Raw genomic sequence first — 203770 nt, forward strand, 5'->3', positions numbered from 1 at the left:
ACTTGATCGATCGTTTCATTGACAATTGTTTCTAATGATAGTTCACATTCACGAAGTCCTCTAATAGCTCCAATAGTACCGAAAACAAAAGTGTTTTCTCCAGCAGCTTTACGAGCTATTTCAGCAGCGCGAATATTAATTTCTTCAAACTTGTCTTCATAACCATAAGTTTTTAGCTGACATTTTTTTGCAGCATAAGTATTTGTTTGAATTATATCTGCTCCAGCTTCGATATAAGCCTTATGAATTTTCTCTACAGAATCCGGATTAGAGATATTATTATATTCATGACAACTTTCCAATCCATTACTATAGAGAGCTGTACCCATAGCTCCATCGGCTACGAGTACATTTTGTTCTAATCTCTCTAGTAAGTTTCTCATATGAACCTCCTATTTAGCGGCAAGTTCATTTCTAATTTCTTTAGTTACCTCAACTAAAACTTCTAATGCTTCAATAGTTTCTTTTTCAGCACGAGTTTTTAATCCACAGTCAGGGTTAATCCAGAATTGCTCAGTAGATAGTTTTTGAAGTGGACGTAAGATGTTTGTACGAACTTCTTCTTTAGTAGGAACACGAGGAGAGTGGATGTCGTAAACTCCTAGACCAATACCTAAAGGATAGATTGCAGTTTCGAATGCAGAGATTAATTCTCCGTGACTTCTACTAGTTTCGATAGAAATAACGTCGGCGTCTAATGCACGGATAGAATCGATAATTTCATCGAAGTTAGAGTAACACATATGTGTGTGAATTTGTGTATCATCTTGAACTGATGAAGTAGCTAGACGGAATGAGAATACTGCTTCTTCAAGATATTTTTCTTTTTTGTTATCTCTTAGAGGTAATCCTTCACGGATAGCTGGTTCGTCAACTTGGATAATTGTAATTCCAGCTTTTTCTAAAAGTTCAATTTCATTTTTAAGAGCGATAGCTATTTGGTTGAAGATTTCTGCTTTAGAAATATCAGTTCTTTCGAATGACCAGTTTAGAATTGTAACTGGTCCAGTTAACATACCTTTAACAGGACGGTTAGTTAAGCTTTGAGCGTAGGCAGTTTCTTTAACTGTAACAGCTTCTACGTGTTTTACATCTCCGTAGATAATTGGTGGTTTAACCCCACGAGAACCGTATGATTGAACCCAACCGAATTTAGTAGATGCGAATCCAGCGAAACGTTGCCCGAAGAATTCAACCATGTCTGTACGTTCGAACTCACCGTGAACTAATACGTCGATATCAAGATCTTCTTGGATTTTAATCCAACGAGCGATTTCTTCTTCAATGAATTTTTCATATGCTTCATTAGATAATTCACCTTTTTTCCATAGAGCACGTTGTAGACGTACTTGTTTAGATTGAGGGAATGATCCGATTGTAGTAGTTGGTAATAATGGTAAGTTGTATTTTTTATTTTGAACTTCACGACGAACTTTGTAATCAGATGGACGAGTAGAACGAACATTTTCACTTGATTCTAATTCAAGGTTTCTGAAGTCAGCGTTTTGTAGTTTATTGAAGTCTTCAACGTGTTTTTGGTATGCTGCATCTTCTTTGCCATCTAATTTGCTAGCTAGTAAGTTAAGCTCTACTAATTTTTGATCAGCAAATGCTAAACCATTTAATAATGTTTCTTCTAATTCAGTTTCGTTTTTAGTTGTTACTGGTACGTGTAGTAATGAACATGAAGGTTGAATTACTAATTCAGCAACATTGGCTTTAATTTCTTCTAATAATGCAGAACTATCTTCGAAATCGTTGCTCCATACGTTACGTCCATCAACAACCCCAGCAAATACTTCTTTATCTTTGAATAAACCAGCTTTTACATTAGCTAAGTTTTCTTCTCTTCCGTGAACGAAGTCTAAACCGAAAGCTACTGGTAAATCAGCAAGTTTTTCAGCTTCTACTAAAGCTTCAAAGTAAGTTTGGAAGATGAATTTAGCATCTACTTCGTTGTTGAAGTGGTTGTATACTTTGTGAGCTAATTCTACGTAGTTTCTCCCTTCATCAGTAACAAAGATTGGCTCATCTACTTGGATGTAAGAAGCACCAGCTTCAGCTAATTCTTTGAATACTTGAGTATATAATGGTAATAATTTATCTACAGCTTTTTCAAATTCTCCTTCAGCTAGACCACTAGATAAAGCAACATATGTAATTGGTCCAGTGATTACTGGTTTAGCTTTATCTCCTACGATTTCTTTTGCTTCTTTATATAAGTCTAATAGACGAGTATTGTTTAATTTAGGGCTAACATTTTCCCATTCTGGTACGATGTAGTGGTAGTTAGTGTTAAACCATTTTTTAAGTGCAGATGCAACATTATCTTTGTTACCACGTGCGATATCGAAGAATAAGTCTACATCAACTTCTCTTCCTTCAAAACGTTGTGGAATAACGTTGAATTGAACTGATAAATCTAAAATGTGATCATAAAGTGAGAAATCACCAACTGGGATAAAATCTAATCCAGCATTTAATTGTTTCTCGATATAAAGACGGCGAAGTTTTCCTGCTTCTTCAAATAACTCGTTTTGACGAACTGTACGAGCCCAGTATCCTTCAATTAATTTTTTCCATTCTCTTTTTTCCCCTAAACGTGGGTATCCTAAACTTGAAATTTTTGTCATTATTCTTTCCTCCTGAGATTTTCTCTTTTTGTGTATATTGAATTATAAAAATAAAAAACGCCCTTAAACAATAATCTAGTATTGTCTAAGGACGTGCGTTTCATACGTGGTACCACCTTATTTTATGGAAAATCTAAAATGATAAATTGAATTTTTTAGTTTTCCACCTCATTAAAATTTTAACGCTATTTTCTGCGTAATTATCTAACTTCCGCTCGATAATTAAAACTCAAAGACCATCTTCAAAAAAACTCATTAATCTCTTTTCAGCTACCGAGACTCTCTGGTGTAAATCCTTTTTTCTACTCATCTTATCTATGTTATTATGTATTAATTTGTAAAAATATTTTTTTATTCAGTCTTAAATACGACAAAAGGGTAGTAACACAAGGGACGAAATGACCGTGTTACCACCCAATTTTATAATCTTAAAATAAATTTTAATCTTACCTCAATGATTATTAACGGTTATCAACCGGAACTAACTTATATATACTCATTAGTTCAGCTCTGTGACCATTTACAATACACTCAAATCCTTTTTTTCACCAACCAAAAGGTCTCTAATAATTAAGCAATATTGCTCTTCACTTCTTCGCTTTTTAAAACTGTTAAAGAAATATTATCATAAGATTTTTTCTTTGTCAACACTTTTTATTAAAAAAATTAAAAACTTTTTTCGAAATTGTCAGAAATCTAAGGTGAACTATATATATTAGTATATTTTTAAAATAATATTTTTATAATATCTATTTAAGAATTATTTAAACATTTACTAATAGTTAGTTAATATCTATAAGGTATACTGTATTCATCAAACAAAAAATTTTGGTACTAAAGTATTAATAAGAGGAGAAAAATACAAATGAAGAATAACTTTATGAAATCAGAAAATTTTACAAAATGGGCAATAAGAAAAGTTAGTGTTGGAGTAGTATCAGCAGCAATTGCAAGTGGTATTTTTGTAATTGTAGGAGGTGGAGAAGCTCACGCAAGTGATTTACAAGATAAAGCTCCTGTAGTTCAAAATGTAGATAATAAACAAATTGATACAGCTGTTGAATCTAAAGCACCTGAAAATAAAACAAATACTGTTGAAAAAGTAACAACACCAGTTGAGAAACAAACAGTTGAAGTGAAAACTGATGTTACACCTGAGAAACAACCTGAAGTAAAACCAGAACCAAGCGCTGAGTCTAAAGAAGCTGATGTAAATAATTTATTAAAACTTGCTAAAGATGTAGCGGAACCACAAACAACTCCAGTTGAAGTTAAAAAAGCAGTAATGGATAACACAAAAGATGAAGTTAATGTACCAGCTAAATACTTAGACAAAGCAAACTTCCCAGGGCCATTCACAGCTGGAGTAAACCAAGTAATTCCTTATGAATTCTTCGGTGGAGATGGAATGTTAACTCGTTTAATCTTAAAATCATCAGACAAAGCTCCATGGTCAGACAACGGATCAGCGAAAAATCCAGCCTTATTACCATTAGAAAAATTAGGAAAAGGATTATACTTCTATGAAGTAGATCTAGAAGGAACAAAAGGAAAATCAGATAAAGAATTATTAGATTTATTAAAAGCAAATGGAACACAAAGCTACAAAGCAACAATCAAAGTATACGGTGAAAAAGACGGCAAAGCAGATTTAACAAACTTAGTAGCTACAAAAGATGTAAATGTAAATCTAAATGGATTAACAACTGTTAACGAAGTTAAAAAAGCAGTAATGGACAATACAAAAGATGAAGTTAATGTACCAGCTAAATACTTAGATAAAGCAAACTTCCCAGGACCATTCACAGCTGGAGTAAACCAAGTAATTCCTTATGAATTCTTCGGTGGTGACGGAATGTTAACAAGATTAATCTTGAAATCATCAGACAAAGCTCCATGGTCAGACAACGGATCAGCGAAAAATCCAGCCTTATTACCATTAGAAAAATTAGGAAAAGGATTATACTTCTATGAAGTAGATTTAGAAGGAACAAAAGGAAAATCAGATAAAGAATTATTAGATTTACTTAAAGCTAATGGAACACAAAGTTACAAAGCAACAATCAAAGTATACGGTGAAAAAGATGGAAAAGCAGATTTAACAAATGTAGTAGCAACAAAAGATGTAAATGTAAATCTAAATGGATTAACAACTGTTAACGAAGTTAAAAAAGCAGTAATGGACAATACAAAAGATGAAGTTAATGTACCAGCTAAATACTTAGATAAAGCAAACTTCCCAGGGCCATTCACAGCTGGAGTAAACCAAGTAATTCCTTATGAATTCTTCGGTGGAGATGGAATGTTAACAAGATTAATCTTAAAATCATCAGATAAAGCTCCATGGTCAGACAACGGATCAGCGAAAAATCCAGCCTTATTACCATTAGAAAAATTAGGAAAAGGATTATACTTCTATGAAGTAGACCTAGAAGGAACAAAAGGAAAATCAGATAAAGAATTATTAGATTTACTTAAAGCAAATGGAACACAAAGCTACAAAGCAACAATCAAAGTATACGGTGAAAAAGACGGAAAACCAGATTTAACAAACGTAGTAGCACTTAAAGAGGTTACTGTAAATCTTCATAAAGAAGCTATGGAAATGGAGAAAAAACCAGGTGAAAATATGATGATGGATCATAAAAAACATGATTTAATGGATTCGAATATGAGCGGAAAAACTATGGATATGCATAAATCAGATGACATGACTATGAAAGCACATATGGATAAAGATATGAACGCTCATATGAACAATAATATGATGAAAAAAGGAATGTTACCAAAAACAAGTGCAGCTCCAGAAGGAACAATGAATGCAACTAACGCAACAAATACTTCAACTACAGGAATAGTAGGATTAATCATCGCTAGTCTATTAGGTTTATTAGGACTTAGAAGAAAAAATGAAATTGACTAAATAGAATGGGAGTGACTCAAAAATCGTGATTTCAGAGAAATCGATTTTGTCGAGTCACCCCCGCACAGTTTATTAGATATCTAAAAAGCTTTTATAAAGCGAATTTAGATATCAATAAACCACTGCGTCTACGAGTTCTAATATGAACTTTGTTAAATTTTAGGACTTTTGGGGCAGCCCAATGTATTAAACGATTAAAATTAGTGTGATTTGATAGTAGTCTCTTTTATAAAATTTTTTGAATATCTAGAATTATGTGGGGAAATCTCAATTAAATTGATATTTTTAAAATAGTGAGAGATAGTACCTTGCAGAATTTAACAGAATAGTGCTATACTTTTAATGTATAGTGCTATTTTGTTAGGAGGAGTAAAGATATGATGAATAAAATTTTATTAGTAGATGACGAGATAGAAATAACGGAGATAAACAAAAGATATCTAGAACAAGGTGGTTATGATATAGATATTGCTAATGATGGAAAAGAAGCATTAGAAAAATATAAGAGAAATAAGTATTCTCTAATTATTACGGATATAATGATGCCAAATATGGATGGCTATGATTTGATTAGTGAAGTACAATATTTGGATGCAGAGCAACCTTTTTTATTTATAACTGCCAAAACAACTGAGCCAGATAAGATTTATGCTTTGAGCATGGGGGCTGATGACTATATAGTTAAGCCGTTTAGTCCTAGAGAATTAGTATTAAGAGTTAGGAACATATTACGTCGAATTGAAAAAAGTAGTACAGATAGTATTTCGACTTTAGGGGATTTAGAAATAAATTATAATAGTAGAATAGCGATGGTCAATGGAAAACAACTAGACCTAACGGTGAAATCTTTTGAATTATTATGGTTATTAGCTAATAATCCAGAACGTGTTTTTTCTAAAACAGAATTATATGAAAAAATATGGCACGATGAATATGTAGAAGATGCGAATACATTGAATGTGCACGTGCATTCTTTAAGGAGAATATTAATGAAATACTCTACAGAGAAAACACCAAATATAAAGACAGTGTGGGGACTAGGATATAAAATGGAAAGACAAGTTTAAAAATGGAAAGGAAATATAGAATGAAATTAAGAGATTATATTATTGTTGGATATATTTTGTCATTTTTAATAACTATAGCTGCTGTATTTTGGGCTTCAAACCAAATGTTAATCGAAAAGAAAGATACCTATTTTATTGTTGCAATTACTGTGATTGCGGGATTAATCGGTGCGACGATAAGTCTAGCATTATTGAAAGGTGTGTTTAAATCATTAGATGTGCTAAAGAAAAAAACAGTAAATATAAGCGAGAAGAGATTTGATATCAGTGATGAAGTGATACGTCCAGTCGAATTTAGAGATTTATCTATTGCATTTGATGATATGGCGAAGCACTTAAAAGAAAGTTTTGAATCACTAGAACAAAGTGAAAAAGAAAAATCTCTTATGATTGCTCAACTTTCTCACGATATAAAAACTCCTATAACTTCTATTCAATCAACAGCTGAAGGAATGTTAGATGGTATAATAAAAAAAGATGAATACAAGTACTATTTAGAAACAATTTGTCGTCAAACAACTAGATTAAATAAATTAGTTGAAGAATTAAATTATTTGACGCTAAGTGTGAAAGAAACTGATTCTGCAGATAAAAAAGAAACTATATTTTTAGATAAATTATTAATTGATTGTATGTCTGAATTTAAGTTAAGAGCAGAAAAAGAACAAAGAGATATTTTTATTAAAGTTATACCGGAAAATGCAAAAATAGTAAGTAATTATAATAAATTACAAAGAATAATAGTTAATTTACTAGGTAATGCATTTAAATACTCTCCAAGTGGAACAAAAATCGAAATAGTTGCTGAAATTAGTGATGAAATGCTTTCTATTTCTATAATTGATGAAGGATGTGGTATAAAAAAAGAGGAACTTGATAATATTTTTAAAAGATTATATCGTGTTGAAGCATCAAGAAATATGAAAACAGGTGGCTATGGGTTAGGTTTAGCTATAGCGAAACAACTAGCTGTGCAACTAAATGGAGACATTAAAGTAGAGAGTGAATATGGTAAAGGAAGTACATTTACCTTGGAAATTTTGACAAAATAAATTATTCAATGTATAATGAAAAAAAATATACTGAGGAAAAATATATGTCAAAGTCAAAGTACATAACGCGTTTAAAACGTTCTGAAGGACAGCTTAGAGGAATTCAAAAAATGATAGAAGAAGAGCGAGATTGTATGGATATTATGATTCAGCTAAGTGCAGTTCGTTCTAGTGTTGACAAAGTTATTGAATTATTAATAACAGAAAATCTTATGGAATGTATTAATAATCCTACAGAAAATCCTGAAGAGCATAAGGAAAAAATAGAAAAAGCTATACAGTATCTAGTAAAAAAGAAATAGCATACTAAATTAGTAATAAAAGTCTTGATTCAAGATTATTTTGGACCAAGACTTTTATTTTTTAAGATGTATTAATTTTATAGAAAATTTTATAAATTAATTGTTGGTTGTTTTTTACTAATTGGTTGTTTAATTTTTTATTTTGTTTCTCCAGGCCAGTTATTCATGCCACCTTCAACATTTATAACATCAAATCCTTGTGCATCAAGAAAATCATATGCTTTAGCTGAACGACCACCTGCTTGACAAATCACGTAGTATTTTTGATTTTTGTCTAATTTAGAAAAATCTGTGCCTAAAGTACTTAAAGGGAAATTTTGAGCAGAAGGTATGTGACCAGCTGCATATTCATGAATTTCTCTTACATCAAGAATAGTGAGTTTTTCACTACTATTAGTATATTTTTCATAAAAATCCTTCATTGAAATATTGTTTTTCATAGTTAATTCCTTTCATATTACTAAATTTAACTACTGTAATACTCTGAAACATGTTATGTTTTTAACAGAGCTAAATTATTCATGGTCTAATTTTAAACTATTTTACCTCGCCATGCATGCATTCCGCCTTTAACATTGACAACATCGAAACCTCTTTTTTTAAGTTTTTTTGCGGCAAGTTTACTTCTTGCTCCAGAGTGACAAATTACATATGTTTTTTTGTCAGCGATTGGAGTGAAGCTACCGATTTGATTTAGTGGAATATTTTTTGCATTTTTTATGTGGCCTCTTCTAAACTCACCAGGTGTTCTTACGTCTATTAGTTGAATATTTTCCTTTAATTTATTTTCCAGTTCAGCAGTAGAAATACTGTCAACTTTTGTGAATAAAAAAAACATATTATTACCTCCTATATACCCCTATAGGGTATATTAAAACATGAATTCAGGTCTTTGTCAAGGATGATGATTATATTATAAGAAATATTTTATACTATATGTAAATAAAAAACTATCAGTTGTTGAAAGAATTGTATATAGCTATAAAATCTTAAAATTATTTATCTCTTTGAAAATATGAAAGAAATTATATGAAAATAACTTTCGTTTTTTCGGGAATTATATGCTTGACAAATAAGAAAAATAGGAGAATAATGGAATAGAAAGTAACCATAATATTTATAAAAAACAACCAACAATTTAGGAGGAATTTTAAATGAAAAAAATATCAAAGGTAGCTACTGCCAGTGTACTATTATTTACATTAGCAAATCCACTAGCTGTATTCGCTGAGAATAGAGTAGACAATATTTCAGAAGCAAGTAGTAATAAAACAACACAAGATCTTACAATTAGTTCAGAAGAAATTAATGGAGATATAGTATTTCATGTAACTGCAGTTAGAGATACTTATGAAGCAATTCTATATGCCAAAATTAACGGGAAAAATTATACTTATAATCTAGGTAATCTAAAAAAAGGTCAAGTATCAAAAATAGTTCAACCAGGTGCAAGTATAAATAACAACAGTGCTTCTATTACAAAAGAAAGTAAAAAAGAAAAATCACTACCTAATACAAGTGTAGTAAGAGAATTAGTAGAAAAGTCGATTTCATATAGTAATGAATTAAGTGGGAATATAATTGAAGCAAAAGTTGTCTATAAAGCATATGAGCTAGTAGAAAAAAATCCAACTTTAAATGAAGGAACAAAATATGTTCCAGAAAGTAAAGTTAAAGAAGGTGCTATTGTAAAACCAGAAGTACTAGTAAAACCAGAATATAAAGAAGTTTTAGGTGGAGCAATAGTTGAACCTGCTGTAGAATCGGAATTACCAAAAGCGGAAGAACCAGCAGCCCTAGCGCCGAAAGCGGAAGAACCAGCAGCGCCAGCACCAAAAGCAGAAGAACCAGCAGTGCCAGCATCAAAAGTAGAGGAACCAGCAGCCCCAGCGCCGAAAGCGGAAGAACCAGCGGCGCCAGCACCAAAAGTGGAAGAGCCAGCTACCCCAGCACCAAAAGCAGAGGAACCAGCAGCGCCAGCACCAAAAGCAGAAGAACCAGCAGCGCCAGCGCCGAAAGCGGAAGAACCAGTAGCTCCAACACCAAAAGTGGAAGAACCAGCAGTGCCAGCACCAAAAGTAGAGGAACCAGCAGCGCCAGCGCCGAAAGCGGAAGAACCAGTAGCTCCAACACCAAAAGTGGAAGAACCAGCAGTGCCAGCACCAAAAGTAGAGGAACCAGCAGCCCCAGCGCCGAAAGCGGAAGAACCAGCGGCGCCAGCACCAAAAGTGGAAGAGCCAGCAGCGCCAGCACCAAAAGCAGAGGAACCAGCAGCGCCAGCACCGAAAGCAGAAGAGCTAGTAGTGCCAGCACCGAAAGCGGAAGAGCCAGTAGTGCCAGCGCCAAAAGCAGAGGAACCAGCAGCGCCAGCACCGAAAGCAGAAGAGCCAGCGACACCAGCGCCAAAAGTAGAAGAGCCAGCGACGCCAGCACCAAAAGCAGAGGAACCATCAGCGCCAGCACCGAAAGAGGAAGAGCCAGCAGTGCCAGCGCCAAAAGCAGAAGAGCCAACGGCGCCAGCACCAAAAGCAGAACCAGCACCAAAAGCAGAAGAACCATTAGCGCCAGCACCGAAAGAGGAAGAACCAGCAGCGCTAGCACCGAAAGAGGAAGAACCAGCAGCGCCAGCACCAAAAACAGAAGAACCATCAGCGCCAGCATCGAAAGCAGAAGAGCCATCAGCGCCAGCACCAAAAACAGAAGAGCCATCAGCGCCAGCACCAAAAGCAGAGGAACCATCAGCGCCAGCACCGAAAGCGGAAGAGCCAGCAGTGCCAGCGCCAAAAGCAGAGGAACCATCAGCGCCAGCGCCAAAAGCAGAGGAACCAGCAGCGCCAGCACCGAAAGCAGAAGAGCCAGCGGCGCCAGCACCGAAAGCAGAAGAGCCAGCGACACCAGCGCCAAAAGCAGAGGAACTAGCAGCGCCAGCACCGAAAGCAGAAGAGCCAGCGACACCAGCGCCAAAAGCGGAAGAACCATCAGCGCCAGCGCCAAAAGTGGAAGAACCATCAGCTCCAGCGCCAAAAGCAGAAGAACCAGCAGCTCCAAAAGAAGGTACTCCATCTGAAGAAGTAACACCTAAAGATGAAAAACTTGAGGAAGCAAGAAAAGATGGAACAGATGTTATTGAAAAAATTGCGGCTTTAAAACTTAGTGAAATTGAAAAAGTTAAAGATGAAGCAGAAAAAGCTAAATTAGAAGCTAAATTAAAAGAATTAAAAGAAGCAGGATTAGAAGCGATAAATAATGCTAAAGATCACGATGCAGCAGTAGATGCTGCGGATGAATATCAAACTAAGATTGATGAGATTAATGTTCCAGGTGAAGAATTACCAGCACCAAATTATAACAAAGATAATTTAACAAATGGCCGTAATGAAGGTACTACTATTGACAATGGAAGTACAGCAATAGGCCATGGGGCAGGTGAAGCTACATCAACAACTCCGACAAAACCTGCCACTGAAGAAAGACCAACTTCACCAGTAACTCCAACACAACCTGCTTCAACTTCAGAGGGAACTTCTAGTTTCAGAAATGCTCCTGAAGTTCAAGTTAGAGCAAGAAGAGTAGCACGAGAAGCAAATCAACCAGACGGTACGGTAAACATAAGTTATAATTATGACGGAATGCCAGATATCAATGGATTTTTATCTGATCCAGGAGAAAATAATACAGTAGCTATTTCAAATTCAGCAACTGAAGATGAAGTAAAAGAATTAGTTAAAGCAAAAATTCAAGCTAAGGCTCAAGAATTAGCTAAACATGGATATAAAGTAAAAGAAGAAATAGTATTCGAGCAAGATACTAGTGTGAAGAACTTTAATTATGTAGTTACTTTCACTAAAGAGAAAGCAGGAACTTCTAGTTTCAGAAATGCTCCTGAATTTCAAGTTAGAACTAAAAAAGTTGTAAAAAGAGATCTATCTAATAAAACAAAACAAATAAATATCTATTACAATCTAACAAACCTAAAAGATATAGCCGGAGCATTAGGTGAAGTAGGAGAAAACAATATGTTAACTTTATCTGGAAATGCTACAAAAGAAGAAATTAAGAAAGCTATTGAAGAACATACAAAATCTCAAATAGAGAAATTAAATAAACAAGGTTTTAAAGTTGTTTCAACTACAGATTTAGATCAAATCGTTGAAGGTGGAGATAGCTATGATTATGTTGTAGAATTTACAAAAGAATCTAAATCTACATCAGCTAACAATACAGGTTTTAGAAAAGCACCATTAATTCAAAAAAGAGCAAAAAGATCGGTAGAGCAAAAAGAAACTGTAGATGTAAATGTTTATTTCAATTTAAAAACTTTACCAGGAATAGCTGGAGCATTGGATGTAGATGGAGATAATACCATTAAACTTCCAAAAGATGCTAGTAAAGAACAAGTAAAAGAAGCTATAAAAGATAAAATTGCGAAAGTAGAAAAACGTGGTTATAAAGTTAGTGATTTCTACTTTGGAGCGAAAACAGAACGTGGTTATGACTATGTTGTAGAATTTACAAAAGAATCTAAATCTACATTAGCTAACAATACAGGCTTTAGAAAAGCCCCATTAGTTCAAAAAAGAGCTAAAAGATCAGCAGAAGGACAAGAAACTGTAGATGTTAATATTTACTTCAATTTAAAAACTTTACCAGGAATAGCTGGAGCATTGGATGTAGATGGAGATACTACTATAAAACTTCCTAGAAATTCAACTGTAGAACAAGTTAAAGCTGCTATACAAACAAAAATCGCTAAAGTAGAAAAACGTGGCTATAAAGTAGTTGATGCCTATTTTGGAGCAAAAACAGAACGTGGTTACGATTTTGTCGTAGAATTTAAAAAATAAAAAATAACCTAAATAAATACTGACCTCAAAGTTTAGATAATAATCTAACTAGAGGTCAGCTTTTTTACTTTATTCTTCTTCAGTTTCACGAGGGAAAATCATGGATTCACTGAAGTTTAAGTCGCGAAGAGCGGTGTAAGAATCTTCTAGAGAAATATAATTCAATTTTCTCATCGTTAATATTCTGTATTTTAAAAGTCGAACTGCTTCCATTTGAAGTTCTTTAAGTTCTTCTTCAAAATCGATATCTTCTAAAAATACTTCAAACAAGGTGAATGAGTAGTATCTATATACATCTTTAACGAATTCTGCAGTATTTTCATCTGAACACTTTTCATCAATAACCTTATAAGCTATATCAAGAAGTGCGTCTCTTACTGTAGGCGAACAATCAATAATAGCTTGAATTTGACTAGAAGAAGCTTCGGCTCTTTGTTTAATTTCATCTAATTTATTGACGAAGTTTCCTTTTCTTCTTTTTGGAACTTTTTCTCTAAGTTTCTCATAGAATTCTGGAGTTAAATCTTTAGCAACCAAATGACGAGTTAAACGACGTTTTAGATTGGATTCTTTTACATATATTCTTAAATTAAGTAATAAGTTTTTTGGCATCGAATATGTGAACAATAAAGATTTTCTAAGTTGCATAATTTTAGAAATTTCCAAGATTTGTTCAATGTTAGGATTGTCCTTAAGTATTTCAGGAAGAGCTTTGTCTTGTGCTTTCATTATTTTCTTATGTAGTGACAATGCTTCGTTTATATTCTTAAATTTTCCAGTTTGTATATTTCTAAAGTATGTTTTTAGTTCGTGTAAAATTTTTATTTCAAAAGCATAAGCAACTTTTTCTTCGACAGATTTCTTAGAAATATCACGTTCTTTTAGTTCTTCAAGTGTTCCTTCTAGGGTTTTTTCACGAAGAGAATATTGAGTATATTCTTTTTCTTCATCTTCTCCTTTAACAGCAAGTGGAAGGGCGATTGTACCGATAATAATACTTAGTAACACGACATTACTTGCAATAAATAAGATGGTATTTCTAAGTGGGAAGTTATCCCCAGTAGCAGTTACAACTGGAATCATAAGCGCTGTAGCAAGCGTTACTGTACCGTGAATACCGCATAAACTAGCAATTAGAGAGTAGCTAAATCTAGAATAGTTATCTTTGTCAAATTTTCTATTTAATATTATTTTTGCTGTTTTTCTAGCAGTTGTGAAATGATGAGGTTGGAATGATATGTAGTGGAAATATACAAAGATCAATCTGACAATCATTAGACCTAAAACAATAACTAATGAAATAATGAATCCATATACAATATCAATCTCTCTATTGTTAAACATTGTATGATATATCTCTGGGAGTAAATACCCTAAAAATGTAAATACGAAGCCATTAAGAACATAACTTGCTATTTGTTGAGTACTATCTATAGTTACTGCAGCATCACTACTTACAATAGTGAGTAAGTGAAGTTTTCTCTGGTAGTTGTAAACTAGAGCTGTAATTACGACAGCAACGATACCAGAGACACCGATATGCTCTGCTAGATAGAATACTATAACTGGTGTTATTAATTGAAAAATAACTAAAATATTAGATTCATCAGCAAACTTTGTTGAGAATATAAACTTAATATAAGAGAAAGCTATCCCAATAATAAGTCCAAAGATTGCTCCACCGCCCGCAACTACTAAAAATTTATATCCTGCATTTGTGACAGAAAACGTGTTAGTAAGAACAGCTGCTAGAGCTATGTTAAATGATACAAGACCAGAAGCATCATTAAGAAGTGATTCACCTTCTAATATTGCCATAAGTCCCTTAGGTAGTTTCATTCCTTTAGTTATTGATTTAACAGCAACAGCATCTGTAGGTGATAGGATAGCGGCTAAAACAAAACATGCTGCCCATGGAATCATTGGAAGTAAGAAATGAATTATGCTACCGACAATAATTACCGTGACAAGAACTAAAAATATTGCCATATATATAATTGGACGTTTGTATAGCCAGATATTCTTTAAGGACGAGTTGAAACCGTCAGTAAATAATAAGGGAGCGATAACTAACATCATAAACATTTCTGATTCAAACTCAAAGTGAAGTGGGAGGTTAGGAATAAATGTTACCGCAGCACCAAGTATTATTTGGAATAAAGCTGCTGGAATACGTGGAAAAAGATTATTTAAAAATGAACCAAGTATTACAATTATGACAAATATACCTAGGGTAGTTAGTATTTCCATAAAAAAACTCCTTTGTAATTATTTTATTATTTATTTGTACCAATATATTTTACAATTATTTAGCACTAAAATCAATGATTATATAATCTGAAGGAAGTTAATAATGAATATTGTAAAACATTAATTTTAATAGTTTTAGAAGAGGTGTTATTTGTTATTTTTTAGAGGTTAAGTAAGGGCTTCAGTACACGTCAATAGATGTCAAAATATTGATTTTAAATGATTTTTGATTTTTTGAGACTCAGTACATCGTACTATAAATCAATAAAAATTCTACCTTTTTTAGATAAATATATCAGTTGGATATTGAAGTTAAGCCCTGCTATCATTTCAATGGCAGGACTTTTTAATATTTGGTACACTAACTTCTTATCTATATTTTGGTGGAATTGAAGTTGACATCTATAAAGTTTAATGTTAGAATATATTCAAAAATAAATTTGAATGAGGTGTTTTATGATTCAAAATGTTGTTACTTCAATAATCCTGTATTCTGGGACAGCAGTAGACTTACTTATTATCCTAATGTTATTTTTTGCCAAAAGAAAAAGCAGAAAAGACATCATTAACATCTATTTAGGACAATTTCTAGGCTCTGTTAGTCTAATATTGTTAAGTTTACTTTTTGCATTTGTCTTATATTATATTCCAAGTAAAGAGATTTTAGGTTTGCTCGGTTTGATTCCAATTTTCTTAGGTCTCAAAGTTTTGCTTTTAGGAGATTCTGATGGAGAAGCTATTGCCAAAGAAGGGTTGCGCAAAGATAATAAAAACCTGATTTTTCTAGTCGCTATGATTACTTTTGCAAGTTGCGGTGCTGATAATATTGGTATATTTGTCCCATATTTTACTACATTAAATTTAGCGGATTTGATAGTGGCTTTACTTACATTTCTAGTCATGATTTATCTCTTGGTTTTTTCTGCCCAAAAATTGGCACAAGTCCCATCTGTTGGAGAAACTTTGGAAAAATATAGCAGATGGTTTATTGCCGTTGTTTATTTAGGATTGGGGATATATATCCTGATTGAAAATAACAGTTTTGACATGCTATGGACTATGTTAGGATAGGAGAAAATATTATGAAAAAAGATAGTATCTGCCAAGTGAATATTATAAATCAACAAAATGTTACAACCGCAATGAACTACCTTGAAAAGGAAAAAGTCCAAAAATCACTTCGCATTTTAACAAAGTTTACCGATAATAAACAGATAAATATCATCTTTTATCTCCTTGCTGTTGAAGAACTCTGTGTTTGTGATATAGCCTGTTTACTAGATCTCAGTATGGCATCTGCATCCCACCATCTTCGTAAACTAGCTAATGAAAACATCTTGGGCACTAGAAGAGAGGGGAAAATTATATATTATTTTATAAAAGATGAGGAAATCAGAGATTTTTTTAATCAACTAGGATAATAACTATTTTTACTATTTTACCATGATTATATATAGGACTTATCTATGAAATTTTCTGATGAAATTTACTCACAAGAAATACCTACTCGTATCATGTTGATATTGTCAATAAGTATGTGTAAACACTCAAGTAGAGTTACGGAGTATTAATCAAATAAGCTTTCGAGTGTGTCATAACATTGGCCACCCCCTTTATGGATTCGTTGACTTTGCTTGAAATTATAATCTTCAAACAAAGTAACTAAGTAACGTTCCAGAGACTCCTCGTTAGGAAAAAACTTCTTTTTCGTTTGACGTTTGATTTCTTTATTAAGAGACTCAATGAGGTTTGTCGAATAAATGCTGTGCCAAATCTGGTAGTGAAACTGATAATATGCGCTATTATAACCTATTTGTACATTTTTATTTTATCAAAACTGTACATTCTTATTTTATCATTTTCAATTAGTAAGTCTAGAATCACCAGATTATGGTTTCCATTTGTTTCGACACACTCATGATTCAATGTTGCTTAATGCAGGCACAAATTGGAAAAAACTCCAAGTCAGAATGGGCATAAGTCAATGTCAACTACTATGGATACTTACGCAGAGTTAGCACATCAAAGAAAGCTAGAAGCAGTCAGCATTTATTTAGATTAGATTGCTGAAATAACATTAACTGCCTTTACAGGTATAAAAATATCGCTACATCTATGTATTAATACCAAGATGTAGCGATTTATTCAAAATATTTATATCAGATATTTAAAAAGTTACCAACTAATTACTTTTCCATCTTCTATTTTGATATCAGCATCATAAAGTCTGTTTAGAAGAGTTTCATCAAAAAAGTTAGCAGCTTGATCATTTTTAATTACTTTCCCATTAAGAAGAGCGATAATATTGTCACTATAAGTTAGTGCTTGATTTATATCGTGTAGGACCATGATAATAGTGATTCCCAGAGATTTATTAAGATCTCTAACAAGTTGCATTATAGATTTTTGATATTTTATATCAAGGAAAGTAGTAGGCTCGTCTAATATAATAATATCAGTGCTTTGTGCTAATGCCATTGCAATGTAAACACGTTGAAGTTGCCCTCCAGATAATTCGTCTACACGTTTATCTTTATAAGCCTGTAAATTAGTTTTTTTAAGAGCAAATTCAATTTTTTCAACATCACTAGCGTTAGGTTTGTAAAAGAAGATATTTTGATAAGGAAGTCTAGCAAAACTAACCATATCATAGACGGTAATTTCTCGCGGTGTTTCATTTTTTTGATAAACAATTGCAAGAATACTCGCAAGTTCTTTTAATGAATATGAATTCAATTCCTTACCTTCAATTTTTACACTTCCAGAATTATAGTTTAAGTTTTTCGCTAATATTTTTATTAGTGTGCTCTTACCACAACCATTTTTACCAAGTAGGGTAGTAATCTTACCTTTTTCAATATTTACATTTAGACCTTCAAAAAGTGCAGTTTTATTATCATACTTAAACGTAAGGTTATTAATTTCTATTATATTTTCCATTAACTTACTCCTTTCTTAACTAAAATAATAAATACAGGTCCACCTATAATCATCATTATTAAATCGGCAGGTATTTCTATTGGTGCGAAAATAACGCGACCGATTGTATCGAATAAAAGTAGTATAAATGCTCCTAGCAGAGCACTAAATGGAATAGTGTAAATATGATTTCGTCCAATTATAATCTTAGCGATATGAGGTGTAATAAGAGCTAAGAACACCATTACACCAGCCACTGCCGTAGAAACAGAAGCAAGGGATACTGCAACAAATGAAATTAATAAACGAATCACATTAATATTAATACCAAGTGAACTAATAATATTATCATCTAAAGCGAAGATATTACATAGTTTAGCTAAGAAGAAACTAATAACTAGTAATATAGGAATCCAACTTAGTAATAATGAAACATCATCCCAGTTTTTAGTTCCTAAACCAACAGTTTTGAATGTAGATGACGTAGTAGAGTTAGCTGCATTCAAGTACTGTATAGAACTCAGTATTCCTGTGAAGAAATAACTTATTGCAATACCGATTAAAATAATTTTAACATTGTTTTTTGTTCTACCTGCTAGGTAATAAATGATTAAGAAACCAAGGACACCACCGATGATAGAAAATACAGACTTAAATATCATAAATTGTGGGAATATTCCTAATCCTAAGTATAAAAATAGGTTGGCTCCACTAGAAACACCAATAATACTAGGATCGACAAGCGGGTTCTTTAATACTGTTTGTAATAATAAACCACTAACTCCAAGAGCAGCCCCAACCAAAATAGTGATGATAATTCTTGGGAAACGAACGTCTATAATTGCATTTACATTGGCATATTCTCCGGTAAAGATACCAACAGATAATTGCCCGACGCTAGCTTTTATACTACCACTGTTCGCTGCAAAAAATATCGTACTTAATAAGAGTAAAATAAGAACAGAAAAAGTGATTGCTTTTTTGTTTTTAAACATTAAGAACCTCCTTATATAGTTATAAATTTAGTATATCATAAGTAATATATAATTTAAATTATGAAAAATCCAGAAGTAGCTACTTGCCACTTCTGGATACTAGTGTTAGTTACTATAGAAAATACTGTATAGACTTTCTAATCCTTTTTGGTAATCGTATGTAGCCGTCATACCAAACATTGAGCTATCTAAATCGACAACTTTATTATTTTTTACCGCATCAAAGTGAGACCAACTCTTATTGTTTTTAAATTCTTTTTTAAACATTTCATTTACGTTATCAGGCATTGCATGCGCAGTACGTAAAATAAAGTCCGGTTTATCATTTAAAGCAGTTTCTATGTTTAGATTTTTAAATTCTTCAGTACCTTTAATGATATTTTCACCACCTGCTAATTTTACAAGGTTACCAACATAAGATTTTTCGGTAGCAGCCATGTAACTACCTGGTAAGCCCATAAGAACTAAAACTTTTGGTTTCTTCTTATTAGCGATTTTTTCATTGAATTTAGCGAAGAACTCATCATGTTCTTTCTTTAATTCTTTGAATTTTTCTGTTTTACCAAATTCTTTTGCTAGATCTTCTGTAATAGCGTATAATCCATTAACACTACGAATATCTACAAATTTATAAGGAATTTTATTCTTCTCGAATCCTTCTTTTATCCAGTCTTGCAAACTATCTGGAGCATATACGATAGAAGGGTTAATCGATTTGATAACTTCCATATTTGGATTCATAGGAAGTCCGATTTGAACAGTGTTGTCATATCTTTTAGGCATACGACCTAATTTTGTAGTAGGAACCCCTGCTAATTTAATATCAAGAACATTAGCTACTTGAGCTAAAGCTACAGAGTCCATTATGACACGTTTACCATTTTCTTCTTCAGATTTTTTATCTTTATTTACACCTGTTAAGTCAATAGTCTCATTAAAAGCTTTATCAGCTAGATTAGGATCTGTTCCTGTTGTATTACCAGCTTTATTTTGTGATGAACAAGCAGTAAGTACTAAGATACTAGCCAAAAGTAGTGTAAATAGTAGGGATAGTTTTCTTCTCATGAATTATCTCCTAGTTATTTTTTCTTTTTTTACGAGGAAAGTAAAGCCCAGCAGCTATTGCAAGAGCTCCTATCCCACCTAAATAATAAGGTGTATAGTTTGCTTCTTTAATAGCTTCCATGTCTAGACCATCATTTCCGTTTTTAATAGTATCAGTATTAACTTCTACGAAATAACGAACAGGACGATTCATAGGTTCTACATACATTTGTACCATAGCCAAGAAGTTTTCATTTGGTACTTCAAAACGATAGTCAACATAGCTATCTTTATATTGTTCTATGTTTACTTTTGTTTCAGTAGCAGCAACTTGTTTGAATTCTCCATCTTTTTGAAGAACTTTAATGAAAGGCCCTTGTTCTTTACTACGTTGAACCCAGTTCATTAGGTGGATACGCACAGTTGCGTATAATTTACCATCTTTTGTACGTTGAAGCATAGCTTTAGACCAACGTTTTTCACCGTTGGATTTTTGATTTTTAAGAGCTTCATTAAGGTCTCCACCTGCATTAATAGGTGAGATTACACCTTGAACCATACCTTCACCGATAGCAGTGTTTTTAGTCCCGCCATCAGCAGTAACACCAGTAAGAGGGTTTAGGTATGAACCTGTGATATCAAGATTATAAAGACCTGGATTTTTTGTTTTTTGATCATCTTTGAAGTAATCTTCTAATTTTTTAGCAACAAATCCTTCAGGTGCTTTATTCTCATCTTTTTTATCTTTGTTTTCTTCTTCTTTTTTCTTATCTTCAGCTTTTTTCTCTTTTTCTTTATCTTTAGATGAATCTTCAGAACCAGATACTAGATTAGCTGCAGACCAGTTGAATTTAATAATAGCATTTTGAGAGGCATCTCCACCCATAATTTGGTTCATAGCATCAACAGCAACTCTAACACCGACTTTATCAGGTTTAGCTTCACCGAAATTAAAGCTTAGAGTTCCAGGGTAAGTACTAGTACCACCATCTAAGTTAGTATCGTTATAAGTGCTTGTTACTGAAGCGGCAGTTAGACCACCCGAGAAAATAGGAGATGAGTAGATACTAAGAGATAATAAGTGACCGTGCATATTACTGAAATCCATTGGGGTGAATTGAACAGTAATAGTAGAAGTGTTATTATCATGAACATTTACAGTAGCGTGTGTAGCTAATGCATTGTTCCCCATAGAAAGACGACCACTATTTTCAGCATGCCACAGCTCAACAGGTACACTGTATACCTTATCAGCTGCGTGTACATTTTTAACGAAAGGTACATTACTAGATGTAACGATAAATGTTAATGTAGCAATAACTATCGTTAACAGTTTTAAAACTCGTTTCATTATAAAAACTCACTTTCTTATATGTTATTCAATTTTTAATTAAGAAAGACGGGAAATTCTCCCGCCTTTCGGAGTAGATAATATAATAAATATTTAGCGAGATATTATCTTACTATTTTATTTTTGTTTTCTTCTACTTACCATGAAGGCACTCATTAGAGTAAGAGCTCCTGCAAAGATAGATGATGAAGTTTCTAATCCAGTATTAGAAAGTCTACCGTTATTTAAACGTCCACCTTTTGGAGTTAAACCACCAGCGCCATTACCAGCGGCACTTGATCCTGGTTGTCCACCATCAATAACTGCAGTTCCTTGTCTTTCAGTAGCATTAGACCAGTTCAGGCTTAAGATTGCATCCTTTTTACCAGCACCAGGCATAATACTTTCCATTGTTGGAACGAATACTGAAACAGGAATATTAGTTAATTTTTCAGGCGATGTAAAGTGAACTTCCACTTGTTTCATAGCTCCACCTGTTCTATAAACAGGGTATTCAATACCATTCACCCAGAATTTAGTAATACCGTCTGTAAGTGTTCCTACTTTAATATCGTGGAAACGAACTTTGTAGTGATAAGTATCTCCGTGTTTAAATACAGTGATTCCATCTAATGCGGCATTCCCCATAGAAGCACGTCCTGATTCATATGCATTTAGTAATGTAGCAGTTACGTTATCGAAGTAAGTAACTGGTACTTCTACACCTTGCCCTTGAGGTGTAGTAGGTAGAGGTGTAGTTGATGTAATAGGTGAAGTAGGTTTTTGTCCTCCTTGTTGTCCACCTGGCTCTGATGGTTTAGGAGTATAACCACTGTTTCCTGGTTTTCCACCAGATATTGGTTGACCTTGTTGTTCAGTTACACCAGACCAGTCAAATGATAAAGTGGCATTTTGTGTACCACCACCAGGCATAATTTCTTCCATAACTTGTACGAATACAGAAACGGGAACCGATGATAGTTTTTCAGTAGATGTGAAGTGCACTTCTACTTGTTTATTAGCACCACCAGTAGGGTTAACAGGGTACTCTGTACCATTTACCCAGAATTTAGAGATTCCACCAGTGAATCCTTGAGTTGAAAGATCATGGAATCTTACGATGTAGTGGTAAGTATTTCCTTCTTTAAATACAGTAACATTACTATGTTCTAAAGCTGCATCCCCCATAGATTTCTGACCAGGACGATAAGCATTCAGTAATGTAGCTTTAACTCCTTTATAGTAAGTTGCAGTAGCCGAAGGAGTAGGTTTAGGAGTTTCTACAGGTTTAACAGGTTTAGCTGGTTCTGTAGGTTTAGGAGTTTCTACAGGTTTAACAGGCTCAGCTGGTTTTGTAGTTCCAGGATCTGTTGGTTTATCCGAAGGTTGAGTATTATCCGATGTTTCAGGTTTTGTAACAGGCTTCGTTTCAGCAGGTTTAGCTGGAGTTGGTTGAGTATTTTCTACCGTTTTTAATGCATTGCTTAAATCAAATTTTAGAATCATTCTTTGAATTCCGAATTCATCTTTGATAGAAGCCATAACTGGAACGTAAACCTCAGTATAAGTTTCTAATTTGTTATTTGAATCGATTTTATTTTTATCTACGCTATATGAAAGCGTTTTCGGATAAGCGGTACGTTCAGGGAATTTCTTTTTATACGTTTCTATGAAATCATCAGTTTCACTAGTGCTGTAGTAATTAACTATAGTTGTAGGACTGAATTCGTTATCTTGAATACTACTACGATCCACATGAGTTTTAGGACCATCATAATATTTTAAATCTCCTAAATAACCAAATTTACCACCGAATGCAAGTGGTTTAAAAGATACATTTACAAAATATTGACCATTTTTCACGATTAATTTAGTTTTAGTTGTATCTAAAGCAGCGGCAGCCATTGAAGGTTTACCTTCTTCGTAGAATTTAAGAGCTTCAGAAGTGATATTATATTCTCCATCAGGAAGATTTTTTATATCTTTTGCAGCAACGGCATTATTTTCTATAGCAAATGTAGTGTTGCTTTGTGTAGAGTTCTCGACCACAGCAAGGGTAGATATGATAGTTGCTGCTGAAAGTACTTTTAATAATTTATTTGCTTTCATTTTATTTTAATTTCTCCTTATATTTCTTTAAACATGACTTTATACAAAGGGATAATTTATCCCTTTGTATAAGAGTTTTGTTTATATTATTTGTTATTTTTTCTGCGTAGAACTAGAGCAGATAGTAATACTAGTGCACCTAAACCAACAGTTGCTGTTGAATTTACTCCAGTATTAGCTAATGTTTTAAGTCTTTTAGCTACTGTTTGTGAAGTTTTTTGAACAACAGTTTTTTCAGCCTCAGCTTTTTGATCTTTGTTGTTTAACTCACCGATATTGAATTCTGGTAATTCAGGTTGAACAAGAGCTTCACCAGTTTCAGATTTTGGTATTTCTTTTAATTCTGGTAGTTCAGGTTGAACAAGAGCTTCACCAGTTTTAGATTTTGGTATTTCTTTTAATTCTGGTAATTCAGGTTGAACAAGAGCTTCACCAGTTTCAGATTTTGGTATTTCTTTTAATTCTGGTAATTCAGGTTGAATAAGAGCTTCACCAGTTTCAAATTTTGGTCTTTCGTTTGATGGTTTGTTATTGTTGTCAGTAGGGGAAGATGTATTCTGATCAGAAGCCACAGTTTTTGATTTTACAATTGTATATAAACTGAAGTGGTTAGTGAAGAATGTAAGTTTTCCATCTTTATAAACACTTGGAATTTTTTCTAATTTATTACCATTCACATAGTAAACTTCTAATTTTTCATCCTCATTAGCTACGACAGCTACTGTAACTGCACGAGTTTCTCCTTGTTTATCGATTGTAGTTCCTTTAGAATCCGTGAAGTGTAAGTCTATTGTTTTAACAACACTTAGATTTTCATTTGCTTTTTTAACAAGTTCTTCAACTTTTGCAACAGTTTCTTTATCAGCTTTTTCAACTGAGAAGTTAGAGGCTTTTACAGTAGAGTTATCAAATGAAACTTTGATTTCTTCTGATGAACCATTTTCTACAACTTTAGCAACTAATGTATCTTTAAGAGATGCAGAATTAACTATTTCTTTAAGTTTTGATGCTTCTTCTTTGTTTACATCTTTGTCTGTAGCGATATTAGCTAAGGCTACTTTTTTAAGCTCTTCTAATTTTTCTTTTTCTTTTTTAGCTTTAGCAGCAGCTTCTTTTTCTAATCTTTCTTTTTCAAGACGATCAGCTTCAGCTTTTTCTCTTTCAAGTTTTTCTTTTTCAGCTTGAGCTTTAGCGGCAGCTTCTTTTTCAAGTTTTTCTTTTTCAGCTTGAGCTTTAGCGGCAGCTTCTTTTTCTAATCTTTCTTTTTCAAGACGATCAGCTTCAGCTTTTTCTCTTTCAAGTTTTTCTTTTTCAGCTTGGGCTTTAGCAGCAGCTTCTTTTTCAAGTCTATCTTTTTCAGCTTGAGCTTTAGCAGCAGCTTCTTTTTCAAGTCTATCTTTTTCAGCTTGAGCTTTAGCAGCAGCTTCTTTTTCAAGTCTATCTTTTTCAGCTTGAGCTTTAGCGGCAGCTTCTTTTTCAAGTCTATCTTTTTCAGCTTGAGCTTTAGCGGCAGCTTCTTTTTCAAGTCTATCTTTTTCAGCTTGAGCTTTAGCGGCAGCTTCTTTCTCAAGTCTTTCCTTTTCAAGACGATCAGCTTCAGCTTTTTCTTTTTCAAGTCTATCTTTTTCAGCTTGAGCTTTAGCAGCAGCTTCTTTTTCTAATCTTTCTTTTTCAAGACGATCAGCTTCAGCTTTTTCTCTTTCAAGTCTATCTTTTTCAGCTTGAGCTTTAGCAGCAGCTTCTTTCTCAAGTCTTTCCTTTTCAAGACGATCAGCTTCAGCTTTTTCTCTTTCAAGTTTTTCTTTTTCAGCTTGAGCTTTAGCAGCGGCTTCTTTTTCTAATCTTTCTTTTTCAAGACGATCAGCTTCGGCTTTTTGAGCTTGTTCTTTTTCAAGTCTCTCTTTTTCAGCTTGAGCTTTAGCAGCAGCTTCTTTTTCTAATCTCTCTTTTTCAGCTTGAGCTTTTGTAGTTTCATCTTTGCGTAATGATGTTACTTGATCGGCTGTTAGTGGAGTAGCACCATCCCAATTGAATTTAAGTGTTGCTGCAACATTTGAATGACCTTTTAATGGTTTTCCGTTTACTGATACTGAGAATGTAATAGTTTTTTCAGTTAATTTTTCAGGACTTGTGAAGTGGAATACTTTTTCATGACCTTCACCACCAAGATCAGTTCTTTCAGCTGCAGTACCATCAACAGTTAAAGTATCTACAGTTCCTACTAGAGTATTGATATATAAGTCTTTAAATGTTAAATAGTAGTTGTACGTATCATTTACTTTTTCAACACGAGTTTTTTCATGTACTAATGCACCATCTGCCATTGAAGTTCTATTAGATTCATGGGCATTATTAATTATAGCTGGAACTAAGTTATTTGCAGCTTCTTCTTTAACTTTTTCTACAGTAGGGAAGTCTAGAGCTATTGTACTTTCAGCAGCACGTTCTTCGAATCTAGGCTTAGCTCCACCTTTAGTTTGTACGCTAATTACAGTATCAACTTGAATTTTATCTAGAAGAGTATCAGTTAAGATTTTTCCTTCTTTTAGTTTAGTAGCTGCGTCAACTTCAGTAAAGTTAATTTCATTTCCTTTATAAGTAAGTTTAGAAACTGTGAATGGTTTATTACGTAATAAGTAAGTAGAAGATTTTCCTTCTTTAACTTGAATAGTGTATTGATATTTATCTCCAACTTTTTCAACTTTTACATCTTTAACAAATGCATTTTCATAGATTGAACTTGAATTAGTAGTTCTACCATTTAATTCGCCTTTAACAGTAGCTGGGAATGTAGTAGGAACTTTATCAGCATCTACTTCATGGTCAGGTACTGAAGGTTTAGCAGGTGTAACTTCTTTAGGTTTTTCCACTTTAGGGAAGTCTAAAGCTATTGTACTTTCAGCAGTTCTGTCTTCAAATCTAGGTTTAGCTCCACCTTTAGTTTGAACATTTAATACAGCATCAACTTGGATCTTGTCTAGAAGAGAATCAGTTAAGATTTTCCCTTCTTTTAACTTAGTAGCTGCATCAACTTCAGTAAAATTAATTTCAGTTCCTTTATAAGTAAGTTTAGAAACTGTGAATGGCTTATTACGTAATAAGAAGTTAGTAGATTTCCCTTCTTTAACTTGGATAGTATATTGATATTTATCCCCAACTTTTTCAACTTTTACATCTTTAACAAATGCATTTTCATAGATTGAAGCAGTACCAGTTGTTCTACCATTTAATTCAGCTTTTACTGTAGTAGGGAAAGTGTTAGGAACTTTATCAGCATCAACATTGTGGTCAGCAGCTGTTGGTGTAGCTGGTTTTGGTTCTTCTTTTGGTGTAGTTGGTGCAGGCTTAACTGGTTTAGGTTTAGCAGGTGCAACTACATCTTCTAATTTTACAGGTCTTTCCTTATAATCAGTAGCTGTTTCATAGTATAGTTTTAATGTAACAAAGTGAGACATAAGAGCACCATTTGGATATGGAGCAGTACCGTCTAATTGAATTTTTTCTAATAGTTTATCAGTAATGATAGATCCTTCTTTTACTGAAGAATTACCATTTGTTGCTAAAGTAGTTAATGGAATATCTTTACCTTGGTATGCTACTTTATGTAATTCGAATGGATAGAATTCTCCACCTACATCAGCAAGACCTTTTTTGAATCTTAAAGTATATTTGTATTTATCTCCAACTTTTTCTACTTTAACATAGTTATCTAACGCAGAACCGTATAATGATTCTTCATCGTTGTTGTTAGCATTTCTTAAATGTCCTTGAACGTGAATAGGGAAGTCTTTTTTTATAGTTCCTTTGTATTCAACGTCTTTGTTAGGATTTTCGTAAGTTGCTGCTTCATAGTTGTCAGCAGTTACTTTTTTTCTAGCTAAAGATGATAAGTCAAATTTTAAAATCATTTTTTGAGTTCCAAAACTTTGTCCAAATGAAGCCATAACAGGAACAAAAACTTCAGTGTATGTTTCTAGTTTATTGTTTGAATCGATTTTATTTTTATCTACATGGTAATTAACAATTTTTGGATAAACAGTACGATTAGGGAATTTTTCTTTGTATGCATTTATGAAGTTATCTGTTTCATTAGTACTATAATTCTCAACAATAGTTGAATCTTTATACTCACTATCTGCAATTTTTTCACGATCTGCGTGAGTCTTATCTCCATCATAGTATTTTAAATCTCCTAAATAACCAGTAAGACCACTAAATGTGATAGGTTTAAATGAAACATTTACAGAGTATTCTCCATTTTTTACTATTAATTTTGTTTTTTCATTATCGATTGCAGCGGCAGCCATAGAAGGACGACCTTCTTCATGGAATTTTAATGCTTCAGCACTAATCTTATATTCTCCATCTTTTAAAGCTTTAACATCTTGAGCTACAGTAGCCGGTTCTTCAGCTTTAGGAGCAGTAGTTGCTGTCGTTGGTGTAGTAGTAGGGGCTGCAGCAGAGTTCACTGTTGGAGTTGCTGATGAATTAGTTTCTCCAGTAGTAGATGCTGGCGCTGTAGGTTGTGTAGTAGTTGGCTTCGTAGTAGAAGTTGTTGTATTTTCTACGACAGGTGTTTCTTCTGCTGCAAATGCGAAACTATCCTGATCGTATGCTTCAATTGCTGCAACAGCAGAAAAAATTGCAGTTGCTGACAAAACTTTTAATAATGTTGTATTTTTCATATTAGGAATTTTCTCCTTTATTTTGTATATTATTAGATATTAAATTGTTATCACTATTATAATACAAAAATAATAAAAAATAAAGAAAAAAATGATAATTGATATCAATTATCCCTAAAGAAGAAGTATTTTTTCTTAATTTTTTCAAAAATAAGTCACAATTTAGCCACAAATAAAAAATGAATTTGAATTATCTTCAAACTCATTTTTTATAAAATTATTTATTGGATTTTTTACGTAAAGCAAATGCAGTTAATAGTGAAATCAATCCGAAGAAAGCTGTAGTAGAAGTAGTTGTACCAGTTTTTGGTAATGTTTTATCAGTATTTTTAACAGTTCCTTTAATTTCAGATGGAATATTTTTACTCTCTGAGTTATGAAGTTCATCTGAAGATTCTTTTTGATTTTTAATATAGTTTTCTAAATCAAATTCAGGTTTATCTAATATAGTAGCTTCACCTTTAGCAGTAATTGGACCATTATGATTCTTAAGGAATCCATCTAAATCAAATTCAGGTTTATCTAATGTAACGGCTTCACCTTTAGCTGTTAAAGGGGCCTTATTTTCATTTTCGATACGCTCTTTTTCAGCTTTTTCTTTAGCTAATCTTTCATTTTTGATACGTTCTTTTTCAGCTTTTTCTTTAGCTAATCTTTCATTTTCGATACGTTCTTTTTCAGCTTTTTCTTTAGCTAATCTTTCATTTTCGATACGTTCTTTTTCAGCTTTTTCTTTAGCTAATCTTTCATTTTCGATGCGTTCTTTTTCAGCTTTTTCTTTAGCTAATCTTTCATTTTCGATACGTTCTTTTTCAGCTTTTTCTTTAGCTAATCTTTCATTTTCGATACGTTCTTTTTCAGCTTTTTCTTTAGCTAATCTTTCATTTTCGATACGTTCTTTTTCAGCTTTTTCTTTGGCTAATCTTTCATTTTCGATACGTTCTTTTTCAGCTTTTTCTTTGGCTAATCTTTCATTTTCGATACGCTCTTTTTCAGCTTTTTCTTTAGCTAATCTTTCATTTTCGATACGCTCTTTTTCAGCTTTTTCTTTAGCTAATTTTTCATTTTCGATACGTTCTTTTTCAGCTTTTTCTTTGGCTAATTTTTCTGTATCTACTTTAGGAACAGTGATTGTTTTTGTTGCTAGTGAGCTTAGATCGAATTTTAAAATCATACGTTGAGTACCTGAACCTTTAAAGATAGATTCCATTACTGGTACGAATACTTGTGTATATGTTTCTAGTTTGTTATCTGAATCGATTTTGTTCTTATCTACATTATAAGAAAGAGTTTTTGGATAAACCGTACGTTCAGGGAACTTTTGCTTATAAGTGTCTATATAGTCATCTTTTTCATTTTCTGAGTAATTTTCAACAATCGTTGTATTTTTAAACTCATTATCTTTTATTTCAGAGCGATTAGCATGAGTCTTATTACCATCGTAATATTTTAAATCACCCAAATATCCGCTAAATACACCCATTTTTATTGGTTTAAAAGCAACATTTACAGAATATTGCCCATTTTTAACGATTAATTTTGTTTTTTCTTTATCTAATCCAGCAGCAGCCATTGACTGTTTACCTTCTTCAGAGAAGTTTAGGGCTTCGGTTTTAATATTATATACACCATCTTGTAATTTTTTAACATCTTGTGATACTATTTTTGTTTCAGTATTATTTTGAGTTGCAGATGTTGTAACTTCGGTAGCAAATGCATTATGATCATAAGATTCTATTGCTGCGATTGCAGTGAAAATTGCAGATGCAGAAAGAACTTTTAATAATGTTGTATGTTTCATATTATTGAAATTTCTCCTTAAAATTATGTTTTGTGATTGTAAATATTATCACTATTATTATAATACAAAGATATAAATTAATAAAGAAAAAAGTGATAACTATTTTCAATTATGAGTAGAAACAATCAAAAAATACAATGAAGTTTCACTATTACTTCACAAATTAGCCAAAATTATTCGAGGGTTAATTTTAAAATATAAAAAAATATTATTTTCGTAGAAGATATATAGTAAGTATTTGGATTAAAGAAATTTTGTAAGTGTTTAAACTAAATTGTTGACATTTAATTTTTTCTGTGTTACGATTTTAGAAAATGAATAGAGTAAATCACTGGGGGAGCCTTTTGGCTGAGATAACATAGTTAGACCCTTAGACCTGAACTAGATAATGCTAGCGTAGGAAATGTGAATATTTTTATAATAGAAGTAATCCACTATAGGTGGATAATAAGATATTGTTAATATAGTTCTCAGAGTTCTTTTACGTTAGTAAGGGGACTTTTTTATTTATCATAAGTGATATTATTTTATACTAAAATTAAATATACTGAGGGGGATATACCTATGAAACTTATTACTGATATTATGGAAGAAAAGGCATTACCAATTGTTGATAAGATTTACAATGATGGCTTTATTCAAGGATTAATTCGCGCTGATTTATCAGAGAAAGCAGTAGAGCACTATCTGAAAGCTGATGCACTATATTTAGAGAGCTTTAGCGATATTTATGCCATTCTTTTAGCGAAAAGTAATGATAAAGTTGAAAAAAACTTTTTCTTAGGTCAGATTAATTTTGTATTAAATGAGGAAATTGCTGCACATAAAAACTTAGCAGATTATATAGGGAGAGACTATCAAGAGATTATTAAAGGCGGAGAGTGGTATCCATCTGCAGACCATTATATAAAGCATATGTATTATAATGCATTTGCATTTGGTATGGCAGAAACACTAAGTGCAATGGCACCATGTCCATGGATTTATAAAATGGTAGCTAGAAAGATTTTAGCTAATCACAATTTAGCAGAAGATCATCCACTAAAATTCTGGGTTGAATTTTATGCTGATGGCTTAGTAGATGAAGTACTTACTGAGTATCACAAAATTATCAATCGTGAAGCTGAATTTATGAGTGAAGAAGGTAAACAAAGACTTATTAAAAACTTCTTAGAAAGTTGTGAACATGAACGTCGTTTCTTCAATATGGCTTATATACAAGAACGTTGGGATTTAGAGGTATAGGGTATGAGTAAACTTAATATTGCATTAACTATTGCTGGAACTGATCCAACTGGTGGAGCAGGAATTATGGCGGATTTAAAAAGTTTTCAAGCACGTGAAGTGTATGGAATGGCTGTAGTTACTAGTGTCGTTGCACAAAATACGCTGGGTGTTCAAATGATAAGGAATCTAGATTTAGATATATTAGAAGCGCAATTAAAAAGTGTGTTTGACGATATAACACCTGATAGTATAAAAACTGGAATGATAGCAAATGCTGACATGATGAAATTAATTAAAAGATATTTACCAAAATATGTTCCTTATGTTGTTGATCCGGTTATGGTTGCGACAAGTGGGGATAAATTGATAGATGATGTTGCGAGAAAACATCTAAAAGAAGAAATATTACCATTAGCAACTATTATTACACCAAATGTACCTGAAGCAGAAGAAATTGTTAATTTTAAAATATTAACAGAAGATGATGTTAATCGTGCAGGAAAATTCATTATCGATGAAGTTGGATGTAAGTCAGTAGTTATAAAAGGTGGACATCTAACAGGTGAAGCGAAAGATTATTTATTTTTAAATGATGGGACTAAAAAAGTATGGACTAGTGAAAGATTTAAGACTAATCATACACATGGAACAGGTTGTACCTTCTCAGCAGTTATTACAGCTGAATTAGCAAAAGGAAAAAGTATTGTTGAAGCTGTAGAAATTGGGAAAAAGTTCATTACAGCCGCAATTAAATACACACCAGAAATAGGTCATGGAAATGGACCTGTGAATCATATAGCATTTAAAGGATATTTATAAATATGACAAGTTTAAAATTATTAAAAGAGAAAGCACCGTTAGTGATTTGTATAACTAATGATGTAGTTAAAAATTTCACAGCAAATGGATTAGTAGCACTAGGAGCATCACCAGCGATGAGTGAATATCCAAAAGATTTAGAAGATTTATTAAAATATGCTGGAGGATTATTAATTAATATCGGTACATTAACAGATGAAACTTGGAAGTTATACCAAGAAGCACTTAAAATAGCTGAAAAATACAATGTGCCTGCAGTATTAGATCCTGTAGCTTGTGGAGCGGGAGCGTATAGAAAAAAAGTATCAGATGATTTAATTAACAATTACAAGTTAGCAGCTATAAGAGGAAATGCTGGAGAAATTGCATCTTTAGTCGGCATAAATGTAGCCTCTAAGGGAGTAGACAGTGCGGGAGTAGATAATATTGATGAAATTGCCTTAGCAGCAAATGCTAAGTATAATATCCCTATAGTAGTAACTGGAGAAGTTGATGCTATTGCTGTTAATGGAGAAGTAGTAACTATCCATAATGGAAGTGCAATGATGCCTAAAGTTATTGGAACAGGATGCTTATTAGGGGCTGTATTAGCAAGTTTTATTGGACTAGAGAAAGGTGAAGAATTAAAATCATTAGAGACAGCTATGTTAGCATATAATATTGCCGGGGAAATGGCGGAAAAACGTCCTAATGGACATCTTCCAGGAACATTCAAAGTCGAATTTATTAATGCGTTATATGAAATCACTGATAAAGATATTGAAACATTTAAAAAGGTGAAATAATTATGTTTAATAAAGAACTATTAAAATTATATTTTATTTGTGGAACTACTACTTGCTTAGGTAAGGACTTATATACAGTAGTTGAAGATGCTTTAAAAGGTGGAATAACTTTATTTCAATTTCGTGAAAAAGGTGAAGGAGCCTTAGAAGGTAAGGAAAAAGTAGAATTAGCAATAAAACTCCAAGATCTTTGTAAAAAATACAATGTTCCGTTTATTGTTAATGATGATATAGAGTTGGCATTAGAAATAGATGCTGACGGAGTACATGTAGGACAGGATGACCTTGGTGTTGATGAAATTAGAAAATTAATGCCTAATAAAATAATAGGTCTTTCTATCGGAAATGAAGAAGAATTTAAACAATCTAAAGTTGAATATGTAGATTATGTTGGTGTAGGACCTGTGTATGTCACACAATCAAAAGACGATGCTGGCGGTGCTATAGGTTATGAAGGTCTAGAGTTAATGAGAAGATTATTACCACATATGCCATTAGTGGCAATCGGTGGTATTCAGACACAGCATATTAGAGATATTATGAAAACAGATGTTGATGGTATATCTATTATATCAGCAATCTCATATTCAGATAACATTGAAAAAACTGTTCGTGAAATGATCGAACAATTCTAAAATTAGCCTCCAAAGTTTAATTCACTTTTTGATAACTTTCAAATGGTGATGTAAAGAGTAGAACAAAAATATTTACCAGTTTTTGATTCTACTCTTTTTTTGACTGTTACAATTAATATTTTGGAGTATTTTATGTGATTATTTGATTGTTGAAAGATTTAAGTGTATAATTAGTGTGGAAAAAATAATGCTAATCAGGTGGTAGGAGGAATTTTTATGACGAATATAGTATTGATACATGGTACATGGTGTGACGGAACTGTTTGGGGAGAATTTGTTAATGAATTGGAGAAATTAGGTTTAAATGTATATACTCCAACTCTAAGATATCATGATTTGCCTTATGAAGAAGTTGAAAAAAAGGTAGCAGATGTTAGTTTGGATGAGTTTACGGATGATATTGTAGATTTAATAGAAATGTTAGATGAAGCTCCGATTGTATTGGGGCATTCTCTAGGTGGGCTTCTTGCGCAGAAAGTTGCTATGAAGACAAAGACTAAGGGAATTATTTTAATGGGAACTGCACCTGCTGCAGGAATTTTCGCTTTTTATCCAAGTATGGTAATTTGTTTCTATAAACATTTTTTACGTTGGGGATTTTGGAAAAAATCTATGCCACCTTATAAACATGCTTTTTATGATTACTGTATGAATAACCAAGATGAAGAGGACAAAGAAAGAGAATTTTCTAAACTAGTTCCGGAATCTGGTTTTACGTACTTCCAAATGGCGCTACCATTTTTAGATAAGCAAAAAGGTGCTTATATTGATTTTGATAAGGTGAATGAACCAGTATTAGTTATAACTGGTAGTGAAGATAAAATGGTACATCCAAATATAGCAAAAGCAACGGCTAAGAAATATAAAAATTCTACACTAAGTATTATAGAAGGATCAGATCACATGTATGAGGCTCCGAAATACAGAGATAAAACTATAGAAGTGATAGAGCAGTGGTTAAAAAATAATAATCTTGATTAGAATTTGTTCAGAAGAGATAGTATTTTATTTAAATGAAAAAGTAAATATTCGTGAATTTTCAAAAAACTTTTTAAAAAAATTCAAAAAAAAGTGTTGACAATTTTATTTGCTAATGATAATATATAGTCAAGTTAAAAATTACCGATATTCAAATAAGTACTTTATAGGAACTTTTACAGAGAGTGTGAGCGGGTGAAAGCACACAATGCAGATCATAGAGGAAAATGGTTTGAATGGTAAAAAAAGTGAGTTTTAAAACACAAGCTTTTTTCGTAGGCGTTACGTTACAAACGCACACTATCTCGTATATATTCTAGATGCATAGACGTTGTAGTGATAAAGTTCGTAGTTTACGAAAAAGTAAGGTGGTACCGTGAAATTAGTTTCGCCCTTATTCTCTTAGGAGAGTAAGGGTGATTTTTTTTACATAAAATTCGCAAAACCCAAAAATAAATAATAAAATCAAAAGGAGAAAATTATATAATGAAGAAATTATTATTTTTAGTAACAAGTTTTATACTTGGAATCGTATTAATTGGATGCTCAAGCGCATCAAAAACTGAGAAAAAAGGTATTGAAGTTGATAAACTAGATCCTAGCAAACCTGTAACAGTTAAAGTTGGAGCTACTAACGTACCTCACGCTGTATTATTAGAGCACGTTGCTCCACAACTTGAAAAAGAAGGAATCAAATTAGACATCGTTACATACCAAGACTACTATGTACCAAACAAAACGTTAAACGATAAAGAAATCGACATTAACTACTTCCAACACGTACCATTCTTAAAAAATGCTATTAAAGAAAATGGATACAAAATTGAAGATGCTGGTGCAATCCACTTAGAGCCAATCGGATTATACTCTAAAAAAGTTAAAAACGTTAAAGACCTTAAAGAAGGTGCTAAAGTATTAGTAAGTAACAACAAATCTGAATGGGGACGTGTAATTAAATTATTAGCTTCTGAAGGATTAGTAAAAGTTAAAGATGGTGTAGACCCAGTAACAGCTACTTTCGATGATATCGCTGAAAACCCTAAAAAATTACAATTCAGCTACGAAAATGATCCAGCTCTAATGGTTAAATTCTACCAAAACGGTGAAGGTGACCTAGTTTCAATCAACGCTAACTTCGCTGTTGATGCAGGATTAAACGCAGCAACTGAGCCAGTTTTAGTAGAAAAAGCTACAGACGACAACCCATATGCAAACATCGTCGTTGTTCGTGAAGGTGACAAAGATAAACTTGTTGTTAAAAAACTTGTTGCAGCTTTAAAATCTGAAGATACTCAAAAATTTATTAAAGAAAAATGGAATGGAGCAGTATTACCTGTTAAATAATTTCATTAAAAAATATTAAAGGCAGTTCGTAAGAGCTGTCTTTTTTTTGTTATTTATGAAGTATAGAAGATGTGATATTAATGCTGTATGTATTAAGCAATAAAAAAGGGGTGACTCTATAAAATCGATTTTTTAGAAATCACGATTTTTGAGTCACTCCTATTAGTTTATATGAATGTTGATATTATTAACCAGAAATTTAAGATTATCAATACGACTGTGCAGATCCATGCAACAATTTTCATCCATGGTTTAATAACAAACTCTCCCATAAGTTTTTTATCTGATGTATATAGTGTTAGAGGAATAATAGATATTGGAAGAGCGATACTTAAGAATACTTGTGTGTATATTAGTAAGCTCTCAATTGCTTGTTCGCTATCACCAAAAATTATTAAACAAATGACAACAGGCATTACCGCAATTACACGAGTTAGCATTCTTCTCATCCACATAGGAAGTCTCATGTGGATGAAACCTTCCATAACTATTTGTCCTGATAATGTTCCGGTAATAGTAGAATTTTGACCGGAGGCCAATAGAGCTACGGCGAATAGTGTACTAAGGAGTGGTGAAGCAATAGCTCCAACAATGCTGCTATCTTGTAAAGCGTTATAAAGGTCTGTAAAGCGTCCAAGACTATCACCATGACCATAAAACAAAGAAGCACCTAGAACTAATAGTAAGCAGTTAATAACAAATGCGATTGAAAGTTGAATATTAGAATCTATAGTAGAAAATCTAATAGCTTCTTTTTTAACTTTGTTGTCCTTTCTATCGTATCTTCTTGCTTGAACAATAGAAGAATGTAGGTACAGATTGTGAGGCATAACTGTAGCTCCCACGATACCTAAGGCAATAAATAATGCACCTTTATTATTAATTACATCCTTGTTCGGAATAAAACCTTTAATTAATTCGCCGGTATTAGGGTTAGCTAATAAAACTTCATAGAAGAATATTATTAGAATTGTAAATATCAAGGTAGCTACAATAGCTTCGATTTTTCTAAATCCAAAATGTGCTAATAATAGGAGTAAGAATACATCAAAGATAGTTATTATAACCCCTATTAGTAAAGGAATACCGAATAATAATTTTAAAGCTACAGCACTACCAATAATTTCTGCAATATCGGTAGCCATAATAGCTAGTTCGGTAATTATCCAGAGAACAAATCCCATTTTTTTACCAGTATGCTTTCTAGTTGCTTGAGCTAGGTCCATACCAGTTACAATACCTAATCTTACAGACATTGATTGAAGCAACATCGCGATAAGATTCGATATAAGTATAACGAATAGTAAGCTATACGCATATTGAGCACCACCAGCGATAGAGGTAATCCAGTTACCAGGATCCATATAACCGACTGCTACTAATGCTCCCGGTCCACTATAAGCCAGGACTTTCTTTAAAAAGCTTCCTTCTTTTGGAACATCAACTGTATTGTTAATTTCTTGAAGAGAAAGCTGATTCGCAGCTTCTAACTCTTCTTGACTTTTTCTCAAAAATTTTTTAAAAATCATTTAATCACCTTCTCTAAAAATAATAGTGTAGAATAAGAATATAAAACTACTTTCCTTAAGGCGGAAATCTTGCCTTCGGAAAACTATAAACAATATTGTACTACAAAAATGAAAAAATGTAAATTCTTTTGAAAATAGATATTACTATGAGTGGACTAGAATGATAATAGAAATTGAAAATGAGTATGATTTCTTGTGAAAATCTATTCAAGAGGAAAAGTTGTATACAGAATTCCGAAGAGATTTTTAAAAAATATTACGAATAAAAAAATATTATTTAATAGCTAAAACATCAGTAAGGATAAAGTTGGTTAGGTAAATATACTTATGATAAAATATAATTGAAGGGTTATAAAGTGAGGGGAGATATTTATGGAAAGATATATATTTATTGTTATTGTAAGTCTTATATTTGCTAGTGCAATCAAATGTTTAGTAGATAGTGAAAATAAAAAAGAGTTCCTATTTAGACGAAGTCATTGTTCAAGTTGCCATAAAGAATTAAGGGGGAGCGACTTAATTCCAATCTTTAGCTATTTGTTTAAAAAAGGACGATGTAGTTACTGTAATCAAAAAATTCCATTAGATGTATTTTTATACGAAATTTTTACTTTTATTACTATAGTATTATTTATTATTTTCCAAAATTATTTTATTTTTATTAGTTATCTTGAAGTCAGTATATTTATTATTCTCATTTTTTTAGGAATAGAAGATATAAAATTATTTGAAGTTAATGATGAGTTGTTTTATCTTCTAATTATATTAAATTTTTCTTCTATATATATACACTATTATTTATTCAATTTTTTAGATTTTATTTATCTTATTATTATTTTTCATATACTATATATTTTCACAAGAGGTGGTTTAGGTTATGGTGACATAAAAGTTTTTTGTGTTTTAGCATTAAATTTAAATTTATTTGAGGGAGTGTATTTGTTGATTTTCACATTTTTATATGCAGGATTTTTCGCTATTTGGTTAATTATCTTGAAAAAAGTTAAAAGAAAAACCAAACTACCACTAGTGCCATTCATAGCACTTAGCTATTTAACAATCATATTAATAAGGGAGGGATTATTATGGTAGTAGGCTATACTATTAAAGAGTTTAGTGAAGAAGATCGTCCGAGGGAGAAATTCAAAAAATTAGGTGCTCTAGCTCTCAGCGATAAAGAGATTCTAGCAATATTATTAAGAACAGGGACAAAAAATCAAAATGTAATTGAGCTTTCCGACATGATTCTAAAAGATATGGGAGGTATTACAAAGTTAAGAGATGCAACTTTAACAGAACTTATGAAACATAAAGGGGTAGGTCAGGAAAAGGCGATACATATTCTGGCGAATATAGAGTTTGCAAGAAGAATATATGCGACGAATGTTTTAGATGTTAAGTGTGATAGCCCGCAGTCAATAGCCAATTATTTAAAATCATCTTTAGAGAATTTAACACAAGAAGTTTTCGTAGTATTAGATATTGATACGAAAGGTAAAATAATCGAAAAAAGAGAAGTATTCAAAGGTAGTTTATCTATGTCAGTAGTGCATCCAAGAGAAGTATTTAAACTAGCAATAAAAAATAGTGCTTCGAGCATCGTCTGTGTACATAACCACCCGAGTGGAGACGCAACTCCTTCTATAGAAGATATTAAAACAACGATAAATCTAATGGAAGTTGGTGAAATAGTTGGTATTGAAATGCTAGATCATATCGTAGTGGCAAAAAAAGGATATGTCAGCATTAGAAAAGTATTGAACTATTTAGCAATAGAAAATATAGATTATAAATACGAAGATGTTACAGGTGAACAGTTAAAATATATACTGAGAAAATATAAGGTTGTAGGGGAGTATTAAAAAAGTAAAAGGTCTAAAACGAAATATAAAAAATTGATTTTTCAGTATAAATATAGTAGTATATAAGAAGGTGATTCACTACCTATATTTTAAGTGTGAACGTTAAGCTAGGAATTTTTCCTAGCTTTTTTGTATAGAATATTTTTTAATTTACTAGAAAAGAGAAGACATGTATTTTTTTAGTTTCAGTTAAAAGATTAGTTTTAGGTTAAATTCCTATTTATTATTTGAATTGAAATTTAATTTGCGAATTGACAAATTCTAAAAACTATCTTGAATTTTCAGAAATAACATTGACTAGCAATTTTTTATTTGATATAATTTCTATAATTTAACAAAACGTTAATTGGATTTTATGTTGAGTGGAAAGTTAATCTATAGATTGAATTATTTTACAGTATTAAATATTAAGAAAGAAATTGATTAGCTTTTATTAGCAATTAATTTCTTTTTATTATATTTAGATTTTCAAAGGATATTTATAAAATGAAAACTGAACTTTTAAATAGAAGGACTCAACTAAGGAGTGGGAAATATGAGAAAATTTTTATTTGCGGTAGTTTAATTTCTTATTACAGTAGTCTCGGGGATTAATATTTATTTTTCTTATCAAATTAAATATGTTGTTGATGCACTTACTACTAAAAATGAACAATTATTCTACAATCAAATTATATATTTATCTGTAATTATTATACTAATGCTTATATGTGAATATTTACGTCAGATTTTAGATACTGTTTATCTAAATAAAATTGGATTCAATATTCATAGAACGCTTGTGGGTAGTTTATTTAGAAATAAACTTGATACAAAGAGTAAAAATTTATTATCTACTGTAAACAATGACATTGAAATGGTAAAAGATCAATATTATAATACGATTTTCTCCCTGTATCAGGGGATAGTTTATTTTATTTTTGCTACTATAGCGTTGTTCAAATTAGATGTAACAACAGCTTTTTGGGTTATAGGATTGTCACTATTTCCGATAGTAATTCCTAATATTTTCAAAGTATATTTGAAAAATGTCCAAAATAGTATTTCAAAACAAAAGGCTAGATATAATGATAAACTTGAGGATTTTTTAGAGGGATTATTAGTTATTAAGAACAGCGATTCGGCTAATATATTTTATAAAAAATTACTTAATGAATATAAAAAAATAAATAAACTTGTTAATAGAAAAAATGTTTTAGTATCACTTGTAAATGTCTTAACTGGATTAGTATTTTACGCTACTATTATTACTATTTTATATATAGGAGGTCGTCAAGCTCTATTAGGAAATACGAGTGTAGGAGATATAGTATCTATTTTTACTATTTCTGCAGAGTTAGTAATGCCTGTTAATTTGATAACAGCTTCTATAGCTAATATAACATCGGTAAAAGATATAAAGAGAGAATTAGATTCTAAAGAGAAATTTGAATATCTAGATAGTCATGATATTATAGATTTTAAAAATATAGAAGTTCGAAATGAAAGTTATAAGATTAATAATAGAGAAATTTTTAGTGATTTTTCGGCTAATTTTGAAAAGGGTAAAAAGTATTTAATTCAAGGAGATAGTGGTAGTGGAAAATCGACGTTAGCATTGCTATTAACGAAAAATCTTGAAGGATGTAATATATTTTTAAACGGAAAAAATATTAACAGTTATGAATACAACACAATTCAGAAAATAATAACTTATGTTCCTCAAGATAGCTTTATATTTGTAGGAACGGTTAGCGATAATCTTACTTTTTATAAAAACATAGAAGCGGATAAAATAATGACTTTAATAAAAGAAACTAGATTAGATGACAAAATTAAAGAAGCTTCTGATTTGATAAATACTACGTACGATAAGAGGAAATCTAATTTATCTGGTGGACAAAAACAAAGATTAGCGTTAATCAGGGCTATCTTACAGGAAAAACATGTTATAGTTTTAGATGAAACATTATCAGGATTGGATAAAGATACATACATCTTAGTTGAAAAATTACTATTAAGTATGAAAGATAAAACTTTAATTCATATCTCACACAGATCTTATCCAGAAACTTTAAAAATGTATGATGAGGTATATGTAATGGGGAGTGACTCAAAAATCATGATTTCTTAAGAAACAAGATTTTGTCTAGTCACCCCTGCAAAGTTTATTAGATATCTAAAAAGCTTTTATAAAGTGAATTTAGATATCAATAAACAACTGTGTCCATGAGTTTTCATATAAACTTCGTTAAATTTTAGGACTTTTTAGTCACTCTCATAAAAAATACACGTAACATTACATCACAAACATTTTGAATGCGTTTTAAAAAATGGTATAATACAATCGAATAAGTATAAATAATTATATTGTATTAGTTAATAAAATAATTTTAAAAAGGAGGGAGAGAAAAATGAATAAGCTTAAAGATTTAGGGTTGTTGGTATTGTAAGTTGAAGTAGTAGGTTTCTTATTTATAGCTATCAATAAATATTTAACTAACACTACAAGCTTTTTACCTGAAGCTTTTACTCAGGATAAAACAGATATTAAGGCATATAGTTTAGCTGCATTGGCGTTTATGATATTAGGTATTGCTCAATATTATGTGGTTGACTTATATGAAAAAATCAACTGGAAAAAAGCAAGTGTAATAGAATACTTGGTAGAAGTAGCAGGTGTTTTACTAGTATTTATCTATTTACAATTTATAGATAATCTAGTTAAGTTCGCATTTCTATTCGTGTTAGTTTCATTTCTATTCGTAATGAGATATTTATACTTTTATAAGAAATTTGCATAAGTTTATACTTTTGAACAATTACTAGAGGAGGATACTGTTCAAAGTGTAAGAATTTTTAGTTTAAAATTTTAATTTGGAATGTAGGTATTCAATATAATTGTTGTGCTATTGTTGCTAGATTTTATAGGGGAAAATAAAAAAGGAGTGGCTCAAAAATCTCAATTTTGAGTCACTCTCATTTTGTTTAGACCATTTAATAAATCATATTACTCTACTTTTAATTCTACACATTCTGTTAGTTGTTTTTTGATTTCTTCTTGTATATGGTGAGAAATCATTATTAAAGTTAATTTTTCGTCAGCTAAGATATTGTTTTCTATACGTACTGCTGTTTTTTCGTCTAATGCTGAGGTTGCTTCATCAAGAATTAAAATTGGATAATTTCTAATTAAAACTCTCGCAAGAACTAATCTTTGTTTTTCTCCTCCTGAAAGGATTTCTCCCATATTAGATAAGTTGTGATCTAAGCCGTCAGGTAAAGCTTTAACTCTATCAGCTAAACAAACTTTTTCCAATGTGCTCCATATTTCTTCATCTGAATAATTATCATCTAAAGTGATGTTATATCGGATTGAACCGCTAAAAATAGATGTTTGTTGACTTACATATCCAATTTCTTTCGAGAAGTTAATATCATCCTGTATTTCAAGGGGATTTCCATCGATTAAAACTTTATCTTGGTTGGATTGTAATTTTCCTAGTAGCAACTTGATTATAGTAGATTTTCCAGAACCACTTTTACCGATTACGGCATATTTTCCACCTTTATTTATATTAAAGTTGAAATTTTTAATGACATGGTTATCTCCGAAACTATAATTAAAGTCTTTAAATTCAATATTTTCTTCAACATGTGGGTAAAGTGTTTCTTTAGCAGTTGCTTTAGTTATAACGCTATTTAATATTTCTTTTGTACCGATTACCTTAATATACAGGTCTACCAATTGATTGATAGAAGTAAGGTAAATTCCTAGTATAGTAGATACCGAAGCAATTGTACCTATAGTTAATTCATTTTTTAAAACTAAGTAAATCGCAAAGATAAAAATTAATAATTCAAGTAGCTTCTCAATACTTTGTAAAGTTAATTCACCGAATGCCATTAATTTAGAAATACTATACTGTTGATCTTCTTTTTGAATCTGACTAGCCTTAACATTTTTTGAGAATAAATTTATCTTACCGATATTTTTCAAATCTTCATAACCTGTTAAATATTCCTTTAAAACTCCAGAGAATTTCCCTGATAAAATTGATAAATTTGTATATCCTACACTAATTTTATTACCAAACTTACCGCTTATTAAAAACATAGCGACTGATGATAATAGGGCGAATACAACAAATTTCCAATTAATAAGCCATAAAAATACTATTGATGAGATAAATAATACAATAGCACTAAGTAAACCAGTTACTGGTGAGAATAAATACGCAGATAATAATTCAAGTTGATAAGTATATTTAGTCATATGCTCACCAGAATCAACCTTATTAAATTCTGATTGAGACATAGTTTCTATGTTTTTACTAATTCTATCACCTAGATATATTTTCCATTGTTTAACTAATTGTGCAATTATAATTTTTAACCATGCTCTAAGTAATTCTACTATTATTAAAATACAAATAATAACACCAACTTTTGTCCAAAGAGACCCTGTTTTGTATATTACAGAATCAACAATATCAACACGAGCATATACAACGTAAACAGTCCCTATTGATACTATTAGTGTTAAAATAAACATAATGGATAACTTTAATTTGTTTAATGTTATAACTTCTAAAATATTTTTAATCATATTGCTCTCCTTTGTATAGATTATATTTCTATAGAAGTCACTCAAAAATAGCGACTTCCGAGACATCGATTTGTCAATTTCTCCATGAAGTTTCTTAGATCTCTAAAAAGCTTTTATAAGATGAGTTTAGACTGTGAATACGAGCTCTCATATAAACTTTTTTTAGATTTAGTTATTTTTGAATCCCCTATAGTATTTATGTAACTTTAATTATACTGACTTTTTTGTGTGTGTCAAGACAATTAGAGCAAATTTTCTGAAAATTATAAGTTTATATTGTTATCATCTTATTTTCATACTATAATAAATGTATAAATATATAAGTTGGTGTTTTATATAGTTCTCAAAATTTCCCTTAATAGCATGTTATTAAATTAAGTGGAATTAAAAGTAGGGGGTATTTATGGAAAAATATATTTTAAAATTTAAATATAGGTTCTTATTAATTTGTTTTCTTATATTGTTAAGACAGTTATTTCTTATGAAGAGTAACTTTTTAAATGCAGATGCTATAACTGTGCTTACTAATAGAAATCTACATAGTTTCTTTGAAATTATCTTATTCTTATCAGTTACGTGGATTGTTATTATAGTAATTGATAGGGTGGTAAAGGTAAGAGAGGAGATTTTTATTCAAGATATTGGAATAGATGTCAAGGATAATCTGTCTAGTAACCTTATAGAATTAGATATTGAAAAGTATAAAGACAATTCATCTGGTGTTTATCAATCTTGGTTTAACAATGATATTCAAATGATTCAAGAAAAAGGTTTGAGAAATATATTTGCTATAATATACAGCCTTTCTAGTGTGGTATTTTCTCTTTATGCTATATTGAAATATCACTGGATTATTTCTTTAATTACTATTATAGGAACAGGAATATTAATTTATCTTCCAAAAATTTTTAATAAAAAACTTCATAATATGGGAACAGAAGTTACTAAAGAAAATGAGAACTATGTAGCTTCATTAGAGGAAACGATTCTAGGTTATGATACGTATTTCTCTCTTAATAAATTGCAAATAATTCCTAAAAGAATAGCTAATATAAGTAGAATTTTGAAAAATGTATTTGTTAAACAAAGTAAGTTGGAAAGTAATTATTATATGCTTAATTTTGGATTAAATGTCTTTTTCCAAGTGTTATTAGTTTTTGTTACAGGGTATTTAGTTGTTAAAGATAATTTGGAAATCGGTGCAGTTGCAGCTGTAGGAATGTTTGCTAATCTTGTATTTGATGGTATGAGCCAAGTAGGTTATAGAATAGCATTTATTAAAGGGGCAAAACCTATTTTCTCTAAGCATGATGAATTCATGTTAAATAATAAGGATACTCACTCACCTGTTGAATATTCTTTAAGAGAAACATTATTTAAAATTAAAAACTTATATTTCAGTTATGGTGATAAAGAAATCCTAAATAATGTGAATCTTGATATAAAAGAGGGGAATAAATATTTAATAAGCGGAGATAGTGGCGTTGGTAAATCAACATTATTTAAAATAATTACAGGGCAATTAAGAAATTATGAAGGTAGTGTAGAGTATTGTAATGTCGATTTGAAGAAATTATCTACTAAGCAAATACTAGAAAAACTGACTATAATTCAACAAGAAAATTTTGTATTTTCAGGCACTGTCAAAGACAATATAACTATGGGAGAAGTAGCTGAGGATAGTGAAGTAGCAGAGTATTTAGAAAAAGTGGGCTTAACACAGAAAGACTTCTTATATTCAGAAGTAGAGGTTCATGGAAAGAATCTTTCAGGAGGACAACGTCAAAGATTAGCTATAGCTAGAGCGTTATTTAATGGTAAAAACATACTTTTAATAGATGAAGGAACATCAGCTTTAGACAAAGAATCAGCGAAAGGTTTAGTAGAAATGCTGTTAGGAAATAGAGAATTAACTATAATAATGATTAGCCATGATATAAGTGATGAACTAAGAGGAAAATTTGATAATATTATAAAATTGTAATATAAGTGAAAGTTAGTAAAAAATGATATAGATTGAATAGGAAAATGAAAATAGGAGAGTGGCTAAAAAATCAATTTCTCTGAGAATAAGATTTTGAGTCACTCCCATTTAATAAGGAGGACAAGCATGAGTTATAAGTTTATGAGTGATGCTTTAGATAATAATTTAATGCCTATTGGTAAAAGTGATTTTTTAAATTTATTTAAAGATTTGGAAATAGGAGAAGGTGATACCCTGATTGCACATGTTTCTCTTAGTAAATTCGGTTATATAATCGGCGGTGCAAGATGTATTTATGAAGCTATTATGGAAAGATTAGGAGAAAACGGAAGGCTCGTTGTTCCAACACAATCTTTAGAAAATATGTCTCCAGAGTATTGGGAATATCCTAAAGTTCCTGAGGAGTGGATAGAAAAAATAAAACAAGAGAGTTTATCTTATGATGTTAATCTATCTAGTACACGAGGTATGGGAAAATTTAGCGAGTTTGTTATGAATCTAAAACATTCTATTAGAAGTTCTCATCCACTATATTCTTTTTCAGCAGTAGGAGAAAAAGCGCAGGAAATTATAAAAGAGCATCCATTAGATGATGGCTTAGGATACAATTCACCATTAGGGAGATTGTATGATCAAAATGCCAAAATTTTGTTATTAGGAACTGATTTTGAATCCAATACAGCATTACATCTTGCAGAGTATTCATTAAATCGAAAAACAATAAAAGAAAGTGCTAATGTGGATGGAGAGTGGTTAGAGTTCTCTAATATCGAATTAGATATATATGATGATTTTTTAACAGTACAGAAAGAATTCTTGGAGAATTGTAAGGGGAGTTATCAAATAAAAGAGATTCAGAAAACACCAGTTCTGTGTATAGATTTAAAAAGTTGCGTAGATTTTGCGAAAGAATATTATAAGAAAAAGGGAGAAGTGAAGTAGAGGGTGCATGATTTTATATTAAAATTTTCAAATTGTTACCATTTTATTTTCATATTATAATAAATATAGTAATTATTTATATGTTATGAAAAATAAGGGAAAAATTTTTAGAAGATATATTTAAAATTTATAAATTCACATATTATTAAAATTTTAGAATAAGACATGAGAGACTATGGAATAAAAAGGAATTAATTTATGAATAAATATATGAGTGTTTTAAAAAATGTTGATTTTATAAAGTATTTTTTTTCGATTAACTTTATAACATTAGCGCAATCATTTGTTAGTATAAGTATTATCTGGTTGATTTATGAAGAAACTAAAAAACCATTATTGATAGCTATTTTTGGTGTGTTGACTCAATTACCAGCTATAGTTTTTGGACCATTAATATCAAAAGTGTTAGACAGGTTTAATATTGGAAAAGCAATGTTCTTATTTTTACTACTAAGAGCTAGTATTTTTCTGATTATATTCTTATTACCGTTTAATGATAAGATATCTTTAAGTATTATAGGATTATTGATAGGTTTGAATAGCGTTATAGGAATTCCTTTATCAGCAGGAGGAGATATAATAATAAAAGAGGTGTGTAATGATGAACAATTAGTAACAGCTAATGCATTGATGATAATATTTTTTGACATCTCTTATATCTTTGGTTCGATTTCTGTAGCAATAATGGGAGTGTTAGGTAATAATAGTATAGCTTTTATAATAGGTGCTGTATTATTTTTTATTTCGGCAATAATAATAAGTACAATAAAAAGTGACGAGATATTTAGTAACAGTGAAAACAGACAGGAAAAATATACAATATTTAGTTCTATGAAGTATATTGTAAAAAATAGTGAGATATTCCTTATGACAATTAATACGACATTGTGGAATATGTTCACTTGGGGAAGTTTTATCGTTTTATTACCAATATATGTAGAACAAAATTTAAATAATGATAGTGTAGCGTATGGAATATTAAATTCTTTACAATCTGTTGGTATTATACTAGCTTCACTTATAATAGGTTTACAATTTATATCAAAAATTAAAATAGAAAAATTAATTTGCCTAGGTATTATAGTGCATTGTTTATTATTGATACTGTTTTATTTTAGTACGAATATTATTCTTTCAGTAATTATACTTATTATAGCAGGAGTTGCTTCAGCACCAGTACTAATTTATAAAGCAACATTTTTCCAAAGAAAAATTTCTAGAAAAATAATGGGACAAGTACTATCATTAATCCTAGTTTTAGGAAGTATCTTGTATTCTCTAGGAGGTATAATAATAGCGTTTCTGATAGAAAAATTAGGAAAAGAATATTTTTCATATATAAATTTATATTTTTTAATTATCATTATAGTAATATCACTAATGAGTCTTAAAAAAGTATCGTAGATTTATCTGCTATAAATTAAAATATATTTTTTCGGAGTGAATTAAAGATATTTATTTTTGTTATGAGAGAATGATATAATTATATCTGTAAATAAGTACAACAGAAAGGGGAAAATAATTATGGATCCTATGATTGAAAAAATGTTTAATGATAATTTACTAAATTTTAAAATTATTGCTGAACTAGTAGATTATTTAAGGGTTAAGCACGGTGAAGAACCGTCATTTACATTTGCTTGTTTTAAAAATGGGTTAAATATAGAGCAAACTGAAGATTTGCTTATGTTCTATTCAGACATTACTGATGAAATAGCAGCTGAGGATATACATTTATTAGATAGAAATTTATTAATAGAAAAAACTAAAGAAAAAATTCCAAATTTGATAGATGATAATAAAATTGGAGAAATAGTAGACAGTTACATTAATTGTTGTTTTTTGTTAAAAGATGAATAAATTATAGTATCAGATTAAGTTATTACTAAATTAAGAGTCTGTTTTTTGAAATTAATGGGAGAATAAAGTGGGGAAGAATAGATTTAATAATTTAAAATTAGTACATATGTTGTTAATTATTAAGAAGGATGATTAGAAATTATGAAACTAAAAAAAGATTTTTTTGAAAAATTATTAATTTATATATTTCCGATTATTATAGTAATAGATATTTAATAAACAATCACATGTTGTACATTTTAAACAATATTATGTATGTAGGATATTTTATAATAATTCTTGTGTTTCTTTTTAATAAAAATAAGAATAGAAAAAGGAAAGAAACGAGTTAAAAGACAAAAGAAATAAATTATTAAGTATCAACCTTATCTTCTGATTTAGAGAGATGGGGTTGTTTTTTTATTGTTTCAAAAATCACCGAATTTGCTAGCGAAAATAATTTCCTCATCGTAAATTAAAAGAAAAATTATCTTAATATTCAGAAAATATTGACTTTATGATAAACATACGTTAATATAGTTAAAAATAGGAGAATAGGTTCTAGAAAAATAGTAGAATTTGATGAAGAAAATCATCGTGAATCGGATAATAAATCAGTAAAATAAAAGGAAATATTATGAAAGAGATAATTAGTGTTGAGAGTCTTAGTAAAGATTACATAATAAAAAATAGAGTTGGCTTTTTTAATACAGAGAAGATAGTTAAACAAGCGTTGAAGGAGATAAATTTTAGTATTAAAGAAGGAGAAATTGTAGGATATATAGGGAATAATGGAGCTGGAAAATCTACAACAATAAAATTACTGTTAGGAATACTAACTACTACAAAAGGTTCAATAAAAGTGTTCGGTAAAGATCCGTTTGTAAACAGGAAAAAAAATGCTAAAAACATAGGTGCGCTATTTGGACAAAAATCACATTTATGGTGGGATTTACCACTAATTGATTCTTTTGAGTATTTATCAAAAATCTATGAAGTAGATAATAAAGAATGGTTAGACTATTTAATAACAGAATTAAATGTAACAGAGTACTTATATCAACCAGTAAGGCAACTATCTTTAGGACAAAGAATGCGTGGGGAGTTTATAGCTAGTATTATTCATAAACCTCAACTGGTGTTCTTAGATGAACCGACTATCGGTTTAGATATAGAAACAAAGAAGAAAATTATGGAACTAATACTAAAAATAAATGAGAAGTATAATACTACTATCATACTAACAACTCATGAGATTTCGGATATTGAAAAAGTATGTAAGAGAATGATTTTGATAAGTGATGGCGAAATTAATTATGATGGTGAAGTGAAGAGCTTCAAGCAAATTTTTAATAAATATAAAAAATTAAAAATGTACGGAGAGAATATAGTAGATTTAGCTAAAGAAGGAATATTGCCTTTACGTACAAATATTGATTCTAAAGAATTTGTTTTTGATGAAACTAAATTTAATGTGTTGGATATAATAAAACTACTACCGAATGAAAGTATTATTACACAAACTGAAGTATTGGACTTAAATCTACAAGAAGTATTGCTTGTGAAAGATAAGACGGGTGATAAATATGAATAGATTTTTTGCTTATACTTTATATCAATATAAAAGTTTATTACAATACAAATTTAATACGATAATGCAGATAATTGCATCACTTTCTATGGTATTAATACAGTATAGTATCTGGTTATATGTTGAAAAATACAATTCTAAAAATATTGATGAAATAATAACTTATGTTCTATTTGCGATTATTTTACAAATAGTTTTACCTATAAAAATAACTACCAATTTTGTATCTGAGAAGATTTTAAAAGGTACTATTATTAATTATTTGAATAAGCCTAATAGATTAATAGTTATAACGTTTTTCACTACTTTAGGCAATTTTCTCTATAAATTAAAATTCCAAGTACTGCCGATTTTAGTTATTTATATTTTACTGTTTTATAATTTAATATTTAGAACCATATCTCTTAAGAGATTTGTATTTTTTATATTCGTGTATATTTTGAGTTATATTGTTGCTTTTTTATTAGGTTATATTATTGCATTGTTATCAACAGTATTTATAAGAATAAACGGTGTATCTGAATTAGTTAATGCTCTTCTTATTATTTTCGGTGGAGGATTGCTACCTTTAGATTTATATCCGAAACTATTATTAAGAATATCAGAGGTAACTCCATTTTACGCTGTAATGTATGCACCTATTTCTATTATTGTACATGATAATGATTTAGGGAAAATCTTATTTATTCTTGGTGTACAGATATTTTGGTTAATCATATTATTGATAATTTCAAAAAGACTATCGCAATATGTATTTAACAAGTTTGATATAATGGGGGGTTAATATGAGGAAACATTTATATTTATATGCAGAGTTTTTTAAAATGGATGTAAAAAGGATATTGAGCTATAAACTAGATTTTATTATAGGAAATTTTGGTTATTTACTAGATACACTTACAACATTATTTGTATTACTTATTACGCTTAATTATACAGAATTAATCGGTGGCTTTTCTTTATATCAATTATTGTTTTTATATGGTTTTCTAACATTAACATCAGCGTTATGGGAATTTTTCTTCGTGACAACTTTAGAAGTTCCATATTTGATTCAAACAGGAGAACTAGATTTATTTTTATTAAGACCACTTAATATACTTTATCAATTTATTATTTTCCAATTAGATGAGGAAGCTTTATTTGAGTTAATTACAGGTGTAGTAATTGTGATTTTTTCATTATATAACTTAGATATTGATGTAAATTATTTATTTATAATAAAATTCATTTTATTTACAATATCAGCAGTTTTAGTAAGAGAGGCTATATACTTAGCACTAGTATCAATTAGTTTCTTTTCGGTAACAAATGATGGTATAAAATCAGTTTTATGGCAATTGTATCAATTAGCAAATTATCCAGTTAATATTTATCCGTTTTTCATTAAAGTAGTACTAATAATTATTCCATTCGCATTTGTGGGATATTTCCCAGTGGTAAATTTAATAAATTCACATGATAGTTTTAATTTAGAAACATGGCTTTTAATATTATTTGGACCGCTTCTACTTATATTAATCTATAAAACAATATGGAATTTCGGATTAAAAAAATATCAAAGTACAGGATCATAATAGTAAAAAAGGTTAATGAGTTATAAGAAATAAGAATAAAGTGAATCACATAGGAGGTGTTTTTTATAGAATTTAATGTTAAATTAGTGAGAAGTTTGTATTTATGTTTGAATTTAATTTTGAGTGTTTTATATTCATACATAACGGTGAAATTTATATCTGTATATAATTTTCCTATATATTTTATTTTGTTAATAACTACTTTGATAGAAATATTTATTTTTCTAGATACTAGTTATTTCAGGATTTTAACTAGTATAAAAATAAAGTATTTTTATTATATTTTAATAGTTTTTTCAGTAGTAGTGTTTATTCTTAAAAATAACATAGACTTATACTACGTATTAACATTTTATTTTGTATATTACTTATTAATATCGATAGTGCTACTTAATTACAATTTATTTGTAATAGAGGAAAGTAAGTCTATCAAAGCTGGAGTTACAGATATATCCTTATATAGTAACTTGTCTAAATTACTTGGTTTTTCTTTAGGAAGTTATATTTATAAGGTGAATATTGATGAATATTTAATAGTATTTATAATTATGTTTGTATTATTTTCAAGCTTTAAAATAAATAATTTTAAAAATGAAACTGAGAAAAATTCTGAGAGATTAGTTTTTAATAAGTTGAAAAGAAAATATATTATTATCAATACAGCGTTATTATCAGGAACAGCAGTATTTTTTATACCGTTGTTTATAAAACAATTAGCGGCTAGGAATTTAATACAATATTCTAGTATTATATTTTTTATACCAGGACTAACAGTAGTTTTATTTTTAATACTTACTAAGAAATACGATATAAATTTAAATAGAATACTTATATCTTACATAATTTTTGATATAGTATTCTTCATATTGGTTATATATGAAGTGTTTTTACCATTGCAAGTGATATTATTATCATTAATAGTGGCACAAGGAGTATCAATCAGTATAAAATTAAGGACTAATTTCATAAAAATTAATGATAAAGATTATAGAAAAAGTATAGTTCAAATTTTTCGAATAAGTGCACCATTATTTACTATTATATTGAGTTTTGTAGGATTATACGTTGAAAATATTGCTTATTATATTTTGTTAATAAATGCAATTTCGGCTATTCATGTATTGTATGTGAATTTAAGAAATAGAGAGCATACTTTATTAGATTAAGGAAAAGTTTTTAGAAAAAATTTAAAAAATGAAAAATTAATGAAACAATGTACACTTAGTTTTTTAGAAATAGCTTGGTGTACATTTTTTGGTTCAATTTGAGAAGTAATACTATGTTATATTGCTACGAAAACCAGTATTTATTAACTAGAGATAACAAGTGATAATTTTGGAAAGTTTTTTTCTTTTAATATTGATTTCATATCGTTTTCATATTACAATAAAACTATAAAGCTTTATAACCTCATAAAATAAGGAGGACAAAAAAATGGTATTAGATATTGGAATTTTATAGTTTATAATGTAAATAATAATAAAGAGAATCATCATTATTTTTTGAGTTTCTAATGATCTTAAAAAATTGTTGTTTCTCATTATAACTTGAATAGAGGAGGAGAATCAGCTATTTTAACAGACGATAATGATTTTATAGTATCTGTTAAAGTAGACAGTTGATTAAAAAGTCACTCATTTAAGAAGACGCACTTTATTGTGTAAGCTACATGTAAACTACATATTAAAGAGTTGAAGGTTGATTTGTATTTACAAATCAACCTTTTCTAAAAAGTAATTAGAAGTTAAACGTAATATCGGGAGGAGGGAGTTAGATGGTAAATCTATTAACAGTGAAAAATTTAGCATATAAATATAAAAATTCTAGTGATTACGCGATTAAAAATATTTCTTTTTCTGCGGGAAAAGGCGATATGATTGCACTTATAGGTAAAAGTGGTTCAGGGAAAACTACGATAATTAATTCTACATTAGGGTTGTTTTCTAACATCGAAGGAGAGGTATCTTTTGGTGAAGGTGTATCTGTTCGAGATATAGACTACTGTATGCAAAATCAATCAGTAGATTGGTACTTAAATGTATATGATAATATTTATATGGGGGTATTATACTCTAAAAATACTATTAGCAAGAAAAATGTAGATGATATTATTGCTGTTCTAGGTTTAAAAGGTAAGGAGAAATCTGACCTAACAGAATTATCTGGAGGACAATTGCAGAGAGTACAAATAGCAAGAAGTCTAGTATCTAATTCAAAAATATTATTCTTAGATGAACCTACTACAGGATTAGATGTAGTATTATCAAAAAATATATTAGAATACATAAAAAATAATAATAAGGAACATGCTGTATTTATATCTTCTCATGATTTAGATCTTATAGAAAAGTATTGTAATAAGATAATTTATATAAATGACGGGGAATGTTTATACTTTGGGGAAATGAGCACATTCTTAAGAGAATATAATAAAGAAATAGTATACAATATTTCTTACAATGGCGAATTAAGTAAAGATATAGTAGAGAAATATAAAGATACTATTACAATCGTTGATGATAAAAATTTAAAAATCTTCTTGGAAAAAGAAGAGAAAATTTCTAATGTATTAAAATTATTATTGGCAGAAAATATTACAATAAGAAGCTTGCAGAAAGAAGAAATTACCTTGAAGAGAATATTGGAATTGGAGGAGTAATTATATGAAAAATGTAATTAAGAATTTTTGGGCAACATCGTATATAGAATATAAGGCGATTGAAAATAATAAGCAGATTATATATACTCAGCTTATGGTTCCAATTTTGTACTTTGTATTCTTTGGATTTGGTATAGGGAACTCTTTTTCAAGTTTGGCTTTTAAAGGAGAAAATGTTAGCTATATTGAATATATTTTCGTTGGAATAATTGGAGTAATACTAAATTCTCAGATGAATCAGTCGGTTTATAGGGTGAATTTAGATAAAAAATGGGGACTTCTAGCGTATAAAAGAATAAAAGGAACATCAGCTATTTCTTATTTTTTAGGGAAATTAGTATTTCCATTAGGAATTACAATAGTGCAGGTATTACTAATTTACTTCTTATCGTTCTTTTTAGGAATAAAAATACAGATAGTTCCTTTCTTAAAAGTATTAATTATTGTAATTATTAGTCTAGTATTTTGGTTTTCTCTTGGGGTTATTATCTCATTAGGAACTGTATCATATAGAACTAGAGACCTTATCTTAGGAACATTATTACTACCGATAATTTTTGCTGCACCGACTTTTTATAGTTTGGATAATTCTAAGGTGCTATATTATATATCAAAACTTAATCCATTAACTTACCAATTAACGAGTATGAGAACTGTAATTTTTGATATGGATCTGGATATAAATACTTATGTTACAATATCCTTAAGTCTAATAATGTTTGTTTTAGCAATAAACGTGATAATAAGATCAGAATTATTAGGTGATGAGAGATAAAAAAAAGAATGTACACTTAGTTGTTATAGAGATGACTAAGTGTACATTTGTATTTATATGAAATGCATTATTAAGATTTTCGTATTGATAACATTGTATTTTCATATTACAATGAAGTTGTAAAGTTGTATTGTAATATAAAATTAAATTATAGTTTTATATAAATATGATATTGAAAATTTAATGAAATGGGGTTGAGATATGGGTGAGTGTTACCAGTGGGTTAATGTAGATAAAAAGGAGTATATTTCTCCTGTTGATTTTGGTTATGGTAGCAAACGTTGGCAAACACTTCATGTTGGGAATAATTTTTTATGTGCGTTGTATAAATTATTAGCTACTGATTGGGCAGGAAATCATATAATATGGCTAGGTGATGAATTGTCTCGACTTAAAAGTCCAGATAATGTATCGCTAGAAATACTTTATCAACATACATTGGAATCAGGATATCCTGGTTCGTCAGTGGACACAGTAGATGAGATGTATATAAATATCTCTGGAACTTTTAAGGAGGCTGAAGAAGAGGTTAGAGATGAACTTGAGTATTATCTAAGTTTAATAAAACAGTATGGTATCCGAGTAGATGATCCATTTAAAGGATTTTTTTCGAGAGAAGGGAGAGATTACCTATATACAATTAATCATACAAAGAAGGTGTATTTTTCATTAGATATAACTAAGGTTTTATATTTAAACGGTTCTGAATGTGACTTTGCTAATCCGTTACCTATACTTTTGGGATGCGGGAAGTCATGCAATACAGGAAACTGGGTCGGAGATGAGATAAGTACATCAGATGAAATTCCAAAAGATTATGTTTTTTTAACAGAGGTATATCTGGATTGGTAGTAAAATTTTACTTGTTATAATTCTTTTAATACCATTAAAATAAAATATTAAAAATTTAATTTTAAATAACAATTAAATGAATATTATATGCCAGTATGATATGTTTTTCCCTTTTTTCCTATGAGAGAGTAGTGATATTTGATATAATGTATAAAAGTGAAATATATAAATTGATAAGATTATAGATTTAATGAAATCCACTAAAGGAGCTTTTGTATGATAAAATTAGTTGTTATAGAAATAACAACGTAAAGTAGAATACAAGTAAACGTTATTGAAGTCTTTCTATTAAGGGATTTGAATAAAATTAGTTGTTGAAAAGTCTAGATCGGAATTATTTTAGGAAAAGGAGAAAGTAATGGATAATATAATAGATGTAAAAGGTCTAAAAAGAAGTTTTAAGACTCCGAAAAATGGTGAATTTGAAGCTATAAAAGGAATAGACTTTTCAGTGAATGAAGGAGAAATTTTTGGTTTACTTGGACCAAATGGAGCGGGTAAAACAACAACGATAAAAATTTTGACTACGATGCTTGCTCCAAGCGAAGGAGAAGCAAAAGTATTCGGGTTTGATACTTTTTCGGAAGCTAAAAAAGTTAGAGAATATATTAATTTTGTTTTTGGTGGTGAGAGGAGCCTCTATTGGCGACTTAGTGCAAGAGATAATTTGGCATATTTTGCAGATTTATACAAAATTCCTAGTAAAGATCAAAAAGAGTTAATTGAAAAATTAATAGCTCAAGTGGGGTTAAGTGAGTTTATAGATAAAAAGGTAGAAACTTTCTCCAAAGGAATGAAACAAAGACTTCAAATTGCAAGAGCATTGTTAAATAATCCAAAAGTAATATTTTTAGATGAACCGAGTATTGGATTAGATCCAGTAGGAGCAAAAGAATTAAGAGAATTAATAAAAAAACTGTCTAAAGAAGGAGTAACTATTTTACTAACAACTCACTATATGCCAGAAGCAGAAGAACTTTGTGATAGAATTGCGATAATAAAAAATGGTAAGTTACTGGCTATAGACGATGTAGTAGGTCTCCAAAATTTAGTTTCTAACGAAAGAAAAGAAGAAATAAAAGCAAAGAAAGAACGCGAACAAGAAGAGAAAAATAAAAAGAATTTAGAAATAACGTTAGAAGATATTTATATAGAACTATTGGGGGATGCATAATATGTTGAGAGCAATATTAATGAGTGCCAAAGTTCAGATGAAACAATCAATAGCACGCCCAATGTTTAGATTTTGTATTTTTATTAGCCCGATATTAAGTGGAATTTTACTCGGGATGATTTATCAAAATCGTAGTGTGGAAGATTTTATGTTATATGCTTTTATAGGAGCGGGAATTACTACTTTTTGGGGAAGTATTTGTTTTTCATCAGCCAGTGATATGGATAGAGAAAAATGGCTAGGAACTATGCCAATGATTTTCACCTCACCGATAGGTTTTGAAAATATCATTTTTGGAAAAATTTTAGGGAATACACTTTGGGGAATATTTAGTTTTGGACTTAATATGTTGACGGTAAAAATTTTATTTAATAAATCTATCCAGTTTGTAAGTTTTAGTTATTTTGTATTAATAACAATCTTAATGATAGTATCTATGATAGCTGTCGGTTTTATGATGGCAGGATTATTTACTTTATCTAGAAAAATAAGTATTCTTATGAATGTTATTGATTATCCGATAATAATGCTAACTGGAATGGTCTTTCCTATTTCGATTTTTCCAAAATTTATTCAATATATTTCATACTTATTGAGTCCAACATGGGCGATGAAAGGTTATAAATTAGCTGTTCAAGGTGGCAGTAATGAAGAATTATTGAGAGTAGCTTTTATACTGGTGATTATTATAATTATTTATTTTATTATTAGTATATTTTCATTTAGAAAAATTAAGAAACTATGTGTTATTAATGGGACTTTGGAGGTATTTTAATATGGAAAATGTGTATAGATTTTTTAGAAGAGTTAGTTTTTCATATAAAATGTCTTCGGTATTAAATGATTGGCGTGCTTTCTTTACTATAGATTTGTTAATTCCACTAATGCAAATGATGTGTTATTCACTAGTAGGATACTATGTTTATGGTGCGGAAAATATTGAAAAATGGGTTATAAGTAATGCGATAGTGACTAGTGCGTTTACGGCAATTTATAGAGTTGGTCTTCAGTTAGCAAGGGAGAGGGCAAGTGGAACATTGTCTCTGATGTTAGCGACTAAAACGAGTATTTCAGAAATATTAATTTCAAGTGCAATCTCAACTATGTTACTAAGTTTTGTATCGGTAGTTTTTGGAGTTAGCGTACTTAGTTTATTATTAGGACTAGCTTGGAATGGACAAAAAATATTGGAGTTTGTTTTTATTTTAATATTAGCAATATTTGTAGCGACTTGTTTTGGATTTTTCATCTCGTGTTTAATATTATTGACGACAGAAATTCACCTAGTAACGAATACTATAGACAAAGTACTTTTAATATTTACAGGAGCGAATTTTCCAGTTAGTAATTTTCCATATTTAGTAGAGCAATTTTGCTATACTTTACCACTAACACGTTCTATACTTTTAGCTCAAAAATTAATAGGTGGGGAGAGTGTAATAAGCAACATATATCTAATTAGAGGAGAGTTAGTGTTAGCTTTTGTATTTTTAATATTAGGAATAGTGTTGTTGAAAAATATGGAAAAAGCTGCCATAAAAGGAAGCAGATTAGATTTACTGTAAGTAAATATAAGTCTCAGAGTAGAAATGCTTTGAGTCTTATTTTTTATGTTAATTTTAGAAAAAACTTAATATTAGAGTGATTTAATGAGGAAAATGAAGAGGGCTGCCCCAAAAGTCCTAAATTTTAACAAGGTTTATATGAAAATCCATAGACGCAGTGGTTTATTGATATCTAAATTCGCTTTATAAAAGCTTTTTAGATATCTAATAAACTGTGCGGGGGTGACTCGACAAAATCGATTTCTTCGAAATCACGATTTTTGAGTCACTCCCTTTTCACTATGAGAGAGTAGTGATATCTGATATAATGTATAGGAGTGAAATATATAAATTGATAAGATTATAGATTTATTGAAATCTACTAAAGGAGCTTTTGTATGATAAAATTAGTTGTTACAGATATTGATGATACGCTATTAAATAGCAATCATGAGATTTCTAAGAAAAATAGAGAAGTAATTGAAGAGTGTAAGAAACAAGATATTAAAGTTATTTTAGCATCAGGTAGACCTGATTTTGGAATGATGAGTATAGTAGAAGATTTACAACTTGATAGTTATGATAACTACTTACTTTCATTTAATGGTGCTAGAATTGCTAATCTTAAAACAAATGAAGTGATCTATGAGAAGTTTTTATCTCCTGAGAGAATTAAGTTCTTAATAGATGTTGCTTTGGAGAATAATTGTGATATTCTTACTTACCAAGGTGGGAAAGTTTTTACGAATCGTGATAATGAATATGCACGAATTGAGTCTGGTTTAGTAAGTGCAGAATTAGTAATTAGTGAAAATATGAAAGATGATATTAAAGAAGGTGCTGCTAAGGTAATAATTCTTAAACATCCTGATGAAGCTGTTGCGGTGAAAGATAAACTAGCACTTGAATTATGTGATGAGTATGAGGTTGCTATGTCTAAACCGTTCTTTATCGAAATTAACGATAAGGGTATTTCTAAAGGAGTATCATTAGATTCATTATGTAAAAAACTTGGTTTAACAAATGAGAATGTAATGGCATTAGGTGATGGTCTTAATGATTTAAGTATGATTGAGTTCGCTGGTATGGGAGTTGTGGTTGATAATGCTAATCCTACTTTAAAAGAAGCGGCGAATTTTATTTCTAAGTCAAATGATGAAGATGGTTTTGCTTATGCTATTGAAAAATTTGTTCTTGGTAAAGATGTGTAGATAGAAAGAGGTTCTGATGAAAGTAACTTTGATTTGTGTAGGTAAAGTTAAGGAGAAATTTTATAGAGATGCTATAAAAGAATATGAAAAACGTCTTGGAGCATATATTAAGTTAAATACCATTGAAATTTCTGATGAAAAAGTAAAGGTAGAGAATGATTCAGAAATAGCTCTTGCGATGGAAAAAGAGGGAAATAACATATTATCAAAAATTAAAGATAATCAATATGTTATTACTTTGGAAATTTTAGGTAAGAATTTATCGAGTGAAGAATTTGCATCAAAAATTGATAATTTAATGCTTACAGGTAAGAGTGATGTGGCATTGGTAATTGGTGGAAGTTATGGACTTTCTGACAGTGTGAAAAAGCGCAGTGATTTTGCATTATCGTTTAGTAGAATGACGTTTCCACATCAAATGATGCGTGTTGTTTTACTTGAACAAGTATATAGAGCTTATCGTATAATAACAGGAGCAAGTTATCATAAATAATTGTAAAGAATGAAGTTGCCTTTTCAGGCGATTTCATTCTTTTTTTGCTATTAATTTATAACAATTTTTAGTATAATAAAGGAAAGAATAGATAGAAGAAAGGAGGAGAGTTTATGGATATATTTAAAATGACAAATAGTCAAAAAGAGGATATTATTTCTAAAGAAATAATTATTGCACTTAGAAAAAAAGGTGGAAGTGACACAAAAAGAGCGATAATAGAGTATTTTAGAAAAAATTCTGAAGTTATAACTGAAGAATATATTGATTTTCGTCGTATCTCTAAAAAAAGTAATAGAGAGTATTCTCCGTTCGAGTTTTTCGTTAATTTTAGTTTGAGTTATTTAGAAAAAGCGGGATTTTTAAAGAAAGACGATAAAGTTTATACTTTAACAAGTAAAGGACGAGAAACTAATCTTGAATCTTTAGATTTTTCGGTTCTATATAAAGAAATTAATAAGGAAATTAAACGAAAAAAAGAGGTCGCTGATATTGAAGAGGTAATTACGGTTGACGAAAAAGAAATTGTAGAAGATCAGTGGAGAGATGAGCTAATTAGAAAATTAAAAAAATTCAGTCCAACAAAATTCGAGATGTTTGCAAGGAAACTTGTTTCGAAGATGAATGTTGAAATGGATGAAAAGATAGGGATTCAAGTTTCTAACGATGGAGGTCTCGACGGATTTAGATATATAACAAGTGATGATTTTCGAACTGCTAGAGTTGCTATTCAAGCTAAAAGATGGGAAGGGAATGTGCCTTCTCCTGAAATAGATAAGTTTAGAGGGGCAATGGATAAATATAATGCTGAATTTGGTATATTTATCACAACATCAAAATTCTCAAAGGCTGCTATAGAAGCATCTCGTTTGGGAACTAGAGCTATTACTCTGATTGATGGTGATATCATTGCTGATTTAGTAGCTAAATATGAATTATATGTTAAACCTGTAACAACTTATGTGTTAGATGAATTTTATGATAGTGAATAAGGAGGAATTATTTATGTTTAATAATATTGATGAGCATATGATAAATCAAATAGGGGTTATAGTTTTAATTGTGTCGTTTATTGTATTACTTTTTGGATATATTATTACAGCTATATTTTCAAAAATTATGTTTGATATACTTGGGGTTAGTCCAGGACTTGCTTTTATACCATTTTATAATACTTATAGAATTTATAAAGAATATAAAGGACGTGTTTGGAAGAGAAATTGGGGAGTTGCCTATTTATTAACTTTTGCGTTGCCTATGGCAGTCATAGGAGGATTGGTATTTGCATTAATTAACTTACCGATAATTACAGGTGATAAATTTTATGAAGAATTTGCAACAACACTAATTTTAGGACTTGCTGTATTGATAATTGGTGGATTAGTAATCTCAGTGTTTAATTTTATTCTGTTATTTATTATGTATTTACCAATATTCGATACGAAAGGTAGAAGAATAGTATTATATATTGAAGCGGGATTAACAGTTTTATCTATGTTCAGTGCATTTATTTTCCAGGGGAACACTACCTTAGCGAATATTTTCTCAGTAGGTCAGTTTATATTCTCTATTGTCTTTATGGTTGTATACTTTGTTGCTGCGACAGATATCAGAGCTAGAATTAGAAGTGGAGAATATGTACTTCAGGGAGAAGCTAGATTATAGGATTTCAAACAGTTATGAAATAAATTCTATTTTAAAAGCTCGAGGAAGAAGATTAGTAGTTCCTAACATGAATAATAGCTTCAGTGATTATCCTATTACTAATAATGAAGAAATAAACAGAATTGAATATGTTTAATAAATAGAACTTAGAGGATTTGAATATGATGTTTGAATCTTCTGAGTTTTTTTATGTAAGATTTCGATGATTTTCTATAGATCCTTATAAAAGTAATTAAAGTATTGTTAATTTATGAGTTATCATGTTAGATTTTCTAACGTATATTTACAACTGTAGTGTTATTTAAAGTATAATAGAAAACGTAATAAAACAAATTTAATGAGGAGTTGACTCTTAATGGATAGATTTTTAGAATTATTAACTACTGTTAATGACTTTATGTGGACTTATTTCCTAATAGGGTTAGTAATGGTAACTGGTATTTATTTTACATTTAGTACTAAGTTTGTTCAATTTACTTACATCAAAGAAATGTTCAGGCTTATTACTGAAAAGCCAAAAGTAGGTAAGGACGGAGAACAAAAAGGGGTTTCAGCTTTCCAAGCATTTACGATCTCGGCTGCGTCACGAGTAGGTACTGGTACAATTGCAGGGGTTGCTATTGCGATTGCAATGGGTGGTCCTGGTTCAGTATTTTGGATGTGGGTAATGGCACTTTTTGGTGGAGCTTCATCTTTTGCCGAATCGACATTAGCCCAAGTATATAAAGTTCGTGATAGAAAAGGTGTTTATCGTGGGGGACCTGCTTACTATATGGAAAAAGGTCTAGGACAAAAATGGATGGGTGTACTGTTCGCGATTGTTATTTCAATAACTTATGGTGTTGCATTTAACTCAGTTCAAACTAATACTATAGCACAAGCATTACAAGTATATGATATTAATTCAAATGTTGCGGGGATTGCTTTATTAATTCTTACAATTTTCGTAATTTTTGGTGGAGTAACAAAAGTTGTTAAAATTACTCAATGGTTAGTACCAGTAATGGCGGTAGCGTACTTATTTATCGTATTAGTTATTATGGTCATTAACATTGATAAGTTACCTGGTGTTCTTGTTCAAATCGTTAAATCAGCATTTGGTCTTGAACAAGTAGGTGGTGGAGTAATTGGTATGGGAACATCAATTCTTTTAGGAATTAAACGTGGTATGTTCACTAATGAAGCTGGTTTAGGATCAACTCCTAACGCAGCAGCTACAGCTGATAGTACTCACCCAGCTAAACAAGGGTTTATCCAAACTTTAGGAGTTTACTTCGATACTTGTTTAGTATGTACAGCAACAGCATTCTTAATTTTACTATATCCTGGTGTTGAGTATGGTGCTGATAAGTTGCAAGGTATCCAACTTACACAAGCTGCTTTAACTTCACAAGTAGGAAGTATTGGAACAATCTTCTTAATCGTAGCTATTTTCTTATTCGGATATAGTTCTGTAATTGGTAACTACTACTACGGTGAAACAAACATTCAATATTTACTTCCTAAAAAATGGGCTGTAAATGTTTATCGTGTTATCGTATGTATCTTCGTATATGTAGGAAGTGTATTAGATTTAAACTTAGTTTGGGGAATTGCCGATGTAACAATGGGTATTATGAGTTTACTTAACTTAATCGCAATTATCGGTCTTTCTGGTGTAGTTTATGTAGTACTAAAAGACTATGTAAAACAACATAAACAAGGAAAAGATCCGGAGTTCTATTTAGATAATTTACCAATTAAAATAAATAATGCCACAGCATGGAAAAATAAAAAAGAAGACTAATATTTAAAAAGTACTTCGATGATGGAATTAGATTTCTAGTCATTGAAGTACTTTTTTGTTTATAGTTAGGAGTAATGTTTTTATTTTACTTGCAATATGAAAAGAAGTGTGTTATTATATTAAACATATTTTAATTATAAAATATATGCGATGAGCCGATAAGTAAAAGTTCTTGCGTACCGTAGGATACAGAAAAGAAATCAGTGGTTGAGAGATTTCTCCTAGGCAGGACTTTGAAGTAGCCGGTGAGCATTTAGAGTGAAAGTAAGTAGCTTTAAACGTGGTTAGAGCGTTAATCTTATTAAGTGCTAATTTATATAATTAGAATAAAGGTGGTACCACGGAAACTTTCGTCCTTATGTGAGGATGGAGGTTATTTTTTTTACCTAGAAAAAATATCACCAATACAATTAGTAAAAGTGAAAATAATTAATGATAAAATAAAAATTTAGGAGGAACAGTCATGACTGAAATGTCTACAAAATATAATCCGACCGAAGTAGAAAATAATCGCTACAACTGGTGGTTGGAAAAAGAAGTTTTTAAAGCTGATAATAAAAGTAAAAAGAATCCATATACAATCGTAATCCCACCACCAAACGTAACAGGTAAATTACACATTGGGCATGCTTGGGATACAACTCTACAAGATATGTTAACACGTTACAAACGTCTTAAAGGGTTTGACGTACTTTACCTTCCAGGTATGGACCATGCTGGTATTTCAACACAAGCTAAAGTAGAAGCTAAAATGCGTGAAGAAGGATTAAGTCGTTATGACTTAGGTCGTGAAAAATTCTTAGAGCGTGCATGGGAATGGAAAGAAGAGTATGCTGGATATATTCGTGCACAATGGGCTAAACTTGGATTAGGTTTAGACTATTCAAGAGAAAGATTTACATTAGATGAAGGATTAAATAAAGCAGTAACGAAAATTTTCGTAGATCACTACAACAATGGTACAATCTATCGTGGTGAGAAAATTATCAACTGGGATCCAGTTCAAAGAACTGCATTATCTAACATCGAAGTAATTCACAAAGATGTAGAAGGTGCATTCTATCACCTTAAATATTTCTTAGCTGATGAAAGTGGAGATTATCTAGAAGTAGCAACTACTCGTCCTGAAACTCTATTCGGAGATACTGCGGTTGCTGTTCATCCTGAAGATGAAAGATATCAAAAATATATTGGGAAAACAGTTCTTTTACCAGTAACAAATAAAGAAATTCCTGTTATTGCAGATGAGTATGTAGAAAAAGATTTCGGAAGTGGAGTAGTTAAAATAACTCCTGCTCATGATCCAAACGACTTTGAAGTAGGTGAACGTCATAACCTAGAACGTATCATAGTTATGGATGAAGGTGCTGTTATGAATGAACATGCTGATAAGTATAATGGTATGGATCGTTTTGAATGTCGTAAAGCTCTTATTGCTGATTTGCAAGAAAGTGGAGTATGCTTCAAGATTGAAAAACACCTTCACTCAGTAGGTCATTCTGAGCGTAGTGGTGCTGTTGTTGAACCATACCTTTCTAAACAATGGTTTGTTGACATGAAGCCTCTTGCTGATAAAGTTTTAGAAAATCAAAAAGATGCAGATAGAAAAGTTAACTTCTATCCACCTCGTTTTGAAAATACGTTAAATACTTGGATGGAAAATATCCAAGACTGGTGTATTTCTCGTCAATTATGGTGGGGACACCGTATTCCAGCATGGTACCACAAAGAAACTGGTGAAGTTTATGTTGATGTAAATCCACCAAAAGATATTGAAAACTATGTTCAAGATGAAGATGTTCTTGATACTTGGTACTCTTCAGCATTATTCCCATTCTCTACATTAGGATGGCCAGACTTAGAAAGTGAAGATTTCAAACGTTACTATCCAAATAGCTGTCTAGTAACTGGATATGACATTATCTTCTTCTGGGTTGCTCGTATGGTATTCCAAGGATTAGAATTTACAGGTACTCGTCCATTTGAAGATTGTTTAATCCATGGTTTAGTACGTGATGAACAAGGTCGTAAGATGAGTAAATCACTTGGTAATGGTGTAGATCCAATGGAAGTAATCGAACAATATGGAGCTGATAGCTTACGTTACTTCTTAGCTACTAACTCAACACCAGGTCAAGACTTACGTTATTCAACTGAGAAAATCGAAGCAAGTTGGAATTATATCAATAAAATTTGGAACGCTTCTCGTTTCGTAATCATGAACCTTGAAGGTTTTGAATATAGTGATATTGATTTAACTGGAGAAAAAACATTAGCTGATAAATATATCTTAACAAAACTTGCTAAAACTATTGAAGACTTTGAAAGATTATTCGAAAAATATGAGTTTGGTGAAGCAAGCCGTATTCTTTACAACTTTGTATGGGAAGAATTCTGTTCATGGTATATTGAAATTGCTAAGATTTCATTAAATGGTGAAGATGAAGCTGCGAAGAAAACTACTAAATCTATTTTAGTATATGTACTTGATGCTTCTCTGAAAATGTTACATCCATTTATGCCATTCGTAACTGAAGAAATCTGGCAACACATTCCTCACACAGGAGATAGTATTGTAACTAGTGAATTTGCTAAAGTTGATGCAAGTCTAGTATTTGAAAAAGAAACTGAAGATATGCAATTCATCCAAGACGTAATTACTGCAGTACGTAACATTCGTAGTGAAGTGAATGCGCCGATGTCTCGTGAGATTCCTATTAAGATTAAATACTCACAAGATAGTGTAAAAGAAGTACTATTAAGTGGTAGTGCGTACCTAGAAAAATTTGCTCGTCCTAGCGAACTTATTATTGAACGCGAAGTAGAAGCAAGTGAAACTGACATCAGTCGTATCTTACCAGGTGCTGAAATCTACGTTTCATTAAGTGATTTAATCGATGTAGACAAAGAAAAAGAACGTCTAGGAAAAGAATTAGAAAAATTACAACAAGAATTAGATAGAGTAAATAAAAAACTTTCTAATGAAAAATTTGTCGGTTCTGCTCCAGAGGCGGTTGTAGCTAAAGAAAAAGAAAAACAAGCAACTTATCAAGAACAATATGATAGTGTTAAAGAGAGAATAGCTGCATTAGATAATTTAAAATAGTATAAGATAGAAGAGAGTGATTCGAAAAACGTATAGATTTTATCGAATCATTCTTTTATTTATTATGTAACGAATAGATATAGATTAACCATAATAAAAAAAACTCTAGCTAGTTATACCTAGCTTAGAGTTCTTAATCGTCTTTATTATTCTTTTTCCTCCAGATTAGGAAGAAAATTATAGTGATTATTATGATTATACCGATGTATGCACCATAATTTCTAACTGCTTCTCCTGTGTTAGGTAGAGTATTCAGTGATAATAGATTCATTTTAAATCCTCGTTTTTTTATTTTTCTTCTTTTTGTTCGGGAGTATTGTTTAGAACTTCAGTTTCAATACGTTCTTTAACAGAATCTAAAGTTTCAGATGATTTGTTAGTGAAATCTTCAACTTTTTCTTGAATATTTGATTCGTCAACGTCTTTTTTGATGTTAGAAACTTGATCTTTAATTTTTTCGAAAGAAGATTTTGCTTTTTCTTTATAAGCTTCCACAGATGGTTTGAATTCTTCTACGATTTTTTTTGCATCTCCTAGATTTTCTTTTACTTCAGAAGTGTATTCTTTTACATTAGATACATGACCTTTAATATCTGTTACATTATTAGATAGTTCTTTTCCATAATCAACAGCATCGTTGTATTTGTTCTCTAAAGCATTTTTAGCTTTTTTAAGATTTTTTACTAGATCGTTATATAGATAGATTGCCGCTTCTTCAACACCATTTTTTTTAGTGTAGCGAATCATACAACGTGTGTAACCATAGTAATCTTTAGATTTTTTCTTAACGTATTCAGCGTGTTCTTCAACTTTATTTGGATTTTTTGAATAATAGTTAGCAACGGCTATACCTGTACCGATTGCGAATAGTTTTGATAATTTTGACATACAATTTTTTCCCCTCAATATATTATTAGATTAATTATAACATATAAATATTTAAATTTAAATAAAATAGGTATTGAGTAACTCTATTTTAATAATTTGGTAATAAATGTTATTAATACCACATAATATATCTAATTTAAAAGTAAATAACAGAATATATTAAAAAATATTATCACACATTAATTAATGATAACGCTTGAATTAATGTGTAATATATTGTATAATAAAAATTATGATATAAGAAGGAGGAACAATGAAACTTACGGAAAGACACAAAGCTATAATAGAAATAGTAAAGAATTTTGAACCGATAACGAGTGATGAAATTGCAGAAAAGCTTTCTTTGGGGAAATCTACTTTAAGAAATGATCTTGCGGTCTTAGGAATGTTAGAAATTTTGGAAGCTAAACCAAATGTAGGTTACTATTATAACTATAACTTTTCACCAGGAGAAGTACGAGAGGAAATAAAAACAAAATTAGTTAAAGATGTAATGGGGATAGCAATAACTGCTAAAAGTACAGCCAGTTTTTCTGAGGTATTATCGAAATTATTTATTTATGATGTAGGAACTATTTTTATTGTCGATGAAAATAATCATCTTACTGGTGTAACCTCTAGAAAGGATATGCTGAAATTATCTAGAAATGCTGATGGACAAAATCTTCCTATAGTATTAGCGATGACACGTGTTCCAAATGTTATATACATATATGAAGATGAGTTAGTTACTGATGCATTAAGAAAATTAATTTTACATGAGATTGATTGCTTACCTGTTGTAAGGGATGAAAAGGATGGTAAGGTAATCGTTGGGAAAATATCGAAAACTACATTAATTAAGTTATTATTAGAAATATTGGAGGGATAATATGTTGACTGTACATATAATTTCTGACTCTATAGGGAATACTGCAAAAGATGTAGTAGATGCAGCACTAGTGCAATTTTCTTATGAAAATAAACAATATAAAGTACTTAAGAATTCGAATGTTTGTACAAAAGAAAAAGTAGATTGTATTATATCCAATGTTAATGATGGAGATGTAATTGTACAAACATTAGTTGATGGTGCTTTAGCAAGCTATGTAAAGGAAAAAGGGTTAGAAAAAAATATAAAAGTTATAGATCTATTAAGTGAAATGCTTAGTGCTTTTGAAGAAAAATTAGGAGTAAAAGCTGAAGGTAATCCTGGTTTAAATAGAAAGATGGGAGAGGAGTATTTCAAGAGAATAGATGCTTTAGAATTCGCTGTGAAGTATGATGACGGGAAAGATATAAATGGTCTAAAAGAAGCAGATATTATAATCTTAGGTGTATCAAGAACTTCTAAAACACCATTAAGTTTATATTTAGCAAATAGAAACATTAAAGTTATGAATGTTCCGATTATTCAAGACTTAATACTTCCAGAACAGCTATATGAAGTAAAAAGAAAAGTAATTGGTTTAACAAATTCAGTAGAACAACTTAATAGGTTGAGGGAAGAAAGATTAAAGACTCTAGGGGTAGTTGGAAATTCGGATTATACAGATGAAATACAAATTTTCGAAGAGTTAGAATATGCTTTAGAGATTATGGAAAAACTTGGATGTCCTATAATAGATGTTCAGAATAAGGCTATAGAGGAGACAGCAGAATTAATAATTGGGATTATGAGAGAAAGAGGCCAATTGGTTTAAACAAAAATAATATATACCGAAATTTTATTGAATAATAAAATTTTATAGGGGGATTTTAAAATGTCTAAAAAATATGTTTATAATTTCAGTGAAGGAAATAAAGATATGAAATCTTTATTAGGAGGAAAAGGTGCAAACCTTGCAGAGATGAAAGGATTAGGGATTAGTGTTCCTCCTGGTTTTACTATTACTACAGAAAGTTGTAATAGTTATTATGAGAATGGAGAAAGAATTAAACCTGAGATTTTAAAACAGATTAATGAACAACTTGAAATTTTAGAAGAAAATATTGGGAAAAAATTAGGAAGTATAGATAATCCTTTATTAGTGTCTGTTCGTAGTGGCGCAGTATTTTCTATGCCAGGAATGATGGATACTATTTTAAATCTTGGATTAAATGATGAAACTACTATAGCATTGGCTAAGAAAAATAATAACTATCGCTTTGCATATGATAGTTATAGAAGATTTATTCAAATGTTCTCAGACGTTGTTATGGATGTAGAAAAATATAAGTTTGAGGAAGTTTTAAATAGAGTTAAAACTGCTAATGGCTACGAGCAAGATAGTGAATTAAATGAGAAGGATTTATTCAATATTGTTGAAGAGTTTAAGGCGATTTACAAAAAAGAAGTAGGTCGAGAGTTTCCTATGAGTGTAAAAGAGCAACTTATGCTAGCTATTGAAGCTGTTTTTAAATCATGGAATAATAATCGTGCTAAAGTTTATAGAAGATTACATAATATTAGCGATAAACTTGGTACTGCAGTAAATATTCAAGCTATGGTATTTGGTAATATGGGAGATAATTGTGGTACTGGAGTTTCGTTTAGTAGAAATCCTGTAACTGGAGAGGATGAACTTTTCGGTGAATATTTAATAAATGCACAAGGGGAGGATGTTGTAGCAGGTATAAGAACTCCTAAAAATATTAGTGTCTTAAAAGAGGATATGCCACATTTATATAAAGAGTTTGTTGGAATTTCTAAAGAATTAGAACAACATTATAAAGATATGCAAGATATTGAGTTTACTATTGAGGATGGAAGATTGTATATTCTTCAAACAAGAAATGCAAAAAGAACACCAAACGCAGTAGTTGAAGTTGCGGTATCGTTGGCAGAAGAAGGTGTAATTTCTAAAGAAGAGGCGATTTTAAGAGTAGGAACAGAAGAAATTAATAAACTTCTTCATGCTACATTTGAGGAAAAATCATTAAAAGAAGCCAAACAATTAACTCAAGGCTTAGCAGCATCACCTGGAGCAGCTGTTGGTGGTATTTATTTCACAGCACAAGAAGCTGTAGAAGCGGCGAAAACAAAACCTGTTATTTTAGTAAGAGAAGAAACTTCTCCAGAAGATATTGAAGGTATGATTAGCTCGGAGGCAATTGTAACTTTACGCGGTGGAATGACATCACATGCTGCTGTAGTAGCAAGAGGAATGGGTAAATGTTGTGTCTGTGGTTGCCAAAATATGATTATAAATTATGCTGATAAAACACTGAAAATTGCTGGGGTAACATTACATGAAGGTGATACAATCTCAGTAGATGGAAGTAGTGGTAAAGTGTATCTTGGTGAAGTAGATAAAGTTGATGCTAAATTTAGTGATAGATTCAATAAACTTTTAGGATGGGCTGATGGAATTAGAGAACTTAAAGTACTAGCAAATGCAGATAATGAAACTGACGCTAAGGTTGCATTTGAGTTTGGAGCGGAAGGAATAGGATTATGTAGAACAGAGCATATGTTCTTTGAAGAAGATAGAATTAGTCTAGTTAGAAAAATGATTTTGGCAAGTGAAACTAATGAGAGAGTTAGGTTCTTAGATAGATTACAACCAATTCAAAGTGAAGATTTCTACAAGATTTTTAAAAAAGCTCAAGGTAAATCTGTTAATATAAGATTATTAGATCCACCACTTCATGAATTCTTACCAAAAGATGAAAATACTGTAAAACTTATTGCTGAGGAAATAGGTGTAAGTGTTAAACAATTAGAAGCCAAAATAGCTAGTATTTCAGAATTCAATCCCATGATGGGACATCGTGGTTGTCGATTAGGTATTACATATCCAGAAATTTACTTAATGCAGGTGAAAGCTATTAGTTCTGCAGCGATTAGAGCTCGTAAAGAAGGTATCGAAGTGAATGTTGAAATTATGATTCCTTTAGTAGGTTTAGAAAAAGAACTTGCAGTGTTACGTGAACAAATCGTTGAACTTGTGAAAAAAGAAATTCAATTGTACAATGCAGATTTCAAATATAAAGTAGGAACGATGATTGAAATTCCGAGAGCGTGTTTAATTGCTGACAAAATTGCAGAACATGCAGATTTTTTCAGTTTCGGTACTAACGACTTAACTCAATTAACATTTGGTTACTCTAGAGATGACGCTGAAAAATTTATTGATATCTATAAGAAAAAAAATATCTTAGAATCAGATCCATTTGTTCATCTTGATGATAGTGGAGTACTAGAACTTATGAAACTTGCAGTTGAAAAAGCAAAAACTACTAAACCGGGTATTAAGCTTGGAATTTGTGGAGAACATGGTGGAGATGAAAGATCAATATTACTATGTTCTAAAATAGGATTAGGATATGTATCATGTTCACCATATAGGGTAATTATTGCCAGAATTGCAGCGGCTAAGGCAATTATTAATAATAAAGAAGTGACATTGAAGAAATAATATTAAAAATGAAAAAGGCTATCAAGAATGGTAGCTTTTTTCATTTTTAATTTATATTGTAATGAAGAAGAGAATTCTTATGTTACAATATTGTTAAATAATAGTTAATAAACTATAAAGTAAATTGATTTTTTTCTCAATTTACTTTAAAATTAGTGTAGTACAATGTATAATTTTATTATAGAATGACTGTAATAAAATTGAAAGTTTAAATATCTAAAAAAAGAGAGGATATACAATGGCAGAAAATAATAACAATAGGTTATCTAGAAAAGATAGACACTCTCAAGAAAAGAAGAGTATCATGCCAGGTGGATATATATCTAGAAGAAATACTAATCCAACGAATAAAGGTCAGCAAAGAAGACCTTTAATAAATGATGAAATTTTAAAAAGAGGAGAAGCTGGTGCCAATCGAAGACGTGAGGGATTACCGAATGTTGAGAAAGATAGTAGCGGAAATGGGTCTGGAGGTCCAAGGAAACCTAAACTATCTGGAAGAAGAATAAGTAATCCTAATTCTAAAAAAAATAATAAAACATTATGGTTGAAAATTTTAAGATATGGATTGTATGTGGCTAGTGTTGCTATCATATCGATTTTCTTGTTATGTGTATTTTGGATTTACCAAGCTCCGGCATTTGATTCAAAAATATTAGATAATAATTCAAGAACAATTGTCTATGATGTAAATAATAATGAAGTAGCAAAACTAGGTAACCAAATAGGTGAAAACTTAGAAACCGCAGACATTCCAGAAAGGATGCAAGACGCAATTTTAGCGACAGAGGATAATAGATTCTTTGAACATGGTGCTGTAGATTTTAGACGTTTAATTGGAGCGGTAGTATCGAACCTTACAAGTGGTTTTGGTTCGCAAGGGGCATCGACTATTTCTCAACAATTGATTAAGAGAACATTTTTAGATGACAATAAGAGTGTAAAACGTAAAGTTCAAGAAGCTTATTTAGCATATAAATTAGAGCAAAATTATGATAAAGAATCAATATTTACAATGTATGTAAATAGAATTTACTATTCAGACGGTGTTTACGGACTAAAGACAGCAGCTAAATATTATTATGGAAAAGAATTAAATCAACTTACTCTTCCTCAAATGGCTCTTTTAGCAGGAATGCCTCAGCATCCTAATACTTACAACCCTTATGATAATCCAGAAGCTGCTAAGGCTCGCCGTGATACTGTACTTTACTTAATGCAATATCATGGAAAAATTTCAGAGGCCGACTCACAAGCAGCACAAAAAACTGATGTACTGTCAGGGGTTATTGATCGTGATGAAAGTGAGCGTGTAATATTATCGAGCGAGTTTGATTCTAAATATACATCATATATGAATCAAATAGTAAATGAGTTGAAAAATAGTAAAGAATATAAAGATTATGAAGGAGATGTATTAAATCTAGGTCTTAAGATTTATACAAACTTCGATCCAAGAATCCAAAGTACGTTAACTGAAAGTGTCAATGCTAACTATGCTGGAATAAAACAAGCAAGTAATGTAGCTATGGTTGTTTTAAATAATGAAAATAGTGGAATTTCTGCTCTGTATGGAGGTAAAAAGCAAACTTTCCATGGATTTAATATTGCGACACAAGCTAAATTACAACCAGGTTCATCAATTAAGCCAATACTTGCATATGGGCCTGCTATCGAGTATTTAAATTGGGGCTCAGATCATACAGTTAACGATACTAAAATTCAAGGTTCTCAAATTCAGAACTGGGATAGACAATTCCATGGAAATATTACAATAAATAATGCATTAGTTTGGTCATATAATATTCCGGCTATTAAAGCATATCAAGAAGTAGGGTTTAGTAAAGTAAAACAGTATGCAGCTAATGTTGGTATGAATATTACGGACGACTCCCTAACAACTCCAATTGGAGGAAGTGGTGATGGATTTTCTCCATTACAAATGGCAGGAGCATATGTTCCATTCAGTAATGGGGGGTATTATGCGACACCTAGAGCTATTAAAAAAGTCTATGACAGCGAAGGAACTGAAGTGAAAAGTTTTAGTACAGATGACAGAAAGCGTGTTATCAAAGAATCTACCGCATATATTATGACATCTATGTTAAGAAACGTAGTTAATGGAACGGCTTCTAATGCTCGTATATATGGAGCGGATATGGCTGTTAAAACAGGAACTACAACTTTTGGAGAAGAAGAGGTTCAAAAATTCGGATTTGATGCTGATAATTATTCTAAAGATTCATGGACAATAGGTTATACTAGTAATTATACGATGGCTGTGTGGCAAGGGTTTGATGCAATAGATGGTCCTACAAAGTATATGACTCAAGATGATACTCAGAAGACACAAGCACTTTACCGAATTAATATGCAAAATATTGTAAGAATACATCCTCCTAAAGGATTTACTGTTCCAGGCAATGTGGGATCAATAAATGGTGGAGTTAAAGTTATTTCAGATAGTGAACGTCGACAGATTGAAGAGCAAAATAGGCGAAATCAAGAAAAAAAAGAACGTGAAAATAATACTGACGATAATAATAACAATCGTAATAATAACTCCGATGATAATACAAATAATAACCAAAATGATTCATCAATTAATAATAGTAATCAAGCTAGAGGAAATAATAACAGTAATAATAATTCTAATACTGCAACATCTGGTACAAGAAGTAATAGTATAAACAATAGCAATAATACTACAAATAATAATATAAATAGAAATAACAGATAACAAAAGAACTACTGTGGAGAGACAATCACACAGTAGTTCTTTTATGTACTATTTTAAAATACTACACAAAAGTCTAGAAATGGTGTACAATATAGGTTATGGAAGAGCTTATTGATTTACTATAATATGAGTATATTCTTCCATAACCTATATAATTAAAAAATTGGATGTGAAGCTATGAAAAAAAAATTAGTTATAATTACGGGAATAAGCGGAGCAGGGAAAAATACGGCATTAGAAATCTTTGAAAACCAAGGGTATTTTTGTACAGATAATTTACCCGGATTAGTTGTAGAAGATTTCTTGAGAATAATAGAAGAAAAAGATATTGCTAAAACAGCGATAAGTATTGATATAAGAAGTAAACATATTTTTGTTGATTTAAAAGAGTTACTAAAAAAACTTCAACAAAATGAGTACTTTGATGTTAAAATCTTATTTTTAGATAGCGATAATCAAATATTGGTTAATAGATATAAAGAAACTAGAAAAAATCATCCTTTATCAACTGAGTTTAGCTTACTCGAAGGTATTGCTCAAGAGAGAAAAGATATGAATGACATTAAAGGAATTGCAAATTATATTTATGATACTACAAATACTTCTGTAAAAGATTTGAAGAAAAAAATATTGGAAGATTTCGGAATTGAGAAAAAAGATAGTTATCATATTACAATTTCTAGTTTTGGTTATAAATATGGGATTCCTATTGATGCAGACAATATAATTGATGTGCGTTTTTTAAAAAATCCATTTTATATTAATGAACTAAGAGAAAAAACAGGTCAAGACAATGAGGTTTATGAGTTTGTTTTTGAAGATAAAATTACTCAAGAATTCTATGGAAAATATCTAGAGCTTATGACTTTTATGGTAGATAAGTATCAATATGAAGGTCGTGACAAGGTTGCTATTGCAGTAGGATGTACAGGTGGAAAACATCGCTCTGTAAGTATAGCTAGAAGGTTATATGAAGATATTTCAAAATTAGGATATAGGGTGCATTTAGAACATCGCGATATTAATAAGGGTAGGTAGGAAAATGAGAACTAAAATAAAGGTAGTTACTATTGGGGGAGGAACTGGTTTATCAGTTCTTTTAAGAGGATTAAAGAAATATCCTCTTGAGATAACAGCTGTAGTAACGGTAGCAGATGATGGAGGAAGTTCTGGAAAAATAAGAAGTGATATGAATATTCCTTCACCAGGAGATATTAGAAATGTTATTGCGGCATTATCTGATGTTGAACCGTATTTGGAAAAAATGTTCCAATATCGTTTTGATAGTGGCGAAGTCAAAGGTCATCCAGTAGGTAATTTAATGATAGCAGCCATGACGGATATTCATGGAGATTTTTCTACAGCGGTAAAGGTAATGAGTAGAATCTTAAATGTACGTGGAACTGTGTTGCCAACGACTAATGATATAGCTACATTAAATGCAGTATTATCAACAGGTGAAATTATAAGGGGAGAATCTTCGATTACAGAAGCTGGAGGGGTAATTGATAGTGTTTATATTACACCATCTAGAGTAAAACCTAATGAAGATGTACTTAAAGCAATTGAGGAGGCAGACTATATTATTATGGGACCAGGAAGCTTATATACTTCTATAATTCCTAACCTAGTAATATCTAAGGTCTCGGAAAAGATTAGAGAAAGTAATGCCAAGAAGATATATGTTTGTAATGTTATGACTCAACATGGGGAAACTGACAATTACACAGTATCGGATCATATTGTTGCGATAAACAAACATGTAGAAGCGAACATTTTTGATTTGGTAATTGCTAATTCACGTGAATTTGATGATAGTATTTTATCGAAATATTACAAAGAAAAACAAGAAGCAGTCAAAATCGATCAAGAAAAAATAGAAGAGTTAGGAATAAAATTAATAAAAAATGATGATGTAGGAATCGTTGATAATAATACGATTAGGCATAATGCTGATAAAGTTTCTGAATTAATTTATGATTATATTATAGACGATAAGCCAACAATGATTTATAATAAAAGATGAAAAAACAAATAAGGAGAACTAAAAATGCACTTAAAATTTGATTATTCGAAAGCACTGAACTTTTTTAACGAACAAGAAGTGAAAAATATGGAAGGATATGTGAAAGTTGCTCACGATCAATTACATAATAAAACTGGAATTGGTAGTGACTTTTTAGGATGGGTTGATTTACCAACTAACTATGATAAAGAAGAATTTTCTAGAATTAAAGAAGCTAGTAAAAAAATCCAGGGTAATTCTGAAGTACTTGTCGTTATCGGAATTGGTGGATCTTACTTAGGAGCTCGTGCAGCAATCGAAATGCTAAACGATAGTTTTTACAACTTCTATGAAAAAGATAGAAAAACACCTCAAATCTTCTTCGTAGGACACACTATTTCATCAAGTTATACTCAAGAATTAGTTAATTACTTAAAAACTACAGGAAAAGATTTTTCTGTAAATGTAATTTCTAAATCTGGGACAACTACTGAACCTGCAATTGCATTCCGTATCTTTAAAGAATTACTTGAAGAAAAATATGGAAAAGAAGGAGCAAGAGAAAGAATCTTTGCTACTACTGATAAAGCTCGTGGAGCTTTAAAATCACTTGCAGATGATGAAGGATATGAAACATTTGTAGTACCGGATGATATCGGTGGACGTTTTACAGTTCTTACAGCAGTAGGATTACTTCCAATTGCTGTAAGTGGAATTGATATTGATAAAATGATGGCTGGAGCTAAATTAGCTCAAGATGAGCTTTCTTCACCAGATTTAAGTACTAACATTGCTTATCAATATGCTGTAATGCGTAACGTACTACAACAAAAAGGTAAATTAATCGAAATTCTTGTTTCTTATGAACCATCAATGGTTTACTTCAACGAATGGTGGAAACAACTTTACGGTGAGTCTGAAGGTAAAGATGGAAAAGCATTATACCCATCAAGCGTTTGCTTCTCAACTGATCTTCACTCTATGGGACAATATGTTCAAGAAGGACGTCGTATTCTAATTGAAACTATCTTAAAAGTTAAATCTCCAAATAAAGATATTGAACTTAAAGAAGCTGAAAATAACTTAGATGGACTTAACTATCTAGCTGGTAAAACTATGGACTTTGTAAATACTAAAGCATTTGAAGGAACTCTTCTTGCTCATACTGATGGTGGTGTACCTAACTTTGTAGTAGAGCTTCCTGATATGAGTGAGTTCACATTCGGATACTTAGTATACTTCTTCGAAAAAGCTGTAGGTATTTCTGGATACATGCAAGGTCTAAATCCATTCGACCAACCGGGAGTAGAAGCGTATAAGAAAAATATGTTTGCTCTTCTTGGAAAACCAGGATTTGAAGACTTAAAAGCAGAATTAGAAGAAAGATTAAAATAATCTTGAATAAAATAAAAACTGATAGAGGAATAATTTTCCTTTATCAGTTTTTTGTGTATATTATATAATTTAATTTTACTATTCAAATATTTTAAGTATGGTGTCGCAAGCTATAACTAAAACAGTAAGGTTAGTTTAAAATTAAAAACAAAAAAGAGAACGACTCTATAAATTAGATTCTAATAAAATCGTAATTTACGAGTCGTTTTTATCTTTTTGCCATAGTTACAAATGTGAATTTATCTGGTCTATATGTTAGTATTCCATATTGTAGGATATTACCGTTTGATAAATATGTAATACTTTCAACCACTGCGACCATATTATATTCTCCTAAATCCATATGTTGTTTTTCTTCATCAGTAGCATATCTAAATGAAATTTCACGTCTTGAGTGTGTGATATTTAAACCTAATTCCTTTTCTAAATATTTGTAAATAGAAGATTCGGCTATTTCTTTGTTAATAAATGGAACAAGTTTACGATCAAAATAAGATACTTCATATTCTAGTCGTTCACCGTTTATTAATCTACTACGACTAACTCTGTAAAAATCATTATCTTCATTTGATCCAAAAATATCCATTATCTTTTTATCACCTTGGATGATATAAAGAGATTCTAAGGAAGTTTTGATTTCGTATTTTCCATCGATATTTAATTCAGAAGAAGTTTTAATGTTTCCTAGATAGTTGTTTTTAATCCTTCCATGACCCAGAATTAAAGAGTTTTTACCTTTAATTTTTTGAATATAACCATTAATTTCTAATAAAGATAGAGCTTTTCTGATTGTATCTTTAGAGTAGCCGTATTCTTTAACTAGCTCATTTTCACTCGGTAATTCAGTATTACGTTTATATACTCGAGTGTCAATTTTTTCTTTTAAGTCTCTATAGACTTGTTTGTATTTACTCATTTACTATTAACCTCTCAAAGTTTATCTATATTATTATAAATGTACTAAAGGTAAAAATCAAGAAATATGTACAACGTCAATACGATTTTACACATTTACGTATATGTTATCAAAGAAATAAAAAAGAATTACATAAATGTGTTGACAAAATGAAAGTGTTTTATTATAATAATTAATGTTAAGTTATAATAACTTATTTTGTAAATACAAGTTAAAAAAATAACGGAGGAAACTAATAATGACAAAACGTTCAAGTGGTGTTTTAATGCATATTACATCATTACCAGGTCAATTCGGAATAGGAACATTTGGTAAAAGTGCTTATGATTTTGTAGACTTTTTAGAAGAAACAAAGCAAACTTATTGGCAAATTTTACCACTTACAACTACTAGTTATGGTGATTCACCATATCAAAGTTTCTCAGCTGTAGCAGGGAATTTAAATCTAATTGATTTTTCATTATTAAAAGAAGATGGATTACTTGAAGAAAGCGATTATGTAAATGTTAACTTTGGGGAAAATCCTGAAAAAGTTGATTATGCATTATTATTTGAGGCAAGAAGACCAATCTTAGAAAAAGCAGTTGCCAACACTAGTAAAAATAGTGAAGTATTAGCTGAAATTGAAAAATTTGAAGCTGAGAATTCAAGTTGGTTAGCTGATTATGCTGAATATATGGCAATTAAAGAAAGTTTTGGATATAAGAGTTTTATTCACTGGGATGAAGATATTAAAAAAGGTGAACAAGCAGCTCGTGAAAAATATCGTACTGAACTTCAAGATAGCATAAGATACTACACAGTAACTCAATATTTCTTCTTTAAACAATGGTTAGCATTAAAAGAATATGCTAATAGCAAAGGAATTAAAATTATTGGGGACATGCCAATTTATGTAAGTGCTGATAGTGTTGAAATGTGGACAATGCCAGAACTATTCAAAGTTGATGAAAATAATGAACCTCTTTATGTAGCTGGATGTCCTGCAGATGACTTCAGTCCTACTGGGCAACTTTGGGGTAATCCAATTTATGATTGGGAAAAACACAAAGAACAAGGATTCTCATGGTGGATTTACCGAGTTCAAGAAAGTTTCAAAATCTATGATGTACTTCGTATAGATCACTTTAAAGGGTTCTCTGATTTCTGGCAAATAGATAAAGATGCTGAAAATGCAGTAAATGGTACTTGGGAAGCTGGTCCAGGAATTGAATTATTCCAAAAAATTAAAGAACAATTAGGTGATTTACCAATTGTTGCAGAAAATCTAGGGTTTATCGACGCTAAAGCAGAAAAATTACTAGACGATTCTGGATATCCAGGTATGAAAATTCTTCAATTTGCTTTCCCTGGAGAAGATAATTTAGACCGTCCACATCATTATACACAAAACAGTGTTGCTTACACAGGAACACATGATAATGATGTAGTTAATGGTTGGTATGAAAAACTAGGTGAATCAGAAAAAGAACTAGTTTCTGAATACTTAAATCGTCGTGATGATGAAAAAATCACAGAAGCTATGATTAGAGGAATTTACTCTTCAGTAAGTGATTATGCAATCGTAACAATGCAAGATCTTTTAGATAAAGATGCAACAAGCAGAATGAACGTTCCATCAACAGTTGGAGGAAACTGGGAGTGGAGAATGCTTGCAGAAGATCTAACAGAAGAGAGAAAAGAATTTTTAAGAAACATTACAGTAAGATATTCAAGAGAGAGGGTATAAAATGTCATTTAGTAAATATGTATTAGAAAATACAAATAAAGAACTAAGTAATTTAGATAATAAAGAAATATATGTACAGCTATTAAATTATGTAAAAGAAGAAGCTGATAAAAAAGCTTTAAACTCTGATAAAAAGAAAGTTTACTACATTTCAGCAGAATTTTTAATTGGTAAACTATTATCAAATAACCTAATTAACTTAGGAATCTACGAAGAAATCGAAAAAGAATTAAACGCAGCTAACAAACGTCTTAGCGACGTTGAAGAGGCAGAATTAGAACCATCACTTGGTAATGGTGGTCTTGGACGTTTAGCATCTTGCTTTATCGATTCAATATCATCATTAGGTATTAATGGTGATGGTGTTGGGTTAAACTATCACTGTGGTTTATTCAGACAAGTATTTGTTAAAAATGAACAACACGCAGAGCCAAACTTCTGGATTGAAGATTCTTCATGGTTAAGAGATACTGATGTTAAATACACAGTACCATTCAAAAACTTCAACCTAACTTCAACTCTAAAAAGAATTGACGTATTAGGGTATAAAAAAGATACTAAAAACTACCTAAACTTATTCGATATTGAATCAGTAGATAGTAGTATCATTGAAAATGGTATTAGTTTCGATAAAACTGAAATCGAGAAAAACTTAACATTATTCTTATATCCAGATGATAGTGATAAAAATGGTGAATTACTACGTATTTACCAACAATACTTCATGGTGTCAAACGCAGCTCAATTAATTTTAGATGAAGCTATTGCTAAAGGAAGTAATGTTCACGATTTATACGAATATGCATATGTTCAAATTAACGATACTCACCCAAGTATGGTAATTCCTGAATTAATTCGTTTATTAACTGAAAAACACGGAATTGAATTTGAAGAAGCATACATAATCGTTCAAAAAATGACTGGTTACACAAACCACACTATCTTAGCTGAGGCATTAGAAAAATGGCCATTAGCATACTTAGAAGAAGTGGTGCCACACTTAGTAACAATCATCAAACAACTAGATGCAGTTATTAGAGAAAAATATGAAGGTGAAGATATTCAAATCATCGATAAAGATGACAGAGTACACATGGCAAACATGGATATCCACTTCTCTAACAGTGTAAACGGGGTTGCTTACTTACACACTGAAATTCTTAAAAACTCTGAGTTAAAACACTTCTATGAATTATATCCAGAGAAATTTAACAACAAAACTAACGGTATCACATTCAGACGTTGGTTAGAGTTCTCTAACAGACCGTTAGCGGCTTACTTAAAAGACCTAATTGGTGATGAGTACTTAACAGATGCGACTAAATTAGAAAAACTATTAGCATTTGTAGATAGTAAAGAAGTAGCAGCTAAATTAGAAGAAATCAAACACGAGAACAAACTTGTTCTTAAAGAATACCTAAAAGAAACTCAAGGTATTGAACTAGATGAAAACAGTATTATTGATACTCAAATCAAGAGATTCCACGAATATAAACGTCAACAAATGAACGCTTTATATGTAATCAAAAAATACTTAGATATTAAAAATGGAAAATTACCAGAAAGAAAAATCACTGTATTCTTTGGTGGTAAAGCAGCACCAGCCTATATTATAGCTCAAGATATCATTCACTTAATTCTATGCCTATCAGAATTAATCAACAATGATCCAGAAGTAAACAAATACTTAAATGTATTCTTAGTTGAAAACTATAACGTAAGTGTTGCAGAAAAATTAATACCAGCAACTGATATTTCTGAACAAATTTCATTAGCTTCTAAAGAAGCAAGTGGAACAGGTAACATGAAATTCATGTTAAACGGTGCTTTAACTCTAGGGACTCTAGACGGAGCTAACGTGGAAATTGATGAACTAGTTGGTCGTGAAAATATCTACATCTTCGGTAAAGAAAGTGATGAAATCATTAAACTTTACGAAACTGCTGGATATGTTTCTAAAGAATACTATGAAAAAGATGGTGTTAAAGAAGTTGTTGACTTCATAGTTTCTAAAGATTTAGTAAAACTTGGAAATAAAGAAAGACTAGAAAGACTATATAACGAACTTCTTAATAAAGACTGGTTCATGACACTTATTGACTTTGAGGAATATTACGCTAAGAAAGAAGAAATGTTAGCAGATTACGAAAACCGTGAATTATGGATGAAGAAAGTTATTGCGAACATTGCAAAAGCAGGATTCTTCTCATCTGACCGTACAATTGCTCAATATAATGAAGATATTTGGAATAAATAAAAATAAAGGGGAACATTAAATGAGACTATTAACAATTAATGTACACAGTTGGTTAGAAGAAAATCAACTAGAAAAATTAGATATTTTAGCAAAGGTGATTGTAGAAAAAAAATATGACGTAGTTGCCATGCAAGAAGTAAATCAATTGATTAATAGTAAAGATGTTCACGATGGAATCAAGGAAGATAATTTTGGGAAATTATTACTTGATAAAATTAGAGAATATGGAGAGGAAGGTTACAGTTACTACTGGACTTATTCTCATATTGGATTTGATAAATTCGAAGAAGGATTAGCAATATTAGCTAAAGGTGAAGTTGTTGCCGTAGAGGATTTTTACTGTACGGCACAACAAACCGTGACTTCTATCGAATCGAGAAAAATTTTAAAAGTCGATCTTAAAGTAAATAATGAGATCGTAGAATTTTACAGTTGTCATATGAATTTGCCAACTTGTAAAGGGGAAGACATAGATCAAAATCTTAGCAACCTAATTAATTATACAGATAACAAGAATCTTAAAGTTTTCATGGGAGATTTCAATACGGATTATTTCCATCAAGTAGATGACTATAAAAGAATACTTGATAAAGGATTATATGATACTTATGAATTAGCCGAGAAAAAAGACGGGGGAGTTACCGTATATAAAAATATAAGTGGTTGGGAAGATTCTATGTGTCAGAAAAAATTGGATTATGTTTTTATTAATAGAAAATTGGATGTAAAAGAAAGTTTTGTTATATTTAATGATGATAATTATCCAATAATTTCTGATCATAATGGCTTAGAAGTAACATTAGCAGAAAAATAAAAAAAGGAGGAAAATGTTATGTTACAAAAAATTCAGCGCTTCGGTGGCGCGATGTTAATGCCATCTATTATATTCGCATTCTTCGGATTAGTAGTTGGATTAACTTCAATTTTCAAAAACCCTAACTTAGTAGGGAGCATCGCGACAGAGGGTACTCTTTGGTACAATTTCTGGTTCGTAGTTGAACAAGGAGGATGGACAATCTTCAATCAAATGCCAGTAGTATTCGCACTTGGTATTCCAATCGGTCTTGCTAAAAAAGCAAATGGTCGTGCTGCATTAGAAGCGTTCTTAATCTATATGGTTTATAACTACTTCATCAATGGATTCTTAACTCAATTCAAATTCTTTGGAGTAGATGTAACACCAGCTCTTAAATTACCTACAGGTATTACGAGAATTGCTGGAGCAATCACATTAGATACTTCAATCATCGGTTCTATTGTTATTGCATCTATCTCAGTATGGATTCACAACAAATACTTTGACAAAAAATTACCTGAATTATTAGGAATTTTCCAAGGTTCAACATTTGTTATCTTAGTAGGATTCCTTATCATGATTCCAGCTGCTTTCTTAACAGCTCTATTATGGCCAAAAGTTCAATTAGGAATTGCTGCTTTACAAGGATTCTTAAAAGTATCTGGAGTTGCGGGAGTATTCACTTACACATTCCTAGAAAGAATTTTAATCCCAACAGGATTACATCACTTCATTTATGGACCATTCATGTTTGGACCAGCAGTAGTAGAAAATGGAATTACAGCTTACTGGGTACAACACATTCAAGAGTTCTCTCAAAGCTCAACTCCATTAAAAGAGTTATTCCCACAAGGTGGATTCTCATTACACGGTAACTCAAAAGTATTTGGTTTACCAGCAGCAGCTTTAGCTATGTACGTAACAGCTAAAGACAGCAAGAAAAAAGTTGTAGCAGGGTTATTAGTTCCAGCTGCACTTACTGGTTTCTTAACAGGAATCACTGAACCAATCGAGTTCACATTCTTATTCGCAGCACCAATGTTATTCGCGACTCACGCAGTATTAGGTGCATTAATGTCAGCAACTATGTACCAATTTGGAGTTGTAGGTAACTTCGGAAGTGGATTAATCGACTTCTTAGCTCTTAACTGGTTACCAATGTTCAAAAACCACTCATCTCAAGTATTCGTTCAAATCGCAATTGGATTAGTATTCTCAGTAATCTACTTCTTCGTATTTAGATTCTTAATCCTTAAATTCCAATTAAACACACCTGGACGTGAAGCTGAAGATGCTGAAACTAAACTTTACTCTAAACAAGAGTATCGTGAAAAAGGTAAAGCAGCAGCTAAACCAGAAGTTAGAGATGATGCAGCTACTCACGACGATCAAGCAGTAATCATTCTTGAAGGTTTAGGTGGTAAAGATAACATCGTAGACGTTACTAACTGTGTAACAAGATTACGTGTTAATGTTAAAGATGAAAGCTTAGTCAAAGATGATGAATTCTTAAAACGTTCTGGAGCTCTAGGAGTTGCTCGTAACGGTAAAGCAATTCAAGTAATCATCGGATTCTCAGTAGGACAAGTTAGAGAAGCTTTCGAAAAAGAATTACATAAATAAGATAATTAATAAAAAGGAACTGATGTAAAAGTCAGTTTCTTTTTTTTGTTAATGGCTTTAGCCGGTTGAGGAGGCAAAGCCTCCGAAACAAAAAACCACCCGTTATTAGGGCACGAGATAAAAGTTAAACAATTGAAAAATCATCCTTTCTTGACAAAATAAGAGTGGTTTAAGCTCTAAAATAAAGAAAGGATGATTTTTATTATGGAAAATAAACATAATAGTTTATCACATACAAAGTGGTTATGTAAATACCATATTGTATTTACCCCTAAGTATAAATCTTAGTACATTATTAAATATTGTTCTTTCTCGCATTCAATAGAAGGTCTATAGGTATTTGAGAGCAAAAAATATAATTAATAGAACATTGTTAAAAAGAGTGATTAGAGTTAGTTATAAAGATATAGTAGGGTAAAAAAAATACTTGGTAAATAATTGTTACCAAGTATTTTAATTTATATTAGAACGCTGGAGTAGCGTGTCCTTTTGGCTTAAGTTCTTTGTTAATATAATCTTTAATTTTTTCACTAGCTAATGCTTTTTTAACTGCTTGAACTTTAGCATCGTCTTTGTTATCTTCACGAGCTACTAGTGAGATAGCGAATGTTAAGTCATCTGCTTTTTCAAGAGCTAGACCGTTTTTATCAGGAGTTAATCCTAATTTAGAGATGTAAGTTGGGTAGTTAAATACTAAATCTTTTTCATTGTATGCTTCGTTAAGGTTTAGTAAGCTTACTTTAGTGAATTTAAGGTGTTTTGGATTATCTTTGATATCTGCTTCAGTTACTGTAAAGCTGTTTGGATCTTTAAGAGTAATAACTTTAGCGTGATCTAATAAACGTAATGCACGAGCTAAGTTTGTTGGATCTGAAGGGATAGCTACATCAGCACCATCTTTAAGATCTTTGATGTCTTTAAGAGTTTTTGAGTAGAATGCTACAGTAGCGTTGTAGATAGGTTGAACTGCTACAAGTTTAGCGTTATTTTTTTGGTTAAATTGTTCCATGAATGGTTTGTGTTGGAAGAAGTTAGCGTCAACTTCTTTATTGTTTAAGGCAACGTTAGCTTGAACGTTATCAGAAACTTTAACGATTTCTAAGTTGTAACCGTCTTTTTTAAGATCTTCTTTGATCATTTCTAACATGTCAGTCATTGGAGAAGTATGAGAAGCTACTTTAACAGTAACTGGTTCTTTCTTCTCTTCTTTTTTAGGTGCTTCAGTTTTACTTGAACACGCTGTTAAAACTAATAATAAAGCAGCTAAGCTAGCTATAAATGAAATTATTTTCTTCATTACATATCTCCTGTTAGTTATATTTTTTATTTAGAGGTAAGGTTGTTGATTGTATATATTATAGGTTTTGAATTAGTAATAATAAATATTTATTAGAAAGCAGCAGTAGCTTTACCTTCATAATTTTTTTGTAGGAAGTCTTTAACTTTTTGGCTAGTTAAAGCTTTTTTCACTGCTTGAATTTTAGCGTCGTCTTTGTTATCTTCACGAGCGGCAAGAACACCAGCGTATGTAAAGTCAGCTTTATCTTCCATTAGAAGTCCGTCTTTCATTGGTGTAAGGTTTAATTTAGCAATGTAAGTTGGGTAGTTAAATACTAAATCTTTTTCTGCATATGCATCACTTAAGTTTAAAAGACCAACTTCTGTAAATTTAAGATGTTTTGGATTATCTTTGATATCTTTTACAGTAACGTTGTAACTATTAGGATCGTTTAATGTAATTAATCCACCGTGAGCTAATAATCTTAACGCACGTGCCATATTTGAAGCATCAGATGGGATTGCTACGTCTGCTCCATCTTTAAGGTCTTTAATGTTTTTAACAGTTTTTGAATAGAATGCTGGAATTGAGTTATAAACTTTTGCTACAGCTACTAAGTTTGTTTTATTTTTTTCATTGTACTGTTTCATGAATGGTTCATGTTGGAAGAAGTTAGCATCGATTTCTTTGTTTGCTAAAGCAACGTTAGCTTGAACGTTATCAGATACTTTTACAATTTCAAGAGTGTATCCTTCTTTTTGTAAATCTTCTTTAACTAATTCTAACATGTCAGTAAATGGTGGGACATGAGCAGCAACTTTAATTGTTTTGTCTTCTTTTTTTTCTTCTTTTTTGTCGCTAGTTTTGCTAGAACATGCTGTTAATATCAGCACAAGAGCTAAAAGACTAGCAATAATAGATAATACTTTTTTCATTAATCTATTTCTCCTTCTTGTTTGTGAAACGTTTAGCTAATCCATAACCTATAGATTGAATAATAAATACATATATAATAAATATTATTACTATTAAATACATTAAATCATAATTGTACTCTTGATATCCATATCTGAATGCAAATTCACCGAGACCACCTGCTCCGATTACACCCATTACAGTAGTATACGCTAATAAACTAATAGTAGTATAGGTGAATGATAAGATTAAGTTATCCATTGTAGCGGGTAATAAGAAATATCTAATAATTTGAATTTTAGTAGCTCCCATACTTATAGCTCTATCCACAATCTTCTTAGGAACATTAATAAGGGCCTGTTCAACAAATCGAGCATAGATACTCACACCAACAAGTGTAAGAGGCAAGATTGCTGCAATATTCCCAAAAGATGTTTTAAATAGAAATCTATTAACAGGGATTAGTATAAATACAAATATTAGAAATGGAACACTACGTAGGGCATTAAGAGAAATGCTAAGTCCCTCATAAACAGCTCTATTTTTTAGTAAATAATCACGACTGAAAGCGAAAAGCATAATACCTAATGGTAAGGAAATAAAAAATACTGTTAGCATTGAGTAAAGCATCATATAGTTAGTTTCCCAAAATGCTTTCATAATACCATCGTAATTGGCTTTAAATAAATCAATCATCTAATAAAAACTCCTTTACGTAGTTATAGTAATTACTGTCGTAATCATCTTTTGCATTTTTATTAGGCACGACAATATCTTTTATAGTAGAGTCGTCGATAACTACTACTCGGTCACAAAAGTTCTTCAGTAATGAAAGACTGTGAGAAATCATAACAATTGAAATATCAGTTGTTGTTCGTAGTTTGTTTAAGAGAGCGAAAATCTCTTTCTCACTATTAGTATCTAAAGCAGAACTAATTTCATCACAAAGTAAAACTTCTGGTTCTTGTAGAAGTGCCATAGCGATAGCAACTTTTTGTTGCTCTCCGCCACTTAGGCTACCACAAAGACTATTTTTTAGTCTTGTGATATTCATGAATTCAAGAATATCATCTATTTTCTTTTTATCAACAGAAACCTTATTTAATTTGTATACTAAACTTAAATGATAATATACACTTTTATTATCAATAAGATTAGAGTGTTGGAATATGTATGCTAGATTTTTTCTAGTATGTCTAAGGGTGCTTGCATCCATAGCTTTGATAGAAGAATTTTTATAAAGTATATCTCCGCTATCATATGAAACAATACCATTAATCATTTTAAGAATAGTACTTTTCCCTGTACCATTTCTACCGATAATTCCAATAACTTCTTTCTTATTAATATCAAATGATATATTTTCTAATTTGAAGTTAGCATCTTTATATTGTTTTGATACGTTTTTTAATTGAACTATCATAATATACCTCCAAGAAAAACTATACCACTTTTGGAAAAGGATTTCAAGGGGTTTGTTTAAAGTTTTGAAATTATTTGTTCATATTGTTCTTTGTGTGTTTGATAGTGTTTGTAAATCTGTTATCTGAAAATCGTAATATTGTATTGATACAGTTTAAGTGTGTAGATGTTAAATATTTTAAATATATATAGTAAGAAAAAAAGATTACTATCGTTCTAAAGGTTTCTAGATAAGTTGAAAGTGAAATTTGTCATGAGTTGTATTAGCATAATTTTAAAATGAATTTTTAGAATTATTTATATTGGAATAATATTGGAGGTAATTAATAAAAATTTAATAATTATATTTTCTAAAAATGTTCTTAATATAATTCTTTATTTATTTACATTATTCGTATATAATTAAAGTTATGGTCTAAGGAGGTAATCTATGAAGAAATTGACAATAGTAGATATAGCGAAGATGGCTGGAGTAGGTACTACTACTGTCTCTAGATATTTTAATGGTGGGAATTTAAAAAAAGAAACAAGAAAAAGAATTAAAGAAATAGTAGATAAGTATAATTATACGCCAAATACTTTTGCTAAAGCATTAAAGAGTACTGATAGCAAAATTATAGGAGTAATAGTTCCGTGTCTTCACTCTTATGTAAGTGGAAATACTTTAAAATATCTTGATAAAGAGTTAAAAGATAACAATTATGAGACGCTAATAATGAATGCTAATTTTGATGAAAATAAGCAATTAGAGTATATAAAAAAATTAGCGAGAATGAATGTAGATGGGATTATTTTATTGCCGACTACTATGAGTAAGACATATGAGAGTACTATTAAGTCTATAGATGTCCCTGTTGTTATGTTAGGGCAAGAAGGAGAGTATACATATAGTGTTGAGTACAATGATTTTAATGCTGCTAGGGATTTAACAAACTATATATTAGCAAGTGGACATAGAAATATAGCTTACTTAGGGGTTGGAGAAGACGATGTTGCTGTAGGTTATTACAGAAAATTAGGAGTAATAAGGACTCTAGAAAAGTATGATTTGCAACCTGAGAATGTACTAATTACTAATTTCGGAATGGAAGAAGGATATGAAATAGTAAGAGAAAACATAGAAAAGTTAAAAGAAGATAGTTGTTTAATTTGTGCAACTGATAATATAGCTTATGGGGCGATAAAAGCTCTAGAAGAGTCTGGTTTAAATGTTGGAGAGAATTATTCAGTTGCTGCCTTTGGAGATTATACGTCATCCGCATTATTAAAATCACCGTTAACAACAATTAAGTTTGATCTTAAGGATGCTGCAAAACAGACGGTAGAAATGTTATTAAATATAATAAAAAAAGAAGAAACAGCTATAAAACTATTAATTGGTTATGAATTAAAAACAAGGGATAGTGTAGTTGATTTAAACAAGATGGAGAATAAAAATGACTAAAATAAAAGCGATTTTTTTTGATATTGATGGAACAATAAGAAGTTTTAAAACAAAAACAATTCCTGAAAATACAGCAAATACTTTAAAAAAATTAAAAGAACAAGGAATTAAGATATTTATAGCTACAGGAAGAGCGCCATTCCATACTACATTTTTAAATGACTTATTAGATTTTAAATTTGATGGATATATTACAATAAATGGACAATATTGTTACTTAGAAACTGGAGAAGTTTTAAATGATAAAATTTTATCTCAAGAAGACATAAAGAGCGTATTACCATACTTTAAAGAAAATAATATTGCCTGTGACTTTGCTTTATTAGATGGAGCATTTATGAATTTAAAAAATTCAAGGGTAAAATGGTTGGAAGATGAACTAGGAGACCCAGAGCGTTTTAAAGAAGATCCGTTGGCATATGATAAAGCAGTTAGTGAAAAAATCTATCAGCTTAATGTCTTTGTATCAGAAGAGGAAGAAGCGGACTTTTTAGCATATATGCCTAATTCAAAAGCAGCAAGATGGACTACTCATTTTACAGATGTCATTCCGAAAGATGGTGGAAAAAATACAGGAATTGATGCGGTTATAGCACACTTTGGTATTAAATTAGAAGAGACTATGGCATTTGGGGATGGTGGTAATGATATAGATATGCTTAAACATGCTGGAATAGGTGTAGCAATGGGTAATGCTGGAGGGAATGTGAAAGAGATTGCTGATTACATCACAACAAGCGTAGATGATGACGGAATAACTAATGCTTTAAAGCATTTTAATGTAATATAAAAACGAAGACTAGAAGAATTTTAATAAATCTTCTAGTCTTTAACTATTTACTAAATTTTTCCAAGAATAAATTAACACTTTCTTTTGACATTATGACTGTAAGTTTGTCGTTAGCCTCTAGAGTTGTATTTCCTTTTGGAACAATTTCTCTACCAGAACGCTCGATATGAGAGATAAGAGTATTTTTAGTCCATTCTATTTCTCTTATAGATTTTCCAACTAGAGAGCTATCATTTGAAATTGTTGTAATTATTTCTACTTCCATTTCAACTTCATCATCTTCTAATTTATTGCTTGATAGTATACGGTCTAGTAAATATTCATATACAGGTTTTGTTCCTAGTATATTTGCCGTCATATATGCAAATAGACAACAAAGTGCTATTGGGAGGAAATAGTTAAGCTTTTGTGTCATCTCAAATAATAATATTATTGATGTGATGGGACTTCTTACAATCGCTGTTAAATATCCAGACATTGATAAGATAACAAATAAAGCAGTATATTTAGGATCGAAGAAGTTACTAAATAATGTACCGAGTACAGCACCTTGAATTAAGATGGGTAGGAATATACCACCTGCAACTCCTGATGTAAATGATATAAGTGAGAATAAAGTTTTTATAAAATATAAAGTTAATAAAAACAAGAAACTAAATTTATTCTCAATTAAAAATTCTACTAAACTATGGCCACTTCCAAGAACTATAGGATAACAAATAAATAAGACAAATGAAATAAGAAAAGCTACTTGAGGTCTAAATACTATATTTAATTTAAAATATTCATAAATTTTGAATAATATTTTTATAGTAACATTATAAAATGTCCCAAATATTCCTAATAAAATTCCTAATAAAACAACCCAAGGATAAATACTTACTTCAACATAGGGTATTTCAGGAAATTTAAATATTGCAGTAAGTCCAAAAATATATTGTCCAACAATATTAGCGATAACTGCAGCACTAAAGCAACAGATTACAATTTTTTTTGTAATTTGTTTATGAACTTCCTCTATAGAAAATAGAACCCCTGCAAGAGGTGCTCCAAAAGCAATAGACAAACCTGCGCTAGCCCCACAAGTGATAAGATATTTTTCTTTTATATTATCTCTTTTTAAAATTCTTGAAACTAGTTTTCCGCTCATTGCACCTAGTTGAATAGAGGGACCTTCGCGTCCAAGTGATAAACCACCGAGACTTGCCGTTAATCCACCAGTTATTTTATAAATTAGAACTCGAAATGGATTTGAATTTAATCTACCGGTAATTTCTGCAGAAACTTGAGGAATTCCACTTCCGCTAGCCATCGGTTCACGTTTTAATAAAAAGCCAGAAAACAAGGCAAGTAGGATTAGAATTAGTAAAAGACCTATTTTATATATAAATCCAGTTTTAATAAAGTCGGCTGTATAATGAACAAGTTTCTCACTATAACCAATAAGAAGTCTGTAACTAGCACCAACTATTCCAGCAACTAATCCAACTAAGATTCCATCAAAAAGAAGTGAAGATTCAAGTTTGAAATTTTTATTTTCAATTTTACTAATTTTTGATATTTTCATCTAGATCTCCTTTCAAAAAATTTTGTCTATATCAACATTTTACTCTTTATTTTAAAAAAAATCAAAAAAATATTTTATTAATACAATTTATTAATACAATTTAATATTAAAAATGCAAAATGTATGCTAAAATATAATTATATGATGAAAGGAGTAAACGTAATGAAAATATTCTTAATTATAGTAATTGTATTATTAATTATAGTATCTGGATTATATGCATTTTGGCTTAAATTGTTAAAAGGGAAACCAGGAAGAATTGCTGGAGCTGATGTAGAGAAGAAAACATTTGAAGAAGCTTTAGTAGTTGATGTTCGTTGGAGAAAAGAGTATGCTAGAGGTCATGCGATTAATGCGGTAAATCTACCGATTAAACTTTTTAAGAACAATAGCGATGTACTTGATGAATATAAAGATAAAGATATAATCCTATATTGTGTAGTTGATGTAACATCTCGTAATACTGAAAAATTATTAAGAGAGCGTGGATTTACGAAACTGTACATTGGGGATGGAATTAAACAATACGATTATGGGAAAGCACTATACAGTAATGCATTGTTATCAGAATTCAAATATCGTATATCAGCAAGTAAAAATAAGCAGTTTTTAAACTTAGGTAGCGAAATTTTGAGTGATGAAGAAATCAAAATTTTTCCTAGTGAGATAGATAGTATTTTAGATAAGTTGAATAAGGATTCAGTTATTTTTGTGTATAGTGATAAAACTGGAGAAAGTAAAGAAGTATGTAAAAAACTTGGTTTAGAAGGATATACAGTTGTTAATTTAATTGAACCATTTAAATTAGATAGATATAAAAATGCATTTTATAATAAAAATGATTATATGGAAACTAAAGTTGATGAAGAAACGTCATCTTGTGGTTGAGCATAGAAATTAAAATAAACGATAGGTTATCGTTATAATAAATTAATTATAAGAAATTCACTTAGAGCAGAGAATTGTTTTAGGTGAATTTTTTTATAGAACTAAGATAAAGATTTAATACGTTTACTATAAAAAAATTTTAAATTAGGTTATAATATAAGTGATGGAAAATATGAAATAGAGGACAACGTATATGAAAATTTTACATGTATTAGCACAATTACCAATTAAGACGGGAAGTGGTGTGTATTTTACTAATGTTATTGAGGGGCTTAAACAGTTTGATGTTGAACAGGCTGCGGTTTATGCTACAACTCCGGAATATGAATTTAATTTTATAAAAGAGAAATTTGAAGTTGAGTTTCAAGGTAAAGATATTAGTTTTCCTATTGTAGGGATGAGTGATATTATGCCTTATGAAAATACTCTGTACAAAAATATGACAGCTGAGATGTTGGACTCTTGGCAGGAAGCATTCCGTAAAAAGCTTAAGGCAGCTAAAGAGGAATTCAAACCTGATGTAGTAATAACACATCACTTATGGATTTTAAGTTCTATAGTTTGCGATGTATTTGAAGGTGAAAAAGTGATTGGAGTTTGTCATAATACGGATATAAGACAAGCTGAAAAAAATCCAGTAATGAAAAATAAGTATGTCAAAAACCTTGGTAAATTAGATAAGATATTAGCACTGAGCAGCAGTGTTATAGAAGAAATTTCTAATATATATAACTATCCTGAGGATAAAATTGTAAATATTGGTGCTGGATACAATGAGAAGATCTTTTATCCTGCTGAAAAATATGAAAAACGTGATAATGTAAAAATTTTATATGCGGGGAAATTTGATGAATCAAAAGGTTTTTATGAGTTGATAAAGGCTTTTAGATTATTAGAGAAAAAAGACGACAACGTAGAATTAGAATTAATAGGGAACTTGAAAGAAGAGGATAGACTTAGAGTCGAAGCTTTGGTTGGTAATTCTAAGAAAATAAAGATTTATAACGCCGTAGATCAAGCACATTTAGGGGAAATAATGAGGTATAAAGATATTTTTATACTGCCATCTTACTTTGAGGGATTAGGTCTTATTGCGGTTGAAGCTTTAGGGAGTGGATTAAGAGTAGTTGCTACTGAAATAGAAGGACTTATAGAATTTCTTGGAGATAAAATAAATAATTCTGAGATAATAGAATATATAGCAATGCCAACTATTTACGACACAGATAAGGCTGTTGAAGAAGAAAAACCAGCATTTGTAAATAGAATAGTAGGTGCGTTAGAACTTATGATAGAAAGAACAAGAGAGCAACGTGAGATTCCTTCTGAGCTACTAGAAGAAGTTGAACACCACTCTTGGAAGAGAAAAATAGAAATTATTTATAAATTATTGTAAAATAATACTTAGTGATTATTTGCTAACGATGGATTAAGCAAAACATTACAAATTCATCAATTTAAAATATGTAGATGTAAAGTTTTAGATGCTTTACAGTTAAGCTTTAATATTAAATAAATTGTACGGGAGTGACTAGAAAAAATCGCTTTGTAAAAATAAGATTTTTGAGTTGCTCCCATTTACACTTTTTTTAAGAATTATTAGGAGAAGAAAATGGATAAAATAATATTAATAGATGGTAATAGTTTGAGTTATCGTGCTTTTTACGCTATGCCAGCTTTAAAAAATAAAAAAGGGCTTTATACAAATAGTGTATATGGTTTTACATTGATGTTAGAAAAAATCTTGGCAGATACTAATCCAAAGTATGCGTTAGTTGCCTTTGATAAAGGAAAACAAACGTTTAGACACCAAAGTTATGAAGCATACAAAGGGACTAGGGATAAAACTCCTAGCGAGTTAGTAGAGCAATTCGGATATGTTAGAGAGCTTCTTGATTCATATGGAATAAAGTATGAAGAGCATTTTGATTATGAAGCGGATGATATTATTGGAAGTTATGCTAAAATCGCTGAAAAAGAAGGATTAGAAGTAATAATAGTAACTGGAGATAAAGACTTAACTCAACTAGCTAGTAAAAATATAACGATTTATTACACTAAACGTGGAGTTACAGACATAGATTATTATACGCCTGAGTTTATTGCTGAAAAATATGGTTTAACTCCAGAACAAATCGTTGATATGAAAGGTCTTATGGGAGACAAGAGTGATAATATCCCAGGTATTGCTGGAGTTGGTGAAAAAACTGCGATAAAATTACTAACTGAATATAAAACTGTAGAAAATGTACTAGAAAATATTGATAATATTAGTGGTAAAAAACTAAAAGAGCGTCTAACAGAAGGACGAGAAGATGCTCTGTTAAGTAAGAAATTAGCTACTATTTATACTGAAGTTTCAGTTGATAATAAGTTAGAAGATTTAACTTATAGTGAGAATATAGAACTTAAAAGAGAGTTATTTGAAAAACTTGAGTTTGTTTCATTCTTAAGAAAATTATCTCAAGAAACTCCTAGTGAAGAGGCAGAAGAAGTAGTTGAAGAGAACACTACTCCTAAAAAAGAAATTAATATTATTTTAGCAGGTAAAAATACGAAAATAGACTTTACCGATAGTACTTTACATGTTGAGTGTTACACAGAAGATTACCATAACTCTGATGTAGTTGGAATAGTAGTCTATAAAGAAGGAACTGCTTATATTTTTAGTGAAGAACAATTTTTCACTAATGAGTTTGTAGTTGATTACCTTCAAAGTGAAATTGCTAAAACTGTTTATGATTTTAAAAAGATTTTATTTATAGCGAAGAGAAATAGCGTAGATATTAATGGAGAAGTTTTCGATGTGAAAATTGTATCTTATCTTCTTGACGTTAATGCAAAAACTGAAATTGATAAAATCGTCTTTAACTATCTTGGAAAAATAATAAGCAGTGATGAAGAAATATATGGTAAGGGAGCGAAACGAATTTTACCAGTTCAAGAGGTTATTAATTCGTATATAGCTGAAATTGCAGAGAGTATTTTGCTTATGAAACCATTGATGGAAGAAAAACTTTCAGAAGAAAATATGAAGGACTTGTATAAAGATATAGAGATTAAAGTGGCTAAAGTTCTAGCTAGTATGGAATTTGAAGGAATACATGTTAGTAAGAAAGCCCTTGAGGAAATGAGTGCAGAGTTTGATGAAAGAATTAAAACTTTAGAAGCTAGTATTTACACTTTAGCTGGTTCAGAATTCAATATAGCTTCACCTAAGCAGTTAGGGGTAGTCTTATTTGAGGATCTAGGACTACCACCAATTAAGAAAACGAAGACAGGATATTCTACAGCTGTAGAGGTACTAGAACAACTACAACATAGTCATGAAATTATTCCATTGATTATGGAATATAGAACAATTACAAAATTAAACTCGACTTATGCAAAAGGCTTAGTAAAAGATATTACTCGTGAAGGGAAAATCCATACGCGTTATGAGCAAACATTAGCTCAAACTGGACGTTTATCTTCAGTAAATCCAAATCTTCAAAATATACCGACGAGAATTGAAGAAGGGAAAAAAATCAGAAAAGCATTCGTACCAGCTTCTGATGATAGAGTAATCTTATCGATTGACTATTCTCAAATAGAGCTTCGAGTTCTAGCCCATATCGCACAAGATGCAGGAATGATAGATGCGTTTAAACATGATGTAGATATTCATACTAAAACAGCTAGTGATGTTAATGGAGTGAGTCTTGATGAGGTAACTTCTTCAATGCGTAGAGAAGCTAAAGCCGTTAACTTTGGTATTGTTTATGGAATTTCTGATTTTGGTTTATCTAACAACCTTGGGATTACTAGAAAACGTGCGAAAGAGTTCATCGATAAATATTTAGAAACTTTTAAAGGTGTTGATAAATATATGACCGATATTGTAGATTTTGCAAAAGAACATGGTTATGTAGAAACTTTATTCAACAGAAGAAGAACATTACCAGATATTAATGCGAAGAATAAAATTGTAGCTAATCTGAATGCACGTATTGCGATGAATTCACCAATTCAAGGAACTGCTGCGGACATTATAAAAATAGCTATGGTTAATGTATTTGAGTACTTAGAAAAAACAAATGTAGATGCAAAATTATTATTACAAGTGCATGATGAATTGATCTTTGATGTAAATAAAGATATCGAAGAAGAGTTTACAAAAGAAATGATTAAAATCATGGAAGAAGCGGCTAATCTGGATGTTCAACTAAAAGCTGAAGCAAGTAGTGGAGCGTCATGGTATGATGCGAAATAAAGAGAGCATATAGAATTATAAATGTATTTTATAGTTTTCAGGAAAGCTAGTATATTAACAGATAAAACTGTTAATATGCTAGCTTTTTATAATTTTATTATTGAGTATAGAAATAAATAATTATAAAAATCAAGTATAAACGCTTACAATTCCATCTGATATTTGATATAATTGAAAAAGGATATTACGTTTAAAATGTAATAAAAAATAACATTCTAAGGAGATGTGATTATGAATAACAATCCATTGGTTAACGCAAGAGAGCAAATTAAAGGTGCTTGTGAAGTTTTAGGTTATAAAGAAGAAGTGTATGAATCTTTAAAAGATCCACAAAGATTTATTGAGATTTCTATACCTGTTAGAATGGATAATGGTGAAGTGAAGTACTTTAAAGGATTCCGTTCTCAGCACAATGATGCAATTGGTCCTACAAAAGGTGGATTAAGATTCCATCCACTTGTAACAGCAGATGAAGTTAAAGCATTATCAATTTGGATGACATTTAAATGTGCTGTTGCTAATCTACCATATGGTGGAGGAAAAGGTGGTATTATTGTAGATCCAAAAGATTTATCAAAAGGTGAATTAGAAAGATTATCACGTGGATATATTCGAGGATTATATAAATATTTAGGTGAAAAACAAGATGTTCCTGCACCAGACGTTAATACTAATGGACAAATCATGTCTTGGATGATTGACGAATATAATGTTCTTACAGGAGAACAAGGTATTGGAACGTTGACTGGTAAGCCATTGGAATTAGGTGGTTCTCTTGGTAGAACGCAAGCAACTGGATATGGAGTTGCACTCGCTGCAAAATTAGCATTAGAGAAATTAGGGAAATCTACAGAAGGTGCGAAGTTTGCTGTTCAAGGTTTTGGTAACGTAGGTAGTTATACAGTAGATACAGCTGTGAAGTTTGGAGCTACTGTAGTTGCTGTAACTGAGCGTGATGATGATGGTATTCAATATGCTGTTTATCGTGAAGAGGGATTATCATATGCAGAACTTCAAGAATGTAAAGATAAGAGAATTAGATTCCATACATTACCAAACACAAAACGTTTAACATTAGATGAATTCTGGGCTTTAGACGTAGATGTGGTATGTCCTTGTGCATTAGAGAATGCTATTGATGAAAAAGAAGCAAGTTTAATAAAAGCTACTGTTGTTTCTGAAGGGGCTAATGGGCCAGCAACTTTAGCTGGTGATAAAGCTCTACAAGAAAGAGGAATTGTAGTAATCCCTGATATTCTTGCGAACAGCGGTGGTGTTACTGTATCATATTTTGAATGGGTGCAAAATTTACAAGGTTACTACTGGACTGAAGAGGAAGTTGTAGAAAAACAAGCGAGAGTTATGACAAAAGCATTTAATGATATTTGGGAAGTGAAAGAAAGATTTGATATTCCTATGAGAAAAGCTGCTTATGTAAATTCTATTGAAAAAATTGTTAAAAACATGAAACTAAAAGGTAAATTAAGCTAATTATAATTTAAAAGGTGAATCGCTAGGAGGTATGATTTCTGGCGATTCACCTTTACTATTTATTTGAAAGAACTTCAAGTATATAGTCATCAAATTGATGTTGGAATATTTTTTTATAATCTAAGAATAAATAATGTTGAATTTCTACATTTTCTAGAGTGTTTAATAGTTTTAATTGTGCATCGATAGGCGTTCTAGGGTCTAGGTATGATAATCCATAATGTACTTTTTGTGTTATTGAATTACTGAAATTTAGCATATCTATTGAATTTAGTGTGGAATATAGACAATCTAACTTGTCAGGAAAATCAATTTCAAATTTATAAATATTTTTGAAGAAAGGATCTTTTTTATTATTTTTATAGGTATTTTTAATATCACAAAGTGAACAATCTAAGATGAATAGTTCTTTAATAGAATCGTAATAGCTAGAACAAACTATACTAATAGCAGCACCTTGACCTAGTCCAGTTACTAGAATTTTTTTATTAGGAAATAGTTTTTCAATGATGCTTATAGTATCTAGCGCATCCTGAAATACTAGTTTAAAATATGGTGTTGATGAGTTGTTATCAAAAAATGGGAAATGAGAACAAGGTGTTTTATTCTCGCTATTACCAGCTTGTCCTCTAATATGTAACGATGCTAAAGCATAGTTCAACATACTATATTTTGTTAAATTTAAGTAGTCTTTGTTTTTTACTTTGAATTCAGGGAAGTCAACTATAATACCTTTAATTTTTGACTTAGGAATAGCCAAATCTAGTTCTATTTGTGAATTATCTTTTCCCTTAAAAATTATTTTTTTATACTTAACAAATGGATGGGGTATATCTATTATTTTTTCTTTATATTCTAGTTCTCTATTTTTTTCTAATTTCATGGTGGACTCCTATTCAACATCTAATAAAAAGTTAACTATTTCATCGTTAAAGTTTGGGATGTTTTCGTGGTAGTACTTTTTATAGATGCAAGCTTTTTTTCTACTAGTAATCTCATTGTATATTTTTTCCTGAGTTTCTTTTGGACAATCTTCATCAAGGTTAGTGATACCAAACAAAACAGAACAGTTTAAATTTTTTGTGAAATTTAGGATGTCAAGATAGTAAAGGTTATTCAAGAATTTTTTAGTATTATCTCCGTTTGTATTAAACCAACGTGCGTGGTGAGTTAATTCACCATAAGCGTTTTTTCTATTGTCTTTTTCATAGATATTTTTGAAATTTGCGAGGAAGGGATAGAGGCTAATACATTTAGTTACATTTTTGTTTAATGCTGAAAATATTATAGAAAATGCTCCTCCTTGAGATGCTCCAAAACTAACAATTTCTTTCTCGTTAATGTCTTTGAAGGTTGATACGATTTTAGACAAAATAAGAGTATCTAAAATATTTTTATAAAAAATCATATCTTCTATATTTTCATCAAGACCCACTGTTAAATGACCAAAAACTGAAGGTGCAGAGTTTCCTAAGTCTTTACTTTTACCACCTTGGTTTCTAAAATCTATGGCAACTATATCATATCCAAGGGAAGAGAATGTGGATTTTTCTAACCAATTTCTACTTGATGCGGGATAGCCGTGAAAATAAAATAATACAGGAATATTTTTCTGTGGATAGAGTGTTCTATATTTTATATTTTTTATGTATTTTGCATATAGTATAGAATTATCATAACTATTGAAGGTTAAATCATAGAATTCTATATTTTCAAATTTTGAAAATGAAGTTTTTTTAAAATCGTAGTTGTGTTGCATATTTTTGATAAGTTTTATTTTTTTATTCCAAAAAATATTAAATTCTATAAATTCATTCATTTTACACCTCTGTTTAACGTTTTCATATATTTTATATACTAACACTCTGTAAAAGAAAATTCCAATATAATGAACTTAAAAATTATGAAGTATGTACTTCATTCTCGAAACCAATCGATATTCTAAGATGATACTATAATAATTGAAAAAAAAGTTTATATGTAGTAAAATTATTTATTAATGACTAAAAATTATAAGGAAAGAGGTTGAATTAAAACCATATGGATCTCAGTATCTTAATTAAAATATTGATAATTGTATTATTACTTATTGCCTCGGCAATATTTGTAATGTTTGAATTTGCGCTTGTTAAACTTAGACCAACAAGGGTAAATGAATTAGTAGAATCAGGAAATAAAACAGCAAAAATCTTAGCTACAATGGTAGAACAATTAGATCACTATTTGTCTGCAACACAGCTAGGTATTACAATTGTTTCTCTTGGATTAGGTTGGATAGGGGAATCAACATTCCATTCATTATTTAATCCTATTTTCGAATTGTTAAATTTAAACGAAACTGTTACTCATACTATTTCATTGGTAGTTTCATTTGGATTTATGACTCTTTTACATGTCGTTTTAGGAGAATTAGTTCCTAAAACTATAGCGATTCAATCAGCAGAAAAAACATGTTTGCGAGTGGCTTGGCCAATGTATATGTTCGATAAAGTTATGAGACCACTAGTGTGGTTGCTAAATTCATTAGCTAATCTTATAGCGAAAATGTTAGGGTTCGAGCCTGCTTCTGAACATGATGATATTCATAGCGAACAAGAGTTGAGAACTATAATGAAATCTTCAAGATTACATGGACAAATTAACGATGTAGAGTATCGTTATGTAGAGAGAGTGTTTGAGTTCGATAATAAAATTGCTAAAGAGATTATGACACCCAGAACAGAGGTTGAAGCAATAGATATGAGTGATTCTCTTGGAATTATTATGAGACAATTAAAACAAGAAGAATACACTAGATACCCGGTAATTGAAGACGGAGATAAAGATAAAATCTTAGGAATTTTGAATGTTAAGAAATTATTATTCACAGATAAACCAATAGAAACGACTAAAGATTTAGAAGAATATATTACACCAGCTATAAAAATTTTTGAGCATACACCAATTTCACAAGTTTTAGCTACTATTAAACAAAATAGAGAACATATGATTGTTATTACAGATGAATATGGAGGGACTAGTGGGGTGGTTACTCTTGAGGATATTGTCGAAGAAATTACTGGAGAAATTCGAGATGAATTTGATGAAGATGAACAAAGTTTAATTAAAAAATTAAAAAATGGCCATTATCTAATTGACGGATGGGTACCAATTCAAGATGTAAATGCATTATTCCAAGTTCATCTACCTCACGAGGAAGTGGATACTATTGGTGCATATGTATATTTAGAAAAATATGAAGCTAAGGTTGGAGCAGTTTATTCTATAGACAAACTAACGTTTGTTGTAAGAAAAGTAGAAGAAAATCAAATACGAACTTTAGAAGTATGGAAAGAAAAATAAATGAAATTTTAAGAGATAGCAAGAAAATGCTATCTCTTCTTTTTGTAGTATGATGTAATAAAATATTTAATTAGTTTAAATGAAGTTAAAAATTTTTGCTTTATCTTTACTATTCCGAACAATAGTGGTATTATATACATATAATATACGAATAAAATATATTGAATGTATTATATAGTTTAGAAAAATCATTATATGTACATGTAAGGAGTATAAGATGAAGTTAAAGAGAAGTGAAAGAATAGTAGTTATGACGGAATATTTATTAAACAATCCTAATAGATTAATTCCGTTGACATATTTCGTTTCAAAATTTAATCAAGCAAAATCTTCGATAAGTGAAGATATTCATATAATAAAAAATGGATTTAAAGAAGAAAATATTGGAGAAGTTAAAACACTAGCAGGTGTAAGTGGTGGTGTTATTTTTACTCCAACACTTGTTGAAGAAGATGCTAAAGCTATTTTAAATAATTTTATTGCGAAAATAAATGATGGGAATCGTCTGTTGGCGGGTGGTTATATCTTTATGTCAGATATAATTGGAAATCCTAGCTTAATGAACAAATTAGGTAGAGTAGTTGCTACAGTATATAAAAATAAAGAAGTAGATGCTGTTGTTACAGTTGCTACAAAAGGTATTCCTGTTGCTTATGCAATAGCTTCAATATTAAATAAACCAGTAATAATAATTAGAAGAGACAACAAAGTAACTGAAGGAACTACTGTTGCGATAAATTATGTTTCTGGTTCAACTAAGAAAATAGAAACAATGATTTTATCTAAACGAAGTTTAAATACAGGATCAAAAGTACTATTAGTGGATGATTTCATGCGTGGAGGAGGAGTTCTAACAGGTATGGAAAGCCTAATGAGTGAATTCGATGTTGATGTTGTTGGGAAAGTTATAATTACACAATGTTTTGATTCGCCAAGAGAACATGAAGATGATTATTTATACTTATCAAAAATCGAAAACATCGATGAATTTAATGGAACATTTGATGTTAAACTAGGGAATGTTATAGAAAAATTACGTCAAGTAGAAAAAGAGGATATTGAAAATGAGTAATAATAGATATGCAGTTATATTAGCGGCTGGAAAAGGAACTAGAATGCAGTCGAAGTTATATAAGGTGTTACATAAAGTTTGTGACAGAACAATGGTTGAATTAGTTTTAGACAGTCTTAGTGATTTAGAAATGCAAGAAGTAATCACCGTAGTTGGTCATGGAGCAGAAAGAGTTAAAGAAGTCTTAGGAGATAGAACTAAGTTTGTTCTACAAGCAGAACAATTAGGGACAGCTCATGCTGTTAAAGTTGCTAAAGATGAACTTAAAGATAAAGAAGGTACGACTATAGTGATGTATGGAGATACTCCATTGATTCGTCCTGAAACTATCAACAGTATGTTAGATCATCATGAGAATACAAATGCTAAAGCAACTGTATTAACAGCAATAGCTGATAATCCATTTGCATATGGACGTATAATTCGTGATGTTAATGGGAAATTAGTGAAGATTGTTGAAGAGAAAGATGCAACAGAACAAGAGAAAAAAATTAAAGAAATTAACTCTGGAATCTATTGTTTCGATAATAAATTGTTATTTGAAATGTTAGAGAAAGTTAAAAACGATAACAATCAAGGTGAATATTATTTACCAGATGTACTTGCTTTAATTCGTGAACAAAAAGAAATAATTGAGACATATTTATGTGACGATTTCGATGAGACTTTTGGAGTGAACGATAGAGTAGCTTTAGCTTATGCAGAAAATGTTATGAGAAATAGAATTAATACTAAACATATGCTTGCAGGAGTTACACTAGTAGATCCTACTAATACGTACATTGCACCAAATGCAATTATTGGTCGTGACACAACAATTTATCCAAATGTTACTATTAAATCTAATACGGTAATTGGAGAAGATTGTCAAATTAAACCAAACTCATATTTAGAAAATGCAAAAATAGGAAATGGAGTAAAAGTATTATCTTCAACTATTAGTGATTCGAAAATCGGCGATTTTACTAGTGTAGGCCCATATGCTCATATAAGAAATAATTGTGATTTAGGTGAACATGTGAGGGTTGGAAACTTTGTAGAATTAAAAAATACTACATATGGAGATGGATCTAAGACTGCACATCTAAGTTATCTTGGAGATGCAGAAGTAGGCAAAAATACAAATATTGGATGTGGGACAATCACAGTTAACTATGATGGTAAAAATAAATATAAAACAAAAATTGGAAGTGATGCATTTATAGGATGTAATTCTAATTTAATAGCACCATTAGAAATTGGAGATGGTGCAGTAGTTGCAGCTGGAACAACAGTTACAGAAAATGCTCCAGATGATACATTAGTAATAGCTCGAGTAAAACAAGAGAATAAGATGGGGTATGCTAAAAAAATGCCAGCAGGTAGAAAATCGTAAAATATTATAGTTGAATAATTATTAGGTTGTTATAGTAAAAAAAAATAAAATAAACTGTATTAGTTAAATAACATAGAAAACTTTAATATGTTTTAACAATAAGAGTATGAATAAATATTTTTAATAAAATTGATGAAAGATAAGTGAAATAACTTATCTTTCATATTTTTTTATCTTGAAATAGTTCTATAAAAAGTATATAATTACATATGAATGTAATGTGTTATAAATGCATATTTGTATTATAATAAAAACATAAGGAGGAAAAATCATGAAATCAAAACACCAAAAAATATTAGAATATATTAAGAGTCTTCCTATTGGAAGCAAAATATCAGTTCGCCAAGTAGCTAAAGAATTAAAAGTTAGTGAAGGGACAGCTTATCGAGCGATAAAAGAATCGGAAAATCGTGGTTTTGTTTCTTCTATTGAACGTGTGGGTACGGTAAGAATTCAGAAGAAAGAACGAGATAATGTAGAAAAATTATCATATTCTGAGATTGTAAACATTGTAAGCGGACAATTAATTGCAGGTCGCGGAGGAGTCCATGAAATTGTTCAAGATTTTGCAATTGGGGCTATGGATTCTGAACAAGTAGGACAACATATTAGAAAAGGTACATTATTAATAATTGGGAATAGACCGAAAATTATAGAAATGTCGTTAGAAAAAGGGTGTGCTATTTTAGTAACTGGTGGTTACGTTCCAAATGATGCTATTAAAGCTTTAGCAGATGAGAAAAATTTACCATTAATTATCACGCCACATGATACTTTTTCTGTAACACATTTAATAAATAGAGTTACAAATGACCAGATAATTAAGAGAGATATAATTACTGTAGAGAGTATTTATATAAAAGTTGATAAGCTATATACTATTAATTTAAATAATACGGTTAAAGATTGGTATGAACTTCAATTAGAGGTAGGGCATACAAGATATCCAGTTATTAATGAATATGGAAAGTTAGTTGGTATAATTACGGCACGTGATGTATTTTTACAAGATAAAGATGCTTTAATAAAAGATATTATGGAAAGAAAAGTTGAAACTACAACTTTAGAAACTCCAATTTCTTCTGTAGCTAATACAATGTTGTCAGAAGGATATGAACTTATGCCTGTAATTGATTCTAAAAATACATTATTAGGAGTTGTAACCAGAAAGATTGTTATAAATTCGCTACTAACTAATAATAGATTCCAAGATGGTCATAATAATGATACTTTTGATGAAATTATGAGGAAGGGAATAGTTCCTAGAGCAGACGGATTACAGGTTAAAGTTATTCCTCAAATGTTAGATCAATTCGGTACTTTTTCTAGTTCTGCGTTATTAAGTATTATTGATGAATCAATCCATATTACAAGTTATAATTACAATAGAAGTGAAGTTCTTATGCAAAATACAACCCTGTACTTCTTAAAATCAGTACCATTAGATAGAACGATAACAACAAAAGTAAATATTTTAGATATTGGTCGAAAAACTGCGAAATTCGATGTTGAAGTATACGATAAAACAGAGTTAGTAGCTAAAGCTATGGTTACTTGTCAAGTATTCCAAAGAAACTAGAGAAAGAAGAAGATAAATGGATATATACGAAAATTTATATGAGGAAATTTTCCAAAAAATAAAAGAAAATAATAAAATAATAATTCATAGACATGAACGTCCAGATCCAGATGCCTACGGATCTCAAGGTGCAATGTATCAACTTATAACAGAAAATTTCCCTGAAAAAACAGTTATAACAGTCGGTAAAGATTCACCATCATTGGATTTTTTATTTAAAAATTCTGAAGTTACTGAAGAAGATTATAAGGATGCTCTTGTTATAGTAACTGATACGGCGAATTTTCCAAGAATTGATGGAAAATTATTTACTAAAAATAATTTTCTTATAAAAATTGACCATCATCCACCTTTAGATAATTATGGAGGAATAAATTTAGTAAATACTGAAGTTTCATCTTGTAGTGAGTTAATATATAATTTTTATGAGTATTTAAATGAAAAATATGATATTAAATTAACCGATGAAGCAGCTAAATTGTTATATCTTGGTATTGTAGGGGATACTGGAAGATTCTTATTCCCAAATACTTCTAATGATACTTTAAGAGTTGCATCAGAACTAATTAAATATGATTTTAATATGAGTAAACTGTTAGACAAGATGGAAATAATAAGTGATAATATTATGCGTTTTAGAGCATTTATATTTGAAAATTATGATGTCTATCAAGATGGTGTTGCATTTGTAAAAGTTACTAAAGAAGATATGGACAAATACGGGGTAGATCCTGGTGAAGTTTCAACAGGAGTAAACTTGCTTAGAAGTCTTAAAGATTTATATGCATGGTGTTTTGCTATCGATGAGGGTAATAAAGTTCGCGTGCGCATTCGATCTAAAGGACCAGTTATTAATACTCTTGCAGAAAAATATGCAGGAGGTGGGCACCCATTAGCAAGTGGAGCAACCGTAAAAAATTGGGAAGAATTAGATGATTTATTAGATGATATGGCTAGAGTAGTAGCCGAATATCTTAGAGAAAATGATATAAAAATAGAAAATTAATGAATTATTTTCAGATATTTTTGTAAAACATTACAAAAATATTTCTTGACAGTATAAAAGGATAATGTTATACTAATTAGAAATTAATAGAAACCAATACTCGTATAAGTAATAGGTGAAATATTTAAAGAGAGTGCTGTTTGCTGAGAAAGCATAATATAAAACTTATGAAGATGGTGCGAGTGGTTAATAAGGTAAACATAAAATGTAAACTTTGTTCGGGTATCCGCGTTATAGGATAGACTATGTTAGTAGTTGTAATAAGTAAAATGTAAGGTGGTACCGCGTATAACGCCCTTATTCTGAGTTTCAGAGTAAGGGTGTTTTTTATTTTTAAAAAGAGAAAGGAGATAGACATGATTGAATTAAAAAAAGTTAATAAGATATATAATAATAAGGTTCATGCTCTAAAAGATATTAATTTAAAAGTTGAAAAAGGTGATATTTATGGAATAATCGGTTATTCTGGGGCTGGGAAAAGTACGTTAGTAAGGCTGTTAAACGGACTTGAAGTAGCAACAGATGGGGAGGTAATCATCGATGGCGATGACTTTAACAAAATAACTGAAGAACAACGTCGTTTAAAACGCCAAAGAATAGGAATGATTTTTCAACACTTTAACCTATTATGGAGCAGAACAGTAGCTGAAAATATTGCATTCCCATTAGAAATTCTAGGGAAATCAAAAATAGAAATTAAAGAAAGAGTAGAAGAATTAGCTAAATTAGTAGGTTTAGAAGATAGACTAAGCGCTTATCCATCACAACTTTCTGGAGGACAAAAACAAAGAGTAGGTATTGCTCGTGCGTTAGCTGGTAATCCTTCAATCTTACTTTGTGATGAGGCGACAAGTGCACTTGACCCAGAAACAACTGCAGAAGTACTAAACTTAATTAAAGAAATTCATAGTAAAACTAATATTACAGTTGTGCTTATAACTCACGAAATGAACGTTATTAAAACAATTTGTACCAAGGTTGCTGTTATAGACGGTGGTACTATTGCTGAAGATGGATTAGTTTCGGAAGTATTCTATCATCCGACTCAAGAAGTTACTAAAAAATTCTTAGCTCAAACATCATTCGCATCGGAGTTTGAGGAAAGAGAAAATATTGAAGAGTGGAAAAAAATATTCACTGAAGGAGTTATTATTAAATTTACTTTTGATAATAATACTTCGAAAAAACCTATCCTTAGTACATTAGTAAGAGAAATTGATTTTGATTTTACTATAATCAATGGACATATTGATAAAACAGCAAATGCTAATATAGGTACACTTTTTGTTCAATTAATTGGAACTAAAGAAAATACAGATAAAGTAATATCTAGATTAAATGAACTAGGTATTTTAACGGAGGTGTTATAATGTTTGATTTTTCAAGAGTTAATTGGGATAAAGTACAAGATAAAACAATTGAAACACTTATTATGACTTTTGAGTCACTTATTGCAGTGTTTATAGTTGGTTTATTTTTAGGGTTATTATTATACTTAACATCAAATAGTAAGAGTGCATTTGGACGTGGATTTTACGCTGTTGTTACGGCGATAGTTAATATTTTTCGTGCAATTCCATTTATTATCTTAATTGTATTATTAATTCCATTTACTAAGTTTTTAATTGGTACAATTATTGGTGTTCAAGCAGCTATTCCTGCACTTATTATTTCAGCAGCACCATTTTACGCTCGTTTAGTAGAAATTGGATTACGTGAAGTAGATAAAGGTGTAATCGAAGCTGCTCGCGCGATGGGAGCTAAAAATTCAACGATTATTTTAAAAGTTTTAATTCCAGAGAGTTTACCAGCAATAATTTCAGGGTTAACTGTTACAGCTATTGCATTAGTTGGTTCAACAGCGATGGCAGGTGTAATTGGAGCTGGGGGGCTTGGTAACTTAGCATACTTAGATGGATTCCAACGTAACAATAGTACTTTGACTTTTGTAGCAACAGTATTAATTTTAATTATCGTATTCGCTGTACAAATTCTTGGTGATACAATTGTTAAGAAAGTAGATAAAAGATAAATATGAAGAACAAGGTAGCAAAAGGGCTATCTTGTTTTTTTATGTAATTATTTAAAATTATACATAAATCACAAAATGAATAGGAATAAGCAAAAAATCATTATTTCATAAAAAGTGATTTTTCAGAGTCACTCTCGTTTTTTATGTGTGTAATAGAGGTTTTGTAAAATATATAATTGATGATATTATTAATTATTAAAGGAGAAAATTATAAAATATTAATGTTTTACGAATAATTGATATCAAAATAGGTTAAAAAAACTTGAAAATGTGGTAAAATAATAAAGACTGTTTAAATCAAGAAATTTATAAAATAGAAAGATAAGGAGATAAATTTATGGTTATTCAATGGTTTCCAGGTCATATGGCCAAGGCAACGAGAGAAGTTAAAGAAAAGCTGAAATTAGTAGATATAGTTTTCGAATTAGTAGATGCACGCTGCCCACTTTCTTCACATAATATGTACCTAGATGAAGTAGTGAAAGATAAGAAAAAAATAATTATATTTAATAAAATTGATTTATGCGATAGAGCTGAAACTGCAAAGTGGAAAAGTTATTTTGAAAATAAAGGATATACAGTAGTTTATACTGATGCAAAAAATAGTAATAACTTAAATAAGGTAATAGATAAAGCGAAAGAAGAACTTGCAGAAAAAATTGCACGTCAAGTAGCTAAGGGAATTAAACCAAGAGCAATTAGATCAATGGTAATAGGTGTTCCTAACGTTGGGAAATCAACATTTATCAATAAACTTATTAAGAAGAATGTCGCTAATACAGCTAATAAACCTGGTGTTACGAAGAAACAACAATGGTTAAAATTAAATAAAGATATAGAATTATTAGACACACCGGGAATTCTTATGCCTAAATTTGATAATCAAGAAATTGGTAAAAAATTAAGTTTAATAGGTTCTATAAAAGATGATATTACGCCATTAGATGATGTAAGCCTATATTTATTAGAGTTATTAAAACATAATTATTTAGAGAATTTAAATAATCTTTATAAAATAAATGTTACAAGTGAAGATGAAAATGTCTATATTATGGAAAAAGTAGCTGAAAAAAGATTTAAAAAAATTGGTGGGGACTATGATTACGATTCAACTATAAAGCTATTAATCCAGGATTTTAGAACACAAAAATTTGGATTTATTACATTAGATAATTATAGTAATTTATTAGAAGATGAGGAACAAAATGAAAATTAGTGAAGTAAAAGAACTCTTAAATCAAGAAAATATTTCCGAAGAAATACTTTATGAATTAAAAAAAGATGAGAGAAGTGGAGTTCAGAAATTACTAACAAGCTATGCGAAGAAGCAAGAAAAAAAACTTTTTTATAAAAAAGAGTATGAAAAAAAATCATTTTACGAAAATAAATGTTATAATAATGGATGTAAGTATATTTGCGGAATAGATGAAGTAGGAAGAGGACCGCTTGCTGGACCAGTAGTTGCTGCAGCGGTAATCTTAAAGCAAGATAGCTATTTCGAAGGATTGAATGATTCAAAAAAATTATCAGAAAAAAAACGTGAAGAATTATATGAACAGATAAAAAAGGAAGCTGTTGCATATGCAATTTGTGAAGTAGATAATATTGAGATTGAAAAATATAATATTTACAATGCAGCTCGTATAGCGATGCAAAGAGCAGTAGAAAAATTAGAAGTTAAACCAGATTTTTTACTTATTGATGCTATGCCGTTTGAGAATTATCCAATACCGAATTTTAGCATGGTAAAAGGTGATGAGAAGAGTGTGTCTATCGCAGCTGCTTCAGTAATAGCAAAAGTATATCGTGATAATTTAATGAAAGAATATGCAAAAAAATATCCATATTATGATTTTGAGAATAATGCAGGATATGGAACAAAAAAACATTTAGAAGGTTTAAAAGAATATGGAATAACACCAATTCACAGAAGAGACTTTGAACCTATAAAATCAATGATACAAGGAGGAAAAAATGAGTAATAATAGTGGAATAAGTATTTCTAAAAACTTACAAAATAATAGTAAAAAAAATAATACTCAAATAAAGAAGAAAAATAATAGTCGATCTAATAATAAAATAGTAGCAAAAGAACAAACTAACAATTCTAAACAAGTAGTAAAGAAAATTAACAGTGTAAATAAAACTAAATCTCAAAAAAATAAAGCAAAAAAATTAGCAAAAATTCGCATTACTCCATTAGGAGGGGTGGAAGAAGTAGCGAAAAACATGTATATGGTTGAAATCGGGGATGAGATTTTTGTTCTTGATGCAGGGTTAATGTTCCCTGAAACAGAGATGATCGGTATTGATGCAGTTATACCTGATATAAGTTACCTAGTACGTAATAAACAAAAGATTAAAGGGATTTTCTTATCAAATGGACATGTAAGTTCGATGGGAGCTGTACCATATATTATTGATAAATTAAAATGCCCAGTCTATGGTTCTAAATTAACAATTGATTTATTAAAAAATCACCTTAAACAACTAGGTATTAAGAGAAGAATCAAGTTTTACTATGTAAAAGATAATAATAAGTATGACTTTAATAATGCTAGTGTTACATTCTTCAAGACTACGTACTCAATGCCGGATTCTTTAGGTATCTGTATTGAAACTAGTCAAGGAAATATTGTTTATACTGGTGAGTTTAAATTTGATCAATCGGTAAGTAAAGAATATAAATCTGATATTGTAAAAATTAGTACATTAGGTCAAAAAGGTGTTCTTGCTTTATTAAGTGATTCAAGTAATGCTAATGTTAAAGGATATAATGTTCCTGAAAATGAAGCGGCAGAACAAATTGATAATGCATTTTATCAAGCAAACAAGCGCATTATTGTAACTTGTTATTCTTCTAACTTCCTAACAATCTCTCATATTGTAAGAGCAGCATTAGCACAAAATAGAAAGATTTTACTTTTAGGTCAAGCTATTGAGGCATCTATCAGTACTGCTAGAAATATGAATTACTTACAAATTGAAGATAGCAATTTAATTTCAATTGAAGATTTAAAAGACTATCCACAAAATGAAGTGTGTATTCTTTCTTCAGGTGATCAAGGAGAGCCAATTGAGGCTATGAAAAATATTGCTGAGAAGAAAATTGATGGAATTCAAATTGAATCAGGCGATACAATTATGATTGCTGCAACACCGTCTCCTAATATGGAAGTTATGTTATTCCAAACATTAAACTTATTAGTTAAACTTGGGGCAAATGTAGTAACAGCTTCTAAACGTCTTCACGCTGCTAGCCATGCAACAAAAGAAGAGTTGAAAATGATGTTAAACATGCTTATGCCAAAACACTTTATCCCTGTTCAAGGAGAATTTAGAAATCTTCGTAAGCATGCAGAAATCGCAGCTGAAACAGGAGTTGTAGCTGAAAATATTCATATTTTAGCTAAAGGAACTACTTTAGAATTAAGTGGAAATAAATCTAAAACATTATTAAACAATATCCCTGTAGGTAATATTCTAGTTGATGGACGTGGTATTGGGGATGTTGAGGATAGTGTATTAAAAGATAGAAAACTTTTATCAAATGATGGTATCTTTGTAGCGTCGTACGCAATCAGTAAAAAAGAGAAAACTCTAGTAGGTAGACCAGTTATTCAAACAAAAGGTTTTGTATATGTTAAGAAGAGTATGGAGTTAATTAAAGAAGCGGAAGAAAAAATTATCGAATACTTAGAGAACAATCCTATTAAGAGTATTAGAGAATGTGCAGCCGTGAAAGCTGAAATTAGAAGTATGCTTTCAAGTTTACTATATGATAATACTAAGAGAAAACCAATAATAATTATTAACTTTTCATTAATTTAGTAATGAAACATAACGGGAAATAAGAATAAGGAACAACTCAAATATCTTTTATATAAAGTCGAATTTGAATTGCTCCTTATTGTTCCCGTTTTTAGTCTATATAGAAGAGGTGAAAAAATGTCAAAAGTTATTGCTCATATTGATATGAATTGCTTCTATGCAAGTGTTGAAGAAAAGTATAATCCTGAATTAAAAGGTAAACCATTAGCAATTGCAGGTGAAGTGAAAACTAGGCATGGGATAATTGTAACCTCTAACTACGAAGCTAGAAACTTAGGGATTAAGACAACTATGCGAGTAGGAGATGCCAGAAAGTTATGTCCTAATATAAAAATACTTCGTCCCGATATGGCTAAATATCAACAGGAGTCCAAAATGATCTTTGATCTGGTAAGAGAATATACAGATAAAATTGAGATTGTTTCTGTTGACGAAGCATATATAGACTTAAGTGATTTTTCTGAACCAATAAAGGTAATAGCTACAATTCAAAGAAGAATATATAAACAATTAGGTATGCCTTCGTCAGTAGGTGTTTCTTTTAATAAATTTTTCGCAAAGATGGGATCAAATTTGAAAAAACCTCTTGGATTTTCAATTATTAATAAGAAAAACTATAAAGATATATTATGGAATCTTGATATAGGAGAAATGCATGGTTGCGGTAAAGCCTCTACCAAGAAATTAAAAAATATTGGAATTAATACAATTGGTGATGTGGCTGAGGCTAATGAGGTGATTCTTCATAGTCTTTTAGGTGTTCAAGGTTTAAGACTGAAGAATAAAGCAAATGGAGAAGGTAATTCTGAACTGAAATATACTGTTGATAGAAAATCCATCGGTAATTCAAAAACATTTACCAACGATTTAATAGATGAAGATGATATTTTGAAAGAAATTAAAAAATTAAGTGAAAAGGTTAGCTCGAGAGCTCAAATGCGTAATTATGTAGGGAATAATATTTCAATAATGGTGAGATTTAGTGATTTTAAAACAATTACTAGATCTAAGAAGATACCAGAATTTATCTCTGATTCTAATGACATTTTTAATTATGCATGGGAGCTGTTGCTTGAACATTATGAATTCACTAGAGGTGTTAGATTACTTGGTGTTTCATTGAATGATATTAGAAAAGCAAAAGAACTAAAGGTTCAACTTGATATTTTTGATAAGAAGGATTATAAAGAAGAAGAGAAACTTAGAAAACTTTCTAAGAAATTAAAAGCAGAGTTCGGTGATACAATAATAACCGATTTTGAAAATTTTGATAAAAAAGATAAGTCGATTATTACAACAAGTTTTAGTAAAGATTTTTTAGATTAAAAAAGGAGATAGAATGTTAGCAATTAATAAGAGATTACAATTAGTGGCTGAATATGTAGAAAACAGAAGACTAGCTGATATTGGAAGTGACCACGCTTATTTACCAATTTATTTAGCTAAGAATAATAAAATTGATTATGCTGTAGCTGGAGAAATAGTAGAAGGACCGCATAAAGTTTCTATAAAAAATGTTAGAGAAGAAGGCTTAGTTGGAACTATCGATTGCCGTAAAGCTGCAGGTTTGGATGCTATTGAGTTAAGTGATAATATTGAAGTTATAACAATTTGTGGTATGGGTGGAAAGTTAATCGCAGATATTTTAGAAAAAGGAAAAGAAAAATTAGCAAATAAACCAAATTTAGTACTTCAGCCGAATGTTGGAGAAAATTTTGTTAGAGAAAAACTACAAGAATTAGGTTATGAGATAACAGCAGAAAATATTATTGAAGAAGATGGTCATATTTATGAGATTATCGTTGCGAAACCTGGTGTTATGAAGTTATCTGAAGATGAAATTAATTTTGGTAAGTATTTATTAATAGAGAAAAATGAATTGTTTGTGAAAAAACAAAAACAAGAACTTTCAAAAATTGAGTATATTTTGAATCAATTAGAAAAAGCAAATGAAGTTCAGGAGAATAAAGTAGCTGAATTTAAAAATAAATATAAAAAAATATTAGATATTATTTCTTAATATTTTTATAAGGAGGGGAAAGTATGCTGCAATCTTTGCATGATGAAAGAGAAGCTAAAAAGTTATTAAATTTTAGCGTAAAAATCGCTAAGAGTATGTTGTCATATGGAGCGGAAGTATATAGGGTTGAAGATACAGTTAATAGAATTTACAAATCATTTGATAATATTAAGGCGGCAAATAGTTTAGTTACATATAATTTTGTTATTGTATCTTTTATATATAATGATAATACATATACAGCTATGCGTAGGGTTGTTTTGGGAGATCGTGATTTAGAAAAGATTGCACTACTAAATGATATTTCTAGAAAAATGGTAATGGGTGGTTGTACTTTAGATTATGCATTTAAAAAAATGAAGGAAATCAAGGCTAGGAAAAGATATTCGACAATGGCAGTTATTGCTGCTCTGACATTATCAGGTCCATTCTTTGCAATAATGTTTGGAGGAACATTTAAGGATAGTCTATTCGCGTTTTTAATAATGGCTATTCAGGCTGTATTTCTAACATTAACCGCAAAATATAAGCTTACATCCTTTGTAAGTAATTTCTTAGGCTCATTCATCGCTACTGTTTTGGTAATGCTATTAAATAAGATTTTCTTAATACACAATCCATTTAGCATTATTATAATGAGTTTGATGCCTCTTGTTCCTGGAGTTCAAGTTACAAACGCTGTCCGTGACTTTATGGCTGGTGATTACCTTTCGGGGATGATAGGGATTCAGGCAGCAATTTTCGTATCAACAGCTATTGCACTTGGTGTAGTTATGGGATTAAAATTGGTGTAAGGAGAATTTTATGGAGAATAATGTTTTTATACAATTTATTGCGGGTTTTGTGGTTAGTATAGCTTTTGCAATTTTCTTTAATGCACCGAGAAAATCATTGTTTATGTGTGGTGTTATTGGAGCTGTCGGTTGGTTAGTTCAGGTAGTAACAAATTTATTGTTAGCTGATGTAGTAGTAAGCAGTTTTTTAGGTGCAGTATGCGTAGGTGTTCTTTCAACTAATGCATCTAGAATTTTAAAACTACCAGCCACGATTTTTATTTATACAGGTATGGTACCTTTAGTTCCAGGTTATGGTATGTATAATACGATGCAAAATATTGTAACTAAGAATTATGGAATTGCGTCTAAGGTAGGTATTGAAACAATACTTCAAGCTGGAGCAATCGCTATGGGAATATTACTTGCTTCAGTCTTTTCAGCTTCAATTCAGAGGGTTAAGATACAAAGAAAACGATAAAAGTGGTATAATAAAGTTAGTGAGTTTACAAAGGAGATTAGTACACAATGGAATATATTTTATATTTTGCAGAAAGCTGTCCGGATACAGCACCGTTTAAAGAAAAATTATCAGAATTAGGGATTACATACAAAGAAGTAGAAGTAATGTCTTCATTAAGAAATTTTAAAGAGTTTCTATATGTTAGAGATACATATTCACAGTTCGAAGGAATAAGAGGTAATATGAAAATCGGTATTCCTTGTTTAGTTGTTAACGAAAACGAATGTATCCTAGAACCTAATGAATTAGACAAATTAGAAAAATAAATTAATAGTAAACTCCAAATTAGGAAAATATGATATTTATCAAATTAATCAATACTTTTCTGATGTGGAGTTTATTTTTATTTAAAATCTAATTTATTTCTTGCTTTTTATTTTTAAATTTGATATAATTAAAAAATGCTAGGTGGGGAGTTAGCGGTGCCCTGTACTTGCAATCCGCTTTAGCAAGACCGAATACCGAGATGCGGGTAGAATAGGGAATGTCGAGTTTAACACGTAATGTTGAGACTAAGGCACCTTACGACGCAATACTTATGAACCATGTCAGGTCCGGAAGGAAGCAGCATTAAGTAAGTCTATTGTGGGTGTGAGTTTTTGTCGAGGTTGAGTTGTCGATTAGACTAACGGTTTTTTAATCTATTCAAGTCTCGGTTGCATATAGTATAAATCGATGATATCTAAAAGTAAATTCGCTTTTGGATTTTTTTTGTATGAAAAAAAGAAAAAATATATAAAGGAGAGATCATATGTATCAAGGAAAAAACTTTTCTGAAAGAGCAAGTATTTTTATTAAATTACTATTGCCTGTTTTAGTTTATCAAGTAATTTCATATTCATCTGGGATGATTGGAACGTTTATGGCGGGACATTATAGTCCTACAGATTTAGCCGGTGTAAGTATGGGTGTTAATATTTGGAATCCAATTATGTATACTTTAAATGCGATCGTATTAGCATTAATCCCAATAGTTTCACAGTTGATTGGTAAAAATAAAGAAGAAGAGATACCTACAGTTGTTAGACAGTTTCTGTACATAGCTGTAATAATTAGTATTATCTTAATTATTGGACTAAATACTTTAGCAACACCAATAGTAGATCAATTAGGTATGGATAGTAATATTGCAGAAATAACTAAGAACTATTTGTTTTATGAGAGTTTTGGGGTGCTATCGATCTTCTTATATGTAGTTTTACGTTCGTTTATAGATAGTTTAGGATTAACAAGATTATCGATGATAATGATGATAGTATCTGTACCTGTAAATGTATTCTTTGCTTATAGTTTCATTTTTGGAAAATTTGGTATGCCTGAGCTTGGTGGTGCAGGAAATGCAGTAGCTGTTTCAGTAACGTATACAGTACTATTTTTCGTTGCATTATTTATAGTTTTAACAAACCCTAAAATCAATAAGTATAAAATATTTGAAAAAGAAAAAATTAGATTTGAAAAGTGGGGAGAAATCTTTAAGCTAGGAATTCCAATAGCTCTAGCTACAGCACTTGAAACGGTTGTCTTTTCAACGTTATCTTTAATGGTATCACGTTTTGATACGACAGTTATTGCTTCCCATCAAGCGGCATTAAATTTCTCTGGATTTTTATATACTTTACCAGTTAGTGTTGCAAATGCTGCAACAATTATAATAGCATTTCATGTAGGAGCAAAAGACTATAAAATGGCAACAGAGTATACAAAACTAACGGTAATAATGGGGATGATATTTTCTAGTATAGCAGGATTAATCGTCTTGTTATTTGATACGAAAATTCCATATCTATACACTAATGATAGTGGAGTAATCACATTAACAGCAGAGTTATTATTATTCGCTATTGGCTTTGCTATTTGTGACTCATTTGCCTCGGCATTAGCAGGAGTATTACGTGGATATAAAAAAGTAGTACCAATATGTGTTGTAATGTTTATCGGGTATTATTTAGTAGGAATCCCTACAGCATACTATTTTGTATTTAAACAAGGTATTGGTATAGAAGGTCTATGGATAGGATGGATAATTGGTCTAGCTGTCTATGCCTTAGGTGTATTATTCTATTATCTATATATGAGACGAGAAATCAGTAAAAAAATTAAATTAGCTAAATAATAAAAAGATTTTGTAGTAAATGTAAATACTACAAAATCTTTTTATTTTCGCTTGTATAATCACTTGACTAATATTTTAGGAAACTATATAATGTGATTATGAAGACTAGATAAGAAGGAGGTAAGAATTTGAACAAAGTATATCCAAAGTGGTCTGAGTTACCAAATATTGACTTATATTTAGATCAAGTGTTATTATACGTAAATCAATTAGATAGCTCCTCAATTGTAGATGATGATAAAGGTTTAACATCCGCAATGATAAATAATTATGTTAAAAATGGTCATCTAGATAAACCGATTAAGAAAAAATATAATCGAAAACAATTAGCAAGGTTAATAGTTATCACATGTTTAAAAAATGTATTTTCAATTCAAGAAATTAGTAAGACAATAAATAGTTTGACTTCAGAAGGTAGTTCTGAAGAAATGTACGATAACTTTGTTATGTGTATGAATGGAGAAAAGAGAGATGGGCTAGCAGATGTAATAGTTGCAGCTTGTGATACTGTAAGACTATATAAAAAAACTCATGATTTAGTAGAAAAATTAAAATAAATACACTTGGAGGTAAATGATGAAATGGAAGATTGTAGTTGATACTGCATGCGATTTTAGAGAAATCCCTAATAAAGCAGAGAATGTTACTTATGAGAGAGTGCCATTTTCATTGCAGATAGAGGATAAGGTATATATAGATACTTTAGATCTAGATATTGATGAGATGATGAGAGAGATGTATGCTAGTTCAGAAGCAGCAAGATCAGCTTGCCCAAGTCCAGAGGCATATCTATCAGCATATAGAGGTGCAGAAAATGTAATAGTTCTAACTTTAACTGGTGGAATGTCAGGAAGTTATAATAGTGCAGTAATTGGCGAAAAAATGTTAAAAGAAGAAAATGAGAATGTTAATATTCATATAGTAAATACACTTTCAGCAGGAGGGCAAAATGATTTATTTCTTCTTAAGATAAATGAACTAATTAAAGAAGGATTATCTTTCGATGAAGTAGTCTCAAAAATGAATGAGTATCAAAAAAATACAAAACTTATTTTTTCTCTAGAAAAAGTAGACAATTTAGTGAAAAATGGACGTCTATCTAAGCTTGCTGCAGCCGTTGTAGGATTATTAAATATGCGTATGGTAGGAGAGGCGAGTAATGAAGGAACTCTACACTTACTACATAAAGTTCGAGGTGAGAAAAAAGCTATTTCAACAGTAGTGGATGAGATGATTAAATCTGGATATAAAGGTGGAAGAGCTGTAATAACTCATAGAAATAATGAAAATATATGTAAAAAAATAGAAGAAAAATTAAAAGAAAAATTTTCTGATATAGAATTTATAGCTGTACCTACTTCTGGAATTTGTAGTTTCTATGGAGAAGAGGGCGGAATACTTTTAGGATATGAAATATAGAATGTCTATTCAAATAAAATAATAAAAAAGGAAAAGTGATTACTCTTTGTAAAACACTTCTCCTTTTTTTATTGAATTTAACTAACTCTGTTTAGCTCTTTTTTTACTTCTGCGCAGCTTCCCGATTAAAAATCCAGTCCCTTGACCACAAAGGCTGAAGAATATATATCCTAAACCGTATATAAGAATATCAAAGTTTAAAATAATTAAACAAGATATAATGTAAAAAATTCCTATAATAAATGAAAAAATATAGCTAAAGTCTTCTTTATTATATGCATATAGAAATGATATTAGAAAACTAATAACAGGATATAGGATAATTAGTAGTGATATTATCATACCTGATCTATTCGATATAAAATAAGAACACAGAGGGAGTATTATAAATAAAAAGAAAGAAAAAATTAAGTAGGGTACTTTTTCTAAAAATTTCTTCATTAATCTGCCTCCTAATTATAGTGTTATTCTATCATATATTGAATTAAAAAACAATAAACAAATATATTCAATAAAACCTACAAATTTGAAACCGTTTTTTAAATGTGATATGATTATTATATTAACAAATGAGAGGGGAACAATAATAATGAAATTTTTTATTGATACAGCCAATGTAGAAGATATTAGAAATGCTAATGAATTAGGGGTGGTGTGCGGAGTTACTACTAATCCATCTTTAATCGCTAAAGAAGGACGTGATTTCAAAGAAGTGATTAAGGAGATTGCATCAATCGTAGATGGGCCAATAAGTGGAGAAGTAAAGGCAACTACTACTGACTGGAAAGACATGGTAGAAGAAGCTAGAGAAATAGCTAAAATTCATTCAAATATGGTAGTTAAAATTCCTATGACAGAAGATGGTCTAAAAGCGGTAAATGTGCTGAAAAAAGAGGGGATTAAAACAAATGTTACATTAATCTTCAGTCCAACTCAAGCTTTATTAGCTGCAAGAGCAGGAGCAACATATGTATCTCCATTTTTAGGTAGATTAGACGATATTGCTCACAATGGACTATTATTAATCGAAGAAATAGTGGAAATTTTTGCGAATAATGATATTGATACACAAATTATCGCAGCGAGTGTGAGAAATCCAATTCACGTTACAGAATGTGCTAAACTAGGATGTGACATTGCTACTGTTCCATATAATGTAATTAAACAGATGGTTAAACATCCTTTAACTGATATCGGTATTGAAAAATTCAAACAAGATTATTATAAAGTATTTGGTGAATAATCAGTAGAATACTTTTACGACAAAAATATTTTTCTTTAAAAAAATTTAAAAATTTTGTATTTTATACTAGAAATATTTATAAAGTAATGTTATAATATATTTTGTTGTATGAAAAAGTTGTTAAGATTAAATTTTATAGGAGGTTATATTAATGCGCGTAAATGTAACATTAGCTTGTACAGAATGTGGTGACAGAAACTACATTACTAAAAAGAACAAAAGAAATAATCCAGACCGTATTGAACTTAAAAAATACTGTCCAAGATTAAAAAAAGTGACTTTACACAGAGAAACGAAATAATAAAGTTAGAGAAGCCTTAAAGTATCAACGTTTAAGGCTTTTTGTTTTGTCTTTTGACTGTCTTCTTAATGAGATAAAAGAGAAGTTTAATGACATGCTTTTAATTATGAGTTGCCCCTTACTTGACACGTAGGTTTAAAATAACATTAATGAAATTATCTAAATGAGGTGTTATAATAGATTTGAGGTGAAGGATGATGAAAGAGATTATAGAGAAAATAAATAAGTTTAGAGATGAGAGGGATTGGAGACAGTTTCACAATGAGAAAGATTTAGCGATATCAATTTCTTTAGAAGCAAGTGAATTATTAGAATTATTTCAATGGAAAACAGCTGAGGTTACAGTATCAGAAAAATTACCACAGATTAAAGAGGAATTGGCTGATGTTTTAATATATGCATTTATTCTTGCAGACAACCTAAATCTTGATGTAGAAAAGATTATAGCTGATAAGATAGTTATTAATTCTAAAAAGTATCCAATTAAAGAAAGCTTTGGCTCAAATAAAAAATATACAGAATTAATTAAGACAAAAAGAAAAAAATAGATAGATTTTAATAATTTATTCTTATTTTGATAAATGATATGGGGAAAATTATAGAGTTTTTGCTTATAACTAGGAATATAAAAAAGATTTTAAATTACTAAAAAAGGTTTAATATACATTATATTTTATTACATATTAAACCTTTTTATTTTATTATATTATTTTGTTACAGGAATTTCAAAAGTGGCTTTATGTATTTTTTTAGCATTACTGTCAAATTGTTCGAAGATGATTTTTATTTTTTCACTTTCAACATTAAGGCTATACCCCATTATAGATTCTGAGATAGTTCCAATTGGTGTTGGTTTTGGATATTTTGAATCATGAATAGGATAGATTTGAGAAGAGTTATTTGCTGAATCTAGAACTATTGTAGGTGTTAAAAATAGATCTTGCTGCATTCCTTTGAATCCCAGATTTTCATAAGTATATTTTATAATAACTACTTGTGAAACGTCTTTGTTAAGTCTATTTCGATATGGTGTAGTTCTTACTTCAGTTATTTTTAATTTCCATTGATTATCTACAATCCATTCTTCGTTTAGCTTGTATATTTGCTCTTCACGATTGTTTTTTGAGGTTGAAGATGTATTTTCTTTAGACAATCGATTTTTAATTTCAGAACATCCATTAAGAAGGATTATAACGGATAATAAACTTGTAAGAAGTAATTTAGTTTTCATCTTTTTCTCCTAATTTATAGTTTCATATGTCTAACATATAAAATATGATTACATAAGAGATTATATGATAGAAAATAGTATGAGTCAATATGTACTAAATTCATTATTTTATGAATGGTATAATCAGAAAACTAAGAAAAATTCTAAAAAGCTTTACATATTAGAAAATAAATATTATAATGTATATATTACTGGATTAAACATTGTTTATTATTCTACAGATATTTCTTGATTTTAAAAAGAATTCTTTAGTAAAGTTGACAAAATTACAAATTTCAAAAAAAAAATTAAAAAAGTTGTTGACAAACTATAATATCTATTATATAATTAATACATAAGTTAATAACAAATATTCACGCGGGTGTAGTTTAGTGGTAAAACCTCAGTCTTCCAAACTGATGTTGTGAGTTCGATTCTCATCACCCGCTCCATTTTTTTATTTAGAGATTTTTCCACAGTAGCTCAGTTGGTAGTAGCATCTGACTGTTAATCAGAGGGTCGCAGGTTCGAGTCCTGCCTGTGGAGTAAAGTACGGCTGTGTATGCAGCCGTATATTTTTTTGTTTAAAATCTCGCTAAATATTATTATCATAGAAAAAATTATGTTATAATAGTTCATGGTATATGAACTTTTATCGAGTTGAATTTTATATAGATTAAAAGTTGAAGTTTAAGAAAAATAAAGAGAATTTTATAGGAGATTTTTATGTTTTTAGATGAGGTAAAAATATTCGTCCGATCAGGTGATGGTGGGAATGGATTAGTAGCATTTAGAAGAGAGAAGTATGTTCCAAAAGGTGGACCAGCTGGAGGAGATGGTGGACGTGGAGCCAATGTCGTATTCATAGTTGATGAAGGATTAAGAACTTTCATGGATTACCGTTATCAGAAGAAATTCGTAGCACCTAATGGTGAAAACGGGATGAGTAAAGGTATGCACGGTAGAAAATCTAAAGATTTATACTTAAAAGTGCCGCCAGGAACAGTGATTCGTGATACTGATACTGGAGAAGTATTAGCAGATTTAGTAGAACATGAGCAAGAAGTAGTAGTAGCTCGTGGAGGACGTGGAGGACGTGGAAACTGTCGTTTCGCAACACCTTCAAATCCAGCGCCAGAAATCGCTGAAAATGGTGAACCAGGAGAAGAAAGAAATCTTACATTAGAATTAAAACTTATGGCTGATGTAGGTCTTGTTGGATTCCCATCTGTAGGTAAATCAACGTTATTATCAATAACATCAAAAGCAAAACCAAAAATTGCTGATTATCACTTTACAACATTAGCACCAAATCTTGGAGTAGTAGAAACAAAAGACCACAGAAGTTTTGTTATGGCTGACCTTCCAGGATTAATCGAAGGGGCTAGCCAAGGTGTAGGTCTTGGACATCAGTTCTTACGTCACATTGAAAGAACAAAAGTTATTGTTCACGTAGTAGATATGTCAGCAACTGATGGTCGTGATCCATATGAAGATTATAAAATTATTAATCAAGAGTTAGCGGAGTACAACATGAGACTTTTAGAAAGACCTCAAGTAGTAGTAGCTAATAAGATGGATATTCCAGTGGCTAGTGACAATCTTAAAGAGTTTAAAAAACACTTAGAAAACGATGGTGAAGAAGTAGATATCGTTGAAATTTCTGCATTCACACGTAGTAATATCGATAACTTACTTTATAAAATAAGTGACATACTAGATAACACAGATCCAAATATGTTATATGAACTTGATACTGAAGAAGAAAGTATGGAAAACAGAGTTCTTTATAAACATAAACCTAAGGATGAAACATTCAAGATTACTCGAGATGATACAGGAGCTTATGTAGTAAGTGGACCTGGTATCGAACGTGCATTCTTAATGACTGATTTCAACCGTGATGCTTCTGTTAGACGTTTTGCTCAACAAATGCGTTCTATGGGTGTAGACGATGCTTTACGTGATAGAGGATGTAAAAACGGTGATACCGTTAAAATTCTTAAAGGTGAGTTTGAATTCGTAGAGTAGGAGATAACCACTGTGGATAAAGAAAAAGTTTATTATATAATTAGAGAAGATGTATTGCCTGAAGCTGTAAAGAAGACATTAGCGATGAAAAAAGCGTTAGAGGAAGATTCTAAATTATCAATTTTAGAAGCTTCTAAAAGATTCGATTTAAGTAGAAGTGCATTTTATAAATATAAAGATACAATTTTTCCGATTCAAGATGTGAAAAGACAATCAATTCTATCATTGTCTATCGATGTTGACGATATTCCTGGAATATTAGGTAAAATTTTATCAGTTGTTAATGAAGAAAAGTGTAGTGTACTTACTATTCACCAAACGGTGCCGATTAATGCAAAAGCTACGATAATTATTTCTTTAGAGCTAAGTTCAGGTGATATAAATATTGAAAAATTAAATAAACGAATTAAAAATCTTGAGTTTGTTAATTCAATTAAAGTAATTGGTTTAAGCATGTAAAGATAGTTTAATAAATATTAAATGTAGGAGAACAGAGTAGGGAAGTCAGTTTCCTATATCTGTTCTCCTTTTTATTTTAGAAAGGTGAATTATGCAAAAAAATGATATATTCGAAGGGAAGGTTATAGATTATACACATGATGGTCTTGGTGTAGTTAAAATTGATAATTTTCCAATTTTTATTGAAGATGTTATAGAAGGTGAAGTAATCGAGTTTAAGATAATTAAATTAAAGAAAAATCTTGGTTACGGAAAAGTTCTTAATATTATTGAAAGTTCTAAAAATAGAGTAGATGGAATTCCGAAGACTTCAGGAGCAAATTTAGTTCATATGAACTACGAAGAGCAATTAAAGTTTAAGAAGAAAAAAGTTCAAAATGTTATGGATAAAGCTCTTGGAAAAGATTCTATCAAAGTATTAGATACGCTAGGGATGGAAGATGGATATCATTACCGTAATAAGTCTGTGATTCCAGTACAAAAAGTTAATGGCGAAGTTAAGATGGGGTATTATAAACCACGAAGTCATGATGTTGTTAATATAGAGAAATGTTTTATTCAATATGATGAACACAATATATTGATGAATAAATTACGTAGTCTAATCTCAGAGCTTAACTTATCTGTTTATGATGAAAACAGCCACTCAGGTGCTATTAGACATATTATGTTTAGAACAAACACCCTAAAAAGTGAATTTATGGTTGGTATTGTCGCGAAAGAGAAGTTTAATAAATTAGATGAATTTGTTGAAAAAATATCTAAATTAGATGATAGAATCATTAGCATTATGTTAAATATTAACGATAAGAAGACAAATGTAATCTTTGGTGATAAAACTGAAAATCTATTTGGTAAGGATTATATAACTGACACGTTAGACGGAATAAAATTTAAGATTTCACTTCGTTCATTCTATCAAGTAAATCCAGTTCAAACAGAAGTATTATATAGTAAAGCATTGGAATTTGCAGAATTGAAAGAAACTGATACGATAATTGATGCTTACTGTGGTATTGGAACAATCAGTCTATTCGCAGCGAAGAAAGTTAAGAAAGTATATGGTATTGAAATAGTAGAAGCGGCTGTTTTAGATGCCCGCGAAAATGCGAAAAATAATAATATAACTAATGTAGAGTTTTTACTAGGTAAAAGTGAAGATGTAATTAAAAAATTAATCTCACAAAATGTGAAATTAGATGCAGTTATCGTTGATCCACCACGTAAAGGATGCGAGGAAAGTTTCCTATGTGATTTAGCTTCAATGGGAATAGAAAAAATAGTCTATGTTAGTTGTAATCCAGCAACATTAGCTAGAGATATGGAAATTATGAGAGGTCTAGGTTATAAACTAGGTTCAGTGCAACCTGTAGATATGTTCCCAGGGACGTACCATGTTGAGTGTGTAGTATTGATGTCAAGAGTTGCACCCGCTAAGTAAATAAAATATAGAAAATAAAGGCTTATTCTAGGCTATCGTTAAAAGGTATCGATAGCTTAGAGTAAGCCTTATTATTTGAGAGAAAATAAGGTTGAGCGGGAATATATCCATAGCCTAGAGTTGACACTAGAGAATGGATAATAAGAAAAAATGCACCCACTGGCACTCAGCTATAGATTTGACAATTGTAAAATAGCCTAATTAACATTATAATATAACTAAGAAACAAGTATACTAATCCTCTGCATATAGGGACGTGTACCTGGTGCCATAAAGATTGGATTATATTGGGATATTCCTGCAGACGCTGAAAAACCAAACGATAAAAGAACTAAGAGTGGTAAATATATAAAGAGAGGTGATATTAATGGATAGAAGTGCTTTCATTAAGACTCTGATAGAAGTATTGAAATATGATAGAAAATACAGAACAATTGAATCAAGAGACCAACTGTTGAGGTTAATAGGTAGAGCAAGAGTAAATTTTGTTCCACAATATGAATTTGCAAATCATGGGCGTTCCTATCAACATTGGGAGATTGTGGAATTACGAGTTCCGGTTCCTTTGTTAGAAATCGCAGAAGAAAATGAGAAGATTCTAGAAGAGTTAGTAGAGTATGTATATGAGGAGTCTGATGATTATGCTTTACATCACGTTGAAATACGTCCACAGGTAATTGATACACCAGATGAAGTAACAGAGCATAATGTAGTTTTTGATGCAATTTAAGATGAAGTAATTCAGGGAATTAGAGATGCTAAATTTATAATTTGGGCAGCTGTTGCATGGTTTTCTAATGAAGCTATTTATCAAGAGTTATTAGCGAAAAAGAAGCAAGGATTAAATGTAAGAATAATAGTTTCGCAGGAAGACTCAAATATAAATATGATTTCAAAACTGAGAGAGAATAAGTTCGATGTTGTGGTCATTCCGAGATGGGGAAATAAAGGATGTAACCGTATGCATGATAAGTTTTGTATCATAGATATGGACTATGTAATGCACGGATCATATAATTGGACACCAACAGCTAATAAAAATGTAGAAACTTTAGTAACTGCACTTGATCATGAACTTGTCAAAAAGTTTGCTAAAGAGTTTATGGAATTATATAATGGGATTTATTTTTAAACAAAGACAAATTTGAATTTAAGGAGGACAAAATGATTTTAGAAACGGAAAGATTGATTCTTCGTCCATGGGAAGAAAGTGATGCAAATGATTTATTTCAGTATGCCAGTAATCCAGAGGTTGGTCCGATTGCAGGTTGGCCTGTACATACCAGTGTTGAAAATAGCAAGGAGATTATAAAAAGTGTTTTTTCAGCACCTGAGACATACGCCATAGTTTTAAAAGAAACGATGCAGCCAGTGGGTAGCATAGGATTGATGATCGGCTCTGTAAGTGATAAAGGTATTCCTGATACTGAGGCGGAGATTGGTTACTGGATAGGAGTTCCGTATTGGGGTCAGGGTCTGATACCAGAAGCAGTTCGTGAGATTATGAGACATGGATTTGATGACCTGAATCTGGAGAAAATGTGGTGCGGTTATTTTGACGGCAATACAAAGTCAAAGAGAGTTCAGGAAAAATGTGGTTTCCGTTATCATCATACAAAAGAAAACGTTCTATGTGCATTTGAAGGTATTCTTCGCACAGAACACATAACCTGTCTATCAAAGGGAGAGTGGCTGTCGACTAAGTAAATCCCAGTTTGTCTAGGTAATACCTTTTAACGATAACCCTACTTATCGTTAAAAGGTTTATAGATATGTTCCCACATACGAACGCAACTACTTGACATACTTAGTGTTCACTCGTTTCATGTTGAGTGTGTAAGCTTGTTAGAGAAACGTTCCTAATAGCTATGAATAAATTATTGAAATGCTTCTTTTACTACCAATATTTTCTGTTCTGAATGTAGTTCAGCATAAGGAACTGAGGTAGATTTATAAGAGACTGTGACAGCGAAGTTATAGTCTTTTTGAGGTTTTAATGGTATAATAAGATTATAAATGTGTATAATGTTTAAATTATCTGGAGGACGCATAATGTTGAATTTAGTGAAAGGTCACCGAGTTAGCTTGGTAGAAAACCTGTTTGAGTCATTTACAAAGTTAACTGAACATTATTTGATGGCGAATGTACACGCAGAAAAAATATTAGAGGTTTTTCAACACTTTATTGCGATTCATGACGAGCCCTTGTTTTTTATTTTGGAATTGCCTGTTAGTATTGATAGAGAAAAAGTAATAGCAATGAATATTATCAACGAATTACATAAGGATGTTTATTACATTGATGATTGTTCAATAGAGGAATGCCTTGTACTGTTGATTAGATACGGTGATTTGCTTGTTAATGATGGATTAAGTAAGTTTGGATTTGGTGGGCATAAAAGTCATGATGAAATTATGCTTGATAGCTATAATGTTGTGACAATTTATAGTAAAGAACTATCGAAATTTAATGACTTTTTTGAACCTCATAATATTCAATTTGTAGAAGAACTAGTGACAGCCTCGGAAACTTTTTCTGAGACTTCACCAGGAATTTCTGAAATCTATGAAAGTAACGGTAAAACTGTTTATGATTTGCCTGAAGAATTAGCTGAATGGGGAATATATTTAGCTGAAACTCGAACAGAATAGGTATATTTATAGGATTAGAAAGAGAATATTTCAATTCTCTAATACCGTTGGGATATTTTGTTACCTAATATAAAAAGTTCCCATTTTTTTCAATAGTATATTATAAAGATAGTTGACACAAGTGTTACACCTATGATAGAATTAACTAGAGGTGAAGAAAATGGCAACTGATAAAAATAGAATAATGATTAGCTTGGATGATAAAAATCTAGAGAAACTTGAAAATTTAGTAGAAGATGCTAGAGATAGAAGAGGAATGCGACTAACAAAATCCCAGGTTATTGAATTACTCCTAAATACCGTTGATTATTTCGATGATATTATGGGAGCTATTTACTTAAAAAAATAAGAGCAAAATTGCTATTATTTTTTTACAATCAAGTACAACACTAGTGAAAAAGGAGTGATAAAATGGTTGTTTATATTAGACAAAGTAAATTACCAAGTGAGGTTTCAATTAATAAATACAATGCTCAAGTAGGTGCATACTTACAAGGAGAAGAAGTTATTTTATATCAATCTTTTTCTGAAATAAAACAGCTAACAAGTGATGATACAGTTGTAGATTATATAACGGAGACCAGAGCATTGCTAAAAATGATGGGGTTAAACGTTCCAGTTTATGACTATCCTATTGAGCTTAAAGAGTTTTATGGTCGAAAGATTTATGCAGGTGTTTTAGGAGAGATTGTAAATATACCTGATAATTGGGGAAAATTTATTAAGCCCAAAGCTGGTTCAAAAATCTTTACAGGAAGAGTTGTTAATGGAACCCGTGATTTGATAGGTATTGGTCTACCTTTCGACTATCCTATATGGATTAGTGAGGTTGTAGAATTCATAGCTGAATGGCGTTGTTTTGTTTTAGATGGTCACGTGTTAGATGTTCGGCCTTATACAGGTGATTATCATACACAATTTGATCCTAGTGTAATTGATGAAGCCATATCATGTTGGAAAGATGCGCCAATAGCTTATGGACTAGATATTGGTGTTACTAGTGATGGCAGGACACTTGTTGTTGAAGTAAATGATGGTTATGCATTGGGAAATTATGGACTATCTCCTTTAAAGTCAATCAATTTTCATAAAGCTAGATGGAAAGAATTGGTAAAACCTTATTTTGAAAGAAACGATATTTTTACTATGCCTAAAAATAAAAATATAAGTTTCTAAAAGAAACAGAAGTAAATCTGTGTTTGACTGCAACTAGTAAGTTGCAGTTTTTTATTGGTATCGTTTCGATATACCCATTTTAAGGAGAAAATAGGTGTTCTACCATTCCTGTGTACAGTAGATATGAAATGCATTACTCTTTGGAGAACCGAGGCCATGTTGAAGCAGTCGTTTTAACGACAAGGGCGTAGATCGAAGCCATTAATTACGAATGCTTTATGAGATAGTTGTTGTAGAGCGGTGGTGATGAGGTAACAGTGAATCGATGAGTGTGTAGTATTAATGTCAAAAGTTGCAACTAGTGAATAAATGAAGTGTAGAAAATAAAGGGTTATTCTAAGGATATCGTTAAAGTATATTGGTATCTTTGAGTAAGTCTTTATTTTAATTTACGAAATCTAAGGAGTATTGTATAATAAAATAAATTAAGTTGATTAAGAGAGAAATATATAATTTAAGTTTTGGAGGTGAGTGTGTGATAGAAGTTAGACCTAGTTTTAAAGATATAGAATCATTTGAGGAATTTAACAAGTACTATTGGTATCGAGAAGAACTTTCGCAAATATGTAAGTCTCTTGGACTAGAGTATAGATGTACAAAGAAAGAATTGAACTATATTATTGAACAATATTTCAAGGGAAATAGAATAGAAAAGTCTACGAGGAAAGTAAACAAAAAACATATCGAAGTAATATCTTTAAATACACCATTGCTAGAATGTGGTTTTTCTTTTAACCAAAAATTTAGAGATTATTTTTCAGCTGTAACAGGAGTTAGTCCGTTTAAATTTAATGCTGATATGGCAACGGCTTGGAGAAAAGTAAAAAGTGATAACGATAAAGAATTTACAATTCAAGATATGATAAAAATATATTATGGAGAATCAGATTACGCCAAGTATGATAATTCTGCTTGTCAGTGGAATCAATTTCTGAAAGATTTTTTCGCAGATGAATCTAGCAATAATTATTCTAACAAGTTGAAAGTTGCAGCTATCCTTTGGAAAGAAGTTAGAAACTCAAAGAATAAAAAAATTTATTCAAAACAACTTCTGAATGAATATGGATTCAAATTAGAGGAGTACCGCAAATAAAAATATATCTGATACTTTTTAATGATAGTATAAGGTTGTCGTTAAAAGGTTTATGGATGCAGGTAGGATGATTGGATATACTTTTCATATGGAGTGTGCGACGCTACTTGTGAAAGGTGATTAATAGAAGAAAATTATAAAAGATAATAATATAGTATTTTGTAAAGAGAGGGATTAATTGTGCCAAGACCAACGACAAAAAATGATTTAATGATAGTTGCCAAGGAAAGTTATGAAAAGTTAAACTTACTTATTTCAAAGATGACGAGTGAAGAGTTAAATACACCTTTTGATTTTTCAAAAGATAAAAAGAAAAAAGAAGCTCATTGGAGAAGAGATAAAAACTTAAGAGATATCTTAATTCATCTATATGAATGGCATAAACTTGTTTTGAATTGGGTACGTTCCAATCAAAAGGGAGAAGAGAAATCATTTATTCCTGAACCATATAACTGGAAAACTTACGGCGATATGAATGTAGAATTTTGGAAAAAGCATCAGAATACGTCTCTAGAAGATGCAACAAAAGCTTTACAAAAATCTCATAAAGATATTTTGAAACTAGCCGAAAACTTTACAAATGAAGAATTATTTTCAAAAAAAGTTTATAAATGGGTTGGCGGGAGTACATTGGGATCTTATTTTGTCAGTGCTACTTCTAGCCATTATGATTGGGCTATAAAAAAATAAAGGCCCATCAAAAAAATTGCAAGTAAGCCATAAATGGAAAAATACAAGGAAGTAAAGATAAATTAACGTAAACTTCCTTTTAGGGGAGTACCGTAAATAAAAATATATCTGATACTTTTTAACGATAGCTCACATCTAAAAAATTATGAGGGGATTATAAGATGAACGATTATATAAAATTAAACGAAGATAGATGGAATAATATAAAAAATGACTATACTGAGCCGTTGACACACGAACAATTAGAAGAAGCTAGAAATAATCCAATTTCTGTTGCATTAACTATTGGAAAAAAAGTTCCAAAAGAATGGTTTGAAAAAGCAAATGGAAAAAAGATATTAGGTTTAGCCTGTGGTGGTGGCCAACAGGGGCCAGTTTTTGCTGTAAAAGGTTATGATGTAACCATAATGGATTTTTCTAAATCACAATTGCAAAGAGATGAAATGGTTGCTGAAAGAGAAGGTTTAAAAATTAACACAGTTCAAGGTGATATGACAAAACCATTTCCTTTTGAAAATGAAACTTTTGATATTATTTTTAATCCAGTTTCAAATGTATATATAGAAGATTTAGAAAATATGTATAAAGAAGCCTCTCGAGTATTGAAAAAGGGTGGATTGCTAATGGTCGGATTTATGAATCCTTGGATATACATGTATGATGCTGATATTGTATGGGATAAACCTGATGAGGAATTATTTCTAAAGTTTTCAATACCGTTTAATTCAAAAGAACTTGAAAAGGAAGGTAAGATAACCATAAATCCAGAATATGGATATGAATTTAGCCATACTTTAGAAACTCAGATTAGAGGACAACTAAAAAATGGTCTTGCTATGATAGATTTTTATGAATCGTGTGATAAAAGAAATAGATTATCACATTATGGAAATGACTATATAGCTACACTTTGTATTAAATTATAATCCTATAGAACATACTTCAGGAGAATAGTCCGTTTTATTTTACGTAAGTGTTGAATTTAAATACCAATTTGTCTAACTCGAACAATTAAATAAAACGCCATAATATAGCAATTTATTAAACAGTAAATTAAAAAAATTTACTGTTTTTTCGTTTATATTGTCATATGCTTTAGTTTATTCTTGAAAAATCTTACCTATGTTAATTTCTCTTTTATATTTACTTCACTATAATATTTTATACATTTTTCAATAATTAATTTTCGTTGTGGATTTGTATACTATAAGGTTTATAAATTTTTAGAAAGGTAGCTTTTTATAAATTGTTTTCTATGAGCTATAATTTATAAGTTTTATTTATATAAATATATGATAAGTATCAAATGAATTTTTAGAAGCAATTATCTAAGGTATTATATTATTTTTTATAATTCTCAATCTCTCTTGCTATTCTGCTTTTTCTTATTTTTCCATGGAGTATGTAGTTTATCAGAACATTTGGTTTATAAGATAATCGTACTTTATAATAATTTATATATTCTATTATTGCGAAAATCCAAATGCTAAGAGATATAATTGTTGGAGTGAAAGTTTGATGATTTACTATTATTATTAATATAGACAGGTATAGTAGAATTATATCTAATCTTCTTAGGTGATTATAAATTTTTCCTAAGCTTGTTTTAGCGAAATTGTTATTTGATATTCTTTTTAAAAGAACTAACCAAAAGATGGAACCTTGTATAAGGATAAAACTTAGTAGGAATAGTGTGAAGATAACAGGAATTATAGATACAGTGTCAGTAATGTATATTTTGAATATAAAGAAATTTATCCAAAATATAATAACTGCAACTAATTCACCAACAGCGAGACTTATTAAAGTTTTCTTTAAATGATTTTTCATGATAGTTCTCCTTGCATACTATTAATTACTTATATTATAACATTTTATATAAAAATGTTATTTAAAAATTTTAGTAGTTATCATATGATAACATTTTAATATTGATAATCTCTATCAGGGGAATTCATTTGTTGTTTTGTCAGTATTAGTATATAATCTTAATTGACAATATACATACTTTAGGAGAATAAGAATGAAGTTAGAAGATTTTACAGAACAGGAACAAGAGCAGATAAAGAAAGGTCTTACTTTTTCAGTAATTAGCGACAAAGAAACTGCAGAAAGAATACTCTCATTGGTTCCTGAAGAATTAATGAAGAAAATACCATTTTTTGTAAGAAAGCATGCTAATACTCGTACAGTTAAGAGAATTTCTATTGAATACCCAGAACTTTATGCAGCAGCACAACAAGAAGGTGAGTGGCCAGAAAAAGAAAAAGAAGAGTTACGTAAAGTTATTACGAGTATTTTCCAAGAAAAAATGAATAAGCATAGTATTAAGTAATTAGACATACAAATTAAGGATTTTAGTATACGAGTATAACATACTGATCAATATTAAATTTAAGATTAAAATAAAAAACGAACTAGATAGATTTTATCAGTTCGTTTTTTTTATGAGATAATATACGTATATATTTTAATATTTATTTCTTTTTATAATTGTCAGTAAAAATAATATTTTATTAATATACACTAAATTAATGAATAATTTAAAGATGTATAATAGTATTTTTGAATAGGAAGATATAATTTAAAAATAAAATGGCAAATACTTGCTCATTTTATAGAGATATAATATAATTGTAAAGATATGAGATAAATTTATTATCTTTGTGTTGTTATATAAGGAGGAAGCTATGATTAATACAAAGAAATATGTAATAAGAAAAGTGATAGTAATTGCTACTAGTATACTTATAGGCGTTACTACAGATTCATTTGAGACAATTTATGCACAGCAAGCTAGTGAAAATAATAAATTGAGTGATTTAAACAGTATTGATTCAAAATCTATCGGAAAATCTGAAAAAGTAGAAAATACTATTTCTTCAGAAGATAAACTTTTAGGAGAGATTATTAAGGAAAAGATTGATTGGAATTTAATCGATAAAAAAGAATTTTTGAACTACTTATTGTCTGGTATTAAAGTTGATAAAAATAAAGAGAGAGAAATAAAAAATTTATGGTTAGTTAAGGTAAATGAAATGTTAATTACCCATTCTAATAATGAAAATCTTCAAAAAATAAAGAATATCTTAGAAGAGGACCTAGAAGAAGACAATAAAAATAAAGAAATAAATGCTGACTCTAAATCAGAAAATAAAGATGTGGTAAAAGAAACACCTAAAAAAGAAATTGATTCAGGAAAAGGAAAAGAAGTTTCTAAAGAAGAACAAAATGATAAAGATAAAAAAGAAACGGAGTTAATGATACAAAAAAATATTTTAACTTCTAAATTATCAAATCATGATATATCTGTTTCTTTCGATAAAAATAAAATAAATGCTGATTCTATATTTGTTGCTAGTATAAGCGATAAGAAATTAGATAAGGAAATTATTGATAAATTAGGTGATGAGTATAAAATTGTTGAGATTTTTGAAATTTATTTTAAAAAAGATGGTAAGAAGATATCTAGCGATGGGGAACGTACGATTAAGGTACCTGTTTCTAAAAATGACAGTACAGAATTAGAAGTATACCATATTACAGAAAATAATATTTTAGAAAAAGTTGAGAGTAGTTATAGCGAAGGTGTGTTGCAATTTAATATAAATCACTTTAGTAAATTTACTATTTTAGAAAGAATTAGAGTAAGAGCTAAAGATTTAGAAAGTCGTACACAAATAATGACACAAGTAAAAGCGAACTATGAAGAAAGTAAAGGAGAAATTTATAGTAACACTGATAGAAGTTCTAAAAAAGTAGAGAATAATAAAAAAGAGATGGAGAAACTTCCAGGAACTGGTTTAGAATCAGAGACAGCTGTTAGTATGGTATTATTAGCTCTAGTAGCAATAATATTGATTAGAAGAAAACAAGTACGATAAACTTTATTCAAACTAAAAGTAGTGAAAATTCGATTTTTGTCAAATTTGATTGTATATAATAAATGCGAGGTATGGAAAAAATTCCAGCCTCGCATTTATTATAAATAAAACTACTAAAGAGGAGATTATATGAGGATTTTAGATTTGGTAATTTCAAATTATATATTTCAGTTGTATTAAGATTATTTGTTTCTCATTAAAAAATATATAAAATTTAATGAAAAAAGAAAAATTCTAAATTTTTCTAGAAAGTGTATTAGTTTTTAGTCTATTTATAAGGTTATTTTATTCATAAGAAGATATAGTTATTTGAATAACTTTCTGATTATAATAAAAAATGATATTTATTATAAAATTTTTTTATAGGAATTAATAAAAAACACGTAATTTGAAATAATATTGCTGAGATTATAATATTATTTTGCTATCATTATATATAAAATTATGGTAATATGATATGAATTAGAGATTTAAAAAAGGTTAGGAGATTTAATGACGAAAAATAATCAGAAAAGATTAATTACATTTTTTATAGTGATGTTTGGCATTATTGCGAGTGGTTATAATAGTTTCTTGAAACCTTTGGATAGTATAATTATTAATTTTATTCAAGGTTTAGAAGATCCATCACTTACAAGTATATATTTAAATGTGACTAATATAGCAGATATGAAGCAAAGTGCAGCAATAACAGTTATAATAGTTATAATTTTATTTGTAAATAGGTTTGGAAGAGAGGTTCTATTTTTAACTTTTACAATGGGTACGTGTGGTATAGTGATGGCGTTTATTAAGATAATTTTTAATCGTCCTCGTCCTAATATTCATCGTTTAGTAGAATTAAATAGTCTAAGTTTTCCTAGTGGGCACACGACTTCAGCAACAATATTGTATTTAACATTGGCATTAATATTTATGAAATTATCGAAGAAAGGAAATAATAATTATTTTCCTATTCTTATAGCGATAATGGGAATTTTGTTTATAGCGACTTCTAGAGTGTATTTAGGAGTACATTATCCGACGGATACAATGGCTGGGATGTGTTTAGGTAGTGTGATAGTATTAACTTATAATCTTATCTATTATAATAAAAAGTAGAGGTGAGGTAATGTGAAAAAAGTTTTATTAATAACAGGTTCATTTGGAAATGGGCATCTTCAAGTATCAAAAAATATTAAAGAAACATTTGAAAAATATTATGCTGATGAGGTTGAAGTTATCGAAACAGACTTGTTTTTACAGGCTCATCCGAATTTGACACCAGTTTTAAAAAAATTATATTTATACAGCTTTTCATATTTTAGAGATATTTACGGGTATTTATATTATGCAGGGAAAAATCATAGTAATATCTCTGTTTATAGATATTTTAGTTCTGAGTATTTGAAAAAACTAGTAAAACAAGCTAAACCAGATATCATAGTATCAACATTTCCAACTCCAGCTTTATCATTATTGAAAGATAAGGAGATACGAATAGTTAATATAATAACGGATTATCATTTTCATAAAAGTTGGTTAGCTAAAGGAGTAGTTAGATATTATGTAGCGACAGATGGAACTGAAAAAGAGTTATTGAAGTTAAATGTAGAAAAACAAAAAGTTAAGAAATTTGGAATACCGATTGCTGAAAAATTCGATAATAAAATAGATGTTGAAGAGTGGTTGGAAGATAATAAATTAGATATAGATAAAAAGACAGTTTTATTATCTGCTGGTGCTTTCGGGGTTTCTACTGATTTTTCAAAACTTATTGGGAAAATATTGCTGAAAAATAACGATACTCAAGTAGTAGTAATCTGTGGTAAAAATAGAGAATTGAAGAATGAATTAGAAATGAATTATGCTGAACAAGAAAGGGTTAAGATTCTAGGATACACTAAAAATATGAGAGAATGGATGCAGGTTTCTGATGTTCTTATAACTAAGGCAGGAGGAGTAACAGTTTCTGAAGCATTAGCAAGTAATATTCCACTAATTCTTTTTAATCCAGTTCCTGGGCAAGAGATGGAAAATGCTATCTATTTTAGGAAAAATGGAATGGCAAAAATTGCTGAAAATTTAGAAGAGGTACTAGATTGTTTAGAAGAACTGTTTTTTGAAAATAATATTAAGAAGATTAAATACAGTATGACAAGAAATTATTTACCGCATGCAAGTTATAATATTTGCAAAGATATTATGGGAATTTTAGAGTTGAATAAAATATAATATTAATTAATTCTATGTGTGTTCTAAACGAGGGTGACTCGATGAAATGATTTTTTTTAAATCATGATTTTTGAGTCCCCCCTTTTTTATTTTGTCAAAATAGCAGGTTGAATATACAAGGTTAAGTTGTAACTTCGTATGTCAGCTGAGTAGAGTTAAGTGTGATTTTTACTTATTTGTTGCTGTGGTTAATTCTTGTCTTGTCTTTTTCTCTTTTTATTGTTGTGGTATAATAGCATATAGAGTGAGTCGTTAGAAAACATTCAAGGTATAATACGACAATTAAGAAATAAAGATTAAAATAAAAAATTTAGGAGATAAGAGTGAGAGTAGTTTTACTTTGTAGGTATGATGGTAGTAATTACCATGGGTTTCAAATACAACCAAATAATAATACAATTCAAGAAGAAATTGAGAAGAGTTTAAAGAAAATTAATAAAAAAGATGTACGACTTTATATGAGTGGCAGAACAGATAGTGGTGTTCACGCTTATGGTCAGGTATTACATTTTGATACTGATTTGAATATTCCAGATGAAGCATGGGTTAAGGCGTTAAATGCCATTATTCCGAAAGATATTAGAATAGTGGGAGCTACGTCAGCTTCGGAAGATTTTCATGTTAGGTATAATAGTACACAAAAAACATACTATTATAAACTGTATATCGGAAGAGAAGTGGATCCATTTTTATTAAATTATGTGGGTAAACATAGTTTTGATTTTAATTTCGAAAAGGCTCAAGAAGCGTTACAATACTTTATTGGAGAACATGATTTTTCATCATTCTGTTCGAAAAATTCTAGTGTTGAGGACAAGGTTAGAACAATATATAGTTTAACTATGGAAAAAGATTCGGTTAACCCTAATATTGTAAACTTTGAAATTACTGGGAATGGTTTCTTGTACAATATGGTTAGAATAATTATAGGAACTATACAAAATGTGGCGGCTGGTAAATATGAGGCGGAGTATGTAAAAGAGATATTAGATAAAAAAGAACGTCAGTTTGCAGGACCTAAAGCTGATGCGGCAGGATTGTATCTTAAAGAAGTAGTTTATGACGATGATAAAATAAATAAATTTATAAATAATAGTTTAAAACCTTATTGTAATAAATAATGGGAGTGACTCAAAAATCGTGATTTCGAAGAAATCGATTTTGTCGAGTCATCCCCGCACAGTTTATTAGATATCTAAAAAGCTTTTCTAAAGCGATTTTAGATATCAATAAACCACTGCGTCTATGAGTTCTCATATGAATTTTGTCAAATTTTAGGACTTTTGGGTCAACCCCGAGAGAAACCAAAGCGAAAGTTCTCTTTAAGAAAAATGAAAATGATATAAATATATTTAAATAGCTATCCGTATTTGGTTTGAGAAAAATCGGGATATTTGATATAATATAAAGATATTCTATAGAAAATTAGGTAATAAAATGATAAAATTTGAAGATGTTTTTTTTCAATATTCTAGTTCTAAAAAGACTGCATTATCAAATATAAATTTAGAAATAAAAGAAGGGCGTTGGCTTAGTGTTTTAGGAAAAAACGGAAGCGGAAAGTCAACGCTTATGAAGTTGATTTATGGGCAGAATTTAGCAACTTCTGGGAAAGTAACTTTTAATAATAAAGAATACAATAAAGAACTTTATGATGATATAAAAAATAAGATAGCAATTGTTTTTCAAAATCCTGATAATCAGTTCGTAGGGTCTACTGTAGAAGAAGATATAGCATTTGGACTTGAGAATAGAAATGTTCCTCAAGAAAAGATGGATGAGATAATAGATAGAGTATTAGAAATTGTTGATATGACGGACTATAGGAAATATGAGCCTTCATCATTATCAGGTGGGCAAAAACAAAGGGTGGCAATAGCATCTTCGCTAGCTTTAGATCCCAAGATTTTAATATTGGATGAGGCTACGAGTATGTTAGATCCTAAAGCTAAGAAGTCTATTTTAGAATATATAAAAAAAATAAATAAAGAAAAAGGAATAACTATAATTTCTATCACTCACGATGCAGAAGAGAGTGTTTATTCAGATGATATTGTCATATTAGAAAGCGGAGAAATAGTTTATCAAGGAAATTATACAACGCTATATGCTGATACTGAGATTTTAGAAAAATATAGCTTAGAGGTTCCTTTTGTAGAAAGAATAAAAAAAGACTTAAACAATTACCTGAATCAAGAAATATTTGAAATAGAAGAAGATGAGGGGAGTGTAGTAAGAAAAATATGCAAATTAGTTTAAAAAGTGTAAACTATACTTATAATTATAAGACCCCATATGCTAGAGAAGTCTTAAAAGATATAAACTTGAAGATAGATGAAGGAAGTTATACGGTAATAGTAGGTAAGACAGGTAGCGGAAAGTCTACCCTTATAGAGCATATTAACGGCTTATTATTACCCACAAAAGGAGAAGTAGCAGTAGATAATATATTGATTACTAATCCACAGAGTAAAAAAGAAAGAAGAGAATTGGCTAAAAAACTGAAAATATTAAGACAAGATGTTGCGGTGTTATTCCAGTTTTCTGAACAGCAGTTATTTGAAACAAGCGTTCTAAAAGATATTATCTTTGCGCCCTTAAATTATGGAGTCGCAGAAGAGAAAGCTATCTTAAAAGCAAAAGAATTAATAAAATTAGTAGGACTTGATGAAAGTTACTTAGATAAATCTCCTTTTGAATTGTCAGGAGGAGAGATGAGGAAAGTTGCCTTATGTGGTGTACTTGCCTTAGAACCTAAAGTACTAATATTAGACGAACCTACAGTAGCTCTAGATTATCAGAGTCGTGAGGAAATTATGGCTATGGTGAAAAGACTTAAAGAAGAGTTTGATATGACGATAGTACTTGTAACTCACAATATGGATTATGTATTGGAATATGCGGATAAAGTTTTCGTCTTGAAAAATGGAGAAATTAGTTTTGAAGGTAAGGTAGAAGACCTTTTCTTGGATGAACAAGTACTCAAGGAGAATTCATTAGAACTACCAGAAGTATTGAAGTTTTACAAAAAATTAGAAGCAAATAATATAGTATTGGATGTATTTCCTAGGAAATATGAAGAATTAATTAATGCTTTAAAAAATAAGATAGGAAGTAGTAGAAATGAATAATTCGTTAATAAGTAAGTATATTCCATTAAATACTATTATTCATAATCTTGATCCGCGAGTTAAAATATTTTTTGTGATTTGGTACTTAGTAGATGTCTTTATTGCATATAATGTGTTAGAATTTTTAATCTTAATACTAATGCTACTAGCAATAGTTATGCTATCTAAAACGAGTCCGGCATTTTTAATTAATAGCGTAAAAGCTATTAGTATACTAATTTTATTTACTTCATTGATTCACCTTGTTTTTAATAAAAAAGGTGATGTGTTGTATGAAGTATTAGGTTGGAAGATTTATAGTGGTGCACTTTTAGGAATTGCATTGATTACAGTTAGGTTTATTTTAGTTGTTGCGATAATGGTTGTCTTTATGGCTACTACTTCACCAACAGAAATAACAAGTGCTATAGAAAAGAGTCTTGGATTTCTACAGAAGGTAGGGGTGCCAATCTCAACTTTTGCGTTAGTATTATCTATATCGCTTAGATTTATTCCGACTATACTAGAAGAAACTAATAGAATAATAAATGCACAAGTTTCACGTGGTTCAGATTTTAATGAAGGAAGCTTAGCGCAGAAAGTAAGGAAGTTTATTCCTATACTGATACCGTTATTTATAGCTACTTTAAAAAGAGCTGATGAGCTTGCTACTGCAATGGAAGTAAGAGGATATTCTACTACCGGGGTAAGAAGTAAGTATAAAGTATTAAAGTATAATAAACTAGATTATTTAAGTTATATATTAATAATAGTTATTACAATATTTATAATGTTAGTATAGTATGAAATTTTAGAAAGGAGATAGGATGGAAACTGAAATAATTAATATTTCGAAAAGTGAAAGCAAAGAAGAAATATACAGTAAGTTAACTGAGTATTACAAAAAAGGGAAGCTTGTAGCTATTCCAACAGAAACTGTTTATGGCTTAAGTGCTAACGCTATGGATGATGAAGCGGTGAGTAAGATATATGAGGCGAAAGGTCGTCCGAGTGATAATCCGCTAATTGTTCATTTTTATGAAATGAGTCAGCTAGATAATATCGTTGATTATAGTGATGAAAATGTTAAGAAACTTATAGATAAGTTCTGGCCAGGTCCGATGACTTTAATTTTAAATGTTAAAGAAAATAACGGTATTTCTAAAAAGGTTACTGCGGGTTTAAATACGTTAGCTGTGAGAATGCCGTCTAATATTACTGCTCGAGAGTTATTAAAAGAAACTAAAGTTCTATTAGCAGCACCAAGTGCTAATACAAGTGGAAAGCCATCTCCGACAAAATTTGAACATGTGTATCATGATTTGAATGGGAAAATAGATGTAATAATCGAAGATGAACAATCGGATATTGGTTTAGAAAGTACAGTTATCGATTGTACAAGATATCCACTTGTTATTGCTCGTCCCGGAGATATTACTAAAGAAGATATTGAGTCTGTATTAGGAGAAGGTAGTGTGAAGTATAATGACGAAATACTTACACAAAATGCAACGCCTATATCACCAGGAATGAAATATAGACACTATTCTCCTGAAGCGGAATTAGTATTGTTTAATGATTCATTTGAAAATTTAATAAATATTTTAAAAGATAAAAATCAAAAAACAGGTTTTATTACATACAAAGAAATGGAATCTAGAGTTAATGATTTAAATGTTTCTATAAAATATTTAGCAGATAATGAGAAAAGTGTTGAACAATCTAATAAAAATTTATATAATATTCTAAGGGAGTTTGATGAAGAAAAGGTAGAGGAGATTTTTATACTACCAATCGAAGAAACGAAAGAGAATAAAGCTTTGTTGAATAGACTTAATAAAGCTATAAGTAAAAAATAAAATAGGAGATTTGTAATGAAAAAGTTATATGTAGTTATACCTTGTTACAATGAAGAAGAGGTATTAAACGAGACTGCAAAAAGATTAGAAGTTAAAATGAATTCTATGATAGAAGAAGATTTAATTTCGAAAGATAGCCGTGTTGTCTTAGTGAACGATGGTTCAAAAGATAGAACATGGGAAATGATAGAAGAACTTCATGAAAAAAATCCATTATTCAGTGGTATTAACTTAAGTAGAAATAGAGGACACCAAAATGCACTTTTAGCAGGACTTATGACAGTTAAAGATCACTGTGATGTAAGTATTTCTATGGATGCTGATTTACAAGATGATATTAACGCTATGGATGAAATGATGAAGAAATATCTAGCTGGTGCTGATGTTGTTTACGGTGTTCGTTCTGCAAGAACTACGGATACATTCTTTAAACGTTTCACAGCTGAAGCTTTCTATAAAGTAATGGAAAAACTAGGTGCTAATACGGTATTTAACCATGCTGATTACCGTTTAATGAGTAAACGCGCATTAGAAGGATTAGCTCAGTTTAAAGAAGTGAACTTATTCTTACGTGGTATTGTTCCTATGATAGGATATCCAAGTGATATCGTTACATATGAACGTGCAGAAAGATTCGCTGGAGAAAGTAAATATCCGTTATCTAAGATGTTAGCATTCGCTTTTGAAGGTATTACATCTTTATCTGTAAAACTAATTAGATTTATTACTATAGGTGGAGCATTAATGATATTTATTGCTGCGATAGTATTTTTCTACACATTGTATAGTTATTTTGCAGGATTTGCAAGACCAGGCTGGTCAAGTTTAATGATATCAATGTGGTTTATAGGTGGAATGATTATGATTTCACTAGGTATTGTGGGTGAATACGTAGGTAAAATCTACTTAGAAACAAAAGGACGCCCAAGATTTATTGTTGAAAAATTCTTAAACGAAGAGAAAAACGAAAAGGAATAATTGACAATGAATAAGGAAATATTAAATAAATTTTCTAACTTTTTAGTAAAAGTTATAGCTGTGATTTTCGTAGTACTTATGGGGATAAACTCTTTATTAGTATTAACAAAAACAGCGGTATTTCCGAAAGATTATCAAGAAACTTTATATTATGAAAATGTTAGTGCTATACTAAATATTATGTTCCTTATAATATTTAGTATAGTTATCTTAATATTAGCAAGATATTTGAAGAAAATAATAAGTGTTCAAAGATTAGTTTTAATAGTAATGATTTATGCGTTTATTATTAGTATCTTGTTTGCAATATTGAGAAGAGACTATGTTCAGTTTGATCCATTTAACGTAATAGATCAAGCTAATAATTTCATAAGAGAAAACTACAGTGGTCTTGATAAAGGAAATAACTATTTATACATATATTCACATCAAATTACAACAGTATTTTTATTCCAAATTATACTGTCATTATTTGGTAGAGCAACGTTTATTTTATATATAATGCAAAGTTTTTCAATAAGTTATATTATCTTTATGTTATATAAAATATCTAATATAATGTTTGATGATGAAGATACAAATTATCTAGTTGTAATTCTTAGTGGTCTATGTTTTCCGTTAATATTTTATGTTGCATTTGTTTACGGATTATTACCAGGTATGTTTTTAACATTACTGGCTTACTATTATTTTATAAAGTATATTAAACATAAAAAATGGTATATGTTGGTAATAAGTGCTATTAGTATTAATGTTGCGATACTATTTATAGGTAATAACTTAATACATATGTTAGCTATATTCTCAGCGGCAGTTATTTATCTTATTAGAGTAAGGGATAAAAAAGTCATTGTGTTTATGATCAGCTGTCTATTTTTAATGAGCGCTTCTAAGAGTTTAATTTATAATTATTATGAAGTGAAGAGTCAAAAGACAATTGCTGACGGTGTACCGAAAATTACATGGATAGCGATGGGAATGCAAGAAGGTGATCGTGAAGCTGGTTGGTGGAATAGATTTAACTATGATATTATGCCAGAAGAAGATTATGATACAAAACGCATAACTGAAATCTCTAAGGATTCTATAAAACAAAGAGCAGAGGTATTTAAGAAAAATCCTAGGTATGCTGTAGATTTTTATCAAAGAAAATATGAAAATCAGTTTATAGAACCAACATTCCAGAGTTTATTAGTGACTGCACCTCAAAGGAATTTCGATAATGAAACTAAGTTAGAAAAAGTGAAAGACTTTTTTGTAAAACAAATTTACTTTGATGAAACTCATCACGTACTTACTTTTATTATGAAGGTATTTCAAGTGTTTGTATATATATTTTCTGTAGTATTTGCAGTAAATGTTTATAAGAAGAAAAAAGAAATACTAACGATAATTCCAGTCGCTTTTATCGGTGGAACGTTATTCCATATGATTTGGGAAGCGAAAAGTAGATATGTATTTCCGTACTTTGTATTTTTAATTCCACTTGCAGCATATGGGCTAGTAATTGTAAGAAATAAAATAACTGAATATAGAAAAAATAAAGAGGAAAAAAATGAAAAAGGTAATATATAAAGCTTTTATCATAACGTTATTAGGATTAACAGTATCTGCTCCTGCAATAAAGGCCAATGATGTCTATATACCTTTTGGAGAAAAGAAATTTACTGAAATTGAAAATAGCGAAAAAATAGAGTTCGATGATCTTAATCTTAAAGCAGCTTTAATAGAATACTATAAGTTTCATATTAATAAAGACTTTAAAGGTGAGGAAATGACTGTAGGTATGATGGAACAATTTACAAGTCTGTCATTACCTTGGAAAAACATTTTTTCTCTAAAAGGTTTAGAATACGCTGTTAATCTAAAAAATCTAAACTTATCTAATAATTTTATCGAAGATATTACACCATTAGAAAAATTAGTTGGATTAGAGGATTTAAATCTTACTAACAATAAAATAAAAGATCCAAAGAGTTTAGCTAAATTAACAAAGTTAAGACAATTAGTACTTAGAAAAAATTTAATGAATAATTTAGATTTTCTAAATGATTTAAAAGTAGAATCATTAGATATTTCTATGAATAGTGTTTTAAAAGATTATATTCCGAATAATTTAAAACTAGATAATCTAAGAAGTCTAAATCTTTCTAGTATAGGTTTAGATAATATATCATTTTTAAAAAATGCAGGGAAACTGGAGAGTCTAGTTGCTGAAGAAAATGCTATTAAAGATATTACAGCATTAGCTGAATTGAAGTCTTTGAGGACTTTATATTTAGATAGAAATAATATTAGCGATATTACAGCGCTGAAAGATTTAGCAAGTTTAGAAGAACTACTATTATATAAAAATAATATCGAGAATGTAGATGCGTTAAAAGATAAAAAATATCTATATCGATTAATGTTAAATGATAATCTAGGTTTAAAAAATATAGATACATTAAAAGATGTACCAAATATTTCTAGCTTAGATATATCTAATACTTCGGTAACCGATATTTCAGCATTAAAGGATGCTAAGTATCTATATTATATCGCTTTGAAAGATACTAAAATCAGTGACGGTGATATAGCTGCATTTGAGAAAGGTAATTTAGAAGTTAAAAAGTCTAATAACATAGATAAAAAGCTAGAAATAGTAAAAACAGAAGCTGCAAAATATTTTAGTATTAAAAATTATATTTTCATGGTGTTAATACTAATTTTCACTTTTAGTGGTATTAGAAGCTACTGGAGAAAAAATAAATAAAATGTAAAAGATAGATGAGTTTCCCCTTGAAATTCATCTATCTTTGTGCTAGAATTACATTAATGAAATAAATCAACGTATACTTAGGACAAGATATATATTTAACTTATTTGAGAGAGGGTATGGTGCTGAAAATACCTATAAGCAATATATGTTACTACCTAGCTAATAGTATTAACATAGTTAGTGAGCTTTATTCACAAAGAGGAAGTAAATTTACTTCGAATTTGGGTGGTACCACGAAAAGATTCGTCCCTTCTTTAGTTTCGGCTAGAGAAGGGGCTTTTTTAATTTCTAAGTAAGTTAGACTAAGTATATAAAAAAGAAGGAGACCTTAATATGGCTAAATTAGTTTTTCCAGATGGAAATGTAAGAGAATATGATAATAAAACACCTTTAGAAATTGCGGAAAGTATCAGTGTTAGTCTTAAGAAAAAAGTGATTTCTGCAAAATTAGATGAGGACTATATCGAAGTTAACAAACCAATAACAAAAGATGGTCACTTAAAACTTATCGTTGCAGATGATGAAGACAAAGACAGTTTATATGTATTACGTCACACTTGTGCACACGTATTAGCACAAGCATTAAGAAGACTATATGGTAAAGATGTACACTTCGGTGTTGGTCCAGCTATCGATGGTGGATTCTACTATGACTTTGACGCTGAATACAAAGTATCAGAAGAAGACTTCAAAGCAATTGAAAAAGAAGTTAAGAAAATTATTAGCGAAAATCATGCAATTGAAGGTCGCGAAGTAAGTAAAGAAGAAGCTTTAGAAATCTTTAAAGAAGATCCATACAAAGTAGAATTAATTAACGATCTTCCAGCTGATGAAGTAATTACAGTTTATACACAAGGAGACTTCACTGACCTTTGTCGTGGAGGACACGTAAGTTCAACTTCAAAAATTAAAGAATTTAAATTATTATCTGTAGCCGGTGCATACTGGAGAGGTAACAGTGATAATAAAATGCTACAACGTATCTACGGAACAGCTTATTTCACTAAAGAACATTTAGAACAACACTTAGTACGTCTACAAGAAGCACGTGAGCGTGATCACAGAAAACTAGGTAAAGAATTAGGAATTTTCACAACAAGTCAAAAAGTAGGTGCTGGATTACCATTATGGTTACCAAATGGTGCTACTATCCGTCGTACTATCGAAAGATATATCGTTGATAAAGAAGTAGAATTAGGATATGATCACGTTTATACTCCAATTATGGGATCTAAAGATCTATATATTACAAGTGGACACTGGGAACACTACCAAGAAGATATGTTCCCACCAATGGAAATGGACCACGAAACAATGGTACTTCGTCCTATGAACTGTCCTCACCACATGATGGTTTATAAAAATGAACGTCACTCATACCGTGAACTTCCAATCCGTATCGCAGAGCTTGGAATGATGCACCGTTATGAAGCAAGTGGAGCAGTAAGTGGATTACAACGTGTTCGTGGTATGACTCTAAACGATGCTCATATTTTCGTACGTCCAGATCAACTTAAAGATGAATTTAAACTTACTGTAGGACTTATCGAAGAAGCGTATAAAGACTTAGGTATTAAAAACTTCAGCTACCGTCTATCATACAGAGACCCTGAAAACACTGAGAAATACTTTGATGATGATGCAATGTGGAATAACGCTCAACAAATGTTAAAAGAAACTGCTGATGAGTTAGGTTTAGACTATGTTGAAGCTGAAGGTGAAGCTGCATTCTACGGACCAAAACTTGACGTTCAAGTAGAAACAGCAATCGGAAAACAAGAAACATTATCTACAATTCAATTAGACTTCTTATTACCAGAAAGATTTGAATTAGAATATATTGGTGAAGATGGAAAAGCTCACCGTCCAGTAGTTATACACCGTGGTATCGTATCAACAATGGAAAGAATGGTTGCCTTCTTATTAGAAGAGTACAAAGGAGATTTACCAACATGGTTATCACCAAACCAAGTACGTATTATCCCAGTAAACAATGACTACCACTATGATTATTCTAAAGAAATCATGCAAGAACTTAAAAAAGCTGGTGTTAAAGTAGCCATCGATGATAGAGATGAAAAACTAGGATATAAAATCCGTGAAGCAGCAAGCAAAAAAATTCCATATACTTTAGTAATTGGAGATAAAGAAGTAGAAAACAGAAATGTTAATGTAAGAACATTTGGTTCACACGATCAAAAAGAAGAAAGCTTTGCTGAATTCAAAGAAAATATCCTAAGAGAAATCAACGAAAGATTAATCGAGAAAAACGCATAGTAAAATAATCAGGGAAGGGGTGGAAATTCATCCCTTCTCCTAATAAGGAGAGATATAATGTTAACTCAATTAACAAAAAATGTAAAAAAAGGTCAAGTTAGAGTGAAAATTAAAACTACTCACGGAGATATGACTTTCAAATTATTTGAAAAAGATATTCCAAAAGCAGTAGAAAACTTTTTAACTCACGCAAAAAATGGATACTATAAAGGTATTATTTTCCACCGTGTAATTAAAGACTTTATGATTCAAGGTGGAGACCCAACTGGTACAGGTATGGGAGGAGAGTCAATCTGGGGACGTAGTTTCGAAGATGAATTCTCAATGGATTACTTCCACTTCTACGGTGCGTTAAGTATGGCAAATGCTGGACCAAACACAAATGGAAGTCAATTCTTTATAGTTCAAAATTCTCATGTAGATGCTAGAACTTTACAAGCACTTGAACAAGGTGGTTGGCCACAAGAAGCTGTTGAAGGATATGCTAAACTAGGGGGAACTCCTCACTTAGATCACCGTCACACAGTATTTGGACACCTAATCGCTGGTGCAAAAACATTAGAGAAAATTGCAGCTGTGAAAACTGGAGCTCAAGATAAGCCAGTTGAAGAAGTTGTGATTCTTGATATAGAAGTTAAATAAATATAAGAAAGCAAGATTAATGAGATTAATCTTGCTTTTCTATATATTCATGAATAAAGAATAATTATATAATTTTAGAATTTAGAATTTAGAGCTTATGATAATTTAGAGAACAAAAGAAAAGTGTTTTTTAGAATAAAATATTATTAGTTAATTTAAAATTTACTTAAAAATTAATTAAAAAAAATAGAAAAAAATACTTTTAAAATGACTATTCATGTGATATAATTATGAAAGTTTGAATATAAAAAAAGGAGAAGAAGAATGGCAGAAAAAACAAGAGTAAAACCAATTCTAGATGTTCATGAAAAGCCTAACTTAGCTCTATGGGTAACGTTAAGCTTACAACACTTATTTGCAATGTTTGGAGCGACGGTGTTGGTACCGATTTTAACAGGATTACCAGCAAGTACTGCTTTAACGACATCAGGTATTGGAACACTTACGTATTTATTAATAACTAGAGGTAAAATTCCTGCGTATTTAGGATCTTCATTTGCCTTCATTAATCCGATTATTGTACTTTCAACTACTCACAGTGTTGAAACAGCAATGCTTGGTGCATTTTTAGCCAGCTTAGTTTATGGGGTTGTAGCAATGTTAATTTACAAATTTGGTGTAAATTGGCTATTGAAACTTTTACCACCAGTAGTAGTTGGACCTATTATCATTGTTATTGGACTTGGGATTGCTCCTACAGCAATAAATATGGCGATGTACAAAACGGTAGACGGAGCTAAAGTTTATGATTTAAAATATTTCTTAGTAGCTCTTATCACTTTAGCAGCAACAATCTTCTGTTGTGTTGCTTTAAGAGGATTTGCTAAACAAATTCCAGTATTATTAGGAATTGTGTTTGGATATATTGTCGCTGTATTTGCGGGATTAGTTGATTTCCAACCGGTTATTGACGCTCCTTGGTTTAGTTTACCGAAGTTCACAATTCCTTTTGTGACGTATACACCACATTGGAATGTAGCAGCATTAGCAATGGTACCTATTGCTATAGTAACAATTAACGAACACATCGGTCACCAAATGGTATTATCTGAAGTAGTAGGAAGAAACTTCTTAAAAGATCCAGGATTACACCGTTCAATCTTAGCTGATGGAACAGCGATGATGTTTGCATCACTTTTAGGTGGACCACCAAGTACAACATACGGTGAAAACATTGGGGTGCTTGCTATTACACGTATCTTCTCTGTATTCGTATTAGGAGGAGCAGCGGTATTCGCGCTTATCTTAAGTTTTGTAGGTAAGTTCTCAGCTCTAATCTCTACGATTCCATCACCGGTTATGGGTGGGGTATCAATCTTACTATTCGGAATAATCGCTTCAAGTGGACTTAGAATGTTAGTAGATGAAAAAGTAGACTTAAGTATTAACAGAAACTTAGTAATTTCATCAGTAATCATCGTTTTAGGTGTTGGTGGAGCAATGCTTAAGTTCGAAAGTATTAACTTCGAACTTCCAGCAATGGCACTTGCAGCTATCAGTGGTGTGTTATTAAATGCATTTTTACCAAAAGAAGATAAAAAATAGAAATTAATTTAATAGCTAGTAACTTGTATAAATAAGTTACTAGCTATTTTTTATATGAAATATTTCTTATTCAAGTAATTTTGAAAACTAGGTAAATTCCTAATATTTTTATTGAATAACCAAAATAGAAAAATACTAAAAATTAATAATGAAGTAATAATTATTATAGTTTTTATGTTGTATTTTATACTTAATACTCCTGATAATAATGCTCCTAGGGGGCTAAAGGCTATAGACAAACCAATCATAGTGGACATAGCGACATCTAATTTAGCTTTACTTATGATACATTGAACCATTGTTTGAGAATATGTATTTAAAATCCCGATTAATATCCAACCGAAAAGAAATAATGAAAAATTTATAATTTTGTTAGTTACAGAATTATTATTAAGTATGCTAAGTGATCCCCAAGATAGAGCTATACCTAGTGTAAATGTAGTGTATAGAGTACTTAACCTTATATTTTTTAGTGTTTGACTGTTAGAAAGAAAGGCTCCTATTAGGACACCAAGTCCAGATGCACTAAGTAAAATTCCATAAAAATAACTAGTTTCTGAATACTCAGGGAGTAGTGTTAGTAACGAACTGGTAGAAAAATTAATTATTATAATTCCAATCAATAAGGTTTTTAATAAAGGAGTATTCCAAATTTTTATTCCATTACTTAGTTTAGAAAAGTAATTTCCTTGAATAGTACTAGTATTTTTAGATAAATCATCTGATAAGAAGATGAATATAAAGCTGTTGATAAAAAAAGTAATACTATTAATGATGAATGCATATATTGTCCCAAAGAATGTAATAATAAATCCACCTATTGAATTAAAGAGTGCATCACTACCTTGATAAGCTATAGAAAATAATGAATTTACTTTAACTAAATCTTCTTGTTTAACTATTTTTGGAAGTAAGGCGAGTTGAATAGGATAAACAACTTGATTAATAAAACTGATACAAATGATAAAAATTATTAGCGTAGTAATCTGTAGCTTATTTATGTAGACTAGATAAGTAATAACAAGTAATATTATAGCTTGAAATAACTGTGAAATAATTAAAAAACTCTTCACATTAAATTTACTGATTATCGGAGAGATAAATATTTGTAGTATAGCGGTAAATGAGATTAAAAATAAAGTAATACCACTATAAAAGGTAGATTTAGTAAGTGTGTATATTAATGTGAGAGTAGCGATTGAATATATACTATCGCCAAAGTTGGTGATTAATCGACCGAATAGTAAAATTGAAAAGTTTTTATTTTTAAACATAATGTCCACATCCTTTATAAAAATTTTAACGATAAAAAATATTTGACAGTTGGTGTATTATTTTACAGCTCTTAATGAGCTGTTGAAATAATACTAATACTAACACTATTTTTATTATCTGAGGAGAATTTCTTTTCTAATTTTTTAACTTCATTCCAAAAATCTTCCATGTCTTCTTTATTTATATTAAAATTAACTGAAGTATTGTTAAATAAGTCGTTAAAGATACTAGGTGAAGGTACGAATGCTTGTGCAGTCGGTAGATAATATTTTTGGATTATACCGTTAATTGTATCTGTATCAACTACTTCGATAAAATTGTTTTCCTCTAGAATATTAAGGTGATAGTGTATTTTAGTTCTATTAATTTTTAATAGTTTAGCTAGTTGTTTCGAGTTTTTCTTTTCTGTACCGAGTGTTGTAAGAATACTTATTCTTAAAGGATCAGAAATGACCTTTAGTTTCTCGATATCTGTAATATATTGTATATCTTTGATAATAATCATCCCTTTCTTAACTAGTATTATAAAATAAATATTTCCAACAGTCAATTTTTTTTGAACGTTATAAATATATTTTTTATAACTTTGTGGAATTTAGGGGGGGATAATTGAACAATAGTTTGACTACCTCTTTTATATCTGATATAATTTACTAGGTATAATATTAGTAACGATTTGCTATTATTACAAAGTAGAAATAAAAAAATTAAGGAGAATGAAATTGAAAAAACTATCAGCAATTTTATTAGGTTTGCTAGGAGTAGTAACATTATCTGGATGTTCTCCGGATGATAGATCAGGAACGTTTTATGAAACATTCGTAAAACCGATGGATATATTCTTAGCAAAAATTCATGAGTATACTGGAAGTTGGGGTTGGTCAATTGTAATTATCACATTAATAATTAGACTATTAGTACTTCCATTCATGTTACACAACTATAAAGTACAAAATAAAGCGAGAAAAGGGCAAGAACTAGCTCGTCCAGAATTAGAAGTAGTCCAAAAGAAACAACAAGCTGCTAAAGAAAAAGAAGCGAGAGCTATATCTAATGAGGAAAAAATGCAAGCTCGTAGCGAACTTATGGAATTACAAAGAGAACAAATGGCTATCATGAAAAAATATGATGCGATGCCTATAAGCTTAGGTGGATGTTTACCAATTCTTATACCAGCGCCGTTCTTAATGGCGATATATTACACGCTAACAAATCCATTATACTCAGCGGGAATCATTGATTCAACATTCCTAGGCGTATTTAGTCTTGGTACACGTTCATATACATTACCAATAATCGCGTTTGTAGTTTATGCTATTCAAACAAGATTAACTATGAAAATGATGCCGCAGTCTGTACAACCAGGAGCTGAACAAATGCAAAGCCAAATGCAAATGATGCAATGGTTATCGCCGATAATGATTACAGCATTTTCATTTTGGGTGGCTGGAGCGGTAGCCGTATACTATATTGTTGGGGGATTATTCATGATATTCCAAACATACTTAGGGCATACTTTATATCCACCATATAAACCAGAAAAACAAAAGAAACAAGCGTTTGATCCTGAAAAAGTTACATTAGTTTCTAATAAGAAAAAACGTAAATAGTTGAATAAATCAGTAAACATTAGAAATATTGTTTACTGATTTAATTTTTCGAAAAAAAAGTAAGAAAAGTTATCAATATAGTTGACGTTATGGTATATATGTGTTAGAATTGTATTGTTGTGTAGCTCCTAAATAGCTACTACAACCGCACGTATAAGGTAAACAAGAGAGAAATCCACCTTATATGGCGAGTCTTAGTAAAAAATATTTAAGGAGGTGCAGATATGTACGCAGTAATTAAAACAGGTGGAAAACAACTACGTGTTGAAGAAGGACAAACAATCTTGGTTGAGAAATTAGCAGCTGAAGTTGATTCTACAGTTACTTTTGACGAAGTAGTATTAGTAGGTGGAGAAACAACAAAAGTTGGTGCTCCTTTAGTAGCTGGTGCGACAGTAACAGCTAAAGTAGTTGCTCAAGGTAAAGGTAAAAAAATCACAGTATTTAAATACAAACCTAAAAAGAACAATCACCGTAAATTAGGTCATCGTCAACCTTTCACTAAATTAGTAGTTGAAAAAATTAACGCTTAATCATGATTAAGGTGGAAATCGTAAAAGAAGTTGAAGTTATTAAACAAGTAACAGTTGATGGGCATGCTGATTATGCTGAACATGGTTCAGATATAGTTTGTGCAGGTGCTTCTGCTGTCGTATTCGGTTTAATAAATGCAGTAGATGTTCTAGATGAAGATGTACAGTTCGATATTTCAGCTAACGAAGATGTAACTGGACATTTAACATATAGATCGTTAAAATCTACAGATAAAGAGCAACTTCTACTAAATGCAATGTTAGTTGCATTAAAAACAATTGAAGAAAATTATTCAGATTATATAACTATTGAAGTAAGAGAGGTGAAATAGACATGATGTTACAATTAAATTTACAATTCTTCGCATCTAAAAAAGGGGTAGGTTCTACTAAAAACGGACGTGACTCTGAATCAAAACGTTTAGGTGCTAAAAGAGCTGATGGTCAGTACGTAACTGCAGGTTCTATCTTATACAGACAACGTGGAACAAAAATTTGGCCAGGAACTAACGTAGGAAAAGGTGGAGATGATACACTATTTTCACTAGTTGACGGAGTTGTACGTTTCGAAAGATACGGACGTAGCCGTAAAAAAGTTTCTGTTTATCCACAAGCTTAATAAGCATTATAGAAAAAGGTGTTTACATTTATGTAGATACCTTTTTTATTTTGCAAAAATATTAGTGTCATATTAGTGTTTTTTAGGTAATTAATGTAAACATTTGTAATAATATTTTAATATTTCTTGTTTCAGATTTTTGTTGTACTTTTAAAATATATATGGTAAAATTTACTTGTGTGTTATATGATACACGCAACATATACTAGGAGGACAAAAAAGTGTCAGCACTTTGGCAAGAAATTTTATTTTCTTTTTTAGGAGGTCTTGGTTTATTCCTATTCAGTATTAAGTACATGGGGGACGGACTTCAATTGATAGCCGGGGAGAAAATGCGATATGTTTTAGATAAATATACATCTAAACCACTTATGGCTGTCTTAGCCGGAATTATAGTTACGATACTTATTCAGTCAAGTACAGGAACAATCGTAATTACTATAAGTTTAGTAGGAGCAGGATTATTAAAAACGAAACAGGCAATAGCAATTGTTATGGGTTCTAATATAGGAACTACATTAACATCATTCATTATTGGATTTAATATATCTAAATATGCACTTCCTTTATTATTCTTAGGAGCAGCGTTTTTATTCTTTACTCGTGCTAAAGTTATAAATAATATCGGTCGTGTAATTTTTGGATTTGGGGGGATTTTCTACGCTCTAAAAATGATGTCTACAGCAATGGGACCTATGAGAGATATGTCTTGGTTCCAAAACATATTAACTCACATTAATGATAGTGCGGTAGTAGGGGTAGGAGTAGGTACATTCTTAACTGTATTAATTCAATCTTCTGCAGCGACTATTGCGATTTTACAAAACCTGTATGCGGACGGTGCATTAAGCCTAACTGGTGCACTACCTGTATTATTTGGTGATAATATTGGTACTGCAATCACTACAGCTGCATTAGCAATGGTTGGTAGTAATATAGCTGCAAAACGTGTAGCTGCTTCGCACGTATTATTTAACGTGATAGGTACGGTTATCTGTTTAATTGCATTAGTACCTTATGGAGCATTTATTCAGTTTTTAGAAACAACTTTAAGCTTAGAGCCTAAAATGACTATTGCATCAGCACATGGTACATTTAATATTCTAAATACATTTATTCAGTTCCCATTTATTAGTTTGTTAGTAGTTCTTGTAACAAAAATTATTCCAGGGGAAGATGAGCAAATTAAATATAGTACACAATATCTTGATAAATCACTTATTGCAAGTGCACCAGCAGTAGCATTGGGTCAAGTGCAAAAAGAATTTGTAGAAATGTTAATTTTATCTAAAAAAAGTTTACGTAATTCTGTAGAGTACTTTATGAATCGTGATGAGCAGCTTCGTGAAAAAGGTGAAACTTATGAAGATGCAATAAATAATTTTGATGAGCAAATGACAGACTACTTAACATTATTATTTAGAGAAAAACTAAGCCCAAAAGAAGGGCTTATTGCTTCAACGTTATTAGATGGTACTCGTGACGTAGAAAGAATTGGAGATCATGCAAGGGATATAGTATTATCAGTTGATTATCAAGTTAGAAAGAAATTAAAATTTTCTGATGAAGCAAAAGCAGAAGTACAAGAAATGTATGATCTTTGTAATGATGTAATTTTGAAAACTATAAAATCGTTAGAAGAAAACAACATAGCTTTAGCAGGGGCAGCGTTAGCAGCCTGTGAAAATATATATGCTCTTGAAAAAAATGCTCGTAAACAACACACTCAACGTATGAAAGATGGAGATTGTGAAATTCCAGCAGGTGTGGTATTTATGGATTTAATTCAGCATTTTACGCGCATATGTGAACATACTAGAAATATATTAGAAAAAGAAATTCAAGGTAATATGTAATTATGTCAAATAAACAAAAAATATATATTATATTGTTTGTTATAATGTTGCTAATAATATTGGTTTTATATAAACTATATCAATTACAATTAGTTTAAAAAAAGATAAACGAAAATATAGAGAAATCAAAGTTATTTCTACTATGTTTTCGTTTTTTTCTTTGTAAATACTAGCATTCGTGATATAATAAGGTAGTCGATTTATATAAAGTTTAAGAAAATATTGAAAGGAAATAAACATGTTTCAAGATAAAAAAGTTTATACAACACAATGGGCTGGAAAAACATTAACAGTTGAACTAGGCGAAATGGCTCGCCAAGCTAATGCAGCAGTAGTAGTAAAATACGGAGATACTGTTGTACTAACGACAGCTGTTGCTTCAAAAGAAGCAAAAGATGTTGATTTCTTCCCGTTAACAGTTAACTATGAAGAAAAAATGTATGCAGTAGGAAAAATTCCAGGAGGATTTTTACGTAGAGAAGGTCGCCCAGGAACAGAAGCGACTCTTGCTGCACGTTTAATTGATAGACCGATTAGACCATTATTTGAAGATGGATTTAGAAATGAAGTACAAGTTATTTCAACTGTTTTATCAGTGGAGTATGATTGTGATCCAGTAATGGCAGCAATGCTAGGAAGTTCACTTTCACTATCAGTATCAAATATTCCATTTAAAGGACCTATCGCTGGAGTGACAGTTGGATATGTAGATGGAGAATATGTAATTAACCCAACAGTTGAACAAATGGAACGTTCTACAGTTGATTTAAAAGTAGCTGGAACAAGTGACGCTATTAATATGGTTGAAGCAGGAGCTAAGGAAGTATCTGAAGAAATCATGTTAAATGCAATTATGTTTGGACATGAAGAAATCAAACGTCTAATTGAGTTCCAACAACAAATCGTTAACGAAATTGGTCAAGAAAAAATGTCTGTTGAGTTAAAAGTTATTGATGAGACTATTTACAATGAAGTACTATCAATGGCATTAGCTCAAATGAAAGAGGCAATTGCTATTAAAGATAAACAAGAACGTGACGAAGCTATTTCTGCTGTTAAAGAAAAAGTTCTTGAAGTATTCGAAGAACGCGTAACAGCTGAAGATGAGTTAGATATCGTTAAAGAAGCAAAATTATCATTAGATAAAATTGTAAAAGATGAGGTTCGTCGTGAAATCACTGAAGATAAAGTTAGACCTGATGGACGTGCATTAACAGAAATTAGACCTTTAGCATCTAGAGTGGATGTATTACCAAGAACACATGGTTCTGCATTATTTACTCGTGGGCAAACTCAATCTCTAGGTGTTGTAACATTAGGTAACTTATCAGATGAGCAAATCATTGATGACCTAACTCAAGAAGAAAACAAGAGATTTATGTTACACTATAACTTCCCAGCATTCTCAGTTGGTGAAGTAGGATTCAGTCGTGCTCCAGGACGTCGTGAAATTGGTCACGGTGCTTTAGGGGAGCGTGCATTAGCTCAAGTAATCCCTTCTAAAGAAGATTTCCCATATACGATTCGTATCGTATCAGAAATCTTAGAATCTAACGGGTCAAGTTCTCAAGCTACAATCTGTTCTGGATCTATGGCACTTATGGCAGCTGGGGTTCCAATTAAAGCTCAGGTAGCAGGTATTGCAATGGGATTAGTTAAAAAAGATGAACACTACACAATTTTAACTGATATTCAAGGCATGGAAGATCACCTTGGAGATATGGACTTTAAAGTAGCAGGTACTGCTGAAGGTATTACTGCGCTTCAAATGGATATCAAAATTGATGGTTTAAGTGAGCAAATCTTAAAAGAATCACTAGAACAAGCACGTGTAGGTAGATTACAAATTTTAGATCACATGAACAGCATTATCGCTGGACCTCGTCAAGAAGTTTCTACATTTGCACCAAAAATCAAAATTATTAAAATTAAACCTGAAAAAATTAAAGATGTTATTGGTTCAGGTGGTAAAGTTATCAATGAAATCATTGAAAAAACTGGTGTTAAAATTGATATTGAACAAAATGGTGATGTATTTATTTCTTCACCTGAAATTGAAGGAATTAATAAAGCAATTGAAATCATCGAAAATATTACTCGTGAGGCAGAAGTCGGTGAAATCTACCTAGCTGAAGTTAAACGTATTGAAAAATTCGGTGCTTTCGTTGAATTATTCCCAGGAGTTGATGCTCTAGTTCACATTTCTAAATTAGCCGAAGAAAGAGTAAATAAAGTTGAAGATGTTGTAAAAGTTGGAGACACTCTGAAAGTTAAAGTAATTAAAATTGATGAGAAAGGGCGAGTAGACGCAGCAGCTCATTTCTAGGAGAAATTTATGGAGTTATTTGAAAAAGAAAGACGTGGAATATATGTCTATTTTAAAAGTTTTAAAGACTTAAATAAATTAGAAAAATATGGGAACTTTATTTCTTATTCTAAAAGAGGAAGATATGCTTGTATATATGTTGATGAAAACAGATTAGGCAACATAGTAGAAGAACTTAAGAAAAAGAAATTTGTAAAAAAAGTAGAATTATCAGGAATGTCTGACTTACATTTAAGTTTTGAGCATTTAGATTCAAGTCTACAAACTAAGAAATAATAGAAATAGGGGGAGAATATATATTCTCCCTTATTTTAAGAAGTATTCAAAATAATGGTACTTTATAGTGAGGACAAATGAGAGTTATAGCAGGAAAATACAAATCTATAAAATTAAATGCTGTTGAAGGAATGAATACAAGACCAACAACGGATAAAATTAAAGAAAATTTATTCAATATGATAGATTGCTATGATTGTAAAGTATTAGACCTTTTTGGTGGAACAGGTGGCTTAGGAATAGAAGCGTTAAGTCGTGGAGCTAAACATTCAACTTTTATTGATGGAAGTAATAATGCAATAAAAGTCATTAAAAGTAATATTGAAAAATGTAGAATAGATGCTACAGATTATGCTTTATATAGAAATGATTTCAAACGAGCATTGAAAATTTTCGGAAAGAAAGAGGAAAAATTTGATATTATTTTTCTAGATCCACCATATGATAAAGGATTAATAGATGAAGCATTACAATGTATTTTAGAAAATAATCTATGTAATGATGAAGCGTTAGTTATTTGTGAAAAGAGCAATACAGAAGAAATCACTATTACTGATAAAAAACTTGAAGTTATAAAAGAAAAACAGTATGGAATAACAGATATAGTAATCTTTGAATATATGGAGAAATAAAAATGAAACGAAAAATAGCGATTGTACCAGGTAGTTTTGATCCTATTACTTATGGACATATAGATATTATAAAACGAAGTTCAGAGTTATTTGATGAGATTATCGTAGCTATCTTGGTAAATCCTGATAAGAAATATTTATTTTCACTTGATGAAAGAGTGGAGATGATTGAAGAAACAATAAAAGATATTCCAAATGTGAGAGTGGATGCATTCTCAGGCTTATTAGTAAACTATGCAAAGAAGGTTGGTTCAAGTGTTATAGTTAGAGGTCTAAGAGCCGTATCCGATTTTGAATATGAGATGCAATTAACATTTATGAACAAAGCTTTGGATGAAGGAATCGAGACATTTTATATGATGGCTAATAAACAATATTCATTTATTAGTTCAAGTATTGTTAAAGGTGTTTCAGGTTTCGGAGCAGACTTATCGAAGTTCGTTCCTAAAAATGTAGAAGAGCGTTTGGAAAAAAAGATGAAAGAGAGAGGATAAAGGTGAAAAAAATCCTATTTACTGGAGGAGGCTCAGCAGGTCACGTGTCTGTAAATGTGGCTTTGATTCCAGAATTTAAGAAAAATGGGTATGAGATTTCTTATATTGGTAGTAAAACTGGTATAGAGAACGGAATGATAGGAAAGATTTCAGGAGTAAAATATTTTAAAATAAGTTCAGGTAAGTTAAGAAGGTATTTTTCTTGGGAAAATTTTATAGACCCATTTAAAGTATTGAAAGGAATATTAGATTCGTTACTTATATTAAAAAAAGAAAAACCAAATTTTGTTTTTTCAAAAGGTGGATTTGTTAGTGTTCCGGTTTGCGTGGCAGCTAAGCTATTAAGGATTCCAGTAGTCTTACATGAATCAGATTTAACACCGGGGCTGGCTAATAAGATTAATATTAAGTTCTGCAATCATATTTTTACAACATTTGAAGATACTCAGAAGTTTTTACCGAAAGGTAAAGTCAGTTTAATTGGAGCTATTGTAAGAGATGATATTTATACAGGAGATAGACAAAGAGCTTATGAATTAATAGGGTTTAATGAAGATAGGCCTGTGTTATTGGTAATGGGTGGATCTCTAGGATCAAAAATTTTAAATGATTATATTTGGAATAATATTGATCAACTTACTGAAAAATATCAAATCGTTCATTTGGTTGGAAAAGGATTAATAAATAACAATATAGATAAAGAAGGGTATAAGCAATTCGAATTTTTATCAAAAGAATTGTTTGACGTACTAAAAATTACTGATTTTGTTATTTCAAGAGCAGGTGCGAATTCAATTTATGAATTTTTAGCTTTAGACTTACCTCCGATTCTTGTTCCGCTAGGAACTAATCAAAGTAGAGGAGATCAAATTGAAAATGCTAGATTCTTCGAAAAAAATGGATTTGCAAAAGTGGTTGTAGAAGAGGATTTTGCAACACTTCCTATTTCTCAAATTGATGAATTTTATAATAATTTAGAAGATTATAAACATTCTATGCAAGTTTATAAAAATGAAAAACGTATAATAAACGACGTAAATGATTTTTATAACAAGATTTTAGATAAAGTAGGAGGTGAAAATTAGGATGAAGAAATTAAGCGTACTTACGTATGTGAAAATATTAGTTTTCATAGCGTTAGCAGTTGTAGCGATAAAATTTCCAAATAATGATTTTGATAGAGTAATTGCTGATCTACTTGAAATAAAGGCATTAGCGCAAATAGCTAAAATAATATCACTTATTTTTAATGATAAGTTATTATTATTAATAATGATCTTATTAACAGGATTTTTAGTGTGGATAAAAGAGTTAAAGAAAGCTGTATTTATATTCTTTAGTGCAGGTTTTGGAGGATTCTTCTTATCAGCATTTAAATATAGTATTCAAAGAGTTAGACCATTACCAGAGCTTCATGATGGTTTCAGTTTCCCTAGTGGGCACTCTACTTTTGTAGCATTATTTTTCTTAGCATTAATTTTTGTAATTAATAAAAAAGAAATACTAGCTGTAATTGCTACTTTTGCAATTATAGCAGTGCCAATTTCAAGAATGATTTTAGGTGCACACTTTATTAGTGATGTAACAGCCGGATTATTACTTGGAAGTATCATAGTTGACTTTATGAAAGTTTATTATGAAAATATCTATAATATATTAATGAGGGTATTAGGAAAGACAAATGAATAAATTTAAAAATAAAGAGGGAATAGTTGCACTTTGCTTGGCAATTGTACATTTTGCTCTATGGTATTACTTTGCTTACATTAAATTTGATGTAAATAATGTTAAATCATATAAGTATGTGTTAGGACTTCCCGAATGGTTTTTCTATAGTTCTGTAGTAGTTAGTGTTCTGATAATTATCTTAGTTATTGTCTTAACAAATCTTTTACTAAACGATGAGATAAAAGAGGAGGAAAACAATGACAAGTAATTTAGATTATAGAATTCTAATTCTTTTTGTAACTATATTTTTAGGAATAATACTATTACCATTATTTATGAATCGTATTAGTAAAACAGAACAACATGGTGGTTTCTTTGAAAAGTATTATTTAGCAGATAGAAAGGTAAGTGGTATTGTCTTAGCGATAACATTAATGTCTACTTATGGATCTGCCTCAACCTTTTTAGGAGGACCTGGTGTTGCCTATAAACTTGGTTATGGTTGGGTATTACTTGCTGTAATTCAAGTGGTAACGGGTTATTTTGTACTATTAGTTTTAGCTAAAAAGTTCAAAACTGCTGCACAAAAAATAAATGCAATAACAATAAGTGATTATTTAAAAAATAGATATGAATCTAAAGTAGTAGCTTTTATATCAACACTTGCTATGATTGTATTTTTAATTGCTGCGATGAGTGCCCAATGGGTTGGTGGAGCTAAGTTATTAGCAGCCTTTATGGGAATTGAGTATAAGACTGGCATTGTACTTATCTCAGTAATTATTATATTCTGTGTGGTATTCGGTGGATTAAAAAATATACTAATAACTGATATGATTCAAGGATTAATAATGATTTTCTCTACAATAATTTTATTATTTGCTGTAATTAATTATGGTGGAGGTATTGATCAGATTACAACCAACTTGGTTAATATTAATGAAAAAATACTAACTCCGTTTGGTGCAAATGGTAGTTTAACACCAAGTTATGTTAGTTCATTTTGGGTATTAGTCGGAGTAGGGGTTATTGGTATTCCACAAATTGCTATTAACTCGATGTTATATAAAAATAAACGAAGCTTAAAACAGTCTATCATTGTTGGATCAATTGTTATCTTTATAGTAATGTTTGGAGTTCATTTAATAGGAGTTATGGCAAGAGGGGTATTCCCAGATATCAAAGACTATGATTCTGTTATTCCGATAATTACGTTAAAAGTACTTCCTTGGTATTTAGCTGCATTAGTTCTAGCAGCACCAATGGCAGCAATCATAACAACAGTAAATGCTCAATTCTTATTAATATCATCTGCTTTAATAAAAGATTTACTATTTAATAATAAATCTATTAAAGAAAAAATTACAGGTAAGAAAGTTCCTGTTTTTGTATATGGTGTTAATATTCTTGTGATTTTATTGATAATGTTATTAAGTATGAGACCACCTAGTCTGATAGTAAATGTTAACCTATTTGCATTTGGAGGATTGGAAGCCACTTTCCTATGGCCAATATTATTAGGATTATACTGGAAAAAAGCTGAAAAATACGGAGCACTTAGTTCTATAGTTTTAGGACTAGTAAGTTATATACTTATAAAAACTGTATATGTAATTAAATTTATAGAACCAGTAGTGATTTCGTTATCAATATCTCTAGTAGCTTTTGTAATAGTTTCATTATTAATGAGTAAAAAACAATTGAAAAAATAGTTATATTGTAATAAAATAAAAAATAAAGAGTAAGGAGGAATAAAAATGTCGAAAAAAGTTATAGTTAAACATACAGATGCTGAGAAATTCACTGTTAGTAATATGCTAACTGTGGGCAAAGAATATGAAGTAGTGAATGAAACAGAAGAATATATATTTGTAGTAGATAACAGTGGAAAAGTAGGCGGATACTACCACGATTATTTTGAAGAAGTAAAATAATTCAAGAGGCAAAATGATGAAAAAAAATACTATAAAGAATACAGTTCTAGTTGGATTATTTATAATACTGGCGCCACTTATTTTAGTAGGAGTTACTGCTTTAGGAAATTCCCTTGGAGGAAAAGCAAAAGATAAGGTAGTTCAAACAACAGAACAGACTGCTAAAGTTCCAGAAGAGACAAAAGCAGAAAGTAATAATGCTATTCCTAAAGCTAATGAGTCAAAAGTAACTAAGGAAAGTAGTACGAAAAAAGAAACTTCATCTAAAGAACAAGAAAATAGTGAATCGTCAGGAGTGGTTAGTGCAACACCTGTAGCGGGTCAAGATTACATTATAAAATCAGGAGATTCATTATTTACCATTGCTTCAAAAGCATATGGTGAAGCCAATTCTCAAAGTGGAGTGGAAAAAATTAAAGAGGCTAATAATATCAGTAATAATAATATTGCAGCTGGGCAAAAAATTCAAATACCGAAATTATAAAAAGGAATCATCTCATTTTCAGAGATGATTCCTTTTTTATTTAACTTTACGTTTTATGAATATTGAATAAATAACACTTATTACTAGACCAACAAGGACTAGTGAGATTGCTACATAAAATGCATCTGTAAAGTCTCCATTGTGTTTTGCAGCTATTCCAGCAGCATATTTAGGTGCAAAAAACGCAGCTGTAGAGAATCCTATAAACACAATACCGTAGTTAACCCCTTGGTTTATAGGCCCAAATGTTTTCATTACTAATGGAGCAAAAACCCCCATTATTCCTCCAAAGCATAAACCAAGAAGAACAAGACCGACTGTAAGTCCAACTGTAGTTCTAATACTAACAAGAATTAATAATGAAATAGCAATTACTGAATAAAGTGCGATAAGAGTTTTTTCATGCCCAATTTTATCAGAAACAACTCCCCATACAACACGGCCAAAGGTATTAGAAAGAGCATAAATACTAACAAAAGTTGCAGCAACTGAAGCAGATAATCCGAACATACTTTGGCTGATTACTGATGCGTTTGATGCTACCATAAGTCCAGAGAATGCTCCAATAGCAAACATTGAAATAATGAAGTAAAATGACAAACTCATTAACATTTGTTTCCAATTTTTATTAGCAGCCTCTTGTTTAATTTCTGCAACAGGTTGAATCCAACCTTCAGGTTGATAATTTGCAGGAGCGACTTTTATGAAGAATAGAGCTATTATAATAATTACTAAGTATGCACTACCTAAGTAGATAAATGCATTATGAACCCCATAATTAGCTATTAGATTATGAGCGATTGGAGCAGCAATAACACTAGCGCCTCCCATAGCTCCTGTTATTAATCCAGCAGCTAATCCTCTTTTATCAGGGAAGAATCTAAGGGCATTACTAATACATCCAGAATAAGCAAAAGCTTGTCCAACTCCAGATAATACACCATAGCTAAAATATAACATTCCTTTTGTAGTAGCAAATCCAGTAAGAATAAATCCAACTGCAAATAATATCCCACCTAATATAATAGAAATATTTGCTTTTCCTTTATCAGTAATAAATCCTCCAAGAATAGTAGGAATAGGAGCTATAGCAGCGTTAATAGTAAATGCTAGCATTACATCGGGCATACTCCATCCTTTCGATACACTTAGAGGTTTTGCAAAAACACTAAAAGAATATAGTGAACCTGCACATAGTAAAATTGCCATTGAGGCGAATAAAACAGTCCATCTTGTATTTTTGTTCATTTAATCATCCTTTCGAAATAATTTATTTATGTAAACTAATATATTAACATTAAAAATTCGGCTAATCAATAGATTAGTCGAATTTTTATGAATATCTAATAAAGATTTTAATAAAATTAGTTATTATTTAAATCATTGTTTAGTAATTCTAATTTTTCTATTAAAGTGTCAATTTGTTCATCTGATAGACTTAAACTTAGTCTAATATAGTTTTTACCACCAGTTCCAAATACATGACCAGGCATAGTAACAATTCTATATTTCTTTAATAATAATTCAAAGAAACTTTGGCTATCATATCCATCTTTTACTTTTAACCAGACGAAAATACCACCTTCAGGTTTGAAGTATGAATATCCCAATTCATCAAGTTTTGTAGTAATTTTATCTATTCTTTTTGAATAAGTTTCTTTTATGTGTTCAGTTAAAAGTCTATGATTTTTTAATGCAGTTACTACTGTATCTTGAATTGCCCCATAGATATTAGCATGGAATATTGTATTATACTCTTTAAGTCCTCGAATAATTTCTTTATTTCCAACTGCAAATCCAATTCTTAAACCTGAAATTGAAAAGTTTTTAGAGAAAGAGAAAAACTCAATTCCTACTTCTTTTGCCCCAGTAGTTTGCATAAATGCAGGAGAGTATCCATCTTTATAGTAAAAATCTGAATATGCATGATCTTGAAGTACTACTATATTATGTTTTTTTGCCCAATTTACTGTTTCTTCATAAAATTCTTTTGTAGCAACAGCTCCAATAGGGTTTGAAGGATAGTTTAGAAATATAAGTTTAGCATCTTTAACTGATTTTTCAGGAATGTCAGAGTAATTAACTAAGTAATTGTTTTCTTGTTTTAATTCTATTTCTTCGTATTTAGCTTGAGCTAAAGCAATTCCTTGAATGTAGTCAGGATAACTTGGTACTGGTAATAATACAGTATCATTTGGATTAAGAAGTACCGAAGGAATACTAGATAGTCCAGATTTAGTACCAAATACTAAAGCAATTTCATCTTTAGGATCTGCATCGATATTATATTTTTCTTTTAACCACTGAGAAATTTCATTTAATAATGTTACTTTTCCATCAAATGCTCCGTATCTCATGTTTTCAGGTTTTCTTATAGCTATTTCTAATTCCTTAAGTAAAAGTTCAGGGGTATCAGAGTCTGGAACTCCGATACCCGCATTTAATAATGGATTACCACTTGAACTTTCCTCAGAGATTAATTTGAAAATAGGATAGAATACATTTTCAGGAATATTTTTAATTGTATTTGATAATTCAATTTTCATAATTAATCACTTCCTTGTTAATTATTTTCCAGGTTTGTCAAATCCTTTGAAATCTTTGTTGATGATTTCATCAAATTCTTTAGACTGAACGATTTCTACTAAATCTTTAGCAAATTGTTTGTCTTTGTTTGCTGTAGTTACAACAACGTTGTTACGGTTGTTTTCATTCATTTTTTCTAGGATTAATGCTTTTGTTAAATCAAATTTAGCAGCAAGTGCGAAGTTACCAGGGACTGCAGCAAGTGTAGTACTGCTTAATGATCTAGCAAGTTGCCCAGCTTCTAATTCTGTAAATTTAAGTTTTTTAGGATTTTCTACTACATCGTTTTTAGTGATTTTTAGTACATCAGTATTAGGTTTGATTTTGATTAAATCAGCAGCAGCTAATAGTGCATAAGCACGAGCAGCGTTTGAAGGGTCGTTTGGAAGAGTTACTTCAGCACCTTCTGGTAAATCTTTAAGATCTTTAACTTTATCAGAATATAATCCCATTGGAGCAGTTGGAACAGGAGCAAGAGCTGTTAAGTCCATTCCATTTTGTTCAGCAAATTTTTTCATGTAAATTTTGTGTTGGAACAAGTTTGCATCTAATTCACCGCTGTTTAATGCTTTGTTAGGCTGGATGTAATCTGAGAATTCAGTAACTTTAACTGTGTATCCTTTTTTCTCAAGAAGTGGTTTAAGTGCTTTGTTAACCATATCAGCATAAGGACCAGATGTTGCACCAATTTTTACTTCTTTTTTCTCTCCACCGTTATTATTGTTTGAGCTTGTAGCTCCACAAGCAGCTAATGTAATAGCTAAAAATGCTGTAAAAACAACTGTTAATAATTTTTTTAGTTTATTCATAAATATATGTCTCCTTTTAAATTAATTTTTTTTGAATTTTTTTGAAATTGAATTTCCTATATATTGTGTAATTTGGACTAAGATAATTAATAGAATTACTGTAATCCACATTGTAAAGTTATCGAAGCGATAATAACCATATCTGATAGCAAGGTCTCCGATTCCACCACCACCAACAACACCAGCCATCGCAGAAAAGGCAATTAGGTTAATTAATGTTAGTGTAATTGATTGAATAATTCCGAACATAGCCTCGGGTATTAATACTTCTTTAACTATTAATTTTAGAGAAGCACCAGAAGCAACTGCTGACTCGATAACTCCGTAGTCTATTTCATTTAGTGAAGTATCAACTAGTCTAGTAAATAGGGGTATAGCAGCAACTGTTAGTGGTACTATTGCTCCAGTAGGTCCAGTTGATTTTCCTAATAAAAATAGAGTAAATGGTATTAAGAATACCAAAAGAATAATAAATGGAATAGAACGAATTGTATTAACTAGAAAATCTACGGTTTTATAAATAATAACATTTTTGAATAAAAGTCTATTACTAGTTAAAAATAAAATAACGCCTAAAAACAATCCAACTATTACTGTTATTATAATAGAGACACTTATCATGTATAATGAATCAGCAAATGATTTTATTAATTCTGGTTGTAAGTTTTTCCATTGTTCTATTAAACTTAGATTATTTTCCATATACATTCACCTCCACATCATTAACTTGATCAATTAAGTGATTTACAAATTTCTCTGTATTATCAGGCTCACCAACTACTGAAAAAGTTAAACTTCCTAACTGTTTATTTTGAATGTATTCAATTCGACCAGCAAGTATGTTAGTAGTAACATTATATTTATTTGCTAAAGTCTGAATTAAAGGTTCTTTAGTAGCTTCACCTTTGAAAATAACCCTTATTACAGTTTCATTTTTGTAATGTTCAGCAAGATGTTCTTCAAAATCTTCGTCATTGTGTAAATTAGCTATAAATTCTTGCATTAATTTCGTTTTAGGATTTGAGAAAATCTCATAAACAGAATTTAATTCAATAATTTCACCATTTTCCATCACGGCTACATTATCACAAATCTGTTTAATAACTTCCATTTCATGAGTAACAAGAATAATTGTAATTCCCAACTTACGATTAATTTCCTTCAATAAAGACAAAATTTGTTTAGTTGTAACAGGATCTAATGCACTTGTTGCTTCATCACAAAGTAATAATTTGGGATTATTAGCAAGAGCTTTCGCGATACCAACACGTTGCTTTTGACCACCAGAAAGTTGGCTTGGATAAACATTCTTTTTATCAGAAAGTCCTACAAGTTCTAACAACTCATCAATTCTTTTCGGAATATCTTTTGAATCTACATCGCCAGCTTTTAAATTGAATGCAACATTTTCTCCTACAGTCTTTGAACTTAGTAGATTGAACTGTTGGAAAATCATTCCGATTTTTTGCCTGTAAGAGCGTAAATCCTTTCTATTAAGTTTGTTAACAACTTGATTATCAACGATTACTTCTCCTTCAGAAGGAGTTTCTAGTAGGTTAAGGCATCGTAATAAGGTACTTTTTCCAGCACCAGAGTAACCGATAATTCCAAATATTTCACCAGCTTTCACATGCAGGTTTGTTGGTTTTAACGCTTGGATTTCTTTACCTTTTTGATAGAAGGTTTTACTAACGTTATTAAGATTAATCATATATTTCTCCTTTCTTTATAATAAAAAGACGCACTCTAGCTTTCGCTAAAGGACGTCTTAACGTGTTACCACCTTTATTTATACAATAATCACTTATTGTACCTTAGTAAGTTACAAACATAACTTTTGCTATAACGGGCAATACCGTAGTAAAAACTATATGCTCAAAGTCCATTTCTCTTACTCCTGACTATTCTCTTTCACCAACCGAGAACTCTCTAAAAGTAGATAGTAAGATTCTACTCATCAACGCATTTAATTGTTAATGACTATATTCTAGCATAAATTTTCTGACAATGCAATATAAAAATTCAAAAGTTTACATTAAAAATGTTAATTTTCGGGATAATTATTATCTCTAATTAAGGAGATATAAAACTGATTTTAATAGTTTTATATGATTAAAATTATCTACAAACTTTTAAATTTAATTAATATCTTAAAAATTAATATTCTATTAAAAGTTTGTTGCATTAAGTCTTTTATGTTATAATGAAATGTATTACATAGGAGGAATTATGTTTAAATTTTTTAGAAAAAATGAATTAGTGAAAAAAATTGACAAACAAGAGTTGAAAAAAATTCCGACACACGTTGCTATTATAATGGATGGTAATGGACGTTGGGCTAAAAAGAGAAATATGCCTAGAATAAAAGGGCACTATGAAGGGATGCAAACTGTAAAAAAAATTACAAAATATGCATCTAAATTAGGTGTAGAGTATCTAACATTATATGCTTTTTCTACAGAAAATTGGGCGAGACCTAAAGAAGAAGTTAGTTATTTAATGGATCTTCCTGAAAAGATGTTCAGTAGTTTCATGCCAGAACTTATGGAAAATAATGTAAAAGTTGAGATTATTGGTGTAGTAGAGAAACTTCCTGAAAATACTAGAAAAGCAGTAAATGACGCGATAGAACAGACAAAAAATAATACTGGATTAAAATTAATCTTTGCATTAAATTATGGTTCTAAAGATGAGATGTTAAGAGCGATTAAACAAATTACAAAAGATGTTCAAGATAATAAATATAGTGTTGATGAAATTTCTGAAGAACATGTAAGTAAAAATTTATTTACGTCTAATACTCCAGATCCCGATTTACTAATAAGAACTTCAGGAGAACAAAGAATTTCAAACTTTTTACTATGGCAAATTGCTTATAGTGAATTCTTGTTTACTAAAGTGGCATGGCCAGATTTTACTGAAGAAGAATTTTACAAGGCATTATTAGAATATCAGAGTAGAGATAGAAGGTTTGGAGGTTTAAATGAAGACTAGGGTAATAACGGCCATAGTGGCATTAATTGTTTTCCTACCATTACTATTTTTTGGTGGAGATTATTTTAAATTTACAACATTCGCACTAGGTGTGATGGCTATGTATGAAATAGTAAGAATGACTTTTAAAGAAACCAACATAGTAGTTTTAGGATTATCTTCTTTAGCAGGTGCACTACTATTTTTGAATGAAGAAATTTCCCAGTTGCAACTTTATGGACTACTTTTTTTTATTTTAGTTGGTATGTTAGCGACTGTAGTTGTAACAGGACATAAAATTAAATTAGTGGAAATTGGTTCAATAATATTTGTAACTGCCTATATTTTCATAGGGTTTTATTGTTTATTTATGATAAGAAACTTTAGTCTATCTCATGTAGCTTATTTATTACTTACAATTTGGTTTACTGATAGTTTTGCGTATTTTGGTGGGATGAAGTTTGGGAAAAATAAACTTTCACCGAAAATAAGTCCTAACAAGTCAATTGAAGGTTCAGTAATAGGTAGTTTATCATCAATAGTAATAGCATTATTGTTTTTCTATACAACCAATATATTTTCTAGTCTATTAGTTGCGATTGTCATTACATTGGTAGTCAGTGTCATCGGTCAATTTGGAGATTTAATTGAATCAGCGTATAAAAGGGAATATCAAGTGAAAGATAGCAGTAATTTATTACCGGGCCATGGTGGTATTTTTGATAGATTTGATTCTGTAATACTATCAGCACCATGCTTACTAATTTTACTAGGTTTATTTTAAAATATAGAGAGGAGTATTAGATGCAAGGAATTATAGCATTTATATTAATATTTTTTGTGGTAGTAACTGTTCACGAATTTGGCCATTTTATAGTTGCCAAAAAATCAGGAATATTGTGCCAAGAGTTTGCAATAGGGATGGGACCCAAGATATTTCACAAAAAAATAGGAGAAACTAACTTTACGATAAGACTTCTTCCTGTTGGTGGATATGTAAAAATGCCGGATAATGTTTTTGATTTTAACAATGATGTGTCAGTGTATGATCTAAAAAAAGGAATGAAGGTTAATTTAAAATTAGATGAAAATGACAAAGTTGAGAAGATAGTTCTAGATAAAAGTAATGATATGGACTTACTTCCATTAGAATTAAATGAATTTGATTTAACTGAAAAATTATTTGTAGAAGGTTTTGTTGGTGATAAAATTGAACGCTATGAAGTAAGAAAAGATGCATGCGTTGCATTTGGTGGAATGGAAGAGCAAATTGCTCCAGTAGAAAGAATGTTTTCTTCTCACTCATGGGGAAAAAAATTCTGGACATTATTTGCAGGGCCATTAATGAACTTTATATTAGCACTAGCAATTTTCTTAGGTATTTCAATTTATAATGGAGTACCATCAAATACTACACGTTTAGGTGAGCTAGCTTCTAACTACCCAGCTTACTCATCAGGCTTAAAAGAAGGTGATGTAGTTGAGCAGGTAAATGGTAAGAGTGTTACAACATGGGAAGAAATGACTAATGAGATAGTGAATTCTAATGGTTCTGAGCTTACATTGAAAGTTTCACGTGACGGTTCACAACAGGAAATTAAAGTTACACCAAAAGAAGAAACAACTGTGAAAAAGGGTAAAGAAGTTAAAACTTATAAACTAGGAATAAACCAAGCGTATGAGAAAGACTTAGTTGGTTCTATTAAGAGTGGTTTTGAACAAACTTTATTCTACGGAACAATGATTTTTATGGGGATTATTAATCTTTTTGCTTCATTATTTAGCGGTGGATTTAGTTTAAATCAACTTGGTGGTCCTGTAGCGATTTATGAAATGTCTTCTGCAGCTGCACAAAGTGGTTTAATCACAACATTAAGATGGACAGGAATTTTAAGTGTGAACTTAGGTCTTATGAATTTAATTCCTATTCCAGTTCTAGATGGTGGACGTATTATATTCGTAATTTACGAAGCAATTTTCAAAAAGCCAATTAATAAAAAAGCTCAATATTACTTAACTGTGGCATTTGGACTATTAATGGTTGCGTTAATGTTAGCAGTAACATGGAATGATATTCAAAGATTATTTGGGAAATAGATAATAATTATAACGAGAGGTTAGTTTTACTTCTCGTTATTTTTATAATTTATTTAAAAAAATAGTTAATTTCAATAAGAAGTTTTTTTATATTCTTTTTATAAGTGTAGAATATGGAAATTACTATTAATTTTAATAAATATAAGATATAATATCAGTAGGTATTTTATACCTATTAAACTATTTGTACAAAATAACGATAAGGAGCCTTGTAGAAATGCATGGCTCTTTTTAAGTGTTGATAGTTTAGAAAAAGAAGATTAAAAATAAGGCAATTAAGATTTTAGCTGAGCAAACTATTATTTTGAATTAATTTAAGATATAATATAATAGAGATAATTTATAGGAAAGGTGATAATATGGTTAAATTTATACATACTGCTGATTGGCATATTGGAAGAAAATTACAAGGATTAGATTTATTAGTAGATCAGGAGTTTGTGTTTGAGAATTTAATAACTGAGATTAAGAATATTAATCCTGATTTTTTAATTATTGCAGGGGATTTATATGATAGAAGTGTTCCTAGTAAAGAAGCGACTACACTTCTACAAGAATTTTTAGTTAAAATTAATATAGAGTGCAATATACCAATTTTTGCTATTAGTGGAAATCACGACAGTAGAGAAAGATTAGCTATAGGTGAAGCTTGGTTTAGTAAACATAAATTTTATCTTCATACAAGATTAGAGCAAGCTTTTGATAAACTTTCTTATGAAGATGCTGATATATATTTATTACCGTATTTTGAACCTTTTGAAGCGAGAGAATATTTTGAAGATCCTACATTAACAACCCATAATGCAGCAACTAAAAGAGTAATTGAAGAAATTTATAAAAATTTAGATACGAATAAGACAAATATTTTAGTAGCTCATACTTTTGTATCGGGAGGATTAGAGACAGATTCTGAAAGAGAAATATCTGTAGGGACTGTTGAAAATGTGGCTGTAGAAGTCTTTGATAAGTTTGATTATGTTGCTCTAGGTCATCTTCATAATCCGAATGCAATAAATGAAGAACGTTTGAAATATAGTGGAAGTCCAATGGCGTACTCATTCTCTGAAGCTTCCCAAACTAAAGGAATGAGGCTTGTAGAAGTAACAAAAGAAAGTTATAGTGAAGAGTTTATTCCATTAAAACAAAAAAGAAAGTTACACAATATTAGTACATCTTATGAAGAAGTTTTAACAAAAGAATTTCAACAAAATTATGATTGTAAAAATGATTATTTTAGTATGGAACTCAGCAATTTAGAGGGAGTAACTGATCCGTTACCTAGAATTAAAGAATATTATCCTAATACTCTTATACTAAAACAAAAAAGAAATACTGGAATTGATAATGAAGTGAAGTTTGATAGAGAGATGCTAACTAAGAGTCCTTTACAGTTGATAGAGGGATTCTATAATGAACAAACTGGTAGTGAATTAACTGAAGGTCAAAAACAAGTACTAGTAAATATTATAGATAAGGTGAATCAAGATGAAACCAATTAGATTAGAATTAAAAGAATTTGGTCCATATAAGAATGAAATAATAGAATGGGATAAAATAATAAATGAACCGATATTTCTAATTACAGGAAAAACTGGTTCGGGGAAGTCAACACTATTTGATGCTATTAGTTATGCATTATACAATAAGACAACCGGAGGAAAAGATATAGCCTCACTAAGAACGAAGACAGCCTTGGATAAGGATAAAACACAGGTTAACTTTGATTTTGAATTAAGCGGAAAAAAATATAGAATTGAAAGAACTTTGGCGTATTTGAAGGCTGGTAATAAAAACTTAACATCTGGGAAAGTTGCTTTAATGCAATATAATGATGAAAGTTTAGAAGTAATCGCCACAAAAGAACAAGAGGTAAAAGAAAAAGTAGAAGAGTTGATAGGTTTAGATGATAAGCAATTTTGTCAAATAATTATTTTACCTCAAGGAAAATTTAAAGAGTTTTTATTATCAAAATCAAGTGAGAAAAAAGAAACTTTGAGATCGTTATTTAATACTTATTTTTATCAAAAATTTGTGGATCAATTACAAGAACAAGCCAAAAAATTAGATAGTTCACATAAGCAAAAAGAAAAAGAGTTGATTACGAGGTTTGAACAGTTTGATATTGAGGAAGAATTTACGAAGTTTGAATATTTAAAAGACGAAAATTTTGAAGAAATACTAAGTATTATTCACTCACAAGAACAAACAGTAAAAAATGAGAAAAAAGAATTACTAAAATTAGAACGTAGTTTTTCTAAAGAAAAAGAGAAATTTATAGAATTAAGTAAACTCAATGATAAATTCACTCAACTTAAAAATAATAAATTAGAACTAGCTAATTTAATTGAAAAAGAAGACTATTATAAAAGTCTAAGATTAGAAGTAGAGAAGTTAAAAGAGTTACAAAAGAGTAAAGATAAGATTATAGAGTACAGTACTTTATTAAATAAACAATCACAATTAAGAAACCTTGAGAAAGATTTATTAATTGATACAGACAAATATAAATTAGACTTAGAAAACAATAAGAAATTACAATTAGAATTAAATGCACAAAAAGATCATATAGAAGAACTTAGAAAAGAAACTATTGATTATAAGTTTTTCTATAATAACTTTAATGAATTAATTTCTGCTAAAGATAACATTGAAATCTATAGTAAAACATTAGAAGAACTTATTTTGAAAAAAGAAACATATAAACAGTTAGATTCTAGGTTGAAAGTTTCAAAAGAAAGCTACTTAGAGGATATTGAGGAGAAAAATATACTAGAGAGTAGTATTGGTAAGTTAAAATTAGAAATATTAAAGAAAGAGCAAGATGTAGAAAAACTTGAAGAATATAATAACAAATTGTCTGAAGTAAATGATAAGAGTTTGAAGCTTACTCTTGATAAAAAACAATTAGAAGAACTGGAAGCAGAGAAGAAGAAACTAGAGCAAGAAGTTATATTATTAAATAAGAATAAAGAACAAGAAGTTTTAAATGGTTTTCTATTGAAATTGCATGAAGGCGATGATTGTCCTTTATGTCGACAAAAGATTGAACACTTACCAGAAATTCTCTCTTTAGAGGTAGTAGATGAAAGTATAGAAAACTCACTTAAAAAAGTTAATAAAGATACAATTCAACTAGAAACTCTTATAAAAAAAGATGAAGAAGAAATAGAAAGAATAAGTGCTCTTTTGAAAAATTTAGAGGATACAATTAACTTTAAAGCTAAGGAAGAACTATCACAATTAGAAGACGAATTAAAGACTGAGAATTCTAAACTAACGGATATTAGTAAAACAATCAAAATATCCGAGGATAGAATTAAGGACCTTAATCAAGAAATAGAAGAACTTTCAGAGTTATTAAAAAATGAAGATGAGATTAAACAAAAACATCTAGAAGCGAAAAGTAAAATCGAACAGTTCGAAAAAAATGTAAAAATTAAGCTAGATGAGTTTGTAGATTATTATGAGAAAATACAATCTCAAGTTGAAGGCTTTGATAATACAAGTAATGTTCTACAAAATAATAGTAACGAATTATTGGTGAGAAAAACAAGACTAGAAACAGAAAAGAAAAACAATAAGACGAATTTACTGGAAGTTAGTAAAAGAATAGAAAGTATTGTAGAGAATTTTACTAATTCTAAACTTAATAAGTATTACATAACTTTAGAAATGGCAGAAGAAAACATAGCAGAATTGGTTAAATTAGAAGAATATGAATCTCAAATTAGTAAATTTGAAGATGCCAATAAGATAATAGTAAACATTATAGAAAAACTTGAAGAAGAGTTACAAGATATAGAACAACCCGATTTAGAAGAAGAGCATCAGAAACTACAAAATATTGAATCTCAAGTTAATGATTTTATAGAAAAAGTTGCAGTGCTTAATACAAGATTAGAAAATAATAAAAAATTATATAAAAAAATTCATAGTGAGTATATTGATTTATTAGAATCATCTAAAGATATAAGAGAAATTATAGCATTTAGTGATGTTGTTAGTGGGAAAACTGAAAATAGAAAATCGTTAGAAACTTACGTTCAAGGATATTATCTAGACTTGATTCTAGTTGCGGGAACTAAAAGATTATTACAAATGACAAATGACAGATATAGATTTATTAGGCGTGATGAAAAGTCAAAAGGTGGAGGACTTCAAGGTTTAGAGATAGAAATACATGATATTTACCTAAATAGTACTCGTATTATTAGTTCTCTTTCTGGCGGAGAATTATTCTTAGCTTCGCTAGCTCTCGCTTTAGGGTTAGCCGAAGTTATTCAAAATGAAAGTGGTGGAATATCGCTTGAGACTATCTTTATCGATGAAGGATTTGGATCATTAGATGCTGAAACGCTGGATATTGCTTTAACAACGCTAATAGATTTACAGTCTTATGGACGAAATATTGGTATAATTTCACATGTTAGTGAGCTTAAAGAAAGAATTAGACCTAAGGTAGAGGTCTATTCTAAAGATAACTATGCTAAAATAAAAATGACAGGAATATGAAATAATCTTTAAGAAGAAAGGGGAAAACATGAATTTAGAATTATTAATTGGTCCTAGTGGTGTAGGAAAAACTAATTATATACTGAATGATATCGAGTTAAATAGAGATAACCATAAAATAATTGTATTAACTCCAGAACAGAATAGTTTTAATTTTGAAAAAATGTTATGTGATAAGTTCGGTGGTACTTTTAATATCGATGTCATGAATTTCTCAAGTTTAACTAGAAGATTATCAAAACAATTGGGAATGGATAATCTTAGTAGGCTAGGAGATAATATTAAACCATTTTATTTCTATAAAGCTGCAAAAAATCTAGAAAATAGTGAGAATTTTTTAGTAAAAAGAATTTTACAAGATGTTAATTTTATAGAAGTTGTAGAAGAAATTATAAATGAATTAAAAGAGTATAAGATAAGTATCAATTTATTAGAGGAGTATTTAGAGAAAAATGCTAATCTAGATAGCAGTCATAGAGAAAAATTGGAATCTATTTTAGAAATTTATGTTGAATATTCGAGGTTATTAAAGGAGCAGGGTTCTTTTGATAAAGTAGATTATATAACTGAATTATTGTTGTATCTAGAATACATAGATTTAAGTGACTATATTTTTTATGTGGACGCTTATTATAACTTTACAGCACAGGAATATTATTATATTGAGAAACTCGCTCAGAAGTCTAAAAAGTTAATAATAAGTGTTATAAGTGATGCAAATAGATATTTTAATTTTGATTTATCACAACTACTTCAAGGTTATGAACTAGAAAAGATGAAATATAATGACTTTTATCTATCTGATTTGTATAGTAAAGAAAAATATAAGCTTGATATTTTTAGAAAATCTCATGAGATCGTTGCTAGTATGAATGAGATAGTGAAAAATAATAATGATGTGAATTTTTCTGTAGTAGCCTTTGTAAAAAAAGAAGAAATAAATACGCTGAAATTTAAAATAAAAGATAATAAAGTAGAGGAATATGAAGTATTAGAAACTCATAAAGGACGTTTTAATGGTGTTTCTAATGATATTCTTGCTGATAAATACTATAAAAATTTCACAGTACAGTATGAAACCGATAATAGTATTGAAATTATCTGTGCCAAAAATAAGGAGTTGGAAGTTAAACAAATCGCTCGTGAGATTGTGAAACTAAATCATAATAATATTAACCAAAATGAGATTGCAATTCTTTATCGTGATAATACATACGAAAATTATTTGAATATCTTTAAAGACTACAATTTAGATGTTCATTTAGATAAAAATATTGAAACTAGTAATCATCGTTTAGTTAAGTTTATACAAGAAACATTATATTTTGATGAAGGTAGTTTTAAAACTAGATTATTAAATCTATTGAAAACTAGGTTAACGAATTTTGAGAATATTTATCGCCAAAAAACTATTGCATATGTTCTACTAGGGGATTCAAATATTGATGAAAAACAACTAGAAAAAGATATTGCAGAGTTAGATGAAACAGTAATAAAGGATAGATTTGCAACTAGTAATTTAGTAAAAAATCTTGGAAGAAAATATGGATATAGCGATTTATTAGAAAGAGTTAGGGTAATTTCAATAGATGATCTTGAAAATATACTAAATGAGAAACTGGTAAATACGTATAGTGATATACTGAAAGATTACTTTATTGAAAAGACGGCGAAGTATAACTCTGAACAGCTTGAAATTTGTAGACAAGTTTTATTAGAACTTATTAATAAGGTTTCAGAAGTTTCAGCTAAGAACAATCTTCAAGCTAAAAGATATATAAAAAAATTAGTAGATATTTTTGATCATTGTAAGATTAAAATGTATCTTGATAAAGAAGATGGTGAGTATGATAATATAGAAGAGTTAAAAATTGATAGTATAGATAGACAAGTTTATAAAAAAATTCTTGAATATATTAATGATATAAATGAGAATTTTGGTAGTGAAAAGTTTGAATATAAAAAATTCGTATCTCTATTTAATACTGGATTAACATCTATTAAGTATCGTTCAATACCAGAAATAAATAATTCTATTATTATGTCTACTATGGATTTAGCAAAAGTAGAAAATAAAAAAGTTGTCTTTGTTATGGGATTCAATAAAGATGCATTGCCAGTATCTAAAAGTTCAGGATTAATAGATGATAAAGATAAAGAAAGACTGATTAATGATGATATCTTTTTATCACCGACAAAAGAAGCGGCACTTATTGATGAAGAGTTCGTAGCTTATATTGCCATGACAAGAGCTCAAGAAAAAACATATATAAGTTTTAGTTTAATTGATAAGAGTTTTAAAGAGAACTTCGCATCACCATACTTAAATACAGTAAAATCTTTATTCCCAGAATTAAAAGAAAAGCAAACTTCAAAAATTTTAGAGTTTTCTATTGCGGATTATAATTACTATTTAGAAAATATTTCCGAGATAGTTTCATCTAAGGAATTTAATTATTTATTCGCAAAAATTTATCGTAGATTTATGGAAGTAAAAGATAGTAAGACAAAAGAAGTTGAGGTTTTAGTTGAGCTTATGCTTAAGTTTTTAGAACAGTATCAACTTACGTCAGTACATGAAAATTATGGGAATTATGAAGTTCTTGATGAATTAAATGATAGAGTATTCTTCACTAATGATAATAGTATTAAAAATTATTTATCTAAAATAATTAGAGATTATAAGTTTCAACTTAGTTCAGAATATATAGATGAATTCTTAGAAGTTAAGAAAGATAATTTTTCTAAGTTTAGTATCTCTAAAATTTCTGATTTTGAAAGAAATCCATATCAATTCTTTGTTAAACGAGTACTTGGAATAGCAGAAGAAAGGGATATCGATATTGATAATCTTGTTACTGGAAAATTCTTCCACGCAGTAATGTCAGAAAAAAGAATTACTAACTTTATAGCTGAATGTGGAAGAAAATTTGATATAGACGTGCTAAAAGATGAAGATATTATAAAGAGATTTAATATTAAAGAGATTTTGAATGAGGTTATTTATTCAAGTGATAATAAAGATATATTAGAAACGTTGAAGTTAATAGAATTGTTAAATACTCATAAGTATATTTTAAATAATATGATTATGAGACTTGAAATAGCTATAGCAATAGAAATAAAATATTTCGCTCTAACAGAATTTATGCCAACATTCTTAGAAAAACCATTTACTCTGGAAATAATAGACAACGTTATTACATGTGAAAATGTTGAAACTGGGGAAGTTAATAAAAAAGAATTGAAACAAAAATACAATATACCACCTATTAAATTCACAGGAGTGATTGACAGGGTAGATATTAACGGAAAGAATATTTCAATAATTGATTATAAGAGTAGTCAAAGTGATTTTTCTTTAGATAGTTTAGGATTAGGATTTATTTCTCAGATTTTAACTTACGCATTGGCATGTGAGTTGATGTTTGACAAAAATTCAGAGGATATATTAGGTATATTTTATAGAGAAATAGCTAAATTAGGAAAAGATCTAAAGACCTATAGGTTAAGAGGGTTAGCGAATAGTGATTTAATATTAGATGATGAATTTTATGAAAAAGCTCCCGAAATTATGTATGTTAGAACTACAAAAGCTAAGAAAATTCATGGGGCAGATAGTCATAAAGCATTTACAAGTCCTGAACTTAAAAAATTAGTTAATAAAAATCTTGAAAATATAATGATACTTATAGAAAAAATCTTTGCATTTGATTTTGATTTAGCTAACTATGAGGTTGAAAATCAATATTCTGCTGAGAAGGGAACTTTATTTAACTTTGCAAGTAATAGTGATACACGACTTAGTTATAAAGAGAAGGTAGAGCTCAAGCCAAAAGATTTAAAAGAAAAGTTATTAAATGACCTGAAATAATCCGATTTTAGAAAAATTCTATGAAAATTGATTTGTTGTTTTGAAAATAAAAAGCAATAAATCAATTTTTTTTATAATTTTTACTAATTTTTAATCACATTTTTTAAGTTTTATATTATAATAGTATAAGGAGTATGATGTCGATTTTTTGATCTATCGTGATGGGAAATAAAAAGTCGATAAAAAATAGATATAGAGGCAAGGATAAAATAAATATGAAATTAACTTTTTTTGAAAAACTAGAACAGTTTAAAAATAGTTCTAAAGAAGTATATATTAATAATATATATCAGAACGAAAATTTAACATATAAAAATTTAATAGAGTATTCAGATAGACTTGCGTCTTATCTTGAAGAAAAACTGGGTGAAGACAAAAGCCCTATAGTAGTGTATGGACATAAACATCCATTTATGTTAGTGTACTTCTTAGCGTGTGTAAAATCAGGAAGAGCATTTTGTCCAGTAGATATAAATACACCGAAAGAAAGAGTAGAAGAAATAGTAGAAACAACAGATTCAAAAGTAGTACTAGTCACAGAAGAAATAGAGCTTTCTAGAGAAATGATAGATGTTAAGTCAGCCAAAGAAATAATCTCAAGTACTCCAGATACTATTTCAAAAGAAAACTACGTAAAAGATGAAGATATATTCTATATAATTTTCACGTCAGGAAGTACAGGGAAACCAAAAGGGGTATGTATTACATATAACAATCTAAATAACTTCTTACACTGGTACACAGGATACTATGATGAAAAAGAAGAATTAGTGTTCTTAGGACATCCCCCATTCTCATTTGATCTATCGGTAATGTCACTATGGCCAAGTATTTATCTAGGAGCCACTCTAGTACAAATAGATAAAAAACATCAAGAGAACTTCAAAGTAATGTTTGAAGAACTGAATAAATCAAATGCAACGATATGGATTTCAACACCATCATTTATAGAAATGTGTTTCATAGATAAAAACTTCAATCAAAGTCTAATGCCGAAGGTGAAACAATTCGTCTTTTGTGGAGAAAAACTATTTAGCACAACAGTAGAGAAAATCCACAAAAACTTTGAAGATGCACAGGTAATAAATACATATGGGCCAACAGAATCAACAGTAATGGTCACATGGGTAGAAATAACAAAAGAAGTAAATAGAAAATACTACGAGAACCTACCAGTCGGAGAAGTAAAATGGGGAACAAAAGTACACCTAGCAAATCCAGATGAAGAGAACAAAGGTGAAATAGTAATCACAGGAAACACAGTCGCAAAAGGATACTTTAAAAATGACGCTATAACAAATGAAAAATTTTGTATAGGAGAGGTAGATGGAAAAGAAGAAAGAAGTTACCTAACAGGCGACTTAGGGTACTTCAAAGACGGTATGCTATTTTGTGAAGGGCGCATAGACTTCCAAGTAAAACTACATGGGCACAGAATAGAACTTGAAGACATAGATAACAATCTACTTAAAAATAAAAAAATACGTCAAGCAGCGACAGTACCAAGCTATGAAGATGGAAAAGTAAAAGCATTGACATCATTTGTAGTATACAACGAAGAAATAGAAAAACGCTTCGAAGTAACAAAACAAATAAAACAAGAACTAAAAAAATTAGTGCCAGAATATATGATACCGAAAAAAATAGTATTCTTAGAAGAAATGCCACTAAACAACAACGGTAAAATAGATAAGAAAAAGTTAAAGGAGTTAGTATAGAATGAGCTACTTTGACGGAATTGAATTTTTCTTATTCTTAGCTATAGCACTAATCATAGGCTTTATAATAAACTACCTAGGAAAAAAAATAGAATATTATATCCTAGCGCTGTCGGTAATATTTGCTGCAGCAGTATATGGGAAAAGCATGACAATGGTAGCATATCTAGTAGGATTTATTTTATATGAATACATATTAGTATTAATAGCTCAAAAGACAGAAAGTAAAAAACACTTAAAAATATTAGTAGTGCTATCAATATTACCACTAGTAATAAATAAAATATTCGCAATTACTCATTTTCATTTATTAGCCTTTATAGGTATATCATATATGTCATTTAAGACAATACAAATTATGATAGAGATATCAGATGGCTTAATAAAAGAAAAAATCAGTGCTGTAGAATATGTACAATTTTTATTATTCTTTCCAACAGTAAGCGCAGGACCAATAGACAGAAGTAGAAGGTTTATGAGCGAAATGAAAGAAAGAATGCCGAGGACGGAGTACTTAGAATTAGCTGGAGAAGGAGTCTACAGACTAATATTAGGATTACTATATAAAATAGTATTCTCAACATTAAGCTATCACTACTTAGTAGGTTTAACAAACCATGGGACATTTGTCTATTCATTAAAATACATGTACCTATATACATTGTACTTATTTTTTGATTTTGCAGGATACAGTTTAATGGCAGTAGGTAGTAGTAACATCTTAGGAATAAGAACACCTATGAACTTTAATAAACCATTCTTAAGTATAGACATAAAAGACTTTTGGAATAGATGGCACATAACACTATCAACATGGCTTAGAGACTTCGTATTCTCAAGAGTCTTTATGGAAGCAACAAAGAAAAAAAGATTTAAGAAAAGACTTAATACAGCAATGTATGCCTACATGGTAAACATGGTTCTTATGGGATTTTGGCACGGTTTAACAATAAGCTATATAGTATATGGATTTTACCATGGTTTATTAATGGCAGGATTTGAATACTATCAGAAGAAAAGTAAATTTTACAAAAAGAATAAAAATGAAACATGGTATAAAATACTTAGTTGGTTCATAACGATTAACTTAGTAATAATAGGTTTATATATTTTCTCGGGAGAACCATATAAACTAATAAGCCATGGATTAAAAAAATAATAATGAGTTAGGAGAAAAAGAATGATAAAAGAACAAGTATTAGAAATGTTAGAAGAAATTTGTGAAGATGAAGTAGTAAGAGAAGATTTAGATATAAACATGAAAGAAGAAGGATTAATGGATTCATTAGCTTTTGTAGAAATGTTAGTAAAAATCGAAGAAATTTTCGGACTAAGCATAGCTCCAACAGAAGTAACATATGAAGAAATCGATACACCAAACAAGGTAATTTCATATATAGAAAATAGGAAATAATAACATGATAAGATTAAAAGCATTTTTAATATCAATAGTATTGGTATTAATTACACTTATAATTTTAGATATAACCCTTCTAAAGAAGATTGAAAATTATTATAAAACAAATGATAATAGTGTTAGATACAGTACCTCTTTTGAAAAGTACAAAAGTAGAGATATCATAGTTGAAAATATGACACCAAGAACTCTGTTACTGTTAGGTTCATCAGAGTTAACTACAACAATTAACGAAAATTATCATCCAAAGAAAATATTTAATTACAATGATTTTAATATAATGCAAGTAGGAGTTGGAAACTCTCAAAATATTATACATGCGGCTACTATTGGATCAATAGAGAATGATGTGAAAAATAATGAGATTGTAATGATACAATCTATTCAATGGTTTGATAATAAGAATGGTATTTTAAAAGATGCATTTTTATCTAGAATTTCTAGTGAACATGTTTATAATACTATGAAAAATGATAATATTAGTAGAGAAACCAAAGAAAAATTTATTAATAGGGTTATAGAACTTTCATCAACAAACAAGGAATTAAATAAAAAGTATAAGAGTTATAAACGATACTTCTTGAATGGAAAAGGAAATGTATTTACTGAGGAATTTTTAAAATTAGATAATTATTTTTATGTTTTGAAAAACAAATTTAATTTTTATAAAAATAAAGGTAAAGAAAACTATCCAGTTAATGGTGAAAAGACTCCAAATTATAATTGGGAAGAATTAGGTAAACAAGTGACTGAAGAAGCAAAATCAAGAACGAATAATAATGAATATCAAATTGATAATACATATTATGATAAATATATAAGAGCTAAGTACAATCAGTTAAAAAATATTTCTAAAAATACAAAATATGATGATTCTAAGGAATACGAAGACTTAGATATATTATTATCTATTGTTAAAGATTTGAATTTGAATATTAAGTTTGCAATTTTTCCTGCTCATGGGAAGTGGAGCGACTATACAGGAATAGGCAGTGAAAAAAGACAAGTTGCCTACAATAGATTAAAAGAAATTGCTAAAGAAAATAACATAGAAGTAATGGATTATTCAAGTAAAGAATATGAAGATTACTATATGTATGATGCGATGCATCTTGGCTGGAGAGGATGGATTGATTTTGAAAGAGATCTTTACAAACTTAAAAAGTAAATTAAGCTGTAAACAAAGACTTACACTATGGATATTATTTTTTTATATAGTAATAATGGGAATAATAATATACTGTTTTTTAACGGATTTTTCAAATGTCCAAGAGTATGTGTACAGTGAATTTTAATATAGAGGAACGGATTACTATGTGATAATTCGTTTCTTTTTTTATATAATTTAAGTATAAATATTGCACTAGTATAAGAATAATATACAAAAATTAATTTTCAGAAAAATAAAGAGAAATCACACTCAATTAATTGATTTTATAAGAGAAATAAGGTAGAATTAGAGCTATAATAATAATTTTGAAGGAAATAATTAATGAATAGAGATGCGTATTTTTATTTAGAAATGAAAGAACATGAGTTAAAAGTCCCATATACGGGAAAAAATCGTCGTATTAGAGTTCTTTTACCAAAAGGTTATGCCCAAGATGAACATAGATACTATCCAGTTGTATATATGAATGATGGACAAAATGTTTTTTACAGTGGAGAATCATTTAGTGGACATTCTTGGAAGGTAATACCAGCAATAAAAAGAAACCCAGATATGCCAAGGATGATAATAGTTGGGATTGATAATGACAATGAGGGAAGAATGAACGAATATGCACCATGGAAGTTTTCAAGTTTACCAATATTAAATTTTGGTCTGACATTAGGAGGATTAGGTTCTGAGTATGCTGATTTTTTTGTAAATGTAGTTAAACCATTCATAGATAGTACATATCGTACAAAACCTCAACGAGAGTATACAGCGATGATTGGTAGTTCATTAGGGGCAAATATTTCACAGTATATAGGGTTAGAGCATAAAGATGTCGTAGGGTGTCTTGGAGTATTTTCATCTGCAAATTGGTTAAATAAACCAGAGTTTGATAGGTTTATTTCGAAACATAAGGTCTCAGATCAAAGAGTGTATATAGAAGTTGGAACGAATGAGGGAGATGATACAGATAAACAATTGGCAACTGGTAATTTAAAACAGCTTTATATAGATGCAAGTTTGGATTACTATAGACAGCTAATAGAGGCGGGATTATCAACAAATGAAATTAAGTTAAATGTTGTGGCTAATGGAGAGCACAGTGAAGAATGCTGGGCTAAATATTTACCAGAATGTTTAAGATTTATAAGTGAAAATTGGTAAAAGTATTTTTAGAAATGGAGGTTTTTTAGTTTGAATATAGAAAATTTAAGTCATTATAGTGGAAATTTAGGAAGAGAAATGGTTCTTAATAGGTATGGACATGCGGGATTGCCGATTGTTGTGTTTCCATCATCTGGGGGGACGCACAATGAGTATTATGATTTTGGAATGATTCATGCTTGTGAAAGATTCATTAATGAAGGAAAAGTACAATTTTTTACTTTATCAAGTGTCGATAGTGAATCTTGGTTATGTGACTGGAAAAATGGTCATGATAGAGCATTAGCACATACTCAATATGAAAAATATGTTATAGAAGAAGCAATACCATTTATTAAACATAAGACAGGATGGTTTGGACAAATGATGGCTACTGGTTGTAGCATGGGAGGATATCATTCATTTAATATTTTTCTACAACATCCAGATGTATTCGGAAAAGTGATTTCACTTAGCGGAGTGTATGATGCTAGATTTTTCGTAGGTGAATATGGAAATGATGAACTGATATATAGAAATTCACCTAGTGATAATATTTGGAATCAAAATGATGGGTGGTTTATTAATCACTATAGAAACGCTGATATTATTGTATGTACAGGGTTAGGTCCATGGGAACAAGACGGATTACCATCATTTTATAGTTTAAAAAGAGCTTTCGAAGAAAAGAATATTCCAGCATGGTTTGATGTATGGGGCGAAGATGTTGCCCATGATTGGCCTTGGTGGAGAATACAAATGCCATACTTTTTAGATAAGTTAAATTTATAATAAAGTTAAGAGGAGACAAAGATTTATGAATTACATAGTTATATCACCGTATTACCCACACAATTTTCAAAAATTTTCTATTGAGTTAAAAAATCAAGGTATTAATGTACTTGGAATTGGAGAAGAACCATATGAACAACTTGATCAAAGACTTAAAGAAGCTTTAACTGAGTATTTTAGAGTTAATAGTCTTGATGATGTTGATGAAGTAAAACGTGCTGTTGCATTCTTATATCACAAACATGGGCACATTGATAGAATAGAATCACAAAATGAGCACTGGATGGAACTAGATGCTGCACTTCGTACACAATTTAATGTGTTTGGATTAAAAGAACACGACCTTAAAAAAACAAAGCATAAATCAGAGATGAAAAAATACTTCGAAAAAGCAGGAGTTCCTGTAGTACCAGGCTTCTTAGTGAAAAAAGATGGTGACATCGAAAAAGGTGTTAAAAAATTAAAATTACCATTAATAGCTAAGCCTGATAATGGAGTAGGAGCATCAGCAACTTATAAGCTTAAAGATAAGAAGGATGTAGAAAATTTCAAAAAAGAATGGGATGGAACTACACATTACTTTTTAGAGCCGTTTGTTGATAATTCTGATATTGTAACTTTCGATGGATTAGTAGATGCTAAGGGGAATATTGTTTTCTATACTAGTATCGTTTATTACTATACTCCATTAGATTTATTAAATAATAATACTCTTGATTGGGTTTATTATATAGATAAGGATTTAGATCCAAAATTAGTAGAATATGGTAAAAATGCAGTAAAAGCATTTGGTATGAAAGAGAGATTTTTCCATATTGAATTTTTCAAAACTAAAGATGATTATATAGCGATTGAGTATAATAACCGACCTGCGGGAGCTTTTGCAGTAGATGTGTATAACTTTGCTCATTCAACAGATTACTTTAGAGTATATGCTGAAGTTGCTAATGGAACATTCAATGGATTAAGTGTGGATGAAAAATACGGATTAGCTTCAACTCGTCGTGATTATAAAGACTATGTACATTCAGATGAAGAAATCAGAAATAAGTATCAAGATAAATTAAAAGCTGTATTAAGAATGCCTGAAGCTTTCGCTGAATTACAAGGTAATACAATGTATGTTCTTGTTGCTGATACTCTTGAAGAGATGAAAGAGATGGAGAGATTTGTAGGAAAATTAAAATAATTTTATAAAAGAAATATGAGACTAGTGTTTTACAGTTAGTGTCGTATTTCTTTTATTTTTATGACTTGAGTAATAATATGTAATAACTATTTGACTCTTTTTGACAACGTGTACATTTCTTGAATTACCAAAAGAAGTGTGTTAAGATTTAGATGAAAATCATAAAAAGGAGATTAGCATGAAAATATCTAGAGAACATTTAGAATTATTAGCGGGAAATTTTCAGAGTATAGATGAAACAACTAAGGAGATAATTAATCTAGAAGCTATATTAACGCTTCCTAAAGGGACAGAACATTTTTTAAGTGATATTCATGGAGAATATGAAGCCTTCGATCATATTTTAAGAAACGGTTCAGGTATTATTAAAGAAAAACTTAAAGAAGTATTTGGAAATAGACTTCCTAGAAAAGATTTGAATCTTTTGGCTACTATAATTTATTATCCAGAAGAAAAATTAAATCTTATAAGAAAAGAATACGATGTGTGTGATTATAAAGAGTTTCAAAAAATTACCCTTCTTCGATTATTAGAGGTAACGCAAGTTGCTGCAAGGAAGTATACTAGATCCAAAGTGAGAAAAATTTTACCAAAAGATTTTAAATATATTATTGATGAATTGCTTTATAAAATGCAAAGCAGTGATAAGAACGACTACTATGATAAAATTCTTGAGAACATTATTGAATTAGGTGCTGGTGATAAGTTTATCATTGAATTATCATTAAGTATTCATAAGTTAACAATTGATCACTTGCATATAGTTGGAGATATTTATGATAGGGGACCTTTCCCGGATAAAATAATGGATAGACTACTAGATTATCATTCTGTTGATATTCAATGGGGAAATCATGATATGTTATGGATAGGTGCTTATCTTGGAGATAGAATTTCATTAGCGAATGTAATTAGAATATGTGCAAGATATGATAACTTAGATATTATAGAAGATAGATATGGAATTCCTATTAGAAATTTATTAAACTTTAGTGAAAAGTATTATAAAGATGATGACTGTAAAGAATTTTTACCAAAGCTTTCTAAAGATGATGAGTTGAAATATAGTGAGCATGAAATTATGCAAATAGCTAGGATGCATAAGGCTATGGCAATAATTCAATTCAAATTAGAAAAACAGATTATTGATAAACATCCTGAGTTTGATTTAGAGTCGCGTGCACTACTTGATAAAATTGACTTTGAAAAAGAAACTGTAAAAATTTATGGTAAAGAATATCCATTAACGTCATGCAATTTTCCAACGGTTGATAAAGAAAATCCATACTTATTAACAGATGAAGAAGAAAAAATTATAAATAAATTAAAAGAATCATTTATAGCAAGTGAAAAATTAAAAAAACATGTAGAATTATTTATTAACAAGGGTGGTATGTATTGCTGTTATAATGGGAATCTACTTCTTCATGGGTGCATGCCAGTAGATGAGAATGGAAACTTCCAGGAATTCTCTTATGGAGGTAAGAAATACTCAGGTAAAAACTTATTGGACTTTTTTGATAAAAAAATTCGTAGTATATTTTATTGTGGTTGTAGAGAAGATAACGGGTTGTTCTTTTACTTATGGCAAGGGCGATATTCTCCGTTATTTGGTAAATGTGATATGACAACATTCGAGAGATACTTTATAGAGGATAAGTCTACTCATGAAGAAGTAAAAAATGCGTATTATGAACTAAGAGACAATGAAGAATTTTGTGTTAAGTTATTAAATGAGTTTGGCTTAACTAGTGAGGGACATATTATAAATGGGCATACTCCTGTTAAGGAAACAAAGGGAGAAAATCCAATAAAAGCTAATGGTAGAACGATTGTTATAGATGGAGGAATGTCAAGAGCATATCACAAAACAACAGGGCATGGTGGTTATACTTTAACTTACAATTCTTATGGATTACAGATAATGAGTCATGATATATTCCAAAGTAAAGAAGAAGCAATCAAAAATGAGACGGATATTATTTCAACTAAGAGAGTTGTAGATAAATTATGTCGAAAAAAAGTAGCGGATACTGACAGTGGAGCAAGAATACAAAAACAAATTGAATTATTAAAGATTTTATTAGAAGAATATCGACAAGGGGCAATTTGTGAAAGATATTAGTTAATATAAATAGATATTTTAGGTTTCTTTGTATTTAAAGGGGCGAAAGATGATGAAGATTTTATTAAGTATATTAGAGATTTTAATGATATTAGGGATAATAACAAACTATAAAATATTAAAAAAAGAAGAATAATTAATTAGTCAATGATTTATTAAATTGATAGACGTAAAAAGAAGGAGCTTGAAATCTCCTTCTTTTTATGAAAAATGATGTAAAGAATATTATTCTTGTAAAAGTAGAATACAGTACAATAGATATAATATTCAAATAAATTTTTAGAAAAATTAAAATTTTTATTGACAACCATAAAAAAGTATAATATACTAATAAACAGTTAATTGAATATGTACCTCACAAAATAAGTGAGGTAGAGGTTGCGATTTTTATCAGTAGGGTAATTGAAAGTATAGGGCTTGATGATATTATTTGAAAGGAAACGTCGCCGAAATGATATTAATCCTATGTTAATATTGTTGGGTCTATACTGAACTAAGTATAGGACTGTCATAGTCGTAAGGCTATGTTGCGCTACTAATATCTTGTTTTGGAGAGATAATGTGAAGTATAACTCCGTGCAAATATGGTAGAAGTTATGCTTTTTTATTTTTATCAAGGAGGTTTTTATTATGACAAACAACAGCAATAACAACAATGCAACAGAAGTAAAAAGAAATTTACGATCACGTCATATTAGTATGATTGCTATCGGAGGATGTATCGGTAGTGGATTATTCATGACAAGTGGTCAAGCAATTCAAAGTGCGGGACCTGGGGGAGCTATCGTAGCTTACCTATGTATTGGGCTTATGGTATATTTTTTAATGACATCATTAGGGGAAATGGCAACATATCTCCCTACGTCAGGGTCATTTAGTACATATGCTACACGTTATGTAGATCCTTCATTAGGATTTGCTTTAGGATGGAACTATTGGTTTAACTGGGTAATTACAGTAGCGGCTGACGTAGAGTTATCTGCATTAGCAATCAGTTATTGGGAGCCTATGCGAGTACTTCCTCACTGGGCTTGGAGCTTATTATTCCTAGTTATTATTATCGCTTTAAACTCACTTAGTGTTAAAGTTTACGGTGAAAGTGAATATTGGTTTGCACTTATTAAAGTAGTAGTAGTAATCATCTTCTTAGTCGTTGGATGTTTAACTATCTTTGGTATTTTAGGTGGGGAATACATTGGATTTAAAAACTTAACAATTGGTGATGCACCATTTGTTGGAGAAGATTCTTCATTATCAGGACAAATACTTGCTACACTTGGAGTATTCTTAATTGCTGGATATTCATTCCAAGGTACTGAGTTAATCGGTATTACAGCTGGAGAAAGTGAAAACCCAGAGAAAAGTATTCCAAAAGCTGTAAAACAAGTATTCTGGAGAATTTTAATTTTCTACGTACTAGCAATTTTAGTAATTGGGTTATTAATCCCTTATACTTCACCAGATTTATTGGGAGCTGCAAGTGCAGAAGAAATTGCTAAATCACCATTTACAATTGTCTTCAAAAATGCAGGATTTGCATTAGCAGCAAGTGTGATGAACGCAGTTATCTTAACATCGATCTTATCAGCTGGTAACTCAGGTATGTACGCATCTACAAGAATGCTTTATGCAATGAGTAAAGAAAAACTTGCATATCCAATTTTTGGACGTGTTACAAAATATGGAACACCTGTTATTTCATTAATCGCAACAGCTGTAGTAGTATTCTTAATCTTTTTAATTCAACTTACAAGTGCTAATGCTTATACTTATATCGTAGCAGCGAGTGGATTAACTGGATTTATCGCATGGTTAGGTATTGCATTAAGTCACTATAGATTCAGAAGAGCATTTATCGCTCAAGGTAAAGATTTAAATGTTCTAAAATATAGAGCAAAATGGTTCCCAGTAGGTCCAATTATCGCTTTAGTATTATGTATCATCGTTATTATCGGTCAGGATACAGAGCTTATTACTAAAGGGGTAGTTAACTGGAGCGGAATGTTAACTACATACATGGGAGTTCCAATCTTCTTATTCTTCTATCTGTACCATAAAATTAGATATAAAACAAAACTAATACCTTTAGATAAAGTTGATTTATCACAAGATGTAGATGTAAAATAATAAAAAAATTCAATCCTAGTTCGAATTCGAGCTAGGATTTTTTTGGGAGTGACTCAAAATCGTATTTCGGAGAAATAAGATTTTGTAGAGTCACCCCCGCACAGTTTATTAGATATCTAAAAAGCTTTAATAAAGCGAATTTAGATATCTAATAAACCACTGCGTCTATGAGTTCTCAAATGTATTTTGTTACATTTTAGTGCTTTTTTGTTAGCCTTATTTTGATGAGCCTATGAATAAATCTAGAAAGTAGTTCAAATTTTAATTTTATATATAGTTGAGATTTGATATAAATACCTAAAATTTGAAATATTATAGTTGAATTAAAGGAAATTTTTTCAATTTTATGGTAAAATGTAGGGTAGATTAAATTTAGAAAGAGGAGGAATTTCTGTGAATCTTGAATACCCATATAATTATGAAAATGTTGAAGATATGGCGAGTAAATATTTATCGGAGGAGCAAATTAAAATTGTAAGAAAAGCTTATGATTTTGCTAAAGTTGCTCACGAAGGACAATTTAGAAAATCAGGGGAACCATATATATTACACCCAGTTCAAGTTGCAGGAATTTTAACAGAGCTTAAATTAGATTATGCAACAATTTGTGCTGGTTTCTTGCATGATGTTGTAGAAGATACTAAGTATACGTTTGATGATATTAAAGAAACATTCGGTGAAGATATAGCAGTAATAGTAGATGGAGTTACAAAACTAGATAAAGTAAAATTCCGTTCTAAAAAGCAATCACAAGCAGAAAATCATAGAAAACTTTTTGTATCGATAGCGAAAGATTTGCGAGTTATTTTTGTTAAACTTGCAGATAGACTTCATAATATGAGAACTATGAAGTATATGCGTGAGGAAAAACAACGTGAAATTTCCAGTGAAACACTTGAAATTTATGCGCCGTTAGCTCATAGGCTGGGGATAAGTTCAGTAAAATGGGAACTAGAAGATACATCGCTTAGATACTTACATCCATCTCAATATTTCTCAATAGTAGGGATGATGAAACAGAAGAGAAGTGCGAGGGAAGAGAGTATAAAAGATGCATGCTCTAGTATAACATCAATTTTAGCTGATAATAATATAGAAGCACAGGTAACTGGAAGACCAAAACATATTTATAGTATTTATAAAAAAATGGTTAAACAAAATAAAACTTTTGATCAAATATATGATCTCCTTGCGGTGCGTGTTTTAGTAGATAGTGTAGCTGACTGTTATGCAACTTTAGGACTTGTAAATAATCTTTGGGTTCCAATTCCTGGAAGAATTAAAGATTATATTGCAATGCCAAAACCGAATATGTATCAATCGCTTCATACTACGGTAATTGCACCGGATGGACAAACTTTAGAAGTTCAAATTAGAACCTATGAAATGCATGAGATTGCTGAAAAAGGGATTGCAGCTCACTGGGCTTATAAAGAAGGTAAGAAAGTAAATAAGAATAATAATTTCTACGAAAAATTAAATTGGTTCCAAAAAATCGCAGAAAATGATGAAACTGAAGCAACAGCTGAAAGTTTTATGGAATCGTTGAAAGTAGACTTATTAAGTGATAAAATCTATGTGTTTACGCCAAATAGTGATATTATAGAATTGCCAAAAGGTTCATGTATTGTTGACTTTGCATATGCGATTCATTCGGAAGTTGGTAATAAGATGGTAGGTGCTACTGTAAATGATAAAATCGAACCATTCGATTATGTGTTATCAACTGGTGAAATCTGTGATATTCGTACTAGTAAAAACTCTACAGGACCAAAACGCTCATGGTTAGAAATAGCTACGTCATCACAAACTAAGTCTAAAATTAAAGCATTCTTTAAAAAAGCAGCGCGTGAAGAAAATCTAGTTAAAGGTGAAATATTATTAAAGGATGAGATTAAAGCCAATAACTTTGATATTGATGAAGTTCTTACAGAAGAAAATATTGCCATTGCTTTAAACAAATATAAATTTGCTAATCTTGAAGAAATGTATGTTGCTATAGGATATGGTGGAATTACAGCGAATAAAGTTTTTGCAAGACTAACAGAAAAAATTAGAAAAGAAAAGATGACTCAAGCAAAAATTGAGAAACTTTTCAATGCGGAAGAAACTAAAAAAATAGTAACTGAGACAGGGGTTTATGTAAAAGGAGTAGATAATATTCTTGTAAGATTATCTAAATGCTGTCAACCGATTCCAGGAGATGATATTGTAGGTTTTATAACAAAAGGTCGAGGCGTTACAGTTCATAGAAATAATTGTCCTAACTTAAGTGAAGAAGATAATGCAAGATTATTGGATGTTGAATGGGTTGAAAGTTTAAATGCGCGTCGCTATAGTGTTACATTACAAATCCATGCATTTGATAGAGAATTATTATTGCAAAATGTCTTATTAACATTAAGTGAAAGTAGAGTTGAAATCAAAAAACTTAACTCTGAATCTAAAGCTGATAAGACATGTGTTATTACGATAGGAATATATGTGAAAAATGTTAGCGAATGCGATTATATGATTAAAAAATTACGACAAATTCAAGATGTATACAGTGTAGAAAGAATAGTTAAATAGGTGAATGTATGAAAATCATATTACAAAAGGTAAAAAAAGCTAGCGTTAGTGTTGATAATAAAATTGTGGGAAGTATAGATAAAGGATATTGTCTTTTAGTAGGAGTGCATAAAGAATCTACAGAAGAAGATGTGAAATATTTGGCTAAAAAAATTGCGCAAGCTCGTTTATTTGAAGACGAAAATGATAAAATCAATTTGAGTCTAAAAGATGTTGGAGGAAGTATCTTATCAGTTTCACAATTTACTTTATACGCTGATACGAAAAAAGGTAATAGACCAAGTTTTACAAGTGCTGCTGAAGCAGAAAAAGCTAATGAACTATATGAGAAATTTAATAAATTTTTAAGAGAAGAAGGAGTAACGGTAGAGACTGGAATTTTTCAGACTATGATGGAAGTAAACATAGTTAATGATGGTCCTGTTACTATTGTTTACGAAAAACTATCAACAGGAAATTAATATGAGAATAAAAAGAAGAAACAAGAATGGAGTATTATTTTTAATATCTGTACTGTTATTAGTGTTAGTTGTGGGTGGAGTAGTAACATATATTGGAGAAAAGATGAATCTGTCATCTAATTCCGAAAATAACATTACTATTTCGAAAGAAATTGATCTTAGAACTGGGCCGGACGATACTTATCCAACTTTGAAGAAAGTGACTGCAGGAGATAATGTAGAAATGCTAAGTAAATCAGAGACTTGGTATGAAGTGAAAACAAAGGATAGTTTTGTTGGTTGGATACCAGGATGGAGTATTTTGGGCACTGGTCAGAAGAGTCCTGAAGATCAAAACAAAGAAAAACTAGCTTCTTATTCAATCTTATTGAATCCAATTATAAAACAAGATGATAGTTCTGATTATAAAGGAGTATCTTCTAAATCTTATAATTTGAAAATAGCTAAACAGTTAAAAGAGATATTAGAAAAAGATGGTATAAAAGCAATACTTACAAGGGATAATGATGAAACTTATCCTACAAAAGAAGAAATAACAAAAATTGCAGCTGAAAATTCAGTTGAAATGTTAGTTGATATTGATACTACTAATGATAGTAGTAAAGATGTTTTTGGAGTAAAAGTTTATTACGGAACACAGCAATCTTCAATTGTAGCAAGAAGTATCGAAAAAAATCTTTCAGATCACTATATTTCAAAAATTTCGTCATCTGAGAAACAAGCTAATTTTTCACAACTGAGCGATAAGTTACCACAGGTGAGAGTAATTTCAGCTAATATTGGAAATAAAATTGATGTTGATTTACTAAATAATGAGATAGCTAATAAACAATTTATTGAGTCTTTAAGAGATGGGATTGAAGGCTACTTATATTATTTAGTCAATATTGATAATTATAATGCAAAACGAAAAGAACAATTATTAAACTTACCACAAAAAGGACTTTCAGTTCCTATGTATTACATGAAGCAGGATGCATATAAAAATATAGCATATGGTCTTGATGGTAAGAAAACGATTGAAGACAATGGTGATGCTATTATCTCACTTGCGATGATTGCTAAATATATAGGTAAAGATGAAGCAACTGTAGAAGAGCTTGCTTCTTGGGCAGGTAATAAGTATTACATCAGAAATCAAGGAACTCAACCTACGATTATTACAGCTTTCGCTGAAAAATATAATCTTAAAGTTGAACGAATCGAGACTGATAAATTGGTAGAAAACTTAGAAAATGCCTTAAGAGATAATAAACCTATACTTGTTAGACTAAAATCTGGAGTATTTGGTGATAGGGTAACATATAAAGTTATTCGTGGTTTTGAAGACGATAAATTCTATATAAATGATCCGAATGATGATGATGTTAAACTTACAAGTTACAATGGTTTTACAGAAAATGATATAAAAAATAACCTTGCTCAAGCTTGGGTGTTTAGTAAATAGAAAAAAAGATTAACCTAGGAAAATCTAGGTTAATCTTTTTTCTTAAAATTATTAAATTATCTATTGACTATAAATATAAAATAAAATATAATAGTTAACGTGATTAACTAATTAGTTAACTTTATTAACTAATTTATAAAATAAAGGAGGTAGAAGATGAGTAAAAGTGAAATATCATATCATCAGGCAATAGATATGATGGAAGAATTTAGATTAATCATGAAGAGAATTCATAAAAAAAATAATGCGCCTATTAGAAAACCTGAATTTCAAGCGATGCTATTTTTATCTTGTAAAGAAAAAATTACAATGCAGGAGCTAGGGGAAGAACTTCATGTAACAAAACCTCGAGTTACAGCACTTGTTGGCGAGTTACTAGAAAAAGATTTTGTAGTCCAAAGTATCGATGAAAAAGATAAAAGAAAAAAATATCTTAGTTTATCTGAAAAAGGAATCGAATGCATAGAATTACATAGAAAAGCCTATGAAGAATGGTTTAAGTCTATGTGGGATAAATTCGATACTAAAGAAAAAGAAGCTTTTAATATATTATTAACAAAAACAAATCTAATATTAAGAGAAGAACTACAAGATAAGGAGGAAAATAATGAAACTAATTAAATATTTAAAAGGTTTCTTGGTACCTATGATATTTTTAGTTGCGATATTAGGAGTTCGTGTTGTTGCAGAGCTAGCACTTCCAACGTACACAAGTAATATAGTCGATAAAGGTATCCAACAAAGTGGGATCCAAGATGCTGTACCGGAAAAGATAAGTGAAAAATCATTTAGAGAATTACAACTATTTATGACAGATGATGAAATTAAAAAAGTCACAGCTAAATATACAAAAGATGGAGATGTCTATAAACTAGATAACATTAATGATCAAGAACGTAGTGAACTAAATGATATTTTTAAAAATGCTATGACTGTTGTATCTGGAGCAAAATCTGAAAACTTAGATTTAGATAAGGTTGCAGAAGGTGTCAAACTAGGACTAGTCAAGAAAGATAGTTTAATTGAACAAAAGAATAAATCAATTAGTGACTTAGGAAATTCAGCTGATATGATAACAAAACAAGCTGGAATTCGTTATGTTAAAGAAGAGTATAGAAATAATGTTGGTATTGATACTAACGAAATTAGAAAGAATTACCTAAAAGAAGTTGGAATCATGATGATAATCGTAACATTTATTTCAGGTATTGGAAGTGTTATTTCGAACTTTATTGCTAGTAGAATTTCTTCGAAAATAGCATATAACTTACGTGAAAAACTTTATAATAAAGTATTATCATTTTCTAAACAAGATATTGATAAATTTTCTACAGCTTCATTAATTACAAGAAGTACAAACGATATTCAACAAATACAAAATGCTTTAAATATGATGTTATTTATCGCAATTTATGCACCGATGATGGCAGTATACGGAGTTTACAAAGTTACTCAAACTGATACTGGAATGACTTGGATAATTGCATTAGGTGTAGGTATCTTAGGTTTAACATTAGGAATAATTTCATTCTTAGTAATGCCAAAATTTAAAATTATGCAAAAGTTAATAGATAGAGTAAACTTGGTTACTCGTGAAGCATTAACTGGTATTTCTGTAATTCGTGTTTTTGGGCGTGAAAAATATGAAGAAGAAAGATTCGATAAAGAAAATACAGTTTTAAAAAATGAACAACTTTTCATCAATAGAACTTTATCAGCGCTTATGCCAATGATTATGTTAATTATGAATGGTATAGCACTATTAATAATCTGGGTTGGTGGAAAAAATATAGATGCTGGTAGTATTCAAGTTGGTGATATGATGGCGTTTATAACATATACAATGCAGATAGTTATGTCATTCTTATTCTTCACATTCTTAATGATGCAACTACCGCGTGCTGAAGTTGCAGCTGGGCGTATAAATGAAGTATTAGCTACTGATGTAACTGTTGTAGATAGCGAAAACATTGATGACAGTAAACTACAAGATGTAAAAGGTACTCTTAAATTTGATAATGTTAGCTTTACGTTTGATGGAGCTGATAGCCCAGTGCTTAGTAATATTAGTTTTGAAGCGGAAGCAGGAAAAACTACTGCAATTATAGGAAGTACGGGTAGTGGTAAATCTACATTACTTCATTTAATTCCAAGATACTTCGATGCTAGTGAAGGTGAAATTTCAATTGATGGAGTTAATATTCGAGATATAAGCTTAAATAAATTAAGAGACATTTTAGGATTTGTTCCTCAAAAAGGAGTTTTATTCAGTGGTAATATTGAATCAAATATTAAATTTGCTGATGAAAATATTACTGATGAACAGATGAAAAAAGCTGCTGAAATTGCTCAAGCAATAGAGTTTATTAATGAAAAAGAAGATAAATTTAATAGTGAGATTTCACAAGGGGGAGCTAACGTTTCAGGAGGACAAAAACAACGTCTTTCTATTGCTCGTGTCTTGGTGAAAAATCCTAAGATACTTCTTTTCGATGATAGTTTTTCAGCATTAGACTATAAAACTGATGTTAAATTAAGAAAAACTTTAAGAAAAGAAATGGCGGGAGTAACTACTATTATAGTAGCTCAGCGTATTGCAACAATTCTAAATGCGGATAAGATAATCGTGATGAATGAAGGTAAGATAGTTGGGGTTGGAAAACACCAAGAACTTCTAGAAACTTGTCCTACATATTTAGAAATTGCTGAAAGTCAACTTAGTGAAGAAGAATTACAAAAAGGAGGTAAACATCATGGCTAGAGATCAAAAAATAGAAAAAGCTAATAATTTTTCTGGAACGTTAAAAAGAATTATCAAATTGATGTTTACACAGTATAAAATCTCAAGTATTTTGATAGTATTCTTTGCATTAGCTAGTACAGTATTCGGTATAGTGGGTCCTAAGATTATGGGGCAAGCAACAACTGAACTTTTTGAAGGATTAGTTGCTAAAATTAGTAATGAAGGTAGTATAAATTTTGAAAAAATAGCGGGGATTTTACTAACTGTATTAGGTTTATATATACTATCATCACTGTTTATGTTTATTCAAGGATGGTTAATGAGTAATATTTCTCAAAAAATGACATATGATATTCGTAAAGAAATAAGTAAAAAAATAAATACTTTACCTGTTGGATATTTTGAGCAACGTACAGTAGGTGAAACTTTATCACGTGTAACAAACGACGTTGATACTTTAGGACAATCACTAAACCAAAGTTTTACTCAGATAATTTCCAATACTGCAACGGTATTAGGGGTATTAGTAATGATGTTTACAATAAGTCCTCTAATGACGCTAATTGCGTTAGCTTTAATTCCTGTTTCAGGGATACTACTAGGTACTATAACAAAATGGAGTCAAAAATATTTCAAGAGTCAACAAGATATGCTTTCTGATGTAAATGGACAGGTTGAAGAGAGTTTTTCAGGTCAAAATATTATTGCAGCATTTAACTACAAAGAAAAAAGTGTTAAAGAATTCAATGATAAAAATGAACAATTATATACATCATCATGGAAAGCAAACTTCTTCTCAGGTTTAATGTTCCCTGTGATTAACTTTGTTGGTAACCTTGGTTATGTTGGTATTGTATTTTCAGGTGGATTATTAGTATCTAAAGGAACTATTGGAGTTGGGGATATTCAAGCCTTTATCCAATATATAAGAAACTTTACTCAACCGATCGGTCAAATAGCTCAGTCTATGTCAGAAATTCAAAAAATGGCAGCTGCAGGTGAAAGGGTATTTGAGTTCTTGGATGCTAAAGATGAAGAAGATGCAGAAGTTCTTGAAACAGTTACAAGTAAAGAAGGTAATGTGGTATTCGATAAAGTAAAATTTGGATATGTAGAAGATCAAATTATTATTAAAAACTTTACTAGTGATGTTAAAAAAGGAGAAATGGTCGCTATTGTTGGTCCTACAGGTGCAGGTAAGACAACAATGATTAAACTTCTTATGAGATTCTATGATATTAATGGAGGAAATATCTATATTGATGGAAAAGATATTTCAAAACTGGATAGATCTGAATTACGTTCTTACTTTACAATGGTACTACAAGACACATGGTTATTTAAAGGAACAATAATGGAGAATCTTCGTTATGGTCGTTTAGATGCTACAGATGAAGAAGTAATAGAAGCGGCAAAAGCAGCGCATATTCACCACTTTATTAAAACATTACCAGGTGGCTACAATATGGAATTAAATGAAGATGCTTCAAATATTTCCCAAGGACAAAAGCAACTGCTAACTATTGCTCGAGCGATTCTTGCTGATAAACCAATATTAATTCTTGATGAGGCGACTTCAAGTGTAGATACACGTACAGAAGCATTAATTCAAAAAGCAATGAATAAACTTATGGAAGGACGTACTACATTCGTTATTGCTCATCGTTTATCAACAATTAGAAATGCAGATAAAATATTAGTATTAAAAGATGGAGATATTATTGAACAAGGTAACCATGATGAACTATTGAAACAAAAAGGTTTCTATTCAGAATTATATCAAAGTCAATTTGCAGAATAAAACTAAAGACATTTAGAGATTTGTACCGACCCCAAAAAGTTAGACTAAAAAATCTAACTTTTTGGAGGTCGGTATTTTTATGACTAAATATAATTTTGAATTTAAAAAGAAAGTCGTACTAGAGTATATAAATGAAAACATAAGCATAAGATCGTTAGCGAAAAAGCATGCTA

General features: G+C 30.2%; 172 protein-coding genes, 2 tRNA genes, 1 other RNA gene, 2 pseudogenes, 2 riboswitches and 5 other annotated features (1 of these 184 running past the window's edge). Of the genes and pseudogenes, 143 read left to right on the plus strand and 34 right to left on the minus strand.

Annotated elements, in window-relative coordinates:
* Both ACWOBP_RS02045 and metE read right to left on the minus strand, forming a co-directional pair.
* Positions 1 to 383 carry the beginning of a bifunctional homocysteine S-methyltransferase/methylenetetrahydrofolate reductase gene (locus tag ACWOBP_RS02045; protein WP_455337247.1) on the minus strand. The gene continues 1459 nt to the left of window position 1, outside the view, so the window shows 383 of its 1842 coding nt (coding positions 1-383); the start codon lies at positions 381 to 383; the stop codon falls past the left edge of the window.
* A 9-nt stretch (positions 384 to 392) separates the two neighbouring features.
* A complete protein-coding gene (metE, locus tag ACWOBP_RS02050) occupies positions 393 to 2633 on the minus strand; it encodes a 5-methyltetrahydropteroyltriglutamate--homocysteine S-methyltransferase (RefSeq protein ID WP_455337248.1) in 2241 nt (746 codons plus the stop codon).
* An 84-nt stretch (positions 2634 to 2717) separates the two neighbouring features.
* Positions 2718 to 2960, minus strand: a binding site (T-box leader).
* 59 nt (positions 2961 to 3019) lie between these two features.
* Positions 3020 to 3238, minus strand: a binding site (T-box leader).
* 260 nt (positions 3239 to 3498) lie between these two features.
* Here metE and ACWOBP_RS02055 point away from each other — a divergent pair.
* The 4 genes from ACWOBP_RS02055 (at position 3499) to ACWOBP_RS02070 (ending at position 7977) form a co-directional block, all read left to right on the plus strand.
* Positions 3499 to 5556 (plus strand): SSURE domain-containing protein, encoded by a 2058-nt coding sequence (locus ACWOBP_RS02055; RefSeq protein ID WP_455337249.1) that lies wholly within the window; start codon positions 3499 to 3501, stop codon positions 5554 to 5556.
* A 377-nt stretch (positions 5557 to 5933) separates the two neighbouring features.
* Complete coding sequence (locus ACWOBP_RS02060) at positions 5934 to 6623, plus strand: response regulator transcription factor (RefSeq protein ID WP_448905451.1); 690 nt, start codon at positions 5934 to 5936, stop codon at positions 6621 to 6623.
* A 20-nt stretch (positions 6624 to 6643) separates the two neighbouring features.
* Positions 6644 to 7675 (plus strand): sensor histidine kinase, encoded by a 1032-nt coding sequence (locus ACWOBP_RS02065; RefSeq protein ID WP_455337250.1) that lies wholly within the window; start codon positions 6644 to 6646, stop codon positions 7673 to 7675.
* Positions 7676 to 7719: 44 nt separating this feature from the next.
* On the plus strand, positions 7720 to 7977 hold the full coding sequence (locus ACWOBP_RS02070) for a metal-sensitive transcriptional regulator (protein WP_040464191.1): 258 nt from the start codon (positions 7720 to 7722) through the stop codon (positions 7975 to 7977).
* Positions 7978 to 8114: 137 nt separating this feature from the next.
* Here ACWOBP_RS02070 and ACWOBP_RS02075 read toward each other — a convergent pair whose 3' ends face one another.
* Both ACWOBP_RS02075 and ACWOBP_RS02080 read right to left on the minus strand, forming a co-directional pair.
* Complete coding sequence (locus ACWOBP_RS02075) at positions 8115 to 8417, minus strand: rhodanese-like domain-containing protein (protein WP_455337251.1); 303 nt, start codon at positions 8415 to 8417, stop codon at positions 8115 to 8117.
* A gap of 92 nt (positions 8418 to 8509) precedes the next feature.
* Positions 8510 to 8815, minus strand: coding sequence for a rhodanese-like domain-containing protein (locus tag ACWOBP_RS02080; protein WP_455337252.1), 306 nt, complete (start codon positions 8813 to 8815; stop codon positions 8510 to 8512).
* A gap of 316 nt (positions 8816 to 9131) precedes the next feature.
* Between ACWOBP_RS02080 and ACWOBP_RS02085 the strand changes: the two genes are divergently transcribed.
* Positions 9132 to 12821, plus strand: coding sequence for a hypothetical protein (locus ACWOBP_RS02085; protein ID WP_455337253.1), 3690 nt, complete (start codon positions 9132 to 9134; stop codon positions 12819 to 12821).
* 69 nt (positions 12822 to 12890) lie between these two features.
* Here the strand turns inward: ACWOBP_RS02085 and ACWOBP_RS02090 are convergent, their stop codons facing one another.
* A complete protein-coding gene (locus tag ACWOBP_RS02090) occupies positions 12891 to 15071 on the minus strand; it encodes a cation:proton antiporter domain-containing protein (RefSeq protein ID WP_455337254.1) in 2181 nt (726 codons plus the stop codon).
* 456 nt (positions 15072 to 15527) lie between these two features.
* Between ACWOBP_RS02090 and ACWOBP_RS02095 the strand changes: the two genes are divergently transcribed.
* Both ACWOBP_RS02095 and cadX read left to right on the plus strand, forming a co-directional pair.
* Positions 15528 to 16142: a CadD family cadmium resistance transporter gene (locus tag ACWOBP_RS02095; protein WP_455337255.1), complete on the plus strand. Its 615-nt coding sequence runs from the start codon at positions 15528 to 15530 to the stop codon at positions 16140 to 16142.
* Between the two features lie 11 nt (positions 16143 to 16153).
* Positions 16154 to 16492: a Cd(II)/Zn(II)-sensing metalloregulatory transcriptional regulator CadX gene (gene cadX / locus ACWOBP_RS02100; RefSeq protein ID WP_455337256.1), complete on the plus strand. Its 339-nt coding sequence runs from the start codon at positions 16154 to 16156 to the stop codon at positions 16490 to 16492.
* Positions 16493 to 16638: 146 nt separating this feature from the next.
* Here cadX and ACWOBP_RS02105 read toward each other — a convergent pair.
* The 8 genes and pseudogenes from ACWOBP_RS02105 to ACWOBP_RS02140 form a co-directional block, all read right to left on the minus strand.
* Positions 16639 to 16866, minus strand: a pseudogene (locus tag ACWOBP_RS02105) (transposase); the annotation flags it as partial.
* 380 nt (positions 16867 to 17246) lie between these two features.
* Complete coding sequence (locus ACWOBP_RS02110; RefSeq protein ID WP_455337257.1) at positions 17247 to 18011, minus strand: ABC transporter ATP-binding protein; 765 nt, start codon at positions 18009 to 18011, stop codon at positions 17247 to 17249.
* Positions 18011 to 18985, minus strand: a complete 975-nt coding sequence (locus tag ACWOBP_RS02115) for a FecCD family ABC transporter permease (protein ID WP_455337258.1) — start codon at positions 18983 to 18985, stop codon at positions 18011 to 18013. Before ACWOBP_RS02115 ends, ACWOBP_RS02110 begins: the two co-directional genes overlap by 1 nt.
* A 105-nt stretch (positions 18986 to 19090) precedes the next feature.
* Entirely contained in the window at positions 19091 to 20050 is a 960-nt protein-coding gene (gene isdE, locus ACWOBP_RS02120; RefSeq protein WP_455337259.1) for a heme ABC transporter substrate-binding protein IsdE, read from the minus strand.
* Between the two features lie 10 nt (positions 20051 to 20060).
* Positions 20061 to 21380: a heme-binding Shp domain-containing protein gene (locus tag ACWOBP_RS02125; RefSeq protein ID WP_455337260.1), complete on the minus strand. Its 1320-nt coding sequence runs from the start codon at positions 21378 to 21380 to the stop codon at positions 20061 to 20063.
* A 117-nt stretch (positions 21381 to 21497) separates the two neighbouring features.
* Complete coding sequence (locus ACWOBP_RS02130; RefSeq protein WP_455337261.1) at positions 21498 to 23468, minus strand: hypothetical protein; 1971 nt, start codon at positions 23466 to 23468, stop codon at positions 21498 to 21500.
* Positions 23469 to 23554: 86 nt separating this feature from the next.
* Positions 23555 to 28153: a peptidase gene (locus ACWOBP_RS02135; RefSeq protein WP_455337262.1), complete on the minus strand. Its 4599-nt coding sequence runs from the start codon at positions 28151 to 28153 to the stop codon at positions 23555 to 23557.
* A gap of 217 nt (positions 28154 to 28370) precedes the next feature.
* On the minus strand, positions 28371 to 29954 hold the full coding sequence (locus tag ACWOBP_RS02140) for an LPXTG cell wall anchor domain-containing protein (protein WP_455337263.1): 1584 nt from the start codon (positions 29952 to 29954) through the stop codon (positions 28371 to 28373).
* Between the two features lie 323 nt (positions 29955 to 30277).
* Positions 30278 to 30375, plus strand: a riboswitch (TPP riboswitch).
* 143 nt (positions 30376 to 30518) lie between these two features.
* Here ACWOBP_RS02140 and tenA point away from each other — a divergent pair.
* From tenA to ACWOBP_RS02170, 6 genes are all read left to right on the plus strand, one after another.
* A complete protein-coding gene (gene tenA, locus ACWOBP_RS02145; protein WP_455337264.1) occupies positions 30519 to 31199 on the plus strand; it encodes a thiaminase II in 681 nt (226 codons plus the stop codon).
* Positions 31200 to 31202: 3 nt separating this feature from the next.
* Positions 31203 to 32000, plus strand: coding sequence for a bifunctional hydroxymethylpyrimidine kinase/phosphomethylpyrimidine kinase (gene thiD / locus ACWOBP_RS02150; protein WP_455337265.1), 798 nt, complete (start codon positions 31203 to 31205; stop codon positions 31998 to 32000).
* Positions 32001 to 32002: 2 nt separating this feature from the next.
* A complete protein-coding gene (gene thiM / locus ACWOBP_RS02155; protein WP_455337266.1) occupies positions 32003 to 32785 on the plus strand; it encodes a hydroxyethylthiazole kinase in 783 nt (260 codons plus the stop codon).
* A gap of 2 nt (positions 32786 to 32787) precedes the next feature.
* Positions 32788 to 33420, plus strand: a complete 633-nt coding sequence (gene thiE, locus ACWOBP_RS02160; RefSeq protein ID WP_455337267.1) for a thiamine phosphate synthase — start codon at positions 32788 to 32790, stop codon at positions 33418 to 33420.
* A 216-nt stretch (positions 33421 to 33636) separates the two neighbouring features.
* Positions 33637 to 34401, plus strand: a complete 765-nt coding sequence (locus tag ACWOBP_RS02165; RefSeq protein WP_455337268.1) for an alpha/beta fold hydrolase — start codon at positions 33637 to 33639, stop codon at positions 34399 to 34401.
* A 483-nt stretch (positions 34402 to 34884) separates the two neighbouring features.
* Positions 34885 to 35742 carry a MetQ/NlpA family ABC transporter substrate-binding protein gene (locus ACWOBP_RS02170; protein WP_455337269.1) on the plus strand — a complete coding sequence of 286 codons (858 nt, stop codon included), beginning with the start codon at positions 34885 to 34887 and terminating at the stop codon, positions 35740 to 35742.
* Positions 35743 to 35909: 167 nt separating this feature from the next.
* Here ACWOBP_RS02170 and ACWOBP_RS02175 read toward each other — a convergent pair whose 3' ends face one another.
* Positions 35910 to 37271, minus strand: coding sequence for an Nramp family divalent metal transporter (locus ACWOBP_RS02175; RefSeq protein WP_003145288.1), 1362 nt, complete (start codon positions 37269 to 37271; stop codon positions 35910 to 35912).
* A 372-nt stretch (positions 37272 to 37643) separates the two neighbouring features.
* Here ACWOBP_RS02175 and ACWOBP_RS02180 point away from each other — a divergent pair, with 372 nt between their 5' ends.
* The 4 genes from ACWOBP_RS02180 (at position 37644) to ACWOBP_RS02195 (ending at position 41916) form a co-directional block, all read left to right on the plus strand.
* Positions 37644 to 38363 (plus strand): prepilin peptidase, encoded by a 720-nt coding sequence (locus ACWOBP_RS02180; RefSeq protein ID WP_455337270.1) that lies wholly within the window; start codon positions 37644 to 37646, stop codon positions 38361 to 38363.
* On the plus strand, positions 38357 to 39133 hold the full coding sequence (radC, locus tag ACWOBP_RS02185; protein ID WP_455337271.1) for a RadC family protein: 777 nt from the start codon (positions 38357 to 38359) through the stop codon (positions 39131 to 39133). The genes ACWOBP_RS02180 and radC overlap by 7 nt, the downstream gene beginning before the upstream one ends.
* 571 nt (positions 39134 to 39704) lie before the next feature.
* Positions 39705 to 41246, plus strand: coding sequence for an ATP-binding cassette domain-containing protein (locus tag ACWOBP_RS02190; RefSeq protein ID WP_455337393.1), 1542 nt, complete (start codon positions 39705 to 39707; stop codon positions 41244 to 41246).
* A gap of 448 nt (positions 41247 to 41694) precedes the next feature.
* Complete coding sequence (locus ACWOBP_RS02195; protein WP_455337272.1) at positions 41695 to 41916, plus strand: hypothetical protein; 222 nt, start codon at positions 41695 to 41697, stop codon at positions 41914 to 41916.
* Between the two features lie 206 nt (positions 41917 to 42122).
* Here the strand turns inward: ACWOBP_RS02195 and ACWOBP_RS02200 are convergent, their stop codons facing one another.
* A complete protein-coding gene (locus ACWOBP_RS02200) occupies positions 42123 to 43721 on the minus strand; it encodes an ABC transporter ATP-binding protein (RefSeq protein ID WP_455337273.1) in 1599 nt (532 codons plus the stop codon).
* Positions 43722 to 44124: 403 nt separating this feature from the next.
* Here ACWOBP_RS02200 and ACWOBP_RS02205 point away from each other — a divergent pair, with 403 nt between their 5' ends.
* From ACWOBP_RS02205 to ACWOBP_RS02300, 20 genes are all read left to right on the plus strand, one after another.
* Positions 44125 to 45705, plus strand: a complete 1581-nt coding sequence (locus ACWOBP_RS02205) for an ATP-binding cassette domain-containing protein (protein ID WP_455337274.1) — start codon at positions 44125 to 44127, stop codon at positions 45703 to 45705.
* A 126-nt stretch (positions 45706 to 45831) separates the two neighbouring features.
* Positions 45832 to 46647, plus strand: a complete 816-nt coding sequence (locus ACWOBP_RS02210) for an aminoglycoside N(3)-acetyltransferase (protein WP_455337275.1) — start codon at positions 45832 to 45834, stop codon at positions 46645 to 46647.
* A 198-nt stretch (positions 46648 to 46845) separates the two neighbouring features.
* Positions 46846 to 48051 (plus strand): MFS transporter, encoded by a 1206-nt coding sequence (locus tag ACWOBP_RS02215; protein ID WP_455337276.1) that lies wholly within the window; start codon positions 46846 to 46848, stop codon positions 48049 to 48051.
* Positions 48052 to 48171: 120 nt separating this feature from the next.
* Positions 48172 to 48507 carry a hypothetical protein gene (locus ACWOBP_RS02220; protein ID WP_455337277.1) on the plus strand — a complete coding sequence of 112 codons (336 nt, stop codon included), beginning with the start codon at positions 48172 to 48174 and terminating at the stop codon, positions 48505 to 48507.
* Between the two features lie 616 nt (positions 48508 to 49123).
* The gene (locus ACWOBP_RS02225; protein ID WP_455337278.1) at positions 49124 to 50080 is read left to right on the plus strand and encodes an ABC transporter ATP-binding protein; all 957 of its coding nucleotides are present in this window, start codon (positions 49124 to 49126) and stop codon (positions 50078 to 50080) included.
* Positions 50073 to 50861, plus strand: coding sequence for an ABC transporter permease (locus ACWOBP_RS02230; protein ID WP_455337279.1), 789 nt, complete (start codon positions 50073 to 50075; stop codon positions 50859 to 50861). Before ACWOBP_RS02225 ends, ACWOBP_RS02230 begins: the two co-directional genes overlap by 8 nt.
* Position 50862: 1 nt before the next feature.
* On the plus strand, positions 50863 to 51654 hold the full coding sequence (locus ACWOBP_RS02235) for an ABC transporter permease (protein ID WP_455337280.1): 792 nt from the start codon (positions 50863 to 50865) through the stop codon (positions 51652 to 51654).
* Between the two features lie 512 nt (positions 51655 to 52166).
* Positions 52167 to 52820, plus strand: a complete 654-nt coding sequence (locus tag ACWOBP_RS02240; RefSeq protein WP_455337281.1) for a hypothetical protein — start codon at positions 52167 to 52169, stop codon at positions 52818 to 52820.
* Positions 52821 to 53428: 608 nt separating this feature from the next.
* Entirely contained in the window at positions 53429 to 54313 is an 885-nt protein-coding gene (locus tag ACWOBP_RS02245; RefSeq protein ID WP_455337282.1) for an ATP-binding cassette domain-containing protein, read from the plus strand.
* A gap of 4 nt (positions 54314 to 54317) precedes the next feature.
* On the plus strand, positions 54318 to 55088 hold the full coding sequence (locus tag ACWOBP_RS02250; RefSeq protein WP_455337283.1) for an ABC transporter permease: 771 nt from the start codon (positions 54318 to 54320) through the stop codon (positions 55086 to 55088).
* A gap of 201 nt (positions 55089 to 55289) precedes the next feature.
* Entirely contained in the window at positions 55290 to 55940 is a 651-nt protein-coding gene (locus tag ACWOBP_RS02255; protein ID WP_455337284.1) for a hypothetical protein, read from the plus strand.
* A gap of 358 nt (positions 55941 to 56298) precedes the next feature.
* The gene (locus tag ACWOBP_RS02260; protein WP_455337285.1) at positions 56299 to 57114 is read left to right on the plus strand and encodes an ABC transporter ATP-binding protein; all 816 of its coding nucleotides are present in this window, start codon (positions 56299 to 56301) and stop codon (positions 57112 to 57114) included.
* A gap of 1 nt (position 57115) precedes the next feature.
* A complete protein-coding gene (locus ACWOBP_RS02265; RefSeq protein WP_455337286.1) occupies positions 57116 to 57889 on the plus strand; it encodes an ABC transporter permease in 774 nt (257 codons plus the stop codon).
* Between the two features lies 1 nt (position 57890).
* Positions 57891 to 58679, plus strand: a complete 789-nt coding sequence (locus tag ACWOBP_RS02270) for an ABC transporter permease (RefSeq protein WP_455337287.1) — start codon at positions 57891 to 57893, stop codon at positions 58677 to 58679.
* Between the two features lie 377 nt (positions 58680 to 59056).
* Entirely contained in the window at positions 59057 to 59869 is an 813-nt protein-coding gene (locus ACWOBP_RS02275) for a Cof-type HAD-IIB family hydrolase (RefSeq protein ID WP_455337288.1), read from the plus strand.
* A gap of 16 nt (positions 59870 to 59885) precedes the next feature.
* Entirely contained in the window at positions 59886 to 60362 is a 477-nt protein-coding gene (gene rlmH, locus ACWOBP_RS02280) for a 23S rRNA (pseudouridine(1915)-N(3))-methyltransferase RlmH (protein ID WP_048803186.1), read from the plus strand.
* 113 nt (positions 60363 to 60475) lie between these two features.
* On the plus strand, positions 60476 to 61354 hold the full coding sequence (locus ACWOBP_RS02285) for a restriction endonuclease (protein ID WP_455337289.1): 879 nt from the start codon (positions 60476 to 60478) through the stop codon (positions 61352 to 61354).
* Positions 61355 to 61367: 13 nt separating this feature from the next.
* Positions 61368 to 62027, plus strand: a complete 660-nt coding sequence (locus tag ACWOBP_RS02290; protein ID WP_455337290.1) for a hypothetical protein — start codon at positions 61368 to 61370, stop codon at positions 62025 to 62027.
* Between the two features lie 355 nt (positions 62028 to 62382).
* Complete coding sequence (locus ACWOBP_RS02295) at positions 62383 to 63813, plus strand: alanine/glycine:cation symporter family protein (protein WP_455337291.1); 1431 nt, start codon at positions 62383 to 62385, stop codon at positions 63811 to 63813.
* Between the two features lie 141 nt (positions 63814 to 63954).
* Positions 63955 to 64174 (plus strand) — a binding site (T-box leader).
* Between the two features lie 102 nt (positions 64175 to 64276).
* Complete coding sequence (locus ACWOBP_RS02300; RefSeq protein ID WP_455337292.1) at positions 64277 to 66919, plus strand: valine--tRNA ligase; 2643 nt, start codon at positions 64277 to 64279, stop codon at positions 66917 to 66919.
* A gap of 133 nt (positions 66920 to 67052) precedes the next feature.
* Here ACWOBP_RS02300 and ACWOBP_RS02305 read toward each other — a convergent pair whose 3' ends face one another.
* Together ACWOBP_RS02305 and ACWOBP_RS02310 are read right to left on the minus strand one after the other, a co-directional pair.
* Positions 67053 to 67190 (minus strand): LPXTG cell wall anchor domain-containing protein, encoded by a 138-nt coding sequence (locus ACWOBP_RS02305; protein WP_455337293.1) that lies wholly within the window; start codon positions 67188 to 67190, stop codon positions 67053 to 67055.
* Between the two features lie 17 nt (positions 67191 to 67207).
* On the minus strand, positions 67208 to 67807 hold the full coding sequence (locus tag ACWOBP_RS02310; RefSeq protein WP_455337294.1) for a hypothetical protein: 600 nt from the start codon (positions 67805 to 67807) through the stop codon (positions 67208 to 67210).
* 253 nt (positions 67808 to 68060) lie between these two features.
* Here ACWOBP_RS02310 and ACWOBP_RS02315 point away from each other — a divergent pair, with 253 nt between their 5' ends.
* The 7 genes from ACWOBP_RS02315 to ACWOBP_RS02345 all read left to right on the plus strand — a co-directional run bounded on the left by ACWOBP_RS02315 (position 68061) and on the right by ACWOBP_RS02345 (position 78326).
* Positions 68061 to 68678: a CBS domain-containing protein gene (locus ACWOBP_RS02315; RefSeq protein ID WP_455337295.1), complete on the plus strand. Its 618-nt coding sequence runs from the start codon at positions 68061 to 68063 to the stop codon at positions 68676 to 68678.
* A gap of 1 nt (position 68679) precedes the next feature.
* Positions 68680 to 69489, plus strand: a complete 810-nt coding sequence (locus tag ACWOBP_RS02320; protein ID WP_455337296.1) for a pyruvate, water dikinase regulatory protein — start codon at positions 68680 to 68682, stop codon at positions 69487 to 69489.
* A gap of 60 nt (positions 69490 to 69549) precedes the next feature.
* Positions 69550 to 72186, plus strand: coding sequence for a pyruvate, phosphate dikinase (ppdK, locus tag ACWOBP_RS02325; protein WP_455337297.1), 2637 nt, complete (start codon positions 69550 to 69552; stop codon positions 72184 to 72186).
* A 238-nt stretch (positions 72187 to 72424) separates the two neighbouring features.
* Complete coding sequence (locus tag ACWOBP_RS02330; RefSeq protein ID WP_455337298.1) at positions 72425 to 74926, plus strand: transglycosylase domain-containing protein; 2502 nt, start codon at positions 72425 to 72427, stop codon at positions 74924 to 74926.
* A gap of 177 nt (positions 74927 to 75103) precedes the next feature.
* Positions 75104 to 75964 (plus strand): RNase adapter RapZ, encoded by an 861-nt coding sequence (rapZ, locus tag ACWOBP_RS02335; protein WP_455337299.1) that lies wholly within the window; start codon positions 75104 to 75106, stop codon positions 75962 to 75964.
* A gap of 4 nt (positions 75965 to 75968) precedes the next feature.
* Positions 75969 to 76952, plus strand: coding sequence for a gluconeogenesis factor YvcK family protein (locus ACWOBP_RS02340; protein WP_455337300.1), 984 nt, complete (start codon positions 75969 to 75971; stop codon positions 76950 to 76952).
* Positions 76953 to 76976: 24 nt separating this feature from the next.
* Entirely contained in the window at positions 76977 to 78326 is a 1350-nt protein-coding gene (locus tag ACWOBP_RS02345) for a glucose-6-phosphate isomerase (protein ID WP_455337301.1), read from the plus strand.
* 208 nt (positions 78327 to 78534) lie between these two features.
* Here the strand turns inward: ACWOBP_RS02345 and ACWOBP_RS02350 are convergent, their stop codons facing one another.
* Positions 78535 to 79242, minus strand: coding sequence for a UTRA domain-containing protein (locus ACWOBP_RS02350; RefSeq protein WP_455337302.1), 708 nt, complete (start codon positions 79240 to 79242; stop codon positions 78535 to 78537).
* Positions 79243 to 79480: 238 nt separating this feature from the next.
* Here ACWOBP_RS02350 and malQ point away from each other — a divergent pair, with 238 nt between their 5' ends.
* From malQ to ACWOBP_RS02375, 5 genes and pseudogenes are all read left to right on the plus strand, one after another.
* Positions 79481 to 80971, plus strand: a complete 1491-nt coding sequence (gene malQ, locus ACWOBP_RS02355; protein WP_455337303.1) for a 4-alpha-glucanotransferase — start codon at positions 79481 to 79483, stop codon at positions 80969 to 80971.
* 1 nt (position 80972) lies between these two features.
* Positions 80973 to 83228, plus strand: coding sequence for a glycogen/starch/alpha-glucan family phosphorylase (glgP, locus tag ACWOBP_RS02360; protein ID WP_455337304.1), 2256 nt, complete (start codon positions 80973 to 80975; stop codon positions 83226 to 83228).
* Between the two features lie 19 nt (positions 83229 to 83247).
* A complete protein-coding gene (locus tag ACWOBP_RS02365) occupies positions 83248 to 84042 on the plus strand; it encodes an endonuclease/exonuclease/phosphatase family protein (protein ID WP_455337305.1) in 795 nt (264 codons plus the stop codon).
* Between the two features lie 18 nt (positions 84043 to 84060).
* On the plus strand, positions 84061 to 85647 hold the full coding sequence (locus tag ACWOBP_RS02370) for an alpha-glucoside-specific PTS transporter subunit IIBC (RefSeq protein WP_455337306.1): 1587 nt from the start codon (positions 84061 to 84063) through the stop codon (positions 85645 to 85647).
* Between the two features lie 204 nt (positions 85648 to 85851).
* Positions 85852 to 85929: pseudogene (locus ACWOBP_RS02375) on the plus strand (IS200/IS605 family transposase); the annotation flags it as partial.
* A 181-nt stretch (positions 85930 to 86110) separates the two neighbouring features.
* On the opposite strand, the gene ACWOBP_RS02380 reads toward ACWOBP_RS02375, so the two are convergent.
* The 4 genes from ACWOBP_RS02380 to ACWOBP_RS02395 all read right to left on the minus strand — a co-directional run bounded on the left by ACWOBP_RS02380 (position 86111) and on the right by ACWOBP_RS02395 (position 89264).
* On the minus strand, positions 86111 to 86944 hold the full coding sequence (locus ACWOBP_RS02380) for a MetQ/NlpA family ABC transporter substrate-binding protein (protein ID WP_455337307.1): 834 nt from the start codon (positions 86942 to 86944) through the stop codon (positions 86111 to 86113).
* 92 nt (positions 86945 to 87036) lie between these two features.
* Positions 87037 to 87861, minus strand: a complete 825-nt coding sequence (locus tag ACWOBP_RS02385) for a MetQ/NlpA family ABC transporter substrate-binding protein (protein WP_455337308.1) — start codon at positions 87859 to 87861, stop codon at positions 87037 to 87039.
* Between the two features lie 4 nt (positions 87862 to 87865).
* The gene (locus ACWOBP_RS02390) at positions 87866 to 88537 is read right to left on the minus strand and encodes a methionine ABC transporter permease (protein ID WP_271964588.1); all 672 of its coding nucleotides are present in this window, start codon (positions 88535 to 88537) and stop codon (positions 87866 to 87868) included.
* The gene (locus ACWOBP_RS02395; RefSeq protein WP_455337309.1) at positions 88530 to 89264 is read right to left on the minus strand and encodes an ATP-binding cassette domain-containing protein; all 735 of its coding nucleotides are present in this window, start codon (positions 89262 to 89264) and stop codon (positions 88530 to 88532) included. The genes ACWOBP_RS02390 and ACWOBP_RS02395 overlap by 8 nt, the downstream gene beginning before the upstream one ends.
* A gap of 429 nt (positions 89265 to 89693) precedes the next feature.
* Here ACWOBP_RS02395 and ACWOBP_RS02400 point away from each other — a divergent pair, with 429 nt between their 5' ends.
* Together ACWOBP_RS02400 and ACWOBP_RS02405 are read left to right on the plus strand one after the other, a co-directional pair.
* Positions 89694 to 90707 (plus strand): LacI family DNA-binding transcriptional regulator, encoded by a 1014-nt coding sequence (locus ACWOBP_RS02400; RefSeq protein WP_455337310.1) that lies wholly within the window; start codon positions 89694 to 89696, stop codon positions 90705 to 90707.
* The gene (locus ACWOBP_RS02405; RefSeq protein ID WP_455337311.1) at positions 90700 to 91497 is read left to right on the plus strand and encodes a Cof-type HAD-IIB family hydrolase; all 798 of its coding nucleotides are present in this window, start codon (positions 90700 to 90702) and stop codon (positions 91495 to 91497) included. Before ACWOBP_RS02400 ends, ACWOBP_RS02405 begins: the two co-directional genes overlap by 8 nt.
* A gap of 43 nt (positions 91498 to 91540) precedes the next feature.
* On the opposite strand, the gene ACWOBP_RS02410 is transcribed toward ACWOBP_RS02405, so the two are convergent.
* On the minus strand, positions 91541 to 93064 hold the full coding sequence (locus ACWOBP_RS02410; RefSeq protein ID WP_455337312.1) for a ClC family H(+)/Cl(-) exchange transporter: 1524 nt from the start codon (positions 93062 to 93064) through the stop codon (positions 91541 to 91543).
* 162 nt (positions 93065 to 93226) lie between these two features.
* Here ACWOBP_RS02410 and ACWOBP_RS02415 point away from each other — a divergent pair, with 162 nt between their 5' ends.
* The 4 genes from ACWOBP_RS02415 to ACWOBP_RS02430 all read left to right on the plus strand — a co-directional run bounded on the left by ACWOBP_RS02415 (position 93227) and on the right by ACWOBP_RS02430 (position 99695).
* Positions 93227 to 93952 carry a rhodanese-like domain-containing protein gene (locus tag ACWOBP_RS02415; RefSeq protein WP_455337313.1) on the plus strand — a complete coding sequence of 242 codons (726 nt, stop codon included), beginning with the start codon at positions 93227 to 93229 and terminating at the stop codon, positions 93950 to 93952.
* Positions 93953 to 94145: 193 nt separating this feature from the next.
* Positions 94146 to 95348, plus strand: coding sequence for a glycosyltransferase family 4 protein (locus ACWOBP_RS02420; protein ID WP_455337314.1), 1203 nt, complete (start codon positions 94146 to 94148; stop codon positions 95346 to 95348).
* A 216-nt stretch (positions 95349 to 95564) separates the two neighbouring features.
* Positions 95565 to 98204, plus strand: a complete 2640-nt coding sequence (gene polA, locus ACWOBP_RS02425; protein WP_455337315.1) for a DNA polymerase I — start codon at positions 95565 to 95567, stop codon at positions 98202 to 98204.
* A 231-nt stretch (positions 98205 to 98435) separates the two neighbouring features.
* On the plus strand, positions 98436 to 99695 hold the full coding sequence (locus ACWOBP_RS02430) for a Glu/Leu/Phe/Val family dehydrogenase (protein ID WP_455337316.1): 1260 nt from the start codon (positions 98436 to 98438) through the stop codon (positions 99693 to 99695).
* A 55-nt stretch (positions 99696 to 99750) separates the two neighbouring features.
* Here ACWOBP_RS02430 and ACWOBP_RS02435 read toward each other — a convergent pair whose 3' ends face one another.
* Entirely contained in the window at positions 99751 to 100578 is an 828-nt protein-coding gene (locus tag ACWOBP_RS02435; RefSeq protein ID WP_455337317.1) for an acetylxylan esterase, read from the minus strand.
* A 9-nt stretch (positions 100579 to 100587) separates the two neighbouring features.
* Positions 100588 to 101514, minus strand: coding sequence for an alpha/beta fold hydrolase (locus ACWOBP_RS02440; protein ID WP_455337318.1), 927 nt, complete (start codon positions 101512 to 101514; stop codon positions 100588 to 100590).
* A gap of 221 nt (positions 101515 to 101735) precedes the next feature.
* On the opposite strand from ACWOBP_RS02440, the gene ACWOBP_RS02445 reads away from it, so the two are divergent.
* The 22 genes from ACWOBP_RS02445 to ACWOBP_RS02550 all read left to right on the plus strand — a co-directional run bounded on the left by ACWOBP_RS02445 (position 101736) and on the right by ACWOBP_RS02550 (position 122872).
* The gene (locus ACWOBP_RS02445; protein WP_455337319.1) at positions 101736 to 103037 is read left to right on the plus strand and encodes a hemolysin family protein; all 1302 of its coding nucleotides are present in this window, start codon (positions 101736 to 101738) and stop codon (positions 103035 to 103037) included.
* A gap of 217 nt (positions 103038 to 103254) precedes the next feature.
* Positions 103255 to 104109 (plus strand): pur operon repressor, encoded by an 855-nt coding sequence (gene purR, locus ACWOBP_RS02450; RefSeq protein ID WP_455337320.1) that lies wholly within the window; start codon positions 103255 to 103257, stop codon positions 104107 to 104109.
* Complete coding sequence (glmU, locus tag ACWOBP_RS02455) at positions 104102 to 105484, plus strand: bifunctional UDP-N-acetylglucosamine diphosphorylase/glucosamine-1-phosphate N-acetyltransferase GlmU (RefSeq protein ID WP_455337321.1); 1383 nt, start codon at positions 104102 to 104104, stop codon at positions 105482 to 105484. The genes purR and glmU overlap by 8 nt, the downstream gene beginning before the upstream one ends.
* Positions 105485 to 105755: 271 nt before the next feature.
* Positions 105756 to 107063, plus strand: coding sequence for a DRTGG domain-containing protein (locus ACWOBP_RS02460; protein ID WP_455337322.1), 1308 nt, complete (start codon positions 105756 to 105758; stop codon positions 107061 to 107063).
* 16 nt (positions 107064 to 107079) lie between these two features.
* A complete protein-coding gene (locus ACWOBP_RS02465) occupies positions 107080 to 108069 on the plus strand; it encodes a DHH family phosphoesterase (RefSeq protein ID WP_455337323.1) in 990 nt (329 codons plus the stop codon).
* Between the two features lie 356 nt (positions 108070 to 108425).
* Entirely contained in the window at positions 108426 to 109439 is a 1014-nt protein-coding gene (locus ACWOBP_RS02470) for a methionine ABC transporter ATP-binding protein (protein ID WP_455337324.1), read from the plus strand.
* Positions 109439 to 110101: a methionine ABC transporter permease gene (locus tag ACWOBP_RS02475; protein ID WP_448913249.1), complete on the plus strand. Its 663-nt coding sequence runs from the start codon at positions 109439 to 109441 to the stop codon at positions 110099 to 110101. Before ACWOBP_RS02470 ends, ACWOBP_RS02475 begins: the two co-directional genes overlap by 1 nt.
* Before the next feature lie 337 nt (positions 110102 to 110438).
* Positions 110439 to 111317: a ribosome biogenesis GTPase YlqF gene (ylqF, locus tag ACWOBP_RS02480; protein WP_455337325.1), complete on the plus strand. Its 879-nt coding sequence runs from the start codon at positions 110439 to 110441 to the stop codon at positions 111315 to 111317.
* Positions 111307 to 112083 carry a ribonuclease HII gene (locus tag ACWOBP_RS02485; protein ID WP_455337326.1) on the plus strand — a complete coding sequence of 259 codons (777 nt, stop codon included), beginning with the start codon at positions 111307 to 111309 and terminating at the stop codon, positions 112081 to 112083. The genes ylqF and ACWOBP_RS02485 overlap by 11 nt, the downstream gene beginning before the upstream one ends.
* Positions 112076 to 113932 carry a ribonuclease J gene (locus tag ACWOBP_RS02490; RefSeq protein ID WP_455337327.1) on the plus strand — a complete coding sequence of 619 codons (1857 nt, stop codon included), beginning with the start codon at positions 112076 to 112078 and terminating at the stop codon, positions 113930 to 113932. Before ACWOBP_RS02485 ends, ACWOBP_RS02490 begins: the two co-directional genes overlap by 8 nt.
* A gap of 117 nt (positions 113933 to 114049) precedes the next feature.
* Positions 114050 to 115258, plus strand: coding sequence for a DNA polymerase IV (locus ACWOBP_RS02495; RefSeq protein WP_455337328.1), 1209 nt, complete (start codon positions 114050 to 114052; stop codon positions 115256 to 115258).
* A gap of 13 nt (positions 115259 to 115271) precedes the next feature.
* Positions 115272 to 115952: a tRNA (adenine(22)-N(1))-methyltransferase gene (locus ACWOBP_RS02500; RefSeq protein WP_371451613.1), complete on the plus strand. Its 681-nt coding sequence runs from the start codon at positions 115272 to 115274 to the stop codon at positions 115950 to 115952.
* A gap of 23 nt (positions 115953 to 115975) precedes the next feature.
* The gene (locus tag ACWOBP_RS02505; RefSeq protein ID WP_455337329.1) at positions 115976 to 116746 is read left to right on the plus strand and encodes a threonine/serine ThrE exporter family protein; all 771 of its coding nucleotides are present in this window, start codon (positions 115976 to 115978) and stop codon (positions 116744 to 116746) included.
* A 10-nt stretch (positions 116747 to 116756) separates the two neighbouring features.
* Positions 116757 to 117206, plus strand: coding sequence for a threonine/serine exporter family protein (locus tag ACWOBP_RS02510; RefSeq protein ID WP_294683130.1), 450 nt, complete (start codon positions 116757 to 116759; stop codon positions 117204 to 117206).
* A gap of 47 nt (positions 117207 to 117253) precedes the next feature.
* The gene (locus ACWOBP_RS02515; RefSeq protein WP_455337330.1) at positions 117254 to 117514 is read left to right on the plus strand and encodes a hypothetical protein; all 261 of its coding nucleotides are present in this window, start codon (positions 117254 to 117256) and stop codon (positions 117512 to 117514) included.
* A 133-nt stretch (positions 117515 to 117647) separates the two neighbouring features.
* Positions 117648 to 117912, plus strand: an RNA gene (ffs, locus tag ACWOBP_RS02520) — signal recognition particle sRNA large type.
* 87 nt (positions 117913 to 117999) lie between these two features.
* Positions 118000 to 119361, plus strand: coding sequence for an MATE family efflux transporter (locus ACWOBP_RS02525; protein ID WP_455337331.1), 1362 nt, complete (start codon positions 118000 to 118002; stop codon positions 119359 to 119361).
* A 128-nt stretch (positions 119362 to 119489) separates the two neighbouring features.
* Positions 119490 to 119918, plus strand: coding sequence for a DUF1836 domain-containing protein (locus ACWOBP_RS02530; protein WP_448905103.1), 429 nt, complete (start codon positions 119490 to 119492; stop codon positions 119916 to 119918).
* A 19-nt stretch (positions 119919 to 119937) separates the two neighbouring features.
* Positions 119938 to 120780: a DegV family protein gene (locus ACWOBP_RS02535; protein ID WP_455337332.1), complete on the plus strand. Its 843-nt coding sequence runs from the start codon at positions 119938 to 119940 to the stop codon at positions 120778 to 120780.
* A 589-nt stretch (positions 120781 to 121369) separates the two neighbouring features.
* Complete coding sequence (fsa, locus tag ACWOBP_RS02540; RefSeq protein ID WP_455337333.1) at positions 121370 to 122023, plus strand: fructose-6-phosphate aldolase; 654 nt, start codon at positions 121370 to 121372, stop codon at positions 122021 to 122023.
* 151 nt (positions 122024 to 122174) lie between these two features.
* Entirely contained in the window at positions 122175 to 122324 is a 150-nt protein-coding gene (rpmG, locus tag ACWOBP_RS02545) for a 50S ribosomal protein L33 (protein WP_003145675.1), read from the plus strand.
* A gap of 194 nt (positions 122325 to 122518) precedes the next feature.
* Positions 122519 to 122872, plus strand: a complete 354-nt coding sequence (locus ACWOBP_RS02550) for a nucleotide pyrophosphohydrolase (protein ID WP_455337334.1) — start codon at positions 122519 to 122521, stop codon at positions 122870 to 122872.
* Positions 122873 to 123030: 158 nt separating this feature from the next.
* Here the strand turns inward: ACWOBP_RS02550 and ACWOBP_RS02555 are convergent, their stop codons facing one another.
* A complete protein-coding gene (locus ACWOBP_RS02555) occupies positions 123031 to 123555 on the minus strand; it encodes a cell wall-binding protein (protein ID WP_455337335.1) in 525 nt (174 codons plus the stop codon).
* Between the two features lie 64 nt (positions 123556 to 123619).
* On the opposite strand from ACWOBP_RS02555, the gene ACWOBP_RS02560 reads away from it, so the two are divergent.
* The 15 genes from ACWOBP_RS02560 to ACWOBP_RS02630 all read left to right on the plus strand — a co-directional run bounded on the left by ACWOBP_RS02560 (position 123620) and on the right by ACWOBP_RS02630 (position 134002).
* Positions 123620 to 123787, plus strand: coding sequence for a hypothetical protein (locus tag ACWOBP_RS02560; protein WP_455337336.1), 168 nt, complete (start codon positions 123620 to 123622; stop codon positions 123785 to 123787).
* A 125-nt stretch (positions 123788 to 123912) separates the two neighbouring features.
* Positions 123913 to 123986 (plus strand) — tRNA-Gly (locus tag ACWOBP_RS02565).
* A gap of 20 nt (positions 123987 to 124006) precedes the next feature.
* Positions 124007 to 124080, plus strand: a tRNA-Asn gene (locus ACWOBP_RS02570).
* Between the two features lie 180 nt (positions 124081 to 124260).
* Entirely contained in the window at positions 124261 to 125565 is a 1305-nt protein-coding gene (gene obgE / locus ACWOBP_RS02575) for a GTPase ObgE (protein ID WP_003144998.1), read from the plus strand.
* A gap of 12 nt (positions 125566 to 125577) precedes the next feature.
* Positions 125578 to 126024 (plus strand): ACT domain-containing protein, encoded by a 447-nt coding sequence (locus ACWOBP_RS02580; RefSeq protein ID WP_455337337.1) that lies wholly within the window; start codon positions 125578 to 125580, stop codon positions 126022 to 126024.
* Positions 126025 to 126115: 91 nt separating this feature from the next.
* Positions 126116 to 127465, plus strand: coding sequence for a 23S rRNA (uracil(1939)-C(5))-methyltransferase RlmD (gene rlmD / locus ACWOBP_RS02585; RefSeq protein ID WP_455337338.1), 1350 nt, complete (start codon positions 126116 to 126118; stop codon positions 127463 to 127465).
* A 367-nt stretch (positions 127466 to 127832) separates the two neighbouring features.
* Positions 127833 to 128195, plus strand: coding sequence for a hypothetical protein (locus ACWOBP_RS02590; protein ID WP_455337339.1), 363 nt, complete (start codon positions 127833 to 127835; stop codon positions 128193 to 128195).
* Positions 128196 to 128213: 18 nt separating this feature from the next.
* On the plus strand, positions 128214 to 128597 hold the full coding sequence (locus ACWOBP_RS02595) for a phospholipase D-like domain-containing protein (protein ID WP_455337394.1): 384 nt from the start codon (positions 128214 to 128216) through the stop codon (positions 128595 to 128597).
* Positions 128598 to 128629: 32 nt separating this feature from the next.
* Positions 128630 to 129172 (plus strand): GNAT family N-acetyltransferase, encoded by a 543-nt coding sequence (locus tag ACWOBP_RS02600; protein ID WP_006703207.1) that lies wholly within the window; start codon positions 128630 to 128632, stop codon positions 129170 to 129172.
* 429 nt (positions 129173 to 129601) lie between these two features.
* Complete coding sequence (locus tag ACWOBP_RS02605) at positions 129602 to 130117, plus strand: hypothetical protein (RefSeq protein WP_455337340.1); 516 nt, start codon at positions 129602 to 129604, stop codon at positions 130115 to 130117.
* A 160-nt stretch (positions 130118 to 130277) separates the two neighbouring features.
* Positions 130278 to 130466: a hypothetical protein gene (locus ACWOBP_RS02610; protein WP_274459410.1), complete on the plus strand. Its 189-nt coding sequence runs from the start codon at positions 130278 to 130280 to the stop codon at positions 130464 to 130466.
* Between the two features lie 62 nt (positions 130467 to 130528).
* Positions 130529 to 131293: an ATP-grasp domain-containing protein gene (locus ACWOBP_RS02615; protein ID WP_455337341.1), complete on the plus strand. Its 765-nt coding sequence runs from the start codon at positions 130529 to 130531 to the stop codon at positions 131291 to 131293.
* 478 nt (positions 131294 to 131771) lie between these two features.
* Positions 131772 to 132386, plus strand: coding sequence for an SAP domain-containing protein (locus tag ACWOBP_RS02620; protein WP_455337395.1), 615 nt, complete (start codon positions 131772 to 131774; stop codon positions 132384 to 132386).
* Between the two features lie 180 nt (positions 132387 to 132566).
* Complete coding sequence (locus ACWOBP_RS02625; protein ID WP_455337342.1) at positions 132567 to 133076, plus strand: ClbS/DfsB family four-helix bundle protein; 510 nt, start codon at positions 132567 to 132569, stop codon at positions 133074 to 133076.
* A 161-nt stretch (positions 133077 to 133237) separates the two neighbouring features.
* On the plus strand, positions 133238 to 134002 hold the full coding sequence (locus ACWOBP_RS02630) for a class I SAM-dependent methyltransferase (RefSeq protein WP_455337343.1): 765 nt from the start codon (positions 133238 to 133240) through the stop codon (positions 134000 to 134002).
* A gap of 415 nt (positions 134003 to 134417) precedes the next feature.
* On the opposite strand, the gene ACWOBP_RS02635 is transcribed toward ACWOBP_RS02630, so the two are convergent.
* Positions 134418 to 134906 carry a hypothetical protein gene (locus tag ACWOBP_RS02635; protein ID WP_455337344.1) on the minus strand — a complete coding sequence of 163 codons (489 nt, stop codon included), beginning with the start codon at positions 134904 to 134906 and terminating at the stop codon, positions 134418 to 134420.
* Between the two features lie 193 nt (positions 134907 to 135099).
* On the opposite strand from ACWOBP_RS02635, the gene ACWOBP_RS02640 reads away from it, so the two are divergent.
* The 15 genes from ACWOBP_RS02640 to ACWOBP_RS02710 all read left to right on the plus strand — a co-directional run bounded on the left by ACWOBP_RS02640 (position 135100) and on the right by ACWOBP_RS02710 (position 152346).
* Entirely contained in the window at positions 135100 to 135411 is a 312-nt protein-coding gene (locus tag ACWOBP_RS02640; protein WP_455337345.1) for a hypothetical protein, read from the plus strand.
* A gap of 355 nt (positions 135412 to 135766) precedes the next feature.
* A complete protein-coding gene (locus ACWOBP_RS02645; RefSeq protein WP_455337346.1) occupies positions 135767 to 136960 on the plus strand; it encodes a hypothetical protein in 1194 nt (397 codons plus the stop codon).
* Positions 136961 to 137452: 492 nt separating this feature from the next.
* Complete coding sequence (locus tag ACWOBP_RS02650; RefSeq protein WP_455337347.1) at positions 137453 to 138061, plus strand: phosphatase PAP2 family protein; 609 nt, start codon at positions 137453 to 137455, stop codon at positions 138059 to 138061.
* A 12-nt stretch (positions 138062 to 138073) separates the two neighbouring features.
* Positions 138074 to 139174, plus strand: a complete 1101-nt coding sequence (locus ACWOBP_RS02655; RefSeq protein ID WP_455337348.1) for an MGDG synthase family glycosyltransferase — start codon at positions 138074 to 138076, stop codon at positions 139172 to 139174.
* Positions 139175 to 139497: 323 nt separating this feature from the next.
* Entirely contained in the window at positions 139498 to 140295 is a 798-nt protein-coding gene (gene truA / locus ACWOBP_RS02660; RefSeq protein WP_455337349.1) for a tRNA pseudouridine(38-40) synthase TruA, read from the plus strand.
* 316 nt (positions 140296 to 140611) lie between these two features.
* Positions 140612 to 141433 (plus strand): energy-coupling factor transporter ATPase, encoded by an 822-nt coding sequence (locus ACWOBP_RS02665; protein ID WP_455337350.1) that lies wholly within the window; start codon positions 140612 to 140614, stop codon positions 141431 to 141433.
* Positions 141418 to 142305 (plus strand): energy-coupling factor transporter ATPase, encoded by an 888-nt coding sequence (locus ACWOBP_RS02670; protein WP_455337351.1) that lies wholly within the window; start codon positions 141418 to 141420, stop codon positions 142303 to 142305. The genes ACWOBP_RS02665 and ACWOBP_RS02670 overlap by 16 nt, the downstream gene beginning before the upstream one ends.
* The gene (locus ACWOBP_RS02675) at positions 142298 to 143086 is read left to right on the plus strand and encodes an energy-coupling factor transporter transmembrane component T family protein (protein WP_455337352.1); all 789 of its coding nucleotides are present in this window, start codon (positions 142298 to 142300) and stop codon (positions 143084 to 143086) included. Before ACWOBP_RS02670 ends, ACWOBP_RS02675 begins: the two co-directional genes overlap by 8 nt.
* 25 nt (positions 143087 to 143111) lie before the next feature.
* The gene (locus ACWOBP_RS02680; protein ID WP_455337353.1) at positions 143112 to 144143 is read left to right on the plus strand and encodes an L-threonylcarbamoyladenylate synthase; all 1032 of its coding nucleotides are present in this window, start codon (positions 143112 to 143114) and stop codon (positions 144141 to 144143) included.
* Between the two features lie 15 nt (positions 144144 to 144158).
* Positions 144159 to 145121: a glycosyltransferase family 2 protein gene (locus ACWOBP_RS02685; RefSeq protein ID WP_455337354.1), complete on the plus strand. Its 963-nt coding sequence runs from the start codon at positions 144159 to 144161 to the stop codon at positions 145119 to 145121.
* Positions 145122 to 145127: 6 nt separating this feature from the next.
* A complete protein-coding gene (locus ACWOBP_RS02690) occupies positions 145128 to 146696 on the plus strand; it encodes a hypothetical protein (RefSeq protein WP_455337355.1) in 1569 nt (522 codons plus the stop codon).
* Positions 146677 to 147876 carry a leucine-rich repeat domain-containing protein gene (locus ACWOBP_RS02695; RefSeq protein ID WP_455337356.1) on the plus strand — a complete coding sequence of 400 codons (1200 nt, stop codon included), beginning with the start codon at positions 146677 to 146679 and terminating at the stop codon, positions 147874 to 147876. The genes ACWOBP_RS02690 and ACWOBP_RS02695 overlap by 20 nt, the downstream gene beginning before the upstream one ends.
* 339 nt (positions 147877 to 148215) lie before the next feature.
* Positions 148216 to 150159, plus strand: coding sequence for a threonine--tRNA ligase (gene thrS, locus ACWOBP_RS02700; RefSeq protein WP_455337357.1), 1944 nt, complete (start codon positions 148216 to 148218; stop codon positions 150157 to 150159).
* A 57-nt stretch (positions 150160 to 150216) separates the two neighbouring features.
* A complete protein-coding gene (locus tag ACWOBP_RS02705; RefSeq protein WP_060914075.1) occupies positions 150217 to 150801 on the plus strand; it encodes a peptidylprolyl isomerase in 585 nt (194 codons plus the stop codon).
* 264 nt (positions 150802 to 151065) lie between these two features.
* The gene (locus tag ACWOBP_RS02710; protein ID WP_294681790.1) at positions 151066 to 152346 is read left to right on the plus strand and encodes a solute carrier family 23 protein; all 1281 of its coding nucleotides are present in this window, start codon (positions 151066 to 151068) and stop codon (positions 152344 to 152346) included.
* 50 nt (positions 152347 to 152396) lie between these two features.
* On the opposite strand, the gene ACWOBP_RS02715 is transcribed toward ACWOBP_RS02710, so the two are convergent.
* Both ACWOBP_RS02715 and ACWOBP_RS02720 read right to left on the minus strand, forming a co-directional pair.
* Positions 152397 to 153620 carry an MFS transporter gene (locus ACWOBP_RS02715; protein ID WP_455337358.1) on the minus strand — a complete coding sequence of 408 codons (1224 nt, stop codon included), beginning with the start codon at positions 153618 to 153620 and terminating at the stop codon, positions 152397 to 152399.
* A 71-nt stretch (positions 153621 to 153691) separates the two neighbouring features.
* On the minus strand, positions 153692 to 154126 hold the full coding sequence (locus ACWOBP_RS02720) for an ArsR/SmtB family transcription factor (RefSeq protein ID WP_455337359.1): 435 nt from the start codon (positions 154124 to 154126) through the stop codon (positions 153692 to 153694).
* 211 nt (positions 154127 to 154337) lie between these two features.
* Between ACWOBP_RS02720 and ACWOBP_RS02725 the strand changes: the two genes are divergently transcribed.
* The 15 genes from ACWOBP_RS02725 (at position 154338) to ACWOBP_RS02795 (ending at position 166053) form a co-directional block, all read left to right on the plus strand.
* Positions 154338 to 155231: a YidC/Oxa1 family membrane protein insertase gene (locus tag ACWOBP_RS02725; RefSeq protein WP_455337360.1), complete on the plus strand. Its 894-nt coding sequence runs from the start codon at positions 154338 to 154340 to the stop codon at positions 155229 to 155231.
* 133 nt (positions 155232 to 155364) lie between these two features.
* Positions 155365 to 155436: a sequence feature (ribosomal protein L21 leader region), on the plus strand.
* Between the two features lie 19 nt (positions 155437 to 155455).
* Entirely contained in the window at positions 155456 to 155764 is a 309-nt protein-coding gene (gene rplU / locus ACWOBP_RS02730) for a 50S ribosomal protein L21 (RefSeq protein WP_003144981.1), read from the plus strand.
* Between the two features lie 2 nt (positions 155765 to 155766).
* On the plus strand, positions 155767 to 156096 hold the full coding sequence (locus tag ACWOBP_RS02735) for a ribosomal-processing cysteine protease Prp (protein ID WP_455337361.1): 330 nt from the start codon (positions 155767 to 155769) through the stop codon (positions 156094 to 156096).
* 5 nt (positions 156097 to 156101) lie between these two features.
* Positions 156102 to 156383, plus strand: a complete 282-nt coding sequence (rpmA, locus tag ACWOBP_RS02740) for a 50S ribosomal protein L27 (protein WP_003145565.1) — start codon at positions 156102 to 156104, stop codon at positions 156381 to 156383.
* A gap of 221 nt (positions 156384 to 156604) precedes the next feature.
* The gene (locus tag ACWOBP_RS02745) at positions 156605 to 158239 is read left to right on the plus strand and encodes a Na/Pi cotransporter family protein (protein ID WP_455337362.1); all 1635 of its coding nucleotides are present in this window, start codon (positions 156605 to 156607) and stop codon (positions 158237 to 158239) included.
* A 238-nt stretch (positions 158240 to 158477) separates the two neighbouring features.
* Positions 158478 to 160565, plus strand: a complete 2088-nt coding sequence (gene pnp, locus ACWOBP_RS02750) for a polyribonucleotide nucleotidyltransferase (RefSeq protein ID WP_455337363.1) — start codon at positions 158478 to 158480, stop codon at positions 160563 to 160565.
* A gap of 9 nt (positions 160566 to 160574) precedes the next feature.
* Positions 160575 to 160841, plus strand: coding sequence for a DUF2129 domain-containing protein (locus ACWOBP_RS02755; protein WP_371451208.1), 267 nt, complete (start codon positions 160575 to 160577; stop codon positions 160839 to 160841).
* Positions 160842 to 160918: 77 nt separating this feature from the next.
* Complete coding sequence (gene rsmD / locus ACWOBP_RS02760) at positions 160919 to 161473, plus strand: 16S rRNA (guanine(966)-N(2))-methyltransferase RsmD (protein ID WP_455337364.1); 555 nt, start codon at positions 160919 to 160921, stop codon at positions 161471 to 161473.
* A gap of 2 nt (positions 161474 to 161475) precedes the next feature.
* The gene (gene coaD / locus ACWOBP_RS02765; protein ID WP_274459379.1) at positions 161476 to 161967 is read left to right on the plus strand and encodes a pantetheine-phosphate adenylyltransferase; all 492 of its coding nucleotides are present in this window, start codon (positions 161476 to 161478) and stop codon (positions 161965 to 161967) included.
* A gap of 2 nt (positions 161968 to 161969) precedes the next feature.
* Positions 161970 to 163052, plus strand: coding sequence for an undecaprenyldiphospho-muramoylpentapeptide beta-N-acetylglucosaminyltransferase (locus tag ACWOBP_RS02770; RefSeq protein ID WP_455337365.1), 1083 nt, complete (start codon positions 161970 to 161972; stop codon positions 163050 to 163052).
* A 1-nt stretch (position 163053) separates the two neighbouring features.
* A complete protein-coding gene (locus ACWOBP_RS02775; RefSeq protein WP_455337366.1) occupies positions 163054 to 163656 on the plus strand; it encodes a phosphatase PAP2 family protein in 603 nt (200 codons plus the stop codon).
* A complete protein-coding gene (locus ACWOBP_RS02780) occupies positions 163649 to 163903 on the plus strand; it encodes a DUF997 family protein (RefSeq protein ID WP_455337367.1) in 255 nt (84 codons plus the stop codon). The genes ACWOBP_RS02775 and ACWOBP_RS02780 overlap by 8 nt, the downstream gene beginning before the upstream one ends.
* Complete coding sequence (gene panF, locus ACWOBP_RS02785; protein ID WP_371453765.1) at positions 163893 to 165347, plus strand: sodium/pantothenate symporter; 1455 nt, start codon at positions 163893 to 163895, stop codon at positions 165345 to 165347. The genes ACWOBP_RS02780 and panF overlap by 11 nt, the downstream gene beginning before the upstream one ends.
* A gap of 45 nt (positions 165348 to 165392) precedes the next feature.
* Positions 165393 to 165569: a DUF6501 family protein gene (locus ACWOBP_RS02790; protein ID WP_003145576.1), complete on the plus strand. Its 177-nt coding sequence runs from the start codon at positions 165393 to 165395 to the stop codon at positions 165567 to 165569.
* Between the two features lie 16 nt (positions 165570 to 165585).
* Positions 165586 to 166053 carry a LysM peptidoglycan-binding domain-containing protein gene (locus tag ACWOBP_RS02795; RefSeq protein ID WP_455337368.1) on the plus strand — a complete coding sequence of 156 codons (468 nt, stop codon included), beginning with the start codon at positions 165586 to 165588 and terminating at the stop codon, positions 166051 to 166053.
* A 36-nt stretch (positions 166054 to 166089) separates the two neighbouring features.
* On the opposite strand, the gene ACWOBP_RS02800 is transcribed toward ACWOBP_RS02795, so the two are convergent.
* The 5 genes from ACWOBP_RS02800 to ACWOBP_RS02820 all read right to left on the minus strand — a co-directional run bounded on the left by ACWOBP_RS02800 (position 166090) and on the right by ACWOBP_RS02820 (position 171159).
* A complete protein-coding gene (locus ACWOBP_RS02800) occupies positions 166090 to 167301 on the minus strand; it encodes an L-lactate MFS transporter (protein ID WP_455337369.1) in 1212 nt (403 codons plus the stop codon).
* A gap of 116 nt (positions 167302 to 167417) precedes the next feature.
* Complete coding sequence (locus tag ACWOBP_RS02805; RefSeq protein ID WP_455337370.1) at positions 167418 to 168599, minus strand: aminotransferase class I/II-fold pyridoxal phosphate-dependent enzyme; 1182 nt, start codon at positions 168597 to 168599, stop codon at positions 167418 to 167420.
* Positions 168600 to 168620: 21 nt separating this feature from the next.
* On the minus strand, positions 168621 to 169448 hold the full coding sequence (locus ACWOBP_RS02810; RefSeq protein ID WP_455337371.1) for a MetQ/NlpA family ABC transporter substrate-binding protein: 828 nt from the start codon (positions 169446 to 169448) through the stop codon (positions 168621 to 168623).
* A gap of 21 nt (positions 169449 to 169469) precedes the next feature.
* On the minus strand, positions 169470 to 170150 hold the full coding sequence (locus tag ACWOBP_RS02815; protein WP_299324315.1) for a methionine ABC transporter permease: 681 nt from the start codon (positions 170148 to 170150) through the stop codon (positions 169470 to 169472).
* Positions 170140 to 171159 carry a methionine ABC transporter ATP-binding protein gene (locus ACWOBP_RS02820; protein ID WP_299324318.1) on the minus strand — a complete coding sequence of 340 codons (1020 nt, stop codon included), beginning with the start codon at positions 171157 to 171159 and terminating at the stop codon, positions 170140 to 170142. The genes ACWOBP_RS02815 and ACWOBP_RS02820 overlap by 11 nt, the downstream gene beginning before the upstream one ends.
* A gap of 45 nt (positions 171160 to 171204) precedes the next feature.
* Positions 171205 to 171418, minus strand: a binding site (T-box leader).
* A gap of 259 nt (positions 171419 to 171677) precedes the next feature.
* Between ACWOBP_RS02820 and ACWOBP_RS02825 the strand changes: the two genes are divergently transcribed.
* From ACWOBP_RS02825 to ACWOBP_RS02925, 21 genes are all read left to right on the plus strand, one after another.
* Positions 171678 to 172442 carry an isoprenyl transferase gene (locus ACWOBP_RS02825; RefSeq protein WP_455337372.1) on the plus strand — a complete coding sequence of 255 codons (765 nt, stop codon included), beginning with the start codon at positions 171678 to 171680 and terminating at the stop codon, positions 172440 to 172442.
* Positions 172432 to 173205, plus strand: coding sequence for a phosphatidate cytidylyltransferase (locus ACWOBP_RS02830; RefSeq protein ID WP_455337373.1), 774 nt, complete (start codon positions 172432 to 172434; stop codon positions 173203 to 173205). Before ACWOBP_RS02825 ends, ACWOBP_RS02830 begins: the two co-directional genes overlap by 11 nt.
* 20 nt (positions 173206 to 173225) lie before the next feature.
* Positions 173226 to 174518, plus strand: a complete 1293-nt coding sequence (gene rseP / locus ACWOBP_RS02835) for an RIP metalloprotease RseP (protein ID WP_455337374.1) — start codon at positions 173226 to 173228, stop codon at positions 174516 to 174518.
* 359 nt (positions 174519 to 174877) lie between these two features.
* Entirely contained in the window at positions 174878 to 176017 is a 1140-nt protein-coding gene (locus ACWOBP_RS02840) for an exonuclease SbcCD subunit D (RefSeq protein ID WP_455337375.1), read from the plus strand.
* The gene (locus tag ACWOBP_RS02845; protein WP_455337376.1) at positions 176004 to 179030 is read left to right on the plus strand and encodes an AAA family ATPase; all 3027 of its coding nucleotides are present in this window, start codon (positions 176004 to 176006) and stop codon (positions 179028 to 179030) included. Before ACWOBP_RS02840 ends, ACWOBP_RS02845 begins: the two co-directional genes overlap by 14 nt.
* A gap of 28 nt (positions 179031 to 179058) precedes the next feature.
* A complete protein-coding gene (locus ACWOBP_RS02850; RefSeq protein WP_455337377.1) occupies positions 179059 to 182904 on the plus strand; it encodes a PD-(D/E)XK nuclease family protein in 3846 nt (1281 codons plus the stop codon).
* A 215-nt stretch (positions 182905 to 183119) separates the two neighbouring features.
* Positions 183120 to 184622, plus strand: coding sequence for a D-alanine--poly(phosphoribitol) ligase subunit DltA (gene dltA / locus ACWOBP_RS02855; RefSeq protein ID WP_455337378.1), 1503 nt, complete (start codon positions 183120 to 183122; stop codon positions 184620 to 184622).
* A gap of 1 nt (position 184623) precedes the next feature.
* Positions 184624 to 185781, plus strand: a complete 1158-nt coding sequence (dltB, locus tag ACWOBP_RS02860) for a D-alanyl-lipoteichoic acid biosynthesis protein DltB (RefSeq protein ID WP_455337379.1) — start codon at positions 184624 to 184626, stop codon at positions 185779 to 185781.
* A 21-nt stretch (positions 185782 to 185802) separates the two neighbouring features.
* On the plus strand, positions 185803 to 186036 hold the full coding sequence (gene dltC / locus ACWOBP_RS02865) for a D-alanine--poly(phosphoribitol) ligase subunit DltC (protein WP_003145008.1): 234 nt from the start codon (positions 185803 to 185805) through the stop codon (positions 186034 to 186036).
* A gap of 4 nt (positions 186037 to 186040) precedes the next feature.
* Entirely contained in the window at positions 186041 to 187207 is a 1167-nt protein-coding gene (dltD, locus tag ACWOBP_RS02870) for a D-alanyl-lipoteichoic acid biosynthesis protein DltD (RefSeq protein WP_455337380.1), read from the plus strand.
* Positions 187208 to 187531: 324 nt separating this feature from the next.
* A complete protein-coding gene (locus ACWOBP_RS02875; RefSeq protein WP_455337381.1) occupies positions 187532 to 188362 on the plus strand; it encodes an alpha/beta hydrolase in 831 nt (276 codons plus the stop codon).
* A 30-nt stretch (positions 188363 to 188392) separates the two neighbouring features.
* Complete coding sequence (locus ACWOBP_RS02880) at positions 188393 to 189133, plus strand: esterase family protein (RefSeq protein ID WP_455337382.1); 741 nt, start codon at positions 188393 to 188395, stop codon at positions 189131 to 189133.
* A gap of 25 nt (positions 189134 to 189158) precedes the next feature.
* Complete coding sequence (locus ACWOBP_RS02885) at positions 189159 to 190322, plus strand: ATP-grasp domain-containing protein (RefSeq protein WP_455337383.1); 1164 nt, start codon at positions 189159 to 189161, stop codon at positions 190320 to 190322.
* A gap of 178 nt (positions 190323 to 190500) precedes the next feature.
* A complete protein-coding gene (locus ACWOBP_RS02890) occupies positions 190501 to 192447 on the plus strand; it encodes a fructose-bisphosphatase class III (RefSeq protein WP_455337384.1) in 1947 nt (648 codons plus the stop codon).
* A gap of 364 nt (positions 192448 to 192811) precedes the next feature.
* Positions 192812 to 192990, plus strand: a riboswitch (Lysine riboswitch).
* Between the two features lie 87 nt (positions 192991 to 193077).
* Positions 193078 to 194574: an amino acid permease gene (locus tag ACWOBP_RS02895; protein ID WP_455337385.1), complete on the plus strand. Its 1497-nt coding sequence runs from the start codon at positions 193078 to 193080 to the stop codon at positions 194572 to 194574.
* 393 nt (positions 194575 to 194967) lie between these two features.
* Entirely contained in the window at positions 194968 to 197145 is a 2178-nt protein-coding gene (locus ACWOBP_RS02900) for a RelA/SpoT family protein (RefSeq protein WP_455337386.1), read from the plus strand.
* An 8-nt stretch (positions 197146 to 197153) separates the two neighbouring features.
* Complete coding sequence (gene dtd / locus ACWOBP_RS02905) at positions 197154 to 197606, plus strand: D-aminoacyl-tRNA deacylase (RefSeq protein WP_455337387.1); 453 nt, start codon at positions 197154 to 197156, stop codon at positions 197604 to 197606.
* Position 197607: 1 nt separating this feature from the next.
* On the plus strand, positions 197608 to 199053 hold the full coding sequence (locus ACWOBP_RS02910; protein ID WP_455337388.1) for an N-acetylmuramoyl-L-alanine amidase: 1446 nt from the start codon (positions 197608 to 197610) through the stop codon (positions 199051 to 199053).
* 156 nt (positions 199054 to 199209) lie between these two features.
* On the plus strand, positions 199210 to 199674 hold the full coding sequence (locus ACWOBP_RS02915) for a MarR family winged helix-turn-helix transcriptional regulator (protein WP_455337389.1): 465 nt from the start codon (positions 199210 to 199212) through the stop codon (positions 199672 to 199674).
* Entirely contained in the window at positions 199661 to 201814 is a 2154-nt protein-coding gene (locus tag ACWOBP_RS02920; RefSeq protein ID WP_455337390.1) for an ABC transporter ATP-binding protein, read from the plus strand. Before ACWOBP_RS02915 ends, ACWOBP_RS02920 begins: the two co-directional genes overlap by 14 nt.
* Positions 201807 to 203597 (plus strand): ABC transporter ATP-binding protein, encoded by a 1791-nt coding sequence (locus tag ACWOBP_RS02925; protein WP_455337391.1) that lies wholly within the window; start codon positions 201807 to 201809, stop codon positions 203595 to 203597. The genes ACWOBP_RS02920 and ACWOBP_RS02925 overlap by 8 nt, the downstream gene beginning before the upstream one ends.
* The last annotated feature ends 173 nt before the right edge of the window (positions 203598 to 203770 follow it).

The sequence above is a fragment of the Gemella parahaemolysans genome (assembly GCF_053758945.1).

What these genes read in the sequence shown, in the direction of transcription:
- metE (WP_455337248.1), bottom strand. Translation starts at nt 2,633, where the DNA reads ATGACAAAAATTTCAAGTTTAGGATACCCACGTTTAGGGGAAAAAAGA.
- ACWOBP_RS02055 (WP_455337249.1), top strand. Translation starts at nt 3,499, where the DNA reads ATGAAGAATAACTTTATGAAATCAGAAAATTTTACAAAATGGGCAATA.
- ACWOBP_RS02060 (WP_448905451.1), top strand. Translation starts at nt 5,934, where the DNA reads ATGATGAATAAAATTTTATTAGTAGATGACGAGATAGAAATAACGGAG.
- ACWOBP_RS02065 (WP_455337250.1), top strand. Translation starts at nt 6,644, where the DNA reads ATGAAATTAAGAGATTATATTATTGTTGGATATATTTTGTCATTTTTA.
- ACWOBP_RS02070 (WP_040464191.1), top strand. Translation starts at nt 7,720, where the DNA reads ATGTCAAAGTCAAAGTACATAACGCGTTTAAAACGTTCTGAAGGACAG.
- ACWOBP_RS02075 (WP_455337251.1), bottom strand. Translation starts at nt 8,417, where the DNA reads ATGAAAAACAATATTTCAATGAAGGATTTTTATGAAAAATATACTAAT.
- ACWOBP_RS02080 (WP_455337252.1), bottom strand. Translation starts at nt 8,815, where the DNA reads ATGTTTTTTTTATTCACAAAAGTTGACAGTATTTCTACTGCTGAACTG.
- ACWOBP_RS02085 (WP_455337253.1), top strand. Translation starts at nt 9,132, where the DNA reads ATGAAAAAAATATCAAAGGTAGCTACTGCCAGTGTACTATTATTTACA.
- ACWOBP_RS02090 (WP_455337254.1), bottom strand. Translation starts at nt 15,071, where the DNA reads ATGGAAATACTAACTACCCTAGGTATATTTGTCATAATTGTAATACTT.
- ACWOBP_RS02095 (WP_455337255.1), top strand. Translation starts at nt 15,528, where the DNA reads ATGATTCAAAATGTTGTTACTTCAATAATCCTGTATTCTGGGACAGCA.
- cadX (WP_455337256.1), top strand. Translation starts at nt 16,154, where the DNA reads ATGAAAAAAGATAGTATCTGCCAAGTGAATATTATAAATCAACAAAAT.
- ACWOBP_RS02110 (WP_455337257.1), bottom strand. Translation starts at nt 18,011, where the DNA reads ATGGAAAATATAATAGAAATTAATAACCTTACGTTTAAGTATGATAAT.
- ACWOBP_RS02115 (WP_455337258.1), bottom strand. Translation starts at nt 18,985, where the DNA reads ATGTTTAAAAACAAAAAAGCAATCACTTTTTCTGTTCTTATTTTACTC.
- isdE (WP_455337259.1), bottom strand. Translation starts at nt 20,050, where the DNA reads ATGAGAAGAAAACTATCCCTACTATTTACACTACTTTTGGCTAGTATC.
- ACWOBP_RS02125 (WP_455337260.1), bottom strand. Translation starts at nt 21,380, where the DNA reads ATGAAACGAGTTTTAAAACTGTTAACGATAGTTATTGCTACATTAACA.
- ACWOBP_RS02130 (WP_455337261.1), bottom strand. Translation starts at nt 23,468, where the DNA reads ATGAAAGCAAATAAATTATTAAAAGTACTTTCAGCAGCAACTATCATA.
- ACWOBP_RS02135 (WP_455337262.1), bottom strand. Translation starts at nt 28,153, where the DNA reads ATGAAAAATACAACATTATTAAAAGTTTTGTCAGCAACTGCAATTTTT.
- ACWOBP_RS02140 (WP_455337263.1), bottom strand. Translation starts at nt 29,954, where the DNA reads ATGAAACATACAACATTATTAAAAGTTCTTTCTGCATCTGCAATTTTC.
- tenA (WP_455337264.1), top strand. Translation starts at nt 30,519, where the DNA reads ATGAAACTTATTACTGATATTATGGAAGAAAAGGCATTACCAATTGTT.
- thiD (WP_455337265.1), top strand. Translation starts at nt 31,203, where the DNA reads ATGAGTAAACTTAATATTGCATTAACTATTGCTGGAACTGATCCAACT.
- thiM (WP_455337266.1), top strand. Translation starts at nt 32,003, where the DNA reads ATGACAAGTTTAAAATTATTAAAAGAGAAAGCACCGTTAGTGATTTGT.
- thiE (WP_455337267.1), top strand. Translation starts at nt 32,788, where the DNA reads ATGTTTAATAAAGAACTATTAAAATTATATTTTATTTGTGGAACTACT.
- ACWOBP_RS02165 (WP_455337268.1), top strand. Translation starts at nt 33,637, where the DNA reads ATGACGAATATAGTATTGATACATGGTACATGGTGTGACGGAACTGTT.
- ACWOBP_RS02170 (WP_455337269.1), top strand. Translation starts at nt 34,885, where the DNA reads ATGAAGAAATTATTATTTTTAGTAACAAGTTTTATACTTGGAATCGTA.
- ACWOBP_RS02175 (WP_003145288.1), bottom strand. Translation starts at nt 37,271, where the DNA reads ATGATTTTTAAAAAATTTTTGAGAAAAAGTCAAGAAGAGTTAGAAGCT.
- ACWOBP_RS02180 (WP_455337270.1), top strand. Translation starts at nt 37,644, where the DNA reads ATGGAAAGATATATATTTATTGTTATTGTAAGTCTTATATTTGCTAGT.
- radC (WP_455337271.1), top strand. Translation starts at nt 38,357, where the DNA reads ATGGTAGTAGGCTATACTATTAAAGAGTTTAGTGAAGAAGATCGTCCG.
- ACWOBP_RS02195 (WP_455337272.1), top strand. Translation starts at nt 41,695, where the DNA reads ATGATATTAGGTATTGCTCAATATTATGTGGTTGACTTATATGAAAAA.
- ACWOBP_RS02200 (WP_455337273.1), bottom strand. Translation starts at nt 43,721, where the DNA reads ATGATTAAAAATATTTTAGAAGTTATAACATTAAACAAATTAAAGTTA.
- ACWOBP_RS02205 (WP_455337274.1), top strand. Translation starts at nt 44,125, where the DNA reads ATGGAAAAATATATTTTAAAATTTAAATATAGGTTCTTATTAATTTGT.
- ACWOBP_RS02210 (WP_455337275.1), top strand. Translation starts at nt 45,832, where the DNA reads ATGAGTTATAAGTTTATGAGTGATGCTTTAGATAATAATTTAATGCCT.
- ACWOBP_RS02215 (WP_455337276.1), top strand. Translation starts at nt 46,846, where the DNA reads ATGAATAAATATATGAGTGTTTTAAAAAATGTTGATTTTATAAAGTAT.
- ACWOBP_RS02220 (WP_455337277.1), top strand. Translation starts at nt 48,172, where the DNA reads ATGGATCCTATGATTGAAAAAATGTTTAATGATAATTTACTAAATTTT.
- ACWOBP_RS02225 (WP_455337278.1), top strand. Translation starts at nt 49,124, where the DNA reads ATGAAAGAGATAATTAGTGTTGAGAGTCTTAGTAAAGATTACATAATA.
- ACWOBP_RS02230 (WP_455337279.1), top strand. Translation starts at nt 50,073, where the DNA reads ATGAATAGATTTTTTGCTTATACTTTATATCAATATAAAAGTTTATTA.
- ACWOBP_RS02235 (WP_455337280.1), top strand. Translation starts at nt 50,863, where the DNA reads ATGAGGAAACATTTATATTTATATGCAGAGTTTTTTAAAATGGATGTA.
- ACWOBP_RS02245 (WP_455337282.1), top strand. Translation starts at nt 53,429, where the DNA reads ATGGTAAATCTATTAACAGTGAAAAATTTAGCATATAAATATAAAAAT.
- ACWOBP_RS02250 (WP_455337283.1), top strand. Translation starts at nt 54,318, where the DNA reads ATGAAAAATGTAATTAAGAATTTTTGGGCAACATCGTATATAGAATAT.
- ACWOBP_RS02255 (WP_455337284.1), top strand. Translation starts at nt 55,290, where the DNA reads ATGGGTGAGTGTTACCAGTGGGTTAATGTAGATAAAAAGGAGTATATT.
- ACWOBP_RS02260 (WP_455337285.1), top strand. Translation starts at nt 56,299, where the DNA reads ATGGATAATATAATAGATGTAAAAGGTCTAAAAAGAAGTTTTAAGACT.
- ACWOBP_RS02265 (WP_455337286.1), top strand. Translation starts at nt 57,116, where the DNA reads ATGTTGAGAGCAATATTAATGAGTGCCAAAGTTCAGATGAAACAATCA.
- ACWOBP_RS02270 (WP_455337287.1), top strand. Translation starts at nt 57,891, where the DNA reads ATGGAAAATGTGTATAGATTTTTTAGAAGAGTTAGTTTTTCATATAAA.
- ACWOBP_RS02275 (WP_455337288.1), top strand. Translation starts at nt 59,057, where the DNA reads ATGATAAAATTAGTTGTTACAGATATTGATGATACGCTATTAAATAGC.
- rlmH (WP_048803186.1), top strand. Translation starts at nt 59,886, where the DNA reads ATGAAAGTAACTTTGATTTGTGTAGGTAAAGTTAAGGAGAAATTTTAT.
- ACWOBP_RS02285 (WP_455337289.1), top strand. Translation starts at nt 60,476, where the DNA reads ATGGATATATTTAAAATGACAAATAGTCAAAAAGAGGATATTATTTCT.
- ACWOBP_RS02290 (WP_455337290.1), top strand. Translation starts at nt 61,368, where the DNA reads ATGTTTAATAATATTGATGAGCATATGATAAATCAAATAGGGGTTATA.
- ACWOBP_RS02295 (WP_455337291.1), top strand. Translation starts at nt 62,383, where the DNA reads ATGGATAGATTTTTAGAATTATTAACTACTGTTAATGACTTTATGTGG.
- ACWOBP_RS02300 (WP_455337292.1), top strand. Translation starts at nt 64,277, where the DNA reads ATGACTGAAATGTCTACAAAATATAATCCGACCGAAGTAGAAAATAAT.
- ACWOBP_RS02305 (WP_455337293.1), bottom strand. Translation starts at nt 67,190, where the DNA reads ATGAATCTATTATCACTGAATACTCTACCTAACACAGGAGAAGCAGTT.
- ACWOBP_RS02310 (WP_455337294.1), bottom strand. Translation starts at nt 67,807, where the DNA reads ATGTCAAAATTATCAAAACTATTCGCAATCGGTACAGGTATAGCCGTT.
- ACWOBP_RS02315 (WP_455337295.1), top strand. Translation starts at nt 68,061, where the DNA reads ATGAAACTTACGGAAAGACACAAAGCTATAATAGAAATAGTAAAGAAT.
- ACWOBP_RS02320 (WP_455337296.1), top strand. Translation starts at nt 68,680, where the DNA reads ATGTTGACTGTACATATAATTTCTGACTCTATAGGGAATACTGCAAAA.
- ppdK (WP_455337297.1), top strand. Translation starts at nt 69,550, where the DNA reads ATGTCTAAAAAATATGTTTATAATTTCAGTGAAGGAAATAAAGATATG.
- ACWOBP_RS02330 (WP_455337298.1), top strand. Translation starts at nt 72,425, where the DNA reads ATGGCAGAAAATAATAACAATAGGTTATCTAGAAAAGATAGACACTCT.
- rapZ (WP_455337299.1), top strand. Translation starts at nt 75,104, where the DNA reads ATGAAAAAAAAATTAGTTATAATTACGGGAATAAGCGGAGCAGGGAAA.
- ACWOBP_RS02340 (WP_455337300.1), top strand. Translation starts at nt 75,969, where the DNA reads ATGAGAACTAAAATAAAGGTAGTTACTATTGGGGGAGGAACTGGTTTA.
- ACWOBP_RS02345 (WP_455337301.1), top strand. Translation starts at nt 76,977, where the DNA reads ATGCACTTAAAATTTGATTATTCGAAAGCACTGAACTTTTTTAACGAA.
- ACWOBP_RS02350 (WP_455337302.1), bottom strand. Translation starts at nt 79,242, where the DNA reads ATGAGTAAATACAAACAAGTCTATAGAGACTTAAAAGAAAAAATTGAC.
- malQ (WP_455337303.1), top strand. Translation starts at nt 79,481, where the DNA reads ATGACAAAACGTTCAAGTGGTGTTTTAATGCATATTACATCATTACCA.
- glgP (WP_455337304.1), top strand. Translation starts at nt 80,973, where the DNA reads ATGTCATTTAGTAAATATGTATTAGAAAATACAAATAAAGAACTAAGT.
- ACWOBP_RS02365 (WP_455337305.1), top strand. Translation starts at nt 83,248, where the DNA reads ATGAGACTATTAACAATTAATGTACACAGTTGGTTAGAAGAAAATCAA.
- ACWOBP_RS02370 (WP_455337306.1), top strand. Translation starts at nt 84,061, where the DNA reads ATGTTACAAAAAATTCAGCGCTTCGGTGGCGCGATGTTAATGCCATCT.
- ACWOBP_RS02380 (WP_455337307.1), bottom strand. Translation starts at nt 86,944, where the DNA reads ATGAAGAAAATAATTTCATTTATAGCTAGCTTAGCTGCTTTATTATTA.
- ACWOBP_RS02385 (WP_455337308.1), bottom strand. Translation starts at nt 87,861, where the DNA reads ATGAAAAAAGTATTATCTATTATTGCTAGTCTTTTAGCTCTTGTGCTG.
- ACWOBP_RS02390 (WP_271964588.1), bottom strand. Translation starts at nt 88,537, where the DNA reads ATGATTGATTTATTTAAAGCCAATTACGATGGTATTATGAAAGCATTT.
- ACWOBP_RS02395 (WP_455337309.1), bottom strand. Translation starts at nt 89,264, where the DNA reads ATGATAGTTCAATTAAAAAACGTATCAAAACAATATAAAGATGCTAAC.
- ACWOBP_RS02400 (WP_455337310.1), top strand. Translation starts at nt 89,694, where the DNA reads ATGAAGAAATTGACAATAGTAGATATAGCGAAGATGGCTGGAGTAGGT.
- ACWOBP_RS02405 (WP_455337311.1), top strand. Translation starts at nt 90,700, where the DNA reads ATGACTAAAATAAAAGCGATTTTTTTTGATATTGATGGAACAATAAGA.
- ACWOBP_RS02410 (WP_455337312.1), bottom strand. Translation starts at nt 93,064, where the DNA reads ATGAAAATATCAAAAATTAGTAAAATTGAAAATAAAAATTTCAAACTT.
- ACWOBP_RS02415 (WP_455337313.1), top strand. Translation starts at nt 93,227, where the DNA reads ATGAAAATATTCTTAATTATAGTAATTGTATTATTAATTATAGTATCT.
- ACWOBP_RS02420 (WP_455337314.1), top strand. Translation starts at nt 94,146, where the DNA reads ATGAAAATTTTACATGTATTAGCACAATTACCAATTAAGACGGGAAGT.
- polA (WP_455337315.1), top strand. Translation starts at nt 95,565, where the DNA reads ATGGATAAAATAATATTAATAGATGGTAATAGTTTGAGTTATCGTGCT.
- ACWOBP_RS02430 (WP_455337316.1), top strand. Translation starts at nt 98,436, where the DNA reads ATGAATAACAATCCATTGGTTAACGCAAGAGAGCAAATTAAAGGTGCT.
- ACWOBP_RS02435 (WP_455337317.1), bottom strand. Translation starts at nt 100,578, where the DNA reads ATGAAATTAGAAAAAAATAGAGAACTAGAATATAAAGAAAAAATAATA.
- ACWOBP_RS02440 (WP_455337318.1), bottom strand. Translation starts at nt 101,514, where the DNA reads ATGAATGAATTTATAGAATTTAATATTTTTTGGAATAAAAAAATAAAA.
- ACWOBP_RS02445 (WP_455337319.1), top strand. Translation starts at nt 101,736, where the DNA reads ATGGATCTCAGTATCTTAATTAAAATATTGATAATTGTATTATTACTT.
- purR (WP_455337320.1), top strand. Translation starts at nt 103,255, where the DNA reads ATGAAGTTAAAGAGAAGTGAAAGAATAGTAGTTATGACGGAATATTTA.
- glmU (WP_455337321.1), top strand. Translation starts at nt 104,102, where the DNA reads ATGAGTAATAATAGATATGCAGTTATATTAGCGGCTGGAAAAGGAACT.
- ACWOBP_RS02460 (WP_455337322.1), top strand. Translation starts at nt 105,756, where the DNA reads ATGAAATCAAAACACCAAAAAATATTAGAATATATTAAGAGTCTTCCT.
- ACWOBP_RS02465 (WP_455337323.1), top strand. Translation starts at nt 107,080, where the DNA reads ATGGATATATACGAAAATTTATATGAGGAAATTTTCCAAAAAATAAAA.
- ACWOBP_RS02470 (WP_455337324.1), top strand. Translation starts at nt 108,426, where the DNA reads ATGATTGAATTAAAAAAAGTTAATAAGATATATAATAATAAGGTTCAT.
- ACWOBP_RS02475 (WP_448913249.1), top strand. Translation starts at nt 109,439, where the DNA reads ATGTTTGATTTTTCAAGAGTTAATTGGGATAAAGTACAAGATAAAACA.
- ylqF (WP_455337325.1), top strand. Translation starts at nt 110,439, where the DNA reads ATGGTTATTCAATGGTTTCCAGGTCATATGGCCAAGGCAACGAGAGAA.
- ACWOBP_RS02485 (WP_455337326.1), top strand. Translation starts at nt 111,307, where the DNA reads ATGAAAATTAGTGAAGTAAAAGAACTCTTAAATCAAGAAAATATTTCC.
- ACWOBP_RS02490 (WP_455337327.1), top strand. Translation starts at nt 112,076, where the DNA reads ATGAGTAATAATAGTGGAATAAGTATTTCTAAAAACTTACAAAATAAT.
- ACWOBP_RS02495 (WP_455337328.1), top strand. Translation starts at nt 114,050, where the DNA reads ATGTCAAAAGTTATTGCTCATATTGATATGAATTGCTTCTATGCAAGT.
- ACWOBP_RS02500 (WP_371451613.1), top strand. Translation starts at nt 115,272, where the DNA reads ATGTTAGCAATTAATAAGAGATTACAATTAGTGGCTGAATATGTAGAA.
- ACWOBP_RS02505 (WP_455337329.1), top strand. Translation starts at nt 115,976, where the DNA reads ATGCTGCAATCTTTGCATGATGAAAGAGAAGCTAAAAAGTTATTAAAT.
- ACWOBP_RS02510 (WP_294683130.1), top strand. Translation starts at nt 116,757, where the DNA reads ATGGAGAATAATGTTTTTATACAATTTATTGCGGGTTTTGTGGTTAGT.
- ACWOBP_RS02515 (WP_455337330.1), top strand. Translation starts at nt 117,254, where the DNA reads ATGGAATATATTTTATATTTTGCAGAAAGCTGTCCGGATACAGCACCG.
- ACWOBP_RS02525 (WP_455337331.1), top strand. Translation starts at nt 118,000, where the DNA reads ATGTATCAAGGAAAAAACTTTTCTGAAAGAGCAAGTATTTTTATTAAA.
- ACWOBP_RS02535 (WP_455337332.1), top strand. Translation starts at nt 119,938, where the DNA reads ATGAAATGGAAGATTGTAGTTGATACTGCATGCGATTTTAGAGAAATC.
- fsa (WP_455337333.1), top strand. Translation starts at nt 121,370, where the DNA reads ATGAAATTTTTTATTGATACAGCCAATGTAGAAGATATTAGAAATGCT.
- rpmG (WP_003145675.1), top strand. Translation starts at nt 122,175, where the DNA reads ATGCGCGTAAATGTAACATTAGCTTGTACAGAATGTGGTGACAGAAAC.
- ACWOBP_RS02550 (WP_455337334.1), top strand. Translation starts at nt 122,519, where the DNA reads ATGATGAAAGAGATTATAGAGAAAATAAATAAGTTTAGAGATGAGAGG.
- ACWOBP_RS02555 (WP_455337335.1), bottom strand. Translation starts at nt 123,555, where the DNA reads ATGAAAACTAAATTACTTCTTACAAGTTTATTATCCGTTATAATCCTT.
- ACWOBP_RS02560 (WP_455337336.1), top strand. Translation starts at nt 123,620, where the DNA reads ATGATAGAAAATAGTATGAGTCAATATGTACTAAATTCATTATTTTAT.
- obgE (WP_003144998.1), top strand. Translation starts at nt 124,261, where the DNA reads ATGTTTTTAGATGAGGTAAAAATATTCGTCCGATCAGGTGATGGTGGG.
- rlmD (WP_455337338.1), top strand. Translation starts at nt 126,116, where the DNA reads ATGCAAAAAAATGATATATTCGAAGGGAAGGTTATAGATTATACACAT.
- ACWOBP_RS02590 (WP_455337339.1), top strand. Translation starts at nt 127,833, where the DNA reads ATGGATAGAAGTGCTTTCATTAAGACTCTGATAGAAGTATTGAAATAT.
- ACWOBP_RS02600 (WP_006703207.1), top strand. Translation starts at nt 128,630, where the DNA reads ATGATTTTAGAAACGGAAAGATTGATTCTTCGTCCATGGGAAGAAAGT.
- ACWOBP_RS02605 (WP_455337340.1), top strand. Translation starts at nt 129,602, where the DNA reads ATGGCGAATGTACACGCAGAAAAAATATTAGAGGTTTTTCAACACTTT.
- ACWOBP_RS02610 (WP_274459410.1), top strand. Translation starts at nt 130,278, where the DNA reads ATGGCAACTGATAAAAATAGAATAATGATTAGCTTGGATGATAAAAAT.
- ACWOBP_RS02615 (WP_455337341.1), top strand. Translation starts at nt 130,529, where the DNA reads ATGGTTGTTTATATTAGACAAAGTAAATTACCAAGTGAGGTTTCAATT.
- ACWOBP_RS02630 (WP_455337343.1), top strand. Translation starts at nt 133,238, where the DNA reads ATGAACGATTATATAAAATTAAACGAAGATAGATGGAATAATATAAAA.
- ACWOBP_RS02635 (WP_455337344.1), bottom strand. Translation starts at nt 134,906, where the DNA reads ATGAAAAATCATTTAAAGAAAACTTTAATAAGTCTCGCTGTTGGTGAA.
- ACWOBP_RS02640 (WP_455337345.1), top strand. Translation starts at nt 135,100, where the DNA reads ATGAAGTTAGAAGATTTTACAGAACAGGAACAAGAGCAGATAAAGAAA.
- ACWOBP_RS02645 (WP_455337346.1), top strand. Translation starts at nt 135,767, where the DNA reads ATGATTAATACAAAGAAATATGTAATAAGAAAAGTGATAGTAATTGCT.
- ACWOBP_RS02650 (WP_455337347.1), top strand. Translation starts at nt 137,453, where the DNA reads ATGACGAAAAATAATCAGAAAAGATTAATTACATTTTTTATAGTGATG.
- ACWOBP_RS02665 (WP_455337350.1), top strand. Translation starts at nt 140,612, where the DNA reads ATGATAAAATTTGAAGATGTTTTTTTTCAATATTCTAGTTCTAAAAAG.
- ACWOBP_RS02670 (WP_455337351.1), top strand. Translation starts at nt 141,418, where the DNA reads ATGCAAATTAGTTTAAAAAGTGTAAACTATACTTATAATTATAAGACC.
- ACWOBP_RS02675 (WP_455337352.1), top strand. Translation starts at nt 142,298, where the DNA reads ATGAATAATTCGTTAATAAGTAAGTATATTCCATTAAATACTATTATT.
- ACWOBP_RS02680 (WP_455337353.1), top strand. Translation starts at nt 143,112, where the DNA reads ATGGAAACTGAAATAATTAATATTTCGAAAAGTGAAAGCAAAGAAGAA.
- ACWOBP_RS02685 (WP_455337354.1), top strand. Translation starts at nt 144,159, where the DNA reads ATGAAAAAGTTATATGTAGTTATACCTTGTTACAATGAAGAAGAGGTA.
- ACWOBP_RS02690 (WP_455337355.1), top strand. Translation starts at nt 145,128, where the DNA reads ATGAATAAGGAAATATTAAATAAATTTTCTAACTTTTTAGTAAAAGTT.
- ACWOBP_RS02695 (WP_455337356.1), top strand. Translation starts at nt 146,677, where the DNA reads ATGAAAAAGGTAATATATAAAGCTTTTATCATAACGTTATTAGGATTA.
- thrS (WP_455337357.1), top strand. Translation starts at nt 148,216, where the DNA reads ATGGCTAAATTAGTTTTTCCAGATGGAAATGTAAGAGAATATGATAAT.
- ACWOBP_RS02705 (WP_060914075.1), top strand. Translation starts at nt 150,217, where the DNA reads ATGTTAACTCAATTAACAAAAAATGTAAAAAAAGGTCAAGTTAGAGTG.
- ACWOBP_RS02710 (WP_294681790.1), top strand. Translation starts at nt 151,066, where the DNA reads ATGGCAGAAAAAACAAGAGTAAAACCAATTCTAGATGTTCATGAAAAG.
- ACWOBP_RS02715 (WP_455337358.1), bottom strand. Translation starts at nt 153,620, where the DNA reads ATGTTTAAAAATAAAAACTTTTCAATTTTACTATTCGGTCGATTAATC.
- ACWOBP_RS02720 (WP_455337359.1), bottom strand. Translation starts at nt 154,126, where the DNA reads ATGATTATTATCAAAGATATACAATATATTACAGATATCGAGAAACTA.
- ACWOBP_RS02725 (WP_455337360.1), top strand. Translation starts at nt 154,338, where the DNA reads ATGAAATTGAAAAAACTATCAGCAATTTTATTAGGTTTGCTAGGAGTA.
- rplU (WP_003144981.1), top strand. Translation starts at nt 155,456, where the DNA reads ATGTACGCAGTAATTAAAACAGGTGGAAAACAACTACGTGTTGAAGAA.
- ACWOBP_RS02735 (WP_455337361.1), top strand. Translation starts at nt 155,767, where the DNA reads ATGATTAAGGTGGAAATCGTAAAAGAAGTTGAAGTTATTAAACAAGTA.
- rpmA (WP_003145565.1), top strand. Translation starts at nt 156,102, where the DNA reads ATGTTACAATTAAATTTACAATTCTTCGCATCTAAAAAAGGGGTAGGT.
- pnp (WP_455337363.1), top strand. Translation starts at nt 158,478, where the DNA reads ATGTTTCAAGATAAAAAAGTTTATACAACACAATGGGCTGGAAAAACA.
- ACWOBP_RS02755 (WP_371451208.1), top strand. Translation starts at nt 160,575, where the DNA reads ATGGAGTTATTTGAAAAAGAAAGACGTGGAATATATGTCTATTTTAAA.
- rsmD (WP_455337364.1), top strand. Translation starts at nt 160,919, where the DNA reads ATGAGAGTTATAGCAGGAAAATACAAATCTATAAAATTAAATGCTGTT.
- coaD (WP_274459379.1), top strand. Translation starts at nt 161,476, where the DNA reads ATGAAACGAAAAATAGCGATTGTACCAGGTAGTTTTGATCCTATTACT.
- ACWOBP_RS02775 (WP_455337366.1), top strand. Translation starts at nt 163,054, where the DNA reads ATGAAGAAATTAAGCGTACTTACGTATGTGAAAATATTAGTTTTCATA.
- ACWOBP_RS02780 (WP_455337367.1), top strand. Translation starts at nt 163,649, where the DNA reads ATGAATAAATTTAAAAATAAAGAGGGAATAGTTGCACTTTGCTTGGCA.
- panF (WP_371453765.1), top strand. Translation starts at nt 163,893, where the DNA reads ATGACAAGTAATTTAGATTATAGAATTCTAATTCTTTTTGTAACTATA.
- ACWOBP_RS02790 (WP_003145576.1), top strand. Translation starts at nt 165,393, where the DNA reads ATGTCGAAAAAAGTTATAGTTAAACATACAGATGCTGAGAAATTCACT.
- ACWOBP_RS02795 (WP_455337368.1), top strand. Translation starts at nt 165,586, where the DNA reads ATGAAAAAAAATACTATAAAGAATACAGTTCTAGTTGGATTATTTATA.
- ACWOBP_RS02800 (WP_455337369.1), bottom strand. Translation starts at nt 167,301, where the DNA reads ATGAACAAAAATACAAGATGGACTGTTTTATTCGCCTCAATGGCAATT.
- ACWOBP_RS02805 (WP_455337370.1), bottom strand. Translation starts at nt 168,599, where the DNA reads ATGAAAATTGAATTATCAAATACAATTAAAAATATTCCTGAAAATGTA.
- ACWOBP_RS02810 (WP_455337371.1), bottom strand. Translation starts at nt 169,448, where the DNA reads ATGAATAAACTAAAAAAATTATTAACAGTTGTTTTTACAGCATTTTTA.
- ACWOBP_RS02815 (WP_299324315.1), bottom strand. Translation starts at nt 170,150, where the DNA reads ATGGAAAATAATCTAAGTTTAATAGAACAATGGAAAAACTTACAACCA.
- ACWOBP_RS02820 (WP_299324318.1), bottom strand. Translation starts at nt 171,159, where the DNA reads ATGATTAATCTTAATAACGTTAGTAAAACCTTCTATCAAAAAGGTAAA.
- ACWOBP_RS02825 (WP_455337372.1), top strand. Translation starts at nt 171,678, where the DNA reads ATGTTTAAATTTTTTAGAAAAAATGAATTAGTGAAAAAAATTGACAAA.
- ACWOBP_RS02830 (WP_455337373.1), top strand. Translation starts at nt 172,432, where the DNA reads ATGAAGACTAGGGTAATAACGGCCATAGTGGCATTAATTGTTTTCCTA.
- rseP (WP_455337374.1), top strand. Translation starts at nt 173,226, where the DNA reads ATGCAAGGAATTATAGCATTTATATTAATATTTTTTGTGGTAGTAACT.
- ACWOBP_RS02840 (WP_455337375.1), top strand. Translation starts at nt 174,878, where the DNA reads ATGGTTAAATTTATACATACTGCTGATTGGCATATTGGAAGAAAATTA.
- ACWOBP_RS02845 (WP_455337376.1), top strand. Translation starts at nt 176,004, where the DNA reads ATGAAACCAATTAGATTAGAATTAAAAGAATTTGGTCCATATAAGAAT.
- ACWOBP_RS02850 (WP_455337377.1), top strand. Translation starts at nt 179,059, where the DNA reads ATGAATTTAGAATTATTAATTGGTCCTAGTGGTGTAGGAAAAACTAAT.
- dltA (WP_455337378.1), top strand. Translation starts at nt 183,120, where the DNA reads ATGAAATTAACTTTTTTTGAAAAACTAGAACAGTTTAAAAATAGTTCT.
- dltB (WP_455337379.1), top strand. Translation starts at nt 184,624, where the DNA reads ATGAGCTACTTTGACGGAATTGAATTTTTCTTATTCTTAGCTATAGCA.
- dltC (WP_003145008.1), top strand. Translation starts at nt 185,803, where the DNA reads ATGATAAAAGAACAAGTATTAGAAATGTTAGAAGAAATTTGTGAAGAT.
- dltD (WP_455337380.1), top strand. Translation starts at nt 186,041, where the DNA reads ATGATAAGATTAAAAGCATTTTTAATATCAATAGTATTGGTATTAATT.
- ACWOBP_RS02875 (WP_455337381.1), top strand. Translation starts at nt 187,532, where the DNA reads ATGAATAGAGATGCGTATTTTTATTTAGAAATGAAAGAACATGAGTTA.
- ACWOBP_RS02885 (WP_455337383.1), top strand. Translation starts at nt 189,159, where the DNA reads ATGAATTACATAGTTATATCACCGTATTACCCACACAATTTTCAAAAA.
- ACWOBP_RS02890 (WP_455337384.1), top strand. Translation starts at nt 190,501, where the DNA reads ATGAAAATATCTAGAGAACATTTAGAATTATTAGCGGGAAATTTTCAG.
- ACWOBP_RS02895 (WP_455337385.1), top strand. Translation starts at nt 193,078, where the DNA reads ATGACAAACAACAGCAATAACAACAATGCAACAGAAGTAAAAAGAAAT.
- dtd (WP_455337387.1), top strand. Translation starts at nt 197,154, where the DNA reads ATGAAAATCATATTACAAAAGGTAAAAAAAGCTAGCGTTAGTGTTGAT.
- ACWOBP_RS02910 (WP_455337388.1), top strand. Translation starts at nt 197,608, where the DNA reads ATGAGAATAAAAAGAAGAAACAAGAATGGAGTATTATTTTTAATATCT.
- ACWOBP_RS02915 (WP_455337389.1), top strand. Translation starts at nt 199,210, where the DNA reads ATGAGTAAAAGTGAAATATCATATCATCAGGCAATAGATATGATGGAA.
- ACWOBP_RS02920 (WP_455337390.1), top strand. Translation starts at nt 199,661, where the DNA reads ATGAAACTAATTAAATATTTAAAAGGTTTCTTGGTACCTATGATATTT.
- ACWOBP_RS02925 (WP_455337391.1), top strand. Translation starts at nt 201,807, where the DNA reads ATGGCTAGAGATCAAAAAATAGAAAAAGCTAATAATTTTTCTGGAACG.